The sequence below is a fragment of the Leeuwenhoekiella nanhaiensis genome, from assembly GCF_002744755.1.
Lineage (GTDB): Bacteria > Bacteroidota > Bacteroidia > Flavobacteriales > Flavobacteriaceae > Leeuwenhoekiella > Leeuwenhoekiella nanhaiensis.
The window spans coordinates 1-230,686 of sequence record NZ_KZ319290.1 but is presented as its reverse complement, the minus strand read 5'-3'; the positions used below and the strand labels follow the sequence as shown (position 1 = coordinate 230,686).

The 230,686-nt window shown below is 41.2% G+C and carries 208 protein-coding genes, 4 tRNA genes and 1 pseudogene (1 of these 213 cut by a window edge); 102 read left to right on the top strand and 111 right to left on the bottom strand.

The annotated features are described in order from the left end of the window. The 5 genes from CJ305_RS09875 to CJ305_RS09855 all read right to left on the bottom strand — a co-directional run. On the bottom strand, positions 1–354 hold the start of the coding sequence (locus CJ305_RS09875; protein WP_099646100.1) for a sugar kinase. It extends 660 nt beyond the left edge of the window; the window shows 354 of its 1,014 coding nt (coding positions 1–354); it begins with the start codon at positions 352–354; the stop codon falls past the left edge of the window. Beyond that, positions 354–1,781, bottom strand: coding sequence for a glucuronate isomerase (gene uxaC, locus CJ305_RS09870; RefSeq protein ID WP_099646099.1), 1,428 nt, complete (start codon positions 1,779–1,781; stop codon positions 354–356). The genes CJ305_RS09875 and uxaC overlap by 1 nt, the downstream gene beginning before the upstream one ends. A 20-nt stretch (positions 1,782–1,801) precedes the next feature. Beyond that, entirely contained in the window at positions 1,802–2,566 is a 765-nt protein-coding gene (locus CJ305_RS09865; protein ID WP_189319429.1) for an SDR family oxidoreductase, read from the bottom strand. Further along, positions 2,563–3,396, bottom strand: a complete 834-nt coding sequence (gene kduI, locus CJ305_RS09860) for a 5-dehydro-4-deoxy-D-glucuronate isomerase (protein WP_099646097.1) — start codon at positions 3,394–3,396, stop codon at positions 2,563–2,565. Before kduI ends, CJ305_RS09865 begins: the two co-directional genes overlap by 4 nt. Positions 3,397–3,561: 165 nt before the next feature. Further along, positions 3,562–4,569 (bottom strand): DUF4861 family protein, encoded by a 1,008-nt coding sequence (locus CJ305_RS09855; RefSeq protein WP_099646096.1) that lies wholly within the window; start codon positions 4,567–4,569, stop codon positions 3,562–3,564. Between the two features lie 375 nt (positions 4,570–4,944). On the opposite strand from CJ305_RS09855, the gene CJ305_RS09850 reads away from it, so the two are divergent. Genes CJ305_RS09850 through rhaM form a run of 9 tightly spaced genes read left to right on the top strand, consistent with a single transcriptional unit; the run spans position 4,945 to position 21,890 of the window. Continuing rightward, positions 4,945–7,182: a fasciclin domain-containing protein gene (locus tag CJ305_RS09850; RefSeq protein WP_099646095.1), complete on the top strand. Its 2,238-nt coding sequence runs from the start codon at positions 4,945–4,947 to the stop codon at positions 7,180–7,182. Between the two features lies 1 nt (position 7,183). Next, a complete protein-coding gene (locus CJ305_RS09845) occupies positions 7,184–10,468 on the top strand; it encodes a SusC/RagA family TonB-linked outer membrane protein (protein ID WP_099646094.1) in 3,285 nt (1,094 codons plus the stop codon). An 11-nt stretch (positions 10,469–10,479) separates the two neighbouring features. Continuing rightward, positions 10,480–11,973, top strand: coding sequence for a RagB/SusD family nutrient uptake outer membrane protein (locus CJ305_RS09840; RefSeq protein WP_099646258.1), 1,494 nt, complete (start codon positions 10,480–10,482; stop codon positions 11,971–11,973). Positions 11,974–11,982: 9 nt separating this feature from the next. Beyond that, positions 11,983–13,668, top strand: coding sequence for a fasciclin domain-containing protein (locus CJ305_RS09835; RefSeq protein WP_099646093.1), 1,686 nt, complete (start codon positions 11,983–11,985; stop codon positions 13,666–13,668). Positions 13,669–13,696: 28 nt separating this feature from the next. Next, positions 13,697–15,154, top strand: a complete 1,458-nt coding sequence (locus tag CJ305_RS09830; protein WP_189319422.1) for a fasciclin domain-containing protein — start codon at positions 13,697–13,699, stop codon at positions 15,152–15,154. Positions 15,155–15,174: 20 nt separating this feature from the next. Next, positions 15,175–18,360, top strand: coding sequence for a SusC/RagA family TonB-linked outer membrane protein (locus tag CJ305_RS09825; RefSeq protein WP_099646091.1), 3,186 nt, complete (start codon positions 15,175–15,177; stop codon positions 18,358–18,360). A gap of 28 nt (positions 18,361–18,388) precedes the next feature. Continuing rightward, positions 18,389–20,149, top strand: coding sequence for a RagB/SusD family nutrient uptake outer membrane protein (locus tag CJ305_RS09820; protein WP_099646257.1), 1,761 nt, complete (start codon positions 18,389–18,391; stop codon positions 20,147–20,149). A 37-nt stretch (positions 20,150–20,186) separates the two neighbouring features. Beyond that, positions 20,187–21,560 (top strand): sulfatase-like hydrolase/transferase, encoded by a 1,374-nt coding sequence (locus CJ305_RS09815; protein WP_099646090.1) that lies wholly within the window; start codon positions 20,187–20,189, stop codon positions 21,558–21,560. Between the two features lie 6 nt (positions 21,561–21,566). Then, a complete protein-coding gene (gene rhaM / locus CJ305_RS09810) occupies positions 21,567–21,890 on the top strand; it encodes an L-rhamnose mutarotase (RefSeq protein WP_099646089.1) in 324 nt (107 codons plus the stop codon). An 8-nt stretch (positions 21,891–21,898) separates the two neighbouring features. Here the strand turns inward: rhaM and CJ305_RS09805 are convergent, their stop codons facing one another. The 13 genes from CJ305_RS09805 to CJ305_RS09745 form a co-directional block, all read right to left on the bottom strand. After that, positions 21,899–22,426, bottom strand: a complete 528-nt coding sequence (locus CJ305_RS09805) for a hypothetical protein (protein WP_099646088.1) — start codon at positions 22,424–22,426, stop codon at positions 21,899–21,901. A 45-nt stretch (positions 22,427–22,471) separates the two neighbouring features. Then, positions 22,472–23,212 (bottom strand): hypothetical protein, encoded by a 741-nt coding sequence (locus tag CJ305_RS09800; protein WP_099646087.1) that lies wholly within the window; start codon positions 23,210–23,212, stop codon positions 22,472–22,474. 81 nt (positions 23,213–23,293) lie between these two features. Continuing rightward, a complete protein-coding gene (locus tag CJ305_RS09795; RefSeq protein ID WP_223248849.1) occupies positions 23,294–24,289 on the bottom strand; it encodes a DUF3078 domain-containing protein in 996 nt (331 codons plus the stop codon). 20 nt (positions 24,290–24,309) lie between these two features. After that, positions 24,310–25,488 (bottom strand): AIR synthase related protein, encoded by a 1,179-nt coding sequence (locus CJ305_RS09790; RefSeq protein WP_099646085.1) that lies wholly within the window; start codon positions 25,486–25,488, stop codon positions 24,310–24,312. Positions 25,489–25,669: 181 nt separating this feature from the next. Further along, complete coding sequence (locus CJ305_RS09785; protein WP_099646256.1) at positions 25,670–27,166, bottom strand: carboxypeptidase regulatory-like domain-containing protein; 1,497 nt, start codon at positions 27,164–27,166, stop codon at positions 25,670–25,672. A 5-nt stretch (positions 27,167–27,171) separates the two neighbouring features. Continuing rightward, on the bottom strand, positions 27,172–28,590 hold the full coding sequence (locus CJ305_RS09780) for a CsgG/HfaB family protein (protein ID WP_099646084.1): 1,419 nt from the start codon (positions 28,588–28,590) through the stop codon (positions 27,172–27,174). Between the two features lie 4 nt (positions 28,591–28,594). Further along, complete coding sequence (locus tag CJ305_RS09775; protein ID WP_099646083.1) at positions 28,595–29,005, bottom strand: curli production assembly/transport component CsgF; 411 nt, start codon at positions 29,003–29,005, stop codon at positions 28,595–28,597. Positions 29,006–29,009: 4 nt separating this feature from the next. Beyond that, on the bottom strand, positions 29,010–29,780 hold the full coding sequence (locus CJ305_RS09770) for a CsgE family curli-type amyloid fiber assembly protein (protein ID WP_099646082.1): 771 nt from the start codon (positions 29,778–29,780) through the stop codon (positions 29,010–29,012). 12 nt (positions 29,781–29,792) lie between these two features. Then, positions 29,793–30,278 (bottom strand): hypothetical protein, encoded by a 486-nt coding sequence (locus CJ305_RS09765; RefSeq protein WP_099646081.1) that lies wholly within the window; start codon positions 30,276–30,278, stop codon positions 29,793–29,795. Between the two features lie 208 nt (positions 30,279–30,486). After that, positions 30,487–31,473, bottom strand: a complete 987-nt coding sequence (locus CJ305_RS09760) for a hypothetical protein (RefSeq protein WP_099646080.1) — start codon at positions 31,471–31,473, stop codon at positions 30,487–30,489. 362 nt (positions 31,474–31,835) lie between these two features. Next, positions 31,836–32,858, bottom strand: a complete 1,023-nt coding sequence (locus CJ305_RS09755) for a hypothetical protein (protein WP_189319421.1) — start codon at positions 32,856–32,858, stop codon at positions 31,836–31,838. Between the two features lie 390 nt (positions 32,859–33,248). After that, positions 33,249–33,947, bottom strand: a complete 699-nt coding sequence (locus tag CJ305_RS09750; protein ID WP_189319420.1) for a hypothetical protein — start codon at positions 33,945–33,947, stop codon at positions 33,249–33,251. Positions 33,948–34,430: 483 nt separating this feature from the next. After that, positions 34,431–36,614 carry a glutamine synthetase III family protein gene (locus tag CJ305_RS09745; RefSeq protein ID WP_099646077.1) on the bottom strand — a complete coding sequence of 728 codons (2,184 nt, stop codon included), beginning with the start codon at positions 36,612–36,614 and terminating at the stop codon, positions 34,431–34,433. 199 nt (positions 36,615–36,813) lie between these two features. Between CJ305_RS09745 and CJ305_RS09740 the strand changes: the two genes are divergently transcribed. Next, positions 36,814–37,830 carry a glutamine synthetase beta-grasp domain-containing protein gene (locus CJ305_RS09740; protein WP_099646076.1) on the top strand — a complete coding sequence of 339 codons (1,017 nt, stop codon included), beginning with the start codon at positions 36,814–36,816 and terminating at the stop codon, positions 37,828–37,830. A 120-nt stretch (positions 37,831–37,950) separates the two neighbouring features. Here CJ305_RS09740 and CJ305_RS09735 read toward each other — a convergent pair whose 3' ends face one another. Together CJ305_RS09735 and folP are read right to left on the bottom strand one after the other, a co-directional pair. Next, positions 37,951–38,904 (bottom strand): calcium/sodium antiporter, encoded by a 954-nt coding sequence (locus CJ305_RS09735; protein WP_099646075.1) that lies wholly within the window; start codon positions 38,902–38,904, stop codon positions 37,951–37,953. Positions 38,905–38,973: 69 nt separating this feature from the next. After that, positions 38,974–39,825, bottom strand: a complete 852-nt coding sequence (gene folP, locus CJ305_RS09730; RefSeq protein WP_099646074.1) for a dihydropteroate synthase — start codon at positions 39,823–39,825, stop codon at positions 38,974–38,976. A 115-nt stretch (positions 39,826–39,940) separates the two neighbouring features. On the opposite strand from folP, the gene CJ305_RS09725 reads away from it, so the two are divergent. The 19 genes from CJ305_RS09725 to CJ305_RS09635 all read left to right on the top strand — a co-directional run bounded on the left by CJ305_RS09725 (position 39,941) and on the right by CJ305_RS09635 (position 59,673). Beyond that, complete coding sequence (locus CJ305_RS09725) at positions 39,941–40,489, top strand: DUF1599 domain-containing protein (protein ID WP_099646073.1); 549 nt, start codon at positions 39,941–39,943, stop codon at positions 40,487–40,489. 2 nt (positions 40,490–40,491) lie between these two features. Continuing rightward, positions 40,492–42,204, top strand: coding sequence for a BT_3928 family protein (locus tag CJ305_RS09720; protein WP_189319419.1), 1,713 nt, complete (start codon positions 40,492–40,494; stop codon positions 42,202–42,204). Next, the gene (locus tag CJ305_RS09715) at positions 42,201–43,277 is read left to right on the top strand and encodes an ABC transporter permease (protein WP_099646071.1); all 1,077 of its coding nucleotides are present in this window, start codon (positions 42,201–42,203) and stop codon (positions 43,275–43,277) included. Before CJ305_RS09720 ends, CJ305_RS09715 begins: the two co-directional genes overlap by 4 nt. A 54-nt stretch (positions 43,278–43,331) precedes the next feature. Beyond that, positions 43,332–43,811, top strand: a complete 480-nt coding sequence (locus CJ305_RS09710; protein ID WP_099646255.1) for a TlpA family protein disulfide reductase — start codon at positions 43,332–43,334, stop codon at positions 43,809–43,811. Then, positions 43,811–44,560, top strand: coding sequence for a triose-phosphate isomerase (tpiA, locus tag CJ305_RS09705; RefSeq protein WP_099646070.1), 750 nt, complete (start codon positions 43,811–43,813; stop codon positions 44,558–44,560). The genes CJ305_RS09710 and tpiA overlap by 1 nt, the downstream gene beginning before the upstream one ends. A 3-nt stretch (positions 44,561–44,563) precedes the next feature. Further along, a complete protein-coding gene (gene prmA / locus CJ305_RS09700) occupies positions 44,564–45,400 on the top strand; it encodes a 50S ribosomal protein L11 methyltransferase (RefSeq protein WP_099646069.1) in 837 nt (278 codons plus the stop codon). 26 nt (positions 45,401–45,426) lie between these two features. Beyond that, complete coding sequence (locus tag CJ305_RS09695; protein WP_099646068.1) at positions 45,427–45,702, top strand: ATP-dependent Clp protease adaptor ClpS; 276 nt, start codon at positions 45,427–45,429, stop codon at positions 45,700–45,702. A 178-nt stretch (positions 45,703–45,880) separates the two neighbouring features. After that, the gene (locus tag CJ305_RS09690) at positions 45,881–46,750 is read left to right on the top strand and encodes a M57 family metalloprotease (protein ID WP_099646067.1); all 870 of its coding nucleotides are present in this window, start codon (positions 45,881–45,883) and stop codon (positions 46,748–46,750) included. A 139-nt stretch (positions 46,751–46,889) separates the two neighbouring features. Then, positions 46,890–46,963, top strand: a tRNA-Arg gene (locus CJ305_RS09685). Between the two features lie 76 nt (positions 46,964–47,039). Beyond that, a complete protein-coding gene (locus tag CJ305_RS09680; RefSeq protein WP_143469371.1) occupies positions 47,040–47,285 on the top strand; it encodes a helix-turn-helix domain-containing protein in 246 nt (81 codons plus the stop codon). 412 nt (positions 47,286–47,697) lie between these two features. Beyond that, positions 47,698–48,111, top strand: a complete 414-nt coding sequence (locus CJ305_RS09675) for a hypothetical protein (protein ID WP_099646065.1) — start codon at positions 47,698–47,700, stop codon at positions 48,109–48,111. Between the two features lie 138 nt (positions 48,112–48,249). Further along, the gene (locus tag CJ305_RS09670; protein ID WP_143469370.1) at positions 48,250–48,804 is read left to right on the top strand and encodes a hypothetical protein; all 555 of its coding nucleotides are present in this window, start codon (positions 48,250–48,252) and stop codon (positions 48,802–48,804) included. Positions 48,805–49,092: 288 nt separating this feature from the next. Continuing rightward, positions 49,093–49,707: an RNA polymerase sigma-70 factor gene (locus CJ305_RS09665; protein WP_099646063.1), complete on the top strand. Its 615-nt coding sequence runs from the start codon at positions 49,093–49,095 to the stop codon at positions 49,705–49,707. A 70-nt stretch (positions 49,708–49,777) separates the two neighbouring features. Next, on the top strand, positions 49,778–50,887 hold the full coding sequence (locus CJ305_RS09660; RefSeq protein ID WP_099646062.1) for a FecR family protein: 1,110 nt from the start codon (positions 49,778–49,780) through the stop codon (positions 50,885–50,887). A 3-nt stretch (positions 50,888–50,890) separates the two neighbouring features. Beyond that, positions 50,891–54,244 (top strand): SusC/RagA family TonB-linked outer membrane protein, encoded by a 3,354-nt coding sequence (locus CJ305_RS09655; RefSeq protein WP_099646061.1) that lies wholly within the window; start codon positions 50,891–50,893, stop codon positions 54,242–54,244. Between the two features lie 10 nt (positions 54,245–54,254). Continuing rightward, complete coding sequence (locus tag CJ305_RS09650; protein ID WP_099646060.1) at positions 54,255–55,715, top strand: RagB/SusD family nutrient uptake outer membrane protein; 1,461 nt, start codon at positions 54,255–54,257, stop codon at positions 55,713–55,715. Then, entirely contained in the window at positions 55,702–57,168 is a 1,467-nt protein-coding gene (locus tag CJ305_RS09645; RefSeq protein ID WP_099646059.1) for a hypothetical protein, read from the top strand. Before CJ305_RS09650 ends, CJ305_RS09645 begins: the two co-directional genes overlap by 14 nt. Beyond that, the gene (locus CJ305_RS09640; protein ID WP_099646058.1) at positions 57,169–58,320 is read left to right on the top strand and encodes a cytochrome-c peroxidase; all 1,152 of its coding nucleotides are present in this window, start codon (positions 57,169–57,171) and stop codon (positions 58,318–58,320) included. A gap of 198 nt (positions 58,321–58,518) precedes the next feature. After that, a complete protein-coding gene (locus CJ305_RS09635) occupies positions 58,519–59,673 on the top strand; it encodes a porin (RefSeq protein ID WP_099646057.1) in 1,155 nt (384 codons plus the stop codon). 109 nt (positions 59,674–59,782) lie between these two features. Here CJ305_RS09635 and CJ305_RS09630 read toward each other — a convergent pair whose 3' ends face one another. Then, positions 59,783–61,429 (bottom strand): RagB/SusD family nutrient uptake outer membrane protein, encoded by a 1,647-nt coding sequence (locus tag CJ305_RS09630; protein WP_099646056.1) that lies wholly within the window; start codon positions 61,427–61,429, stop codon positions 59,783–59,785. A gap of 10 nt (positions 61,430–61,439) precedes the next feature. Beyond that, positions 61,440–64,409 (bottom strand): SusC/RagA family TonB-linked outer membrane protein, encoded by a 2,970-nt coding sequence (locus CJ305_RS09625; protein WP_189319418.1) that lies wholly within the window; start codon positions 64,407–64,409, stop codon positions 61,440–61,442. 268 nt (positions 64,410–64,677) lie between these two features. Between CJ305_RS09625 and CJ305_RS09620 the strand changes: the two genes are divergently transcribed. Next, entirely contained in the window at positions 64,678–67,098 is a 2,421-nt protein-coding gene (locus CJ305_RS09620; protein WP_099646054.1) for a glycoside hydrolase family 2 TIM barrel-domain containing protein, read from the top strand. Here the strand turns inward: CJ305_RS09620 and CJ305_RS09615 are convergent. Then, on the bottom strand, positions 67,093–69,006 hold the full coding sequence (locus tag CJ305_RS09615) for a tetratricopeptide repeat-containing sensor histidine kinase (RefSeq protein WP_099646053.1): 1,914 nt from the start codon (positions 69,004–69,006) through the stop codon (positions 67,093–67,095). The two genes, CJ305_RS09620 and CJ305_RS09615, sit on opposite strands and share 6 nt — an antisense overlap. Positions 69,007–69,127: 121 nt before the next feature. Here CJ305_RS09615 and CJ305_RS09610 point away from each other — a divergent pair, with 121 nt between their 5' ends. Beyond that, positions 69,128–69,592, top strand: a complete 465-nt coding sequence (locus CJ305_RS09610) for a Na(+)-translocating NADH-quinone reductase subunit F (protein ID WP_099646052.1) — start codon at positions 69,128–69,130, stop codon at positions 69,590–69,592. A 207-nt stretch (positions 69,593–69,799) separates the two neighbouring features. Here the strand turns inward: CJ305_RS09610 and CJ305_RS09605 are convergent, their stop codons facing one another. Further along, positions 69,800–70,192, bottom strand: coding sequence for a DUF423 domain-containing protein (locus CJ305_RS09605; protein WP_099646051.1), 393 nt, complete (start codon positions 70,190–70,192; stop codon positions 69,800–69,802). Positions 70,193–70,281: 89 nt separating this feature from the next. On the opposite strand from CJ305_RS09605, the gene CJ305_RS09600 reads away from it, so the two are divergent. After that, positions 70,282–70,794, top strand: coding sequence for an adenine phosphoribosyltransferase (locus CJ305_RS09600; RefSeq protein ID WP_099646050.1), 513 nt, complete (start codon positions 70,282–70,284; stop codon positions 70,792–70,794). Here CJ305_RS09600 and CJ305_RS09595 read toward each other — a convergent pair. The 3 genes from CJ305_RS09595 to CJ305_RS09585 all read right to left on the bottom strand — a co-directional run bounded on the left by CJ305_RS09595 (position 70,791) and on the right by CJ305_RS09585 (position 73,708). Next, positions 70,791–70,943: an SsrA-binding protein gene (locus CJ305_RS09595; protein ID WP_099646049.1), complete on the bottom strand. Its 153-nt coding sequence runs from the start codon at positions 70,941–70,943 to the stop codon at positions 70,791–70,793. The genes CJ305_RS09600 and CJ305_RS09595 overlap by 4 nt on opposite strands. A gap of 496 nt (positions 70,944–71,439) precedes the next feature. Continuing rightward, positions 71,440–73,347: a M56 family metallopeptidase gene (locus CJ305_RS09590; protein WP_099646048.1), complete on the bottom strand. Its 1,908-nt coding sequence runs from the start codon at positions 73,345–73,347 to the stop codon at positions 71,440–71,442. Position 73,348: 1 nt separating this feature from the next. Next, positions 73,349–73,708 (bottom strand): BlaI/MecI/CopY family transcriptional regulator, encoded by a 360-nt coding sequence (locus CJ305_RS09585; RefSeq protein WP_099646047.1) that lies wholly within the window; start codon positions 73,706–73,708, stop codon positions 73,349–73,351. Between the two features lie 264 nt (positions 73,709–73,972). Here CJ305_RS09585 and cdaA point away from each other — a divergent pair, with 264 nt between their 5' ends. Beyond that, complete coding sequence (gene cdaA, locus CJ305_RS09580) at positions 73,973–74,755, top strand: diadenylate cyclase CdaA (protein WP_099646046.1); 783 nt, start codon at positions 73,973–73,975, stop codon at positions 74,753–74,755. Positions 74,756–74,768: 13 nt separating this feature from the next. On the opposite strand, the gene CJ305_RS09575 is transcribed toward cdaA, so the two are convergent. Then, positions 74,769–76,538, bottom strand: a complete 1,770-nt coding sequence (locus CJ305_RS09575; protein ID WP_099646045.1) for an ABC transporter ATP-binding protein — start codon at positions 76,536–76,538, stop codon at positions 74,769–74,771. Further along, positions 76,528–77,319 carry a tRNA pseudouridine(38-40) synthase TruA gene (truA, locus tag CJ305_RS09570; protein ID WP_223248848.1) on the bottom strand — a complete coding sequence of 264 codons (792 nt, stop codon included), beginning with the start codon at positions 77,317–77,319 and terminating at the stop codon, positions 76,528–76,530. The genes CJ305_RS09575 and truA overlap by 11 nt, the downstream gene beginning before the upstream one ends. Positions 77,320–77,364: 45 nt before the next feature. Here truA and CJ305_RS09565 point away from each other — a divergent pair, with 45 nt between their 5' ends. After that, a complete protein-coding gene (locus CJ305_RS09565) occupies positions 77,365–77,859 on the top strand; it encodes a metallophosphoesterase family protein (protein WP_099646044.1) in 495 nt (164 codons plus the stop codon). A 123-nt stretch (positions 77,860–77,982) separates the two neighbouring features. Here CJ305_RS09565 and CJ305_RS09560 read toward each other — a convergent pair whose 3' ends face one another. After that, a complete protein-coding gene (locus CJ305_RS09560) occupies positions 77,983–78,393 on the bottom strand; it encodes a DUF4293 domain-containing protein (RefSeq protein WP_099646043.1) in 411 nt (136 codons plus the stop codon). Between the two features lie 206 nt (positions 78,394–78,599). On the opposite strand from CJ305_RS09560, the gene rho reads away from it, so the two are divergent. Next, a complete protein-coding gene (gene rho, locus CJ305_RS09555) occupies positions 78,600–80,393 on the top strand; it encodes a transcription termination factor Rho (protein ID WP_099646042.1) in 1,794 nt (597 codons plus the stop codon). Positions 80,394–80,548: 155 nt separating this feature from the next. On the opposite strand, the gene rpsT is transcribed toward rho, so the two are convergent. The 4 genes from rpsT to proS form a co-directional block, all read right to left on the bottom strand. After that, complete coding sequence (gene rpsT, locus CJ305_RS09550) at positions 80,549–80,797, bottom strand: 30S ribosomal protein S20 (protein ID WP_099646041.1); 249 nt, start codon at positions 80,795–80,797, stop codon at positions 80,549–80,551. A 22-nt stretch (positions 80,798–80,819) separates the two neighbouring features. Next, a tRNA-Glu gene (locus CJ305_RS09545) sits at positions 80,820–80,891 on the bottom strand. Between the two features lie 44 nt (positions 80,892–80,935). Next, positions 80,936–81,007, bottom strand: a tRNA-Glu gene (locus CJ305_RS09540). Between the two features lie 76 nt (positions 81,008–81,083). Beyond that, positions 81,084–82,556, bottom strand: coding sequence for a proline--tRNA ligase (gene proS / locus CJ305_RS09535; protein WP_099646040.1), 1,473 nt, complete (start codon positions 82,554–82,556; stop codon positions 81,084–81,086). Between the two features lie 132 nt (positions 82,557–82,688). Here proS and CJ305_RS09530 point away from each other — a divergent pair, with 132 nt between their 5' ends. The 8 genes from CJ305_RS09530 (at position 82,689) to CJ305_RS09495 (ending at position 90,571) form a co-directional block, all read left to right on the top strand. Continuing rightward, the gene (locus CJ305_RS09530) at positions 82,689–83,915 is read left to right on the top strand and encodes a hypothetical protein (RefSeq protein ID WP_099646039.1); all 1,227 of its coding nucleotides are present in this window, start codon (positions 82,689–82,691) and stop codon (positions 83,913–83,915) included. A gap of 22 nt (positions 83,916–83,937) precedes the next feature. After that, entirely contained in the window at positions 83,938–85,434 is a 1,497-nt protein-coding gene (locus tag CJ305_RS09525; RefSeq protein ID WP_099646038.1) for an OmpP1/FadL family transporter, read from the top strand. 163 nt (positions 85,435–85,597) lie between these two features. Further along, complete coding sequence (folE, locus tag CJ305_RS09520) at positions 85,598–86,278, top strand: GTP cyclohydrolase I FolE (protein ID WP_099646037.1); 681 nt, start codon at positions 85,598–85,600, stop codon at positions 86,276–86,278. Positions 86,279–86,318: 40 nt separating this feature from the next. Continuing rightward, complete coding sequence (gene cysS, locus CJ305_RS09515; RefSeq protein WP_099646036.1) at positions 86,319–87,809, top strand: cysteine--tRNA ligase; 1,491 nt, start codon at positions 86,319–86,321, stop codon at positions 87,807–87,809. 12 nt (positions 87,810–87,821) lie between these two features. Further along, a complete protein-coding gene (yidD, locus tag CJ305_RS09510; RefSeq protein ID WP_099646035.1) occupies positions 87,822–88,067 on the top strand; it encodes a membrane protein insertion efficiency factor YidD in 246 nt (81 codons plus the stop codon). Between the two features lie 117 nt (positions 88,068–88,184). Next, on the top strand, positions 88,185–89,129 hold the full coding sequence (lgt, locus tag CJ305_RS09505; RefSeq protein ID WP_099646034.1) for a prolipoprotein diacylglyceryl transferase: 945 nt from the start codon (positions 88,185–88,187) through the stop codon (positions 89,127–89,129). A gap of 4 nt (positions 89,130–89,133) precedes the next feature. Then, positions 89,134–89,613, top strand: a complete 480-nt coding sequence (locus CJ305_RS09500; RefSeq protein ID WP_099646033.1) for a DUF192 domain-containing protein — start codon at positions 89,134–89,136, stop codon at positions 89,611–89,613. A 40-nt stretch (positions 89,614–89,653) separates the two neighbouring features. Beyond that, on the top strand, positions 89,654–90,571 hold the full coding sequence (locus CJ305_RS09495; RefSeq protein ID WP_099646032.1) for a glutaminase: 918 nt from the start codon (positions 89,654–89,656) through the stop codon (positions 90,569–90,571). A 77-nt stretch (positions 90,572–90,648) separates the two neighbouring features. Here CJ305_RS09495 and secDF read toward each other — a convergent pair whose 3' ends face one another. Then, positions 90,649–93,663 (bottom strand): protein translocase subunit SecDF, encoded by a 3,015-nt coding sequence (gene secDF / locus CJ305_RS09490; protein ID WP_099646031.1) that lies wholly within the window; start codon positions 93,661–93,663, stop codon positions 90,649–90,651. Between the two features lie 539 nt (positions 93,664–94,202). Here secDF and CJ305_RS09485 point away from each other — a divergent pair. Then, positions 94,203–96,758, top strand: coding sequence for an adenosylcobalamin-dependent ribonucleoside-diphosphate reductase (locus tag CJ305_RS09485; RefSeq protein ID WP_099646030.1), 2,556 nt, complete (start codon positions 94,203–94,205; stop codon positions 96,756–96,758). Positions 96,759–96,835: 77 nt separating this feature from the next. Here the strand turns inward: CJ305_RS09485 and mdh are convergent, their stop codons facing one another. The 4 genes from mdh to asnB all read right to left on the bottom strand — a co-directional run bounded on the left by mdh (position 96,836) and on the right by asnB (position 103,084). Next, complete coding sequence (gene mdh, locus CJ305_RS09480) at positions 96,836–97,762, bottom strand: malate dehydrogenase (RefSeq protein ID WP_099646029.1); 927 nt, start codon at positions 97,760–97,762, stop codon at positions 96,836–96,838. A gap of 230 nt (positions 97,763–97,992) precedes the next feature. Next, positions 97,993–98,994, bottom strand: a complete 1,002-nt coding sequence (locus CJ305_RS09475) for a DUF6588 family protein (RefSeq protein WP_099646028.1) — start codon at positions 98,992–98,994, stop codon at positions 97,993–97,995. Between the two features lie 147 nt (positions 98,995–99,141). Beyond that, positions 99,142–101,082: a DNA topoisomerase (ATP-hydrolyzing) subunit B gene (gyrB, locus tag CJ305_RS09470; RefSeq protein WP_099646027.1), complete on the bottom strand. Its 1,941-nt coding sequence runs from the start codon at positions 101,080–101,082 to the stop codon at positions 99,142–99,144. Positions 101,083–101,398: 316 nt separating this feature from the next. Further along, a complete protein-coding gene (gene asnB, locus CJ305_RS09465) occupies positions 101,399–103,084 on the bottom strand; it encodes an asparagine synthase B (protein ID WP_099646026.1) in 1,686 nt (561 codons plus the stop codon). Positions 103,085–103,330: 246 nt separating this feature from the next. On the opposite strand from asnB, the gene CJ305_RS09460 reads away from it, so the two are divergent. Continuing rightward, the gene (locus CJ305_RS09460) at positions 103,331–103,870 is read left to right on the top strand and encodes a DUF2911 domain-containing protein (protein ID WP_099646025.1); all 540 of its coding nucleotides are present in this window, start codon (positions 103,331–103,333) and stop codon (positions 103,868–103,870) included. A gap of 92 nt (positions 103,871–103,962) precedes the next feature. On the opposite strand, the gene CJ305_RS09455 is transcribed toward CJ305_RS09460, so the two are convergent. Then, positions 103,963–104,595: a 7-carboxy-7-deazaguanine synthase QueE gene (locus CJ305_RS09455; RefSeq protein ID WP_099646024.1), complete on the bottom strand. Its 633-nt coding sequence runs from the start codon at positions 104,593–104,595 to the stop codon at positions 103,963–103,965. A 154-nt stretch (positions 104,596–104,749) separates the two neighbouring features. Between CJ305_RS09455 and CJ305_RS09450 the strand changes: the two genes are divergently transcribed. The 11 genes from CJ305_RS09450 to ppgK all read left to right on the top strand — a co-directional run bounded on the left by CJ305_RS09450 (position 104,750) and on the right by ppgK (position 112,457). Next, the gene (locus CJ305_RS09450; RefSeq protein ID WP_099646023.1) at positions 104,750–106,273 is read left to right on the top strand and encodes a helicase HerA-like domain-containing protein; all 1,524 of its coding nucleotides are present in this window, start codon (positions 104,750–104,752) and stop codon (positions 106,271–106,273) included. Positions 106,274–106,389: 116 nt separating this feature from the next. Further along, positions 106,390–106,935, top strand: a complete 546-nt coding sequence (locus CJ305_RS09445; protein WP_099646022.1) for a hypothetical protein — start codon at positions 106,390–106,392, stop codon at positions 106,933–106,935. 26 nt (positions 106,936–106,961) lie between these two features. Beyond that, the gene (locus tag CJ305_RS09440; protein ID WP_099646021.1) at positions 106,962–107,327 is read left to right on the top strand and encodes a cupin domain-containing protein; all 366 of its coding nucleotides are present in this window, start codon (positions 106,962–106,964) and stop codon (positions 107,325–107,327) included. A gap of 138 nt (positions 107,328–107,465) precedes the next feature. Beyond that, the gene (locus CJ305_RS09435; protein WP_099646020.1) at positions 107,466–107,669 is read left to right on the top strand and encodes a hypothetical protein; all 204 of its coding nucleotides are present in this window, start codon (positions 107,466–107,468) and stop codon (positions 107,667–107,669) included. Positions 107,670–107,717: 48 nt separating this feature from the next. Beyond that, positions 107,718–108,557 carry an alpha/beta hydrolase gene (locus CJ305_RS09430; protein WP_099646019.1) on the top strand — a complete coding sequence of 280 codons (840 nt, stop codon included), beginning with the start codon at positions 107,718–107,720 and terminating at the stop codon, positions 108,555–108,557. A 10-nt stretch (positions 108,558–108,567) separates the two neighbouring features. Continuing rightward, complete coding sequence (gene rluF / locus CJ305_RS09425; RefSeq protein WP_099646018.1) at positions 108,568–109,368, top strand: 23S rRNA pseudouridine(2604) synthase RluF; 801 nt, start codon at positions 108,568–108,570, stop codon at positions 109,366–109,368. A 93-nt stretch (positions 109,369–109,461) separates the two neighbouring features. Next, positions 109,462–109,707: a DUF7218 family protein gene (locus tag CJ305_RS09420; RefSeq protein ID WP_099646017.1), complete on the top strand. Its 246-nt coding sequence runs from the start codon at positions 109,462–109,464 to the stop codon at positions 109,705–109,707. Positions 109,708–109,726: 19 nt separating this feature from the next. After that, complete coding sequence (locus CJ305_RS09415) at positions 109,727–110,146, top strand: VOC family protein (RefSeq protein ID WP_099646016.1); 420 nt, start codon at positions 109,727–109,729, stop codon at positions 110,144–110,146. Next, on the top strand, positions 110,143–111,204 hold the full coding sequence (locus CJ305_RS09410) for an AI-2E family transporter (RefSeq protein ID WP_099646015.1): 1,062 nt from the start codon (positions 110,143–110,145) through the stop codon (positions 111,202–111,204). The genes CJ305_RS09415 and CJ305_RS09410 overlap by 4 nt, the downstream gene beginning before the upstream one ends. After that, entirely contained in the window at positions 111,179–111,655 is a 477-nt protein-coding gene (locus CJ305_RS09405; protein WP_099646014.1) for a thiol-disulfide oxidoreductase DCC family protein, read from the top strand. The genes CJ305_RS09410 and CJ305_RS09405 overlap by 26 nt, the downstream gene beginning before the upstream one ends. Positions 111,656–111,713: 58 nt before the next feature. Continuing rightward, the gene (gene ppgK / locus CJ305_RS09400) at positions 111,714–112,457 is read left to right on the top strand and encodes a polyphosphate--glucose phosphotransferase (RefSeq protein WP_099646013.1); all 744 of its coding nucleotides are present in this window, start codon (positions 111,714–111,716) and stop codon (positions 112,455–112,457) included. Positions 112,458–112,511: 54 nt separating this feature from the next. On the opposite strand, the gene CJ305_RS09395 is transcribed toward ppgK, so the two are convergent. From CJ305_RS09395 to CJ305_RS09380, 4 genes are all read right to left on the bottom strand, one after another. Beyond that, on the bottom strand, positions 112,512–113,393 hold the full coding sequence (locus CJ305_RS09395; protein WP_099646012.1) for a bifunctional 5,10-methylenetetrahydrofolate dehydrogenase/5,10-methenyltetrahydrofolate cyclohydrolase: 882 nt from the start codon (positions 113,391–113,393) through the stop codon (positions 112,512–112,514). 34 nt (positions 113,394–113,427) lie between these two features. After that, on the bottom strand, positions 113,428–113,793 hold the full coding sequence (locus CJ305_RS09390) for a four helix bundle protein (RefSeq protein ID WP_099646011.1): 366 nt from the start codon (positions 113,791–113,793) through the stop codon (positions 113,428–113,430). Positions 113,794–113,844: 51 nt separating this feature from the next. Beyond that, a complete protein-coding gene (ffh, locus tag CJ305_RS09385) occupies positions 113,845–115,173 on the bottom strand; it encodes a signal recognition particle protein (RefSeq protein ID WP_099646010.1) in 1,329 nt (442 codons plus the stop codon). A 138-nt stretch (positions 115,174–115,311) separates the two neighbouring features. After that, the gene (locus tag CJ305_RS09380) at positions 115,312–116,178 is read right to left on the bottom strand and encodes a Brp/Blh family beta-carotene 15,15'-dioxygenase (protein WP_099646009.1); all 867 of its coding nucleotides are present in this window, start codon (positions 116,176–116,178) and stop codon (positions 115,312–115,314) included. A gap of 109 nt (positions 116,179–116,287) precedes the next feature. Between CJ305_RS09380 and CJ305_RS09375 the strand changes: the two genes are divergently transcribed. Beyond that, positions 116,288–117,028, top strand: a complete 741-nt coding sequence (locus tag CJ305_RS09375) for a bacteriorhodopsin-like (RefSeq protein WP_099646008.1) — start codon at positions 116,288–116,290, stop codon at positions 117,026–117,028. Positions 117,029–117,170: 142 nt separating this feature from the next. Here CJ305_RS09375 and CJ305_RS09370 read toward each other — a convergent pair whose 3' ends face one another. Then, positions 117,171–118,223, bottom strand: coding sequence for a hypothetical protein (locus tag CJ305_RS09370; RefSeq protein WP_099646007.1), 1,053 nt, complete (start codon positions 118,221–118,223; stop codon positions 117,171–117,173). A gap of 133 nt (positions 118,224–118,356) precedes the next feature. Between CJ305_RS09370 and CJ305_RS09365 the strand changes: the two genes are divergently transcribed. The 3 genes from CJ305_RS09365 (at position 118,357) to CJ305_RS09355 (ending at position 122,375) form a co-directional block, all read left to right on the top strand. Beyond that, positions 118,357–118,881 carry an RNA polymerase sigma factor gene (locus CJ305_RS09365; protein ID WP_394340048.1) on the top strand — a complete coding sequence of 175 codons (525 nt, stop codon included), beginning with the start codon at positions 118,357–118,359 and terminating at the stop codon, positions 118,879–118,881. Positions 118,882–118,942: 61 nt separating this feature from the next. After that, a complete protein-coding gene (locus CJ305_RS09360; protein WP_099646005.1) occupies positions 118,943–119,860 on the top strand; it encodes a FecR family protein in 918 nt (305 codons plus the stop codon). After that, positions 119,850–122,375 carry a TonB-dependent receptor gene (locus CJ305_RS09355; RefSeq protein ID WP_099646004.1) on the top strand — a complete coding sequence of 842 codons (2,526 nt, stop codon included), beginning with the start codon at positions 119,850–119,852 and terminating at the stop codon, positions 122,373–122,375. The genes CJ305_RS09360 and CJ305_RS09355 overlap by 11 nt, the downstream gene beginning before the upstream one ends. Here CJ305_RS09355 and argS read toward each other — a convergent pair whose 3' ends face one another. Next, complete coding sequence (gene argS / locus CJ305_RS09350; protein ID WP_099646003.1) at positions 122,376–124,151, bottom strand: arginine--tRNA ligase; 1,776 nt, start codon at positions 124,149–124,151, stop codon at positions 122,376–122,378. Positions 124,152–124,313: 162 nt separating this feature from the next. Here argS and CJ305_RS09345 point away from each other — a divergent pair, with 162 nt between their 5' ends. Continuing rightward, the gene (locus tag CJ305_RS09345; protein WP_099646253.1) at positions 124,314–124,745 is read left to right on the top strand and encodes a hypothetical protein; all 432 of its coding nucleotides are present in this window, start codon (positions 124,314–124,316) and stop codon (positions 124,743–124,745) included. Here CJ305_RS09345 and CJ305_RS09340 read toward each other — a convergent pair whose 3' ends face one another. Next, a complete protein-coding gene (locus CJ305_RS09340; protein ID WP_223248847.1) occupies positions 124,746–124,949 on the bottom strand; it encodes a hypothetical protein in 204 nt (67 codons plus the stop codon). A gap of 96 nt (positions 124,950–125,045) precedes the next feature. On the opposite strand from CJ305_RS09340, the gene CJ305_RS09335 reads away from it, so the two are divergent. After that, the gene (locus CJ305_RS09335; RefSeq protein ID WP_099646002.1) at positions 125,046–126,482 is read left to right on the top strand and encodes an SDR family oxidoreductase; all 1,437 of its coding nucleotides are present in this window, start codon (positions 125,046–125,048) and stop codon (positions 126,480–126,482) included. 12 nt (positions 126,483–126,494) lie between these two features. Continuing rightward, positions 126,495–128,003 carry a BCCT family transporter gene (locus tag CJ305_RS09330; RefSeq protein WP_223248846.1) on the top strand — a complete coding sequence of 503 codons (1,509 nt, stop codon included), beginning with the start codon at positions 126,495–126,497 and terminating at the stop codon, positions 128,001–128,003. Here the strand turns inward: CJ305_RS09330 and ctlX are convergent. From ctlX to rpsL, 37 genes are all read right to left on the bottom strand, one after another. Further along, complete coding sequence (gene ctlX, locus CJ305_RS09325; RefSeq protein ID WP_099646001.1) at positions 128,000–128,932, bottom strand: citrulline utilization hydrolase CtlX; 933 nt, start codon at positions 128,930–128,932, stop codon at positions 128,000–128,002. The two genes, CJ305_RS09330 and ctlX, sit on opposite strands and share 4 nt — an antisense overlap. A 24-nt stretch (positions 128,933–128,956) precedes the next feature. Further along, positions 128,957–129,871 (bottom strand): dimethylarginine dimethylaminohydrolase family protein, encoded by a 915-nt coding sequence (locus tag CJ305_RS09320; protein WP_099646000.1) that lies wholly within the window; start codon positions 129,869–129,871, stop codon positions 128,957–128,959. Between the two features lie 90 nt (positions 129,872–129,961). Further along, positions 129,962–131,248 (bottom strand): citrate synthase, encoded by a 1,287-nt coding sequence (locus tag CJ305_RS09315; protein ID WP_099645999.1) that lies wholly within the window; start codon positions 131,246–131,248, stop codon positions 129,962–129,964. A gap of 564 nt (positions 131,249–131,812) precedes the next feature. Then, positions 131,813–133,102, bottom strand: coding sequence for a phosphopyruvate hydratase (gene eno, locus CJ305_RS09310; protein WP_099645998.1), 1,290 nt, complete (start codon positions 133,100–133,102; stop codon positions 131,813–131,815). A gap of 210 nt (positions 133,103–133,312) precedes the next feature. Next, entirely contained in the window at positions 133,313–134,425 is a 1,113-nt protein-coding gene (gene carA / locus CJ305_RS09305) for a glutamine-hydrolyzing carbamoyl-phosphate synthase small subunit (RefSeq protein ID WP_099645997.1), read from the bottom strand. A gap of 105 nt (positions 134,426–134,530) precedes the next feature. Beyond that, complete coding sequence (gene rplQ, locus CJ305_RS09300) at positions 134,531–135,022, bottom strand: 50S ribosomal protein L17 (RefSeq protein WP_099645996.1); 492 nt, start codon at positions 135,020–135,022, stop codon at positions 134,531–134,533. 64 nt (positions 135,023–135,086) lie between these two features. Beyond that, positions 135,087–136,079, bottom strand: coding sequence for a DNA-directed RNA polymerase subunit alpha (locus tag CJ305_RS09295; RefSeq protein WP_099645995.1), 993 nt, complete (start codon positions 136,077–136,079; stop codon positions 135,087–135,089). A 26-nt stretch (positions 136,080–136,105) separates the two neighbouring features. Then, entirely contained in the window at positions 136,106–136,711 is a 606-nt protein-coding gene (gene rpsD / locus CJ305_RS09290) for a 30S ribosomal protein S4 (protein WP_099645994.1), read from the bottom strand. Between the two features lie 85 nt (positions 136,712–136,796). Further along, on the bottom strand, positions 136,797–137,219 hold the full coding sequence (gene rpsK, locus CJ305_RS09285) for a 30S ribosomal protein S11 (RefSeq protein WP_099645993.1): 423 nt from the start codon (positions 137,217–137,219) through the stop codon (positions 136,797–136,799). Positions 137,220–137,228: 9 nt separating this feature from the next. Then, entirely contained in the window at positions 137,229–137,603 is a 375-nt protein-coding gene (rpsM, locus tag CJ305_RS09280) for a 30S ribosomal protein S13 (RefSeq protein ID WP_099645992.1), read from the bottom strand. Positions 137,604–137,608: 5 nt separating this feature from the next. Further along, positions 137,609–137,725 (bottom strand): type B 50S ribosomal protein L36, encoded by a 117-nt coding sequence (gene ykgO, locus CJ305_RS09275; RefSeq protein ID WP_009779203.1) that lies wholly within the window; start codon positions 137,723–137,725, stop codon positions 137,609–137,611. 4 nt (positions 137,726–137,729) lie between these two features. Beyond that, positions 137,730–137,945 carry a translation initiation factor IF-1 gene (gene infA, locus CJ305_RS09270; RefSeq protein WP_028376332.1) on the bottom strand — a complete coding sequence of 72 codons (216 nt, stop codon included), beginning with the start codon at positions 137,943–137,945 and terminating at the stop codon, positions 137,730–137,732. After that, positions 137,945–139,282: a preprotein translocase subunit SecY gene (gene secY, locus CJ305_RS09265; RefSeq protein WP_099645991.1), complete on the bottom strand. Its 1,338-nt coding sequence runs from the start codon at positions 139,280–139,282 to the stop codon at positions 137,945–137,947. The genes infA and secY overlap by 1 nt, the downstream gene beginning before the upstream one ends. A 10-nt stretch (positions 139,283–139,292) precedes the next feature. Then, the gene (gene rplO / locus CJ305_RS09260; RefSeq protein WP_099645990.1) at positions 139,293–139,745 is read right to left on the bottom strand and encodes a 50S ribosomal protein L15; all 453 of its coding nucleotides are present in this window, start codon (positions 139,743–139,745) and stop codon (positions 139,293–139,295) included. 11 nt (positions 139,746–139,756) lie between these two features. Next, complete coding sequence (gene rpmD / locus CJ305_RS09255; protein WP_099645989.1) at positions 139,757–139,936, bottom strand: 50S ribosomal protein L30; 180 nt, start codon at positions 139,934–139,936, stop codon at positions 139,757–139,759. Positions 139,937–139,946: 10 nt separating this feature from the next. After that, the gene (rpsE, locus tag CJ305_RS09250; RefSeq protein WP_099645988.1) at positions 139,947–140,471 is read right to left on the bottom strand and encodes a 30S ribosomal protein S5; all 525 of its coding nucleotides are present in this window, start codon (positions 140,469–140,471) and stop codon (positions 139,947–139,949) included. A 6-nt stretch (positions 140,472–140,477) separates the two neighbouring features. After that, positions 140,478–140,831, bottom strand: coding sequence for a 50S ribosomal protein L18 (rplR, locus tag CJ305_RS09245; RefSeq protein WP_099645987.1), 354 nt, complete (start codon positions 140,829–140,831; stop codon positions 140,478–140,480). 11 nt (positions 140,832–140,842) lie between these two features. Continuing rightward, positions 140,843–141,385 (bottom strand): 50S ribosomal protein L6, encoded by a 543-nt coding sequence (gene rplF, locus CJ305_RS09240; RefSeq protein ID WP_099645986.1) that lies wholly within the window; start codon positions 141,383–141,385, stop codon positions 140,843–140,845. Between the two features lie 20 nt (positions 141,386–141,405). Beyond that, positions 141,406–141,804 carry a 30S ribosomal protein S8 gene (gene rpsH, locus CJ305_RS09235; RefSeq protein ID WP_099645985.1) on the bottom strand — a complete coding sequence of 133 codons (399 nt, stop codon included), beginning with the start codon at positions 141,802–141,804 and terminating at the stop codon, positions 141,406–141,408. 72 nt (positions 141,805–141,876) lie between these two features. Continuing rightward, positions 141,877–142,146: a 30S ribosomal protein S14 gene (gene rpsN, locus CJ305_RS09230; RefSeq protein WP_099645984.1), complete on the bottom strand. Its 270-nt coding sequence runs from the start codon at positions 142,144–142,146 to the stop codon at positions 141,877–141,879. 3 nt (positions 142,147–142,149) lie between these two features. Further along, on the bottom strand, positions 142,150–142,701 hold the full coding sequence (gene rplE, locus CJ305_RS09225) for a 50S ribosomal protein L5 (protein ID WP_099645983.1): 552 nt from the start codon (positions 142,699–142,701) through the stop codon (positions 142,150–142,152). Between the two features lie 2 nt (positions 142,702–142,703). Continuing rightward, positions 142,704–143,015, bottom strand: a complete 312-nt coding sequence (gene rplX / locus CJ305_RS09220) for a 50S ribosomal protein L24 (RefSeq protein WP_099645982.1) — start codon at positions 143,013–143,015, stop codon at positions 142,704–142,706. An 11-nt stretch (positions 143,016–143,026) separates the two neighbouring features. Then, on the bottom strand, positions 143,027–143,395 hold the full coding sequence (gene rplN / locus CJ305_RS09215) for a 50S ribosomal protein L14 (RefSeq protein ID WP_028376343.1): 369 nt from the start codon (positions 143,393–143,395) through the stop codon (positions 143,027–143,029). Between the two features lie 2 nt (positions 143,396–143,397). After that, positions 143,398–143,655, bottom strand: coding sequence for a 30S ribosomal protein S17 (gene rpsQ / locus CJ305_RS09210; RefSeq protein WP_099646250.1), 258 nt, complete (start codon positions 143,653–143,655; stop codon positions 143,398–143,400). Positions 143,656–143,666: 11 nt separating this feature from the next. Then, positions 143,667–143,858: a 50S ribosomal protein L29 gene (gene rpmC, locus CJ305_RS09205; RefSeq protein WP_028376345.1), complete on the bottom strand. Its 192-nt coding sequence runs from the start codon at positions 143,856–143,858 to the stop codon at positions 143,667–143,669. A gap of 11 nt (positions 143,859–143,869) precedes the next feature. Continuing rightward, positions 143,870–144,292: a 50S ribosomal protein L16 gene (gene rplP / locus CJ305_RS09200; protein WP_099645981.1), complete on the bottom strand. Its 423-nt coding sequence runs from the start codon at positions 144,290–144,292 to the stop codon at positions 143,870–143,872. Between the two features lie 19 nt (positions 144,293–144,311). Then, positions 144,312–145,031, bottom strand: coding sequence for a 30S ribosomal protein S3 (gene rpsC / locus CJ305_RS09195; RefSeq protein ID WP_099645980.1), 720 nt, complete (start codon positions 145,029–145,031; stop codon positions 144,312–144,314). A 3-nt stretch (positions 145,032–145,034) separates the two neighbouring features. Continuing rightward, the gene (gene rplV / locus CJ305_RS09190; RefSeq protein ID WP_099645979.1) at positions 145,035–145,445 is read right to left on the bottom strand and encodes a 50S ribosomal protein L22; all 411 of its coding nucleotides are present in this window, start codon (positions 145,443–145,445) and stop codon (positions 145,035–145,037) included. Between the two features lie 8 nt (positions 145,446–145,453). Further along, a complete protein-coding gene (rpsS, locus tag CJ305_RS09185; RefSeq protein ID WP_099645978.1) occupies positions 145,454–145,732 on the bottom strand; it encodes a 30S ribosomal protein S19 in 279 nt (92 codons plus the stop codon). 6 nt (positions 145,733–145,738) lie between these two features. After that, positions 145,739–146,563: a 50S ribosomal protein L2 gene (rplB, locus tag CJ305_RS09180; protein ID WP_099645977.1), complete on the bottom strand. Its 825-nt coding sequence runs from the start codon at positions 146,561–146,563 to the stop codon at positions 145,739–145,741. 9 nt (positions 146,564–146,572) lie between these two features. After that, positions 146,573–146,863 carry a 50S ribosomal protein L23 gene (rplW, locus tag CJ305_RS09175; protein ID WP_099645976.1) on the bottom strand — a complete coding sequence of 97 codons (291 nt, stop codon included), beginning with the start codon at positions 146,861–146,863 and terminating at the stop codon, positions 146,573–146,575. A gap of 4 nt (positions 146,864–146,867) precedes the next feature. After that, entirely contained in the window at positions 146,868–147,497 is a 630-nt protein-coding gene (gene rplD, locus CJ305_RS09170) for a 50S ribosomal protein L4 (protein WP_099645975.1), read from the bottom strand. After that, the gene (gene rplC, locus CJ305_RS09165) at positions 147,497–148,108 is read right to left on the bottom strand and encodes a 50S ribosomal protein L3 (RefSeq protein WP_099645974.1); all 612 of its coding nucleotides are present in this window, start codon (positions 148,106–148,108) and stop codon (positions 147,497–147,499) included. The genes rplD and rplC overlap by 1 nt, the downstream gene beginning before the upstream one ends. A 226-nt stretch (positions 148,109–148,334) precedes the next feature. After that, entirely contained in the window at positions 148,335–148,640 is a 306-nt protein-coding gene (rpsJ, locus tag CJ305_RS09160) for a 30S ribosomal protein S10 (RefSeq protein ID WP_009779180.1), read from the bottom strand. Positions 148,641–148,651: 11 nt separating this feature from the next. After that, positions 148,652–150,784, bottom strand: a complete 2,133-nt coding sequence (gene fusA / locus CJ305_RS09155) for an elongation factor G (protein WP_099645973.1) — start codon at positions 150,782–150,784, stop codon at positions 148,652–148,654. Between the two features lie 6 nt (positions 150,785–150,790). Next, positions 150,791–151,267, bottom strand: a complete 477-nt coding sequence (rpsG, locus tag CJ305_RS09150; protein ID WP_099645972.1) for a 30S ribosomal protein S7 — start codon at positions 151,265–151,267, stop codon at positions 150,791–150,793. A gap of 76 nt (positions 151,268–151,343) precedes the next feature. Further along, positions 151,344–151,718 carry a 30S ribosomal protein S12 gene (gene rpsL / locus CJ305_RS09145; RefSeq protein WP_099645971.1) on the bottom strand — a complete coding sequence of 125 codons (375 nt, stop codon included), beginning with the start codon at positions 151,716–151,718 and terminating at the stop codon, positions 151,344–151,346. A gap of 146 nt (positions 151,719–151,864) precedes the next feature. Here rpsL and CJ305_RS09140 point away from each other — a divergent pair, with 146 nt between their 5' ends. The 9 genes from CJ305_RS09140 (at position 151,865) to rlmB (ending at position 170,203) form a co-directional block, all read left to right on the top strand. Continuing rightward, positions 151,865–153,580 (top strand): POTRA domain-containing protein, encoded by a 1,716-nt coding sequence (locus CJ305_RS09140; protein ID WP_143469368.1) that lies wholly within the window; start codon positions 151,865–151,867, stop codon positions 153,578–153,580. Positions 153,581–153,711: 131 nt separating this feature from the next. After that, a complete protein-coding gene (locus CJ305_RS09135; RefSeq protein ID WP_099645969.1) occupies positions 153,712–156,930 on the top strand; it encodes a SusC/RagA family TonB-linked outer membrane protein in 3,219 nt (1,072 codons plus the stop codon). 32 nt (positions 156,931–156,962) lie between these two features. Further along, a complete protein-coding gene (locus tag CJ305_RS09130; RefSeq protein WP_099645968.1) occupies positions 156,963–158,648 on the top strand; it encodes a SusD/RagB family nutrient-binding outer membrane lipoprotein in 1,686 nt (561 codons plus the stop codon). A 14-nt stretch (positions 158,649–158,662) separates the two neighbouring features. Further along, complete coding sequence (locus CJ305_RS09125; RefSeq protein WP_099645967.1) at positions 158,663–159,586, top strand: hypothetical protein; 924 nt, start codon at positions 158,663–158,665, stop codon at positions 159,584–159,586. Positions 159,587–159,677: 91 nt separating this feature from the next. Then, positions 159,678–163,016, top strand: coding sequence for a VCBS repeat-containing protein (locus CJ305_RS09120; protein ID WP_099645966.1), 3,339 nt, complete (start codon positions 159,678–159,680; stop codon positions 163,014–163,016). A 55-nt stretch (positions 163,017–163,071) separates the two neighbouring features. Next, entirely contained in the window at positions 163,072–163,818 is a 747-nt protein-coding gene (locus CJ305_RS09115; protein ID WP_143469367.1) for a hypothetical protein, read from the top strand. 755 nt (positions 163,819–164,573) lie between these two features. Further along, entirely contained in the window at positions 164,574–167,777 is a 3,204-nt protein-coding gene (locus CJ305_RS09110) for a SusC/RagA family TonB-linked outer membrane protein (RefSeq protein ID WP_099645964.1), read from the top strand. Between the two features lie 6 nt (positions 167,778–167,783). Next, complete coding sequence (locus CJ305_RS09105; RefSeq protein WP_099645963.1) at positions 167,784–169,379, top strand: SusD/RagB family nutrient-binding outer membrane lipoprotein; 1,596 nt, start codon at positions 167,784–167,786, stop codon at positions 169,377–169,379. A gap of 89 nt (positions 169,380–169,468) precedes the next feature. Next, positions 169,469–170,203, top strand: coding sequence for a 23S rRNA (guanosine(2251)-2'-O)-methyltransferase RlmB (gene rlmB, locus CJ305_RS09100; protein WP_099645962.1), 735 nt, complete (start codon positions 169,469–169,471; stop codon positions 170,201–170,203). On the opposite strand, the gene CJ305_RS09095 is transcribed toward rlmB, so the two are convergent. Continuing rightward, on the bottom strand, positions 170,200–170,913 hold the full coding sequence (locus CJ305_RS09095; RefSeq protein ID WP_099645961.1) for a rhomboid family intramembrane serine protease: 714 nt from the start codon (positions 170,911–170,913) through the stop codon (positions 170,200–170,202). The two genes, rlmB and CJ305_RS09095, sit on opposite strands and share 4 nt — an antisense overlap. 156 nt (positions 170,914–171,069) lie before the next feature. Here CJ305_RS09095 and CJ305_RS09090 point away from each other — a divergent pair, with 156 nt between their 5' ends. Continuing rightward, complete coding sequence (locus tag CJ305_RS09090; RefSeq protein WP_099645960.1) at positions 171,070–172,347, top strand: replication-associated recombination protein A; 1,278 nt, start codon at positions 171,070–171,072, stop codon at positions 172,345–172,347. 86 nt (positions 172,348–172,433) lie between these two features. On the opposite strand, the gene CJ305_RS09085 is transcribed toward CJ305_RS09090, so the two are convergent. The 4 genes from CJ305_RS09085 to radC all read right to left on the bottom strand — a co-directional run bounded on the left by CJ305_RS09085 (position 172,434) and on the right by radC (position 176,194). Beyond that, positions 172,434–173,312, bottom strand: coding sequence for a hypothetical protein (locus tag CJ305_RS09085; RefSeq protein ID WP_099645959.1), 879 nt, complete (start codon positions 173,310–173,312; stop codon positions 172,434–172,436). Positions 173,313–173,454: 142 nt separating this feature from the next. Further along, positions 173,455–174,147 carry a YjjG family noncanonical pyrimidine nucleotidase gene (locus CJ305_RS09080; protein ID WP_099645958.1) on the bottom strand — a complete coding sequence of 231 codons (693 nt, stop codon included), beginning with the start codon at positions 174,145–174,147 and terminating at the stop codon, positions 173,455–173,457. Further along, positions 174,140–175,444 carry a polysaccharide deacetylase family protein gene (locus CJ305_RS09075; protein ID WP_099645957.1) on the bottom strand — a complete coding sequence of 435 codons (1,305 nt, stop codon included), beginning with the start codon at positions 175,442–175,444 and terminating at the stop codon, positions 174,140–174,142. The genes CJ305_RS09080 and CJ305_RS09075 overlap by 8 nt, the downstream gene beginning before the upstream one ends. A gap of 51 nt (positions 175,445–175,495) precedes the next feature. Continuing rightward, positions 175,496–176,194 carry a RadC family protein gene (radC, locus tag CJ305_RS09070; protein WP_099645956.1) on the bottom strand — a complete coding sequence of 233 codons (699 nt, stop codon included), beginning with the start codon at positions 176,192–176,194 and terminating at the stop codon, positions 175,496–175,498. Between the two features lie 106 nt (positions 176,195–176,300). Here radC and CJ305_RS09065 point away from each other — a divergent pair, with 106 nt between their 5' ends. After that, complete coding sequence (locus tag CJ305_RS09065; protein WP_099645955.1) at positions 176,301–176,744, top strand: DUF1569 domain-containing protein; 444 nt, start codon at positions 176,301–176,303, stop codon at positions 176,742–176,744. Positions 176,745–176,746: 2 nt separating this feature from the next. Here the strand turns inward: CJ305_RS09065 and CJ305_RS09060 are convergent, their stop codons facing one another. From CJ305_RS09060 to CJ305_RS09035, 6 genes are all read right to left on the bottom strand, one after another. Continuing rightward, the gene (locus CJ305_RS09060; RefSeq protein WP_099645954.1) at positions 176,747–178,099 is read right to left on the bottom strand and encodes a UDP-N-acetylmuramate--L-alanine ligase; all 1,353 of its coding nucleotides are present in this window, start codon (positions 178,097–178,099) and stop codon (positions 176,747–176,749) included. 166 nt (positions 178,100–178,265) lie between these two features. Next, the gene (locus CJ305_RS09055) at positions 178,266–179,219 is read right to left on the bottom strand and encodes a tetratricopeptide repeat protein (protein ID WP_099645953.1); all 954 of its coding nucleotides are present in this window, start codon (positions 179,217–179,219) and stop codon (positions 178,266–178,268) included. Positions 179,220–179,297: 78 nt separating this feature from the next. Further along, a complete protein-coding gene (locus CJ305_RS09050) occupies positions 179,298–179,822 on the bottom strand; it encodes a DUF4136 domain-containing protein (protein ID WP_099645952.1) in 525 nt (174 codons plus the stop codon). A 68-nt stretch (positions 179,823–179,890) separates the two neighbouring features. After that, positions 179,891–180,904 (bottom strand): GTPase ObgE, encoded by a 1,014-nt coding sequence (gene obgE / locus CJ305_RS09045; RefSeq protein WP_099645951.1) that lies wholly within the window; start codon positions 180,902–180,904, stop codon positions 179,891–179,893. A 29-nt stretch (positions 180,905–180,933) separates the two neighbouring features. After that, on the bottom strand, positions 180,934–181,326 hold the full coding sequence (locus tag CJ305_RS09040) for a four helix bundle protein (RefSeq protein ID WP_099645950.1): 393 nt from the start codon (positions 181,324–181,326) through the stop codon (positions 180,934–180,936). An 86-nt stretch (positions 181,327–181,412) separates the two neighbouring features. After that, complete coding sequence (locus tag CJ305_RS09035) at positions 181,413–182,519, bottom strand: adenylate kinase (protein ID WP_099645949.1); 1,107 nt, start codon at positions 182,517–182,519, stop codon at positions 181,413–181,415. Between the two features lie 191 nt (positions 182,520–182,710). On the opposite strand from CJ305_RS09035, the gene CJ305_RS09030 reads away from it, so the two are divergent. From CJ305_RS09030 to CJ305_RS09015, 4 genes are all read left to right on the top strand, one after another. After that, positions 182,711–183,868, top strand: a complete 1,158-nt coding sequence (locus CJ305_RS09030; protein WP_099645948.1) for a 5-(carboxyamino)imidazole ribonucleotide synthase — start codon at positions 182,711–182,713, stop codon at positions 183,866–183,868. A 5-nt stretch (positions 183,869–183,873) separates the two neighbouring features. Next, positions 183,874–184,353, top strand: a complete 480-nt coding sequence (gene purE, locus CJ305_RS09025) for a 5-(carboxyamino)imidazole ribonucleotide mutase (RefSeq protein WP_099645947.1) — start codon at positions 183,874–183,876, stop codon at positions 184,351–184,353. 217 nt (positions 184,354–184,570) lie between these two features. Next, positions 184,571–186,601, top strand: coding sequence for a M3 family metallopeptidase (locus tag CJ305_RS09020; RefSeq protein WP_099645946.1), 2,031 nt, complete (start codon positions 184,571–184,573; stop codon positions 186,599–186,601). Between the two features lie 40 nt (positions 186,602–186,641). Beyond that, positions 186,642–187,160: a hypothetical protein gene (locus CJ305_RS09015; protein ID WP_099645945.1), complete on the top strand. Its 519-nt coding sequence runs from the start codon at positions 186,642–186,644 to the stop codon at positions 187,158–187,160. A gap of 35 nt (positions 187,161–187,195) precedes the next feature. Here CJ305_RS09015 and CJ305_RS09010 read toward each other — a convergent pair whose 3' ends face one another. After that, entirely contained in the window at positions 187,196–188,422 is a 1,227-nt protein-coding gene (locus CJ305_RS09010; protein ID WP_099645944.1) for a glycosyltransferase family 4 protein, read from the bottom strand. Positions 188,423–188,502: 80 nt separating this feature from the next. Here CJ305_RS09010 and CJ305_RS09005 point away from each other — a divergent pair, with 80 nt between their 5' ends. The 4 genes from CJ305_RS09005 to CJ305_RS08990 are packed head-to-tail and all read left to right on the top strand — an operon-like array spanning position 188,503 to position 190,213. Beyond that, positions 188,503–189,006 carry a GbsR/MarR family transcriptional regulator gene (locus CJ305_RS09005; protein ID WP_099645943.1) on the top strand — a complete coding sequence of 168 codons (504 nt, stop codon included), beginning with the start codon at positions 188,503–188,505 and terminating at the stop codon, positions 189,004–189,006. 57 nt (positions 189,007–189,063) lie between these two features. Further along, positions 189,064–189,405, top strand: coding sequence for a hypothetical protein (locus tag CJ305_RS09000; RefSeq protein ID WP_099645942.1), 342 nt, complete (start codon positions 189,064–189,066; stop codon positions 189,403–189,405). Positions 189,406–189,416: 11 nt separating this feature from the next. Then, the gene (locus CJ305_RS08995) at positions 189,417–189,800 is read left to right on the top strand and encodes a hypothetical protein (RefSeq protein ID WP_099645941.1); all 384 of its coding nucleotides are present in this window, start codon (positions 189,417–189,419) and stop codon (positions 189,798–189,800) included. 17 nt (positions 189,801–189,817) lie between these two features. After that, positions 189,818–190,213, top strand: coding sequence for a hypothetical protein (locus tag CJ305_RS08990; RefSeq protein ID WP_099645940.1), 396 nt, complete (start codon positions 189,818–189,820; stop codon positions 190,211–190,213). Positions 190,214–190,261: 48 nt separating this feature from the next. On the opposite strand, the gene gcvP is transcribed toward CJ305_RS08990, so the two are convergent. After that, on the bottom strand, positions 190,262–193,105 hold the full coding sequence (gene gcvP, locus CJ305_RS08985) for an aminomethyl-transferring glycine dehydrogenase (RefSeq protein ID WP_099645939.1): 2,844 nt from the start codon (positions 193,103–193,105) through the stop codon (positions 190,262–190,264). Between the two features lie 121 nt (positions 193,106–193,226). On the opposite strand from gcvP, the gene CJ305_RS08980 reads away from it, so the two are divergent. Further along, the gene (locus CJ305_RS08980; RefSeq protein ID WP_099645938.1) at positions 193,227–194,051 is read left to right on the top strand and encodes a UbiA prenyltransferase family protein; all 825 of its coding nucleotides are present in this window, start codon (positions 193,227–193,229) and stop codon (positions 194,049–194,051) included. On the opposite strand, the gene CJ305_RS08975 is transcribed toward CJ305_RS08980, so the two are convergent. After that, positions 194,016–194,270: a hypothetical protein gene (locus CJ305_RS08975; protein ID WP_099645937.1), complete on the bottom strand. Its 255-nt coding sequence runs from the start codon at positions 194,268–194,270 to the stop codon at positions 194,016–194,018. The two genes, CJ305_RS08980 and CJ305_RS08975, sit on opposite strands and share 36 nt — an antisense overlap. Positions 194,271–194,273: 3 nt before the next feature. Beyond that, on the bottom strand, positions 194,274–194,825 hold the full coding sequence (locus CJ305_RS08970) for a sigma-70 family RNA polymerase sigma factor (protein ID WP_099645936.1): 552 nt from the start codon (positions 194,823–194,825) through the stop codon (positions 194,274–194,276). A gap of 153 nt (positions 194,826–194,978) precedes the next feature. Between CJ305_RS08970 and CJ305_RS08965 the strand changes: the two genes are divergently transcribed. Together CJ305_RS08965 and CJ305_RS08960 are read left to right on the top strand one after the other, a co-directional pair. Continuing rightward, positions 194,979–195,500, top strand: a complete 522-nt coding sequence (locus CJ305_RS08965; protein ID WP_099645935.1) for a methyltransferase domain-containing protein — start codon at positions 194,979–194,981, stop codon at positions 195,498–195,500. Continuing rightward, positions 195,497–196,345: a glycosyltransferase family 2 protein gene (locus CJ305_RS08960; RefSeq protein ID WP_099645934.1), complete on the top strand. Its 849-nt coding sequence runs from the start codon at positions 195,497–195,499 to the stop codon at positions 196,343–196,345. Before CJ305_RS08965 ends, CJ305_RS08960 begins: the two co-directional genes overlap by 4 nt. Here CJ305_RS08960 and pafA read toward each other — a convergent pair. After that, a complete protein-coding gene (gene pafA / locus CJ305_RS08955; protein WP_099645933.1) occupies positions 196,337–197,977 on the bottom strand; it encodes an alkaline phosphatase PafA in 1,641 nt (546 codons plus the stop codon). The two genes, CJ305_RS08960 and pafA, sit on opposite strands and share 9 nt — an antisense overlap. A 112-nt stretch (positions 197,978–198,089) precedes the next feature. Between pafA and CJ305_RS08950 the strand changes: the two genes are divergently transcribed. Continuing rightward, complete coding sequence (locus CJ305_RS08950) at positions 198,090–198,827, top strand: MlaE family ABC transporter permease (protein WP_099645932.1); 738 nt, start codon at positions 198,090–198,092, stop codon at positions 198,825–198,827. Further along, positions 198,827–199,597, top strand: a complete 771-nt coding sequence (locus tag CJ305_RS08945) for an ABC transporter ATP-binding protein (protein WP_099645931.1) — start codon at positions 198,827–198,829, stop codon at positions 199,595–199,597. The genes CJ305_RS08950 and CJ305_RS08945 overlap by 1 nt, the downstream gene beginning before the upstream one ends. Here CJ305_RS08945 and CJ305_RS08940 read toward each other — a convergent pair. The 10 genes from CJ305_RS08940 to porU form a co-directional block, all read right to left on the bottom strand. Beyond that, positions 199,591–201,036, bottom strand: coding sequence for a DUF389 domain-containing protein (locus CJ305_RS08940; protein ID WP_099645930.1), 1,446 nt, complete (start codon positions 201,034–201,036; stop codon positions 199,591–199,593). The genes CJ305_RS08945 and CJ305_RS08940 overlap by 7 nt on opposite strands. A gap of 8 nt (positions 201,037–201,044) precedes the next feature. Continuing rightward, on the bottom strand, positions 201,045–202,139 hold the full coding sequence (locus tag CJ305_RS08935) for a mannose-1-phosphate guanylyltransferase (protein ID WP_223248845.1): 1,095 nt from the start codon (positions 202,137–202,139) through the stop codon (positions 201,045–201,047). Between the two features lie 4 nt (positions 202,140–202,143). Then, positions 202,144–202,740: a SprT-like domain-containing protein gene (locus CJ305_RS08930; RefSeq protein WP_099645929.1), complete on the bottom strand. Its 597-nt coding sequence runs from the start codon at positions 202,738–202,740 to the stop codon at positions 202,144–202,146. Further along, the gene (locus tag CJ305_RS08925) at positions 202,740–203,423 is read right to left on the bottom strand and encodes an SDR family NAD(P)-dependent oxidoreductase (protein WP_099645928.1); all 684 of its coding nucleotides are present in this window, start codon (positions 203,421–203,423) and stop codon (positions 202,740–202,742) included. Before CJ305_RS08925 ends, CJ305_RS08930 begins: the two co-directional genes overlap by 1 nt. Then, positions 203,416–204,474, bottom strand: coding sequence for a M28 family metallopeptidase (locus tag CJ305_RS08920; RefSeq protein ID WP_099645927.1), 1,059 nt, complete (start codon positions 204,472–204,474; stop codon positions 203,416–203,418). The genes CJ305_RS08925 and CJ305_RS08920 overlap by 8 nt, the downstream gene beginning before the upstream one ends. 66 nt (positions 204,475–204,540) lie before the next feature. Beyond that, positions 204,541–206,235, bottom strand: coding sequence for a pyruvate dehydrogenase complex dihydrolipoamide acetyltransferase (locus CJ305_RS08915; protein WP_099645926.1), 1,695 nt, complete (start codon positions 206,233–206,235; stop codon positions 204,541–204,543). 3 nt (positions 206,236–206,238) lie between these two features. Beyond that, positions 206,239–207,240 carry a pyruvate dehydrogenase (acetyl-transferring) E1 component subunit alpha gene (gene pdhA / locus CJ305_RS08910; protein WP_099645925.1) on the bottom strand — a complete coding sequence of 334 codons (1,002 nt, stop codon included), beginning with the start codon at positions 207,238–207,240 and terminating at the stop codon, positions 206,239–206,241. Positions 207,241–207,401: 161 nt separating this feature from the next. Next, positions 207,402–207,887: a cytidine deaminase gene (locus CJ305_RS08905; RefSeq protein ID WP_189319417.1), complete on the bottom strand. Its 486-nt coding sequence runs from the start codon at positions 207,885–207,887 to the stop codon at positions 207,402–207,404. 3 nt (positions 207,888–207,890) lie between these two features. Further along, positions 207,891–209,063, bottom strand: coding sequence for a type IX secretion system outer membrane channel protein PorV (gene porV, locus CJ305_RS08900; RefSeq protein WP_099645924.1), 1,173 nt, complete (start codon positions 209,061–209,063; stop codon positions 207,891–207,893). 38 nt (positions 209,064–209,101) lie between these two features. Beyond that, positions 209,102–212,956: a type IX secretion system sortase PorU gene (gene porU / locus CJ305_RS08895; RefSeq protein ID WP_223248844.1), complete on the bottom strand. Its 3,855-nt coding sequence runs from the start codon at positions 212,954–212,956 to the stop codon at positions 209,102–209,104. Between the two features lie 202 nt (positions 212,957–213,158). Between porU and gldJ the strand changes: the two genes are divergently transcribed. After that, positions 213,159–214,853 carry a gliding motility lipoprotein GldJ gene (gldJ, locus tag CJ305_RS08890; RefSeq protein ID WP_099645922.1) on the top strand — a complete coding sequence of 565 codons (1,695 nt, stop codon included), beginning with the start codon at positions 213,159–213,161 and terminating at the stop codon, positions 214,851–214,853. Between the two features lie 66 nt (positions 214,854–214,919). Next, positions 214,920–216,212 carry a UDP-N-acetylmuramoyl-tripeptide--D-alanyl-D-alanine ligase gene (locus CJ305_RS08885; RefSeq protein ID WP_099645921.1) on the top strand — a complete coding sequence of 431 codons (1,293 nt, stop codon included), beginning with the start codon at positions 214,920–214,922 and terminating at the stop codon, positions 216,210–216,212. Positions 216,213–216,439: 227 nt separating this feature from the next. Here the strand turns inward: CJ305_RS08885 and CJ305_RS08880 are convergent. Beyond that, positions 216,440–216,517: transfer RNA gene (locus CJ305_RS08880), tRNA-Val, on the bottom strand. 149 nt (positions 216,518–216,666) lie between these two features. On the opposite strand from CJ305_RS08880, the gene CJ305_RS08875 reads away from it, so the two are divergent. From CJ305_RS08875 to CJ305_RS08820, 13 genes and pseudogenes are all read left to right on the top strand, one after another. Then, positions 216,667–217,602: a sugar phosphate isomerase/epimerase family protein gene (locus CJ305_RS08875; protein ID WP_099645920.1), complete on the top strand. Its 936-nt coding sequence runs from the start codon at positions 216,667–216,669 to the stop codon at positions 217,600–217,602. 56 nt (positions 217,603–217,658) lie between these two features. After that, positions 217,659–218,441 carry an Fpg/Nei family DNA glycosylase gene (locus CJ305_RS08870; protein WP_099645919.1) on the top strand — a complete coding sequence of 261 codons (783 nt, stop codon included), beginning with the start codon at positions 217,659–217,661 and terminating at the stop codon, positions 218,439–218,441. Between the two features lie 388 nt (positions 218,442–218,829). Continuing rightward, a complete protein-coding gene (locus CJ305_RS08865) occupies positions 218,830–220,035 on the top strand; it encodes a site-specific integrase (protein WP_099645918.1) in 1,206 nt (401 codons plus the stop codon). Positions 220,036–220,127: 92 nt separating this feature from the next. Continuing rightward, positions 220,128–220,682 (top strand): hypothetical protein, encoded by a 555-nt coding sequence (locus CJ305_RS19620; RefSeq protein WP_223248843.1) that lies wholly within the window; start codon positions 220,128–220,130, stop codon positions 220,680–220,682. Positions 220,683–220,718: 36 nt separating this feature from the next. Then, a complete protein-coding gene (locus CJ305_RS19615; RefSeq protein WP_223248842.1) occupies positions 220,719–221,033 on the top strand; it encodes a hypothetical protein in 315 nt (104 codons plus the stop codon). A 3-nt stretch (positions 221,034–221,036) separates the two neighbouring features. Beyond that, positions 221,037–221,813: a hypothetical protein gene (locus CJ305_RS08855; RefSeq protein WP_099645917.1), complete on the top strand. Its 777-nt coding sequence runs from the start codon at positions 221,037–221,039 to the stop codon at positions 221,811–221,813. Between the two features lie 134 nt (positions 221,814–221,947). Beyond that, the gene (locus tag CJ305_RS08850; RefSeq protein WP_223248841.1) at positions 221,948–222,520 is read left to right on the top strand and encodes a hypothetical protein; all 573 of its coding nucleotides are present in this window, start codon (positions 221,948–221,950) and stop codon (positions 222,518–222,520) included. 67 nt (positions 222,521–222,587) lie between these two features. After that, positions 222,588–223,823, top strand: coding sequence for an SEC-C metal-binding domain-containing protein (locus CJ305_RS08845; protein WP_099645915.1), 1,236 nt, complete (start codon positions 222,588–222,590; stop codon positions 223,821–223,823). Between the two features lie 10 nt (positions 223,824–223,833). Further along, positions 223,834–224,196, top strand: coding sequence for a DUF6660 family protein (locus CJ305_RS08840; protein WP_223248840.1), 363 nt, complete (start codon positions 223,834–223,836; stop codon positions 224,194–224,196). Positions 224,197–224,320: 124 nt separating this feature from the next. Continuing rightward, positions 224,321–228,664, top strand: a complete 4,344-nt coding sequence (locus tag CJ305_RS08835) for a CusA/CzcA family heavy metal efflux RND transporter (protein ID WP_099645914.1) — start codon at positions 224,321–224,323, stop codon at positions 228,662–228,664. Then, on the top strand, positions 228,664–229,863 hold the full coding sequence (locus CJ305_RS08830; protein WP_099645913.1) for an efflux RND transporter periplasmic adaptor subunit: 1,200 nt from the start codon (positions 228,664–228,666) through the stop codon (positions 229,861–229,863). Before CJ305_RS08835 ends, CJ305_RS08830 begins: the two co-directional genes overlap by 1 nt. 4 nt (positions 229,864–229,867) lie before the next feature. Beyond that, complete coding sequence (locus CJ305_RS08825; RefSeq protein ID WP_099645912.1) at positions 229,868–230,503, top strand: cation diffusion facilitator family transporter; 636 nt, start codon at positions 229,868–229,870, stop codon at positions 230,501–230,503. Continuing rightward, positions 230,503–230,686, top strand: a pseudogene (locus tag CJ305_RS08820) (transcriptional repressor); the annotation flags it as partial. The gene CJ305_RS08825 and the pseudogene CJ305_RS08820, both read left to right, overlap by 1 nt.

Sequence of the window (230,686 nt, the reverse complement as noted above, 5' to 3'; positions counted from 1 at the left end):
CTGAATATTTGCAAATGAACCGTGAAGGCGGTTGTAAGCGATCTGGCTGCTGCGCATCGCAGAACCCACTTCTAAAACATACTGCCCAATGGGATGATTTACTTTTTGTACCGAAGAAACATCAAGCCCGTACTGCCGCATACTCGCCAGAGCGGCCTCGCCTACCAGGTCATTAGATACCGCGGTTATGTGCTTTACCGGTTCACCCAGATAAGCGAGTGAAGCCCCTACATTCATTTCCGTTCCCCCAAAGAAAAAGTCGAGGGATTTGGCCTGCATCAGTTTACGGTTTTCGGCGGGCGAAAGGCGTAGCAGGACTTCACCAAAGGTGATTATTTTTTTTTGCTCACTCATTAAAAATCGAAATAGGCTTTGGCATTATTGTAACTGATGTCGGCAATGACTTTACCCACAAGATCCATATCCTGTGGCAGCTCGCCGGAAGCCATCTCGCGACCAAATAAATTGCACAATACTCTTCTAAAATACTCATGACGGGGGAATGAAAGAAAGCTTCGGCTGTCTGTCAACATCCCTACAAAACAACTTACAAGTCCCATATTGGAAAGGGCATTTAGTTGCTTTTCCATACCGTCCTTCTGGTCTAAAAACCACCAGCCGGAACCCCATTGCACTTTACCTTTGATGCTTCCGTCATTAAAATTACCAATCATCGTGGCAAACACCTCATTATCTGCGGGATTGAGGTTGTAGAGTATGGTTTTGGTGAGTTTATTGGTACTATCCAGACGATTTAAAAAAGCAGATAAAGCTTCCGCCTGAGGATAATCGCCGATAGAATCCCAACCGGTATCGGGACCTAATTGCGCCAGCATACGTTTATTGTTGTTTCGCAAAGCTCCTAAATGAAACTGCTGTACCCAGCCTTTCTCGTGGTAGCTTTCGCCCAGAAACACCAAAATTGCAGTTTTAAACTGCTCTGCTTCCAGATGGGAAAGCGCTGCGCCATCGCGACGCTTCGCGAAAATTTGACACACTTCCTTATCGGTTGCAGGAGCCCAGGAGAGATTACTCAAACCGTGATCACACAATCGGCATCCGTTTTTATGAAAGAAATCTATGCGCTGCTGCAAAGCTTCTTTTAAGCTCTCATAATCTGTAATTGCCACACCTGATACTTCGGCCAGCTGATCAAGATAGTCGTTGTAATTTTCGGCATCTATGAGGATGGCTTTATCCGGGCGAAACGCAGTGCTCATGGTAAGTCCAGCCTTTGAACCGTCGTATGCCCGGTGATGATCAAGCGGGTCTAGCGGATCTTCGGTAGTGCAAACGGCTTCAACATCCATCTGTTTAAGGAGACCGCGACATGAGTTTTCGGGCAACTGCAACTGACGATTGATCTCTTTGTAGATTTCAGGTCCAGATTGCTCGTTTAGCAATTCGTCTACATCAAAATAGCGCTTGAGTTCGAGGTGCGTCCAATGAAACAATGGATTGCGTAACGTAAACGGAACAGTCTTAGCCCAGGCTAAAAACTTCTCCTCGTCAGAGGCTTCCCCGGTGATGTATGCCTCGTCAATACCCAGGGCACGCATCGCACGCCATTTGTAATGATCACCGTATAACCACACCTGTGAAATGGTCTCAAACTGCCGGTCTGCTACAATTTCTACAGGCGGCAGGTGGTTATGATAGTCTATAATAGGTTGTGGCGCTGCGTAGTTGAAGTACAACTCTTCGGCAAAGCGATTTTGTAAAAGGAACTCTTTAGTAATAAAACTACTGCCTACCTTTTTGATATTTTCTTCTGTTAGCATACGTATTTTTCGATTGGTTCTTATCTGCCCATCCAGCCGCCATCTACAGTCATAACGGTACCGGTCATGTAATTGCTTGCGGGCGAGGCTAAAAATACCACAGGACCTTTAAAATCTTCCGGCTCACCCCATCTGCCTGCCGGAATACGGCCCAGAATAGACGAACTGCGCTCAGGGTCATCACGTAAGGCTTCGGTGTTGTCTGTAGCAATATAACCCGGCGCGATAGCATTAACCTGCACACCTTTACCGGCCCACTCGTTGGAAAGCGCCATGGTTAACTGCCCAATGGCACCTTTAGAAGCTGCGTAGCCGGGAACGGTGATTCCGCCCTGAAAGGTAAGCAATGATGCCGTAAATATGATTTTACCGCTGCCTCTTTTTATCATTTCTTTACCCAACTCCCTGCTGAGGATAAACTGAGCATTCTGATTGACTTCGATCACTTTATCCCAATATGCGTCACTGTGTTCTGCGGCGGGCGCTCTTAAAATCGTACCGGCATTGTTGACCAGAATATCTATGGTTGGATTCTCTGCTTTAACCTTCTCAATAAATTTGTAAAGGGCTTTACGGTCTGAAAAATCACATTGATAGGCACTGAATTTCTTTCCTGTTGCTGTAACTGCTTTTTCGATATCTGAGCCCGAGATTTCCAAGGAGGCCGAAACCCCGATGATATCTGCTCCCGCTTCGGCGAGTGCTTCGGCCATAGCGAAACCTATACCGCGTTTACAGCCGGTTACCAATGCTGTTTTACCCTCTAAACTGAATAAACTCATTATTTTAAATCTTCAGGTGAGACGCCGTCCATATCGCCATAATCCATGTTTTCGCCTGCCATACCCCATATAAAGGTATAGTTTGAAGTCCCGGCACCGGAGTGTATAGACCATTCGGGCGAAATAACCGCCTGATGATTTTTCATAAAAATATGTCGGGTTTCATCGGGCTGACCCATAAAATGACTGATGGTCTGGCCTTCTTCCAGATCGAAATAGAAATAGACTTCCATTCTGCGGGTATGGGTATGTGCCGGCATGGTGTTCCAGACATTGCCTTCTACTAATTCGGTCATTCCCATTTGCAACTGGCAGGTATCAACCACGCTGTTGACTAAAAGTTTATTGATCACCCGCTTATTAGAAAACTTCGTATCGCCTAACTCTACGATTTCAGCCTCTTTCTTAGTAATTTTTTTAGTAGGATACGCGTGGTGCGCAGGAGCCGAATTGATATAGAAATAAGGCTGCTCAGCGGTGGCTTCAAAAATCACTTCCTTCACGCCCTTACCTACGTAGAGCGCTTCCTTATTGCCTAATTCGTAGACTTCGCCGTCAACGGTGATTTTTCCTTTTCCACCTACATTGATGACCCCAAGTTCTCTACGATCCAGAAAATGTTCCGCTTTAAGGTCATCTATTGGTTCAAGTTTTAAAGCTTTGCTTACCGGAAATGCACCTCCCGCAATATAGCGATCGTACATAGTATAGGTAAGGTTGATTTCATCTTTTACAAAAATGGAAGGGATCAAGAAATGCTCCCGAAGCTCCTGAGTGGTGTAGCGTTTTACATCTTCCGGATGGTGTGCATATCTAAATTCTGATTTGGTCATAGTTATCTGTTTTCAGTTTTAAAAAGAATATTCAACTCTTAAAGTTACAAATTCAATTTTAACTGTATTAATTACATTTTTAATTCGAATTCCTTACGGAGTTTCGGTTTTAAGCCAGAATTGCATTTCATTAAATGAAAATTACTCTGTGCCTTCTGAAGAGTCTTAATCTTCAAGATTCCCTTGAGCGTCCAGTTTAGCCAACTTATCGGTAAGGTCTTTTACGAAAGCATCCTGAGTTTTAATGCCATTCTGCTCCTGCTCCCAGGCACTTAAGATGTAGTATGTCTGTGTTTCGGTAGAAGGGTTAAAAACTACCAAATGATCGTGTGGACCCTCGGTAGTGGCAGCCTGAGCGGTTTTATAAAAAATCGCCATCCCGAGTTGGTCATTTTCACCGGCAAGGGTTTGCGTACCGTAGGTTGCTATGTAGGCCCAGTCTCCGCTTTCGCTGGTAGCCTGCATTAATGGAATATCTTCAAACTTAACAATGCCGGTGGCAAGACCCTCAAATTCAACACCGGGAGTAAGCTCAGCCTTTAAGAAACGGTCTTCCGGAAAAATACTGATGGTTGATTTTAGATCGGTAATCACATCCCCGGTTTTCCAGCCTTTATAATCAATAGTTACACTTGATTTGGAATCTGAATTATCCACTTTTACAAGTGTTTTTTCGACCTCATCAAAATGCGCGATGGTATCTGCCGTAAACCTGCCGTAGCCACCAATACCCATTGATTTTCCGGCTTTTAAAATATCCTGACCCCAGGGTGCATTGTTATGGTAGGAGTCAAAACCATCCTGCCCCACGTAGGGTAAAACTAGTGTATCTACTTTTTTCCCGAAAATGTCAATCGCGTTTCTCCAGTCTAAATACAAGCGATAAGCGATTTGTTTGTTTTCCCAACCCGGGCCTTCGTAGCGAATAAACCAGGAATGATCTGTGTGTTCTTTAGGAAGGTCAAGTTCATCCACATTTACAAATTTACCGCCCTGATATTCTCGGGATTCAGAACTCCAGTTTCCTCCCTCTTTTATTGAAATTTCGGCGTAGGTAGCAGGAATTTTCTTTACCTCTTGCGCCGGTTCGTCCTGAGTGGTTTTGTTCTCCTGATTTTTGCACATGGTAAACATTGCAAGAATGCAGGCCGAAAGAAAAAGCTTTGATTTCATAGATCTGTATTGGTAGGTTGAATAAAATCGATACGGTTTAGAGATTTCGGGAATCAAACCCCGATCTAAAACTCTTGTAAAGAAACAAAAATGTAATCGATTGCACAAATAGGTAATCAGATAAGTTTTTCTCCATCCTCAGCAAGTGAGTGCAATTTTCATTTTGAAGTGTCTGAATATAAGGTCTCGTGATAACTCTTTGATATTAAATCGTGAAACACCACTGCTATGAATTTCAGCAATACTTACTGAAAGCAGGTTAGAGCAGGACACTTAACTTTAGTTTAACATCTAAATTTGATTTCGAAAATGCTTAATAGATGTTTGCACTACATCGAAATAGTATGCACTCTTTAAATTTTAAGTTGAAAATTTATGAACCAAACTTTACTCAAAAAGTCTCTTCTCTTGCTTTTTACTGCAATCGTTTTCGCAGCTTGTAGCAGAAGCGAAGTCGATGAATATTACGAGCGGCCGGCTGATCTGGAACCTCCTATTTATCAAACTCTGGAAGCTCAGGGTAATTTCACCACCCTGACCGCTTTAATTGAGAAAGCCGGATATAAGGATATACTGGGAAAAGCTGGTTATTGGACCATGTTAGCACCCAATGATGCTGCGTTTAATTCCTTTTTTCAGGAGCAGGGTATTTCAAATGTATCTATGGTAGACTCGGTTATGGCAGCAAAAATTGTACGGTATGCCTTAATATATAATGCCTTTCGTACCGAGCGCCTTTCTGATTATCAATCTCGCCTGGGCTGGGAAGAAGATAATGCCTTTAGACGTCGTACGGCTTATTATGATGGCTTTGTGAAGAAAATAGTCAATGGCAACGAAATCGTTGTCGTCGGTTCAAACCGTAATACAAATCTTAGTGGTGAGTCTTATATCCCCGGGGACAACAACAATAAATACATAACCTACTTTGTAGAAGAATTTATGAATGCCGCAGGTCTGGGTGCCTCAGATTATAATTATTTCTATCCTAATGAAAACTATACAGGCTTTAATGTATTAGGTGCCGAAGCTTTAGAAACAGATATTGTTGCTGAAAACGGTATCATACACGAGGTTGACAAAGTTTCTCTTCCACTCATAAACCTTGATCAAAAACTTGAATCCAGCAGTGATTATTCTCTTTTTAGAAGTTTTCTGGAGAATAATCTGGTTCAATATGTGTTTGATCAGGATGCCACTACAACCTATCAAAATTTCACCCGTCAAAGTGATCAGGTCTACGTAAAAGTATACGACCCTGCGCTTTCTTTTTCCCCAAATAATGAAAATTATATCAAAGAAGAAGATAACGATGGCCAGGCTGATGCGTATACTATGTTTGTACCTGAAAATGCCGTATTGCAGCAATTTGTTGATGAGGTGTTACTTAAAAACTACGCTTCACTACAACAGCTTCCCAAATACGTTTATGAAGATTTCATCAATGCCCATATGGTTCAAAATGCCGTATGGCCTACACAGGTAGCAAGCTACAATAATGAGCTTGGTGAGGATATACGTATAGACCTGAACACCGAAGTACGTGAGGCCGAAGTTTTAAGTAACGGTTTTTTCTACGGAACGAATGTGGTACAGGAATCCAATCTGTTTTTTAGTGTTTATACCTCAGCTTATCTGGATCCTGAGTTCACATTGGCAACCCGCCTTTATAACGACGGATCTGGACTTCGTGAAATCATCAGCAACCTCAATGGTCGATACACCTTGTTTTTACCTTCTGATGAAGTGTTAGCCGATTTAGGTTTTGGTTATGACATCCCCACTTCTTCCTACACCTACACTGATCCTGCCACCGGAAATGTCTTGCCGGCAAATATCGCAAGATCCAGACTTTTACGGGTGCTTTACAATGGTGTTGTACCTACTCCGGATGATGAACTGAATGATCTTTCAGGCTCGGGAATCATACGATCAGGTGATTTTGATCTTCCCGGAGAATACATCAAATGGGAAAACGGACAGGTGTTTGCTGCCGGTAATGAAGTCTCCGGTCAACGGGTAACTATTATAGGAAGCGAAGACCAGCGTAATGGCCGCACCTATTATATAGATCACATCCTGGAATTTAGCGAAGAAAATCAGGGGCGCGACTTACAGCGTCTGGCCGAAGAACCGGGCTCTGAATTTGCAAACTTTTACAATTATCTCAACAATTCAATAATCTACGATCGCAATTCGGGGGCTATAGATGGTGTTGAGTTAGGTACCTCTTACACCTTTGTCATTCCAAATAATGCAGCTATAGAACAAGCTGTGAGGGATGGCAGATTACCCGGAGATCCGGCTACTGGCGTACCCAACTTTAACCCCGGTCCACAAGGCCAAAAAGACATCGTTGCAGATTTTTTACGCTATCACATCCTTGCGACCCGTACGGCATCAGACGACGGTTTAATTAATGGTCTTACTGAAACCCTGCTGCGTGATAGTCTGGGCGAAAAGACTTACGTGGATGTGAGTAGTGCTCCGGGAGACCTTTTCTTTACAGACGCTGCAGACCGCATAGCAACTTATATCCCTGGTCAAAGCAACAATCTGGCTGACCGAAGCTTAATTCACCTTGTTGACAACTATCTATTATACACAGAATAAGATGAAGCAAAAAACTACCCATATTCTTTATTGTTTCTTATTGACCGTCTTACTTGCCGGAAACTTTGGGCTCTGGGCTCAGGGATCTGATCAGGTTGTACGGGGAACCATTACAGACTCCAGTAACGGGCAGCCAATTCCTGGTGCAACCATCGCAGAGCAGGATGCTGAAAACCGAACAGTCAATGGGGTTATCGCAGATTTTGATGGAAACTTCGCCATTCGTATACGAAACTCAAACAATAAACTGGTAATCTCTACTTTAGGATATACCTCTCAGACCATACCCCTAACCGGAAAATCTACTTATAATGTGAGTTTGACGCCATCAGTTGATGAACTTGATGCTGTTATGATTTCTGTAGAAAAACAGGTAGAAAGCGGTTTATTAAATATTGCAGAGCGCAATCAAACCACCAGTAATGTCACCGTAAAGGCTAGCGAGGTTGAAAACACCCAGGCTGCCTCTATAGACGAGGCCATTCAGGGTAGGGTTCCCGGTGTAGACATTGTTGCTAACTCCGGTGATCCGGGTGCCGGAATGCAAATACGTATACGGGGTACTTCCTCAATATCCGGCTCTTCAGATCCGCTTATCGTGGTTGATGGAATGCCTTATGAAACCTCAATTCCTCAGGATTTCAATTTTGGTACTGCGGACCAGCAAGGCTACGCCGCTTTGTTAAACATTGCACCTTCAGATATTGAAAGCATCACCATTTTAAAAGACGCGGCTGCAACCGCTATGTGGGGATCACGTGCATCAGGTGGTGTTCTGGTTATAAATACCAAACGGGGTGCGGTAGGTAAACCTAAAATAGGCTACAACTTTACCGGAACCTACATGGAACTTCCTAACACGATACCTATGCTTAGCGGAGATCAATACTCCCAATTAATCCCGGAAGCCTTTATGAATCGCAACGGGGTACCTCTAAATACACTAACCGTAAAAGAATTTCAGTACGATCCTCAGGAAGTCTATTGGTTTAAAAATTACGGAAACAATACAGATTGGGTTGAGGCGATATCTCAAACAGGCTTAACCGGCGAACACGTGCTTTCCTTACAGGGAGGTGGTGAGAAAGCCCGCTATTATACTTCGGTAGGGTATTACGACTCAAAAGGGGTTACTAAAGGAACCGGTTTTCAACGTATAAACGGAAGACTCAACCTGGATTATATTGTTTCAGACCGCATTCGGTTTAGAACCGATATCGCATACACCCATACCAGTACAGAGCGCAATTATGTAAATACTTTTGGCACATCAGATCGGGACAGACTTAGAAGTATTGCCTATACCAAAATGCCAAATATGAGTATTTATGAATACGACGATGTGGGAGATCTTACGCCTAACTACTTCTCACCTGCAATAAACATTCAGGGTGCATACCCTAACACCTATAACCCGGTAGCGCTGGCCGAATATACCAGCAATACGCAGGTGGGTGATCGTATTGTGCCACACTTTAATCTTCAGGTCGATCTGGTTCCTAAACGTTTGGTTTCTACATTCGACATTCAGTTTGACTTTAATAATACCAAGGCCAATGCCTTCTTACCGCAAAATGCCACGGGACGCCCATTCACAGAAACTGTGGTAAACCAGGCTTCAGATGCTGATGTTGATATTGCCAGTATCACTTCAAAAACAAACCTGATCTACACACCTGATCTGGGTGATAATCAAAGTCTACAGGCCTTAATGAGTTTACAAACTAACGATTTCAGGTATGAATCGCATCAGGCTTTAACCGCTAACACGGCTTCATCCTTACTTACTGATCCCTCGGTTCCCTCGAGAACTCAAAATTCTGACTTAAGACTATACACTAACAACAGTCAGGCACGTAGTGTTGCAGGCCTGATTAGTGCGCAGTACAGTCTGCTTGACCGGTATATTGTTAATGTAGGGTTACGCGGGGATGGAAATTCAAAATTTAGTGCAGACAACCGCTACTCCCTATTCCCCTCTGTATCTACAAGATGGAGAGTTTCGGGTGAGTCTTTTATGAATGATTTTGATTTTATTGATGATTTGAGTTTGAGAGCCAGTTACGGACAGTCTGGTGGAACTCCAAGATATGACTATCGCTTTTTCAATATATATGGAAACTTTGATGCCGAATACTTAGGCCTTAACGGGGTTTATCCTCAAAATATTCAACTCGATAATTTACGCTCAGAAACCTTAACCGGTAAAAACGTTGGTCTAAATCTGCAATTATTTAATAAAAAATTACAGCTTGATGTAGACGTATATCAAAACCGAACCACCAATCTTCTTTTTGAAAACCTGGCGATTTCTTCGGTTTCCGGTTATGGAAGTCTATCTGATCAAAACGTAGGTACTATTGATAACCAGGGTTGGGAAATAGGTTTATACACCACACCCATCAAAACAGACAAATGGAAAGTTGATTTCAACTTCAATATTTCACGTAACCAGAACATTATTCGTGAGATTTCAGAATTTTTCCCCAGTGAGCAGGGTAATATAGACCGTAACGGAGAGTACAAAAGATTTCTCCAAATCGACAATCCTTTTGGTTCTTTTTACGGATACCGCTTTAAAGGCGTTTATGCCGATCTTGACGCTACCCGTGCACGTGATGCTGAAGGCAATGTGATTGTAGGACCTAATGGCCAGGAAGTCTTTATGCGCTTTAATTATCCTGCAATAGATTATACGTTTCAGCCCGGGGACGCCATTTACGAGGACATTAATAAGGATGGAAATATAGACAGCCGGGATATAGTTTATCTGGGTAACAGCAACCCTAAATTTATTGGAGGCTTTGGACCAACTGTTACTTTAAACAATCAATTTAAATTCCTTCTTTTCTTTACCTACCGTCTTAATTATGACATCATCAACGGGACCGATATGGTAACGACCAATCTTTATGGATACGACAATCAAAGCACAGCGGTACTGTCGAGATGGCGCAACCCCGGTGACCAGACTAACATACCCAGAGCTGTTTTTCAGGGAGGTTATAACTGGCTTGGCTCTGACCGCTATGTGGAAGATGCTTCTTTCTTAAGACTACGCTCGGCTACCTTCAGCTATAGTTTTGGTAAAAACTTCCTGAAGAAAATGAAAATGGATGACCTGCGCATCTTTGTTACCGGAGACAATCTGCTAACTTTTACAAATTATCGCGGGCAGGATCCTGAAGTCAGTATGCGTGGTGGCGATCCCTTTGGTATCGCGATAGACTATTCCCGCACTCCCCCTACCCGAAGATTTACATTAGGAATTCAAACCCGATTTTAATCATGCTCGTTATGAACAAAAGAATTATATATCCATTAGTATTCATCCTCACGCTGATTGTACAATCCTGTGACAATTATTTGGATTTAAAGCCTGAAGATGGTACCGTACGCGAGGAATTTTGGCAAACTAAAGAAGATGTACAGGCTGCAGTAATTGGGGTTTACTCATCACTTCTCAATAATCCGCCCTCAGAGCGTGGGCTTACTCTGGCCGAGCACCTGTTTATGTATGGTGAACTGCGCGGCGGGATGGTTAGTCCCGGTCCGTTTGCACAGGATGATCAACGCGATGTATTGACAACAAATATTCTGCCTTCTAACAGTATTGCAAACTGGTCTGTTTTCTACCGCATCATCAACTATTGCAATACGGTAATTGATCTGGCTCCGGATGTTTTAGAAATTGACCCAACCTTTACTGAAACGCAATTGAATAGTTACCTGTCTGAAGTGCTGGCGATACGTGCCTATCTTTATTTTACGCTGGCCCGTACCTTTAAAGACGTGCCATTGAAACTGGAAGCAACACTTTCTGACAAACAAAATTTTCAAATTCCTGCATCTTCTCAGGAAGAAATTTTTGCTCAGGTAATTGAAGATCTACAAAGAGCAGAGCGTCTGGGCGTTGAAGAATATGCTACCATGCCTGAGAATAAAGGCCGAATCACAAAAGCCGCAATACAGGCAATGCAAACCGACGTGTATTTATGGACTGAAAATTACAATGAAGCCCTTACCGCTGCTAACAAAGTCATCAATTCGGGTAAATTTGATTTGGTAAGCAGCAGAACACAGTGGTTTAATACCGTTTATGCAGAAGGAAACTCTTCAGAAAGCATTTTTGAATTTCAATACACCCCTCAAAACCTAAATCCGTTTTATTCCATATTTCTTCAAAGACCCCAGTATCTCGCGGCTCCCACTGTTTTGGAGCAGGTTTTTGGTGTGGATTTTGACGATCCTGAGAACAAAGACATTCGTGGGGAACGCGCATCCCTGGTTCCCGGAACTAATGAAATCTACAAATTCACCGGTTTGAATAGAGATGTTCGTAAAAACCTTCAGGAATCAGATACACACTGGTTTGTCTATCGCTATGCTGATGTTTTATTAATGAAGGCCGAAGCACTTAACGAATTAAACCGGGGTGCTGAAGCTCTTGAAATTGTAAGCGAAATTCGGGAAGCACGGGAAGCTATTCAGCAAACAGAAGAGCAACTAGGACCCGAAAATAAAAGCGGCATCAGACTTTACATTCTTGCTGAGCGTGCAAGGGAACTCGCCTTTGAAGGTAAGCGCTGGTTTGACGTTTTACGTAATGCCCGAAAGGAAAACTATGCGAATATTGACATCCTGATAGGTATTGCTTTACGCAGTGCACCGGCCAATCAACAGCAAATCATTACAGCAAAACTGCAAGATCCTAACAGTCATTATTTACCCATAAGTGAAAACGAACTCATCACCAATAAGGCTTTGGTGCAAAACCCATTTTACAAATAGACTATAGCTATGAAAAAATTACTAAACATTCCAATTTTGATGAGGCTCATTCTGATTGTAGCAGTAGCCGGCCTGGTCTATAACTGTACTGACGAAAAGTATAAGGAGTCTACAGATGAAACCTTGAACATAACTGAATTTCTTAGGGCTAATGATGAATATTCTGATTTTCTGGAGATTCTAAGAATTACCGGTTACGATTCATTTATGAACACGTACGGTACCTATACCCTGTTTCTACCCAACAACGAAGCGGTAGCCGCATATATGTCAGATATGGGCGTAAGCAGTTTGTCTGAAATTCCTTTAGAAGATTTACAGGAACTCGCCAAGCTTCACATTCTTGAACAGGTTGTAAACACCACAAGTTTTACTGATGGGAAAATCGCAACTCCCAGTTTACAGGGTCAGTTTTTAATCACCGGAGCTGCCAATGCAAACGGTGCTTCAAATATTACTGTGAACAAGGAAGCACGCATTATAGCATCAAATATTGAGGTAGGCAATGGTCTCATTCACGTGCTTGATAAAGTGCTGCGTGTAGCAAACCTTACCCTGGCCGAAACCCTCGAAGCAGACCCGTCTCTTTCCCTGTTTACAGAAGCTGCTAAAGCTACCGGGTGGTTTGAAAAACTAGATCAACCGGTAACTTATAACACAGACAGCATCCCGAGCTATCTTACAGTTTTGGCTCAAACAAATGAAGTATTTGCAGAAGCCGGTTTAGACAATTTAGATGATCTAAAAACACGCTACAGTCATCTCAATGATCCTGGTAATCCCGCAGACAGTCTCAACCTGTTTGTCGCCTATCGCATTTTACCGGGACTTAATTATATGGCTGATCTGGCGGTAACACCTGCCGTAACAACAAGAGCTCCGCTAGAGGTCATTACTGTAAAGCTCGCCGTTGACACTTTATTACTAAATGAGGAAACTTTTAATGGCGTTTTAGAAAAAGGGGTAGTTATCAATAGACCGCAAAGCGACATAACAGCATCCAATGGAGTATTGCATCTCGTTGATGAAAACTTTTTCATCAAGAAGAGGTTACCGGCACCAGTTTATTTTGATGTGGCAGACCAGCCAGAATTCAGACAGCTTAGCTCAGTCTTCAGAGTACCTGGAAACAGTGTGAGTCTTAAAAAAGAAGAGCTAAGTCTTGTTGACTGGCCAGATAATCAATCCTTAACATACGTAGCTGCTGCTATAGGCGATGGAGCTTTTCTCGATCAGGCATGGCATGGGGATGTCATAGATATGCTGCGATTTAGAAATGGGTTTTTAGACCCGATCACTTTTGACACTCCCGTAATTATCAAGGGGCAGTACAAGGTATGGGTATCCTATCGTTCTAATGGGCGGTCATCTGCTGCCACAGAAGTACGCTTTGATGGCGTGGCGCTACCCAGACTCATCAACTTTAGAGAAGGTGGTAATACCGATCTGCCCGAGCGGGTACTGGAGTCTCAGGGATACAAGCGTCATATAGAACCCTATACAAACCGTTTTAACTGCCGTCTGGTAGGCATTGTAAATGTAGAAACCACGGGCAGACACAAAATTACACTTGAAGCTATTCAGGATAGTAGCAACGGTAACACCTGGATTGATGTAATTGAATTCAGACCTATAGATATGGATCAGCTCTATCCCAAATTTGAAGCTGGAGGTGATGGCCTTATTTACGAATAAAAATCTGTTAAACATTAATCCCACTAGGATGATATCAATAAAATTGAATAAACACTATCTCGGTCTTGGTTTGCTGCTATTAGGCCTGGTTTCCTGTTCTGAACCCTGGGAAGATCACGCCGGAGTGAATGATAGTAATCTTACCTTAAATTTAAATGAGGCCATTTCCCAAAATTCACAAACCTCAGAATTTGGAAAGTTACTTGCAGAAACCGGCTATGATAGAATACTGGCGGCTTCAAAAACCTATACCGTATTTGCCCCAACTAATGAGGCACTCGCGGCGGTAGACGCCCCAGCCCTAAGTTCTGCACAGGCTAAAAAATTATTCGTTGCCAATCACGTTGCACTTACCGCATTTACATCGGTATCTCAACAGGACACAGTATCTATTGAAATGTATTCTAATAAATACCTGCAATTTATAGATGGCAACCGCATTGCCGATGCGCAGGTTGTTGATGCAGACAATTATACTTCAAATGGTTTATACCATATCATTGATAAAGGCCTCGCTCCGCGCAGAAACATTTGGGAATTTATCAAAGACCAGGCAGCAACGAATGATATGAGTGCTTACTTGATGGAGCTTAACGCGTTCAATCTATACCCCAGAGATTCAGTTGCAAAAGCTAATGCCATGCCCGGGATGCAGGCAGATTCGCTTAGCAATTCGTATTTCACCAATGTCTACAACCTCAACAATGAAAAAAACAAATACACCTTTTTTCTGTTAGATAATGAAAGTTTCACAGAGGAAACCGATAGACTAAAACCCTATATGAACAGGGTGAGTGAAGATTCAACTACTATTTACACAAATTATTTTACCACTCGTGATCTGGCTTTTCATAAAGCGATTGCACGTGAAAACCTCCCGGATACTCTGGTTTCTAAATTTGGTGTAAAGGTTCCACTCACAGAAGCTACAATAGCTGAAGAAATTCAATTGAGCAATGGAGTGGTTTATGTGATGAGTAAACTTGAGGTTCCCTTAGAAACCAGGTTGCTTACCACCACTATACAGGGCGAAAATCCATTTGGCTTTAGCCAGTCTGACAAGCGCGCCAATACATTTTACAGAGAAAAAGCAGATCCGCAAGGCGATGTATTTTTTGACATTATGGTTCAAAATCATCGGGTTCCGCGATTTACAATTTACTACAACGCAAGTAACCTTTATACGACAACGTACCAGGTTTATTGGAGGGCTATCAATGATATTCAATCCAATACCTTTCAGCAGCGGGTGAGTTTTGGAGGGTTTATTTCGCCAACAGACGGCTCTTTACAACAGCCTTTTGCGGAGTTGCCGTATACCAATGTAGAGCCTAATACCTATGAAGAGGTGTATATTGGCGAGTTTACTTTAGACCAAAAAGGAAGAGACGCCTTACTGGTTTCATTGCAGGCCGCCAATTCTGCTACAGATGGAGTTAATACCCTGACTCTTGATTATCTAAAACTAGTTCCTGTAATTAAATAAAGTCTTTTAAACCAATAGTTATGCTCAAAAAATTACAACTAACCTGTTTTCTTAGCCTGCTTTTTTGCGTTGCATTGCATGGAGGGTTTTACGCTCAGGAAACTGTTGACTCAACTGCCGTTCAGAACAAGGAAGGCATAGAGGTGAAAGGCTATATTAAAGATGCAACTACCGGTAAAGGTATAAGCGGAATAAATCTAACCATTGAAAACTTCTCTGCAGCTATAAGTAACGAAGATGGAAGCTTTAATATTAAAGTTCCTAATTCAAACACATTGCTTAGCATAAGCGGTCAGGATTATCAGAGCAAGGTCGTTCCGGTAACTGCCGAAAATTCACAACTGGAAATACTGCTTTTTGAAGCACACTACTCCCAGTTCTATGAGCTGGCACGATTACCTTCGGGCGAGAAGTTGCAGTATTCCAATACTAAAGCTGCCAGCGTAGTTGACTTTGAAGATACACAATGGAGCAACCCCATCAATGAGTCAGTAGGAGACTTTCTACAGGGAAAGGTTTCCGGCTTAAACAGTGTGAGAAAATCTGGTGTGCCCGGTAGTGGAGCCTATTTAAATCTTAGAGGTTTCAATTCGCTTTACGCTACAAACAAACCCCTTCTTGTTGTAGACGGCATGATTTACGACGATGAAGATTACGGTTCCGGTATCTTACAATACAACTCTTCCTCACCATTAGCAATGCTTGAAGTAAAGGATATTGAGGATGTTACCGTACTCAAAGACGGTTCTTCACTTTATGGAACCAAAGGAGCTAACGGAGTTATCATCATTACCACTACGAGACCCGATGAGCTAACTACAAAAATTGATTTTACAATGTACGGGGGGATGAATCAGCAACCCGAGCAGTTACCGCTTTTAAGAGCAGGACAGTATCGCACCTACTTAACCCAACTTGTAGCATCACGTGGCGACAGTCAGGCTCAAATTGCAGCTCAACCCTGGGTATCTGATAATCGTGCCAGTGGCGAGTATTTTACGTACAATAACAATACAAACTGGCAGGATCAGGTTTTTAGAACCACTTCTAACCAAAACTACTACCTGAGAATAAAGGGAGGAGATGATATAGCGAAATACGGTTTATCTGTAGGATACCTTAACAACGAAGGGGTAACTTCTTACTCCAGCTTAGAGCGGTACAGTACCCGTCTTAATGCATCCCTGAGGTTAACCGAAAAACTATTTGTTGATGCCAATCTTTCTTTCATTCACAATACCGAAAATCAAAGAGATCAGGGATTGGCCTATAAAACAAGTCCGTTTTATTTAGCCCTTACCAAATCGCCATTTTTAGCTGTTAATGCCGTTGACGCAGTGGGAGATGTTTCGCCAAATCTCGCAGACGTTGATATTTTTGGAGTTAGCAATCCGGTTGCTTTAATCGAAAATGGTATTGGCGTAAACAAGAATTACCGCTTTTTTGGAAATTTACACTTTAAGTATGTTTTCAACCCCAACTTTAGCCTCAACAGCATTCTTGGACTTACCCTGAACAAAGAGCGTGAGACCTTCTTTGTTCCTGATTTTGGCGTTGCTGATATTGTATTGCCTACCGCAATAGGCAATAACCGTAGCGGTAGCGAAGTACAACGTCTTTATTCGATTTATACAGACACCTGGTTGAGCTACAGCAAGCAATTGAGTAATAAAAACTTTTTTGATTTTCGCCTGGGCTTCCGCAGCCAAAGCAATGATTCGGAAAGTGATTTAGGACTGGGATACAACTCAGCGACAGATGACTTTACCAGCGTAGGTTCAGGAAGCAATTTACTGCGCTTTGTAGGAGGTTCTCTTGGAGAATGGAAATGGATCAATGCCTATTTAAACGCTGATTACAATTATCTCAACAAGTATTTTTTAACGCTCAACGCTGCTGTAGATGGATCTAGCCGTTTTGGCGACAGCATACAGCAAGGCGGTTTTGGCTTAGGTGATTCATACTATGCTGCTTTAGGATCAGTATCTGGTGCCTGGCTTGTTTCCTCAGAAGACTTTCTGAAGAATTCTGAAACGATTAATTTACTAAAACTGCGTGCAAGCTACGGTGTAAGCGGTAATGATGATGTAGGCAACTATACCGCGCAGCAACTTTATGTATCTCAAAACCTATTAGGTGTTCAGGGTCTTGTGCGCGATAACATTGGTAACCCTGAATTGAAATGGGAGACCGTATCAAAACTCAATCTGGGTGTAGACCTTTCGCTCTTCAGAGATCGGCTGAATGCTTCGTTTGATGTGTATCAAAATAAGACGGAAGATATGATCACCTATGAGTCTATCACAACAACTACCGGGTTTGACTACATTGTAACTAACAGTGGCTCTATGAAAACTCAGGGTTATGACCTCAGCTTAAACGGCAGACTCTTAAAAACATCTGATTTTGGTTTAGATGTTGGCTTAAATCTGTCCCGTTATGTAAATGAGGTTACCAGTTTACCCGGCGAACCCATTATTACCGAATTTGGCGGAGCTACCTATATTACACACGAAGGTCAGGATGCTAATTTATTTTATGGGTACAAGACAAATGGAGTATACGCAACCACTGCTGAAGCAAACGCCGAAGGTTTAAGCAGACCTCTTGGAAATGGCAATCTATTACCCTTCGCAGGTGGAGATATTCGCTTTGAGGATCTAAATGGTGACAAAATTATTGACGATCAGGACCGAACCGTAATAGGCAATCCCAACCCCGATTTAACCGGAAGCTTTAATGCCAAACTGAATTATAAAAGGCTTAGTCTCTCTGCCCTGTTCTACTTCTCTGTTGGTAATGATTTGTATAACGGAGTTAGGTACAATCTGGAGAAAATGAGTGGTTATGAAAATCAAAGCGTTGCCGTATTAAACCGATGGGTTGCAGAAGGGCAAAAAACCAGCATACCTCGTGCCACCTGGGGAGATCCGCTAGGCAATGCCTCGTTTTCAGACCGATGGATCGAAGACGGTTCCTATCTGAGACTCAAAACCTTAATGCTGTCTTATGACATTCCTACCCAGTTGCAGTACATCAAAGCTGTACAGGTTTATGCCACAGCAAATAACCTCTTGACTTTTACAAATTATTTAGGCTACGACCCCGAGTTTAGTGCAACCTCCTCCATTTTTGGTCAGGGAGCAGATCTGGGGCTGATGCCTCAATTTACCACAATGCAGCTGGGCTTACGTCTGGGACTGTAATCTATTTAAATCATCTAGTGCTATGCCTATGAAAACTTTCATACTTACTAATAAAAAGAAATTTATACTTGCAGGACTTGCCATTGCTTTGAGTGTTAGCTCCTGTCAGGAATACTTAGATGTAGAACCGCAAGATAAACTGAACTCAGATCAGGTTTACCGGGACGTTTTTGATGCAGACGCTGCCATTATTGGCACCTACGGGAAATTCATGCAACTAGCCGAAAAATATGTTTTGCTAAACGAGCTACGTGCAGATTTAATGGCTACTACTCGTAATTCTGATCCCGAAATGATTGCCCTCTCTGAACATGCTGTGACAGCAGACAACCGTTATGCAAATCCTAAAGATTTTTATGAGGTTATTCAGAATTGTAACGACAATCTGAAAAATTTCGATATTATGCTGGCAGAGAAAAAGTTTACCCAAACTGAATACAATCAGCGCTACTCAGATATAGGTGCTTTGCGTACCTGGGTGTATCTTCAATTGGGTATTCACTACGGTTCAGTCCCTTACATTACAGAACCCATAGAAAATCTGGATGATGTGCGCGATACTGCACTATATCCCCGTATTCCTTTTGAAGAATTGATTGATGAGCTTGTCGCATTTACAGAAGGTTTTAGTTACACCAGTCCCTATTCTACAGATAGTTCACTAGTCATTAATGTTGACGGCTACAATACTGCAAAGTTTTTTATAAATAAAGAATGTCTTCTTGGAGATTTGCATTTATGGGACAACAATTACACTCAGGCAGCCATTCATTATAAGAACGTGATGGAAACCGGAACGATGAGTGGCAATGATTCTGAGCGGTTTGACACCTATCGGGTAAAATTTGCAGAAGTAGCGACAAATAATGACCTCGCTGTGGGTTACCTGCGTTTCAGGGAACAGGATAGATTAGCCCTGATAGACAACAATTCACAAGGTTGGCGCTCTATGTTTGCCCGTGACCGCGATGTATTATGGAATACGGAATGGATCTGGTCGTTGCCTTTTGACAGCAATTTTGCCCCAAAAAATCCATTTATCAATTTATTTTCAAATCAGGGCGGGGACTACCTGGTCAAACCTTCTCAACGCGCCATTGATTTGTGGGAAGATCAAACCCAGCGTAATGGGTTTCCCTATGATGCACGTGGAAAACGCTTCAGTTATAACGTGATAGGCGGAGATGAGGTAATAATGAAATACCTCTATAAATTTTTAGATCCCGTAACGCAAACGCCTATAGATCTGTTTCAAACAGATGGAGAATGGTTTTTATACAGAGCAGCAAAATTACACCTGCGCTATGCCGAAGCAGCAAACCGGGACAATCAAAGCCGTATTGCTGATGCTCTTTTAAACTTTGGTATTCAGAGCGAATATACCGTTCCCGGGGTGACAGACAAGACAGATATTGAGCAAACCTTTGAGCCATTTCCCTACAATTTTGATGCGCGTGCCGGTGACTTCCCCAGATTCAGGGCAGACTGGCATCGTAACGGCGGGATACGTGGCAGGGCCTATGTGGAACGAGCAGAAGTTGTAGGTGACAGCGTCATCTCTATAGAAAATAACCTCATCGAAGAAGCTGCCTTAGAGCTTGCTTACGAAGGAAACCGATGGGGCGATTTAGTACGCATCGCGTTGAGAAGAAATGATCCCTCATTTCTTGCAGATCGCATCTATGAGAAATTAAATGCCGAAGGAAACGCTCAGGCGGGTTCTGTACGTACTAAACTCATGGTACGCGAGAACTGGTATTTACCTTTTGTTTGGAATGAAGAGGAATAGATTTTTTGTGCCAAGAATTCTATTTGATATCAAGATAATGCTAAGGTTAACAGCCTTAGCATTATTGTTTGGCTTAACCACTTCTTGCAAAAAATCAAACGAAAAAGATGCAGAAGCGACCCCTCTCACAGAAAAGCCAAACTTTTTAATCATCATTGCCGATGATGCAGGCTGGAATGATTTTAGCTTTCACGGTTCAGAAATAGAAACACCCACTTTAGACAGTCTGGCTCAAAATGGTCTCATCCTTGAGCGCTTCTATACCTACCCCACCTGTTCCCCTGCACGCGCGAGCTTCCTTACGGGAAAACCAGCAAGCCGAATGGGCATTGTTGCACCTATTAGCGACAAGAGTGAACTCAAACTACCCGATAACATTACAACGCTTCCGCAAGCCTTAAAGAAGCTGAATTATCAAACCGCTTTAATAGGAAAATGGCATTTAGGTTTAAAACCTGAAAATGGACCTAAGGCATACGGCTTCGACTATTCGTATGGGTTCTTGCATGGCCAGCTAGATCAGTATGATCATACCTATAAGAATGGGGACAGCACCTGGCACAAAAATGGTCAGTTCATAAATGAAAAAGGCCACGTCACCGTTTTACTTACACAGGCGGCTGTAAATTACATCAATCAGCAGGAAGAAAACTCAGATCCTTTTTACCTGCAACTGGCTTACAGCGCACCTCACATTCCCTTACAAGAGCCAGAGTTATGGCTTAAACGGTATGACACTATAAAAAATGCCTCGCGTAAGGCATATGCCGCAGCAATGTCTCATATGGACTCAGGTATCCATAAAATTCTTCAAAAACTAAAAGAGAAAAATCTGACCAAAAATACGGTTGTCCTCTTTTTTAGCGATAATGGGGCTCAGGAGGAGTGGATACCCACAACACAATATTCAGGTAAATTTGAGCCCAATTACTCCCTGGGAAGTAATAAACCACTTAGGGAGTTTAAAACCACAAATTATGAGGGCGCAATACGGGTCCCCGCCTTCATTTCCTGGCCTAAACAAATAAAAAGAGGCGTTACAAGTAATGTTACTACAGTTACAGACTGGATGCCAACGTTTCTCCATTGGGCTAATGCTGAAAAAATTCCTCCTTCAGTTGAGGGAGAAAATATTAGCTATTTACTTAATGCCAATAAAATTAACCGGGCTGATCCGGTTTACATACGAGGGCATATACAGGAATCTGTAATGGTATACCCGTATAAGTTAATACGAAGCAGACACAGAAATTCAAAGCCCGAATATGAGTTATATGAAATTGAAAATGACCCAGGCGAATCAACTAATCTTTCAAATCAAAAAAAGAAAATACTTCAGGACCTTCTACACATACTGGAACTGGAGTTTGTGAAAGACTCGCCGATAATCAATAAAGAATTACCTAATTAAATTTTAATGATCACACATTGCTTTACCATGCAACTCAAACCGGGCTTTGAAGATGAGTATAAACGTCGACACGATAACATTTGGCCTGAACTGCAAGACCTACTCTCCGAGTCGGGCATTGAGGAATACTACATTCACTTAGATGAAAAAACGGGAATTTTATTCGCCTTTCAAAAACTAAAAGCAAATCATACCACCTCTGAATTACCTCAGGATCCTATCGTAAAAAAGTGGTGGTCCTATATGGCGGATATCATGAAAACAAACCCTGATAATTCTCCGGTTGAAATAGGACTTAAAGAAGTATTCCGGCTTAAGCCTTCTTCCTGAAAAAATGGTTATTTGCTTTTACCCTCGCCTTTGAAGTTTTGCGAGCTGTTTTTAAAGAGTACGTTAAACGTGGTTAAACTCCCGTAAATACGGGTGATGTATTGCTGCAGATCTATTTTCTCCTGATCGTCAAGATTAGAACTGCTATTTATTTTTTGCTCCATTACCCGGATGCGATCCCGTACCATAACTATTTTGTGGAAAAACGTGTCAATAGGAATTTCCTTTGGGGCAAGACTAGAATCTGCCGGACTTAAAATAAGCGTACCGCCCTTATATTTATCAGCAATAGGTACAATTTCAGATATGTCAGAATACTGCTTGAGCATCTCACGAAGGGTACGTTCTACCTCATAAAAACTGATGGTGTCAACCTCGTCTTCCACGGCTTCTATAACTTCAAAATCCTCATTCAAATCTAAAGTCTCGAGACCGCTGTCAATAAAAGTTACCCAATAGTGTTTTGAAGTGACGTTTGTGACAACTCCACTACCGTATTCTTCATGCTTAATGCGTGAACCTATACCCAATAACATATTCCTAATTTTGATTAATTGATAACTGAATTTACAGATTCAAAATTAAAGTTTCTTATCAATCATTTCATACTGATAATATTCTTCTTTCACACTTTCAAAATTGAGTCCGTATTGCACCAATAAGCCTGTTGCAATAATAAAGAAAAAGCGATCAAAGAAATAAAACATATCAAATTCAAAATAATAGGCAAACAAAGCGGCGATGTCTGAGAAAATAAATCCGAATGCGAAAAATGTGTATAAAAGCGACCTGTTGCTGTTGTATTTGTTATTATATAAGATAGCCTGAACTCCTAAAATCATCATAGAAGCCCCGTAAACGTAAAAGAGTACCGGTTCTAGACTATCGTGAAAGGTATAGGTGACCATTTGCATATTCATTATAATATACAATGTGTAGGTATTTAAGGCTACCAAAAGACCGGTCACAAAAACAACTCCTGGTTTAAATTTAAGTTTGGAAAATTTTGGCAGTCGCTCTAAAACGATGGTGAGATAACAGAGTGTTCCAAAAATAAGATAAAGCTTATAACCCCAGGCCTGCTCATAGAATTGAAAGAAAATATCTCTTATAAATAAAAGCCCCAATGCAGAAACCGTCCAAACATTTACTATTCTATTTACTAAACCATAGTATATCCCAAACACGAAAATGCTCATCAGTCTGGTGAGACGGCTGGTTTCTAAATCAAATAAACCAATAACCCCAATGTTAAATATTAAAACTAGGGCTAGAATGATGAAGAAAGTAGTCCGGGACCTGGAGTCATTTTCTGAAAACATTTAACGTTACAAGTATTAGGGGTTTATACAACTATAATATACGTAAAAGGTTTACATATGGTTTTCAAAAAACTAAAAAAATTAAAAATCAACAATAACCCCTATTCCCAGTTGTTGTTTCCACTGTATGCGCGCACCCATAACCATTTCCTCTCCGTCAACATTGGTTTCGGTGATCTTAATATCATTATCGTAGCGTAAATGGGACCCCAGTTTAGCCAGAACAAAACTATTTACCTTGAAATTGAAATTAAGTTCCCAATCTACATCAATGTTTCCAAAACTGTTTAGGTAATCCGTATACAGATTTATAGAATTCGTGAAATTAATATTCTCCATCAATCGCGCTTTCCAAATACTTTGCAGCAAAATACCTAATTCGCTGTTGAAATTCTCACCCTCTTTGATGATGTTACCATCGGCGTCACGCACAGCAGGTTCTACGCCAAATGAACCAGTATTAGCCAGCGTTTGGTCTAAAACGATTGTGGACTTATAGGTAAGTGGAGAAGCATAAACCGAAAGGTTATCTATACGCTTACCGTACTCGCTTCCTACTCCCAAAAACACATAACCGGGAGCCATGAATTGAGATATTGGAGTTTTATTATCGGGATACTTATAGCCGTTTGTAAATTGAGAAGCAAATCTAAATTTTGCTGAATAATACCAATTAGAAATGGTATCGCGACGGTATCCAAAGTCTGAAGTTACCTCAAGCTGATCATCGGTTTTTCTGATCTCCCTGCCTTCCTGACTATTTATCCCATAACGACCTAAAAATTTATTCCGCCATTTTGTTTGATCATCGGTGTAATTGCGTTCCAGTTTTACTTCCGCGAGGCCCGAAAAAGAATTGGTACCACCCGAATTCCAATTAACAAATGCAACTTCACTCAAATCAACACCTGCCTGATTTTTGGTAACCCAATTAGTTTCCTCTTTTTTATTAAAACGTTCATTAAGTGCTTTAACCGTGCTTTTCTTTATAGGTAATGGAAAGGCTACGTGTTGGGCAAATATTCCGCCAGACAAAAGCGATAAACAAAGAACTAAACAAAAAGATAACTGTTTCAAAATAGGCGCATTATAAGATTCTAATAGGTAAACGTTCCAAAAGTGCTTTTAATTGTTAGCTGTTTTCTATCGGATGCTTCTACCCTTCCAACAATCTGGGCGGGAATATTAAAAGACTCAGAGATTTTGATAATTTGATCTGCAATTTTGGGGTTTACGTAAAGTTCCATTCGATGCCCCATATTAAACACCTGATACATCTCGCGCCATTCTGTATTACTTTCTTCCTGAATGAGTTTAAAAAGCGGTGGCAGCTCAAACATATTATCCTTTACGATATGTAAGTTGTCTATGAAATGAAGAATTTTTGTTTGTGCACCTCCACTACAGTGAATCATTCCATGTAACAGACTACGGTCAACTTCCTGAAGAATTTTCTTAATCACCGGGGCATAGGTACGTGTAGGTGACAAGACCAGCTTACCGGCGTCGATGGGGCTATTTTCAACTTCATCCGTTAGCTTTTTTGATCCGCTGTAGACCAGTTCTTCAGGTAGAGAGGCATCAAAACTTTCCGGATATTTTTCGGCTAAATATTTATTAAAAACATCGTGACGTGCCGAAGTTAAGCCGTTGCTGCCCATACCTCCATTGTATTCGCTTTCATAGCTTGCCTGCCCGTAGCTTGCAAGCCCTACAATCACATCGCCCTCTTTAATTCTTGAATTATCAACGACATCAGCTCTTTTCATTCGGGCTGTTACGGTAGAATCTACAATTATAGTGCGGACCAGATCCCCCACATCAGCGGTTTCACCACCAGTGCTTTTGATGGTTACTCCATGTTTCGCCAGGTCTGCTATGAGCTCTTCGGTACCGTTGATTATTGCTGAAATGACTTCGCCCGTAATGAGATTTTTATTTCTACCTATAGTTGAGGAAAGTAAGATATTATCTGTGGCTCCCACGCAAAGCAGATCATCCACATTCATGATAAGCGCATCCTGAGCAATTCCTTTCCAAACCGAAAGATCACCGGTTTCCTGCCAATACATATAGGCGAGTGAAGATTTAGTACCGGCGCCGTCTGCGTGCATCACGAGACAGTGCTCATCACTACCTGTCAGATAATCTGGGACTATTTTACAAAAGGCTTTAGGGAACAATCCCTTGTCTACATTTTTTATGGCTTTATGAACTTCTTCTTTACCTGCAGATACCCCGCGCTGGGCATAACGTTTTGAAATCTCTTCACTCATTCTTTGTGGCTATTTGGCAAAAGTAAGAAGTAAACTACCTCGGGGCAAGCCTTCAGGGAAATGGTTAGAAACTAAATTTCAAATTCACAACAAACCACTGGAAATTTCACCCTACAGCGGCGCCAATAAAAAAAACGCCCTGAAATTTCAGGACGTTTTTAAAATGTATTTAAAAAGGTTATCACTCCCAATCTGGCATAAATGCGTTTGTAAAAAGTAATTGAACCGGATTTGTACTGGAGGAGGCAAACTCAACTTTAAAAACCTCGGGGACTGCCCCTGTGTTATTAGAAACTCTTGTAAATATTACAGCTCCTTCAGTAGGCGAAAAACTAGGATCAAGATCATTCTTACCCGATGGTGTATTTTCAATTATCTGATTAGTTACTTGCGTATTAATATCATAAATGAACAAACGGCTTCTAAAAATCCTGTAGCTATCATTTTCAGAGCCTGAAATATCTCTTGAGAAGATTACCCTGTTAGCATTGGCGTCAATATCGAGTCCTCCAGCAGCGCCGGGCTCGTTTTCAAGAATGACATCAACCACGCTTTGTGAACTGAGACTAACCGTAAAAATACGGGCATTGTAACCTTGATTATTATTGGTCTTTATAACAATTAGGTTATCGTCAAAATCGGCTGCTGCTACTTCGCTTATAAAAGAACCATCATCTGTTTTATAAATTAGGGTTCTTCCCGAACCATCAAAGTTTATACTGTATAATTTATCAAAATGAGGATAATAAATTTTGCTCCCATTTTGTGCCCAGGTAAAATCAAGATCACTTATTCTAAAACCATTAACAGGCACATCCTGAGTCAGCTGTTTTTGCTCTGAACCATCAAGATTCATAGTAAAGAGATGCGTATTACCCCCTACTGTTCTTAAAAAGGCAATCTTACCAACTTCGGCATTCTTCCGGGGTCTAAAACTATTTTGATCAAAATCAGTTAAAGCTACCTGTTCAGAACCATCCTCACTGGAAGAGAAAATAACAGCATTTGAATTTATTATTCTTGCGAAATGATAATCTTTGGCACTATAACCCTCAGTTGAAAATTGAGCAGTCTCGCTTCGAACAGGTTCATTAATTTCATCAGAAACTATAATTTGCCAAACATAAGATGTTCCTCTATCTAAATCTGAAACCGTATATGTAGTGTCTGTCAAATTCTCAAAGCGTTCAATCGAGTTTTGACTTATATTACGTAATTCTAAAACATAACTTAGGTTGTCTTCGTCGTTTGCTCCAGAAGTCCAAAGAAATGTCACTTCACTTGCCAATTCTTCACTAGTATCTGCGGGACTTACTAGCTCAGGAGCCAGTGGCGCTTCATTATTGACGGTGCTAACTTCAAGCTCAAAAACAATGTTGTTTACCCTGCCCTCTTCGACCTGAGATGCTTCAAATGCTGTCACATAACCATCTAATTCTGCCTGAACGGAATATTGACCGGCTTCAACGTCAGTTATAGTGAAATTACCATCGGCATCTGTAAAAACTGTATTAGAAACCGGGTTTGAGCTGATTTTCACATTTTCGAGAGGTAAATTTTCTCCTTCGGTAACCACCTTACCTGTAATAGTACCTGTACCAAACTCACCAATTGGATCTTCAGTACAGGAAATCGCCAGAAGCAATACGAAACAGTGTACTATATATTTAATTTTCATCCCCATTAATTTTCTAAAGGTTTATCTGTGCTTTTTGATTTTGAACTGAAACTAAAGTGGTATTGCAGACCTAAACCAAAATTGTAATAGAAGTCTGTGTACTTCCCACTCTCTATCCCATCCAATTTATCTGAAAATGGAATATTGTGTTCAGCCCACAAGCGCATACTGAACTTTTTACTTAGGTAATAATTTACTCCAACTCCATACTGTACTTTACCCTCAGCATTAGAAGTATCAACACTTGAAGATTCATCACTTGCCAATTGTGCCATCAGGCCTCCCCCGGCATATACAAAGGGAGCAAGCTTGTCGTTCTTCAACAGGTTAAATTCCAAATTCAAATCAAGGTGCCCAAAGGTTTCATCATACGCTGTTCCTCCTTTTAAATTGAAAACCCCGGCTTTTAAACCTACCGACATAAAATCTGTCAACGAGGTATTATATCCCAGTCGTATTAGAGGTGTAAGTTCGCCATTGCCATAATCTCCCTTATAAAGAGCACCCCCTAAATCTAGTGTAAATGAATTTTTAAGATTCTGATCAAAGTACTCACGTTCATAAAGACGGGTAGATTCTTCTAGTTTCTTCTCCTCCAGATATTTCTCTACCAGTTTATCATTAAGTTCATTACCTGATTTAGTAGACCATAGCCTGTCCTGTATCCCTTCAACAATGAGTGCGTGGACTGCTTTCTCTATTGCCTCTTTCATCGCCAATTGAACAGGCTCGTTTTTTGTATAGCCTGTTTCTACTTCTAATAATCGTTGGAAGTTTACATACCTAAATAAACTTGCATCAATAGCCTGCGAAAGAATTGTTTTGGATATATATACTGTTTTAAGAACTTTTCCACTTGAAGTAGATACCGCTCTCAAATAAACGGTGATTCTATCCTGCCTGTATTGAGTTGAACCGCCAACACCAAAATATCTGGCTCCCAGGCCTCCGGTTATAATATTTGAATCGTAACTTATAATTCCACCCTCTAAAAGCACCCCGGCATATAGTAAGGGCGGAAGGTTTGGCTCATTAGGATTGCTATTTTTTCGATATTCATCACGTGTAGATCTGATGATATTGCGCTCATTTAAAAGATTCCCCAAATTTTCGCGCTCTATGGGCGTAAACCATTTAGAATCCTCTAAAGCTTTTATAAGCATGGTTGTAGCTCCTTGCGATACGGCCGTGCTAAATGTACTCCCGTTTTCAACATTCTTATACTGACCGGTTTGATCTTTAAAATTGTAGACTCCCGCAACTATTGGTTCCGCAGGCTCAGGAAACTCAACAAGTTTTGCACTATAGCCTGATGTTTCACCTATACGCGCATCTTGATTCATTATAGGCTGATTAAAATAAGCTCCGCAGGAAGCAAACAAAAAGCCACACGCAATGTGTGTAACGACTCTTTTTAAATTCATCACATTATTGATTTGGTACAATGATTTGGGTCTGCTCCCCAGTATTGGTGTCTAAAATGTTTATGACTAATCCTTCCTGAGACTCGTAGACCTCGAGAGCTAAGGAACCAAAATTATAGGTACCTGCTTCTAGCCCTTCTCCTATTTGAGAAGCAAATAAACCACGGGAAATCTGACTTAAAAGTTGCCTATTAAGATTACTTGCAAATTGTTCAAGTTCAGATTGCCTACCAAAGCGGTCATTATCATCCCTGGGATCTGTAAATGAATTTTGGGCGTTTGCAGAGCTCAATAACCACTGATAATTAAAAGTCTCACCACCAAAATTGGGATTCTTTGGCTGGTAAGTAAGTTGTTGCCCGTAACTTAAAGCTCCGACAAATAGACAAATTGCGAAAAGTAATAATTGCTTCATAATATTAATAACGTTGTACTGTATTCTGGTTTTTGTCGTTAAATTCAAGTTGTCGCATAACCTGCATAATGGCATATTGCGACATTTGCTTTAAGTATTCTGAAGCAGGTCTTATAAAGAATTCAAAAACCCTTTTCTCTGCTACGTATACTTCTATTTTTGTGTTACGCCCTAAAGCCAAGACCTCTTTGATGGTGACAATATCTTCACCATTTATATTTTTTGAAAGATAGTTTGAATAAAACTCTTTGTAAAAGTCACTTCCTGGTTTTGTTTTGGTATCCTCAACAACAATACCTCTTAAAACAAGACCGTCCTCCTTTGATTTAGCAACATCCAGATCAGAATTGGGCTTAATTACAGTAACTGACGTGTCGTCTTCAGCAAGCACCCCATTTTTAATCACTTTACGATCTTTTCCGACAAGGTTACCATCTGTATCATATACCAGAAAAAGTACAATCACATTCAAATTATCATTAGCTTGAATAGATTCAGATAATACTTCTAATCGCTCATTAGGATTGAGCACGATGCGACCTTCGGTTTCCTCCTTTTGAAGCTCATTATCTCCGCTTTGCGGATAAATAATTGAGAATTTGTATTGTATGCTAGTATTGATTGGGGTTTTATTTGATATTAATCCTTTAAAAACAAGCATTTGATTTTCTTCAGCTAGATCAATTTCACCCGAAACCTCTTTATTGTAAAATTGCCCTTTGACAACGCCTGTGGCGAGAAGAATGAGAAGAAATATTAGCTGCCTAAAGCTCATTATAAAAAATAATTAGTTGAAATTTCGAACTATTAAGCTTTGACCATCTCCTGTCATAGTAATTTTCATAGTCTCTGAAATTGAGTTCTCCCCAAAGACATTGATATCCTGATTATTACCATTTTGAATAAATGAGCTATTTACAATTGTGTTGTTAAAAAAATTGTATTTGGTAAACGTGTTTTGATCGCCATTTTGAGTTACAGAAACATTAATTCTATCCGCGTTATCAACCATTCGAATAACATTATTTGAACCATTCTGGTTCAATGCTAATTCAATGTCTGTAGAATTTGCTGATGTCTCTATTATATTGTCTGTTCCCACCTGAAGAATAAAAATGCTGGAGTTTTCAGTTTGTTTTACAGGCAGTTGCAACTGTTTTATCGAGGTATTATTGAGCTGATAAATAACGGCCTCTTCCAGTTCTTGTCCAAAACCAAAAAAAGACATCATAAAAATCGATATCGCAACTATACTTTTGAAACCTTCTTTCATAACTGCTTGTTTTTAGTTAGAAAATAAAACGTACACCCTTCAAGATATTGATTTTTTTTGCAAAAAATTTAATTTGTCAAGATAAAAATCAACAATGCAATAAAATGGTATTACTAAATTCTCTTATTCATTAAAATTTAAAGCAGCATGAATTTCGACTGACTAAACAAGCGATCATCCATACTGCCTTAAAATTTAATGGCTTTAATTAGTTTGACTGAGTAACACTTGAAGTATTACCATTACCTATTTGGGTAACTGTACTTATGTGACTTGCCCCACTCTGCATAACTGAACTCATATTACCATCACCTGTTTGTGTCACTATACTTCTGTGAAAGTCTCCTACTTGCTGCGTAAATGACGTGTTTCCGTTTCCGGTTTGCAGCTCAGTAGCTGTATTGTAAGCTCCTTCCTGTACGATTTCAGCAGTATTGTCGTCTCCTACTTGAGTTTGAGAGGCATCATTATACCCACCAAAAAATGCAAGATTCTGGCTTGCAGAAGCTTCATTACCATTTCCTTGCTGATTCTGATAAATCTCATTCATATCTTCTTCCATAGCAGCAAAAGCAGTGTTGTCATTACCTGTTTGCTCTTGTAAAGAAATACCTCCTCTAGATGTATATATAGAACCAGAAACTGCACCTTGTTCGGTAGTAGCTTCATTACCATCACCTTCCTGAATAATATTAGCCAGGTTATCTGTACCAAACTGACCAATATCAGCATAATTACCGTCACCTGTTTGTCTGATAAATCCATCATTATCATCGCCTAATTGATAAAGTTCGGCCTCATTGTCATCTCCAATGATATTAACCCCATCTCCTGGTAAAAAGCTATCTCCCTGATTATTGCGATCACCTATCTGTTCAACAGAAACAGCGTTTCTATCTCCAGACACATCAACTAAAATGTTGTTTTGTGATCCTTCTTGAATGACATCAGACGTATTATCAGTACTGCTGTTACCTGCAATTTCCACTACAGAATTGTTACTTACACCATCCTGATCAAGAGTGGTAGTGTTAGTATCCCCAAAAATACGGGTTACTGACCTGTTGGTCATTCCGGCCTGATCTACAGTACTAGAATTGCCAGAACCATTTTGTGAAACAACGTTTTCGTTGCTTTGAGCAAAGGCCAAAGAGCCAAGCATAAGCGCACTAGCGCATAAAATAACTTTTTTCATAATTGAAAAGTTTAATTAATAATATATAGAATGGTTAATAAATTGTAATCTGAAATATCTGGAACTGGCATCTACAGATATTTATTTAAGGGGAGAAACTATCAGGAAGCATTGTTTAAAGGGGAACTTCCTAACAGAATAAAAATAGGACAAAACTTATAAGCCTCTGCTTTTTGGATACCTTATTCGTTTAAATACAAATATCTTCGAAATAAGTCTACAAAACGTCCACAAACTATTTAAGGGAATATCTCTAAGGCCTAAAAATTTTGAGGTGAGATAAACTTATTCAGACCTAAAAATTTAAAAACAAAAAGGCTTACGAGAATGTCTCGTAAGCCTTCATCAGTTTTATTAAAGAATTAGTTTGTTTGAGTAACTGTTGCTGAATTCATATCTCCGGTTTGAGTAATAGTGCTCATCTGCATATTTCCTGACTGAAATACATCTGTCATATTACCGTCACCCAATTGATTAATAGTACTGATTGAACCGTAACTTCTAACATTCATCGGGCTTTGATTTCCTTGGGCTACTGTATTCATATTACCGTCACCGGTGCTCACAATAGTTGACTCATTATCACTACCAAACTGATCTACACTTGAATTGTTAGAGTTTCCTGTTTGATCAACATCAGAAGTATTCATCGCTCCTCCAAATTGTCTAACATCTGCACGGTTTGCATCTCCAACCTGAGTTATGAAGCTTTCATTAAGATCGCTAAGTTGTCTAGTTCTTGCGCGGTTATCATCACCTTCTTGATCTGTTATAGCAAGGTTGTAATCACCTCTTTGTATCATAGTAGAGGTATTATCAGATCCTAATTGGTCAGCATCTGCCATATTGTTATTGGCACCACTTGCTAAAGAACTGGTTTGATCAATTGTAGAAGAGTTTCCAAAACCATTTTGAGATGTATTTGCCACGTTATCATCACCAATTGTGGTTACTGTAGAAACATTAGAACCGGCACCTCTTTGAGCAGTTCTGGCATCGTTACCATCTCCGGTTTGGTAAATGTAAGACTCATTGTCATTGGAAAATGTAACTGTAGATCTGGCATTATTATCATTTCCATCCTGATCAATAATACTCGTATTACGACTACCTATTTGTTTTACATAGGCGTCATTCTCATTTCCAACGGAGGTGGTAGTAATGATGTTGTCTTCCCCGTCTTGAGATCTCGCAAACGAGTAATTGTTATTGCCTGTTTGAACAATTGTCGCTTCGTTGCGCTTAATCTTAAATGGTTGAGACCCGTCGTGCTCTACAATAGACTCATTGCTCATGCCCGTTTGGGTTACAGTAGCAACGTTAGAAGTTCCGTTTTGTAAAACATCGCTGTCATTACTTTGTGCAAATGCTACTGCTCCAAACATAAGAGCACCAGCACATAAAATAACTTTCTTCATAATAGAAAAATTTAATTAATAATATATAGAATGGTTAATAAATACTTATTTAAATATCCGAAATATTGAAATAAAACAGATGTTTGCTTAAGAGGAGAGAAAACTGTTTAAAAAAACTCGGACTACATAAAATTAAGGATAAATAGCTATGGCCAAGCCATCTTAAAGCTCTTATTCGTTGAAATTCAAATATTTTCGACCAGCTAAATTCTATTCTAAAGTTATAAACTCAAAATCTTTATTGGTAAGAATAAATTACTCGTTTACGGCTTTTAGAATAAAGAAAAGGCGAAATACTATCGCAAAAAAGCCGTCTAAATATTAGACGGCTTTTGTACTCTTCAACTCCATTAAAGATTAGTTGCTTTGAGTTACTGTTGAGGTGTTAAAGCTTCCCATTTGGGTAACAGTACTTATATGACCTGAACCAGATTGCATAACAGTGCTCGTATTGTTATTACCAGATTGCATAACAGTGCTCCAATGATCCATACCGTTCTGCATAACAGTTGAAGTATTTGCTGTGCCATTTTGTGTTGACATAGACGTATTCATACTTCCCATTTGATCAACATCTGCCACGTTAGCCGCTCCATCCTGATAAATTTCCGAAGCATTATTTGCTCCACTCTGGTTGGTATCACCTACGTTACCTGTTCCAATTTGCATTATTGTGGCATCATTTTCTGACCCCCACTGATAATTGAGAGCAAAGTTACCATCACCATCCTGATCGATATCAGACATGTTAAAATTGCCAGCTCCCTGAGTCACTGTAGCTCTATTGCCGTTACCCTGGGTGTCAATGTCGCTTTCGTTATCACTACTTAATTGCGTAACAAAAGCACGGTTGTCATTACCTAATTGTGTGGTAGTAGCAAGATTTCTGTTTCGTCTTTGTCGAATTGTGGAATTGTTGTTAACTCCGGTTTGTTCTACAACTGCATCATTATCTACAGCTCCGGGAGAAACACTACCAGACTGATCTACGTTAGATTTGTTAATAGAACCTACTTGAGTCACCATAGCATCATTACCGTTCCCGGCTTGATTCACTATACTCTCATTAGATTGCGCAAATGTTATTGCACCAATAAATAGCGCCGCAGCGCTTAAAATAACTTTTTTCATAATAGAAAAGTTTTAAAATTAATAATATATAGAATGGTTAATAAATACAATTTTTAAGACCTCGTGAATAAACAAAGTTGGAGAACGTCTATTATCAAAGTCAACTAGGGGAAGTTGGGTTGCGGAGAAACTCATTTCGTGAACAATTTTTTCTTTCAACGCTGTACGAATGTATGAAAAACTATTGCACATTTTTTCATTGAAAACTAAGTTTTCGATGAAACCCACTGGCAACGAAAACGTTATAATAACCAAATTACCGTCACTACTGGCCTTAAAAGACAATTAGGAAAAACACCCTTTCTTGAACCAAACGTATTCTTGTAAGAATAAAGCTACGTGATTTGTAGGTGTTAAAGGTAACTGTTAAGTTTTTTCATCAACTTAAAGTTAACATCTCAGCCTTGCTTAATGTAGATTCAGAAGCTCTCTATTTTTGGTAAGTGGCCATAATTTATCTTCCACAAGTAGTTCTAATTTGTCAGAAGCATAACGAATTTGATCAAAAAAGGGCAGCACGTTTTTAGTGTAAGAGACCGCGCGTTTGGCAACTTCTTCCTGATTAGCCACTTTTCGGGCTTCAATCATTTCAAAAGTCAGAGTATTTATAGTTTTGATATATTCTGAGATCTTTTCTATGAGAACGAGTTGCTCCTGACCTAGCTTTTTGTGATCGGCCCCAAAAATCTCTTTTAGCCCTTTTACATTTTTAATAAGTAAGTTTTGATAGCGTATCGCTGTGGGAATGATGTGATTCTGAGCGATGTTTCCCAGCACCCTGCTTTCAATTTGTATACGCTTTACATATTCTTCCAGCTCAATTTCGTAGCGAGCTTTTAACTCGATCTCATTCATGACACCGGTTTCTTCAAAGAGTTTGATTACCGGCCTGGTGATCTGTATGTTTAGCGCTTCAGGAGTGGTTTTATTGTTACTCAGTTTTCGCTTTTTAGCTTCAGCTTCCCAACTAGCGCTGTAGCCATCCCCTTCAAAACGTATCCTTTTCGAAGCTTTTATGTATTCCCGCAACACATTGAAAATGGCATCATCCTTTTTCATGTTTTTGGAATCAATAAGCGCGTCAACCTCATTCTTAAAGTCTGATAGCTGTCTTGCAACTATGGTGTTTAAAACGACCATAGGTCGCGAGCAATTGGTTGTTGAACCCACTGCCCTGAACTCAAATTTATTTCCTGTAAACGCGAATGGAGAGGTACGGTTGCGGTCTGTATTATCCAATAAAATCTCAGGAATTTTACCCACTACGTTCAGCTTAAGGTCGGTTTTTTCCTGAGGTGAAAGCTTCCCGTCAGTTACCTTTTCAAGTTCGTCCAAAACTTTAGTAAGCTGTTTTCCTATAAAAACTGACATTATTGCCGGCGGAGCCTCACTAGACCCCAGACGATGATCATTAGCTGCTGAAGCTACTGAGGCCCGTAATAATTCTTCATTATCCTGAACCGCTTTAATGGTATTTATAAAGAAGGTTAGAAACTGCAGGTTTTTTGTGGGTGTGGTTCCCGGGCTTAACAAGTTGATTCCGTTATCAGTCATCAACGACCAGTTGTTATGCTTTCCGCTTCCGTTGACTCCCGCAAAAGGTTTTTCATGAAATAGCACTTTAAGATGATGCCGCTCTGCGATACGATCCATCAAATCCATAATTAAGGAGTTGTGATCTACCGCAAGGTTGGCTTCCTCAAAAACAGGAGCCAACTCAAACTGATTTGGCGCCACCTCATTATGCCGCGTCTTAACGGGAATACCTAATAACATACATTGCTGCTCCAGATCTTTCATAAAATTAAGAGCGCGAGTGGGAATGGAGCCAAAATAATGATCATCCAATTGCTGACCTTTTGCCGGAGCATGACCCAACATGGCGCGACCGGTTTGCATAATATCCGGTCTTGACGCCGCTAAAGCCGCATCAATTAGAAAATACTCCTGCTCCCAGCCCAATGTCGCCGTTACCTTATTTACACTTTTATTGAAATATTGCGCAACGGCAGTAGCCGAACTGTCAATAGCGCCCAGCGCCCGCAGCAAAGGTGTTTTATTATCTAGAGCCTCGCCGGTATACGAAACGAACACCGTAGGAATGCATAATGTAGTATCTAAAATAAATGCCGGGGAAGAGGGATCCCAGGCAGTGTAACCCCGTGCTTCAAAAGTATTTCGAATCCCCCCGTGTGGGAAGGAAGAGGCATCAGGCTCCTGCTGAACCAGTTGAGCCCCGTCAAATTTTTCCATCGCATTACCGTCCAGATCAGTTTCAAAAAACGCATCGTGCTTTTCTGCAGTTGCGCCGGTAAGCGGTTGGAACCAGTGGGTATAATGGGTTGCCCCATGTTCCAGAGCCCATTGCTTCATGCCCGCCGCGATGCTATCAGCCATCGCGCGTTCTATTTTTGACCCCGTATTAATCGCATCTTCTACCGCTCTAAAAGCTTCAGCAGACAGCACTTGTCGCATCGCTTTTTTTCCGAAAACGTTATTGCCAAAAAGAGCAGATCTGTGCTGATTTTCAGCTATTTGTATTGGTTTTCGACTATAACTTTCCTTTAAAGCAAAAAAACGCAGGGTGTTCATAATGGGCTTATTTTTATGAAATACTAAATTCAACCCTGCAAAAATATATGATTTCGCAATATACCCCCAAATTTTAAGGGGGTTATTAAATTTTTTCCGTTAATAAGATGGCCCCACCCCCCTTTTGAAAAATACCAGATATTAAAGAAATGTTATATTTGCATTCGTTTAATTCAAAAAATTTAAAAACCAATTTATTATGGGCAAATCAAAATTAGAGTATATCTGGCTTGACGGCTATACGCCAACAGCCAACTTAAGAAGTAAAACCAAGATCGAGGAAGACTTCAGCGGGAAGCTGGAAGACTGCTCTACCTGGTCATTTGACGGTTCTTCTACCCAGCAGGCTGAAGGTGGTTCTTCAGATTGCTTACTTAAGCCCGTTGCTATATATCCAGATCCTGCTCGTAGAGATGGGTATTTGGTAATGTGTGAAGTTCTTAACGCTGACGGAACTCCTCACCCGTCTAATGCTCGCGCACAGATTGATGATGAAGATGATGATTTCTGGTTCGGTTTTGAGCAGGAATATTTCATTATGGACAAAGCTACCCAATTACCACTTGGTTTCCCTGTAGGTGGATATCCAGGACCTCAAGGTATGTACTATTGCTCTGTAGGTGGAAAAAATACACACGGAAGACAATTTGTTGAAGAGCACGCAGATCTTTGTATTGATGCCGGTCTTAACTTTGAAGGTATCAACCAGGAAGTTGCAAGCGGACAGTGGGAATTCCAATTGTTTGCTAAAGGAGCTAAGAAAGCCGGTGATGAAATCTGGGTTGCTCGCTATCTGTTACAACGTCTTACTGAAGATTACGGATGGTATATTGAGTATCACCCAAAACCAATCAAAGGAGACTGGAACGGTTCTGGTATGCACGCCAACTTCTCAAATACTACCTTAAGAACTGCAGGCTCTAAAGATGTATACGAAACGATTTGTGAGGCTTTCCGTCCGGTAACCAAAGAACACATCGAAGTTTATGGTGAGTTTAACGATCAGCGTCTGACCGGTAAGCACGAGACTGCATCTATTCACGATTTCTCTTACGGAATTTCAGACCGTGGTGCTTCAATTCGTATCCCGATCATCACTGTTGAGAAAGGATGGAAAGGATGGTTAGAAGATCGTCGTCCTGCTTCAAACGCTGACCCATACAAAGTAGCAGGTCGTATCGTTAAGACCGTAAAAAATGCAGAGAAAAAAATCTAAGGATTTTTTAGACTGATACAATTAAAGCCCGCAACTTGCGGGCTTTTTTATTTGTGACTGTACCAAAAGAAAATTCAGTTTTTTAAGTAAGCTAACAGACCTCTAAGTAAAGATCACCTCTTAGCTAAACGCCAAACCTATAAAAACACAATAAGCAGCAAAAAGAATAAAACCCTTCCAGCGGTTGAGCTCCATTTTTAAAGGCAAATAACCTAACGGAAGCAAAACGATTGCAAAGCCTAAAAGCCAAAACATATTGGTATCGAGAATACGCTCATCTACTACCTGAATAGGCGTAATAAGCGCGGTAAGTCCTAAAACTGAAGCGATATTAAAAATATTTGAACCTATAAGATTACCCAGAGATATAGCCTTTTCCTTCTTAAGCGCAGCTATCAAGGAAGCTGCTAGTTCAGGAACACTGGTTCCTATAGCAATTACGGTCACCGAAATCGCATAATCACTTACCCCAAGAGAAGTGGCCAGATCAGTCGCCCCCAGAACCAGCCATTCAGACCCAAAATACAGAGCTGTCGCTCCTATCAATAACCAAACGACAATTTTAAAATAGGAGGTTTTAGACAAACCCGCATCAAGCTCATCATTCTGACCTTCTTCGGTGGGGCGTGCAAGTTTTGCTCTACGAATCAATACTATTAGATATATAACCAGGGAAACAACCAAAATAAAGCCTTCGAGCTTAGATAAGACTCCGTCATTAATTAAAGCCAGATAAAGTCCTAAAGAAAACAGGACCATCACGGGCCAGTTAAATCGAAAAAAATCAGAATCAATTCCCAGGGTTGAAATGATGGCTGTTAACCCCAAAACCAGGGCTATGTTTGCAATATTACTCCCTATTACGTTGCCCAAAGCTATATCTGGCAGTCCCTCCAGGGCAGCCTGCAGGCTTACTAACAATTCAGGAGCTGAAGTCGCAAAAGAAACCACGGTAAGACCTATTACCATTTTAGAAAGATTCAGTTTAAACGATAATCCTACAGAAGACCGCACTAAAAATTCTCCTCCCACAACCAACAAGGTCAAACCAATTAATATGTAAAAAACACTCATTTAAAAGTCAATTAGGGTGATTTGCCACAACCTTTACTGATTTGGCGTGCGCGAAGATACTAACTGCGTTTAGATTGCAGCCGCTCCCTTTTCGCTTTGCGAAAGTGCCTGCAGTAATCTTACCGCTTCAACAGCAGGTTTTACATCGTGAACCCGGAGAATAGAAGCGCCTTTTTGAAGCGCAATCGTATTTAAGACAGTGGTTCCATTTAATGCTTCAGCAGCCGAAACATCTAGTGTTTTGTAAATCATCGATTTGCGCGACACGCCAATCAAGACCGGTACGTCAAGCATCTGCAACTGTTCAGCCTTATTCAAAAGTTCAAAATTGTGTGCTGTAGTTTTTGCAAAGCCAAAACCGGGATCTACAATCAGGTCATTGATACCCAACGCACGTGCCGCAGCAATCCGTTCGCTCAAATAGTAAATCACTTCTTTGAGCAGGTCATCATATTGCGCCAGATTTTTCATCGTCTGCGGAGTGCCTTTCATATGCATCATTATATAGGGAACCTGAAGTGCCGCAATGGTGGTAAGCATATTTTCGTCAAGATGTCCTGCTGAAATATCGTTGACTAGTGCCGCTCCTGCCTGCACGGCCTCTTTTGCCACTTCACTGCGAAAAGTATCTACAGAAATCAAAAGATTGGGGAAATTCTTTATTAAAACCTCAACAACCGGAAGCAATCGTGAAAGCTCTTCATCTACCGAAATATGATCTGCTCCGGGCCGCGAACTGTAGGCCCCAACATCAATAAAATCGGCACCTTTAGCCAGCATTTTCTCCGTCTGAGCTAACACAGCATCCGTATGTGTAAACCGACTGCCTTCATAAAAGGAATCGGGCGTCAGGTTGAGAATTCCCATAACCCGGGGCGTAGATAAGTCAATTAAATTTCCTTTGCAGTTAATGCTTGCCATATAATGCCTTTCGGTTTTTACAGATTGCGTATTTTTAGGCGAAATTTACAGAAATTCGTCCAGCCTGACTGTAAAATCGGGCTTTAAGAGCGAAAAGAGCAGCAACAACCCATTCATGAAGCAGACTTCAGCACAATACGACGCAGTGATTACCACCTGCCGCGATTTGTTTTCCAAAAAAATGAGCGACTACGGCAGTGCCTGGCGTATTTTGAGATTACCCTCTTTAACCGATCAGATTTTTATAAAAGCACAACGCATACGCGGGCTACAGGAAAATGCGGTTCACAAGATTGATGAGGACGAAAGCGCTGAGTTTATAGGTATCATCAATTACTCGGTAATGGCGCTTATTCAGCTGGAAAAAGGCGTGGTAGAACAACCCGATCTCAATCTGGAGGAAGCTTTAGAAGCTTATGACCGGCACGTAAAGATCACCAAAGAACTGATGCTCAATAAAAATCACGACTACGGCGAGGCCTGGCGTGATATGCGCATCAGCTCCCTTACCGACTTAATTTTGCAAAAACTGCTGCGCGTAAAACAGATTGAAAACAACAAAGGCAAAACGCTGGTTTCTGAAGGTATTGACGCCAATTATCAGGATATGATTAATTATGCGGTGTTTGCCTTAATTCATATTGAAGAATCTAAAACGGAATAAATTTGAAAGCATTAATAGGTTTTATTCGTGTATTTGTAGGTATCCTGTTTATCATTTCGGGTTTTATAAAACTTAACGACCCGGTTGGTTTCTCCTTTAAACTGCAGGAATATTTTGGGCCCGATGTACTCAATCTTGAATTTTTGAGTCCGTTTGCCCTGGGCCTTGCGATCATTCTGGTAATTGTAGAACTGGTGCTCGGGGTTGCACTCATCATTGGGTATTACAAAAGACTCACGTTATGGCTCCTCTTGTTGATGATTCTCTTTTTCACCTTCCTCACCTTCTACTCGGCCTATTTCAATAAGGTGACCGATTGTGGTTGCTTTGGAGATGCCCTACCACTTACGCCCTGGCAATCCTTTACCAAAGATGTGATCCTGCTTATTTTGATTGTCTTTCTGTTTATCAACATCAAATATATTCAGCCGTTTTTTACCAATTTCGGCCGGTCTATCATCATATTCGCAACTTTTATTGCGTGCCTGAGTTTTGGATATTACGTGTTAATGCATCTTCCGCTTATTGATTTCAGGGCTTATAAAGTAGGCACCAACATCGCCGAAGGAATGGAAATCCCTGATGGCGCTCCTGTTGATGTTTTTGATTACAACTGGAAGTTCAAGGTAAATGGTGAAGAAAAAGTGTTCACCACTCAGGGTGACTACCCCACTGTGGAAGGTGAATTCATCGGTGTTGATACCGAATTGGTGACCAAAGGTTACGTACCCCCGGTACACGATTTCACCATTGAAAAAGACGGCGAGGATTATGCGGAAGAGTTTTTAAACACGCCTAACCTCATCGTTATCGTTGCTTATGACCTGAGCAAAACCGAATGGAACGGCTGGCCTGCTGTTAAATCGCTTACCAATGATGCTATACGGAGAGGTTATCAGGTTATTGGCCTTACAGCTTCGGGCGTTGATGATGTGAATTCGTTAAAGCTTAAGCAGGAAATCAATTTTGACTTCTATTTTACCGATGCCACGACCTTAAAAACCATTGTGCGCAGTAATCCCGGTATTTTAAAACTGAATAACGGAACCATCATTCAGAAAAAACACTGGAATGACGCCGAAGAAATTGAGCTCGAAAAATTACCTACTGCAAAACTCGATCTGGATTTCAACCTTAAATTTCAACTGGATAGTATAACCCGGCTTGATAACCTGTACAGACCACTTATTCAGGAAAGCGATCCCGCAAAACGCAAAGCCCTCGCCGATGAATTAGGCATCCCCGAAGAAGATTACACCGGTGATCTCTGGAAGAAGCAACGCATGCTAGACACTACAAATCTTCAACGGATAAAAAGACTTATTGAACGCTACGGTTACCCCGGTAAATCACTGGTGGGAGAGCCCACCAATCTGGTAGCCCTTGAGGTCATTGCACACAATCCGGGTGAGGTTGAAGAATATTTGGATGTTCTTAAAAAAGCCGCTGAAAAGGGCGAAATCCCAATGACACAGGTTGCCATACTTGAAGACAAACATCTGATGATGCAGGATAAGGAACAGATTTATGGTACCCAGGCTCAGATTACTGCCGAAAACGGTTTTTTTATCTGGCCGGTTACAAATCCCGAAACTTTAAATGAGCGTCGTAAAGCTGCCGGTTTCAAGCGCACCATTGAAGAATATGTAGCCGATCTTATGGGTAAGGATGCGCAATTTAAAGCTCTTAAACTCTCTGAAATCAAAAGACTCTGATCGCTTACATTTTAAATAAACTCTTTTATGCCCTGCTCACCCTTTTTGGGGTCGTGACGGTGGTATTCCTGCTATTTACCGTTTTACCGGGAGACCCGGCGCGTATGATGCTTGATCAGAATGAAGACCCCGAGCAGTTGGCGATTATCAAACACAAATACGGATTTGACAAGCCTGTTTTCACGCAATACGCCTATTACCTGAATGACCTTTCGCCCCTATCGCTTCACAAAACCGAAGGGAAAAATTACACCAGCTTAGCTTCAGGCAAATACCGGTACGCGCGACTTTTTGACATAGGCAGCTATAGCCTGGTTCTGAAAAAACCCTATCTGAGGGAATCTTTTCAAAAAACCGGTAAAACGGTTGCCGAAGTAATCGGCGAAACGCTCCCCAACACCATTGTGCTCGCCGTAAGCGCTATTAGCCTGGCGATGCTTTTAGGAATTTTTCTCGGGGTAGTTTCGGCTAATGCCCGGGATACCTGGCTTGATAAAGCAATACAGGTCGTGAGTACCTTAGGTATGAGTGTACCCAGCTTTTTTAGCGCCATTCTGTTTGCCTGGTTTTTTGGGTATGTATTGCACAACTACACACAGCTTAACATGACCGGCAGCCTGTATGCGATGGATGATTTTGGCGAAGCCATAACCATTCAATGGAAAAACATCATTCTACCTGCAATTGTGCTCGGAATACGGCCACTGGCTGTGGTCATTCAGCTGATGCGTAATTCCATTCTCGAAGTATATAACCAGGAATACATACGTACCGCTCAGGCAAAAGGCCTTAACAAAACGCAAATCGTGTGGAGACACGCGCTTAAAAACGCGCTCAATCCGGTAATCACTGCAGTCTCAGGCTGGTTTGCTTCGATGCTCGCGGGGGCTGTTTTCGTAGAATATATATTTGGGTGGAATGGCCTGGGAAAAGAAATCGTAGACGCCCTAAATACCCTTGATTTACCCATCATTATGGGTTCGGTCTTAATAATTGCCACGATGTTCATTTTGATCAATATACTTGTGGATATTATTTACGGTGTTTTGGACCCCAAAGTACGCATTAGATAAGCAGATAGTTGTATAATCAATTTGATGTCGTTATTTTTAGCGATTATCTTGTTTATGAAGAAAATAACCCTATTATTTTGCCTTTTCAGTACTTCTGTAATCTTTTCGCAGCAGACTCATTTCAATAAGGAAGCGCTTCAGGATAAACTTGTTAACCTGGATGGAACCTCCATCACTTTTGCCGAAGTTTTAAAAAATCACGCAAACAAGCCCGTCTTGCTAGATATTTGGGCTTCCTGGTGCAAAGACTGTATTGCAGGTTTTCCCGATCTTAAAAATTTGCAGAAAAAGCACAAGGATGTAGACTACGTTTTTTTGTCGCTGGATAAAGATCTCGACCGCTGGAAAGCAGGTATCAAAAAGTACGACTTAAAAGGAGATCATTACTATATTTCTTCGGGCTGGAAAGGTCCACTTTGCAGCAGCATAGATCTTGACTGGATTCCACGCTATATTTTAATTAATGCCGATGGAAGCATTCAGGTGTATAAAGCAATAACCACATCAGATAATCAACTAAAAAACAACTTATAATGAGAAAACATATCGTTGCCGGAAACTGGAAAATGAATACCGATCTTGCCGAAACGCAGGAATTGATTGACGGCTTAAAGAAAATAAACAAGACATCTGACGCAGAGGTAATTATCGCCCCTCCTTTTACCAACCTATATACTGCCTTTGAAAGTCTGAAAGACACCGATATTGAGGTAGCAGCGCAAAATATGCATCAGTCCTCTTCCGGAGCATTTACCGGCGAGATCAGCGCTTCTATGCTGAAAGGAGTGGGTATTAAAACCGTAATTCTGGGACATAGCGAGCGTCGTGCTTATTTTGGCGAAAAAGAAGATTTACTGGCCGAAAAGGTAAATGCAGCTCTTGAAAATTCAATGAAAGTGATTTACTGCTTTGGTGAAGAACTTAAAGACCGAAACTTTGGCGAACACTTTGAAGTGGTCAACAAGCAAATCAGTCAGGCATTATTTCACCTGGACGCAGACGCGTGGAAGCATATCGTATTAGCCTACGAACCGGTTTGGGCCATTGGTACTGGCGAAACTGCAAGCCCCGATCAGGCTCAGGAAATGCACGCGTTTATCAGAAAAACCATCGCTGAAGAATATTCTAAAGAACTGGCAGACAGCATTACGATTCTATACGGAGGAAGCGTTAAACCTAACAATGCCGAAGAAATATTTTCAAAGCCTGATGTTGATGGCGGTCTGATTGGCGGGGCTTCTTTAAAAGCCGAAGATTTTATGGCGATTGTAAACGCCTTTTAATTTATGGCAGAATCTTATACCGAATACCATTTTAAAATTGAACCCGTAAATCCGGGAGCCGAAATTCTAATTGCGCAATTAGCAGATCTTGATTTTGAAAGCTTTGATGAGACCGAAGATGGTGTAAAAGCCTATATACAGTCGGCATTAGATCACGACCACATCCTCGAGTCTGTTTCAATTCTTCAAAACCCCGAATTTGAAAGCAGTTATGCCGTTAGTCTAATCGAACCGGTAAACTGGAACGAAGAATGGGAAAAAAACTTTGAACCCATTGAGGTTGATGGTCTGTGCAGTGTACGCGCTCCCTTTCATCCGAAACCCGATACGGAGTTTGATATTGTCATTGAGCCAAAAATGTCTTTTGGGACCGGACATCACGAGACCACGCATTTGATGATTAAGCATTTGCTGAAGCTTGACGTGCAAGGTTTAAAAACATTAGATATGGGTTGTGGCACGGGCATCCTGGCCATTCTCGCCGCTCAAAAAGGAGCAAGCCCGATTGACGCCATAGATATCGATCCCTGGTGTTATGAAAACACAGTAGAAAACGCAGAGCGCAACGAAGTTAGTCACATTAAGACGTATGAAGGCGATGTGGCGCTCTTAGAAGGCAAACACTACGATCTGATTATTGCAAACATCAATCGCAATATCCTGATTGCCGATATTCCCGCTTATGCAAAATGCCTCAATCACGATGGAATTTTACTGCTAAGTGGCTTCTATACTCAGGATATTCCGGCAATTACCGAGGTTTGTAATCAACACGGACTAAATTTTATCATGAATTTTGAAAAAAATAATTGGGTAGCTTGTAAATTTGTAAAAAACTGATACTGATGCATTCACGATTTTTCAATATGAGCACGAAGGAGAAAATTCAGGAAGAGTTAGACGTACTTGTGGCTGAAGACCGCAACAACGAGATTGTAGTTTATAATGATGATGTAAACACCTTTGATCACGTTATCGAAACCCTGATTCAGGTTTGCGATCATACGCCTATACAGGCAGAGCAATGTTCCTTGATTGTACATTACAAAGGAAAGTGCACCGTCAAAACCGGAAGCTATGAGGATTTAGTACCACGCTGTTCTGCACTATTAGATGCAGGATTAAGTGCCGAAATTATCTAAAAAACTTAAAATACTGATTATGAGGGCTCTAGTTTTTAGAGCCTTTTTTTATTGCTTTTTTTCAATTTTTTCAACACATTCAGTTCGTTAAAAAGTAATTATTTAACGTTAATTAACACCTACAACGTTTTCGTTATTTACTAATTTAGCTTCATCACTAATCATTAATTATTATTTTATGTTATCAAACACTATTAAAAAGTTCTCGCTTCTTGCGTTGGCCGGCACTCTGGCAGTGGTTTCCTGTTCTAAAGAAGAAGAAGATCTGATGAAGTCTGAAACCATTGAAGAGACCGCTAACCTTCAGGTTTCACAAGAAATTTTAAAGCAGGTTGAATCTTTAGGCATGAACACCGGTTACGTGAAATGGGATACCTTTCACTTTCCCGACGGAACTTCTGAACCCAGACTTTATCTGGAAGAAGATGTTGTGATCACTCCAGACCAATTAAACGCTCTGGTAGCTTTAAACACTCAGGAAAAAGGAGACAAAACCAGCAAGCAGTATCGCACTTCAGCTTTGGTAAGTCAGGGACGCACCATTTCTATTATTGGATATACAGGTGGTAGTCAGGCATTGACTTCCAGAGAACGAACTGCTTTACAGTGGGCAGTAGACAATTACAACCGCCTAAGCGGGGTTTCGATAAGCTTTAACCTCACTTTTGGTACCGATTATCAAAATAAGGATATGGTTGTTTACAACAACACGGTTAACAATCCTTCAGGTGCAGGTGGTAGTGCCGGTTTCCCCAGTAATGGATTTCCGTATAAATTTGTACAGATTTATGGTTTATCAAATTATGACACCAATGTTATTGAACACGTAATAACCCACGAGATTGGGCACTCGGTTGGTTTTAGACATACCGACTGGTTTAGCAGACAAAGCTGTGGTCAAAATGTAAATGAAGGCGGAGATGTAAATTACATCCCGGGAACACCAAGTGGTTTTGACCCTACTTCTGTTATGCTTGCCTGCTTCGGTTCTGACGAAGATGGAGAGTTTAACGCGAACGATATCACTGCGTTACGCAACATGTATTAAAAAACCTATTGGGTTTACAAAAAGGTCATTTAGCAGTAAATGACCTTTTTTTATTTAGAAGCTTGTAGTTCTTAAAAAAAGACCTATATTTGCACCCGCAAAAACAGATAAGTTCCAGTTCTGTTTAAGTAATTTTAAAGGCCTCGTGGCGCAACTGAATAGCGCATCTGATTACGGCTCAGAAGGTTCCAGGTTTGAATCCTGGCGAGGTCACAAGAATTCAATAAAACCCCGCAAACAGCGGGGTTTTTTAGTTTATAACTCTTCCTTATTCTGATTGAACGGGGTTGTGGAGCTAAGAAATAAAGTTCCAAATGCGGAATACAGCAAAAAACAGGTCTCACAACAAGGGTTGGCAGCTAACACTATTGGGCTAACAAAGCAATTAGTTTGCTCAATAGAACGAGGAGATGCCAATCCTACTTTAGAAAAGCTCGTTTTACTTACCAAAGCATTAAGTCAAAATAAGATAGCTATGTTGGGAATAGAAATCGATATGGACAAGTTTATCAAAGAGATGAATTCTAGTTCTTGAAATTATCCTTTGGACTGATTACCCTAAATCGGTACTTTTTTCCAGAGCATAGCGTTAAAAGTTAAGAAAACCTTAATTTTCCACTTTTCAAAAGCCGTTTTCATACACTCTTCATACTCTATCCTAGGCTTTGAGTAGGCTTTGCCTGGGGGATGCCCTGCCTGAGGCTTGGTTTTAGGATCTTTTTGCTCTAGAACTAAGTTCTTAATCCGGCTAGAGCTATACCTTGGGGTTTCTTAACCCTGGAAGGGCTGTACCCATTCAAAGGAATACGGGATTCTGTAAAGTACTTTTAAAACGATTAGCTATTTTTATAAACACAACTTTAAAGTGTTGATATCCCGTAAATTTTAAGGGGATATGTATGTATTTAGTTTTGATATAATTAGTTGTGGTGCATTTAAAAAAACGAATGAGCAAGTTAAAATGTAATTGCGGACATATAATTGTTGACCAGACAGACAACCTTGAATACAAAGGACACATTCTACCCGACATCCACGTTGACGATGTTTCCGAGAATTTAACAAATAACATTGACTCACTAATTGATGCAATTAAAAGCGGAAAAAGACTTGAATGGATAAAAGACCATTTTGACGTTCCTCCTTATCCGACTGACATAAAAGACTCTTCAATGATTCACGACTTGCTAAACATAGTGAATACAACTCAAGACATTTTTGAATGTGAAAAATGCGGACGACTTGCAATTCAAGTTGGACAAACAAATCAATTCGAATTTTATAAGCCTGAATCTGACAACGCAAGAGGAATATTGAAAGGAAAGAAAAATAAAAAAAAGACACCACAACACAGCATATAGCTTATGGCGTGTGAATGGCAACCAGCTAGGTTTTCGCTCCGAAGCCAGCTTTTGTTTCGGTTGAACAGGAAAGCTCTTTGAAACCGGCACAAGCCATAGTCAAAGCCGTTGGGCTGCATTTATTGCATAAAAGTAAAAATGGATAAAATAAATATTGAAAAATCAATCAAATCCAATCGATTGATCTACTGTAGTACATTTTCAAAAATAATTGAAATGATTTTTATGATTGCCCTTTTTGGAATTCTAATCTATACGCTTACGTTAGATTCATTTTTAAAAGCTGAAATGAATTATATAGAGACATTAATTATATCAGCTATTGTTATTCTTGCTATTGCCTTATTAAATTATGGGTATATAAAAAATGATGAATTCCATCGTGAAAAGGATATTTTAAACAACGAAAATAAATTAATTATTGAGAAATATTTAGTGCAACTCACCGAACAACGAGAATGGAGTTTTATAAAGAACTCCGAACAATTAAAAGTTATGACTATTCCAATGTGGCAAATTCAAATTGGAAATTACAGCAAGTTATATATGATATACGACAATGACGACTTACTTTTAAACTTCTCAAGCTATGCCTTATTCGGACTCAAATTTCCTGTTAATTACTTTTGTAATAGAAAAATAGAACAGAAAATTATTCAGAAAATAAAAACGAAAATAAAAAACGCACCTTAACACCAACTATAGTTCATTGCGGCGGTTATCCTCACAGTTTATTTCGGTGTACGTTTCCCTTTTTTAAGGACACCTTAAAATTCGACAACTGCTTATTATTTAGTTTAGGTTTGATAAAGAATTTAAATTTTTCATCAAACCTGGGCATATATTCTTTAGGGAAGCCTACCATACAGACTTCTCTAATCTTTTGATTCTAAATATTTCCGATCTTTAAATTGTATTTCTATCGATATTATTCATTTTCATTCTAAATAAGCCTTACCTTAGCAGTCTAGTTAGTTAATAATGTCATCCCCTACTCCAGATCACATAGCTGATTCTTTGCTCTTTATTCAGTTTAAGAAAGGGAGTGAAAAAGCCTTTACACATTATTTCAATACGTATTTCAGAGCAATTACCGGTTTTTGTGAGCAATTTATTCCCGATACCGAAACCGCACGTGGCATAGCTCAGGAGGCTTTTGTAAATCTGTGGCTCAACCGAAAGAAAATTGAAAAACCCGGTGGTATTCCCTCATTTCTTTACACCTCAGCACGCTCCAAGTGTCTTAACGAATTAAAACACCTCAAGGTCGTGCGCAGGTATGAGAACGAAACTTTGGCGCAAAAAGAACGTTCCATTAACCTGGAAGTCTTGCAAGCATTAGAAAATGACAGCCTAAGTTTTCAGGAGCTTGATCAGACAATTAATCGATTTATTGAAGAGTTACCCGAACAGACGCGGCAAATCTTTAAAATGAAACGTTTTGAGCATAAAAAAAATTCTGAAATAGCAGCGGAACTGAATATTTCAGTAAAAACTGTAGAAGCCCATATGACAAAGGCCCTGAGCTTTCTTAGGGAAGGGTTGTCAGAGTACTTTCCGGCGGTGATTGTGGGTCTTATTTCACACCTTTCTTAAAAAAATCCCAATTTAACATAGGGTTTGCTGTTTTTGAGTTGTACGTATATAAAAGCACCTCATTAAAGCAATGAATTCAAACATTCTATATAAATATTTCAATCAACAAGCATCTGAAGAAGAGATCGCTTTGGTTTTTGAATGGATCGAAGAAAACCCTGAGCATAAACGTAAGTTTATTAGGCTTAAAGCTGCCTACGCAATGGCGACATCGGCTGAAATTGACCAGATAGAACTCGATCGTAGAAGATCTGAAATCAAACTTCCTAAAAAGTCATTTAAACCCTGGCGCTATGCTGCAATTGTGATTTTAATGATTGCTGCCGGAACATTTTGGTACCATTCTGACAGAAACGAGGAGATTATACAGCAACCTCTTGTCTTAGAGATTCATGAGTCTCAGGAAAGCATCAGAATCGAGGAACTATCCCTAATTAAATCAAAAGAAGGTACTCCCCTGGCTCAATTTTCAGAAAATCAGCTTACGTATTTAGCGCAATCCGCATCTAGCCCCATTACGAAGCAGCTCCTTAAAGTTCCCTACGGAAAAACACTTAAAGTAAAATTACCCGATCAAACTGAGGTTACGCTAAACGCCGGGAGCACGCTTGAATTTCCCAGCAGATTTGAAGGCAAGACACGAGAGGTAAAACTTACCGGAGAAGCATTTTTTGATGTGTACAAAAATAAAATGCAGCCCTTTGTGGTAAGGTCTCAAAATCTACACGTTGAAGTTTTAGGTACGCGTTTTAATATTCAGGCCTATCCTGAAGATGAATCCATAAAAACTACGCTTGAAGAGGGAAGCGTAAAGCTCTTTACGACGGAAGCCCCGGATGAGCACATGTTACTGAGTCCGGGAGAACTGGCGACCTACAGCCGTAAACTTCAGAATCTGACCAAAGAACAGGCTCATATTGCTCAACAGACAGCCTGGGTACGCGGCGAAATGTTGCTAGACAACACTCCATTTTCTGTTATTCTCAAAAAACTGGAACGTCACTTCAATGTAAAAGCTACCAACCACTATGCTCAACTAGAAAAAGAATCCTTCAGCGGAATCGTAAAACTTGATTTAGGAATCGAAGAAATACTTCAGGTCCTTCAACTTGATACCGCTTTTGAATACAAACTTTCCAATAAGCATTTAATTCTGTCACAACCGAAAACTAATCCCTAGCCTATGTTTCAATCTTTATATTTATTAAAACTTCGCCCGGTATTTTTAGCCTTGCTTTTTCTTGGTTTAGTGCTGACTCCCAAAAAAACTTTCGCTCAGCAGGGCGAGATACAGCTCAATCTGAATAAACCAACTCTTGCAAATTTTATAAAGGCTATTGAATCGCAAACCACTTACCGTTTTGTTTATAATGCCGGTAAGATAGATAGCAATCGGGTTATTGACCAAAGTGTCAATGCCACTAACCTACGCGATGCACTAGCTATCGTTTCGGCTAAACTCCCCTACAGTTTTACTGTAAAAGCAGATCAAATTATCATTTTGGCTCCCGGTGATCAAACGGGCAGTCAGCAGAAAACACGTCGTATTCAGGGCAAGGTCTTAGATCCCTCAGGTCTGGGCCTTCCCGGGGCAACGCTGACTATCAAAAACACCAAACAAGGTGTCATGACAGACGCTGACGGTAATTTTTCCTACATCCTTTCAACTGCAGATATACCAAACACCCAACTGGAGGTAAAATTTCTGGGGATGGAAACCCAAACCATTACCGTGGGTAATCAAAGCGTTTTCAACATACAGATGCAGGAAGCCCAAAACGAACTCGATCAGGTAATCATCACTTCTTCATACGGTACTAAAAAGCTGAAAGAGGAAGTTGTAGGGAGTATCGTAACCATTACCGATAAAGAAATCCCAACGCAACAAGCCAGTGAGAGTGTTGACAAAATGCTGGAAGGCCAGCTTGCCGGGGTTTTGGTTGAAAACACAACCGGTATCGGAGGACCCGTATCTATAAACATTCGAGGTCAGGGCAGTCTTTCGCCACTAAATAATGCTTTATTGGGCACCTCAACCCAGCCATTAATCATTATTGATGGGGTTATTATGAACGAGCAAACTGCTATTGACAATAACTTTTTTGATGGAGGCAACTTTTCAGAAACACTAAATAACCCTTTAGGTCAAATTTCACCTGATGATATTGAGAGCATCAATGTCTTAAAAGATGCTGCAGCAGTGGGGGTTTATGGCGCTGATGGTGCAAACGGTGTTATACTTATTACTACCAAAAAAGGCCGGAAAGGTGCAATGCAATACAGCTTCTCATCGCAACTGGGTATTTCCGAAGCTATAAACCAAATTAAATACCTCAGCGGAAGCCAGTATACACAGCTCCGCAATGAATTTCTAAGAAATACTACCGGGGCTACTGTGCCCCAAAACGGGATCAATACCAATTGGTTTGAGCTCCTCAATCAAACAGGAGTTTATAATAAATACAATTTTAGTGCTTCAGGAGCTACTCAAAAACTAAACTACAGAGCCAGTGTGACCTATCTGGATATTGATGAGCCGCAGGTAGGAAATGGTGCAAAACAGGTGAATTCAAACATTAATTTGGGTTACAGAGGCGAAAAACTAAACCTTTCCCTGAGCCTGTCTCCCAGTTATATTCAGAACAAGCAGCCCAATATTTATTACAACTATGCCTTTGCCCCTAATCTTAACCCCTATAATGAAGATGGAAGTTTCGCTTTTTTAGGATTGAACGGGACACCCAATCCCCTAGCCGCAGCCTCACAAAACCGAAACGTAAGTGATACCTATGGAGTTTTGGGAAGTTTCAATGTAGAATATCAACTACTCCCCGAACTGAAACTTTCCTCGCTCTTTGGCGTGGACTACAAAGACAAAAAACAGGATCGCTACTTTTCTGCAGCAAACGAAAGTGGTCAGACTAACGGTACTTTTGAGTTAGACGGGATGCAGTATCCCAGATGGGGACGCAGATTGATCAATAAGCGAAACTCTACCCGTTGGAACTGGCAAACTCAAGGCTTTTTTGAAAAGCGTTTGGGCCTACATAGTGTTGATCTTCTTGCAGGTGTTGAGTTAGCTGAAGAACGAACTGATCTGAACTATGCCAGCGGGATAGGATTCGTAAATCCTGAGATACTAAATCCGGTGAATGCAGCTTTGCAGGATGATGATCCTGAAACGCAGGAAAACGACCGATTTGATAATCAAACCTACGTTTTTGACATCAATAACAACTCCCGCGTTTCAGTCTACTCCCAGTTTAATTACAACTATGCCGGTAAGTATTTCTTATTGGTCAACTTTAGAAGGGATGAGAGTTCGGTCTTTGGCTCAGACAGTAATGTCGCCTATAATGGTGGGGCCGGTGTAAGCTGGATTCTTTCTAAAGAAAATTTCCTGAGCGATGCAGACTGGTTAGATTTATTAAAGCTAAAAGCCAGTTACGGAACAACCGGAAACTCTAGAATTGGTTCGTACAGCGCGTTAGGATTATACTCTCGTGAAATTAATGGTGGGTATAATGGTCAAAATGAAGCTTTCCCAAGCGATGCACCAAACCCCAACCTGAGCTGGGAAAAGAACAACAAATTCAATTTTGGTATTGATTTAAATGTGTTTAGAAAATTACAGCTGTCTGTAGAATATTACTATGATGATCTAAAAGACCTCATTACCTCACGTGATATTCCTACAGAAAATGGATTTGGATCCCTTCAACTCAACGCTGCCGAGATGTACAACAAAGGTTTTGAAGTCAGCGCTACAATGAACTGGGTTGATACCGATGCTTTCAAATGGCGAACCTCGTTTAATCTGGCTACCCTTCAAAACAAAGTGACCAGTCTGGTAGGTCTGGGTAGCGACTACTCAACGGCTGCTAATGCCTTAGCTCAAAAAGTGGGCTATAGCACCTCAGCAATCTGGGGAATCAATTGGGTGGGTATTGACCCTGCTACCGGCCGTGATCTGGTGAGCAAAGACGGACAAATTTATGATGTGTTTACCTATCGCCAGTTATTTAATGAAGATGCCTGGGAAGTTATTGGCAACAATCAGCCCGATGTTTACGGTGGATTTAGTAATACATTTGATTTTGGCTTTGGCCTTAGTTTAAGCGTACGTGGCTCGTATCAGGCAGGCGGCGAAGAATTGGTAGATTACCAGTTAATTTCCCAGTATAATTTTATAAACACAAGAAATCTTTCGGCTAATGCTTTTGACTATTGGCGCGGGCCCGGTGATACCAATGCCCTTACGCCGGTAGTATCAAACTCAAACCCAATTGCGGCAAATATGTCTCGCTTTTTATACGATGCAACCTTTATAAAAATCAACAACATTAATTTAAGCTACAGCGTACCTGTTTCAGGTCTTAATGTACCCCTTGATGAACTGAGCCTTTTTGTAGATGCCTCGAATGTTGCCTATTGGTACCGTGATAATCCACCTGCGGGACGTAATGGGATACGCGAATTCAAATTTGTATACCCTCAGGCACGTACCCTCTCACTAGGTTTAAGAACCCGATTCTAAAAAGACAATTATGAAAACTATACATACTAAAGTAACCCTGATCCTTAGTTGCCTCTTGATATGGAGCTGCAGTGATTTTTTGGATCAGGAACCCGGCTCTCAAATTTCAATAAACGAACAACTTTCAACCCGCGATGGCATGCTCGAAGCAGTTTCGGGAATTTACAGCAATCTTGAAGCTGTTCTTAGATTTGAAAATTATACCGTTTATGGAGACCTTCAGGGAGGAAATCTTAAGTTTTCTCCAGTGCCTTCCGGAAATAATAAAGGACAAACGATTATTCCTAGCACCATTGAAAATGTTTATAACTTCAATGATTTAGCTTTAGCAAGTAATTTAGATTCCTTTTACGACAACACCTACCGCATAATCAATGCGGTTAATTTACTGTTGGAAAACCTGGATACCCCTGCAGATCTTTCGGCCTCAGATCGTGATGAGATTGAAGCTCAAATGCTTGCCATTCGTGCATTTTCACACTTTATACTGACTCAGGTTTATGCCCAAAACCAAGTACTAGGGCAGGAAAATACTCTAGGAATCGTGTATAAAACTCGAAGCCTTCAGGAGGACCTGGAGTTTTTACCTCGCTTGAGTCTTGATGAGACCTATACCAATATCATCGCAGATTATAATGCATCCCTGGAACTTTTTACCGGTAATCAATTGCTCGAAGGTCCCGCATTCAGCTATTTTGACCGTAACAGTACCAAAGCGCTATTATCACGGGTTTATCTGGCTAACCAAAACTGGCAACAAGCCCTAACAGAAGCACAGGGCGTCATTGAATCGTCTGGAATCGTTTTAACACCACAGGAAAATTATATCGAATCCTGGGAAGAACCTCTCGCTCCTATTTCTGAAACCCTACTCGAGCTTTCACTTCCCCGCGATGCAGATGGTGATCTTGGAAATTCCATCGCTCAAACCTGGGGGTATACTTCAGCAACCTCATACGGAGAATTTGTAGCTTCAGAAGATTTAATCGACCTCTATGAAGAGGAGGATTTACGCGGGCAACTCTTTGTAGAAGTTCAACTCGCTGTTCTGGAAAATGATCAATTGGTCAATAAGCCCTTTTATTTTACTTCAAAATTTCAGGGGCAACCAGGCACTCCGGTCATTCGGCTTAGCGAGTTGTATCTTATTGCTGCTGAAGCAGCGTTTAAGCTGAATCAAATTCCTCTTGCACTTGAGTACCTAAATAGCATACGGCAACGTGCCGGTCTTAATGCGCTTACAGAAACTGAAAATCTGGATGACCAGATTTTCCTGGAGCGTCGTCGCGAACTGGCCTTTGAACGTCATTTATTCTTTGAAAGCAAACGCACAGGAAGAGGCATTGTGCGCAACGACGGCTGCCTGGCTACAACATGCACGTTAGACTACCCCTCTAATTTCTTTGTATTGCCCATCCCCCAAAATAACTTAAACCTTAACGAAAATCTTATTCAAAATGAAGGCTATTAATTATCTCTATTTTACATTGTTGTGCTTTTCGTTATCCTGCACTAACGATGACGTGAGTAATCAGGAACCCAAAGAGTTTACCCCCTTTTTAAGGTTTAATTTTTTAGTGAATTCCAATAACGAGCCGCTGGTCTATCCTCAGGTAGTTGCAAACCGTCTACCACTTTCAACTTACGATAACACCAGCCTTAAAACCTTAAAAATACCGGTAGCCCTGAGTTCTCAAAATTATGCAGAGACCGTAAGCGCTCAATATAGTTTGCAAACCGGCTTAGCACAAACCGCTTATACTGTAACCCCTGAGCGTTTGACCTTTACCGCCTCCCAGCCCACAGACACCATATACCTCAGCTTTAATGAGCGCTGGGGAAGTCAGAAAAGTCTGGTTTTTGAGCTAACCGAGGTTTCAGACCCCGCAATTCAGCTAGGCAATTTAAATGATGCGTATCCTAACAAACGTCTTGAGATTAAATTGGGAGAAGTCACTACCACTTATCGTTTAAACACAAGCCGAATTGACTTAACCGGTCAGCTTGGCGAGGAGGTAACATTTAGAGTAGAATTTCCTTCAGGATTTATCGCTTCCGAGATTGACGACGACAGTCTATTCAGTTTTCTGGATGGTTTCGATTATACTTTAGAGCGCTCAGAAATTGCTATTGACTTTATAGAATATACCGTAACCCTAAATGAATCACTTGCTAATGATGATGTCAAATTTCAGTCTATTGTCTCCTTAGCAGCTCTGGAAAATTATCAATTATCGGGTAACAGTAACCTACTCCTGATTAAGCCCATCAAAGCTGAGCGGGATTTGACTACTAACCCAGCTTCAAACTTTTACGATACCAGCAATCCGTTTTACCTGGCCAGAGGTGAAAACTGGATTGATCACGATAATGACGGGGAATGCACCTGGAGATCATGGACAGCCTTTGCGGTGCCCGTAATTGTTGATGCAACAAATCCTAATGCTATTTTGGGAAGTGACAACGGAACACCAGACCCGGCTGATGATATTTACTATGATGCCTATAAAATAGGATTTGTATCTCCATTAGACGGAAGAACTACAAACCCATTCAATTTTGCACGCTGGTTTGACAATGAGGCTACTAATGCCGATGTGTCTCCCGGCCTAAATATTGAGGCTGCTATTGAGTTCTTCCCCGAGGATGGGACAAGTACTACTCAGGGGACCGTGGCGGTCATCCCTCAGTTTTTAGCCATTTCCAGCCGTGATGAAAAACTCTATGAGTTTGCCATCTCAGGAAGCGGTACGTACAGACAGGTAACTGATGATTTATGGGAAATCAAGCTCGAACTCCGCGTTAAAAATGACGAATTGTACGGCGGCACGGTCACTTCAGAATACTTTATCTACAGCGACCGCGGTTATGAAGATCCTGCAGATTTACCCGGCAACTCCTGTGTTAACGAAAAAACCCTTTAAATGATTTCAACTCTTTCGAAAATTCTCATTGCCAGCCTTGCCATTTTAAGCCTCTCATGCAAACACCACAGTGAAACTCAGGAATATCAATCACTGGCAGAACTGCGCAAACTTTATGCCTCTGGCGATCCTACAATCTGGCCAAACCCCAATCTGGATAGCAGTGTGGTTGAGGGCTTCGAGGACATAGGCCATTTGCCGGATGTGCAACACCCCGTGACCAATCCCTATTCTAAAGAAAAGGCTGATCTGGGCAAAAAACTATTCTTTGACCCACGATTATCCTTAAGTGGACAGATCGCCTGTGCTTCCTGCCACAATCCTGAGCTTGCGTGGACAGACAACATCACGCGTTCTTTTGGTCACGATCGTCAGAATGGAAAACGCAACGCTATGACCATTATGAATGCAGCTTTTGCTCACGAACTTTTTTGGGATGGAAGGGCTAAAAGTCTGGAAGATCAGGCGCGTTTTCCCATCGCAGACCAGGTGGAGATGAATGAAAAACTGAATATTGCCGTAGATAAAATAGATGCGGTTGAAGGTTACAAACCGCTTTTTGAGAATGCTTTTGGAACTACTGAAGTTTCACTGGAACGCATACAAAAGGCCATTGCGACTTTTGAACGCACCGTTATAAGCCATACCAGTAAGTTTGATCGGTTTATAGACAACAGACCCGATTTATTTACAGATCAGGAAGTGCTGGGCCTCCATCTCTTTAGAACTAAGGCACGCTGCATCAATTGCCATAACACCGGTTATTTTAGTGATAACCAGTACCATAATGATGGTCAGGTACTATTCGGTACTAAAGATGAAGATTTTGGAAGGTTTATCGTAACCGGCGATACCGCAGACATCGGGAAGTTTAGAACCCCAACCTTACGTGAAGTAGCACGCACGGGACCCTGGATGCACCATGGCCACTTCCCTTCCCTGCGCGATGTCGTAGAATTTTACAATTTGGGGAATCCGCAGGTTGTTCAGAAAAAATATCGCGGAACCCCAAGGGACTCCTTAATCCCTAAGGTTTCGCCAATCCTGCAAAAACTAAACCTGAGTCGGGAAGAAATGGACGCGCTTGAAGCTTTTATGCGAACGCTTTCTTCCGGAGATACCCGAATGCGGGCGCCTGAGTTGCCTAAGTAAAGCGAATTAAAAATCCCGGGATGTGTACCTCCCGGGATTTTTAATTAGTTCCCATTTGGTCTTTCCTTAAACAGAAACAGGCATCTTAACCTCCCTCAAAACAAGGTTCAAATTATTTTAGTAACTTCAAAAAGCATTAAATCTTTGGTCATTCCAACTTAATGGTCTGCTTTAGATTTCAACTCTCAAACAGTTACTATGATCAGACCCTATCTCCATATTGTCTTCATATTGTTTGCCCTTTATGGTTTTGCACAGGAAGACGGCAGTCCCGATGAACCTATTTTCCCTATCGAAAAGGCCGGCCTCCTTAAAAACATCAACATTACTTTTGATATGCGTATGGATTTTCAGGCGTATACCTTTAGGGGTGGAGATAATTATTACAACGGCTTACAGTTTGAAAACGGCTTTACCGCGCTGGGAATTTCAGCAAAAATCAATGAAAAGCTCAATTTCCGGTTTCGGAACCGTTTTAACAAAGACGCCGATGTACAGAGCCTCGACCGCCTGGGGAGTAATATTGAACTGGCTTATATTGACCTGGAATTAAGCAAGAAACTGGATTTGTATGCCGGTAAAATGACTGCTTTTTACGGGGGTTATGAGTATGAATTTATCGCTCGCGATATTCTGGAATACAATGATATTTACGGTAATGCCCTCGCTTTTGTAACCGGCGCAGGAATAACCTGGCAGGCATTTGAAAATCATAAATTCGGGATGCAGGTATTAAATTCCCGTACCGCATTATACGAAGATCTCTATGGCGATATAGTCGCAGAAAACATTCAGGAACCCGACTGGCCGGTGACCTTTGTAGCAAACTGGCGCGGAAGTTTTTTTGATGGAAAACTGGAAACTATATACAGTTTTAGTAATTCAACCGAGGTTAAAGACCGGGGAACGACCTTTTTTACTCTGGGCAACAAATACCAGAATAAAAACCTGACTCTGATGTATGATTTCCATTACAGCTACGAGCAAATTGACACCAAGGGTATCGTGACCAGCACGCTCAATGATGGTAGCATTGCAGAGAATGTAACCTACATCGAAAACTGGTTACGGGCAGAATACAAATTCAGTCCAAAATTTCAAGGTTTACTCACCTTAATGACCAGCAGCGCGTATGACAACGCTAAAGCGGGCAATGATTTTATTAGAACCAGCTACGGTATAATCCCAACCGTTTATTACATTCCGTTTAAAGACCTCAACGTCAAATTTTATTTCGCTTACATCGGCAGGTATTACGACTATTCAGATTATGCCATTGATGTATTGGGTGCTTCAAGCTATAACAAAAATGAAGTCAGGCTGGGCTTTATTGCTCCGCTGTTATTGTTGTAGATTTTTTGTACTTTATAAATCTTAAGATCTTAACCAAAACTGGCATAAAACAAAAAAGTCCCGAGAAGCAATGTCTCTCGGAACTTTTATTCTTAAATACCGGTGTTTATTACCAACCTAGTATTTGCTTTGCAGCAGGATTTTTATCTATCTCATTTTGCGGAATGGGTAATACATATAATTTATAAGGAAAACTTCTCGTCTCAAAAGGCTCCTTGATGTAAGTATAGTCATCTCCTTCTTTAATAATAGTCATACGCATTAACGGCCCGTTGAGCAAGTCTTCAGCTATTCTCCAACGTCTTATATCGAAAAAGCGGTGTTCCTCAAAAGCCAGTTCTATTCTGCGCTCATTCCTTATACGTTCACGCATTTCGGTCTGTGACAAACCGGTTTTTAAGTCTGGCATTCCTGCTCTATTCCTTATTTGGTTAATAGCATCGTAAACACTTTGATCAGGCCCGGTGGCTTCATTTTGTGCTTCGGCATAATTCAGCAATACTTCCGCATAGCGGATAAAAATCCAATCCTGATCACTTGATTGAGAGTAAATAACTAAATCCTCATTATGAAATTTTCGCAGGAAATAGCCCGTAGTCATAAATGCACTGGATTGTCCTTCAAGACCTCCTTCGTATAACTGTATTTCACGCCCTCTAAATTGAGCACCATCGTGAACCACAGTCGCTTCAAATCTGGGATCCAGATTCTCAAAAGGATTTTGTGGATCGTATAAATCAGACGATTCCTGAGGCTCGCCGTCGATCATATCATAAGAACCAACAAAATTTTGAGTCGGCAAATTACCTCCCCATCCACCATCACTGCTACCACGGAACGTATTCGGTGTATTGTAAACATCCCAGCCTGCACCCTGCGTACCTCCGGCATTTGTTTGATGATGTTTATCAGGGTATTGAAACTTCTTTGCAAAAATGATTTCTGAATTATTTTTTTCCAGAAATATTTGCTTGTAATCTGAATACAAGCTGTACTCAGTTCCCATAACTGCTTCCGCAGCGTCAGCAGCAGCCTGCCATCTTTCAGCATATAGTAGAACCCTACTTTTGAGCGCATTTGCTGCTCCTATTGTTGCTCGCCCTGCTACTGTTTCAGATTTTGAAGGTAAGTACGTCAAGGCAGCATCAAGATCAGCAATAATGAAGTCCACAACCTCATCATAGGTTGATCTTGGGATTTCTAAATTATCTTCCAGGGTGAGACTACGATCAATTAGCGGCACTCCGGTAGGCTCATTGCCGTCTTCATTAAAACCGTAAAGTCGCAATAGTTCGTGATAAATAAAAGCTCTTAAAAAATGAGATTCCCCTTTTAAGCGGTCTCTCAGCTCTTCATTACCAAGTCTATCCAGGTTTTCAAGAGCTGCATTGGCCTTACGTACGAGACGATAATAATCTCCCCAGGTCGTCCCCCAAGGAACATTACTAGGCAAGAAATCGCCTGACTGTAATTGATTTGAATGCGTCCACTGCATACTTACATCTCCATCGTCTGTTGTACCATCAAGCAGATAGAGTCCTTTTGCCCATCCGCCATAGTTACGGTCAAAACCAGAGGGCATACTTCCATATATCCCGTTAACAAACTGTATGGCTCCCTGTTCATCTGTCCATACGATTTCTTCAGTTAATGAATCTTTAGGAACCTGATCAAGCAGGTCTTCGTTGCAACTGGAGAAAACACCCAGAACTGCCAGAATACCTATCTTAACAATATTTACTTTATACTTTTTCATTACTTTAATTTTAGAAATTCATATTTAATCCCACATTCCAAATGCGTAATTGTGGATATCCCCAACCTCGTCCATTATCATTTTCAGGATCGTAATCTTCAATCTTGGTCCAGGTCGCTACGTTATTTGCATTTACATAGATACGCATCCCACGAATGAAACTATTCTCGCTACTAACAGGTAAATTATAACCAATTTCAATGTTTTTTAATCTGATGTACGATGCATCTCTCAACCAAAAAGAGGAACCTCTGTGATTATTAGTCGCATCTATGAGCACTCTTGGCTCACTGGCATCTGTATTATCAGGTGTCCATCGGTCTAAGTTCTTTTCATAAGCATTACCGGTACCCAAAAAGAATGGCCAAGCTGCTTCGCCACTGTAATATTGTCTTACTCTCGCAGCACCTTGAAATAAGAAAGAGAAATCAAAGTCTTTATATTCAATACCTCCGCGAATACCATAGATAATCTCTGGGGTATTAGAGGGGCCAATGGCAACACGGTCATTATCATCAATTAAGCCATCACCATTTACATCGGCATATCGAATATCACCTGGTGCAGTATCCCCAAAATGAGTAGGAGCATTATCTATTTCTTCCTGAGATTGGAAAAGTCCTAAAGCACGTAAACCAAATTGCGTTCCCAGTGGTAAACCCGTGCGTCTAATGTTTGGATTCTCTGTTTCCGGTTCATCAATAAAAATCACTTTATTTCGCGCAAAGGTTAGATTACCATTAAGCGAATAGCTCAAATCATCAGATAGAAAATTACGATGCCCTAATTCAAGTTCAAAACCTCTATTATTAATCTCAACGAGATTTTCAATAGGAAGATTAACACCTAATAAATCAGGAACAGTCAGATTACGATATCCTAAAATATCACTTCGCTGATCAAAGAAATAATCAACATTTACAGTAAGTGCACCATCCCACAAGATAGAATTAACACCTACGTTTAATTTTTTAACCGTTTCCCAAGTTACATCGGGATTAGCCAAATTACCTTCAAATATGGCAGGCTGCACATCTCCATTACCAAAAACTGCATTTCCATTTACATTATAGGATTGCAAATAAAGAAAGCGCTGATTATCTATTCTATCATTACCTAGCACACCATAAGAGGCTCTCAACTTTAAGAACTCAATAGTTTCTGAATTCTCCAGAAAAGCTTCTTTACTCAACACGTAAGCTGCAGATGCCGATGGGAAAAAGCCCCATCGTTTACCTGGAGCAAATTGCTCTGAAGCATCAGCTCTAAAACTTCCTTCGAGGATATATTTGTCCTTATACGTCCAGTTAATCCTTCCTACCAGACCTCTACGGCCGCTGCTTCCTGAGTAACCACTATTATTACGATTTGCAGTACCTCCGAAATCGATTTCATCAATTGCCAATGTATAACCATCTCTGAAAGCGCTTAAGAATCTCCATTTTTCCTGAGTTTGCGTATAAAGAGCTAAAGCTGAAATATCACTATCTCCAAATGAACGTTCATAATTGATATGAGCTTGTAAGGTTAATGATTGAAAATCGTTATTGCTTTGATAGAGCGAAGAAGGTGCATCCGCTCCACTTACACTCTCATCAAAACCACCATTACCGTCTTGAGTGTAAAATGGGATTTTAATGTAAGACCAATTTTTTACGTCAGTTAGGGTTTTATCATACGCAGCAATTCCTCGTACTGTTAAACCCTCGACAGGAAGCTTTTGCTCCAGTTCAATTCTTCCTTTAAAAGCCTGAATTCCTTCTTTACGGTATCCGTTTTCAGGAAGCGTAAGGTAGGCAGGCCCGTTAGAGTATCCTCCATTAGACCATTTAATGGGCTGCATATCTGGACGGGTTGAAGTAAGCCATCTAAAAACTTCGGGGCTTCCTATTGATGTGATTTTTTCATCACGACCTGAAACATCAAAAGATAGACGTGTCGTATTTGTTACATCTGCATCAATATTTGATCGAAAATTATATCGTTTGAAATTGTCATTAGGAACAATCCCATCCTGATCTAAAACGCCAAAAGAAGTCGCATACTGAATTTTTTCAGATCCACCGTTTGCCGAAATATTATAAGTCTGAATTAAAGCGGTTTTATTAAGTACTGAAAACCAATTCGTGTTTGGGTAATTGTCAGGATCACTACCGTTTCTAAATAGCTCCAACTCTTGCTCAGTATAAAGAGGTTCATCACCTTGATTGGTTAGTGCTTCATTATATAAGCTACCATATTCATAAGCACTTAAGAACTTAGGGTCACGTGTACGCTCCTGAACACCAAGAGTTGTGGTTAGGTTAATTTGCATTACTCCTTTTTTACCACGCTTAGTTGTAATCAAAATAACACCGTTACCACCCCGTACACCAAATACCGCAGCACTGGCTGCATCTTTTAAAACTGTAAATGATTCAATTTCATTAGCGTTAAGTTGTGAAAAATCTCGAGCGGTACGCACAATACCATCTATTACATAAATTGGCGATGCATCTCCGGTAGTACCTATACCCCTTATAAAAATTTGAGACCCATCGCGACCGGGCTCACCAGATCGTTGGGTAGCAATTATACCAGAAGTTTGCCCAACTAAGGCATTACTTAGGTTTGCAGTAGGGTTTTGTTCAAGTTGTTCTGATTTAATTTCAGAAACTGCCCCAGGTAAAGTATTACGTTGCTGTTTACCGTAACCCACTACAACCACTTCATCAAGTTTAGCGGTATCTTCCTGCAGACTAATATCAATTTGACTTTCACTACCTACTGTAATTTCTGTGGGTTTGAAGCCTACATAACTGAAAACAAGTATATCTCCGCTATCAGCTTCAATGGTATAATTACCATCAAAATCTGTTACTGCACCTACAGATTTTCCCTTTACTGTTACGTTCACACCTGGAATAGGCATCCCGTTTTCAGAAGTAACAACACCCTGCACTTCCTTTTTTGTCTGTCCATAACTTACAATTTGGACCATTAGTAAGAATAGCAGAGTACGAAATGTGGCTGCTCTGCTCCAATTAAAGTTGTTGTTTAACATAGTTGATTGTTTAATAAGTGTATTTTTCACATTAAAAATACTATAAATTTTCTTAAAAAAAAGGGACAAAACCGCAATTACTTCAATTCACTTATAGTTATTTTGACTATTTGATAAGATGTCAATTATGTCTGACAATAGTATTTATGCGGGTTTTCGTATCAACATAACACGATCTAACTTTGTAATTCTATTTCTTAAAAACATGAAAAATATTTTCGTTTTACTTTTATCATTTACATCAGTCATCTGTGCTGCCCAATCCCGTTCTGTAATCGAATTAGAAAAAGGATGGAAATTTCATAAAGGCGATGCAGCGACTGCTGAAGCAATAGGTTTTGACGATTCGGGCTGGCAGACGGTAACTGTGCCTCACGACTGGGCTATTTACGGACCTTTTGATAAGGAAATAGACAAACAAACCGTTGCCATTACTCAAAACGGCGAGAAAATACCAACAGAAAAAACAGGTCGCACCGGCGCCCTTCCTTTTACCGGGACCGGCTGGTATCGTAATACCTTTGATATTAAAGATTTCGCAGCAGACAAAAAGGCTATTCTCCTTTTTGAAGGGGCGATGAGCGAACCGCAGGTCTACCTCAACGGAGCGAAAATTGGCGAGTGGGCTTATGGATATGCCTATTTCTATTTTGACATCAGTGATAAACTTCTTGAGGGTCAAAATACCCTTGCCGTTCAACTTTCTAATGAAGAATTTTCGTCACGCTGGTATCCCGGGGCAGGCCTATACAGACCGGTTAGCATTGTCATTAAAAATGCCGAAAGCATTGACCAATGGGGAACTACAATAACCACTCCGGTGGCAACAGCAGAAGTCGCACAGGTTACTATAAAAACAAAATTTACGGGCGAGAATCTTCGGTTGATGACGACTCTTTATGATGCTGAAGGAAATAAAATCGCTCAAAATGCAACCACACAATCTATCCTGAATCAATTTGAGCAGCATATAAAAGTTGAAAAACCTCATTTGTGGAGTCCTGAAAATCCCTACCTCTATACAGCCGTTTCCAGACTGTACGCCGGTGATGAACTTAAAGATGAAGTCACCACCACCTTTGGTATTCGGTCGATACATTATTCCGCAGAAAATGGCTTTCAGCTTAATGGTAAAACCCGCAAATTCAAGGGCGTCTGCCTGCATCACGATTTGGGGCCTATTGGAACTGCGGTTAACAAAGCTGCGCTGCGCAGGCAGATGCAGATTTTAAAAGATTTGGGCTGTGATGCCATTCGCAGCGCGCACAATATGCCCTCTTTTGAGCAACTGGAGTTAGCCGATGAGATGGGTTTTATGTTTTTGGCGGAAAGTTTTGACGAGTGGAAGAAACCAAAAGTCGAAAATGGCTACAACCGCTTTTTTGATGACTATGCCAAACGCGATGTCGAAAATTTAGTCCGCGCTACGCGAAACCATCCCGCAATCGTGATGTGGAGTGCGGGCAATGAAGTTCCTGACCAGTACGGAAGCGCAGGTGTAAAAAGAGCGAGATGGCTTCAGGAATTGTTTCATAAAGAAGACCCCACCCGTCCCGTAACCGTAGGAATGGATCAGGTTAAAGCGACGATGGAATCTGGTTTTGGAGCTATTCTCGACGTTCCCGGACTCAATTACCGCGTGCATCTATACGAAGAGGCCTATGAGAAATTTCCTCAGGGGTTTATTCTGGGTTCTGAAACCGCCTCGACGGTTAGTTCGCGTGGCATTTATAAGTTTCCGGTTGTAAAGGCGAGTATGAAAGAATATCCCGATTTTCAAAGTTCTTCTTACGATCTGGAATATTGCAGCTGGTCAAATTTACCCGAAGACGATTTCATTCTGCAGGACGATAAACCCTGGGTGATTGGTGAGTTTGTATGGACGGGTTTTGATTATCTGGGCGAGCCTACGCCTTACGATACCAGCTGGCCGTCACGCAGCAGCTATTTTGGGATGGTAGACCTTGCAGGCATACCCAAAGATCGGTATTATTTGTACCGAAGCCGTTGGAATACGCAGGATGAAACGCTGCATATACTGCCTCATTGGAACTGGGAAGGTCGGGAAGGCCAAAAGACTCCGGTTTTTGCTTATACCAGTTACGATCGTGCCGAATTATTTGTCAATGGAAAAAGCCAGGGAATTCAAATCAAAAACGATTCTACTCCACAAACACGGTATCGCCTGATGTGGAATGACGTAATCTATGAACCCGGAACTTTAAAAGTGGTAGCTTTAGACGAAAACAACAAGCCTGTTGCTGAGGAAGAAGTTAAAACCGCAGGGAAACCCCATGCCTTAAAGCTGGAAGCAGATCGTACCAATCTTAAAGCAGATGGTAAAGATCTTGCGTTTGTCACGGTATCGGTAGTGGATAAAAACGGCATCCCCTGCCCTACCGCGACAAATCAACTCAATTTTAATGTAACCGGTGCCGGAAGCTTTCGTGCTGCCTGTAATGGTGATGCAACTTCGCTGGAGTTATTTCATAAACCCACAATGCAATTGTTTAGCGGAAAGTTGGTCGTATTGGTTCAGTCTTCCGAAAAACAAGGTACTATCAAATTACAGGTAAGTGGCAGGGGATTAAAAGCAGAATCCATTAAACTGAACACCTCTCTATAAATCTGTATCAGCCGGCACTGTTTTGAAGGAAACAAAAAAGGTAGAACCTTTTCCGGGCGTACTTTGAATATCAAACGTAGCCTCATTGAGTTCGAGAAATTGTTTAACTACCATTAAACCGAGACCGGTTCCGGTTTCTAACGCGGTGCCCACTTTTGACAGGATTTGTTCCTGATTCGATTTAATTTCCTGCAGTTTTTCGGCATTCATCCCGGTGCCTTCATCAATAATCTTTAGCGTTAACTCATCAGCCTGCTGCTCGTAATCCAATTCTATTTTTTTGCCTTCTGCAGTAAACTTTAAAGCATTTGAAATCAAATTATGAAGAATGACCGAAAGGTGCCCGGCATCTACTAAAATACGTGGAAGTCCCTCTGGTTTATGATGCTTGAGCTTAATATCCTTAAAGGCCGCCCCGGCCTCATACGTTGATAAAATGGCTGAAACCGTTTCGACCAAGTCTATTGCTGATCGGTTTACAAGCACCCCGTCAAGCTGGGAATGTGACCACTGTAATAAGTTATCAATCATCACTAAAGTGGCATCGGTCTGCTTTTTAAGATCCCCTGTGAGCTTCGTAAATTCTTCAGGACCTATCAAATCTGCCTCGGCTAATACTAATGTCTGCTGAATGGAACTTATGGGGGAACGTAAATCGTGAGAGATTATCGTAAAGAGTTTGTTTTTGTGCTCATCAAGCGTTGAAAGCGCATCATTACGCTTTACTAGCGTTGCCTGGTTAGCCTCAATTACCCGATTCTTTTGACGTAATTCTTCGGCAAACCGGCCTTTCTGTTTGTAGTTTTTCCAGGTTAAAAATAGAATTAGCACCAGTAACAACGCAAAAACACCCAGGGCAATGATTTGGATCCTTTTTGATTGTAATTCTGTTTCCTTAAGCTCCATATCAGCAGTAAGCCGCTGATTTTCGAGCTCTTTTTCTTCGAGATGCATCACATTGACCTGCTGGGTAGTTTTGATGTCATAAAGTGAATCCCGGTAACGCTGATTTTCCCTTAAAGATTCATAGGCTTTTTGAGATTCTCCTCGTGCCTCATAAACCGATGCTAAAATGGCCGAATTACGCTCCAGGTCCCAGATAGATTGTGATCCTCTGGCATAATCCATCGCCTGTAAAGCATTGGTCTCTGCCAGCCTGAGATTACCTTTCGCAAGATAAGCCTGAGCCAACCCGGCGTAAGCATAAGACTTTTCCCAGGCATTAGCCTCTTTAGTATCGGCATCGTTTAAAACCGCCAGGTGATGTTGTATTGCAGTATCAAACTCATTCATTTGATAGGCAATCTCACCTGATTTATTATGGTAATGGTGTAAAATGCTGGTTAGTTCATAGCGCTCAGCAAATTTTCGGGCTTCTTCTAAAACCCGTGTTGCTTCTGCAAATTCCTTTTGCTCAATATAGGATATGGATAAATTGATATAAGCCGAAGCCTTTTTTTCTTCGACCTGATGCTGCTCGTAAATTTTCAACACCTGATTAAAAATAGAGATCGCTTCCTTATGCCGATCTAAAGCCTGTATAACCAGACCGTTTCCCATGAGCGATTTTCCTTCACCGGCAAAATCTTCCTGCTCTCTAAAAAGATTACGAGCCTCCACAAAATGAGTGAGCGACTCGTCATACATTCCTTTTACATAATAAATCCAGCCTGCGGTGTACAATACTTCGGCAGTAAGTAGCGGTATCTTATGTTCTTTTGTATAGAGGTATGCCTCTGTAAGGGTAGTTATCGCATCATCAAAATTACTGTAGGCGAGTTCCTGAGCTCTAAATAATTCAGCTTTGATGTATTCTTCTTCACTGCTTTGCTGAGCGACCAGCTCGCAGACTTCGGGAGAGAGACTTAAAAAACCAATTACCAGTATAATGAAAAGGTTCTTAAACATGGAAACTCGTTTGCTGTGTAATGACCTAGTAAAGAAAATGAAAAAATGCTTAATTAAAAGATTAAAGGCCAACAAATAACACTTAGTAGAGATTTTGTAACTTTAGAAAAAGAAAAATGCGATGAGAAATTCAAGATTTGAGAATGCCATTCAAAAACTCTACCGGGCATTCCACAACAATACGTTAGATCCCGAATGCTGCAAATCCTGCGCGGTGGGAAATATTCTCGATAATACAGACAGCTGGAAACATCTTACCGAAGGTCACGGTTCGTTGAGACTAAGCTATGTTGGCCAGGTAAATGAGGCATTCAACAAACGTTTTCAGGGCTATTCTCCAAACGAATTATTAAAAATAGAAGCCGCCTTTTTAAGGGGTTGTGGTTTCCAATTACCCCTTAAGCGCAATTCCTTCAGACCTCAAGACCGTAAGTCTAAAGATATACTCTTTGAGGGTTTATGTGAGGCAGTAACTGTTCTGTGCAAACTGGATCGTATTCCGAATGTAATGGACTATCAGGATCTTCTGAAAAGCGAAAATGCTCCCGGCAAAACTCTAAAAAAGGTAGCCGTATTTGGAATTTAAAAATGGGAACTGCCAATAAATGTTAAATTTACTTTTTTTGGGTAAAATTTTGTCACATCACCAATTTCAGGTCGTCTTTTAAGTAATTAGATTGACTACGAAATTTGAGTTTATTTATTTGGATTAGCCGCCTTTAATAACATAGAATTTTTAGCGTTAATTATACATAAGTGCGAAAGCTTCAGATTTATCTGGAGCTTTCTTTTTTTAGAATACAAAATCCTTAATAAAGAGGTATATCAGACCAGCCCAACCGCCGGCCAGAAGCAGGCCTCCAAGAGGTGTCACAGGCCCCAGCCATTTCCACTTCTTTCCTGCTGCACCGGTAAGGCATAAGCCATAAATTGAAAACGAAAACAGCAAAGTTCCCAGAATAAAAAACGAAATAACAACAGTTTCCAAGGTGGTGTTAAAACTCAGGTTAAAGCTAAGCATCAGTAAAAGAAGTGCGTGATACATTTGATATTTGACTCCGGTTTCAAAGCTCGAAAGCTGTTCGGCTGTAAAACGCTTTTTTAAAGCGTGAGCGCCAAAGGCTCCCAGAACAATGGCCAAAAAACCATAAAGCGCTCCAAAAAACTGACTCATTAAAATTTCCATGGGGTATTGATTACGATTTGTAGCTTTAAAGATATATTTTGCGAATTAGTTTACACACATCCCGACCCTCTAAAATCAAAACCAAAACTATGGATCTTAAAAATTACATCTCAGACGTACCCGACTTTCCAAAAGAAGGAATCATTTTTAAAGATATCAGTCCCTTATTGGCGAGTCCGGAAGCGACCGGTCACGCATTAGAGCTCCTGTCGAAAGGTTTGCACGATATAAAAGCAACAAAAGTAGTAGGTATTGAAAGTCGTGGATTCTTGTTTGGCACCTTACTGGCTCAGCAGTTGGGTCTGGGGTTTGTCCCTGTACGAAAACCCGGAAAACTACCCGGTAACGTACTGCGTGAAAGCTATGCTCTGGAATACGGAACTGATCATATTGAAATTCAGGCTGATCGTATTAAGCAGGGCGAACTGGTGATTGTACACGATGATATTTTGGCAACAGGTGGAACCGCCTCGGCGGCATGCAGACTTATAGAACGCTGCGGTGGGAAAGTTGTGCAATGTAACTTTCTTATGGAACTTGGTTTCCTAAACGGAAGGGAAAAACTCAAAAACTACGCCCTGCACAGTTTAATGCATATTTAGTCTAAAGCATTTTTTGTCACCCATAACTTATACCCGAATAGGGCTAGCTGTAGTTTGTTGGCTTTAGCCAGGTCAACATCTTTTTTCGTAAGGCTGGGGAGTACTTTTTTATTCAGCCTGGCAAGCGTTTTAAAAAACTTCTTTTTCATAATTGGATTTCCGGTTTTGAGTGCGTGAGCATCTCAAATTTAAGCTTTTAACATCGTTCTGCGCGCGCTTACAGAAGGTGTTATGACTATTTTAGGATTATCCGAAAATGGTTTCAATAATTGTTAAAATAAGTGTGACCATGATTGTGATTTTTGATTGATTGATTTCTATTTGACCACAAATACGGAAGTAAAAATCAGTCCCACAAGCAATTGCACAACTATTGATAAAACTGAATGCAGTATTGTAAGTAAAAAAATGACTACACCTGAAAATTGAAATGCCTTATACTTCAGTTACATAACATTCGTCAATCTAAAATCCATTTTAAATTAGCATATGTAACTCTTGAAGGGCTGTTTTGAAAGCTTTTTAAAATCTCAAGGGGAAATTTGATCTGTTTTTTTTGTGTAAAAAGGTGTTTTCATCATTTTAGCGAATAAAAAGTCCGCTACAAATGATTTTGCAGCGGATTTTTACACACCTGAAAAAAGTTTAGTTTTTCTTCGATTTTGTAGTAATCAATATCACGCCATTTTTACCTTTTTCTTTATAAAGCGCAGTTGCTGAAGCATCCTTTAACACTGAAAGAGATTCGATGTCTTCGGGATCAATCATTTTAAGTTCTTCATGACTAATCTCTTTGCCATCTTTTATAAAAAGAGGTTGTTCATCAGAGTTTTCTCCGGTACCATATGTACGAATACTGAACCCGTCTTTTGGGGCGCCATATAATAGTATCTCTTTTGGCCTTAAATTAGAACTATCTGGTGTTTTAAAACGGCTGTTATGAGTTGCCGAACCAGACCTTCCATAGCCCATTACTTTTAACTCTTCCATTTCTGCACGTTTAGCCTCCATTTCCTGTTCCCGTAGTTCACGTCGTGCTTCAAGCTCCGCTTTCCGTAATTCCATTTCAGCTTCGATCTCAGCTTTACGCAATTCAACTTCTGCTTCCATTTCCGCTTTGCGCATTTCCAATTCTTCCCGTCTTTCGGCTACTCTGGCTTTAGTCTCAGCTACACGGGCCTCTGTTCGTTCCTTAAATGCCTCGTATTCCGCTTCAGTCATCGACTGAGCCTGAACCATTGAGTTTCTACCGCTAACCACGCCAAACGTACCATCCTCACTTCGGTAGATTACAATATCATTGAGAGGCGTACTCCCTGAATAGGAAGAGCTCGATTGATTACCGGAAGATTTATCCTTCAGACTGATTTTGATCCCAACCAATTGACTGGCATCATTATAATCCAGTTTTGAAAACGAAAGGATCACCTGATAATCTGATTCCAATTCTTTAGCCAGAGCATCCAGATCACTTTTAGTAAACGTATTGGTGATAACACGCTTAAATGAAGTCTGCACAGTACCGGCTTGCAGATGGGTAGCTCGGGTTTGCTTATCGTCATTAGAAGACTGCGTAGTAGCTTTCAGATTCTCATCAGTGGCTTCAGATTCTTTTTCAACTGTTGAAGCCTTAACCGCTACTTCCACTTCGGGCTGTTCTCCTAAACCTGAAGTATTCGATTCAACATAACGCACCTCCTCTTTAAAATTAAAACCCCAGATAAATACGGCGAGAACCGGTAGCACGACCGCCATCTTTAGTTGATTGGTTTTGCTTGATGATTGCTTGTTTAACATAACTATTCGTTTTTTGATGAATGATTGATAAAAGGAATTCGTCAGGGCAGGTACCTTACCGGGTACGGCAACTTTAACCAGTGCCAATTGATAATTTCTACGACTGTTTAGCTTTCCGGCTGTGGTGGCATCTGCCAGATATTCCAGGTTTTGTATTACAGCACTCCTGTAAAACCACGCCAGCGGATTAAACCAGTTGATAATAAGCATCAGTTGCATAAAAAGTGTATCGAGGCTGTGGTATTGGCGCGCGTGAGTTTGCTCGTGCTCCAGGATCATTTCAAAATCCTGAGCTGTGTACTGATGTTGGTCAACCACGATATATTTAAAAAAAGAAAAAGGCGCTTCAAGACCATCAGCCTGAATGACGCGGAATCCATCCTGAACCGTATAATTTTGACTTCTGAAAAAACGCAACAGCCCAAACAGTTTCCTTAAGAAAAGAAAGGTCATCACTACAACTCCCAAAAAATAAAGGCTTAATGCTACTTCCCAAATTCCAAACTCAAATGAATTTTGAGGTATTTCAGCCACGGCAACCTCAGCTTCGGTTATGGGAAAATCAAAGACCGGCAATTCCCGGTAAACAGTGCGGGTAAATTTCATTAAAGGTAACATGAAGCTTATCAGAATTCCACCTATTAGAAACTTGCGATTGGTATCAAAAAAGGTTTCATTCTTTAACAGAGCCAAATAAATGAGATAAAACAGACTCAATACGGCGGTACTTTTTAGTATGTAAATGAGAAAATCCATATTACTCCTTTTTCTCAATTAACTCTAAAATCTCCCGCAACTCATCGGCCGTGATTTTTTCCTCCTGCGCAAAAAACGAAACCATATTTTTATACGAACTGTCAAAAAACCGGCGCGTTGCTTCATTCCAGAATTTCTTTCCGTACGATTCACGGCTTACCAGAGGGTAGTATTGATGGGTTTTCCCGAAGGCCTTGTGCCCTACATACCCCTTTTCTTCCAGGTTACGCACAATGGTAGACACGGTATTGTAGTGCAGGTTTTCATCCTGCAGTTCAGCCTGCACTTCTTTTACAAAAGCCTTTTCAAGCCTCCATAAAACGTGCATAATTTCTTCTTCTTTATTGGTCAGTTTTTCCATAGGGATATAAAGTTTTAGGGCGTTCGGGCGGGCTTGCGGCAGTCGCGATTTGCTTCCATCTGGTATGGCAGCAAATGCGCTCCAACAATGCCTTAATCCCTAACGCAATACAAACATAAAACGAAAATTATAGTTAAACAACTATTTTTATAGTTTTTCTATTGATTCCTGTTTTACTCAGAAGTATTTTGTAATATTTAAAAAGCTTTACAATAGAAGTCAACCGTATTATTTGCCCTATTTTTACAAAAAACCACTGCATCTTTGGACATTCTTGAAAATTTTAGAATACTCGATTTAGTCGATATTTTATTAGTGGCCACACTACTCTACTACCTCTACAAGTTGGTTAAAGGTACCGTTGCCATCAATATTTTTCTGGGAATCTGCATCATCTGGGTAATCTGGAAGATCACACAATTGCTTCAGATGGAAATGCTGAGCACCATTCTGGGCCAATTTATAGGTGCCGGGATGTTTGCACTAATTGTGGTATTTCAGCAGGAGATTCGCAAGTTTTTGCTGATGATTGGTTCTACAAACATCGGTCGCAAATCAGGTTTTCTCAAGCACATTAAATTTCTTCAGGACGAGGATCAGGACAACTCCCTCACCAAAGTAGAAGAAATCGTTGATGCCTGCGAAAAGATGGGGAAAGATAAAACCGGTGCACTTATTGTCATTCAACGCACTACCAATCTTGATTTTGTAAAGCAAACCGGAGACGAGATGAACCTGGAGGTCAACCGCCCCATACTCGAAAGTATTTTCTTTAAAAATTCGACCCTGCACGATGGCGCCGCGATTATTGAAGACAACAAAATAGTAGCCACCAGAGCCATTCTTCCGGTTTCAAATGAACGTAACATTCCCTTGCGTTTTGGGCTTCGGCACAGAGCCGCTGTGGGTATTACCGAAAAAACGGATGCTGTCGCCCTTGTGGTTAGTGAAGAAACCGGCAACATCAGCTATCTGAAAGACGGCGAATTTGTATTGTTTAAAAATACCACCGAACTGGTAGACATTATACGTAAAGATTTATCCTAAAATCGGGCCTGGGTTAAACAGACTCCGAATTTGCAGCAAACTGTACTTCGTATAGCTTTCGGTAGTAACCATCTTCTTTTTCGAGAAGGCTTTTATGATTGCCCATTTCAACAATCTGACCCTTTTCCATCACGATGATTTTATCAGCCTTTTTGATGGTGGCTAAACGATGCGCAATCACTATTGATGTACGACCTTTAGTAATCTTATTGATGGCTTTCTGTATAAGCTGCTCTGAATTGGAATCTACAGAAGAGGTAGCTTCATCCAAAACCAAAATACTGGGGTTGCTTACATAGGCTCTTAAAAATGCAATAAGCTGGCGCTGCCCGCTGCTTAGCATAGCTCCGCGCTCTTTTACATTGTAGTGATAACCTTCAGGCAGGCTCGATATAAATTTATCAACGCCAATAGCCTTTGCCGCGTTTACCACATCTTCTTCCGATATATCGGGATTATTAAGCGTGATGTTATTCAAAATGGAATCTGCGAAGAGGAATACATCCTGCAAAACCACGGCTATTTCTGAACGTAATGAAGCGATTTTCACATCTTGAATATCTGTACCGTCAATTAAGATATGACCGCTGTCTATTTCATAAAAACGACTCAAAAGGTTTATAATCGTCGATTTTCCGGCTCCCGTAGATCCCACAATAGCCACCGTCTGCCCAGCTGCAACTTCCAGATTAATTCCGCGTAAAACCTCTTCGCCCTCTAAGTAACTGAAACGCACATCCTGAAAACTGATGTCCCCTTTAATTTGATCTAGTTCGCGGGTTCCCTCGTCTTTAATACGCGCATCGGTATCCAGAATTCCGAAAACACGATTGGCAGCTACCATTCCCATTTGCAGGGTGTTGAATTTATCTGCGATTTGGCGCAAAGGAGTAAATAACATTTGCGAAAACTGAATAAAAGCGGTTACTAGACCTATGGTTATCACATCGTTTTCAACAGCACGCAACCCGCCATACCATACCAGCAAACCTATTGTGATTGAAGTAACCATTTCGGCAATGGGAAAGAAAATGGAGTTGTACCACACGGTTTTGTTCCAGGCCCGCATGTGCTTCTGGTTAATCTCATTAAACTTTTCCCGTTCTATGCGCTCTCTTGAAAAGATCTGAACGATTTTCATCCCGGTAACACGCTCCTGAACAAAAGAATTGAGATTAGCTACCTGCGTACGCACTTCTTCAAAAGCTACTTTCATCTTACGCTGAAAAACCCGGGTGGCATAAAGTATAAAAGGCAAAATCACAAATACAATAAGCGACAGTTGCCAGCTTTTATAAAGCATAACTCCTGCGATCACCAGCATTTTAAGAAGATCGCTTATGATCATAAAAAGCCCCTGACTAAAAATACTGGAGATGGTTTCAATATCATTTACAGCCCGTGTAACCAGTCGGCCCACAGCAGATTTATCGTAATACTGCTTTTTAAAATAAATCATATGATTAAAAAGCTTGGTACGTATATCAAGAACAACTTGCTGTCCCAGCCAGTTTGCAAAGTAAATGAAGAGTAGCTGAAAAATAGATTCTCCCAAAAGCACTAACAGACTCAAGCCTATATAATAGAGCAGGGTATCCATATTTTTAGGCTGCATCCCAAGGTCCATCGCATACTCGATGTAAATGGGACGTAAAACCGCAAAAACAGAAATTAATACTGCCGAAAGCCCAACAAAATACATTCGCCCTTTATAAGGACGCGTGTAACTCAATAGCTTTTTAAATAAGCCAAAATCAAAAGCATTGCCTTTACTATCTGCCATACGGGATAAAGATTTCTTCGGGGTAACGCACTGCGGTGAGGTATAAACCGTGAGCGGGAGCAGATGCACCGGCCTCTGATCGCTCTCCACTGGCTATAATTTCTTTTAAATCGTTTATGCTCGTTTTTTGAAGCCCTACATCGAGCAGGGTTCCTACTACGGCACGCACCATATTGCGTAAAAATCGGTCTGCAGTAACCCTAAAAACCAATCGGTCTTCTTCGTGACTCCAGAACGCTTCCCTAATGTCGCAAAGATAAGTTTTCACATCTGTATTTGACCGGCTGAAACATTTAAAATCCTGCCTGCCCAAAAGCAGTTTTGCAGCTTCATTCATCAATTCCACCTGAACTTCCGCTTCAAAGAAATAGGATTGATTTACCAAAAATGGATTTTTCTTTTGATGAATAAAATACGCATAACTGCGCTCAGTAGCATCGAAGCGGGCGTGAGCTTCTGCAGTAACCGCAATTATTTGATTAACAGCGATAGCCTGAGGCAAAAACCGGTTTAATCTAAAAGCAAGTTGGCCGAGGTCTTCCGGGTTATACTTCTTTTCAAAATCAACATGTGCAAAAAGCTGAGTGGCATGTACTCCCGCATCAGTCCTACCGGCACCGGTAACCGCGATATCAGTTCTAAGCAGCGTACTTAAGGCTTTTTCAAGCTCTTCCTGTACGGTTAGGCCATTAGGCTGACGTTGCCAGCCGTGATATAAGGTTCCTTCGTAAGCTATGTCAATAAAATACCGCACGTTATGAATTTGTGATTGCTGCGGCAAAGATACATCTTTGCACAAGCTCAGCTAAGCCTATTAAAACCTGTCATGAAAAAGATTTTACTCTTAAGCGATACCCACAGTTATATAGATGACCGTATTTTGGCATACGCCGAAAAAGCTGATGAAATTTGGCATGCAGGCGATATAGGTGATTTGCAAGTTACGGATGCTTTGAAAGCACTAAAACCCCTGAGAGCCGTATTTGGAAATATTGACGATCACGAGATCAGAAAAGAATTTCCTTTAAACAATCGCTTTATATGTGAGGGTGTAGATGTGCTCATCACGCATATAGGCGGCTACCCCGGAAGGTATTCACCGGCGATACGCAGTACACTTTACGCTAAGCCTCCCAAACTTTTTATCTGCGGCCATTCTCACATTTTAAAAGTAATGCCCGATCGTAAACTCGATTTGCTGCATATGAATCCCGGGGCTGTAGGCAAACACGGTTTTCATAAAGTACGTACTATGCTCAGATTTACAGTAGATCAGGGTAAAATTGATAATCTGGAAGTTATAGAAATGAAGCGGGATTAGCCCCTATTTCTGATAAACGGAAGCTTTACTTCAAAAAAAACATTCAGGAAATGTCACGAAACGAAAAACCCTGCAAGTTGGCATACTTGCAGGGCTTCGCACTAATTAACTAAGATAGTAGGTCTATCGCAACCGGTCAACAGATTTTACAAGATCCTCATCCCGCTTGATTGCTTTGTTTGCCAAAGCGATAAAAACGATAGAAATGATGGGGATTAGCATCCCAATACCTTTCTCCGGGGCCGCCGCCCCTCCAGATAAGATTTGCGACTGGTAAACCAATACACCTAGTAAAATAAAGTTTAATATGATGTTCAGTCTGCCTAATACAAACTGAAGTTTTCTGTTTTTAAATAAAAAAATAGTTACAAATGACAGTAATGCACTTGCCAAAAATAAGGCCAGCACTTCCAACCGTTCAACGGCATAAACCGGCTCACCATCAACTGTACTATACACCGGAATCAAAAATATAAGCCCCGCAGAAACTGCTGCTGCGAGAATTAAATAAATGCTTTGTATACGCTGTATCATTCCGGACTGTCCATTAAGGCTGACAAAAATAAAAACTTCTGACAGACTAGACCCAAATAAATAAAAAATATTGTTGTATTATTGCAGTACATTGTGTAACCGACTCTGGGTGGGTTACTTACTTGCCAAAAAATTTATCAGATCTTCTCTCAAATTTTTTGTTCGCATTCAAACCAATTCAATACAGAAATTCATACGTATACTTCATGTTTAATATTTCAGAATTAAAAGCTAAAAAGCTACCTGAACTTCAGGAAATTGCAAAAGGTCTTGAGATTCCTAAATTCAGGACTCTTAAAAAACTTGATCTTGTATATAAAATCCTTGACCAGCAAGCCGCAGACCCTAAAGCTGTGGCCGAGGTAATTGAAGATAAAGGTTCAGATTCTTCCAAATCAAACTCAAAACCTTCAGGCAAAAGCCAAAACGACAATTCCAAAAAGAATGCAGGTAATTCTAAAAACAAACCTGCTCCGTCAAAAAGTTCAGCTGAAAAACAAGATGCGCCAAATCAACCGAAAAGCGCAGATTCTTCAAACGATAATCAAAAACGCAAGCCCCGATCCAACAAACAGGATCAGGACAATTCGAAGCAAGACAATTCCAATAAAAAGGATTCAAACGCTTCTAAAGGAAGACCTCGCAAGGACTCTAATTCAAATTCAGGAAATTCAAATCCCAAGAATTCTAAAGACTCGAATTCAAACAACAACCGGAACAACAATAACAGGAATTCAAACTCTGGTAACACTAACAACAACCAGAATTCCAACAACAATAATAGCAGCAACAATAATAACAGCAATAACAATTCTAACAACAATAATCAGCGCGACAACGGGAATAAAGACACCCGCAACCGCTACCGCGAGCCTGATTATGAGTTCGACGGACTTATAGAAAGTGAAGGTGTGCTTGACATTATGCAGGATGGCTACGGTTTCCTGCGTTCTTCAGACTACAACTACCTTTCTTCTCCAGATGATATCTATGTATCTCAATCGCAGATACGTCTGTTCGGTCTTAAAACCGGAGATACTGTTTTAGGCGTGATAAGACCTCCTAAAGAGGGAGAAAAATATTTCCCTTTAATTAAGGTTTCAAAAATAAATGGTCTTGACCCCAGCGTAGTTCGCGACCGGGTTTCTTTTGAACACCTGACTCCTCTTTTCCCTAAAGAAAAGTTTAATATCGCCGAACGTCAAAGCACCATATCAACCCGTATTATGGATCTTTTTGCTCCTATAGGTAAAGGTCAGCGTGGTATGATTGTATCACAGCCTAAGACCGGTAAAACCATGTTGCTTAAAGATGTGGCCAACGCTATAGCAGCAAATCATCCTGAGGTGTATCAAATGATACTTTTAATTGATGAGCGCCCAGAAGAGGTAACTGATATGCAGCGCAACGTAAAAGGTGAAGTTGTCGCTTCAACTTTTGACAAAGAAGCTCACGAGCACGTACGCGTAGCTAATATTGTACTTGAAAAAGCAAAGAGACTGGTTGAGTGTGGTCACGATGTAGTTATTCTTTTAGACTCAATTACACGTCTGGCCCGTGCCTATAATACGGTACAACCTGCTTCCGGTAAGATATTAAGTGGTGGTGTTGATGCAAACGCATTACATAAACCTAAACGTTTCTTTGGTGCTGCGCGAAATATAGAAAATGGAGGTTCACTCTCTATCATTGCAACTGCACTTACCGAAACCGGATCTAAAATGGACGAGGTGATCTTTGAAGAATTTAAAGGAACCGGTAATATGGAACTGCAGCTGGATCGTAAGATCGCAAACCGAAGAATTTTCCCTGCCATTGACCTCACCTCTTCAAGTACGCGTCGCGATGATTTATTGCTTAGCGAAAACGCCATTCAGCGTATGTGGGTAATGCGTAAATACCTTGCAGATATGAATCCCATTGAAGCCATGGAATTCATTAGTGACCGCATCAAACAAACCAAAAACAACGAAGAGTTTTTAATCTCTATGAACGGTTAAAACTCATTTACGTTATACTGAAAAAGCGATATCTATTTTGATATCGCTTTTTTTTATTGGGTAAAATTAAAAGACCAGAAACTGTCAGTAAGAACATAACAAAAAAACTCCCACGCGATTCGCGTGGGAGTTTTTAATGTTTTAAACAGTATAACTTAAAGCGCGTTAACGTGTTTAGCTAGCTGAGATTTTAAATTAGCCGCTTTGTTATCGTGGATGATATTGTTCTTAGCTAATTTATCGATCATAGAAACCACAGAAGGAAACATAGTCTCTGCTTCTTTCTTATCAGCCTCACGTAATTTTTTCATTGCATTACGTGTAGTTCTGCTTTGGTAACGGTTTCTAAGACGCTTTGTCTCGCTGTTTCTAATTCTTTTTAAAGATGACTTGTGATTTGCCATTATCTTGCTCTGTTTTAAATTGTAGCCCGTAGGGGAATCGAACCCCTCTTACCAGGATGAAAACCTGGCGTCCTAGCCGATAGACGAACGGGCCATTATGTTCTTAACAATACACTTAAGGTGCGTATTAAACCTTTGTAGTCCGTAGGGGAATCGAACCCCTGTTACCAGGATGAAAACCTGGCGTCCTAACCCCTAGACGAACGGACCTGACTTTGTTTCAATTGCGGATGCAAAAATACACATATTTTAATAAGCCACAATAGTAAAACAAACTTTTTTTAAATTAATATGCTTTTGCAAATAAAACCCGTATTTTAGCAGGCTCACCACTATAAACACAGGTCCCCGCTTCTTCTTTTACATTCAATGGAATACATCGAATTGTAGCTTTGGTTTCATTCTTTATTTTCTCTTCGGTCTCTGCAGTACCGTCCCAAAAAGCACTTACAAAACCGGTCTTATTTTCTAATATATCTTTAAACTCATCATAGGTTTCTACTTCGGTAATGTGAGAATCTCTAAACTTCAGAGCTTTGTTATAAAGCGCTGATTGCATTTCCACAAGCAATGACTGAACGCGATCTACAATTTCATCTTTAGAAACCGTCTCCTTAGACATGGTATCGCGCCTGGCAAGCTCAACGGTACGCTTTTCAAGATCACGTGGACCTATTGCTATACGAAGTGGAACACCTTTAAGTTCATACTCATTAAATTTCCAGCCCGGCTTGTGCGTATCGCGATCGTCATATTTTACCGAAACACCTAACAACTGAAGTTCGCGCTGCAATTCTTTAGCTACCTGCGAGATGGCATCAAGCTGCTCTTCGCCTCTATAAATAGGAACGATTACAACCTGAATTGGCGCAAGCTTAGGAGGCAGCACCAAACCGTTATCATCGCTATGCGTCATCACCAAAGCTCCCATCAATCGGGTTGAGACACCCCAACTGGTAGCCCAAACGTGCTCCTGAGTTCCTTCTTTAGAAGCAAATTTCACATCAAAAGCTTTCGCAAAATTCTGCCCCAAAAAGTGCGAAGTCCCCGCCTGAAGCGCTTTTCCATCCTGCATCAAAGCTTCAATACAATAGGTTTCAAGCGCACCGGCAAAACGCTCACTTTCGGTCTTGGTTCCTTTGATTACCGGCAAAGCCATAAAACGCTCCACAAAATCAGCATACACACGCATCATCAATTCAGCTTCTTCAACAGCTTCTTCTTTAGTGGCGTGAGCGGTATGCCCTTCCTGCCATAAAAATTCAGCAGTGCGTAAAAACAAACGCGTACGCATTTCCCAGCGTACTACGTTAGCCCATTGGTTTATTTTTATTGGGAGATCCCGGTAAGACTGAATCCATTTTCTATACGTATCCCAAATAATCGTTTCTGATGTTGGTCGCACAATCAGCTCTTCTTCAAGTTTTGCTTCCGGATCAACAATTATTCCACCGTCCTCATCATTCTTGAGTCGATAATGGGTGACTACCGCACACTCTTTAGCAAAACCATCAACGTGACTGGCCTCCTTACTAAAATAGGATTTGGGAATGAATAATGGAAAATAAGCATTCTCGTGCCCTGTCGCTTTAAACATTCGGTCTAATTCTGCCTGCATTTTTTCCCAAATCGCAAACCCGTAAGGTTTGATGACCATGCAGCCACGCACACCGCTGTTTTCAGCCAAATCTGCCTTGACAACCAACTCATTGTACCATTTCGAATAATCTTCTGCCCTTGAGGTTAAATTCTTTCCCATATATAGTAATTTGGCACAACTCTTGTGCTAGATAAAATAGTTTTTCTGGAATTGTGACATCTTTGTTAAATGCACAAAATTGACGGCAAAACTAACTAAATTTACATTGTACAACAATAAATAACGGATGATATGCGAGGCTTGAACATTACACAAACTGGAATTTTTAAAATTGCTTTAGGCATTTTAGCCTCGGCAAGCTTACTATCTTGCGGTACTTCACAATATCCTATGAGCGACGGGATTTACGGTTCTTCGTCAAATACAGATTACAGCAGAGTGACCCAGGAAGACGTGACTACTAACGCAAATGGAAGTCGCTATGCTGACTATTTTAATCAAGGTGCCGCAGAAATTGATAATGCTCAGGAAGAAGGCGCCATCTTTACCGATATTGATTCCTATTCTTCAACAGGCGACTACACCGAAGAGGACTTACTTTTAGAAAATGATTTAGGTTATAATGCCCAACCCGGTTGGGGAGATACTTATGACAATGTTGTTGTGAATGTTTACAACCGTCCTTTCTGGGGTGCCGGTTGGGGCGCGTGGGGCGGTCCATTTTACGGTAACGCCGGCTGGGCCTGGGGAGGCTTTAACAACTGGGGTTGGGGATGGAATTCTCCATATTACGGTTGGGGCTGGGGCGGTCCTTTCTATGGAAACATTGGCTGGGGTTATGCATATGGCGGCTGGGGTAATCCCTATTGGGGTGGTTTTAATCGCTGGGGCAACCCGTATTGGGGCTATGGTTTCAATACCTTTTACGGCTACCCTTACCGCAACAACTGGTATAACAGCCGTTATAACTTCAATAGAGTAGCCTATTCCAATTCACGCCGCGGCGGAAGATATGACCTGGGAAGAACTGCAGACTCAAGATCATCCTATTCGAGAAACAGTAGAAGCACCTATTCTTCAAACTCTCGTAATTCGCGTAGATCTTCTGAAGTTAATTATGCACGTACGAGTCGCACCTATAGTCGTAATGGCGTAGGCGTCGACCCAACATCACGATCTCGAAGTGCCTCCGGCAATACCTCAAACTCTAGAGTTTCACGGTCAAACACTTCAAACAATAGATCAATTTACAGTAGTTCGGCACGACGTAGCAGCAATACTATAAGTAGAAGTTCAGGAAGTTCAAACTCTGTAAACAGAAGTTCTTTCACAAGATCGAGCACTTATGGCAGCAGAAGCAGCAGCCCAACTCGCAGCAGCACCATGTCTAGAAGCTCATCATCATCACGTAGCGCAGCGCCATCAAGATCCAGTTCATCTGCAGGAAGAAGTAGTTCATCTGGCGGTGGCAGAAGTAGCTCATCATCAGGAGGTCGCAGAGGTGGCGGTCGCGGATAATTAACACATTAGCATTTAAAGCATGAAAAAAGTTCTCATAATTTTTATGATAGGTATGGCTATGTCGCAACTCAACGCACAAACCATATCAGACGCAGTACAGTTTAGTACCGAAAATATCACGGGTACAGCACGGTATCGTGCTGTAGGAGGAGCATTCGGCGCTCTGGGTGGCGATCTCTCAGCACTAAATAACAACCCGGCAGGCTCAGCTGTTTTCAGTCAGAGTTTTGTGTCACTGAGCTTATCGTCAGATGGTTACGACAATCAGACGCATTATGGTGATGGAATAACCACAAACTCCAATAGCGATCTGGACTTTAACCAATTAGGGGCAGTATTTGTGTCAAACGGCGCAGGAAACGTACGAAAGTTTAGCTTCGGTTTTAATTATGACCGCTACAATGATTTTGACAATCAATTTATCGCTTCCGGCATAAGCAACAATTCTATAAGTGATTATTTTCTTGGCTATGCTCAGGGAACACCACTTGAACTATTAGAACTTCAGGATGGTGAAACCCTAGATGAATTATATCAGTTTTTGGGCGAAAATGAATCTTTTGGCGCCCAGCAGGCCTTTTTAGGCTATCAGGGATACCTTATTGATCCTGAATCATCTGATTTAAATAACACATCGTACACCAATGCCCAAAATGGGAATGCCTTTGATCAGGAATATCAGTATACAAGCTTTGGCAACAACAGTAAATTTGCTTTTAATGCCGCTGCACAATTAGGGGAGAATTTTTACTTAGGAGCAAATCTTAATATCCATGCTTTTAATCTAACACGAAATACCTTGCTCTTTGAGGACAACAATCAGGGAGCAAACGCCGTAAATAGCCTCGAATTTGAAAACCAATACAGATCTATAGGTTCTGGTATATCCGCGCAGGTAGGGGCAATTTACAAAGCTTCACAAAGTCTACGCCTGGGCCTATCTCTGGATAGCCCTACGTACTATACGATTAGTGAGGAGACCGAACAATACCTTCGAACTTCCGGTGAAAATGGTGAGGTTGTTATAAATCCAAACGTTATTAATATTTATCAGGATTATGAGTTTCAAACTCCCGCTAAAGCTACAGGAAGCATTGCTTACGTTTTTGGCGCAGGAGGCTTTTTAAGCTTCGATTACTCCTATCAGGATTACAGCACCATAAAATTTAGACCCGAATCTGATGTATTTTTCAATCAATTAAATGCTGACATCAGTAGCAGTCTTAAAAGTGTTTCAACCTACAGACTGGGAGGTGAATTTTTAGCCGGAAACTGGAGTTTCAGAGGAGGTTACCGCTATCAGGAAAGTCCATATGTTAACGAATCTACTCTGGGAGATTTAACCGGTTATGCTGTAGGTCTCGGTTACACTATAGGTAATGCGCGTATAGATGTAGCTTACGATTGGGCAAAACAAGAGCAAAACCCAGCTTTATATGATGGAGCATTTACCAATACCGCCTTTATTGACCACATAAACACCAGTCTGGTAGCTACTTTATCATTTAAACTTTAGTCTCCTTATATCAAAACAGCTAAAAGCCTTAATACGAATCTGTATTAAGGCTTTTTTAATACTTCATTTATTAAATGTCCCCTGGGCTTACCGGCTTTTAAATTGTTAATTATATTATCTTTGCAAGCCCTTAGCGCCACCAGCGACTAAATGCTCTATGAATATGAAAATTGACAACGAAGAATTGAACACACTTGACGAACTAGGTGATAATCACCACAGCACTTCTGCTCAGACTCCATTGCGCGAAGACGCTTTTAAGCTCACTGACGCTGAGAAGATTGAGTTGATTCGGGAAGATGTGAATCACATAATGCAAACTTTAGGCCTTGATCTTACTGACGACAGCCTTAAAGGAACCCCCAACCGGGTTGCAAAAATGTTTGTAAATGAAATCTTTGGCGGCCTTAGTCCGGCCCGAAAGCCAAAGGCTTCTACCTTCAAAAACAACTATAAATACGGCGAGATGCTCGTAGAAAAAAACATTACAGTTTATTCTACCTGCGAACACCACCTGCTTCCTATTGTAGGCCGCGCACACGTAGCGTACATTTCTAACGGAACTGTTGTAGGTCTTTCAAAAATGAACCGCATAGTAGATTATTATGCTAAGCGCCCGCAAGTTCAGGAGCGACTTACCATGCAAATCGTGCAGGAATTGCAGGAGGCTTTAGGCACCGAAGATGTAGCCTGCGTTATCGACGCAAAACACCTGTGTGTGAATAGTCGCGGTATTCGTGATATCGAAAGCAGCACGGTAACGAGCGAGTTTGGCGGTAAATTTAAAGAGGAAGCGGTAAGACGTGAATTTTTAGATTACATCAAGCTCGACACCCCATTCTAAACTTCAATTTTACAGCAAGACTGTATTTTAAACCACAGCTATGACGGCTCTGTACCAAAAACAAAACATCTCTTTATACAATTCCCTAAGCGGAAAGAAAGAAACCTTTCAACCTTTACTGGAAGGAAATGTAGGGATGTACGTTTGCGGTCCTACAGTCTACAGTAATGTTCATTTGGGTAACGTACGCACCTTTATGTCGTTTGACATGATCTTCAGATACCTGAAGCATTTGGGTTACAAAGTACGTTATGTACGCAACATCACCGATGCCGGACACCTTACTGACGATGCTGATGAAGGTGAAGATAAAATTGCCAAGAAGGCCCGCCTCGAGCAAATTGAACCGATGGAAGTCGTGCAGCAATACACCATTGACTTTCATAATATATTACAGAAATTCAATTGCCTGCCTCCCAGCATAGAACCCACAGCAACCGGTCACATCATTGAGCAGATTGAAATCATAAAAGAAATTCTTGACAACGGCTATGCCTACATAGAGAATGGCTCCGTGTATTTTGACGTTATTAAGTTCAACGAAACACACGAGTACGGTAAGCTGAGTGGCCGTCAGCTGGAAGATATGATCGCAAACACCCGTGAGCTTACTGCGCAAAGCGAAAAGAAAAACGCTCAGGATTTTGCTTTATGGAAAAAAGCCGAACCACAACACATTATGCGCTGGCCTTCTCCCTGGGGAGATGGTTTCCCGGGCTGGCATTTGGAGTGTACTGCGATGAGCACCAAATACCTGGGTGAACAATTTGACATTCACGGCGGCGGAATGGACTTAAAATTTCCACATCACGAGTGCGAGATTGCACAGTCTGAAGCGTCAAATGGCAAAAATCCCGTAAACTACTGGCTACATGCTAATATGCTTACGCTCAATGGGAAAAAGATGTCAAAGAGTGATGGAAACAATATTTTTCCAGCTCAGATTTTTACAGGAGACAGTCCGTTTTTAACCAAAGGATTTTCACCTGCTGTAGCCCGGTTTTTTGTGATGCAGGCACACTATCGCAGTGTATTAGACTTCAGCAACGAGGCCCTTCTTGCCAGCGAAAAAGGTTTTAACCGCCTGATGGAAGCTGTCGGACTTTTAGACTCGTTAAAAGCATCTGCGAGCACCAGCATTGATATTGCCGGATGGAAACAAGCGTGCTACGATGCCATGAATGACGATTTTAACTCCCCCATTCTCATCGCGCAACTTTTTGAGGCTGTTAAATTTATTCATCATATTAAAGACGGTAGCGCAAAGATTTCTGAAACCGATCTTGAAGACTTTAAACAAAGTGTTCGCGCTTTTGTTTTTGACATCCTGGGTCTTGAAGATGTTACTGCAGCGGCAGAAGCCAATACCGATAAGCTCAACGGTGCTTTAGAACTGCTTATACAGTTACGTAAAGAAGCCCGTGCCAATAAAGATTTTGCCACCAGCGACCAGATACGCGATGAATTGCAGAAGCTCGGTATTCAGCTTAAAGATGGCAGAGAAGGCACAACGTTCACCATATCGGGATAAGAATTATACAACGTGAAAAAGTTTGCGCAATCCCTTTTAATAGTTCCCATAAGACTGTATCAGCGATTGCTCTCACCCCTGCTGCCACCGTCTTGCAGATATACACCCACATGCTCCCACTATAGTGTTGAGGCGATTCAGAAACACGGCCCTATTAAAGGCTTCTGGCTTGCAGCAAAACGTATCGCCAGTTGTAATCCCTGGGGAGGTTCTGGCTACGACCCCGTGCCACCGGTAAGCCCAAAACAAAAAACCTAAAACCAGCACTGATCTCACCTACCGTTACCCCCCCTTTGGCGGCGTCAATAAAAACCTAAAATTAATCCTAGAAGCCTTTCGGCTTTGCTATATTTACAGCCCTAATACAGATTAAATATGCTTCCTTTAAAAATGACCTGGAATCCTTCAACCGGCTTAGACCTTGGTTTTTTTACAATTCACTATTACAGCTTAATGTTTGTCATCGCCTTTTCTTTGGGATGGTACATTATGAAAAACGTGTACAAAAAGGAAAGCGTAGAAGAAGAAAAATTGGATCCGCTATTTATTTATTCTGTACTCGCCATTCTCATTGGCGCTCGTCTGGGCCACGTGTTTTTCTATCAAACCGAACTACTCTGGGAAGACCCGCTTTCAGTCTTCCTTCCTTTTAGATTTGTACCGGAAATTGAATACACCGGTTTTCAGGGGCTTGCAAGTCACGGGGCTGCAATAGGTATGATTATCGCCATGTACCTGTACAATAAAAAAGTGTTGAAGAAAAGTGTACTCTGGCTTTTAGACCGGGTTATTCTTCCGGTTTCCCTGGGTGCGATTTTTGTGCGTATCGGTAACTTTTTCAACTCAGAAATGGTTGGCAAGGTCACAGATTCGGACATCGGGATTAAGTTTGTTCAGGATCAATACAACAAATATGAAGTACAGCGATTAACAGGTATTCCTAATGAACAAAAGGCCTATCAGGCGCTTACCGATGACCCTCAATTTGCAAATCTGATCGCTGAAATCCCCTACCGCTACCCCGGTCAGTTAATGGAAGCTACAGGCTATGTTTTTGTGTTCCTGATCCTGATGTTTGTCTATTGGAAAACCGGCCTGCGTAAAAAAGAAGGTTTTTTATTCGGGCTCTTCCTTATTCTGCTTTGGAGTGTACGCTTTGTAGTCGAGTTCTTTAAACGCGCACAGGTAGAAGGTAGAGAAGACTGGATTTTTGGATTCAATACCGGGCAGATTCTTAGTATTCCCTTTATTTTGGTTGGAATCTTTTTCGTCGCCAGAGCACTAAACCAAAAGAAACAACCTGAGTATCCCAATTCTTAAAATTATGCGCTACCTGCTCTTAAGCTTGCTGCTCTTTTTCGCCCTTAGCTGTAAAGAGAAAACAAACTCAAATACCGAAAGTCTTAAACAGGAGAAAATCACGTTTACTCCTGAGGGAAGTCTGGAGATTTTCAAGAAAGATAGTAGTGTTGTTTCGTTAAGCATAGAACTTGCAGAGACCGCTTACGAGATCGAAACCGGCCTGATGTACCGGGAGTCGATGGAGCCCAATCAGGGTATGCTTTTCATTTTTGAAGACGAAAGGCCTCATAATTTCTATATGAAAAACACCTACATTCCGCTTGACCTGTTTTTCATTACTAAAGATCAAAAGATCGCTACCATTATCAAAAATGCCAAACCGCTTGACGAAAGCAGCCTGCCTTCAGAAGTACCTGTTCAATACGTATTAGAAGTCAATGCGGGTGCTGCTGCCCAATGGAATATTCAGGAAGGCGATTCCATTAGCTGGAAACGCGACTAAATAATCGACTTAGCTTGTGAAAACCTAGTATCTTTAAGGAATGAATTACCAGCAAATACTAGAAGAAATTACCGCAGAAACTTCAGCCTTAAAAAACACAGGAAAAGTTGCTACCTATATTCCGGAATTGGGAAAAGTTGATCCCGGAAAATTTGGAATTTACCTGCAATGCACAGACGGGAAATCGTATGCTACCGGCGACTCGCACGAGCGCTTTTCGATTCAGAGTATTTCTAAAGTACTCAGCCTTGCGTTGGTTCTCAAACTAAAAGGAAACAGCATTTGGAACCGTATTGGTGTTGAACCCTCAGGAGATCCCTTTAATTCGCTGGTACAGCTTGAGTATGAAAAAGGCATTCCGCGCAACCCCTTTATCAACGCGGGCGCGTTGGTAGTTGCAGATATACTGCTTACCGAACTCAAGAATCCCAAAGAAGACTTCTTGCAATTTGTGCGCGACGTAGCCGGTGATCAAAGCATCAATTACGATGAAAAAGTTGCAGCTTCCGAAATGCAACACAAAGACCGAAACGCTTCGCTCACCCATTTGATGAAAGATTTTGGCAACATCAACCATGAGGTAGATGCTGTACTTGATTTTTACTTCCACCAATGCTCCATTGTGATGAGCTGTAAGCAGCTTGCAAAGGCCTTTACCATATTTCTGAATTACGGCAAATACGATCTGAGCAAAGAAGCTGCAGTTCTTAACCCAATGCTTGCCAAACGCATCAACGCTTTGATGATTACCTGCGGTTTTTACGACGAATCAGGCGAGTTTGCATTCAGCATAGGCTTACCCGGAAAAAGTGGCGTAGGCGGCGGTATAGTGGCGGTACACCCCAGACATTACAGCGTCGCCGTGTGGAGCCCACCCCTTAACAGCAAAGGGAATTCGGAGCGCGGTATGAGAGCTTTAGAATTGCTTACTACTAAAACTGAGCAATCTGTTTTTTAAAACCGTTCATTTTAAAATAAAAGAAACCCGATAGCTTTCACTATCGGGTTTCTTTTTATCTGACAAAGTCGGAAAGCTTAAGCTACCGGCTCCTCTTCTTTTTGTTTTTCGGGCTTAAGAGCCTTCTTTTGAATCGTATCAAACATTACCGGCGTTGCGATAAAGATCGAAGAATAGGTACCTACAACCACACCTACAATCAATGCAAACATAAAGCCCATAATACTTGCTCCACCAAAGATGAAGATGGCAAGCAATACGATTAAGGTGGTCATCGAGGTATTTAAGGTACGGCTAATGGTACTGTTAATCGCCTGATTGATAATCACACCCATTTTACGCGACTCTCCATATTCTTTCATAAACTCACGAATACGGTCAAACACAACCACGGTATCGTTAAGCGAGTAACCAATTACGGTAAGAATCGCCGCGATGAATGACTGGTCAATTTCCATATTAAATGGCATAAACTTATACGTCAAAGAGAAAATACCCAATACAATAAGTACATCGTGGAAAACAGCCGCAACTGCACCCAATGAGAATTGCCATCTTCTAAAGCGTAAAAGAATATACAGGAATACCACTACAAGTGATCCTAAAACTGCCCAGAATGAATCTCTCTTGATATCATCTGCAATAGTAGGGCCAACCTTGTTATACTCTAGCAGACCAATTTTCGCTTCACTTGAACCACCTTTAACAAACTGCTCAAAAGTAAGATCCGCAGGCAAATACGATTTTAAAGCAGTATATAATTTCTGCTGAATATCGTCATCTACTTCAGATGCCTCTTCATCAATACGATACTTAGTTGTAATCTTAAGCTGGTTAGCCTCGCCGTATGTTTTAGCCTGAGCACTCTCCAGTTCTGCAATCAGATTCTGCTCAACCTCTGTAGCATTTACGGGTTGCTCAAAACGCACGGTGTAGTTACGACCTCCCACGAAGTCAACACCCTGATCAAGACTGTTAGTGAACAATGAAATAATACTAACAACAATCAAAGCACCACTTATGAGGTATGCAATCTTACGCTTGGCAAGAAAGTCCTTGTTGAAATTTGCAAACAGATTACGTGTTGCTGCGGTACAAAATTCTAGAGATTTTCCGTTTTTACCGTAACCATCAATAAACAGACGGGTAACGAAAATTGCAGTAAATAACGAAGTACCAATACCTATCATTAAGGTTGTAGCGAAACCTTGAATAGGTCCTGTACCAAATAAGAACAGGATTAAAGCCGTAAGGAAGGTTGTGATGTTTGCATCAAGAATGGATGACAACGCATTATTGAAACCATCTTTGATCGCATCTTTCTGAGACTTGCCCTTGGCCAATTCTTCTTTAATACGCTCAAAGATCAGTACGTTAGCATCTACAGACATACCAATGGTCAAAACGATACCCGCAATACCAGGCAGCGTTAACACAGCACCAAGACCTGCAAGAATACCAAAGATGAACAAAATGTTTACTGCAAGGGCAACGTCTGCAAACGCACCGGCTTTACCGTAGTAGAATATCATCCATACCAAGACCAAAAGCAAAGCGATCACAAACGAAATCAAACCGCTGTTAATAGCCTCCTGTCCTAAAGAAGGACCCACTACATCGTAAGATATAATTTTTGCAGAAGCAGGAAGTTTACCCGCTTTCAATACGTTAGCAAGATCCTGAGCTTCGGTTACCGTAAAGCTTCCTGAAATCTCAGTACCTCCATTTTTAATTTCCTGTTTAGCAGTAGCTGCAGAATACACCGTTCCGTCAAGAACAATAGCGATAGCGCTACCATCAGCTGCAACTTCACCGGTTAGTTTTGCCCACTGGCTGGGGCCCTGTCCTTCAAAATCAATTCCTACAGATGGTAGTCCCATTTGCGTGTATTGCTGACGTGAGTCCTGAACTACATCACCATCCATTGCAGGGTTACCGGCACGATCAGATTGTAATGCATAAAGCGCTACAACATCACTATCCTCTTCTGCAGTTCCCCAGCGGAATTTAGCATAACGCAGGTTTTGTGGTCTTGCACGTACCACTTCAGGTTTTGACAGATAGCTGTTAATGGTAGCCGTATCTTTTGTTTGCGCATAACCTATTACAGGTGCCTGACCGTATTGCTGAATAGCCGGGTTAAAGCTGAAACGCTCAAACAGTGGATTATTTTGAGCCGCTGGGCTTATAGAATCTTCTTCGCTGGCAAGTAATTCTTCAATAGAATCGTCAGTAGTTTCGGTAGAATCCTGAACTTCAGCAACTTCTTCCTCTTCTTCTGCCGGAGCTACAAGATCTTTAAGAATGCTGTTTACTTCTATAAGGTAAGGTGCTGCCTCAGCTGCAAAAACGGTTTTATAAAACTCTAACTGAGCAGTACTCTCTAACTGAAAACGTACACGCTCAATGTCTGTTGCACCAGGAAGCTCAATAAGAATACGCGATTGATTATCTAAACGCTGAATATTAGGCTGAGTTACCCCAAACTTATCGATACGGTTACGCAATACTTCGAAAGCTGATTTAATCGACTCTTCAACTTCACGACGAATTACAGGTTTAATTTCATCATTAGTCATGTTGAAGTTTACCTTTTCGCCCAAAGTAGTATTGGCAAAGATATCTGGAGATGCTAATTTATTGTCACCAGGAATTGCCTCAAAAGCATCAAAGAAATTATCTAGAAATGAATTCTGACTGTCTTTTTGTGCTTCAGCTGCCTGATCTAATGCCTGGTTGAATGCGGGATCAGTTGAGTTATTGCTCAAACCTCTTAGGATGTCTGCAACAGAAATCTCTAAAATCGCGTTCATACCCCCTTTAAGATCCAGACCTTTATTAAGCTCTTTCTCTTTGGCATCGTTATAGGTGATACCTAAAGCGATAGGCTCATTACCTACAGAATCCAGATATTGACGAGCCACTTCTCCCCTAACATCTACATAATCCGCTACTGTGGTAGGCACCTGTTGCTCTGCATATGCAGCCGCCTTATCCTCAGCCTGGTTGGTAAAATACGTGAACGAAAGTTGGTACAAACTCACCAACCCAAATAAAATCGCAAATACTCTAATGAGTCCTTTATTTTGCATTACTTATACTATTTATTAATTCTTCCCGAAGGTTTTTCGGGCGATTTTGTAAAACGTGCAAATATAGGGTTTCAAGGCAGAAATGCCAATAAATATCTTTTTGATTTCTTTAACCTTTTAATAAATTGATTTACAGTTATTTAAACACAAATCGAACTTAAAAATACTTCTACCTCAATCAGCTTATCCCACTCTCAAACTCAAAAAAGCAGTACACAACTATTCTGAAAATTGATGTAAAAAGACACGCCCTTAGGAGTCATTTCTCATTGCTGAATACTATTGCAACTAAAGCACCTCACAAGCCTAACTTAAATCTGGATTGCTGATTTTCAGCAGTTAAAACTCAGCAACACTAAGCGATTAAAAAATGTATTTTTTTGTCAACTTTTCGGTGTTGATAAATTTTCAAATCAATGATAATAAGTTATTTACATTTATTTTTTGATAACTTTTAAAATACACCCGCTTTTATACCTTCTGAAATTATGTACCTTCACCGTTGAAAATCTGAGCAATTAAATTCTAAAATCTTACCTATGCCTACACAAACCAAAGCACCCGCTTCTAAAACGTTTACGCAGGATGAGGCTTTTAAAGCTTCTCTTGACTATTTTAAAGGTGATGATCTTGCCGCACGTGTTTGGGTCAATAAATATGCCCTTAAAGATTCTGACGGAAATCTTTACGAAAAAACACCAGACGATATGCATCGTCGTATCGCTGCAGAAATCGCACGTATTGAGTCTCGCTATCCCAACCCTATGAGCGAGCAGGAAGTTTTTGACCTGATCAAAGACTTTAAATACATCGTCCCACAGGGAAGTCCAATGGCCGGAATAGGCAATCCGTATCAGGTAGGTTCGCTTTCCAATTGTTTTGTGATTGGCAACAGTGGTGAGTCTGACTCCTACGGAGGGATTATGAAAATTGATCAGGAACAGGTACAATTGATGAAGCGTCGCGGCGGTGTAGGTCACGACCTTTCTCACATCAGACCAAAAGGTTCAGCCGTAAAAAATTCGGCACTTACCTCAACCGGTCTCGTGCCTTTTATGGAGCGCTATTCAAACAGCACCCGCGAAGTGGCTCAGGACGGTCGTAGAGGCGCCCTGATGCTTTCGGTTTCTATTAACCACCCCGATGCTGAAGATTTTATAGACGCCAAGATGGAACAGGGTAAAGTGACCGGCGCAAACGTTTCGGTACGTATTGATGATGGCTTTATGCGGGCTGTCCGCGACAAGAAAAACTATACTCAGAAGTACCCTATTTTCAGCCCAAACCCGGTTAACCAAAAAGAGATTGAAGCCGAAAAACTTTGGAAAAAAATTGTTCACAACGCTTGGAAATCTGCAGAACCCGGAATCTTATTCTGGGATACCATTGCCCGGGAGTCTGTACCCGATTGTTATGCCGATCTGGGTTATAAAACGGTTTCCACAAATCCGTGTGGCGAGATTCCGCTATGTCCTTATGATTCGTGCCGTTTGCTCGCGATTAACCTGTTTTCGTATGTCGAAAATCCGTTTACCGATAAGGCGACTTTCAACTTTGATTTATTTAAAAAACACATCGCACGTGCTCAGCGCATCATGGATGACATTATTGACTTGGAACTTGAAAAAGTAGATGCTATTTTAGCTAAAATTGATGCCGACCCCGAAAGTGAAGAAGTAAAACAGGTAGAGCGCAATCTTTGGTTAAATATCAAGAAAAAGGCTGAAGAAGGAAGACGTACCGGTATTGGTATCACTGCCGAAGGAGATATGCTGGCTGCATTGGGAGTCAAATACGGAAGCGAAAAAGGCATTGATTTTTCAGTAGAAATTCACAAAACCATTGCCATTGAAGCTTACCGTGCTTCGGTTTACGCAGCCAAAGAACGTGGTGCTTTCCCGATCTTCGACTCGGAACGCGAAAAAGACAATCCGTTCATACAACGTCTTAAAAAAGCTGATGAAAAATTATACTACGATATGCTCGAGTATGGCCGTCGTAACATCGCCCTGTTAACTATTGCTCCAACAGGCACAACCAGCTTGATGACTCAGACCACTTCAGGTATCGAACCCGTATTTTTACCGGTGTACAAGCGTCGTCGCAAGGTAAATCCGAATGACAAGGAAGCCCGCGTTGATTTTGTAGACGAAGTAGGCGACAGCTGGGAAGAGTATGTGGTTTTTCACCACCGTTTTAAAGAATGGATGCAGGCTAATGGTATCGCAACTGACAAAAATTACAGTCAGGAAGAATTGAATGCTATCGTAGCCAAATCGCCTTACTTTGAAGCCACTTCAAACGACGTGGACTGGCTCAACAAAGTCCGCATGCAGGGAGCGGTACAAAAATGGGTAGATCACAGCATCAGTGTTACCATTAACCTTCCTAATGATGTGGATGAAGAGCTGGTAGGCAAATTGTATCTGGAAGCCTGGGAGGCCGGCTGTAAGGGTGTTACAGTCTACCGTGATGGTTCTCGCTCCGGAGTTCTTATTTCTAATGACGAAAAGAAAGAGGAAGAAGAAAGCGATACGCTAACGCCATTCCCTACGAAAAGACCACAGGTGCTGGAAGCTGACATCGTTCGTTTTCAAAATAACAAAGAGAAATGGATTGCCTTCATTGGCTTGATTGGTGGAAAGCCTTATGAGATTTTTACAGGAATCGCCGACGATGAAGACGGAATCTTAATTCCGCGTTGGGTTGAAGGGGGGCTCATTATCAAAAACCGAAACGAGGACGGAAGCTCGCGCTACGATTTCCAGTACAAAAACAAGAGAGGTTATAAAACCACTATTGAAGGGCTCTCCCATAAATTTGACCCGGAATACTGGAACTACGCCAAGCTCATTTCAACCACACTTCGTTATGGAATGCCTATCGAAAAAGCCGTTGAACTGACCAATAGTTTGCAGCTTGACAGCGCTTCTATCAACACCTGGAAAAATGGTGTAGCGCGTGCCCTAAAACGCTATGTAGCAGATGGCACCGAAGCCCGCAAGCAAAAATGTGACAATTGCAATTCCTCGCAATTAATCTATCAGGAAGGTTGTCTTACCTGTAAAGATTGCGGTTCCTCAAAATGTGGTTAATCGCAAATCGCACGTGTATAAGAACAAAAGAGCCGCTCGATGAGCGGCTCTTTTTATTTTAAGCGAGAAGAAATCAATTACAACTCAAGCAAGCCGTTAGTTTTACGTACGGCATCAGCACTCTCCTTAAGTTTTGCTTTTTCAGCATCTGTTAGATCAACAGGTACGATACGCTCAATACCATCTTTACCTAAAATTACCGGTACACCTATACAGATATCATCAAGATCATATTCCCCTTCCAGCAAAGCTGAACATGGAAACATTTTCTTTTGGTCACAAGCAATCGCCTGTACCAAACCTGATACCGCAGCTCCGGGAGCATACCAGGCCGAAGTTCCAAGCAATTTGGTAAGAGTCGCCCCACCTACTTTAGTATCTTCCATAACCTGCTCTAAGCGGTCTTCAGCAAGAAAAGCAGATGCAGGTACGCTGTTACGGGTTGCTAAACGCGTAAGTGGAATCATACCAGTGTCGCTATGACCACCTATTACCATTCCATCAACGTCAGAAATAGGGCATTCTAAAGCCTCAGCCAGACGGTATTTAAAACGGGCACTATCAAGAGCACCACCCATTCCTATGATTTTGTTTTTTGGTAAGCCTGTGGTTTTATGTACCAGATAGGTCATAGTATCCATTGGGTTACTCACCACAATGATTGTTACATCAGGAGAATGTTTGATCAGGTTCCCCGCAACATCTTTTACGATTCCGGCATTGATACCTATCAACTCTTCTCTGGTCATACCCGGCTTACGCGGAATACCACTTGTAATCACCGCGATGTCGCTACCTGCAGTTTTTGAATAATCGCCGGTAGTCCCAGTGATTCGGGTATCAAAACCGTTTAATGAAGCGGTTTGCATAAGGTCCATTGCTTTTCCTTCTGCAAATCCTTCTTTAATATCAACTAAAACAACATCTGAAGCAAAATTTTTCATTGCGATATATTCGGCACAACTTGCACCTACTGCTCCTGCTCCTACTACGGTAACTTTCATGGGTATGTATTTTTTAAATTAATTAGTATATGAAACACAATACCTTATGCGGTATCGTTTGCGGACGCAAAAATACGACTTCGTTTAGTCTTTACAGACTATCAACGCTTAAAATTGACTTATTTTTAAGGTGTTCATTTGGCAGTCAGGCAATTGAAAATGCCTAAACAAAAAAAGCTGCTTAAAGACAAAACAGTCTCAAGCAGCTTTCCTTTTTTTAAAAACTTATGCTATCTGAAACTAAATGCGATCCCGGCTGTTACATTACTGTATTCCTGCACGGTGTAATCTGCAAAAATTTTGAAGAATGCCAGATTTAAACGAGCTCCCAATGAAGCACGCACGCTTGAAGGATTATAAGACAATGCAATGGGATCAACCACTTCTCCGGGCTGACCGTTATCGTATTCAAACTCATACGTCCCTAGCACATTAATCTCAGATTTACCTCCTGTATATCCCAAACCACCGTAAACCGTGACAAATGGAAAATCAAGAGAGGCAACACCCTGTACGGTATAGGAGTTCAGTTTGAACTCTGCAGCCTGATTGCTTCCTTCTAAATCAGAATTTGCCTGAATGTCGTAGTCCACATTCATATTAGTAAAAGCTCCTAAAACAGAAATATTTAAAGGCAATTTGTCTAAAGGGCCAAAGTATTGCATAATGTCATGTTTAAAACCGGCTCCAAAAAGCTTCCCTTTCACATCGTCACTACCCACTTCGGGCACAAAACGCACCATCAGGTCAGTACCTTTAAAAACACCCAGGCTCGCCTGAATTGCAGGTGCAGGCACAGCATTAAGCGGCAAGTCATCTTTTACCCCTTCAGGCATAGTAAAACGCACAACATCACCATCCTGTGTAGTTACAGTAAGATCTGCTGGAGTAATATTACCAGCTACTGTTGGCGTTTGATTAGAACTTGCTACCACAGTATTTTCAAATTCAAGATCTGAAAATGAAAACATCTCTTTTTCAGAAGGAACAATTGCTCCGTTAAAGCCAATGGTGATATCAAAACCCCATTGTTTGTGGGTTTTTGCGGTATGATACCAGCCGCCGGACATACTATAGACCAGACCCTCCATCGCCGGAGCAATGTAAGCGCCCATAAGTGTGTTAGCATCTGCTGTTCCGGCTTTTACAATAGCTTCAAAGCCATCATCTTCCTGTGCGAAAAGGCCCGTTGAGCCTAAAGCCAATAATCCAAATAGTAGTGTTTTTTTCATTCTTTGATTGATTTGGTTACGTGAAAAAATGGGTTAACAACTTAATATCCCCGCTCAAAAATAACAAAACCACTTAAAGACCAAAGTCCAAAAAAACAAAAAAGCCCGACTTTTTCAAAACGGGCTTTCCAAATTATTTAAAAGATGTTAGACATCAATATTCGCATAAATCGCGTTTTTTTCAATAAATTCGCGACGTGGTGGTACTTCATCTCCCATCAACATCGAGAATATACGATCGGCTTCCGTACCGTTATCTATAGTCACCTGACGTAGGGTTCTAAACTCCGGGTTCATCGTGGTATCCCACAATTGCTCGGCGTTCATTTCCCCAAGACCCTTATAACGTTGTACTGAGGCACTACCCCCCATCTCTTCGTTATACTGATCACGTTCTTTATTACTCCACGCGTAACGCATCTTTTTACCTTTTTTGAGTAAGTAGAGCGGCGGAGTGGCGATATACACGTGACCTCCCTCAACGAGTTCGCGCATGTAGCGGAAGAAGAACGTCAAAATTAAGGTCGCAATGTGACTACCATCAACGTCGGCATCACACATAATCACGATTTTATGGTAACGCAGTTTTGAAAGGTTAAGCTCTTTACTGTCTTCTTCGGTGCCAATGGTTACACCCAAAGCGGTAAAAATGTTTTTAATCTCCTCGTTTTCAAAAACCTTATGCTGCATCGCTTTCTCCACGTTCAGAATTTTTCCGCGAAGCGGAAGAATCGCCTGAAAGTTACGATCGCGACCCATTTTTGCAGTACCACCCGCAGAGTCACCCTCTACCAGGAATACCTCGCAAGCGTTTGGATCAGTCTCAGAACAGTCTGCCAATTTCCCGGGCAAACCACCTATACTCATTACCGTCTTACGCTGCACCATCTCGCGCGCTTTCTTAGCGGCGTGACGTGCCTGAGCGGCAAGAATTACTTTTTGTACAATGGTCTTAGCATCATCCGGATGTTCTTCCAGATAAATCTCAAGCATTTCAGAAACAGCCTGCGATACTGCAGATGTTACCTCACGGTTACCCAATTTGGTTTTGGTCTGTCCCTCAAACTGAGGCTCAGCTACCTTTACCGAGATAATCGCAGTAAGACCTTCTCTAAAGTCATCACCGGCAATTTCAAACTTCAGCTTATCAAGCATTCCCGAAGCGTCGGCATATTTCTTCAATGAAGTGGTCAAACCTCTTCTAAAACCGGCAAGGTGCGTTCCTCCTTCATGGGTATTGATGTTGTTTACATACGAGTGCAGGTTTTCCGCATAACTGTCGTTGTAAATCATCGCCACCTCAACAGGAATGTCGTTTTTCTCACCTTCCATAGAAATAACGTGACCTATAATTGGCTGACGGTTACCATCCAGGAAGCGAACAAATTCCTTCAAGCCCTCTTCAGAATGAAAAGTCTCTGAAACAAACTCACCTTTGTCATCTTTATGACGCTTATCGACAAGAGTTATGGTAATTCCCTTATTCAAATAAGCTAATTCACGCATGCGGCTTGCAAGCGTATCGTAGTTAAATTCTGTAGTTTGCTGAAAAATGGTAGGATCTGGCAGGAAAGTTACTGCGGTACCGCGATCTGTAGTATCGCCAATAGCCTTAACGGGATACATCGCCTTACCTTTCTCATATTCCTGTTCCCAGATTTTTCCGTCGCGGTATACCGTTGCTTTAAGGTGATCTGACAGTGCGTTAACACAACTCACACCTACCCCGTGTAAACCACCGGAAACTTTATAGGAATCTTTATCAAATTTACCCCCGGCACCGATTTTGGTCATTACCACCTGAAGTGCTGAAACTCCTTCTTTCTTGTGTAAATCTACCGGAATACCCCGGCCATTATCTTTAACCGAGATTGAATTATTTTCGTTTATAATCACGTCGATGGCGTCACAGTGACCGGCCATCGCTTCATCTATAGAGTTGTCAACAACTTCATAAACCAGGTGATGCAAACCACGTACACCTACATCTCCTATATACATTGATGGTCGCATGCGTACATGCTCCATTCCTTCCAGCGCCTGAATACTATCTGCAGAATACTGCTTCTTATTGGCTTCTTCGCTCATATATTTTTATTAGGTTAAATTGTTCTGTTTTTTCTTAAAGCGGAAACATATTGCCTTAATTCTAAAAAGTGCATAAAACCACGGTAAATAACGCCGTAGCGCCGTGTTTTTTGATAGCAAACAAATATAAAAAAAGGCTTCCCCATAACAGAGCAAAACCCAAGCCAAAAGCCTTTAAGTTATCAACAAATTGTGAAAAAAGAGGGCTCAAAATCCGGTATTATCAATATCCCGAAAATTTCAGTTCTAAAAACAAAAAAAGCGCTTCCGGCTAAATGGAAGCGCTTTTAAATTGGCCAATTTTTTATGAAATCAGTTAGGCCAACTCTTTTTTCTTTCCGTAGGCATCTGTGTGCACGTTTGCAACTGCACGACCAGACGGATCGTTCATATTTTTGAACGCCTCATCCCACTCCAGTGCAATCTTGGTACTACAGGCTACTGAAGCCTCCTGAGGCACACTCCAGGCCGCTGCATCGCTTGGGAAGTGCTCTGCAAAAATGCTTCGGTAATAATATTCTTCCTTGTTTGTAGGCGTTTGTATTGGGAACTTGTATTTCGCGTTAGCCAGCTGCTCATCGCTTATTTTTTCGTTCACCATTTCTTTCAACGTATCAATCCAGCTGTAGCCTACGCCATCAGAAAATTGTTCTTTCTGTCTCCAGGCTACACTTTCGGGAAGATTGGATTCAAAAGCTTTACGCAACACCCATTTTTCCATGCGCTCCCCGTTAATCATTTTATCCTGCGGGTTGATGCTCATCGCCACATCCATAAATTCTTTATCCAGGAATGGCACTCGACCTTCAATTCCCCAGGCTGCAAGTGACTTGTTTGCACGTAAGCAATCGTACATATGCAGTTTGCTTAATTTGCGCACGGTTTCTTCGTGAAACTCCTGAGCGTTTGGAGCCTTGTGGAAATAAAGATATCCTCCAAAAACCTCATCGGCACCTTCACCACTCAAAACCATTTTTACTCCCATAGACTTGATCACACGGGCCATAAGATACATTGGGGTCGAAGCACGAATGGTAGTAATATCGTAAGTCTCCAGGTTATAAATCACATCGCGAATGGCATCAAGACCTTCCTGAATCGTAAACTTAATCTCGTGGTGCACGGTACCGATATGATCTGCAACTTTTTGAGCTGCAGCAAGATCTGGAGAACCTTCAAGACCTACAGAAAACGAGTGCAGGCGTGGCCACCAGGCAGCATCCTGATCGTCACTTTCTATACGCTTGTCAGCATATTTTTTAGCTACCGCAGAAGTAATTGATGAATCTAAACCTCCTGAGAGCAATACTCCGTAAGGCACATCAGACATCAACTGGCGGTGAACTGCTGCCTCCAAAGCTTCTTTCAGCTTTTGAATATTGGTTTCGTTTTCTTTTACAGCTTCATACTCCATCCAGTCGCGCTTGTACCATTGTTTCAATTCACCATCGCTGCTGTGCAGGTAATGACCGGGAGGAAATAATTGAATTTTTGTACAGGTGCCTTCTAATGCTTTCAATTCTGAAGCCACGTAGAAGGTTCCGTTTTCATCCCAACCCATATAAAGCGGAATAATACCCATATGGTCACGAGCTACAAAATATTCGTCTTTTGCTGCGTCGTATAATGAAAATGCAAAGATTCCATTCAACTTATCTAAAAAGGCAGGACCTTCTTCCTGATATAAAGCTAAAATCACTTCACAATCAGACTGCGTCTGAAAATCGTAATTCCCTTTTAATTGCTTGCGCAACTCTTTATGGTTGTAAATCTCACCGTTAGCGGCAAGGATTAATTTTCCGTCAGGGCTTAAAAGCGGTTGTTTTCCTGAAGCCGGATCAACAATAGATAAACGCTCGTGAGCTAAAATCGCCTTGTCGTCGCTATACACTCCATTCCAGTCCGGACCACGATGACGTATTTTTTTTGACATTTCTAAAAGCTGCGGTCTTAATACTTCGGCAGGCTGTTTCAATTCATAGGCACATACGATCCCACACATAATTGTAATTGTTTTAATTTGATGGTTCAAAGATGGTATTTACATATTAACTCACAAACAAAAAATGCAATTATGATTACAAATAAAAACTTTTAGATTCTTATTTACTTCAATTTGAAAGCTAACTCATTCTTTAATCAGTTTTTAAATTACAAATGCGATTTTAAGATGCTGTTAACTAAAGAAAAGTCACTCCACATTGTACTTTTGCACAAAACTTGATATCCACTTCATAAACAAAACATAATGAACAATTTAGTAAAGACTTTAGTGATCGCTTTTCTACTGGCAGGTGTAAACGTAGAAGCTCAAAAATTTAGTGAACCCGATAAAAGTCCGTTAGACATCGCAATGTACCGAGGTCAGGACAAAGCGCCCCGAGTACGCGTGATTTACAGCCGCCCTCAAAAGAAAGGACGTGAGATTTTTGGAAAACTCGAAAAATACGGGGAAGTATGGCGTACCGGTGCTAACGAATCTACCGAAATCAAATTCTATAAAGATATGATGGTAGGTGATAAATTGGTTCCTGCAGGTACTTATACTCTTTTCACGATTCCGGGTCAAAAAGAATGGACAGTCATTTTAAACAAAGATTTAGACACCTGGGGTGCTTACGGTTATAAGAAAGAGCGTGACCTTGCACGTTTTACAACACCGGCTCGTAAAACCGCGGCGCCCATTGAGTCATTCTCCATCTCTTTCCAACCTACAGAATCCGGCTCTGATATGTTTTTAGGCTGGGACGAAACCTACATCCAGGTTCCTATCGAGGAAGTTGAATAACAGGTGCTTAAAAAGACTTTAAGTTATACAAGAAAGCCCCTTCCAAAAGAAGGGGCTTTTCTATGCTTTACACGTTCAGTTTTTAAACTGAACTAGGGAATATTGAGGTATTTGTGCGTTTGCAAACTTATTTTCCATTGCGGATTTGCCATCACATAGTCAACAATCAGCGGCGTCATTTTTTCGCGCACGCTCCATTCCGGCTGTAGATACAATTCGCAAGCTTCATTAACCTTAGCCGCGTGTTCTTCCGCAAAAGCAAAGTCAGACTTGTTATAGATGATTACTTTCAGTTCGTTTGCCTCTTTATAGATACGGGGTTTTGGCAACATCCGTTTTTTGGGCGAAAGACAAATCCAATCCCAGTTTCCGGTGAGTTCGTAAGCTCCTGAAGTTTCAATATGCACTTGCATTCCTTCGGCCTTAAGTAAACCTGTAAGGTGCTCCATATCCCACATTAAAGGCTCACCCCCGGTAACCACAATCGTTTTGCTGTATTTTTTGGCATTAGCCACTATCGCAGCAGCTTCGGTAGGCGGGTGTATGGCCGCGTCCCAGCTTTCTTTCACGTCACACCAATGACAGCCCACATCACAACCACCCACACGTATAAAATAGGCGGCGGTACCGGTATGATGACCTTCGCCTTGAATGGTATAAAACTCCTCCATTAATGGGAGTAATTCTCCCAATTCTACTCTGCTTGCTATTGCCTCTTTTGTCATAAGGCGCAAAGATACACTGCCAGAAATCCTTGCCCAAGTGAAGTGTATTTTATTTGATTAAAATGGCCGCCCCATTGCCCGGTGGCAATAGGTAATTTTAGCGGACCGCTTGTAATATCAATCTTATCCTTATTTTTAAACCAAAATCTAAGCGATGGATCAAACGGAAGCTTTTAAAGAACACATCATTGCAGGCAATACCTTTAAGGGAGAGTCAATTGCTGTAGGTGCTGCCATGCTTAACGGGCAGACCATTACCGGCGCACACGTCAAAATTCCCTTAAAAACCATGAATCGCCATGGTTTAATCGCAGGAGCTACCGGTACCGGAAAAACAAAAACCCTTCAGGTACTGGCCGAAAACCTTTCAGAAAAAGGAGTACCCGTACTGCTGATGGATATGAAAGGGGACTTAAGCGGAATCGCCAAAGCAAGCCCCGGACATCCAAAAATTGACGAGCGGCACGAGAAAATAGGCCTTCCGTTTGAAGCCAAAGATTTTCCCGTAGAGCTTTTGACCCTTTCAGAACAAAATGGGGTGCGACTTCGGGCAACGGTGAGTGAATTTGGCCCCGTGTTATTTTCGCGTATTCTGGATGCTTCAGATGCTCAAGCCGGTATTATTGCCATCCTTTTTAAATATTGCGACGACAAGAGTTTGCCACTTTTGGACCTTAATGATTTTAAAAAGGTGTTGCAATATGCAACCGATGAAGGCAGCGAGGAGATTCAGGAATTGTACGGGCGTATTTCAACCTCTTCGGCGGGTTCTATTCTGCGAAAAATTGTTCAGCTTGAACAACAGGGCGCCGATATCTTTTTTGGTGAAAAGTCTTTTGAAGTAAATGACCTTATGCGTCTGGACGAAAACGGAAGAGGAAAGATCAACATCATTCGGCTTACCGATATTCAGGATCGCCCGAAGCTGTTTTCGACTTTTATGCTGAGTTTACTGGCTGAAATTTACAGTACGTTCCCGGAGCAGGGAGACAGCGATCAGCCCGAACTGGTCATCTTTATTGATGAAGCACACCTCATATTTCAGGAAGCTTCTAAAGCTTTGCACAATCAAATTGAAAGCATTGTAAAACTCATCCGCTCTAAAGGGGTTGGTTTGTATTTTGTAACTCAAAATCCTACCGATGTTCCTGACGGTGTGTTAAGTCAGTTAGGCTTAAAGATTCAGCACGCCCTTCGCGCTTTTACCGCAAAAGACCGAAAAGCAATTATGCTCACCGCCGAAAACTACCCTATTTCTGAATATTACGACACCACCGAAGTGCTCACTTCTCTGGGAACCGGAGAAGCTCTGGTTTCTGCACTTGATGAAAAAGGACGCCCCACACCGCTTGCGGCTACTATGATGCGCGCACCTATGTCGCGAATGGATATTCTAAGTCAGTCTGAAATTGAACAAATCAACAGAAAGTCGGCTTTAATACCGAAATACAACGACAATATCGATCGTGAGAGCGCATATGAAATCCTTAATGCCAAGATAAAAAAGGCGGAAACGGAGGAGGCTAAAGAAAAAGCTAAAGAAGAGCGTGCAACAGTTAAGCGCAGCAGCAGTCGTTCTAGTAGCAATACAACTGAAAAAGCTATTATAAAAGTACTCACCAGTGCCACTGTCATACGGGGGGTTCTGGGGATTTTAAACAAAATGATTAAAAAATAAACTACCTTGGGCGACACCCTTAAAGTAGTCGTAAGAACTAAATTTTTAAATTCGAGGCAGACCTCAGGCTTTAGTATTCCTGAGCATTGCCCATCAAACACCCTATTCACCATTATATGAAAAAAATACTTTTAGCCGGTCTTTTTGCCGGTATGCTGGTAACCTCTTGTTCAAAAGAAAATCCGTTTCAGGTAACACCCACACAGGTGGGGCCACTTACTAAAGAAACTCCTGTAAGCGATCTGAAAACTGTTTTCGCAAATGACAGCGTGGTAGATCAAAACAGCGGACTCAGCGAAGAATTGAACATCAATGCCATTGAAGTATATGAGAAAGGCGGAAAGCAGCTTTTAAGCCTGATGCCGATAAAAGAAGGAGAACCAAAGACCATTAGAACCGTACAAATCTTTGACCCCCGATATACCACTGAAGCCGGGATTAACCTCAACTCTACTTTTAAAGACCTCACAGATGCTTACGAAATTTCGCGTATCGAAACGCTCATAAGCAGTGTGGTGGTTTTTGTTGACGACATCAATGCGTATTTTACGATTGATCGCAAAGAGCTTCAGGGCGAGCTTCGCTTTGATATGGAAGCCAAAGTGACCGAAGCAGAGATCCCTGACGCCGCGAAAATCAAATACTTTATGATAGGCTGGTAATTATTCAGTTTAAAAAAATCAAAGCAGTGAGTTCCTATTTCATTCAAAAAAAACCTTTTGTCGTACCTACCGATGACGGAAAATACATCGGTGAACATTTTGGCAAAGCCAGCACCGGTCAGAGTGACCTGAGCATTGCCCATATGGTTGCCCCGCCGCATTGGAGTGAACCTTTTCAAACTCCTGAGTTTGACGAGTACACGTTTATTATTAGCGGGCAAAAGCAGTTTGACATTAATGGCGAGCAACTCACGTTAAAAGCAGGCGAATCTATTCAGATCAAGGCAGGGACGCGGGTGCGTTACAGCAATCCTTTTGATGCGCCGTGCACCTATATCTCCGTGTGTAAATCTGCTTTTGACTTTGAAAAAGTTAATCGCGAGGCAGAGTGATAATTGGCAACAACCCTAATTCTCTAAAATGCAGTAATTTATAAATATGTATTAATTCTTGCTTAAAGGCTCGTTAATCTATATTAAGCAGTCGCTGCATTCCTGTACATTAGCTCCATAACCAATATTTTAAAAATTATGATCAAGATATTAGCAATCATCATGGTAGTAGGTGGAGCAATTGCATTAGTAGCCGGAGTAATGGGTATTTTTGGAAGTTTAAGCACGGGATTAAGTCCCTGGGCTCTGGCTATTTTGGGTGGTATATTTTTCCTTTCGGGGATATCGCTTCTCAAATACCGAAAAGATACTGATGTAATTGAATCTGAAAGCAAGAAGTAACAGCCTGCTAAATCGTATATTTGCCCTCCCAATCAGGAGGGCTTTTTTATGCAAAAACTTTTCAAAAAACTCGTAGTAGGATCTTTAGGATTTTATATAAATACGCTGGCTTACTTAAGTCCGCGAGCTTCAGCCAGAAAAGCCTTTCGCGTTTTTAGCAAACCCCGCCAGGGAAAGATAGGACCGCATCATCAGGATTTTTTAGACTCTAATCTGGAGCCCAAACTGGAAATTGAAAGGCTCTCCATTCAACCCTACAGGTGGAAAGGAACCGGCAAAACCATTGTATTGGTACACGGCTGGGAAAGTCATTCGCACCGCTGGAAGGAAATGATTCTCAGACTCCAAAAAGAAAACTACAACATCATAGCTTTTGACGCACCTGCTCACGGGTATAGTGATGGTAAATATTTGTATGTTCCCATCTACAGTAAGGTTCTTGATCAGGTTATTGAGATCTATCAACCGGCATTCCTGATAGGACATTCTATGGGTGGTATGACCGTTTTGTATAATCAGGCGCAAGATTCAGCACTGCAAATGGAGAAACTGGTTATCTTAGGCGCTCCTGATAAACTGGAAAGCCTGGTTGATCAATACCGGACTATTTTAGGTCTTAATCAGAAAGCCATTGATGCTCTGGAAGCGTTTTTCAAAAGACGCTTCAATTTTAAAACTAAAGACTTTTCTTCTTCCGCATTCGCGAAAAAAATACAGACTCCTACCCTGCTCATTCACGACAAGGAAGATACCATAACGCCTGCTTCAGGCTCCCGGACGATTCATAAAGCACTGAAAAATTCAGAATATATAGAAACCGAAGGACTCAATCATAGCCTGTACGACAAGGAGGTCAATGAGAAAATAATACAGTTCCTTTCGAAATAAACCAATACCTATGGCCGGCGAAACACCTACCCGAATTAACAAATACCTCAGCGAACTCGGATTCTGCTCGCGCAGGGAAGCCGATAAGCTTATAGATGCCGGTCGTATTACCATAAATGGCGCTGTACCCGAAATGGGCACAAAAGTTACGACAGCAGACGAGATTCGCGTAGACGGCAAACTGGTGGTGCAGGAGAAAGACAAACCGGTTTACCTTGTTTTCAACAAACCGGTAGGGATTGTGTGCACCACAGACACACGGGTTGAAAAAGACAACATCATTGATTTTATCAATTATCCCACGCGTATCTTTCCCGTTGGTCGTCTTGACAAAGCCAGTGAAGGGCTTATCTTTTTAACCAATGACGGCGATATCGTCAATAAAATTCTGCGTGCCCGTAATAATCACGATAAGGAATATATTGTGGAAGTTGACAAACCGGTCACGGCATCATTTGTAAAGCGTATGTCTGATGGTTTACCCATACTCGATACCATCACCCGAAAATGCGAGGTAGAGCAACTGGGGAAAAACCGGTTTAAGATTGTCCTGACTCAGGGACTTAACCGTCAGATACGCCGTATGTGCGAGTATCTAGGCTACGAGGTAACCCGCCTTAAACGCGTGCGTATAATGAATATTCATCTGGATGTTGCAGTGGGCAAATATCGACACTTCACCCCTGCCGAACTCAGAGAGCTCAATACGCTTCTGGAAGGCAGTTCTAAAACCTACAATGACCAACCAGCTGAAGCTACCGCCCGCAAAGGATTTACTCCTTCCGGACCGAGAAGACGCCGAAAAGAGTAGTGATTTACTTCAGTTTATAAACCTGTGTTAATCATACCCTGCAACTCGTAAATTCCCAGTATTTTTAAAGAAACCACTTTAGAATTATTTAGTATGGCAGATGACAGACCTTCCGTTAAAAATGAGGACCAGTATGAAGCGCTAAGAGAACAAGGTTACAGCAAAGAAAAGTCCGCACGCATTGCCAATACCCCTAATGCGGGTAAAAAAGGAGGCAAAGCCAAAGATTATGAGGACCGAACCAAAGAAGAACTCTACAAACAAGCTCAGGAAGTTGGCATTGAAGGCCGCTCAAAGATGAGCAAAAGCGAGCTTATCAAAGCCCTGCGCAATAACTAAACAACCAAAAAACTAACCAATGCCCGCACCATTTCACCTGGCTATTCCTGTTGATGATGTACAGAAAGCCCGAATTTTTTACAGGGACACCCTTGAACTAACCGAAGGTCGCAGCAGCGATCACTGGGTTGATTTTGATTTCTTTGGTCACCAGCTGGTGATTCATTACAAACCCAAAAGTGCTCAGGATGACGTACATCACAATTCGGTTGACGGCAAGGAAGTCCCCATTCCACACTTTGGGGTAGTGCTTCCCTGGGATGATTTTCATCAGTTTGCAGAAAAGCTGAAGCAAAAAAATATTGAGTTTGTGATCGAACCTTACATCAGGTTTGAAGGTTTACCCGGAGAACAGGCTACCTTGTTCTTTTATGATCCCTGCGGAAACGCTTTGGAGTTTAAGAGCTTTAAAGACATCTCTCAACTTTTCGCCAAATGAACAGACTCAAACCCGAACTGGTAAGGCAACTCTTTTTAATACTGCTCATCTTATTTCTTTCGGTATTAATTATTGAAGAAATGACCCCGTATTTATCGGGAGTTTTGGGAGCCATTACCTTGTATGTTCTTTTAACGAATAGCGTAGAACGACTTATAAAAAGAGGCTGGAAAGCGGGCTATGCCGCAGGTCTGGCGATGCTGGGCTCGTTTGTGGTGATTTTAGTACCTATTGGTCTGACCGTAATGATGCTGACCAATAAAATTGGTAAAGCGGTAAACAATTCTGAGCGGGTCATTGAGGTTATAAAAGATCAAATAGGGGTCTGGGAGGCAGATCTTGGCTTCAAAGTGAGTGAATCTATCGACACCAATTCCATAACAAGCTGGGTATCCACCAACTTACAAAATCTGGCAGGAGGTACCTTTAATGTATTTATCGCGGTAGGAATCATGTATTTCATTCTCTACTACATGCTGGTCAATCGCGAAAAACTACACGACTATCTTTACGCGTTTATTCCGCTTGGTAAAGACAATATAAAACGTATAGGCGAAGAAAGCCGGGCCATGGTAAAAAGTAATGCGTTGGGCATTCCGCTTGTAGCGTTAGCTCAGGGAATTGTGGCGCTGATAGGCTTTTTTATATTCGGTGTACCTGATCCCTTTTTCTGGTTTGTCATCACAGCAATAGGAAGCATGATTCCTTTTGTAGGCACCTTGCTAGGGATAGCTCCGGTCGTAATACTTATGATAGCCAGTGGCAATAACCTTCAGGCTCTTGGAATTGGGATCTATGGCCTGGTCGTTGTGGGCTCAACAGACAATCTGATACGCCTGTATGTTTTAGAGCGACTGGCCAATGTACACCCTCTGGTAACACTTATAGGTGTAATCGTTGGGGTACCGCTTTTTGGATTTATCGGACTAATCTTTGGACCCTTACTCATTAGCCTGTTTTTGCTGATTGTGAAAATTTACAAACAGGAATACGGCGATCCCGATACCTTACTCGAAAAACATCAGGAAGAACATGTTTCAGAAGATACCACAGACTGAATTTCCTCCAAAAGATAAACCGGTACTTATCTGGGACGGTAAGTGCGAGTTCTGTAAGTATTGGGTAACCCGTTGGCAAAACATGACGGGAGATTCCATCGAATACCGAAGCTTTCAGCAGGCTGCAGCAGATTTTCCTGATATTCCTTTAAAAGAATTTAAAAAAGCAAGCCGCCTTATTGAAACGGACGGTTCTGTTTATGCCGGTCCTGACTCGGCTTACCGCAGCTATGATTATTCGTCTAAGAAGTATCCCTACCATCGCTGGTACACCCAAAATGCAACATTTAGAAAGCTTAGTGATCACGGTTACAATTATATCGCGAAAAACAGGCCTTTGATGTTTAAGCTGACTAAAATACTTTTCGGCAGTAACCCTTTGCGGTTTAAGCCGTATTGGCTCATTTATATTCTGGCCCTTTTTGCCGTCTTTTTTATGGTTTTTCTATAAATTGCTTATTCATTTTAACTCATGCTGAAAATTTCAGCCTAAAATTTAATAGATCTTTATGGCAATACTGGGCGTTGATGTAGGAGGTTCAGGCATCAAAGGGGTACCTGTAAATTTAACGAAAGAAGAATATCTGGGAGAGCGTTTCAGACTTGACACGCCCGTTCCCCGTGAACCCAAAGCGATGGTCGAGACTATTGCACAAGTGGTAAAACACTGGGACTGGAAAGGTCCCGTTGGTGTGGGCTTCCCCACCGTTATCCACAGGGGAAAGGCATTAGAACACGGAAATCTCGACAAATCCTGGCTAGGTGTTCAGGTTGATGATATGATTTCGCAACGCATAGGCCTCCCGGTAAATGTTATGAACGATGCAGATGCTGCAGGTCTCGCTGAAATGGAATTTGGCGTGGGTAAAGGCGTAAAAGGTCTTGTTGTTGTGGTGACTATTGGAACCGGTATTGGCAGTGGCGTCTTTTTTAATGGCGAACTCATCCCAAATTTTGAACTCGGTCAAATGCGCTATAAAAAGAAAACTTCAATTGAGGAATATGCCTCAAGACGTGTGCGTCTGGACAATGATATGAGTTTTAAAAAATGGGGTAAACGCTTCAATAAATTCATTCAAATGCTAAGCACCATCTCACAGCCCGAATTGATTATCATAGGCGGGGGAGCCAGTAAAAATCTTGATGAATATATCAAATACCTTAAAACCGATATCCCCATTATGGCTGCACATACACGCAATCACGCGGGTATCATAGGCGCTGCGCTAGGAGCACGGCATCTTTTGAAATAATAACACTAAAAAAGAGGCTTAAAAGCCTCTTTTTTAATTCAAGTAATTTTCCGCTTAGTTTTTATTGTGACGTGCTCGCGCCAGTAGGGTGTTCTTCAACAGCATTGCGATCGTCATTGGTCCTACTCCACCGGGTACCGGCGTAATAAAATCTGCTTTTTTGCTTACTGCATCATAATCTACGTCACCTGTAATGCGGTAACCGCGTTCTTTAGTCGTATCGGGCACGCGGGTAATCCCCACATCAATAATGGTGACATTATCTTTAACCATATCAGCCTTTAAAAATTCGGGCACCCCTAATGCCGTGATGATGATATCGGCTTGTTTGGTAAGCTCTTCCAGATTTTTGGTGCGGCTGTGCGCCAGGGTTACGGTGCTGTTTCCGGGGTTTCCTTTTTGAGACATTAAAATACTCATAGGTCGACCAACGATATGGCTGCGACCAATAACCACGGTGTGTTTACCTTCGGTAGGAACTTCATAGCGTTTAAGCAATTCCATAATACCAAAAGGAGTTGCAGGAATAAAAACCGGCATATCCTGAGCCATCTTACCAAAGTTTGTAGGGTGAAAACCGTCTACATCCTTATCAGCGTCAACAGCAAGTAGCACTTTTTGCTCATCAATATGTTTCGGTAACGGAAGCTGAACGATATATCCATCAATTTCAGGATCTGCATTAAGCTTTTTGATCTGATCAAGCAATTCTTCTTCAGTAGTTTCTTCCGGAAGACGGATAAGGGTAGATTCAAAACCAATACGCTCGCAGGCTTTCACCTTACTGCCCACGTAGGTTAAACTAGCTCCATCATTCCCTACCAAAACAGCTGCGAGGTGCGGAACCTTTTCGCCCCGCTCTTTCATTGCTTTTACTTCTTCAGCAATCTCATTTTTAATATCGTTGCTGGTTTTCTTTCCGTCTAGTATTGTCATTTTTAATTCAGTTGGCAGTATCAGTTGGCAGTTTTCAGTTACAGCCAAACTTTCCTGGATTATTAATCATATAGTTTATGAGCTTCCCTATTTCCTTACTCTTCTCAAGTTTAGAATTATAATATTCTTCAGATATGTATTCGCAAGCAAAAGCAAAGCGTAACCAAGTCTGAGTTTCACCGTTTTCTGCATCACAATCAGTCAATTTGCTTATAAAATGTCTTTCGTACTTCCGCTTTCTGTAGGCTTCAGACATATTTGCACACACCGACCTGGAGCATCTTCTAATTTGATCAGTTAAAGAATAGCATTCCTCTTTTGGAAAAGATTTAGAAACCTCAAAAATTTCCATCGCCAGATCAAAAGCTTTTTGATAAGCAATTAAATCTTCAACACCCATAATCAAAAAATTAATTCCTGCTTACTGAAACTGCAAACTATAAACTCTAAACTATCTCATATTGTTCATCATCTGCATCATCTTGGCGCCACCACCGCCTTGCATCATTTTCATCATTTTGCTCATTTGATTGAATTGTTTGAGCAACTGATTTACTTCCTGAACCGATGTACCGCTACCTTTACTGATGCGCTTTTTACGGCTGCTGTTGATGATAGACGGTTGGGTACGCTCATCTGGCGTCATACTGTGAATGATGGCTTCAATACCTTTAAAGGCGTCGTCATCAATATCAAGACCTTTAAGCGCCTTACCGGCACCGGGAATCATCCCGATCAGGTCTTTCATATTACCCATCTTTTTGATCTGCTGTATTTGCTTAAGGAAATCATCAAAACCAAATTGATTCTTGGCGATTTTCTTCTGCAGCTTTCGGGCTTCTTCTTCATCAAACTGCTCCTGAGCACGCTCTACAAGAGATACAACATCTCCCATGCCAAGAATACGGTCTGCCATACGGGAAGGATAGAACACATCAATGGCTTCCATCTTTTCACCGGTACCGATGAATTTGATAGGCTTATCAACTACTGTTTTAATAGAAAGAGCGGCACCACCACGAGTATCACCATCTAATTTGGTAAGAATTACCCCGTCAAAATTTAGAACGTCATTAAACGCTTTTGCAGTATTTACAGCATCCTGACCCGTCATAGAATCTACAACAAACAGGGTTTCCTGTGGGCGAATAGCCTGATGAATTGCTGCGATCTCGTTCATCATCACCTGGTCTACTGCAAGACGACCCGCGGTATCAATAATCACCACATTAAAGCCATTGGCTTTGGCGTGAGCAATCGCAGCCTCCGAAATCTTAACCGGATCTTTTTCTTCTTTATTGGAAAAAACCTCAACACCTATCTGGTCTCCCACTACATGAAGCTGATCTATCGCCGCAGGACGATATACATCACAGGCAACCAAAAGTGGCTTTTTAGTTTTTTTGTTTTTTAAGTAATTGGCCAGTTTACCGGAAAAGGTAGTTTTACCACTACCCTGCAAACCAGACATCAGGATTACCGAAGGATTACCCGAAAGATTGATGCCTTCTGCATCGCCACCCATCAGTTCGGTTAGCTCATCCTTGACGAGTTTGGTCATTAACTGACCCGGCTTCAAAGCCGTAAGTACATCCTGACCCAGCGCTTTTTCTTTTACCGTACTGGTAAAATCTTTTGCAATTTTATAGTTAACATCAGCATCTACAAGGGCGCGACGTATTTCTTTAAGGGTTTCGGCAACATTGACTTCTGTAATCTGACCGTGCCCTTTAAGCACGTGCATCGCCTTATCTAACTTATCACTTAAATTATCAAACATAGCTTGTATTCTAAATATGCTCTTGACCTGCAAGAGTTTTGGTGTTGAACTTTAAAAACACAGCTGCTGGCAACCGTGCGGCTTTCCACTTTGTGGAAGGGCTGCAAATTTAATGATTTTAGGTCTGAGTTTAAAGATTTACTCCCGTTCAATTTGCTCAATTACAAAAACGTGGGGAAAGGTAATTGCCGCCAGAAATGAAAATAAAACCGGAAGAAAAAGTGAATCATCACTTCCTATTATATAGTAAATCGCCAAAAGCCCCAAAAGAGCGCTAAACCAGTAAACCAGCGAATTTGTAAGGTACTTGAATAATGATTCTTTAGAAATATCCCCGTATAGGAACTTGATTTGATCGTTTAAAGAAGGTAAGCTGTGCCAAATTGTAAAGTAGAGTGCAAAACCTAAAATTAAGGGAGCAATGCTAAAAATGAGGCCAAAGACCAGAAGGTAAAAAGCTTCGAGAATAAAATTACAGGTGAATTTTTTATGACCAAAAGCACTTAAAATTAAGAGAACACCCAAATTAATGATCAGAAACGGAGCAAAAAAGGCGTGCTTGAGCCGAAATCCGCATAAATCATCGACAACCTCAATAACCTCAGGCTGATTGAAATAGAAGAGTAAAGCAAATATAGAAAGACCATAGATTGTGGTGTAGCCAATAAAGAACTTGGAATGCTTATGTACTTTATCAGACCAGTGCTGTTCTCCAAAATGATAGGCACTTATACCTACAAAGAGCACCAGAGTAACTAGGGGTATCAGGTAAAAACAAATAGCCCCCAAGAGAACAACTGCTATGTACAGTAAAAGATACTGCTGTTTGTTCATCTTGAGGCCAAAACTTTCCTTCAAATTGAGAAGGAGTTTGATGTCATTAGACCCGTGCAAAATACCAATAGTCAAGATCAAAATAATGGCTAACACATTTTCTCCGGAAGCCGAAAGAAACGAGGTAAGCCATAAGGCAAAAAAGGTCAAAACTATCATTATTGCTTTCATCCCGTGAAATTCTTATTAAATACTCAAAATAAAGGTTTAAGTTTTGTTAAATGCGTATTTAGTTTGTTTAACTATTTTTAAATTTAGTTAAACAAAAAAATATTTTGCTATGAAAACATTTACTTTGGCTCTCGCCGAAATTTCAAAAATGGCGGCAGACGACTACGTCGGCTTTACATTTTTCGTAGGGAGCATGGCTATGATGGCCGCGTCAGCTTTTTTCTTTTTATCAATGAACGACTTCGACCGTAAGTGGAAGACGTCTATTTTGGTTTCTGGTCTTATTACTTTTATTGCCGCAGTGCATTATTTCTACATGCGCGGCTACTGGGAAAGCTTTGGGGAGTCCCCAACATTTTTCCGTTATGTAGATTGGGTTCTGACTGTACCATTGATGTGCGTTGAATTTTTCCTCATTCTTAGAGCTGCCGGAGCAAAACGTTCACTGATGTGGCGTTTGATTATTCTTTCTGTAATTATGCTGGTAACTGGTTATTTGGGAGAAGCTGTATTTCGTGATCAGGCCTGGTTATGGGGCTTAATTTCAGGTATCGCATACTTCATCATCGTATACGACATCTGGCTTGGTAAGGCTAAACAACTCGCTACCAGTGCCGGTGGAAATGTATTAAAAGCACATAAAACTTTATGCTGGTTTGTACTGGTAGGATGGGCAATTTATCCGTTAGGATATATGGCAGGAACTCCGGGCTGGTATGACGGGCTTTTTGACGGCCTGAGTATGGATGTTATCTACAACATAGGTGATGCCATCAATAAAATTGGTTTTGGTCTTGTTGTTTATAATTTGGCCGTAAGCTCTTCAGGTAGTAAAAAAGCTGCTGCATAAAACTTTTTTAATTAGCGTTAAATGAGAAATGGTTTCCTTATCGGGAAACCATTTTTTTTACTTCTACTTCATCCATTTTGCACCAATCTCAATAAGAAAACCCCGCTAATCACGGGGTTTCAGTATAAGTACAACCTGGTATCTACGATTTTAAAAGTGTCAGTTTTAAAGCGGCATTTGTTGTGCTTTGTAACTCGATTCGGGTTGCAGTTTGAGATACGACTTCATAAGTACCCTCAAGTACGCTAAAAATAGTACTGCCTTCAAATTCGATCTCCACAAAGACTTCGGTCTCCGATTCAAAATCATACTCGCCTTCTACATCCTGAATAATTCCGGTAGCTGCATTTCTCACAATGATCTCCCCGTCATTGGCAAACTCAAAAGTATAATCTGCCAAAAAAGCCATCGTACTTAAAGTAGACTCAATTCTAAAGTTTACATCAGCCATTATATCTTCAAGTTCATCTTCCAGATCATCGGCACGATCCTCAGCCTCATCACGCGCATCATCTTCGGCCTCACAGCTTTCTAATTCCTGAGCAAGTTGTGCATCAGAAGTAATGGTTATAGTACCTGAACTTGCTGACGTAGCCGTAATAGGATAATCTATACTAAAGAACTGATTGTCCTCAAGGTCGTCAATAAAGTTGTACATCTCACGCTTTCCGGTAATTACCACGCTTCCGGTTTGCTGTGCACTGGCGTCAAAAGTGAGTAAAGTAACCGGATAGTCAATATCTAAACATTTAATGATGTCATCACGTGAATCATCAGCATCTTCGCACGCATCTTTTAATGCTTCAAACTCATCTTCATTATTAATAGTTACTACCGTGTAGTTGCTCAATTGCATTTGGATGGGGAACTTGAATTCCACAAAATCATCATCTCCTTTAATGCTTCCAAAAATCTCCACTACGATTGAAAGCATAGCTTCATTGGTAAACGTATATTCCTGACCATTAATTTCTGCTACTACGGGGTAGACGACAGACGCGCAACTTATTCCGTCTAAAATATCGTCATCAGAACCGTCTGAAGCCGAACTGCGCACCAACAAGTCTGCTGTTTTGCTGCTAGCACTGTTTGTGCTTTCGCCCTCATTGATTAGTTCACTTTCTTCAGTCTGGCAGGAAGTAAATGTAAAAGCTGCCAAAACAGCTATGCTCAAAATTGATTTTAGTTTTTTCATTTTATTAAATTTAAAATTACGATTCGGTTTTAATTCGTTTTCGTGAATAAGACAACCCAACGTAATTTTACCCTACCCTAAATAAGCAGAAATTTTATTTTTAACTAAATTTAACAATACCAAACCCCTGCAAATTCCCTTGAAAAACAGCGACTCAGAAAATTTATGTAAGGAGCCAACTTACAAAGCTTTTTACACCTCCTATGTACAGGGCGCTAAAAACTTTGCCCTTTATAAGTGTGGAGATGAGGCACAGGCGCTTGATCTCACGCAGGAGGCTTTCGTAAAAATATGGCAAAATTGTGCAGATATTAATTTAAGCAAAGCGAAAACCTACCTGTTTACCACCATAAACAACCTTTTCCTAAATGCGGTGAAGCATCAAAAAGTGATGCTCAATTACGAAAAAAATAACACTAAGGAAAACCGGTCTTTTCAGGATCCCGAATATATTTTAGAAGAAAAGGAATTTAAAGCCAAATTAAGCGATGCCATTGCTAATTTAACCGAAGCTCAACGCGAAGTTTTTTTAATGAACCGTATAGACGGTAAGAAATACCGCGAGATTGCCGAAACTCTAGACCTCTCTGTCAAAGCCGTAGAAAAGCGTATGAGCCAGGCTTTGGCAAGCCTTCGTGAACAAATTCCAAATATTTAACAAATTAAGGGTAGGGTAAAACGGTATTTAGTTGTCTTACAGATGCCCACAAGCAAGAATAATGAAAAACGAAAAGCTCATATTAAAATGGTTAAACGGTGACTTAACGCCCGAAGAGCTGGAAGCATTCAAGAAAACCGAAGATTACAAGGCTTATGCTAAAATTGCCGACTTTTCAAAGGAGCTCAAATCCGAACTTCTGGATACCGAGCAAAGCTATCAGGATCTTGAGAAGCGTCTGCAATCGGTGAAAAAAGAGCCTAAAGTAATCAAACCGAACTTTGGCTGGGTGCGCTATGCCGCTGCAGCAGTGGTGGCCGTGCTAATCTCTACCTGGTTCTTTTTGGGCTCTGACGGAATTGACACGAAAACCGGCTTTGGCGAGATTGCTCAAACCCAACTGCCCGATGACTCTGAAGTCATTCTAAACGCAGGCAGTTCCTTAACTATAAACGAAAAAAACTGGGACACCGGAAACCGAAAAGTCAACCTGAATGGCGAAGCTTTTTTTAAGGTCACCAAAGGAAAAAAATTCACCGTTCACACCTCAGCGGGTGATGTGCAGGTTTTGGGGACGCAATTCAATGTAAAAGAGCGCGATTCGTACTTTGAAGTACATTGTTATGAAGGAAGGGTTAGCGTTACCCGGGCGACAGACAGCCTTATTTTAGAACCGGGAGAACGCTATCGTTTTTTAAATGGTACAGGTGAAAAAATCACGGGTCTTACTGATGCCAAACCGGCCTGGTTAGACAAGGAAAGCCTTTTTGATGCTGTACCGCTTGAGCTGGTTTTTGAAGAAATGCAACGCCAATTTGATATTGAAATCGAAGCTTCTGCGGTAGACACCAGGCAACTGTATTCAGGAGGCTTTAGCAATACTGACCTGCAACTGGCGCTTCAATCGGTTTGCATCCCGCTCAACCTCAGCTACGAGATTAAAGATGCTGTGGTAAAAATTTCGCCCGATGCTCCTTAAAATCTACATCACTGCGATCGTACTTTTCGGTTTTCTGAGTCTGAAAGCTCAGGAACAAACAGCAGTCATTCCATTTCTAAATACACTGGAATCGCAGTTTGACGTAAAATTTGCTTACAAAACAGAAGATCTGGAGCACCTGAAAATACGATCTGCTACTTTTGAAAACCTGACACTTGCTTTAGAGTATATACAGGAGAAAAGTCCGCTTGAGGTTGAAAAACTAAGTGATCGCTATATTGCACTTAAGCTAAAAACCAGCACGCTAAGCTACTGCGCTATCCTGAAAGATGCTACAAACTTTTCGGTTTTAGCCGGGGCTGAAATACGCGTAACAGGCACCAATCAAGGTGGTATTTCAGGCTCTGAGGGCCAATTTCAACTTCGTGATATAGCTCCAAGTGCAGAGCTTGAAATCAGCTACTTGGGCTATGAACGCTTAATTGTAGAAGCCGCTGATTTGATTTCGCAGGGCGGAAACTGTAAAGAACTCTATCTCAAACTGCAGGATTTTGAGCTTCCTGAAATTGTAGTTTCCCGTTTTTTGACCCGTGGTTTGCAAAAAAGCGTAGACGACCAGTTTATTATAAACAGTGAGCAGTTTGGCATACTTCCGGGGCTGGTAGATCCTGATATTTTACAAACCATTCAGGTGCTTCCGGGAGTGGAAAGTATTGACGAAAGCATCAACAACATCAATGTACGTGGTGGTACTCAGGACGAAAACCTGATGCTGTGGGATGATATCGTAATGTATCATTCCGGTCATTTTTTTGGACTTATCTCGGCTTATAATCCCAATCTCACCAAAAAAGTTTCGGTGATAAAAAACGGAACCCCTTCTGAATACGGCGGCGGAGTGAGCAGCACCATACGCATGAATACCGAAAATGAGATCGGCACCAAAATAAGCGGCGGTGTAGGTCTTAACGGACTAAGTGCAGACGCTTTCATACAAATCCCCTTAGGTAAAGCCGTTGCCCTGCAACTTTCCGGCAGACATTCTATTGCAGACCAACTGCAAACGCCCACCTATCAGGCGTATTTTAAACGCAGTTTTCAGGATTCGGAGATTGAAGACGAAAACAACACCTCCTTAGAGGATGGTGCCCAATCTGATTTTAAATTCTACGACTATACCGCAAAACTTTTGGTAGACTTAAATGAAAATCACAAAGCCCGCGTTAGTTTTATACAAATCAGCAACGAACTTTTTTACGCAGAACAGAATGCAGCGACAGCAAATGTTACCAAAACCAGCAATCTCGATCAGCAAAATATCGCCATAGGCGGAAACTTAAGCTCAACCTGGTCTGCAAACTATTCCACGTTTGTAAATGCCTATTTGACCAAATACAATATTGATTCCCGCGAATTTTTTACCGAATCGGAGCAGGAATTACTGCAGGAAAATGAAGTGCTAGAAACCGGGATTAAACTGAAAGGTATTCAGCAGATTGGTAAAAATCTGGAATGGCTGCATGGCTACCAATTTACCGAAACCGGCATTCGCAACGGTACTCGTGTGAGTAATCCGTTATTTTCCCAACGCCAAAAAGATGTGGTACGCAGTCACAGCGCCTTTACAGATCTAACCTTTCAATCCTCAAAAACTTTTTTAAGAGCGGGCCTGAGAGCTTCGTATTTTGAAAAGTTTGAAAAACTGAGACTCGAGCCCCGGCTTAACGCCAGGCAAAAACTGGGAGCCCATGTTGCCCTCAAGGCTCAGGGCGAGTTTAAATACCAGACCGCAACTCAAATAATTGATTTTGAAGAAGATTTTCTGGGCGTTGAAAACCGTAGATGGATTTTGGCTAACGACAACGACATTCCGCTAATACGCAGCAAGCAATTTTCGGGTGGCATGGAATTTAAAAAGAATGGCTGGTTGCTTGATCTAAGTGCTTTTTACAAAAATGTGGATGGTATAACGGCCTCCAACCAGGGTTTTCAGAATCAGTTTCAGTTTATAAAAACCTCAGGCTCCTATGAAGTTAAAGGACTTGAATTCATTTTGAATAAAACCGAAAAAAAGTACAGCGTTTACCTCACCTATACCTTTTCAACCAATGATTATCAGTTCGAAAGTCTAATTCCCGATAAATTCCCAAATAATACCGATTTGAGACACTCTCTCAATTTAGCCGGCAACTATTCGATCTTAAAGAACCTGGATATCGCGCTGGGCACCACCTACCATACCGGCAGGCCTTACACGGTTCCTATTTCGGGTGTAGAAACGATCTCTTCGGGTAACGGGCGTATTGTAAACTACGCCTCGCCCAATGCTGAAAATCTGGATGATTTTTTACGTGTAGATGCCTCTGTAAATTACAGTTTTGAGGCCGGGCCCATTCAGGGTAAAGTTACCCTGGGTGCTTTAAACGTACTCAATGCCGAAAATCCTATCCAGCAATACTACATCGTAAATCCGGAAGATACTACGAGAGCGCTCGCCATTCGGAACAATTCGCTGGGTTTTACGCCAAATGCTTCGCTGCGAATCAATTTCTAATTACATCCGCTCGGGCACATCAATCCCTAGTAAACCAAAAGCAGATTCAATGACCTCTGCTACTTTTTTTGACAAGGCTACGCGGAAACTTTTCTCTGCATCGGTATCTGCTCCCAAAATGGAAATCTGCTGGTAGAATGAATTAAATTCCTTCACCAGATCGTAGGTATAGTTGGCAATCAGCGCCGGACTGTGGTTTTCTGCTGCAAGCTGAACCGTTTCCGGGTACAGGGCAATTTGCTTGATGAGTTCTTTTTCTTTGGGTTGAAGATTTTCATAACGAAGCGTCACCGGCACTTTGAGTTCTTCGGCCTTTCTCAAGATAGACTGAATACGAGCGTAGGTATATTGAATGAAAGGCCCTGTATTTCCCTGAAAATCTACAGACTCTTCGGGATTAAATAGAATGCGCTTTTTAGGATCTACTTTTAAGATGTAATATTTCAACGCCCCCAGACCGATGGTTTTGTAGAGCTCCTGCTTTTCTGCATTGCTGTAGCCGTCAAGTTTACCTAATTCTTCAGCGATTTTTCCGGCGGTTTCTGCCATTTCTGAAACCAGATCATCGGCATCAACCACGGTACCTTCGCGGCTTTTCATTTTTCCGCTAGGTAAATCTACCATCCCATAACTTAGATGATACAGATTTTCGGCCCAGTCATATCCCAGTTTTTTCAGTATTAAAAAAAGTACTTTAAAATGATAATCCTGCTCATTCCCCACGGTATAAATCATTCCGCCTACATCAGGATGATCTTTTACCCGCTGAATGGCGGTACCAATATCCTGAGTCATATACACGGCAGTACCGTCACTGCGTAAGACCAGCTTTTCATCCAGACCATCTTCGGTTAGATCACACCAAACCGAACCGTCTTCCTTTTTATAAAACACGCCTTTTTTAAGGCCTTCTTCAATATTGTCTTTCCCTAATAAGTAAGTATTGCTTTCGTAGTAATAGCTGTCAAAATCAACACCCAGGTTTTTATAGGTTTCTTCAAAACCTGCATATACCCAGCCGTTCATTTTTTCCCAGAGGGCGACCACTTCAGCATCGCCTGCCTCCCATTTGCGGAGCATATCCTGAGCTTCAAGAATGAGTGGTGCTTCTTTTTCGGCTTCCTCTTTGGTTTTACCCTGAGCAACTAAATAGGATTGCTCCTCTTTATAGGCTTTATCAAACTTCACGTAGTAATTACCCACAAGCTTATCGCCCTTAAGTCCGGTTGACTCCGGCGTCTCGCCATCACCAAATTTCTGCCAGGCCAGCATACTTTTGCAAATATGAATACCCCGGTCGTTGATGATTTGGGTTTTGTAAACTTTTTTACCGGAAGCCTTTAATATTTCGGCAACCGAATAGCCCAATAAGTTGTTCCTAATATGGCCCAGGTGCAGGGGTTTATTGGTATTAGGCGAAGAGTACTCGACCATCACGGCTTTACCTTCCGGTGCTTTGTGACCAAAGTTTTTATCAGGACGAATACTTTCGAAAAAATCCAGATAATAGGCATCTGCAACCACCAGATTTAGAAAGCCTTTAACCACATTGAAATCAGAAATTTCGGCAAGATGTTCTTTTACATAAGCCCCTATTTGCTCTCCAATTACCGCAGGATTACCTTTGGCCACCCGCAAAATGGGAAACACCACCACGGTAAGATCGCCTTCAAAATCCTTACGGGTAGGCTGAATTTCAACGGTTTCCAATTCGGCTTTAAAGAGATGCTGTACCGCGTCTTTAACGGCTTGAGTAAGCTTTTCTGATAAATTCATGAGTCGTATTTCTGAAGCCGCAAAGATACGTAAACTAGCTTGGGAGAAGACCTCAAGCTTAAAAATTGATACACATTTAGAAATTTAGCCCCCTATTCCTAAATTCTAGTGATCGTTTCAATCTTTATGTTTGTCTGCGATGCCGTATCTTTAAAAGAAAAAATGCTTTTAAACGTTTCGTATAACAATCCCGAAGTCAAGCGAAAAATAACTGAGGCCGTGGGACCGCCATTTACCTTACGCGAACGCATCAAAATGCGCGGCATCGGCTCTTCTAAACTATTTATCACCACCACCAGTATTGAGATTCACAACTTACTGGTTCTGGACAGTTATGTGAATACCTGCAATATCGAGATGCGACCCAATGGAATCATCGTGGGCTTCCGTTCTTTGCTGGAGTCGTTTGCGCTGATTATACCCTATTACAAACTCAATCTATACAAGGGCAAGGCAGAAGAATACAGCATTTACAAGGACCAGTATTTTATAAAAATACGGGCGAAAGCAAAAGACAAAGCCACGCATAATTTTATGAAGAAGATTCTTGATTACAAGGCTGCGCATTTGCCTCTGGGGCCGGAAGATTTGTAGTTACTTCCTCTTCAGGAAACTGACAACCAGAGCAAGCACCCCGAGGCCTATTAACACAAGTGACTCTGTAGTAAGACCTTCTTTAGCTGATACCTCAAGAGGACCAAAATCTACCACCTGTTGAGGAACAAAAGCCTGATAAAGACCCAGAGCGATCAAAACAAGACCTACCACCACTGTAATTGTACGCATGGTTGAATTCATAAGGATTAGGTTTAAAATTGTCATAAGATACTACTTTGAGCGGTTTTCATCTCTAAAAAAGCCTGTTTAAATGTGTATCTTTATTAAAAAGCCACTATGAAAATACTGCTTACCGGAGCTAACGGCTATATCGGGATGCGCCTGCTACCACTCCTTCTTGAAGCGGGGCACGAGATTGTTTGTGCGGTTCGTGATAAAAACCGCCTGTCTGTAAATGCAAAAACCCGCGAACAAATTGAGATTGTGGAGATCGATTTTTTAGACGACCCGCAACCGGATAAACTTCCGAAAGATTTAGATGCGGCCTATTACCTCATACATTCTATGACCTCTTCTACTTCTGATTTTGATGAGAAAGAGGAACGTTCTGCACGTAATTTCAATACCTATCTTGAAGCGACAGATTGCAAACAGGTAGTGTACTTAAGCGGAATTGTCAATGAAGAAAACCTAAGTAAACACCTGCAGTCCCGCAAGCGCGTGGAAGATGTACTCTATCAGGGAAATTTTAATCTGACCGTTTTGCGGGCAGCGATTATTGTAGGCTCGGGCAGTTCATCTTTTGAGATTATACGGGACTTGTGCGAAAAACTACCTATAATGATCACGCCCAAATGGGTGAAGACCCGCTGCCAGCCCATCGCCATACGCAATGTCCTGCAGTACCTCACCGGTGTGCTGGGTAACGAAAAATGCTACAACGAGTCGTTTGACATTGGTGGTCCAGATATCCTGTCTTATAAACAAATGATGTTGCTTTACGCACGGGTGCGAAAACTTTCCCTTACCATTATTGACGTGCCGGTTATGAGCCCCAAGATTTCTTCCTACTGGCTGTACTTTGTAACCTCAACCAGTTACAAACTCGCGCTCAATTTAGTAGACAGTATGCGGGTTGAAGTGATATCTAAAGATACCCGTCTTCAGGAGTTGCTCAAAATCAAACCCATCAATTATGTTGATGCGATTAAGTTAGCTTTTGAAAAAATAGAACAAAATCAGGTGGTCTCCAGCTGGAAAGATTCTATGGTCAGCGGGCGTTTTAGAAAAGACCTCAGCCATTATGTGAAGGTACCCGAATTTGGTTGTTTAAAAGACCGGCAAAGCATCAAGCTTGAAAATCCGGAGCAGGCGTTGGAGAACATCTGGTCTATAGGCGGAAACCGCGGCTGGTATTATGCTGATTTCCTTTGGAAAATACGCGGCTTTATAGACAAAATCGCGGGTGGTGTGGGTTTAAGACGCGGGCGCACACACAGCAACGAGATTTACGAAGGCGACTCACTGGACTTCTGGAGAGTTTTATTGGCCGATAAAGAGGAGCGCCGTTTGTTGCTTTTTGCTGAAATGCGCGTACCCGGTGAGGCCTGGCTTGATTGGGAAATTGATGAAGACAATGTGCTGCACCAAACCGCTACATTCAGACCGAAAGGTTTATGGGGAAGGCTCTACTGGTTTAGTATGCTACCCTTTCACTATTTTATTTTTAGCGGCATGATTCGCAATATTGCGAATTATCAACCGAAAACCTAAATCAACCCGTTTGTGAATTTTCTGCGCAGTCATATTTCTCTTCTCATTGCGACATTGACCTTGGCAGTCGTATGTGTGTTTTTTTACTCCTATACTGAAGCCAGTTACATGTTTATCGAAGCGCTCTCTTTATCTGTACGTCACTATTTTGGCACCTTCTATTTGGCTTTGGGTTTAGCCTGTGTCCTGATTTTGATAGCTGTTGCGATATCCCCGTGGGGAAACCACAAATTAGGCAGACCTGAAGAAAAACCCAGGTTTTCAAATGGCGCCTGGATCGCAATGCTATACAGCGCAGGTATGGGTGCCGGAATTCTACTACGCGCAGTACAGGAACCTGTTTTTATGCAGCAAAACCCACCCCTACAAAATGGCGCAGATCCTAAAACACTCGCACTGGAATTTACTTTTTATCAGTGGGGCTTTACAGCCTGGGCGTTTTATGCCATTTTTGCCCTGGCCATTGGCACGGTCGTTTTTAAGTTAAAGCGACCGGTACTCATAAGCAGTACGGTTTTCGATATATCGAAATCAAGCAAATTTTATAAATCTATAGGAGCCGCTTCGCTAGATCAGCTCACTATAATCACTACGGTTTTTGGCCTGGTTGCAGCGGTAGGATTGGGAGCAAGTCAAATAAAAGGCGGTATTGATTATCTTACAGATAGCCTACTAAGTGCAAACTATATTATTGCCCTGGTTGTGCTTATTGGCGCGCTTGCGCTTCTTTCTGCCTGGAGCGGGATTGAAAAAGGAATCAAACGCCTTTCAACGCTGAACATTTACGTCACACTTGCGCTTCTAACCTTTGTCTTTTTACAGAGCGATATGCTCGCAACCTTAAAGCAACTGAGCTTAGCATCCTATCATTACCTCATCGATTTTATTCCCATGAGTCTTGCGATTGGGAACTACGACCCCGGCACAGCCTTTCTAACAGATTGGACCTATTACTATTGGGCATTCTGGGTCGCCTGGGCGCCATTCACCGGTATTTTCATCGCACGTATTTCAAGAGGAAGAACCCTACGAAAAATCATCATTGGCACTTTGCTAATTCCATCTCTGGGCACGTTTTTTTGGTTCAGCGTTTTTGGCACTTCTGCATTTGAAATCATCGAAAACTGGGGAAACTACCAGGGAGAATTTGACAATGTATTCAGTTCGCTTTTTATTTTCCTGGCGGAATATCCCCTGCAAGGCCTTACGAGTATTGTTGTGATTATTTTACTCATCAGCTTTTTGGTGACTTCATTAGACTCTGCCATTTATGTTTTAAGCAGTTTTACTTCTACTACTGAAGAAGAGCCTTCAAAAAAACACCGCATCATCTGGAGCATCATTTTAACTACCAGTGCCTGCGGACTCGTATTGCTTGGAGCGTCCAGACCGGAAAGCGATGTTCTTGTCGCAGCCCAAAAACTGCTCATCATCACCTCCCTTCCCTTAAGCCTTTTTATTGTCATTATGGGCTACAAATGGCTGGTAAACCTTAAAAACTGGAACAAGAACACCCATTAGGCTTTTGGCAGAAATACTTCGGCCATCATACAGCGAGCGCTTCCGCCACCACAGGTTTCGATGGTATGTAAATCACTGCTTAAAATTTGGCAATACTTAGTAATCTGTGCGGTTTGCTGTGTATTGAGTGCGTTATGTGCACTAGCACTCATAATCAGAAACTTTTCGCCCTGATTATTTCTAACCTGCAGCATATTCCCGGCAAACTGATGCATCTGCTCTTCTGAAATAGCGATGATCTCTTTTCCTGATTTTTTAAGCTGATCAATCACTAATTTGCGCTCTTTCTTATCGTCAATCGTATCCAGACAAATCACGCAAAATTCTTCGGCCACGCACATCATCACATTGGTGTGGTATATAGGTAGACGTTTGCCTTCAACTGTTTGATAAGCATTGAAAACCACCGGAAAATATTCAAAATCTTCACAGAATTCGATGAAGAGCTCTTCGTCAGCACGTGCCGAAAGAGCGCAATAGGCAAGCTCATTTTGGCGGTCAAGCACGATACTTCCTGTGCCCTCCAGAAAAATACCTTCTTCCTCAGCTTCCGTATAATCTACCACGCTCTTAATCTTAAAGCCTGATTCTTCCAGTAGCTCAAAAAATTCCTCACGTCGTTCTTTTCTACGGTTTTCGGCATACATCGGGTAAATGGCCACATTACCATTCTCGTGCGTGCTCACCCAATTATTGGGGAAAATAGAGTCTGGCGTATCGAGTTCTTTCTGATCCTGTAAAACCAAAACTTCAATGCCGTGATTTCTTAGTTTTAAGACAAAAGCATCAAATTCCTGCTGCGCCTGAGCATTGATTTCCTCATTATTTATCGCAAGTTTTTCCTGAAAATAATTGTTCACCGCAGTTTGCTCATTCATACGGAATGCGGCAGGGCGCACCATCAATAGGGTATTTGTAATCTGTTTCATTAGGGGTTTTTAGTATTTCTAATTTTATTCGCGTACAAGCGGAAGCGTGCTGCATCGCAAGAGGCCTTCCTGCTTGGAGATTTCAGCATAAGGCACTTCTTCTACGGTAATGCCTTTAGAACGAAGCCACTCATTAAGACGGGTGAAATTGCGTTCGGAAATAACAACATCAGGAGCGATGGAAAAAATGTTTGAATTCATATTAAACATTTCTTCAGCTGTTATTTCAAAAACATGTTCAGTTCCAAAATGATCAACCAGCCACTGATATTCCTCTTCAACAAGAAATCCATTTTTATGAATGATCGCATATTTATCGCCTACAGGCTGAAAACAGCAATCTAAATGCAGAGCATTTTCATAAGCATTGGTATTTGATTTTCGCAGGTTAAAAGAAACCACTTTTTTGTTCGGAAATGCCTTTTGTAGGTATTCAACCGCTTTCATATTAGTACGGGCGATAATGTAATCCGGATAATCTTTACCGCGATACGTTCCCACAAAAATATAATCGCCGTGAGGCATAACATCACCACCTTCAATATGTGCTTCCTCAGGAAACCTGATGATTTTCTCAGGATCAATCTGGCTTAACACGTGCTGAATAGCGTCAAGTTCCTGCTCCCGATCAGGTAAGATATTTGCTTTAATAAAGACGTTATCAATCACAAACCCAATATCCCGTGCAAAAATCTGATTGTAATTTTCAATGATTTTTGGGCGAAAAACCTGAACTCCGTATTTATTAAACACAGCTTCAACGGCTTCGATTTCGCGTACCATATCTTCCTCTTTGGGATAGGTTTTTTGCTTGATATGAAGCATAGACTTGGGATCGTAAGCTTCATCCAAAGCAGGCACACCGCCATTGCTTCGGGCGGTGCCAAGCAAAACCGATCGCAGTCGGGAAGTTTCGTCGTTTACATTCAGTTTTATCATGGCTTAAAAAATTGGCGTAAATATAAAAACATAAACGGGTTTCTGACCTGAAATCAAAAACCCGCTTCCTGTTATCTTTGAGTTAGCGATCTATCGCTCTTCCATCGGTTTAAAAGATCGAAGCGTTTCACCTATATAAACCTGTCGCGGACGACCAATAGGCTCTTTACGCAAACGCATCTCGCGCCACTGGGCAATCCATCCTGGTACGCGACCCATCGCAAACATTACGGTAAACATTTCTACAGGTATTCCTAAAGCTCTGTAAATAATTCCCGAATAGAAATCTACGTTTGGATACAGCTTGCGTTTTACGAAGTAGTCGTCTTCTAAAGCCTCCTTTTCAAGTCCCTTAGCAATATCAAGAACTTCATCTTCTACACCCAGTTGATTTAATACGTCATCTGCGGCTTTCTTGATAATCTTTGCACGCGGGTCAAAGTTCTTGTATACGCGGTGACCAAAGCCCATCAAACGGAATGGATCTTCCTTGTCTTTTGCTTTAGCCATATATTTTTTAGTATCACCACCATCTGCTTTAATACCTTCAAGCATTTCGATAACAGCCTGGTTTGCACCACCGTGAAGTGGGCCCCACAACGCAGAAATACCTGCAGATATGGAAGCAAATAAACCAGCGTGAGAAGAACCTACAATACGCACAGTGGACGTAGAGCAGTTTTGCTCGTGATCAGCGTGAAGGATCAATAATTTATCTAAAGCTTCAATAATGACGGGATCAAGCTTATACTCACTGTTAGGCTTAGAGAACATCATTTTATGCAGGTTCTCTACGTAGCTTAAGCTGTCATCACCATAGTCAAGTGGCTTGCTCATTTTAGTGCGCATCGTCCAGGCTACTAAAACCGGGAATTTACCTAAAAGCTTCACTATGGCATTATACATATCTTCTTCAGAATCTACATTTACAGCATCCGGATTAAATGCAGTAAGCGCAGATGTTAACGAGGCCAACACGCCCATAGGGTGTGCTGATTTAGGAAAACCATTAAGGATTTTCTTAATATCCTCATCAACGTGATTTTCTTCTTTTATGTCTTTGTGAAATTTTTCTAACTGATCACGTGTAGGTAATTCGCCAAAAATCAAGAGGTAGGTTACCTCCAGGAACGAGGCTTTTTCCGCAAGTTCTTCAATAGCATAACCGCGGTATCTTAGAATACCTTCTTCTCCATTTAGGAATGTAATTGCGCTTTCACAACTACCGGTATTTTTAAAACCAGGATCAAGTGTAGTATAACCACCAGTAACTCCTCTAAGACTAGCTATATCGATTGCAAGCTCTTTTTCAGAACCTTCAACGATTGGAAATTCATAGGATTTGTCTCCTATAATAAGTTTAGCATTATCTGCCATTATCTAATATATTTTTAGCTGATTATCAAAAAATTCAAGAGTCGCTAAAGTACGAAAATAGCGGCGATTATTAAAGTTTAAAGCCTTGCCACAAGGTTAAAAAATATTTAAATCAGGCCTAATACTGTGGATTTAGGAAGTATTGTTTTAAAATTCGATCAAAATGAAACTATCACACCTAAAAATTTAGGACATAAAAAAAGGGGCAACGCTGCAAAGCATCGTTAAACCCCTCACCCAACTTCAAAATTTAGATTCCGTGTTTGGATAAAAAAGAGCGATACTTACTTCAGTTTTCAGAACCGCTCTTTCACCCAACTTCAAAATTTTCAGATCTGTTTACAGATACTGTTGGGTTAAAGAATCTAAAATGAATTATCTTTTGAGATGTACGAATGTACTCTTTTTCTTTTTAATAAAATACTTCACATCGTAAAAAATATACACTTAATCGTTTAAATATGAACTAAAGAATTTTTTACAAGAATAAACCGAGCTTATGACTTTTATTTAAATGGAAACTTAAAAGGCAAAAAAAACACCCCGATTGGGGTGTTTTACGAGTTACTTTACTTTAAAAGCCTTTTCCTTAGGAAAGTAGGCTACGGAACCGAGTTCTTCTTCAATGCGCAGCAGCTGATTGTATTTTGCCATACGATCACTTCGCGAAGCCGAACCGGTTTTAATCTGACCGGTATTAAGCGCTACCGCAAGGTCAGCAATGGTGTTGTCTTCGGTTTCACCTGAGCGGTGAGACATCACTGAAGTATACCCCGCATTATGGGCCATATTTACCGCTGCAATAGTTTCGGTAAGTGTACCTATCTGATTTACTTTGATAAGGATAGAGTTTGCAATTCCATTCTCGATACCTCTTGAAAGACGCTCCACATTGGTTACAAATAAATCATCACCTACTAACTGTACTTTATCGCCAATTTTTTCGGTTAAAGACTTCCATCCTTCCCAGTCGTTTTCGTCCATACCATCTTCGATAGAAATAATAGGATATTTAGAAGCCAATTCAGCAAGGTATTCAGCCTGCTCTTCACTGGTACGTACAACACCCTTATCGCCTTCAAATTTGGTATAGTCGTATTTTCCGTCTACGTAGAACTCAGCCGAAGCACAGTCTAAAGCGATCATTACTTCTTCTCCAAATCTATAACCTGCATTTTCAACAGCCTTTTGAATACTCTCAATAGCATCCTCAGTACCTTCTAGTGTTGGAGCAAAACCTCCTTCATCACCTACAGCAGTACTCAAACCGCGATCGTGTAATACTTTTTTAAGGTTGTGGAAAATCTCCGTACCCATTTGCATCGCGTGGGTGAAGTTTTTAGCCTTTACCGGCATAACCATGAATTCCTGAAATGCGATAGGCGCATCACTGTGCGATCCTCCGTTTATAATGTTCATCATAGGAACCGGAAGCGTGTTTGCACTAACACCACCTACGTAGCGATACAATGGCATATTTAATTCATTTGCTGCGGCTTTAGCAACTGCAAGAGAAACGCCTAAAATGGCGTTTGCCCCTAATTTTGATTTATTGGGTGTTCCATCTAGCTCAATCATAGTCTGATCGATTAGATTCTGTTCAAAAACAGATACACCAAGAAGCTCCTGAGCGATAACAGCATTTACATTATCTACAGCCTTAAGAACTCCTTTTCCCATATAATCTTTACCACCGTCACGCAACTCTACCGCTTCGTGCTCACCGGTTGAAGCTCCTGAAGGAACAGCTGCTCTGCCCAAAACACCATTTTCGGTTACTACATCTACTTCTACTGTGGGATTACCTCGGGAATCAAGGATTTGACGTGCATGGATATTGATTATAATACTCATTTTCTAATAAAATTGATAGGTTAATTAAGTATGCGCAATATACGCAATACTGCACTATTTAACAGATATAGCAGCTCCTAAAACGGTCTTTTAATAATTATTTAAAACACGCGCACCTTTAACCTGTTTGAGCAGAAGAAGTGCAATAAAGCTCGTATTCCGGAAGATATTCATCAAAAAAAAGCCCCGATAAAACGGGGCTTTGTAGACTTATACTGTTTGCTTTGACATACGCTCGATAAATTCATCAAAGAGGTAGGTCGCGTCATTAGGACCGGGACCTGCTTCCGGGTGATATTGTACCGAAAAACAGTTTTTATTCTTCATACGCAAACCCATCACCGTATTATCATTGAGGTGTTTATGGGTTACCTCAATATCAGGATTGTTTGCAGCTTCATCGTAGTTTACTGAAAAACCGTGGTTCTGTGAAGTTATCTCGCCTCGTCCGGTTTGATTATTCAAAACAGGATGGTTGATTCCTCTGTGACCGTGATGCATTTTAAACGTACTGATACCGTTTGCCAGGGCAATGATCTGATGCCCCAGGCAAATACCAAACAGCGGATAATCTGCGTCTATAATTTGTTTTGCAGTCTTAATTACTTCTTTAAGCGGCTCAGGATCTCCTGGGCCATTAGACAGGAAGAAACCATCAGGCTCAAAAGATTTCATTTCTTCAAAAGAAGCATCATATGGGAACACTTTGATATACATATCTCGCTTGGCCATATTACGCAGGATGTTTTTCTTTATCCCCAAATCAATTGCAGCCACTTTGTATTTAGCATTTTCATCACCAAAAAAGTAAGGCTCTTTTGTTGAAACCTTTGAAGCCAGCTCAAGACCATTCATATCAGGAACCTCTGCCAGTTGCTTCTTAAGACCTTCAATATTATCAACATCTGAAGAGATTACCGCATTCATAGCCCCATTATCACGTATATACGCTACAAGGGCACGGGTATCAACATCTGAAATAACGAAGAGGTTGTTTTTATCTAAAAAAGAAAGCAAAGATTCATCAACCTGTTTTCTGGAGTAATTGTAGCTGAAATTACGGCAAATAAGTCCGGCTATTTTTACGGTATCAGATTCGGTCTCCTCGTTGTTACCGCCATAATTACCAATATGCGCGTTTGTGGTAACCATTAACTGACCATAGTAAGAAGGGTCTGTAAAAATTTCCTGATAACCGGTCATCCCGGTGTTAAAACATACCTCTCCAAAGGCCGTACCCTCTTTATTGGCAACAGACTTTCCATAAAAAATGGTTCCGTCCGCTAAAAGAATTAAGGCTTTTCTGTTTGTCTGGTACTTCATCTCGTGTTCCTGTAAAGTGTTAGATTTTTTTCAAAAATAATTATAAAAAAAAGGATAAACCGAAACGGCTTATCCTTTTTACTTTATGCAATGCTAAAGATTTTCTTATTCTTCCTCATCAGAAGCTTTTTTCTCTTGAACCGGCGCATCTTCTTTCTTAGGAGCCGCAGCTGCCGCAGAAGTCTTTTTACCTGCTCTACGAGTAGATTTCTTTTTAGTCTTACCAGAGTTGTATAACTCGTTATAATCAACTAATTCAATCATCGCCATATCTGCGTTATCCCCAAGACGATTACCCAACTTAATGATACGGGTATATCCTCCCGGACGATCACCAACTTTTACAGCAACATCTCTAAAAAGCTCGGCAACCGCATCCTTTTGACGCAATTTGCTCATTACGATACGACGATTGTGCGTAGTATCTTCTTTAGATTTTGTTACTAAAGGCTCTACAAACTGCTTAAGCGCTTTAGCTTTTGCTACAGTAGTGTTAATACGTTTGTGCTCTATAAGTGAGCAAGCCATATTAGCAAGCATTGATTTTCTGTGCGCAGTTTTACGCCCTAGATGATTGATTTTTTTTCCGTGTCTCATGACATTTTAAATTTAAGCCACCATCTTGCTCAACCCTTTTTGAGGAGCAAAATATGGAGCATTACTAGTCTTTATCTAATTTATATTTTGAAAGATCCATACCGAAGTTAAGACCTTTCACGTTTACAAGCTCTTCAAGCTCTGTAAGTGATTTTTTACCGAAGTTTCTGAATTTCATCAAGTCATTCTTGTTGTAAGAAACAAGATCTCCAAGAGTTTCAACTTCAGCAGCTTTTAAACAGTTAAGTGCACGCACTGAAAGATCCATATCAACCAATTTGGTCTTAAGAAGCTGTCTCATGTGAAGCGATTCTTCATCATAAGTTTCAGTTTGAGCAATCTCATCTGCCTCAAGAGTGATGCGCTCGTCAGAGAACAACATAAAGTGGTGGATAAGTGTTTTTGCTGCTTCAGTCAATGCATCCTTAGGATGAATAGAACCATCTGTAATGATTTCAAAAACAAGTTTCTCGTAGTCAGTCTTCTGCTCTACACGATAGTTTTCTATGCTATACTTCACATTTTTTATGGGAGTATAAATAGAGTCAGTAAAGATGGTACCCACCGGAGCATTTTGCTTTTTGTTTTCTTCTGCAGGAACATAACCACGGCCTTTTTCAACAGTGATCTCCATGTTAATGCTAACGTTCTTCTCCATATTGGCGATAACCAAATCAGGATTAAGAATTTGGAAACCGGAGATAAACTTTTGGAAGTCACCGGCTGTTAATTGTTCCTTATCTGAAACAGAAATGGTAACGGTCTCATTGTCGATCTCATCGATCTGTCTTTTAAAACGTACCTGCTTCAGGTTAAGAATGATTTCTGTAAAATCTTCTACAACTCCTGCAATAGTTGAAAACTCATGATCTACACCTTCAACACGTACCGAGGTGATTGCAAAACCTTCTAATGAAGATAGCAATACTCTTCGAAGCGCGTTACCAACAGTCAAACCATATCCTGGCTCTAAGGGTCTGAATTCAAACTTACCCTCAAAGTCGGTAGAGTCGATCATTATGACCTTATCAGGCTTTTGGAAATTTAGTAATGCCATATTCTGTTTTCTAAGAGTTGATATTATTATTTAGAGTACAATTCAACGATGAACTGCTCGTTGATGTTTTCAGGAATCTGAATACGCTCAGGAACTGAAACGAATGTACCTTCTTTTTTATCGTTGTTCCAAGATATCCACTCGTAAACGTGGCTTGCGTTAGAAAGTGAATCTTGGATAGCTGTCAAGGATTTTGACTTTTCACGTACCGCAACAACATCTCCTGCTTTGATTTGGTAAGATGGTATGTTTACCAACTCTCCATTAACAGTAATATGTCTGTGCGATACTAATTGACGTGCAGATCTTCTAGAAGGAGCGATTCCCATTCTGAAAACTACATTGTCAAGACGTGATTCGCAAAGCTGAAGTAAAACAACCCCGGTAATTCCGGTAGCGCGGGTAGCCTTTTCAAACATATTACGGAATTGATTCTCTAAAATTCCGTAAGTATATTTTGCTTTTTGCTTCTCTTGAAGCTGTATTGCATATTCAGACTTCTTACCGCGACGTCTGTTGTTTCCGTGTTGACCTGGAGGATAATTTCTTTTTTCAAAAGATTTATCATCTCCAAAAATCGCCTCACCAAATTTACGTGCGATTTTAGTCTTAGGACCGGTATATCTTGCCATTGTATAGTGTATTAGTTAGGGTGATTAAGGAATTAAGGTCTAGTCCTTCGCAAAATCAGTACTCCCCGATTGATATAAAAATTAATTAAACTCTTCTTCGTTTAGGTGGACGACATCCGTTGTGTGGTAGTGGAGTCACATCAATGATCTCAGTTACTTCGATACCGCTGTTGTGGATAGAGCGAATTGCAGATTCACGACCATTACCTGGTCCTTTCACATACACTTTCACTTTACGCAAACCAGCTTCGTGAGCAACTTTACTTGCATCCTCTGCAGCTAACTGAGCAGCATAAGGAGTATTTTTCTTAGATCCTCTAAAGCCCATTTTGCCGGCTGAAGACCAAGAGATCACATCACCTTTCTTATTAGTCAAAGAAATCAAAATGTTGTTGAATGATGCTGAAACGTGAGCTTCACCTACAGATTCAATAACAACTTTACGCTTTTTTGTGCTTTTTGCAGCTTTCGCGTTTTTTCCTCCGCCTTTAGTGTTTTGCTTTGCCATTCTTACTTATTATTTAGTTGCTTTCTTCTTGTTAGCAACCGTTTTACGCTTACCTTTTCGGGTTCTAGAGTTGTTCTTGGTACGTTGACCGCGAAGTGGCAAACCAGAACGGTGTCTGATACCACGGTAGCAACCAATGTCCATAAGACGCTTGATACTCATAGAAACCTCACTTCTAAGTTCTCCTTCGATCTTGTAGGCACCTACAGCGTCACGAATACGACCAATTTGATCATCGTCCCATTCCGTAACTTTCAGGTTCTCATCAACACCAGCTTCAGCTAATATTTTCTGAGCTCTACTTTTTCCGATTCCAAAGATGTACGTCAAAGCGATTACACCTCGTTTTTGTTTTGGGATATCTACCCCTGCAATTCTAGCCATAATCCTTAACCTTGTCTTTGTTTGAACTTAGGGTTCTTTTTGTTAATAACGTATAATCTTCCTTTGCGACGTACAATCTTGCAGTCTGCGCTTCTTTTCTTTACTGATGCTCTTACTTTCATCTTACTAGTATCTATAAGTTATACGAGCCTTAGATAAATCGTATGGGCTCATTTCAAGTTTTACTTTGTCTCCCGGTAATAATTTGATGTAATGCATACGCATTTTCCCCGAGATGTGTGCGGTCACGATATGACCATTTTCTAGCTCAACGCGAAACATTGCGTTAGACAATGCTTCAATGATTGAACCGTCTTGTTCTATTGCTTGTTGTTTTGCCATTATGCTACTGCTTTTCTGTTCTTACCTGTTTTCATCAATCCGTCATAATGTCTATTCAACAAGTATGAATTTACCTGCTGCATAGTATCAATCGAAACCCCTACAAGGATAAGTAACGAAGTACCACCGTAAAACAACGCCCAACCTTGCTGCATACCCAGTACACTTACTGCTACTGCAGGGAACACTGCAATTAAAGCAAGGAAAATAGATCCCGGAAGGGTTATCTGAGACATAATTCGATCTAAATATTCAGCAGTCTCAGAACCCGGTCTGATGCCAGCGATAAAACCACCGCTGCGTTTCAAATCATCTGCCATTTTATTAGTAGGCACTGTAATTGCCGTGTAAAAATAGGTGAAGATGATAATCAGTAAACCAAATACCAGATTGTACCAAAAACCAAATATGTTTGTGAATTCACCGGCGATTGTCTGAGCAGTATCAGAATCAGAAAGTCCAATAACCGCGCCAGGAATAAACATAATCGCCTGAGCAAAAATGATAGGCATTACACCTGATGCATTTAGCTTTAAGGGAATATACTGTCTGCTTCCAAAAACATTACGCTCATAACTACCGCTGGCAGTTCTTCTTGCATATTGAACCGGAATCTGTCGTACAGCCATTACGAGTAATACCGACAGCAGAATTATCACAAACCAAATTACAAGTTCAATCAAGATCATGATCAAACCACCGTTAGATTCAGTCACACGTGACACCCACTCCTGAAGGAATGACTGTGGTAAACGTGCGATGATACCCACCATAATAAGAAGTGAAATACCATTTCCAATACCCTTATCAGTAATCTTCTCTCCCAACCACATTGCAAAAATACATCCGGTTGTAAGGATAATTACCGAGGAGATGATGAACATCACCTGACTTTGCATTACAAAAGCTTCAGGAGGGAGAATACTAAATAAGTTTGTGATATACCCGGGTCCCTGAATTAAAGTAATTGCGATGGTTAACCATCTGGTGATCTGATTTATTTTGCGACGCCCGCTTTCCCCTTCTTTCTGTAGTTTCTGCAAATACGGTACCGCAATACCCATAAGTTGCACTACGATCGAAGCAGAAATGTACGGCATGATACCTAATGCAAAAACGGAAGCATTAGAAAATGCCCCACCTGTAAATGCATTAAGCAACCCAAGCAAACCACCATCTGTCTGAGCAGAAAGGTTGGCCAGCTGAGAAGCGTCAATACCCGGAAGCACGATCTGAGCCCCAAAACGGTATACTAATAGCAACCCAAGGGTAAGAAGAATGCGATTCTTCAACTCTTCAATCTTCCAGATATTTTTAATCGTTTCTATAGCCTTCATGCTGCGTGTGTTATAAAGTTACTGCTTCTCCGCCTGCTGCTTCAATAGCTTTTTGTGCCGAGGCTGTAAATTTATGAGCACTAACTTTTAGTTTAGCTTTTAGCTCACCACGACCTAAAATCTTAACTAAATCATTTTTACCCGCTAGTCTGTTTTCTACTAAAACATCAAGAGTTACTTCATCTTTAATTCTTCCAGCATCAACATACTCCTGTAAAGTATCAAGGTTCACCCCGGTGTACTCCTTACGGTTAATATTGTTAAAACCGAATTTAGGAACACGTCTTTGAAGTGGCATTTGCCCACCTTCAAAACCTACTTTTTTAGAATATCCTGATCGTGACTTCGCACCTTTGTGCCCACGGCCAGCGGTTCCACCATTTCCTGTGGCTTCACCACGACCTCGCCTGCTGTCGTTCTTTTTTACCGAGCCTGCTGCCGGTTTTAGATTGTTTAAACCCATTTTATAACTGTTTAAGCTTCCTCTACAGAAACTAGATGACTTACTTTGTTGATCATACCAAGGATGTTTGGAGTATTCTCATGCTCCACAACCTGGCCCATTTTTTTAAGACCCAAGGCCTCAAGTGTTCTCTTCTGGTTCTGAGTGCGGTTGATAGCACTTCTTACCTTAGTTACTTTAATCTTTGCCATTGTCTTACAATTATCCTTTAAAAACTTTATCTAAAGAAATTCCTCTTTGCTTAGCTACAGTTTCTGCACTTCTCATTTGTAAAAGGGCATCAAAGGTAGCTTTTACCACGTTATGTGGGTTAGAAGATCCCTGATTTTTTGATAATACGTCGTGAATCCCTACAGATTCAAGTACTGAACGTATTGCACCACCGGCGATAACCCCTGTACCAGGAGCTGCTGGCATTAACAATACGCGTGCTCCGCCGTATTTTCCTTTTTGTTCGTGTGGGATTGTGCTTTTGTTAAGTGGAATACGCACAAGGTTTTTCTTTGCGTCTTCAACAGCTTTAGCAATCGCACTGGCAACATCTTTAGACTTACCAAGACCCTGACCTACAACACCGTGCTCATCACCTACAACAACAATAGCAGAAAAACCAAAAGCTCTACCACCTTTCGTTACTTTGGTCACACGTTGCACACCAACTAAACGATCTTTAAGATCTAGTCCGCTTGGTTTTACTAACTCTACGTTTTTATATTTTTGATACATAACTTCTTAGAATTTTAATCCGCCTTCTCGGGCTCCTTCTGCTAATTGTTTTACTCTACCGTGGTATAAATACCCACCTCTGTCAAATGCTACTGCTTCGATACCAGCCTCTTTTGCTTTTTCGGCAATTGCTTTACCTACTTCTTTAGCAACCTCTGCCTTGTTTCCGTTAGCTTTAAAGCCTTTGTCTCTTGAAGACGCAGCGCTTAAAGTTTTTCCGGTAGTATCGTCAATGATCTGTGCGTATATTTCTTTATTACTTCTATATACAGAAAGTCTCGGACGCTCTGCAGTACCGGTAAGTGACTTACGGATTCTGCGACGTATTTTATTTCTTCTTGTGTATTTTGAAAATGCCATAACGCTATATATTATGCAGATTTACCTGCTTTTCTTCTGATTTGTTCTCCTACAAACTTGATACCTTTACCTTTATATGGCTCTGGCTTACGGAAGCTTCTGATTTTAGCTGCAACCTGTCCTACTAACTGCTTGTCATAAGAAGTAAGTTTTACAACAGGGTTCTTACCTTTTTCAGTAACAGTCTCAACGGTTACCTCTGGTGCAACTTCTAAGATGATGTTGTGCGAGAAACCTAATGCAAGGTCTAATTTCTGACCCTGGTTGCTGGCTCTATAACCTACACCAACTAACTCGAGAGATTTGGTGTATCCATTAGAAACACCTTCAATCATATTAGCGATAAGGGCACGGTATAAACCATGCTTTGCTTTATCTTCTTTCTTATCAGAAGAGCGCTCTAAAGTAATGACACCTTCTTCAACTTTAATATCGATGTTAGAATACTCTTGCTTAAGCTCTCCTAACTTCCCTTTTACCGTAATCATATTATCAGCTACATCTACAGTAACTCCAGACGGTATAGTAATTGGGTTTTTTCCTATTCTTGACATTGCTCTGTTTTTTTAACTGATTAATATACGTAGCAAAGTACTTCCCCTCCTACATTCTCTTGTTGAGCCTGCTTTCCGGTCATTACACCTTTAGAAGTAGAAACAATTGAAATTCCTAAACCATTAAGAATACGAGGCACATCTTTAGAAGATGCATATTTACGTAAACCAGGCTTACTGATTCTTTGAATATCTTTTATGACAGACTCTTTAGTCTCTTTGTCATACTTAAGAGCTATTTTGATAGTTCCCTGAGCGGTCTTATCCTCAAATTTGTAGCTCAAAATGTAACCTTGATCAAACAAGATCTTGGTAATCTCTTTCTTAAGGTTTGAAGCAGGAATTTCCACAACTCTGTGGTTTGCTGCTGCTGCGTTTCTAATCCTAGTTAGAAAATCTGCAATAGTATCTGTATACATTTATATTAAATTGCGGTTTTGGTTTTCACCTGCACTTGATGCAAATGAACCTGAAACCAGTTTATCCTTAGTTTACCAGCTTGCCTTTTTAACACCTGGTATAAGACCTTGATTGGCCATTTCGCGAAACATTACACGAGAGATTCCAAAAGTTCTCATATATCCTTTAGGACGACCAGTCAACTTGCAACGGTTGTGCTGACGTACAGGAGATGAGTTCTTAGGCAACTTTTGCAATGCTTCATAATCACCAGCCTCTTTTAAGGCTTTTCTTTTTTCAGCATATTTGGCTGCCATTCTCTCACGCTTTCTTTCGCGTGCTTTCATTGATTCTTTTGCCATAATTTACTTCTTTTTAAAGGGTAGCCCCAATTGAGTTAATAATGCTTTTGCTTCCTTATCGGTTTCAGCAGAAGTTTCAAAGGTAATATTCATACCCTCAATCTTACGCACTTTGTCGATATCAATCTCAGGGAAAATAATTTGCTCAGTAACACCTAAGCTATAGTTTCCACGACCGTCAAAACCGGTAGCATTGATTCCGTTAAAGTCACGTACACGTGGCAATGCAGAAGTGATCAAACGATCTAAAAATTCATACATACGCTCTCCACGTAAAGTAACTTTAGCCCCGATAGGCATGCCTTTTCTCAATTTAAAAGCTGCAACGTCTTTCTTAGAAACAGTCGCAACCGCACGCTGACCGGCAATTGTAGTAAGTTCTTCAACCGAATAGTCGATCAATTTCTTATCTGCAACCGCAGCACCTACGCCTCTTGAGATTACAATTTTCTTCAATTTAGGAACCTGCATAATATTTGCATACCCAAATTCTTCCTTAAGAGCCGCAATTACGCGCTCTTTATATTCTGTCTTAAGTCTTGAAGTGTAAGCCATAACTAAATTACTTCATTTGATTTTTTAGAATAGCGTACTTTTTTGTCACCTTCCATACGGTAACCTACACGGGTAGCGTCACCATTACCGTCTACTAAAGACAGGTTTGAAATGTGCAAAGCAGCTTCTTTCTTAGCAATACCACCCTGAGGATTAGATGCACTAGGCTTCTCATGTTTAGAAACCAAGTTTACACCCTCAACGATTGCTTTGTTTTTATCTTTAATAACGCGCTGCACTTTACCTTCCTGACCTTTATGATCTCCGGCAGTAACACGAACGGTATCTCCAACTTTTATTTTAAGCTTTGTCATCTTAATTCGTATTAAAGCACCTCTGGCGCTAATGATACAATCTTCATGAATTGCTTATCACGAAGTTCTCTCGCAACAGGACCGAACACACGAGTACCGCGCATTTCTCCCTGAGCATTTAGCAACACACAAGCGTTGTCATCAAAACGGATATAAGATCCGTCAGGACGACGTACTTCTTTGCGTGTACGCACTACAACTGCTGTAGAAACGGCACCTTTCTTAACCTGGCCGTTAGGTGTTGCATCTTTAACAGAAACAACAATCTTATCACCTACAGAAGCATATCTTCTTTTGGTACCACCTAACACACGGATAGTCAAAACTTCTTTTGCACCGGTGTTGTCAGCTACTCTTAATCTTGATTCTTGTTGTAACATAATTACTTAGCTCTTTCAATGATTTCTACAAGTCTCCAACTCTTTGATTTACTTAAAGGACGTGTTTCCATAATCCTTACAGTATCTCCGATATTGCAGTCATTTTGCTCGTCGTGTGCTACGTATTTTTTCGTTTTCAAAACGAATTTACCATACATAGGGTGCTTTACCTTTTTAACTTCAGAAACCACGATTGACTTCTGCATTTTATTACTGGTAACTACACCTATACGTTCTTTTCTTAAATTTCTTTTTTCCATCTTAAGCAGCATTATTGTAATTCGCGTTTTGTAAGTTCGGTAGCTATACGGGCTACAGATCTTCTCAGACCTCTAAGCTGAATGGGATTTTCCAAAGGAGAAATAGCGTGTGCCATTTTCAAATCGGTATAAGCTCTTTTTGCTTTTACCAGCTCCTCCTGTAATTCTGCTACAGATAGTTCTTTTACTTCTGATTGTTTCATTTTTCTAGAATTTAGTCAGCTTGATAATCCCGAGCGATTACATATTTTGTTCTTACAGGAAGTTTTTGTGCAGCAAGTCTTAATGCTTCACGAGCCACTGGCTCAGATACTCCCCCTATCTCAAAAAGCATTCTGCCGGGTTTAACGACAGCTGCCCAATACTCAACAGCACCTTTACCTTTACCCATACGTACCTCAAGAGGCTTCTTAGTAATAGGTTTATCAGGGAAAATACGTATCCATAAAGAACCTTCACGTTTCATATAACGTGTAGCCGCGATACGCGCTGCTTCTATTTGTCTTGACGTAAGAAAATTAGAATCTAATGATTTAATCCCAAAAGTACCATTTGAAAGTTGATGCCCTCTTCCGGCATTACCTTTCATGCGGCCCTTCTGTTGCTTACGGAATTTTGTCTTTTTAGGCTGTAACATCTTGTTTTACTTTAAAAAATTACTTTCTGCGGCGTGCTTTAGGTGCTCCTGATGCACGACCAGCCTTTCCTCCTTGCTTCTTAGCAAGACCTACTAAAGGAGATAATTCTCTCTTTCCGTAAACCTCACCTTTCATGATCCATACTTTGATACCCAATCTACCATAAGTAGTGTGAGCTTCAACCAAAGCATAATCAATATCAGCTCTGAATGTTGATAAAGGAATACGACCTTCTTTGTAAGATTCCTGACGAGCCATCTCTGCCCCGTTCAAACGACCTGAAATCTGAACCTTAATACCCTCAGCGTTCATGCGCATTGCAGCCGCAATAGCCATTTTAGTTGCACGACGGTAAGAGATACGGCTTTCGATCTGGCGGGCTATAGAGGATGCCACCAAGAAAGCATCAAGTTCCGGACGTTTGATCTCAAAAATATTGATCTGAACTTCCTTATTAGTAATTTGTTTAAGTTCTTCTTTTAACTTGTCTACCTCTTGACCTCCTTTACCAATAATGATACCTGGACGAGCCGTAGTGATAGTAACGGTTACAAGCTTAAGCGTACGCTCAATAATTACTCTAGACACACTAGCTTTTGATAAACGAGCGTGAATGTACTTTCTAATCTTATCGTCTTCGGCAAGCTTATCACCGTAGTCGTTACCACCATACCAGTTAGACTCCCATCCTCTGATAATACCTAGGCGATTCCCGATTGGATTTGTCTTCTGTCCCATTTATTAATTGCTTTGTGTGTTATCTTTAGCACCAAGCACAACTGTAACGTGATTGCTGCGTTTTCTTATTCTGTGTGCGCGACCTTGTGGTGCAGGACGAAGTCGTTTTAACATACTTCCTCCATCAACACGGATCTCTTTAATAATCAAGTCTGCATCTTCAATATTTGCATCCTCGTTTTTCTCCTGCCAGTTTGAAATAGCAGAAAGAACTAATTTCTCAACACGACGAGATGCTTCCTTGTTACTAAACTTCAATATTTGAAGCGCTTTCTCTACTTGCTGACCACGTACTAAATCTGCAACTAAACGCATTTTACGTGGTGAAGTAGGGCAGTTGTTCAGTTTAGCAAAGGCTATATTACGTTTAGCCTCTTTTCTCTGCTCTGCTTTTTCCTTTTTACGAACTCCCATAGCTTCAATTATTTTTTACCTTTATTTTTTGACCCTGTGTGACCTCTAAAAGATCGCGTAGGTGAAAATTCTCCTAACTTATGACCTACCATGTTTTCTGTCACATAAACAGGAACAAACTGGCGACCATTGTGTACAGCTATTGTTTGACCAACAAAATCTGGAGTAATCATCGAGGCTCTTGACCAGGTTTTGATTACCGTTTTCTTGTTAGATTCAATATTAGCTGCAACTTTCTGCTCTAACTTATAGTGAACGTAAGGTCCTTTTTTTAATGAACGTGCCATATCTTATTATTTCTTTCTACGTTCTACAATATATTTATTACTCGCTTTTGTCTTCGTACGCGTTCTGTAACCTTTAGCAGGTATACCTTTTCTAGAACGTGGGTGACCTCCTGAAGCACGACCTTCACCACCACCCATTGGGTGATCGACTGGGTTCATTACTACTGGTCTTGTACGTGGACGGCGACCTAACCAACGTTTTCTACCTGCTTTACCAGATACAATAAGCTGGTGATCACTGTTAGAAACAGCACCTATGGTAGCCATACAATTTGCAAGAATCAAACGCGTCTCACCAGAAGGCAACTTAACGGTTGCAAACTTACCATCACGAGCCATCAGCTGAGCAAAAGCACCAGCACTACGTGCCATAATAGCACCCTGACCCGGACGCAGTTCGATACAAGAAATGATAGTTCCCAAAGGAATATCAGAAAGCGGAAGTGCATTTCCTATTTCAGGAGCAGCTCCGGTTCCAGAAACAACGTTCTGATCAACCTGAAGACCGTTTGGAGCGATAATGTATCGCTTCTCACCATCCTGATAGTTCAACAAAGCAATAAAAGCAGTACGATTAGGATCATACTCAATAGAAGCTACAGTTGCAGGAACACCTTCCTTATTTCTTTTGAAATCAATAACGCGATAGCGCTTTTTATGACCACCACCTTTGTAGCGCATGGTCATTTTTCCTTGACTGTTTCTCCCTCCAGACTTTTTAATCGGAGCCAATAGGCTTTTTTCCGGCTTATCAGTAGTGATGGCGTCAAACCCATTTACTACTCTAAATCGCTGTCCTGGAGTGATTGGTTTTAATTTTCTTACTGACATTTTTTAGTCTTAAATGTTACTATAAAAATCAATCACATCACCTTCCGCCACCTGTACAATCGCCTTTTTATAGCCGCTTGTTTTACCAGTGATCATACCAGATTTTGTAAACTTGGTATTGCGATCTGGGCGAACGTTCATTGTTCTTACTTTAATTACCGAAACACCATAAGCCGCCTCTACAGCGTTTTTAATTTCGATCTTATTCGAACCGGGATTTACTTCAAATGTATAACGGCTGTGAAGCTCGCTATCAGTTGTAGCTTTTTCGGTAATCACGGGTTTTATTAAAATACTCATGTTGTTACTTACTTAAAGTTTGCTCAATTTCTTCTAGAGAACCTTCCAAAAACACTACATTATGAGCATTCATAATTTTGTAAGTGCTTAATTCTGAACTCGTTATGACCTCAGAGGTCTTTAAATTGCGTGACGACAAATATACATTATTATTTGAAGCTCCCAATACAAATAGAGACTTTTTATTTTCAAGCCCTAAACCAGCCAAAACATTGATGAATTCTTTGGTTTTTGGGGTATCAAAATTAAAGTCCTCAATAACCGTAATCGCGTTGTCTTTTGCTTTAAGTGTTAAAGCCGAACGACGAGCTAAACGCTTAAGTCCTTTATTTAATTTGAAGGAATAGTTGCGTGGTCTAGGACCAAACATTCTACCTCCACCTTTAAATACACCAGACTTAATGCTACCAGCTCTTGCGGTACCGGTACCTTTTTGTTTTTTGATCTTACGGGTACTACCTGCGATCTCTGCACGCTCTTTAGATTTGTGAGTACCTTGTCTTTTGTTAGCAAGGTGCTGCTTAACATCTAAATAAATAGCGTGATCGTTAGGCTCTATACCAAAAACAGCATCAGAAAGGTTTGCCTCTCTCCCTGTTTCTTTTCCTTTAATATCAACTACTGCTACTTTCATTACCTTTCAATAATTACATAAGAGTTTTTGTGACCAGGTACACAACCTTTAACCACAAGTAGGTTCTTTTCAGCAACTACTTTAAGAACTCTTAAATTTTGAACTTTTACTCGCTCATTACCCATTTGACCCGCCATACGCATTCCTTTGAATACTCGTGCAGGATACGAAGCAGCACCGATAGAACCGGGTGCTCTCAAACGGTTATGCTGACCGTGCGTTGATTGCCCAACACCACCAAAACCGTGGCGTTTTACAACCCCCTGAAAACCTTTACCTTTAGAGGTTCCCACAACGTCAACAAACTGACCTTCTTTAAAGACATCTACAGTTACTGCATCGCCTAATTTAAACTCTCCTTCAAAGTCCTGGAACTCGACAACTTTACGCTTTGCAACTGTACCTGCTTTCTTGGCGTGGCCTTGAGCAGCTTTATTTGCAGTCTTTGCGTCATCGAAACCTAACTGAAGGGCACTATACCCGTCAACCTCTTCGGTTCTGACTTGGGTAACAACGCAGGGACCTGCTTCGATAACGGTACACGGAATGTTTTTTCCGTTCTCATCAAAGATGCTGGTCATACCTACTTTTTTTCCAATTAACCCAGACATATTAATTATTATTGATTATTACTAATTTACTTTTTGTTGTTTGGCTCTCGCCGAAATAAAAACAGGGTCAAAATACGTTCGACCCTGAATGTATTTTTACCGTTTTTCCCTCGCCCGCAGCTCAGGACATGTAAATCCTGAACTTGTTTCAGGATCTTTCAATCTTTCCCAAAAGTGTTCTTAGCTACTCGTTGAGAGACTTCCGCCTACGCGGAAGTGAAAAGCCTTACACTTTAATCTCTACCTCGACACCACTTGGCAATTCAAGCTTCATCAACGCATCAATGGTTTTTGAAGATGAACTGTAGATATCAAGTAAGCGCTTGTAAGAGCTAAGCTCAAACTGCTCACGAGACTTCTTGTTTACGTGAGGAGAGCGCAATACTGTAAAGATTTTTTTGTGTGTAGGAAGTGGGATTGGCCCAGTTACTACAGCACCGGTACTTTTTACCGTTTTTACGATTTTCTCAGCAGACTTATCTACTAAGTTGTGATCGTAAGATTTAAGTTTTATTCTGATTTTCTGACTCATTTCTTAGTAAATTAAGCGTTAGCGGTTCCTTTTGCAGCTGCAATAACATCCTGCGATACGTTAGAAGGCGTTTCTGCATAGTGAGCAAACTCCATTGTAGAAGTTGCACGACCAGAAGAAAGCGTACGTAGCGTAGTCACATAACCGAACATTTCAGAAAGAGGCACTAAAGCTTTAACCACTTTTGCACCAGCACGGTCACCCATGCTGCTCATCTGACCACGACGACGGTTAAGGTCACCTACGATATCACCCATATTTTCTTCAGGAGTAATTACTTCAACCTTCATAATAGGCTCCATAACTACAGCACCGGCAGCTTTAGCAGCAGCTTTAAAACCAAGCTTAGCCGCAAGCTCAAAAGACAATGCATCAGAATCCACAGGGTGGAACGAACCATCCTTAAGCGTTACTTTCATAGCATCTACTTCAAAACCAGCCAAAGGACCATTCTTCATAGCAGCCTTAAACCCTTTCTCTACAGATGGAATATATTCCTTAGGAACGTTACCCCCTTTTACTTCGTTCACGAATTCAAGACCTACTTTTCCTTCTTCAGCAGGCGCAAGTGTAAATACGATGTCTGCGAATTTACCACGACCACCTGATTGTTTCTTATAAACCTCACGGTGATCAGCAGTTTTAGTAATCGCTTCTTTGTACTCAACCTGAGGTTGACCCTGGTTAACCTCTACCTTAAACTCACGCTTAAGACGGTCAACAATAATATCTAAGTGAAGCTCACCCATACCAGAGATGATAGTCTGACCTGAAGCCTCATCAGTACGAACCTGGAAGGTTGGATCTTCTTCAGCAAGTTTTGCTAAAGCCATACCCAATTTATCCACGTCAGCCTTAGTTTTAGGCTCAACCGCAATACCAATTACCGGATCTGGGAATTCCATACTTTCAAGCACGATAGGGTGCTTCTCATCGGTAAGCGTATCACCAGTCTTAATATCTTTAAAACCAACAGCAGCACCTATATCTCCAGCCTCGATATAATCAATTGCATTTTGCTTATTAGCATGCATTTGATAAATACGAGAAATACGCTCTTTATTACCTGAACGGTTGTTCAGCACGTAAGAACCTGCATCAAGACGACCTGAATAGGTACGGAAGAATGCCAAACGACCCACGAAAGGATCTGTAGCAATCTTAAATGCTAATGCCGCAAAAGGAGCAGTTACATCAGGCTTACGAATTTCTTCTTTTTCAGTATCTGGGTTGATACCTTTGATACCTTCCTTATCTACAGGAGAAGGCAAGTAACGACATACAGCATCTAGTAAGAACTGCACACCTTTATTTTTAAAGGCGGAACCACAAATCATTGGGATAATGGACATATCCATTACCGCAGCACGAAGTGCAGCGTGCACCTCATCTTCAGTAATAGAATCTTCATCCTCCATATATTTTTCAAGTAGATTCTCATCGTAAGCTGCAACCTCTTCGATTAGCAAACCACGATATTTCTTAACTTCAGCTTTTAGTTCTTCAGGGATATCAACAACATCAAAGGTAGCCCCTTGCGTTTCATCATGCCAAACAACAGCACGATTCTTAACCAGGTCAATAATTCCTCTAAAGTCTGCTTCATCTCCAATAGGCAAAACGATAGGCACTGCATTAGAACCTAGCATCTCTTTAACCTGCTTACAAACCTCAAGGAAATTAGATCCCTGACGGTCCATTTTATTTACAAAGCCCATACGAGGGACTTTGTAGTTATCAGCAAGTCTCCAGTTAGTTTCAGATTGTGGCTCAACACCATCAACCGCACTAAATAAGAATACCAAACCATCAAGAACACGTAAAGAACGGTTTACCTCTACGGTAAAGTCAACGTGTCCCGGAGTGTCAATAATGTTGAAGTTATAATCTTTTGTTTCAGGCAAAGGCTGAGCATTCTCCATTGGGAACTTCCATGTACAAGTAGTAGCCGCTGAAGTAATTGTAATACCACGCTCCTGCTCTTGCTCCATCCAGTCCATTGTAGCCGCACCATCGTGCACCTCACCAATTTTATGGCTCACACCTGTATAATAAAGTATACGCTCTGTTGTCGTGGTTTTACCCGCGTCAATGTGAGCCGCAATACCTATATTTCTTGTAAATTTTAAATCTCTTTGTGCCATTTTTTTTTAGAATCTAAAGTGAGAGAATGCTTTATTAGCTTCCGCCATCTTATGAGTATCTGTACGCTTCTTAACAGCTGCACCTTCTTCTTTTGCAGCAGCTAACACTTCAGCTGCAAGTTTAGAAGCCATTGATTTCTCGTTGCGTTTACGCGCATAGCTAATCAACCACTTCATCGCAGTAGAAATCTTGCGATCTGGTCTGATTTGCATAGGGATTTGAAAAGTCGCACCACCTACTCTACGGCTACGCACCTCCACGTGCGGCATAACATTAGAAAGGGCGTCTTTCCAAACTTCAAGAGCTGTTTTCTCGTCGTTGTTTTTCTTTTCCTCTACGATATCCATTGCATCGTAGAAAATTTTAAAGGCTACCGATTTTTTACCATCCCACATCATCATGTTTACAAAACGTGTAACCAGCTGATCATTAAAACGTGGATCTGGCAAAAGTGGTCTTTTTTTGGCCTGTCTTTTTCTCATTTCTGTGTTTGTTAAATGTTAATCGTTAATCGTTATTCGTCAAAAGTGTTACCTTAAGCGGTTAACAGTTAACAGTTTACTTTTTAGGGCGTTTTGCACCATATTTAGAACGACGCTGTAGTCTTCCCTGAACACCTGCGGTATCCAAAGCTCCACGTACAATGTGATATCTAACACCTGGCAAATCTTTTACCCTTCCGCCTCTTACCAATACTATCGAGTGCTCTTGTAGATTGTGACCTTCACCACCGATGTATGCGTTCACCTCTTTACCGTTAGTCAATCTAACACGGGCAACTTTACGCATAGCCGAGTTAGGTTTCTTAGGTGTAGTGGTGTACACACGGGTACAAACCCCGCGGCGTTGTGGGCACGAATCTAAAGCAGCCGATTTACTCTTCTTGGTCATCTTGGCTCTTCCTTTTCGTACTAATTGTGAAATTGTTGGCATAATTTCTTTTACCTAAATTATAGTTATTCTAATAGCCCCTTTTCTAAGGGCTTGCAAAGGTATAAAATAAATCGAGTAAATCAAGCTATAAATCATTAATTTTCAAAGGTATTTTACCATCTTGCTTTTTAAGATTGTTAAACACTTTGAAAAAAAATCCGTATTCCGCCATTACAATGACGCATAGAGCTCTAGCTATCTTCTTGGTAATTTTTGTTTCCATACAGGGAATTGGCTCAGCTCAACGTTTGAGACTTGAAGTAGAAACCAACAATCAGCCAGATGACAGTATTGCTGAAATCTACCTTCCGCAAAGAGAATATAAAAGTCGGCAAGACATCAAAAACGCACTCGATAAGTTCAGGGAGCTTCTCTACCAGGCAGGATACCTTCAGTCCACCATCCAAAATACTACTCAAATTGATTCCATCTATAAGGTCAAATTCTTCAGCGGAAAAAGAGTTAAACTACTTAAACTGAAACACAATACTCAACACATCCCGGAGTATGCTAAAGTCCTAAAACTTAATTCAGACTCTACATATATATATATAAGACCTGAAGAACTTCAATATACACTTGAAGCGTTCGTCAACATCGACTTAAGAAAGGGAAGACCTTTCTCAAGCTACGCTCTTAAACACATCAATTTATTTCAAGACACAGCTTTCGCTGAATTAACCGTAAGTAATAACCAAACTCAAAAACTGAACACAATCGTTATAAAAGGATACGAGAAGTTTCCTAAAAGTTTTTTAAAACATTTTGCAAAGCTCAGAACAAATACACTTTATAGCGAAGAAAAAGTAACACAAAGCACAACTTATCTAAATGAGCTGAACTTTATTAAACAAATAAAACAGCCGGACATTCTTTTTAAGAATGACTCAACAACGCTCTACCTCTATCTGGAAAAAGAGGGCTCAAATCAATTTGAAGGTTTTTTGGGTTTTGCCAATAAAGAAAACACAAATGGCCTGCGTATTAATGGCTACCTGAACCTAAAACTAAACAATACTTTAAATTACGGAGAGGAATTACAAATTCAGTTTAGAGGAAATGGGGATGACCAGCAGCAACTAGACGCATCTTTACGGATGCCCTACATTTTCAAATCCCCATTAAGCATAACGCCAAGCTTAAAGTTATTCAGACAGGATAGCAGCTTCTCAAACAGCCAAACGCAACTTAAAATTGATTACACCTGGTCACCAAAATTCCTGGTAAACACCCAACTGGGACAGCTCAAATCAAACCGCCTTGAAGCCGGACCATTAGCTCCTATTGAAAATTTCACAAAAACCATTCTTTCTACAGGTTTTGAATTAACAGGCGACAACTCCACTAAAGCACCCTTTGAATACAACTACCTAAGCTTTGACGGCGGGTACGCCATACGCAAAATCGGAACTCAAGCTACCTCACAGCAACAGTTCCTGTTAAACAGCGAATCATCTTACACTTTTGATCTCAACACAAAGCATAAATTCTACCTAAAGAATACGACCTCCTATATAAGTCCAAAAAGACTACTTGAAAATGAATTGCACCGGTTTGGGGGTATGCAGACTATTAGAGGCTACAAAGAGAACAACTTCTACGCTTCCTTTTTCTCCACCTTACAAACAGAATATCGCTTTAAGCCCCAAAACAACATTATAATTAATTCAGTTCTAGACGCTGCGTATTACGAAAACTCAATTTCTCAGCAATCTGAATTATTTTTTGGAGTTGGTCTGGGCGGCAGCATTCTTACTCAGGCAGGATGGTTACGCATTAATATCGCTGCGCCTGTAAGTCAAAATAATAGCTTTGAGACATCCAACACTGTTCTGCATATCAGCCTCTTAAATAATTTTTAATAAATGTAAAAAACACACCTTTATTAACATAGACAATGAAAATTAATTAGCTTTTAACTTAATTTAACTTTTTTTTGATGTTTTGTAAAAATATTGCAACTTAGCCCTGGCTAATTCAAATAATTCAAAACATGAAAAAACGTTTACAGGGATTACTAGTACTATTTGCAGTATTAGTTGTGCAGATATCATTTGCACAAACAAAAACAATTACCGGTACTGTCGTTGACAATGATGGTGTACCCCTTCCCGGGGTAAATATTGTTGTTCAAGGCACCAGTACGGGTACTCAAACTGATTTTGATGGTAAGTATACCATTCAAGCAGATCCAGGCGCTATACTTTCATTCACTTATGTTGGGTTTGCTCCGCAAAGTGTCAAAGTAGGAGCAGAAGAAACTATCAACATCACAATGCTACAAGGTGAATCACTTGAAGAGGTAGTCGTAACCGCTCAAGGTATTCGCCGCGAGAAGAAGGCCTTAGGTTATTCGGTATCTTCAGTAGGATCAGACCAATTAGAACAACGATCTGAAGGAGATGTCGCCCGCGTACTATCTGGTAAAGCATCAGGTGTAACCATAACAGCCGCCGGTGGTATGTCTGGGTCTGGTACGAATGTGGTTATTCGTGGATTGAGCTCATTTAGCGGGAGCAATCAAGCGCTTTTCGTAGTAGATGGTATTCCATTTGCAAGTGACACTAATGCGTCTGGCGACTTTATTTCAGGTAACACTGGTTCTTCTCGATTCTTAGATTTGGATCCTAATAACATCGCCAATGTGGAGGTCCTTAAAGGTCTGGCTGCAGCAACGTTGTACGGAACACAAGGTAAGAATGGGGTTATCCTCATTACAACCAAAGCTGGAGCAGCAAAAGCAGGTAAGAAAAAAACAGAAATTACGGTGTCACAAACTTATAACACCCTAGAACTTGCTTCTTTACCTGATTATCAGAATGAATATGGTAATGGCTTTGACCAGTCTTTCGGTTGGTTCTTCAGTAACTGGGGGCCTAGTTTTAGAGAAGGAGGCGTATCTGGTTGGGGTAATCAACCAGCTATTGACGAAAACGCAACACTTGAACACCCTTATTCAACAACAGCTGTGGCTGCTACAAGGGCTGCATTTCCCGAATTACAAGGAGCACGCTACGACTGGAAACCTTACAATTCTGTTGAAGAATTCTTCAGTCCGGGTTATTCCAGTAATACTTCCGTAAACATCAATGGAGCTTCTGCTGATGGAAAATCCTCTTTCAATGCTAATTTAGGGTATTTAGATGAGGAAAGTTTTGTTCCTGGCAACTCGCTGACCCGTACCAATTTTTCCGTTGGTGGACGATCACAGCTTTCTAACAAGTTCACAGTTTCAGGAACTATGAATTATTCAAGGACCGACTACAGCACTCCTCCTGTAGCAGCGAGCCGAGGTAATGGTACACTGGGTCTTTCTCTTTTTGCCAATGTGTTCTTTACACCGAGAAGTGTTGATTTAATGGGGCTACCCTTTCAAAACCCTATAGACGGCTCAAGTGTGTATTATCGAAACGGGAACGACATCATAAATCCGCGATGGATAGGTGCCAACATAAAAAACACACAGCTAACTAATCGCGTATTCTGGAACGCATCTGTGAGTTATGAAATCAACGACAATCTTGACCTTACGTATAGAGGTGGAGCAGATTTTTATAATGAGCGAAATGTTCAATACTCTAATAAAGGAGGTGTAGAGTTTACCGGAGCCATCTTTGGTTATTTAAACACCTACGATAACAATAACATTATTTGGGATCATTATGCTGCTCTTAATGGGGCATATGATCTTTCTGATAAATTAGGAATGACCTTTAACGTGGGTGCTACTACCAGATCTACAACATTTGATCAACAAGGAGTTGCAAGTACAGGTCAAATTGTATTTAATGTTCAAAGGCATTTTAATTACGCAAATCAAACACCGATACAGTTTACTGAAAAGCGAAACATCGTAGGTGTTCTAGGTCAAGCTACTTTTGATTATGACAATTTCCTATTCTTAACAGCCTCTACCCGAACAGACTGGGTTTCTAACCTCACGACAGAGAATAATAGCCAGTCCTATCCTAGTGTTAGTGCATCCTTTTTACCCACATCTGCATTTCCATCGCTAAAATCTGATGCATTAAATTACTTGAAACTAAGAGTCGGACTTGGGCAATCTGCAACGTTCCCTACAGGATATCCAACTGTTGGTATTGTTGAGCAAAACACTCAGGTATATGGAGATGGCGGTGGAATAACCACAAACCAAATTGCCGGCTTCCGCGCAAACCCTGATCTAAAACCAGAACTCCTTTCAGAATATGAGGTAGGTTTTGAATCACGTCTTTTGGATAACCGTGTATCTTTCGACTTTACTTATTTTGACCGAGTAACCAAGAATCTTATTGTAAGAGAGCCCTTATCACCTTCTACAGGTTTTACCTTCACACAAAGTAATGTTGGTGAAATCCAAGGTGACGGTATTGAGATTGATGCTTCTATAGACTGGATTAGAAGCGCTGATCCAACTGGCTTCAACTGGAAAACTCAGGTAAACTTTTCAACATACAACCCAGTTGTAACTGAACAAGAACAGGACGCTATTATCTATGCAGGAAGTACTCAATTATTCATAGGGGGTAATGCAGCTATTAAAGGGCAACCGCTTGGAGCAATTGTAGGTACAGCAATTGACCGCGATGAGAATGGTAATTTCCTCATTAATTCTGCAGGTAATTACGTTATTTCAGAACAAGATAATGATGGCAACATACCGGTAATTGGGGATCCAAACCCGGACTACACGATGAACCTGATTAATACACTATCCTATAAAAACTTTAACTTAGGTTTCCAGTTTAGTCATATAAAAGGAGGTGATATTATGTCAAGCACGATAGGTGTGTTACTAGGTAGAGGTTTGATTACAGAGACTCTTAACAGAGAGAACACTTATATTTTACCAGGGGTAAGTCAAAGTACTGGCGAGCCTAATAATGTTCAAATCAATAACTCTACGTATTATTTCAACAATTTACTTTTTGGCCCTGCAGAGCTCAAAGTATATGATGCCTCTGTATTAAGATTGCAAGAACTATCTTTTGGTTATACATTCCCAAGCAAGTTTTTGGATAAAACTCCGTTTGGTGCGCTTTCAATTACTGCACAAGGATTTAATCTGTGGTATGACGCATATAATACTCCGAAGGGTGCAAACTTTGATCCTAACGTACAGGGTGCTGGTATTGGTAACAGTCAAGGTTTTGACTTTATTAACGGCCCCAGCGCAAGAAGATATGGTTTGAGTATTAAAGCCAGTTTCTAAAAAACGCACACTAATTATATAGTATATATATTATGAAAAAAAGATTTAAATATATTTTAATTGTTCTGGTAACGGCAGGGTTTATAAGCTCTTGTGAGCAAACAGACCTCGATTTGCGTGTTAGCCCGAACGATTTAGCAGCGGATCAAGCTGATCCAAACCTTGTTCTCAATGCGATTCAACTGGCCTATGCCTCAAACATGTATGCCATTGGCGACTTAGGTTCTGAGTTGACTCGAATTGATTATATGTTCGGAAGAGATTATTTCAATAACTATCCCGGTAACACATTTAGCGCTATTTGGGCACGCACCTATAGTAGTGGCACTAACATTCCAGGACGTGGAGTTGCTGTTGGAATCTTTTCCAATGTTGCCGCTTTAGAAGATATTGATGCAAATTCAGACATTGACTATTCGTTTCACGTAGGTGTAGGAAAAACTTTAAAAGCTCACATGCTAATGCTTTTGGTTGATTACCTCGGAAAAACAGCATTATCTGAAGCCGGAAATGCCGCTGAATTTCCAGCACCGAATCTTGATGAAGGGGAAGCGGTATATCAAGCTGCATTATCATTACTAGATGATGCTGAAGCACTTTTTACAGATAGCGCAGGACCTCAGGGTGCATCAGACCTTTTTTACGACGGAGATCTTGACAAATGGCAAAAGCTCGTGAACACCATTCGCTTGAAAGCTTATGTTACTACTGGAGATGTAGCCTCTTTTAACACAATTGTAAACTCTGGTGACTACATTTCAAGCAATGAAGACGACTTCCAATTTACTTATGGCTCAAGTGAATTGCAGCCGGATACCAGACATCCTGATTACGCCAGCGATTACACCCCTTCAGGGGCTAACATCTATCAGTCCAATTGGCTTATGGAAACCATGTTAGATAATAATGATCCTCGTATTAGATATTATTTTTACCGTCAGGTAGATGAAACTCCAGGTGCTGACGCAGACCCAAATGAGGAAACCCTAGCTTGTTCTCTTGTGACTCCGCCCCAGCATTATGTAGACGGAAATTACACTTATTGTAGTGTTGGCATGGGTTACTGGGGACGTTCTCATGGGAATGACGAAGGAACTCCTCCTGATAACTTTTTAAGAACGGCTGTAGGCGTTTACCCTGCAGCAGGCCGCTTTGATGATAACAGTTTTGACGTTGTTGGCCTTGGTTTAGGAGGCGGAGGTGCAGGAATTGAACCTATAATACTTAGTGCCTACGTAGATTTTTGGAGAGCAGAAATCGCTGCTATGCAAAATCAACCCGCAGCAAATGTTGCAGCTCTGATTCGCTCAGGTCTTGAAAAGCATATAGATAAAGTCATGTCGTTTGGTTCATTAGATCCTGGTGCTGATCTAAATTCATTTGCCCCAACTTCCAGTGAGGTTGATGACTATTTACAAGGCATTGAAGATAGCTATGTAGCAGGCACATCAGAAGAGCAAATGAATATTTTAGGAGAGCAATATTTCATAACACAGTACGGTAGCGGTACTGAGGCCTACAATTTTTACAGAAGAACAGGCTACCCCACTACAGTTCTCCCAAGCTGGGAACCAGATCCGGGCGCATTTCCAAGATCTTTTCTATACCCGCAAAATGAGGTTATCACAAACCCTAATTTAGATCAAAAGCAAACATTAACCGAGCAGGTTTTCTGGGATACCAACCCTCCTAGCCCTACCTTTCCAGTTGCTAACTAAAAACAGAAGTACTTATGAAAAAATTCAATAAATATTTAATTATTCTTTTGTCACTCTTGGGCATCGGCATACTTTCATGCGAAGATGGAGATAATGTGATCGATCAGGTAGTGGCAGACACCACCAGAGGCGCTGTTTTGAGAACAATAGACATTCTTGAAAACGAAGTACTGTTTAGCACCGGTTCGAGCTCGATTACAGGAGGTGGCTTCGCAGTTATTATTGAAGAGCAGGATCTTGAGGATGGAGCTCTTCTATCGGAAGTAGAAGTGTACTTAGGATTCCGGGACAATACCGTAGATCCGGGTGCACAAGATTTTGACATAGCAGATAATGTGCTTTATGAGACCATCCCTGCTTCCGCATTTACCGAAGGTGAGTTTGGCTTACCTCGTTATGAATTTGCTGCTACTGCCAATGAAATTCAAACGGCCTTAGGACTTAGCGGAAGTCAAATCTTTGGCGGGGATCAGTTTTTAATACGCTTTGAAGTGGTATTGACCGACGGCAGACGTTTTTCGTTTAAAGATAACTCAGGTACGCTAACCGGGTCATTCTTTTCGTCTCCATTTCTGTATACTGCAAATATCGTTTGTTCACCGTCTACCCCAACAGCAGGAACGTGGACTTTTACGACCACCGATTCTTATGGCGATGGCTGGAATGGCGGTAGTCTTTCCGTAGTTCTAGATGGAGGTACTGCAATAGAAATTACAAATACCGATCCCGGAGGACCCTATCCAACTGAAGTGACTCAAGTCTATACGCTTGAAGTGCCCACAGGAACTTCTACCATATCTATCCAGTACAATCCTGGAGACTTTGACGAAGAGGTTACTTTTACAGTTGTTTCTGCCAATGGAAACACAGTGATTGATGCAGGACCAAATCCCGCAACAGGTGTTGAATTGCTAGATTATTGCCCAGATAATCTTTAAAAAAAGCTTGTTAAAAATAACGGCTCATCAAACTATTTTGTTGAGCCGTTTTTTTTTCTCTATCAATTGATGAAATCATTTTAATTTCCCTATGAAAAAAAATGTCTACGTTCTCAGTATGATTCTAGCTCTCCTGCTATTATGTTGTAAAGATCAAACCCCTCAGAAAACAAAATCGAAAGAGCCCCTACAGTCAAGCACATTTAAAGTTTTTGAAAAAGTAAGCCCAAAACAAAGTAAGATTTTCTTTTCAAATAAAATTGAACCCAATTTAAATAGTCTAAACAACTTATTTGATTTTGACTATTTCTACAATGGTGCAGGTGTAGGCCTGGCAGACCTGAACAATGACAATCAATTAGATATTTTTTTCTGTGGAAATCAGGCAGAAAACAAACTCTATTTAAACAAAGGCGATTTAGTATTTGAGGATGTCTCTGAATCAGCCGGTATTAATATTGGGAAAAATTGGTCTAACGGTGTAACTTTTGTAGACATAAATCAAGACGATTTATTAGATATTTATGTAAGTCAAGGCGGACCCAATCAGCGCTATAACCGAAAAAATCTACTCTATGTAAATCAGGGTAATGGTAAGTTTGAAGAGCAAGCAGAGTCTTATGGTCTTGCAGACATGGGCATAAGTACCCAATCAGTATTTTTTGATTACGATAAGGATGGAGACTTGGATTGTTTTGTTATGAACGAGGCTGAGCTTTATGGCCTGGGGCCTGTTGCCCTACTTAAAGAAAGTCAAAAAAATGACGAGTCTAAATACTTCAACAGCTCTCATTTGTATGAAAATAAGAATGGAAAATATGTTGATGTAACTGAAAAGGCTGGTTTACTTCAACCCTTATTTGGGTTAGGTCTTTGCGTAAGTGATATCAACAACGATGGCTGGATGGATATTTATGTTGCCAGTGACTACTATATACCCGATGCACTATACATAAACACAAAGAACGGTGGTTTTACCAATGCTATCAAGCAATTTACCAATCAGACATCCTATTACGGCATGGGTGTAGATATCGCCGACACTAATAATGACACCCTTCAAGACATTTTTGTTTTAGACATGGCCTCAAGCGACCACATTAGATCTAAAACGCTAATGGCTTCAATGAACACATCACAATTTGATTATTTGGTCAATGAAGCAGGATTTCAGCATCAATACATGTTCAATTCCTTACAACTCAACAGAGGTTTCTCCAAATTTGATAACGTTGCACATCTTACACATACAGCAAATACAGACTGGAGTTGGTCGGTACTCATGATGGATTTTGATATGGATGGAGATAAAGACATTCATATAACAAATGGGTATAGACAATATGCCTTAGATAACGACCTTCAGAACAAAGTGGTTGAGGCCAAAATAAAGTTTAGAGGGCAGGTTCCACTTGAAGTAAAACAAGACCTATATAACTCCATGCCTTCTGAAAAGTTGCAAAACATTCTTTATGAAAATAAGGGATTATTAGACTTTGAGGAAAATGCTTTAAGCTGGGGTTTGGATGACTATACCTTTAGTAATGGTGCTGCAGCGGGAGATCTTGACAATGATGGAGATTTAGACCTAGTAGTTAACAACATAGACGATACCGCTCTGATCTATCAAAACAAAACTCGCGAATCACAGGACAGACATTTTTTAAAAATCAAGGCCGTAGCTGGTGCTAATTCTGAATCGTTTCCAAAGATCACCCTTCATTACTCAGGTAAAACACAGTTTGATGAGAGTAAAAGAGTGCGTGGCTATATGTCGGCTCAGGAAAATATTTCCTATTTCGGATTAGGGAAACATCAAATTATAGACACCATAAATATTCTTTGGCCCAGTGGTAAATCTCAAAGAATATTAAATACTCCCGTAGATACATTATTGGTTATCAATGAAGAAAATGCAATACTTCGCCCCTCTCACCAAACAACTCCAACCCTTTTTGAAAGGCAAGAACTGGTGTCATTAGGATTAGATTTTGCTCATAAGGAAAATGACTATGATGATTTTATAAAAGAAATACTTTTACCCTATAAACAATCTACTCCGGGACCATTCATCACTTTAGGCGACATCAACAATGATGGTTTAGAGGATATTTTTATAGGAGGAGCGAGTGGACAAGCAGGTGGTATTTTTGTTCAAAGTGATACAGGCTTTAAACAGATGAGCGTTCCAGCCTTAATTGAAGATAAAGGTTTTGAAGATATGGAAGCCTTGTTTTTTGACTATAATAATGATTCGTATATGGATCTTTATATTGTAAGCGGAGGTAATGAATTTGACCAGGATGCTGCCTATACAGACAGGCTTTACATAAATCAAAAAGGTCAATCCTTCAAGCGGGCAAAGGATATCATCACAGGCGAAGCTGCAAATGGTAGAGCAGTGGCCAAAATCGATTTTGATAAAGATGGGGATGACGATTTAATTATTGGAAATCGCATTATACCCCAAAATTACCCTGTACCTATGGCTTCACAAATTCTAGAAAATGATAATGGAGTATTTAAAAATGTTACAGAAAAAGTAGCACCAGATCTGAGCGAGTTTGGGATGGTCAATGATATTTTTGTAACCGACTACAATTCAGATGGGGAGCCTGATTTTATCGTGGTGGGCGAATGGACTGATATTGGCTTTTTCAAAAATAACAACGGAAAATTTGAAAAAACCTCACCAATAATAAACAACCCAACCAATAAGGGATGGTGGTTTTCCATTACGCAAACAGATATCAATGGAGATGACAAACCAGACTACGTCATTGGTAACGTAGGTGAAAACATAAAATTCTCTGCTAGTCCAGAAAAGCCTTTTAAAATTTATACGGACGATTTTGACAATAATGGAGTACCAGATATTGTTTTGAGCAAAAAGTACAAGGGAACATATGTACCTGTAAGAGGCAGGGAATGTAGCTCTCAGCAAATGCCATTTATAAAGGAGAAATTTCCAACCTACTCGTCTTTTGCTCACGCATCTTTAAAAGATGTGTATGGCGATAAACTTGAAAAATCATATGTCTCTGAGGCAACAGAATTTAATTCTGTCATTTTAATCAACCAGGGAGAATCCAAATTCAAAAAACAAGCTCTTCCTAAAGAAGCCCAAATATCACCTATTTTGAGCGGAGTATCTTATGACATAAATGGGGATGGCTTCGAAGACCTTATACTAGCAGGAAACTTGTATGAAACAGAGGTCGAAACTCCACGCTTAGATAGTTTTTGTGCAACGGTATTAATCTCCGACAGGGATCAAAATTACACTCCATTGCAGCCCTATAAGACAGGGCTTTATATGAATGGCAATGTAAAAAACATCCAACATATGAAGTTTCAGGATAAAGACTTATTACTATACAGCCGCAATAATTCAAAATTAGGCGGATTTTTTCTATCAGATCAAGAATAACAAAAAACCAAAAAAGTTTTCAATTAAAAATCGTAAGTTTAATAAAATGAAAATTATGAAAAAATTCATCTACTTAAGCCTTATATCCTTAATTACTAGCGGGTTGTACGCGCAATATGCGGGGCAACCTAATGTCACCAATTCGTATGCAAATGGGAATGTCCAAGCGCTGGTTAATCAAGCTAGTGGTGGTATTAAAGGTCAAAATGAACGACTTGCGGAGATGACCGGTATTGATGAATTTTCTGGTTCTCCGTACGCAACTAATGAATTTAAACCTACCGCTATTTATTACGAAGCAGAAAAAGTAGGTGAGGTATATTATCGCTACAATGCACACAATGAGGAAATAGAAATTAAGCAAACCCTTCTGCCAGAAGAGGAATTTTCGGCACTCAGCAAAGACAAGTCTGTTTATATCATTGCCGACACCTATAAATTGAGTTTTAAAACCTTTACAGACAAGAGTAATAATACTCTCAATGGCTATTTATATACGCTGCTTGAAGGCGAAAAATACGATCTCTTCAAAAGAATTAATGTGAAGTTCACTCCGGGACAAAAAGCTGAAAATACATTTGTAAAGGCCAAACCTAATAGATTTTCCCAATTTACAGAGTATTATATTCAAGAAAAGGGTGTGAATCGAATTGATGAAATCCCCCTTAGAAATAAAAAGTTCACACGTATGTTAAGTAAGAAGGATAGAGAGAAAGTCGATACCTATTTAAAAAATCAGGATTTGAATATTAAAAATGAAGAAGATCTAATTCAAGCTATCGAAATGCTCAATAACCAGTAGTTAAACCTATGCGTACCTAGAAAATTAATCTCCTACGTTAATCATCAATTAATTGTTCAATAATTATTATAAACAATAGAAGTAAAAAAATTTGTCATAAAGCCTAAACCACCCAAAATGGGTGGTTTTTTATTTCTGTACATAGAAGACAGGGACTCCAGACTAAACCAAAGCAATCAGCTCTGGTACGGAAACTACTACGATTCTAAGAAATTTAAGCCACCAACCACTTATTGATAATTTAATAGACAGAAATATAATACTACGGCTTAAAACCTAGTACAAACAGTTAATCGAATTCAGGCAAGCAAAAAGTCCTCACTTGCATTATTATTTAATAGGTAAATGGCAAAAATTTAAAATGCGTTAATCTTAAAACTAGCAGATGAAATATCCAAAGAAGTTTGTGCAAAAACTATAAATAGATTCCTAACGAGAAACTTAAAAATTGAAATAAGTTAAACCTATTAAGATTTCAGTCTCGTTAGACTACATATATCTAAATTTTCCGACAAAAATTATGTGAAAAAAACATCTTCTACGCTGACAATCAGTAATTACTGAGCTATTCAAAAAAAATTAAAAATCCTACAAAAATTATATTAATTTCGGGTTTAATGTTAAATAAAACATAGTAAAATTAACATTTTGCTGATTTTATTTCAATAACTAATCAAAACTTTATCATAATAAAATTGGTGTTTTATTATAATTTATACAAATTCGCAACTGGCAAATTCAAATAAATAACAAACATGAAAACTAAATTTAGTGGATTGCTGACGCTCTTATTGGCGTTGGTCGTGCAAATTTCATTTGCACAAACAAAAACAGTTACCGGAACTGTTACTGACGGGAGTGGTGTTCCACTACCCGGTGTTAACATTTTGGTACAAAACAGTACTACTGGAACGCAAACAGACTTTGACGGGAACTACAGCATTGAGGTTGCTACAGGTGAAACACTTGTATTTTCCTATGTAGGTTTCCAAGAAGAACAACGTGTTGTTGGCGCCTCCAGCACAATCAATGTTTCTTTACAAGCTGGTGAAGCTTTGGAAGAAGTGGTTGTTACCGCTTTAGGTATCTCAAGAGAGAAAAAATCTCTGGGTTACGCTACACAGGAAGTAAGCAGTGAAGAATTAACAGAAACACGTAACACAAACGCACTTAATGCCCTATCAGGTAAAGTTGCCGGTGTGCAAATTTCAAACGCTACAGGTAACCTTGGGGGATCTTCACGTATTGTAATTCGTGGTATTGGTTCTATTACTCAGGAAAACAGACCTCTTATTGTAGTTGATGGTATTCCTTTAGACAATAGTAATTACAACTCATCAACTACCCAAGCCGGTGGTGGTGGTCGTGATTTTGGTGATACCGGTTTTGACATTAACCCGGATGACATAGCCAGTATGAACGTGCTTAAAGGTGGTGCCGCAGCAGCACTTTATGGTTCACGAGCATCCAATGGTGTTATTCAAATCACAACCAAATCTGGAAAAAAAGGAAAAGGTGAGGTAGTTGTAAACTCAGGCATCACCTTTGAAGAAGTTAATATTCTACCTAAAGTTCAAAAGCTCTATGGTGGTGGTGGTGGTAACTTTACCATTGGTGATCAGGGTGGTTTTAACCAGGCTACCATAAATGGAACTACTTTTGATGTAGTTGATTTCGCCACTGATGAATCATGGGGGCCGCGTTATGAAGGACAACAAGTATTGCATTGGGATGCATTTGACCCTGAATTTGAAGATGACTATCTTCAAACACGACCCTGGTTGTATCCTGAAAATGACGGGAGTACCTTATTTCAAACCGGATATTCTTACAACAATGGTGTAGCATTTTCACAAGGTGGTGAGGATAGCAATATGCGTATGTCAATAAACAACACGCAAACTGAAGGTATTTTACCAAATACCAAACTGAACAAGACGTCGGTTAATTTTAATGGATCAACAAAAATTGGAGACAAATTAAAAGTAGATGCCTCTGTAAATTTCACCGTAACAGATGGTTTCAACAGACCGGCAGTGGGTTATACAGGAGAAAGTGTTATCCTGCAATTGTATCAATTTGGTCAAACCTCTTTAGACTACAACCGTCTTCAGGCTTTCCAAACACCTGACGGACGTCAAAGAACCTGGAACCGTATTTCAGCTACAAACCCACTTCCTAGATATACCGATAACCCATACTGGGTACTCAACAAGAATACAGCGGAAGATAAAAGAACACGTTGGTACGGTACTGTAGGTGCTACTTATAATTTCACTGATGAGTTATATGCTGTTGCTAAAGTTTACGGTGACACGTATGACTTCAGAGTTAATCAAAGAACTGCAGTTGGATCTCAGGCTCTACCGGGTTATTCTGAGTCTGATCGTGATTTCCAAGAAATTAACTACGAAACACGTGTACATTTTGATAAAAATGTGTTTGACAATAAACTTAGCATAAACGCATTTGTGGGTGGAAACAGACGGGTCAATGAATTTCACGCTCTTGCATCATCAACAAATGGTGGCCTCGTTGTTCCTAATTTTTATAATCTGAGTAATTCGGCTGAAAATCCAAGTGTTTCCGAAACAGATACACAAAGACAAATCAACAGTTTATTTGGTTCTGTATCTTTAGGCTATGACAATTTTGCTTACTTAACCGTAACAGGTCGTAACGACTGGTCTTCTACGCTGCCAGCAGATAATAACTCGTATTTCTATCCATCATTCAGTGGTAGTTTTATCGCTTCTCAATTTATTAATGCTGACTGGCTATCTTTCCTAAAGCTAAGAGCTGGTTATGCTGAGGTTGGTAGTGATACAGACCCTTACCAATTACGAAATGTATTTATAGGTGATGATCCATTTCTTGGGAGCGTTCCTTTCTCTTTGAATAACAGTAACAAAAATTCAGAATTGAGACCAGAAGATAAGCGCACTTATGAATTTGGTGTAGAAGCATCTTTCTTCAACAGACGCTTAGGTTTTGACATTACCTATTACAATGAATTAACCAAAGATTTGATCACTCCGGTACAGGTAGATCCTTCAACAGGTTTTACCTCAACTGTTCTTAATGCAGGTGAATTAGAAAATAAGGGTATTGAACTTCTTGTTAATGCTACACCGCTTATGACAGATGACTTTAGCTGGGATGTGACCTTTAACTTTGCTAAAAACGAAAACACCTTGTTGAGTCTTGCGGCTGGTCTGGAAACTTTGCAGATTGCACGATTCCCATTTAATGGTGTTTCTCTAAATGCAGTTGTTGGTGAGCGTTATGGTCAGATTAGAGGTACTAACTTTGTTTATGACGATCAGGGCAATAAAGTTGTAAATGATAACGGTAGCTATGCAGAAACACAGGATGTTCAGAACTTAGGTTCCATTCTACCGGACTATAATTTAGGTATTCGTAACAGCTTTACCTATAAAGGAATCAGCTTAGGTTTCTTAATTGACCACCAAAAAGGAGGGAAATTCCGTTCGCTTACAAATATCTGGGGTAACTACTCTGGTATCTTAGAGCAAACTGCTGCTAACAATATCCGGGAAGAAGGTTTAATCCTTCCGGGAGTTACAGGTGATGTTACTTATAATGACGATGGTTCTTACACTGTAACTAACACTGCAGAAAATACCCAAGTAATCTCTGCGCAGCAATTTGGTACCGATTATTTCTTCGGAAATGACAACCAAAACGTTTTTGACGCTACGTATTGGAAACTTAGGGAGGTAACTCTAGGCTACAGCTTACCTAAAAAATGGTTAGGTAATGCTCTAAGCGATGTGCGTGTTACTGCATTTGGTAGAAACCTTCTTGTTTGGGGATTAGACAATGCAAACTTCGATCCTGAAGTTGCAACTTCCGGTAGTGGAAATATCCAGGGTTCTGAAGGTGGTTCTTTACCATCTACCCGCTCATATGGACTGAATGTTCAATTAAAATTCTAAAAGAAAATGAAAAATAAATTTATAATCTTATTGATGCTCCTTGTCTCTGCAGGATTTAGTTCTTGTGATGAGGGTCTTGAAGACGTGAACACCAATCCGAATGATCCGGAGGTTGTTCCTACTGGAAATATTTTTGCCTCAGCAACAAAAAGCTTTACCGATTTTAGTCGTGATGCTTTTAATGCCGGGCGATTAACTCAGGCCTGGGTACAGTACTGGGGACAGACTGCTTATGCAGATGAAGATCGTTACCTATACCGTGAAACGACTGCAGAAAGTATATATCAAAACACCTATTTAGCAGCATCTGATCTTAAAGCAATTATTGATTTCAACACCAATGAAGCTACACGTGATGACGCGGCTGCTTCGGGTAACAATGATAATCAGGTTGCCGCTTCAAGAATTATGCTTTCGTATATGTTTTACGAACTAACCAATTTCTTTGGGGATGTTCCTTATTATTCTTACGGATCAGACGATCCTGATTTCCAAGCTTTGGCTGTAGATCAATCTTTTGCACCTGCATTTGCCCCGCAAGAGAAAATTTATGCCGATATTCTAAAAGAGTTAAGAGAATCTTCAAACATGATCAACACCAGTGCTCCAGTATTTACCAGTGGTGATAACATTTTTGATGGAGATCCTGTTAAATGGAAAAAGTTTGCTAATTCTCTTATCCTAAGAGTTGCAAACAACCTTAGAGAAGTTGACCCTTCTACTGCTAACAGTGCAATAACAGCAGCTGTGCAGGCTGGTGTAATGACTTCTAACGAGGACAGCGCGATACAGAAATATGGCACAACAAATATTAATGCATCTCCTTACTGGATTGCCTTTGAAGTAGATGGCCGTACCGATTTTGCCGTAACCGCTCCATTTATTGATCTTTTAAAAGGAGAATCAGGAAATTTTGATCTTGACCCAAGACTTTTTGAAATGGCGGCTCCAATTTCTGCTACTATTGAAGAAGTGAAAGAGAGTTCTTATGAACCAAGTCAGGATCCTGATGACTATGTAGGTGCACCATATGCTTTTAGAAATATGAACAACCTGCCTTTTGATTCCTACTCATTTATGAGTGGTAAAATACTTAAACCAGACTATGGCGAAGTATTGATGGAATATGCAGAAGTTGAGTTTATTCTTTCAGAGCAGAATGGCTTTGATCAGGAAAACTACGAGGATGGTGTACGTGCATCTATGGAAAGATGGGGAGTTGCAGCTGCTGACATTGACGCCTATGTTGCTACTCTTCCTGCTGCAAATGAAGAAAATGTATTGACTCAAAAATACATAGCTCTTTATATGCAACCTCATACCGCCTATGCTGAATACCGTAGAACCGGCTTCCCTAACACCTTATTATTACCAGGTGATATGGTAACGCTTCCACAAAATCAAATTGAAGCTCAGGCCCCTGCAAACCGAATTGAGTCTTATACATTTGTTTCTGGTGTAAACGGTGTTACTGACTTACCATTCCGTTTGAGATATCCACAGATTTTACAGACGCTGAACAGAGAAAATCGCTCAGCTGCTGCTGCAGATCTAGATAATGGTGATACCATTTTAAGCAAATTATTCTGGGACGTTAACTAATCTCAGGTTTAAAATAGCCTACTAAAACCACCCCTAACCGGGTGGTTTTTTTATTTCTACATCCACCAAAACAACACTACCTTTGCCCTATGTCAAAAACAACTCACATATACGGCACACGTGCCATTATAGAAGCCATTAACGCAGGTAAGGAAATTGGTAAGATTTATTTACAAAAAGGCCTCAGCAATCCGCTTTCTAAAGAGTTAGAAACACTAATTCGTAATCACGGTATTTCGGTTTCTTATGTACCACAGGAGAAACTTTATAAACTATCTGATCAAAATCATCAGGGAGCCATTGCTACCATCTCCCCCATTCAGTTTGCAGACTTTGAAGCAACAGCAGAAGCTGTTTTAGCAAACGACAAACCTGCCCTGTTTTTATTACTTGACCAACTCACAGACGTACGTAATTTTGGCGCGATCATACGTACCGCAGTTTGCACCGGAGTAGATGCGATCATCGTACCCAAATCAGGAGGTGCTCCCGTCACAGATGATACGGTAAAAACTTCTGCCGGAGCCATATTCAACATTCCAATTTGCAAGGTTGATCATATAAAAGATGCCTTATTCTATCTTCAGGGTTCGGGTGTACAGGTGGTAGCAGCTACCGAAAAAACCGAAAACTCCATTTATGATTTGGATTATACTAAGCCTACGGCTTTAGTAATGGGAAGTGAAGGAAAAGGAGTTACGCTCGGCGTTTTAAAACTGGTTGATCACAAAGCAAAATTACCCATGGCCGGAACAATAAGCTCGCTCAATGTATCGGTTGCCTGTGGTGCCTTTTTATATGAAATCGTAAGGCAGCGCAGTTAATTTGGGCTTTGAGTATCGTCCTCATCTTCTTCAGGAGGTGGTGGATCTATAAAATTTCCATCCGCATCAAATTGACGCAGAAAAGGATCTTCTTCAGTATTGTAATCCTGATCTTCCCAGGCGTACTTAGTGGGTTTTGGGATTTTTGATCGAATGACAAAAGCCAGAATAGTTCCGGTTATAAAACCGCTCAAATGGCCTTCCCAACTCATTCCTTCCTGCAAGGGTAAAGTCCCCCAAATGAGACTTCCGTAGAGAAAAACCACAATTAATGAAAAAGCCGTAAGCCTAAAGTTCTTTGACCAAATTCCTTTAAAAAAAAGAAACGAAGCAAGACCATAAATCACACCGCTCGCACCTATGTGATATGCTTCCCGACCAATAAGCCAGGTCCCCACTCCCGCTCCCAGAACAATTATACCCAGAACCTTCCAGGCTACTCCCCTGTAGAAATAAAACAATCCACCGGTTAGAACAACTGCAGGTATGGTATTATGCCACAAATGACTTAAAGTGGAATGGATAAAGGGGGAAAAAATAATCCCTCTCAAACCTTTGGGACTTCGGGGCAAAACTCCAAAGGGAGTGAAATTATAGCCAAACCGAAGTTCAAACCAAAAAACCAGCCAGATCAATAAAGCAAAAGCAAGAGGTACCCACACCACTTCGGGCGTAAATACCAGCGTATTTTTAGATGCTTTTTGATTCATGCTACTTGCTTTAAGGCTAAAGTTAGCCATTGAAAATCTGTGCTCCCCCAATTCATTTTCTTGATCAGCTCTTCACAGGTTTAGCAATTCTTCAGCCAAAATCATAAAGTAAGCAATACTGTCAGTTTATATCCCCTATTTGAATAATTTTGAATTATGAATGCACCACTCGCAGAACGCTTACGCCCAAAGAATTTAGACGATTACCTCAGCCAAGAACATTTGGTAGGGGATAAAGGCTCGCTCACTTCTTCCATAAAGTCAGGGATCATCCCGTCACTCATTCTTTGGGGCCCTCCCGGTGTGGGAAAGACCACCCTCGCCTCTATCATTGCCGAAGAATCTAAACGCCCCTTTTACACCTTAAGTGCTATTAATAGCGGAGTGAAAGATGTACGTGAAGTGATTGAAAAGGCCAAGCAAGCCGGCGGACTGTTTACACAAAAGAACCCTATTCTTTTTATTGATGAAATTCACCGATTTAGTAAATCCCAACAAGATTCATTATTAGCTGCCGTTGAAAAAGGCTGGGTGACTTTAATTGGTGCCACAACCGAAAATCCTTCTTTTGAAGTGATCCCTGCATTGCTGTCCCGTTGTCAGGTTTATGTACTTAACCCTTTTTCGGCAGATGACCTGCGCGCGCTCTTAAAACGCGCAATGACTCAGGATGCGGTATTAGCAAAGAAAAACATAAAGCTTAAGGAGACCGAAGCCCTACTGCGTATAAGCGGGGGTGACGCCCGCAAGTTGCTCAACATTTTTGAGCTTTTGGTCACCACCGAATCTTCAGAAGAAGTAGTTATCACTAATGAAATGGTGCAGCAGAAAGTGCAGCAGAATACGGTGATGTACGATAAAACCGGGGAGCAGCATTACGATATCATTTCAGCCTTTATAAAATCCATCCGCGGAAGCGACCCAAATGCTGCTGTTTACTATTTGGCCCGAATGATTGAAGGCGGGGAAGATCTTAAATTTATTGCTCGCCGACTCATTATTTTGGCTTCAGAAGATATTGGCAACGCCAACCCTACAGCCCTGGTGATTGCAACCAACTCCTTTACCGCTGTGAACACGATTGGCTACCCCGAGGCTCGTATTATTTTAAGTCAGTGCGTGACCTATCTCGCAACTTCCCCTAAAAGTAATGCCTCTTATATGGCTATCAACAAGGCTCAGCAATTGGTCAAACAAACCGGTGATCTCCCGGTACCTTTAGCGCTACGTAATGCCCCTACAAAACTGATGAAAGAACTGGGTTATGGCGAGGAGTATAAATATTCGCACGATGGAGCCGGGAATTTTATAGCGCAGGAATTTTTACCAAAAGACATCAGCAATCATAAATTATACGATCCCGGTGATAATGCCCGGGAAGAAGGAATACGCAAGTTTCTAAAAAACCGTTGGGGAAGTAAATACGATTATTAGCGATTGCTTTTCCGGATAATAGAAAAACAAGACCCCACATTCAATACTGAACTGTGGGGTCTTAAATTCTAAAAATTTATTTTCCGTTATCGGGTAAATACCATTTTAACAAGCCCGGAAACACCCTTAATTTCACGTTCAACGGTAAACTCACTTCCGTTATAATATCCAATACCGGTAAACTCTGAAGTGCTAACGAGATACGAACCATTTGAAGTTTTAGTGGCAGTTCCTATCTTGGTTTCTCCTTCATAAACATCAAAACCGTTACTTACGGGTTTTAAACTGTAACTGCCATCCTCGCTTACCAGATTGCTTACAACATCCTTCTCAATAAGGGCCTCATTTTCATCAGGCTTTTGCTTCGGGGTATTTTGCTCAACCACTTCCAATACCTCTTTAACTTCGGTATTCCCGTTTTTTGGCACAGCCGAGACTTTAACCGTTTTGGTTTCTACTTTTTGCGGCATTGTTTTACGGGCCTCAGGAATGAGGGTTTCAGTTTCCTCTGTCACTTCAGCACTTTCCACGATCTCATCAGAATAGGTATAACCCAACTCTTCTAAACCTTCAAAAGCTCTCCTGAAAGCCTCCTGATGTCCTGCCTTAAATTCCTTGATTTTACTTTTACCTTCGGGAAGCTCAAATATTTCCTGTCCCTTGCAATTGACCAAAATGATATTCGCTTTGGTACTCAAAAAACCGCTCACATCTGCCCGTGCATACAAGGTATTACATCCCGATGCATTTAAATCTGCAGGCAATTCTTCATTCTCTAGGTAGGCATCAAATCCCCACTTAATAAACAAAAACCGGGTTAATGCATTGAGGTCATATTGACCGGCCTCATCCTGAAAATCAAATTTTTGAGGCACTACGATGTATTTATAGTCTTTAAGATCCTGAGCCTGAAGACCGGCAACACCTATTAAAGCAATTATTGCAATACTTAGTATTTTTTTCATCTATTTAAATTTTGTTATTAGGCTATAATCTTAGTTTTGATTAGAGCACTGGTATTCATTGGTAAATGCCCGGTAAGGGCGTTCTTTGCCACTCTTTTAAATTCGTTTCAGAAGATAAAAAACAAAATGTACATTTTACATTTTATAAATATATTTTAACAGCATCTATTCGGTCTATGACGCGTTCCCCGCTATTTAATTTTTCATTGTGATAATTAAAAAATATGGTTTGCATACCTATATTTTGAGCCCCTAAAATATCAGCCTCGTAGGTATCGCCAACCATAACGCTTTCTTCTACACGAGCATCAGCCACTTTAAGGGCGTGCATAAAAATTTTTGGATCGGGCTTTTTCACTCCCACGGCCTCACTGCTCGTCACGGTTTTAAAATACCGGTCTATTTTAGAATTCTTCAGTTTCAAATGCTGAACTTCTTCAAAGCCGTTGGTGATAATATGCAAATCGTAACGAGCTTCCAGCTCTTCAAGCAACTCTAGCGTTCCGTCAAAAAGATGGTTGTGTCTGGGCAAAAAATCAATATAATCCACAGACAGTCTATTGATTAAAAAATCGTCAATCTGAATACTCAGAGCATCAAAACTCTTTTTCAGCCTGCCATACCGCAACTGCTCTTTCGTCACCCGAGCCTCTCTGTAATATTTCCAGTATTCAAAATTGATGGGTTTATAAACTTCCAAAAATTGAGAAACCGGTAAATCAATGCGGTTCTTCTCAAATATCGCCTGAAACGCCAGTTCAGAATTTCGATCAAAATCCCACAACGTGTGATCCAGATCAAAAAAGACGTGTTTTATTCCTTCTAGTTTATGCATTGACCAGTTCTCTAAAAAATTGTTTCCATTGCCCCTGATCCTGTCCTTTTCCGGTTACTGACTTGTTACTAAAGCTAAACACAAAGGTCCCATTCACCTGCTCTACCTCTCTTTTTATACCGAAAAACACATCAAGCCGCTCGTTTAGTTCCTTTGCATCAAGTTTCTGAGCTTCAAAAGCGTCAGGCTGAGAACAAATAGGATGAAGTTTTAAGGGTGTTATGCTCTCATAATCCAGATCGTAAAAGAAAAAGGGAGTACACGTACCAGCCCTAAAACCCATAACATTGGGATAGCCCATTGAGTAATCATTTTTCGCTTCAAGCTGAATCATCTCCCTGTATTGCACCGGCAGACTTCCCATATTACTCGAACAACGCGCAGCATTCAGGGGTTTATTGATAATGCTTTCCAAACGCTTTTTTTCGATCTTCATTTGCTTTTTTGACTCCAAGGCTTCCTTTGAAAACAGCAAACCGATCTCACTGTAGTCTCCCACCATTTTTATGAGTTCACGAAAACTGCGCTTGTTGAAGCGAATGTTTTTGGTATAGGTCGAATAGTCTCCAAGCTGAAAGAAAAACAGGAACTTAAATCGGGCATTTTTTTGAACGTTGATAAGCCAGCTAAATGTATCGTACGGGTCTTTACGCAGATGTAAGCTCACTTTAAACCGAAGCCAAACCCGCTGAAAACGAAGCCTGAAAATATCGCTAAAGAAGCCACTTACCCAACGCATGATTCCCATACTATTAATCTCGTAGGCCTGCTCCACATCTACGAGCGCCTGAAATGAAAATTTACGTTCCGGAAAATTATAATTGGGATAGTGTTCTTTAAGAGCTTCTTTAAAATAGCTCGCCCAGATATCTACCACCGGTTGGTTTAAAAAATCCTGCTGATACCCTAAACTTTCAGTAGCCGGAAAACGCCCCATCTCATCCTTAACGTGGGGAAGAAATTCTTCATACCGACTTAAAAGAATAAAAGAAGCCGCAAAAATATCAAAGGGAAGCACACTCTTGGGGCCGGTTACAAAGAAACATTTGGTGTCCCGCCAGGGCTGTACCTTGATTTCCATATCGGTAATGCCCTGCTCGAATAAAACTTCCTGACTTTTAATGAAAAGCTCCTTACCCAATGGCTTATTGGTATACGAAAGTTTAAGACTATCGTGCACAATAAACTCATCAACGGCACTGGTAAATTTTACAGGTATACCCAAAATATAGGTACAGATATGCTTAAACGTGTAGCGTAATCTGGGTGTAATCTTATGGGTATAAACTAGGAGCATCTATAAATTCTTAATGGCAAGTTCTGCATTTTTCTATTAAGGGCGAAAGAATTACAGCAAACCTTCATCTGCAAAGCTAAAGTAGGCTTTTTCAGTAATGATTAAATGATCGAGAACTTTAATATCAAGGGCGGAAGCAGCGATTTTAAGTTTTGAAGTGATGTCCTTGTCCGCCTGACTGGGTTTGAGGGTTCCACTGGGGTGATTGTGTGCCAAAATGATGGATACCGCGCCGGTCTCAAGCGCTTTTTTCAAAACCAGTCGCACATCAACCAGCGTACCAGTCATTCCACCTTTACTGAGTTGATGCTTGTTTAAAATGACATTGGAATTATTTAGGTATAATATCCAGAACTCTTCGTGTCCCAGTTCTCCTAAAATAGGTCTAAGCACTTCATAAACCGTATGGCTTCCGGTGATTTTTGAAGGTTCTTCAGCTCCTGCGGCTCTTCTTCGGCGACCCAATTCCATCGCCGCCGCGATAGTAACCGCCTTAGCCTCGCCTACTCCTTTAAACTCCATCAATTGAGCGATGCTAAGCTTTCCCAGTTTATTAAGATCGTGGTCGGCTGCTGCCAAAATGCGTTGACTCAAACTTACTGCTGTTTCATTGCGGCTTCCGGAGCCTATCAATATCGCTATAAGCTCTGCATCGGTAAGTACATCTTTACCTTTTTGTAATAATTTTTCACGCGGACGGTCATCAAGAGACCAGTTTTTAATTGTAAAATTTGATTTAGCCTCGCTCATACCACAACGCCCTAAAAGTTATAAACTGGATCGTTTCCGCTTTGCGGAATAACTTAGCTAAATTTAATTCATGTAACTTTAGTTCAATGATTTAAAACCGAATTTTATGCAATCGCTATTTGATCAAAAGGCCTATAACGAAATTCAGCAACGCGTTGCTGATCTCAAACAGGAAACCACACCGTTGTGGGGCAAAATGAATGCGGGACAAATGCTGAAACATTGCCAGAGACCTCTGGAAATAGCTGTCTACGATAAAGATTTTGGGTTAAAATCGAATTTTCTTATCCGAGCATTCTTCAAAAAAAGTATGTATAATGACCGCCCCTTTATGAAGAATATGCCAACTCCGAAGGCCTTTAAAATTACTGAAACCGTAGATTTCAAACACGAACGCGACAATCTGCTCAAACTGATTGATGCATTTTATAATTTACGCGACAAAGAAGATTGGGTACCACATCCCGTTTTTGGCAAATTAACAACGGAACAATGGGGTAAAATGCAGTACAAACACCTTAATCACCACCTCAACCAATTCAAGGTTTAGTTTTAAAGCATATTTTGAACCTCATCAAAATTGAGTCCGCCGTAGTTACCGCTACTCATTAAGAGCAGTACGCTATTATCAAATTTTTGACTTTCTAAATAGCTTTTAAAAGCCTCGGCATTTGTATAAATGATCAAATCATCCCGCTCAAAAGCTTCGGCAATTTGCTCCTTACTAATCGCTTCAAGTTTTTTGATGGCCACTGCATCAGGCGAAAAGAAAACCACCGCTTCATCGGCAGCGTCCAGGGCACCTTTATAGCCTTTTATAAATTCGGCATTGAGACTGCTGTAGGTATGTAGTTCTAAACAGGCAACGAGTTTACGCCCAGGAAACTGATTTTTAACGGCTTCAGTTGTTGCTTTTACCTTTGAAGGTGAATGGGCAAAGTCTTTAAAGGCAATATTGGTAGCGGTTTCTCCTATTTTCTCAAGCCGCTTTGCCGCACCCTTAAAACTTGCGATGGCTTCGTAAAAATCATCTTCATCTACACCCATATGCTGGCATATCCATTTGGCACCTGCCAGATTACTTAGGTTGTGTTTCCCAAAGACTGAAATAGGCATAGATCCTTCAGGAGTTTCCAAAAGCGTTTCCCCATTTTCAATGGAATATTCGGGAGTGGTATACGCGTGCTTGCGTGTAGGGGCAGTAGCTGCTTCTGCAATTCGTTTTACCTCAGCATCTTCTTCATTATAGACTAAAATGCCACCGTGGGTAATGCTGTCTGCAAAAATGGAGAACTGCTCCACGTATTTTTCGTAGGTAGGAAACACATTCACGTGATCCCAGGCGATCCCACTTATCAACGCGATATTGGGTTGATAGAGGTGAAATTTTGGTCTGCGGTCTATGGGCGATGACAGGTATTCATCTCCTTCCAGCAAAATAAAATCATTCTCCTGGGTAAGGTGAACCATCGTTTTAAAACCGGGCAATTGTGCACCTACCATAAAATCAACCTCGCGATCATGATACTGCAACACGTGCAAAATCATAGAAGTGATGGTGGTTTTACCATGTGAACCTCCAATGACCACGCGGGTCTTTTCTTTAGACTGCTCGTATAAAAACTCGGGATAGCTGTAAATTTTCAGGCCGAGTTCCTGAGCTTTAAGCAACTCGGGATTATCGGGTTTAGCGTGCATTCCTAAAATAACGGCATCCAGATTCTCATCCAGTTTTTCAGGAAACCAGCCCAATTCTTCAGGCAATAAGCCAAACTCATCTAACCGGGAACGTGAAGGTTCAAAAATAGCATCATCGCTACCGCTGATTTGATATCCTTTATGATGAAGAGCCAGAGCTAAGTTGTGCATGGCACTACCGCCAATCGCTATAAAATGTACGCGCATTCTTTGAAGAATTTCCAAATGATTAAGTGTAGCGCAAGTTACTAAAAGCGACTCCTAACTAAAACCGAAGAACAGAAATAATTGAGAGTATAATCTCTAGTTTAAACAAGGATCTAATCCTGTTGAAAGCTTAGCATACGCATGGTGAAAAAGCAACAAAATCTTTCTACATTGCGTCTATGCGCTCCTTTTCTTCCAAAGCCTGATCAAAGTCTGGCAAATCTGCCAGTGACAAATTGATGTGGTAATTAGCACTGCTTTTGTTACCCAAATTGCGGTAAATCTGCGCTATGCGGAAATGCGCCCAACTAACAGGGACGCCATCTTTGATAGAATGATTGGCGATATATTGTTTAAGACTGGCCAGCCCCAACTCGGGCTTGATGTTGAATTCGGCACAAATCTTACCAATCTGATAATTGGTTTGATTGCGGTTATGGATTTTAAAGCTTTTTTGAGCTGCACTTAGCGCTTTTCCGGGAGCATTGTCTTTCTCATAGAGATCGATTAGCTTCTGGTATGTGGTAGGAGAACCGCCCACCTCGATGGCTTTGAGGTATAATTTTTCGGCCGCTTTCATATCATTCTGCTTTTCGGCGACGTAGCCTCGAGAAAGATAACCGTCTACGGGAGAAATTTTTTGCAATTCCATCGCATAACTTTCCGCTTTGCTGAAGCTTCCTCCTAAAATCCCGGGAAGCTGAATGTACAATTCTACCAGCGCCCAGCGGGTTTCAATGTGCTTCGGGTCTAGTTCTGCAGCTTTCGTAAAATGATCCTTGATATCGTCAATATAGGTCAGCGCCCTGATTTTGCTGATGTTAAGCGCCTTCATACCGAGCGCTCCGCCGTATTTAAAATGGTAGTTAGCACTGTTCGGTTTTTCTTCAACTAAAGGCTCGTAATAACCTAAAGCTTCATCCCATTTTTTTTGATGCGCAGCAATATCCCCCAGATACTCACGGGTAGCTGCGTGAGCGGGATTGGTCTTTAAATAGGATTCAAAAAAAGGTTTGGATTTAGTATACTGCCCGTTCTCAAAATACTTTAAAGCTTTATAAAAATCTGAGGTTTGGGCAAATGCCGAAAAGCTTAGAAGGAAAAAGAGTATAAACCGCATAATTGATTGTTTGAGCCAAAACTAAACAAAAAACAGACCAGAAATTTTAAGCAGGTTGGTTATTTAAAAAATCCTTCCTTAATCGCGTTGCGGCGGAAAACCTTCAAATACCTTCTGAGCCAGTTTGGTATAGTAGCTCACCCGGTCCTGCGGATTGGTATTTAGCGCGATATTGCTGTCGCTTACTGCCTGCCACACCAACATATCGCGGGCTGCTTCTACGAGATCAAAAGTAATCGTCTGATGCTCTTTAGATCCGCCCAGCGGAATTCCGGCGCCTACGCTGACTCCGGTGCCATAAGTACCCCCACCAACGCCAATACCTACAGAATTTTGAGGTTCTTCCCGGTATTGTGAAGCGATGATGTTGATCAGCAAATCAGGCTTTTCGACCTTTTGAAAGCCCTTTTGCTGCATAATTACATCAACGGCATCCATAAGCCGGTTTAAATCAAGCTGACTTAAACCCGACTGCATATCGGGCATGTAATTATAGGTTTTATAGGTATTGAAATTAACTTCTTCATCGTAGTCGTAGTCCACGCGTGTGCTTCCGCAGGATATCAAACTAAGCACGACCAGCAGAATAAAAAAATGCTTCATAATATCTTTTCTTTTAAAAGTAGACATTATGAAGCATCTCTTAAGTCAATAAAATCCTAAATCTAAGACTACTCACTAACTGCCGGGCGATTGAGCATCGCCCACAAACGATCTTTCAATTCGGTAAGACCTTGCTGGGCCACCGAAGAGATAAATAAATATTCTACCGGAAGACTTTTATCCAGTTCTTTTTTTAGTTCGGCTTTTAATTCAGCATCAAGCATATCGCATTTGGTTATGGCGATAAGCCGGTCTTTATCCAGCAACTCGGGATTGTACTTCTCCAGCTCGTGAAGCAAAATACGGTACTGCTCAGCAACATCAGGCGCATCTGCCGGAATCATAAACAGCAAAGTCGAGTTGCGTTCTATATGTCTTAAAAAGCGGTAACCCAGGCCCTTTCCTTCTGCGGCTCCCTCAATGATTCCGGGGATGTCTGCAATGACAAAAGTTTGAAAGTCGCGGTACTGCACAATACCCAGATTAGGCTTAAGCGTGGTAAATTCGTAATTGGCAATTTTCGGCTTTGCCGCAGTAATAACGGAGAGCAAGGTTGATTTCCCGGCATTGGGAAAACCTACCAGGCCTACATCGGCCAATACTTTTAATTCAAGGGTGATATCTACCTCAACGCCATCCATACCGGGCTGCGCGTAGCGCGGAGTTTGATTGGTTGCGGTTTTAAAATGGTTGTTTCCAAGTCCGCCCATTCCGCCCTGAGCTACAATAAACTCCTGGCCTTCTTCGGTGATTTCCTTTAGAACTTCCTGAGTTTCGGTATCGCGAATAACCGTTCCCAGCGGCACCTCAATGATTACATCTTCGCCATCTGCCCCGGTACTGGTTTGTTTACCGCCATTCTCACCGTGACCGGCTCTAATGTGGCGCTTAAACTTCAAATGGAGCAAGGTCCACAAATTGGGATTTGCTGTGATGATAATATGACCGCCACGTCCACCGTCACCGCCGTCCGGACCTCCTTTGGCCACATATTTTTCGCGGCGCAGGTGCGCAGAGCCTGCTCCTCCTTTACCGGAAGAAACGTGCATTTTTACATAATCAACAAAATTACCTTCAGTCATATTAAAATTTACTGTTTTCGGTTTTGGGTTTACTGTTTAAACTTTACCCCTTTATAATCTGTTCTACTTAAATAACTGATAAATGATCCAAGTTTGGCACTTATAACATCACAGCTTTCTGCTAATTCTTTGTAATCAGTTTCCTGAATTAAACCCTTATCGTAAGATAGGTGTAGTTGAGATTTCAATTCTGAACAGGAACCTTTCGCAAAACCCAAAAAATTACGGAATTCTAAATTTCCTGATCTTCCGAAGCCTTCTGCTATATTATCCATTACAGAGCCTGAACTACGATCCATTTGATTAAAAAGTGAATACCTTTTCCCGAGACCTGTGGTGAGAAATAAGTTTTCGAGCTTTTGACAAAGCTTTCTTGCTAATTGCCAAACCTCTAAATCTTCAAACCTTTCAATCGTCGCCATAGGTAAAAATAAGTTTCTTATCTAGACATTACCTCTTTTAACTCAGAGACAAACAGTAAACGGCAAACGGCAAACTTTAAACCAATTTACAATCCATCTATGACTGCACTCAGTCTTTCCGTGATCTCGTCAATGGCACCTACGCCATCAACGCCGTAGTACTTATCCTGCTTTTGGTAATAATTCTTGAGAATTGCGGTCTCATCATAATACACTTTGATGCGGTTGCGAATTACAGTTTCATCAGCATCATCCTTTCGCCCACTGGTCTTACCGCGTTCTAATAAGCGCTTTACCAAAATTTCATCATCAACCTCCAGAGCGATCATCGCCGATACCGCCGTGCCCTTTTTCTCAAGTAGCGTGTCCAAAGCATCGGCCTGAGCGGTCGTTCTGGGAAAACCATCAAATATGAATCCGTTTGCATCAGGCGTTTTATCAACCTCAGCGCTTAACATATCTATCGTCACACTGTCGGGAACAAGCTGCCCCTTGTCAATATAGGACTTGGCCAGTGTGCCTAATTCAGTCGCATTTTTAATGTTATAGCGAAACACATCACCGGTAGAGATGTGTTCCAGATTGTATTTTTCCTTTAAAAAAGAGGCTTGTGTTCCTTTTCCCGCTCCGGGAGGGCCAAACAATACCAGATTTGTCATTTTGGTGGTTTTAAGTTTATAAATCGCGTTGAGGTTACGCCCCAAACCGTTATAATCAAGGCCGTAGCCTACAATAAAATCATTGGGAATCTCAAGCCCCACGTAATGTATTTTATATTCTTTGGTATACGAACCCGGTTTAAAAAACAGGCTGGCAATGCGAAATTTACCCACACCCCCACTTACCAGCATATCGGTGATTTTCTCAAGAGTATTCCCGCTATCCACAATATCTTCAACTACAATCACGTCTCGATCTTCCAGATCAACATCAAGCGGAATGTGCGTAATAACCTCTCCGGTGCTGGCGGTACCATCGTATGAACTCAGTTTTAGGAATTCAATCTCACAATCGCCTTCAAAACGGCTCAGCAATTCGGTTGCAAATTTATACGCCCCATTAAGCACCACAATAAACAAAGGTTCTTTACCTGCAAAATCGGCATTGATTTGCTTTGCAACGCTGTCAATTGCCTGTTCTAATTTTTGCTGAGAAATGTATTCTTCAAAACTGAGACCGCGTAAGTGTATCATGGGTTCTGACCGTGTTTGAGCTAAGCCGCAAAGATACATATTACAGGTGAATATACCGGTGCCCGTATTTGTTTAGAAATCGGGTATCTTTCTGTGTTTTTAAGAAAGTATTTAACCCGCTCCTTAGCCATTCTCTGGCTAAAAAGTTACTTTTGTAACCTTAAATTTTCAGCCTTTAACATACGTATTTCATGACTTCCTATTTTTCTTCAGATTTTAAACTCGCCGTGGTAGGCGGTGGTCAACTGGGCAAAATGCTGCTTTATGAAACCCGTAAATTTGATATTCAGACCCGTGTTTTGGATCCAAGTCCGGAAGCTCCCGCACGATTAGCCGCAAACTATTTTGAACAAGGTGACCTTATGGATTTTGATACCGTTTATAACTTCGGGAAAGAAGCCGATGTGATCACTTTTGAGATCGAAGCCGTAAATGTAGAGGCTTTGGAGCGTTTGCAGGCGGAAGGAAAAAGCGTCTATCCCGCTCCCGAAACCCTTCGGAAAATTCAAAACAAAGGCGATCAAAAAGATTTTTATACCGAAAAAAACATACCTACCGCACTTTATACCCGTTTTGAAAAACTGGAAGACTTAAAACTTTCATTAACTGCAAATCAAATCAGTTTTCCATTTGTGTGGAAGAGTACCACTGGAGGTTACGACGGAAAAGGCGTGCAGGTTGTGCGTAAGCAGCAGGATCTTGATAAACTTGCAGATGTTCCTTGCATTGCCGAAGCGATGATTCCGTTTAAAAATGAATTGGCAGTTATTGTGGTGCGTAATCCAAAAGGCGAGGTAAAAACCTATCCCGTTGTGGAAATGGAATTTCATCCGGAAGCTAACCAGGTAGAATATGTGATTTGTCCGGCTCGCATTGATGAAGCTGTGGCCAAAAAAGCGCGTGAGGTCGCCACCAAAGTCTCCGAAGCTTTTATGCACGTAGGATTACTGGCTGTGGAGCTTTTTCAGACCGAAGACGACGAAATTCTCGTTAACGAGGTCGCGCCACGCCCGCACAATAGCGGTCATTACAGCATAGAGGGCAGTTATACCAATCAATTTGAGCAGCATCTCCGTGCGGTTTTAAATCTGCCTCTTGGCGAAACCGCCAGTAAAACAGGTACTGTAATGGTCAACCTCGTTGGCGAGGAAGGTTATCAGGGTGATGTGTATTATGAAAAAATTCAGGATATTTTAGCACTTGAAGGGGTTACTCCACACATTTACGGGAAACGGGAAACTCGCCCTTTTCGGAAGATGGGACACGTGACCATAGCCAACAGCGATCTGAGTAAAGCCCGGGCTATCGCCGAAAAGGTAAAACAAACAATACGCGTAATTACAAAATAAACAGCATGGTAGGAATTATAATGGGAAGCACCAGCGATATGCCGGTGATGCAAAGTGCAATAGACGTATTAAAGCAATTGGGTATTGAGACCGAAGTAGATATCGTGTCTGCCCATCGCACGCCAGACAAGCTTTTTGACTACGGAAAAAACGCCCACGAGCGCGGTATTCAGGTCATCATTGCAGGTGCAGGTGGCGCGGCTCACTTACCCGGAATGATCGCCTCGCTGTCTCCCCTTCCGGTAATTGGTGTTCCTGTAAAATCCCGAAATTCAATTGATGGCTGGGATTCGGTGCTTTCAATTCTGCAAATGCCCGGGGGAGTGCCGGTTGCTACCGTTGCGCTTGATGGGGCTCAAAACGCCGGGATTCTTGCAGCACAGATTTTAGGCGCTTCAGATAAAGCGGTACGCGATCGCATTTTGGCATTTAAAGAAGGGCTAAAAGAAAAGGTGATCGCCGGAGCGGCATCCCTTAAAAAATAAAAAGAGCCGCGTAAAACACGGCTCTTAATAGACTGTCTGGGTGAAATTATATGTATTTATTAACCATTCTAAATATTATTAATCAAACCTTCTACAACAGATCTATGCTAATATTTTTGTTAGGCAATACAAAGTTAAAGTAAAATTTTGGTTGTATTCGTTAAAACAATCATATTTCTAGCTTAAATACATATTATTCACAAACACGACTGAAAAATTGAAAAATTCAGAAAATATACTACTCAAAGATTTTAATCTCGTACCATTTGGCTCATTTTCAGATGCTGACTATAAAGAGGCGATTTTAGACGGCATTGATAAAGCCCGAAAAGAAATCGATGAAATCACTCAAAATACCGAATCACCAACTTTTGAAAATACTATCGCTGCCCTAGACTTTGCCGGTCTGCATTTAGACCGTGTGACCAGCGCTTTTTTTAACATCAACAGTGCCGAGACTAATGAGACGATTCAAAACATTGCTCAGGAGGTTTCACCGCTTTTATCTGAATTCTCAAACGACATCACCCTCAACGAAGCCTTATTTAAACGGGTAAAAACCGTTTATGATTCGCGCGAAACTTTAGACCTCAACCGCGAACAACAGGTGCTTTTAGAGAAAAAATACAAAGGCTTTGCCCGTAATGGGGCCAATTTACCCGAAGAGAAAAAAGCACGCTTACGCGAAATAGATACCCAGCTCTCAAAGCTTGCACTCACTTTTGGTGAAAATATCCTTGCGGAAACCAACAAGTTTGAACTGCATATTACTGACGAAAAAGACCTTGCTGGTTTACCGGAAAGCACCATAGAATCTGCAACACAAACCGCTGAAGAAAAAGGAAAGGAAGGCTGGATTTTCACCCTTGAATATCCCAGCTACATTCCGTTTATGAAGTATGCTGAAAATCGCGAACTGCGCAAGCAGATGGCTATTGCCTTTGGAGCTAAAGGTTTTCACGGCGATAAGCTTGACAATCAGGAAAACGTACTCAAAATCGTAAACCTGCGTCACGAACGCGCTAATCTGCTAGGCTATAAAACGCACGCGCATTTTGTTTTGGAAGAGCGTATGGCCAAAAGCCCTGAAAACGTAAACCGCTTTCTGGAAGATTTACTTGAAAAGGCAAAACCGGCCGCCGAACTTGAGTTTAAACAACTGGAGCATTTTGCCAAAGAACGCGACGGCATTGAGCAGTTGGAGAAGTGGGACAGCGCATTCTATTCTGAAAAGCTGAAGCAACAACTTTTTGAACTGGATGACGAACTCCTGAAACCCTATTTTAAACTCGAAAACGTAATTGACGGCGTCTTTACTGTTGCCAAAAAACTTTATGGTTTGCGTTTTGTAGAGGTTTTTGACGTACCCAAATACCATAAAGATGTCAAGACGTATCAGGTTTTTGATGAGATGGACAATTTTATGGCAATTTTCTATGCGGACTTCCACCCACGACCCGGGAAACGAGGTGGTGCCTGGATGACCCAGTACAAAGGTCAGTTTAAGAAAGACGGCCAAAATGAGCGCCCTCACGTTTCTAACGTGTGTAACTTCACCAAGCCAACGCCTTCAAAACCTTCATTGCTTACCTTTAATGAGGTCACTACCTTGTTTCACGAGTTTGGTCACGGTTTACACGGAATGCTCGCCAATACCACCTACCCCAGTTTATCAGGACCATCGGTGTTTTGGGATTTCGTAGAATTGCCCAGTCAGATTTTAGAAAACTGGTGCTATGAGCCGGAAGCTCTGGAGCTCTTTGCTAAACACTACGAGACCGGTGAGACCATCCCGATGGTGCTCATCGATAAAATTAAGAAAGCTGCCAACTTTCAGGAAGGGATTCAAACCCTGCGTCAATTGAGTTTTGGTATTTTAGATATGTCCTGGCACGGAGCAGACCCCAGCGGTATTACCGATGTAAAAGCCCACGAACTTGCTGCCTTTGAAAACACCAAACTTTATCCTGATGTAGCCGATAACTGTATGAGCGTCTCCTTCTCCCATATTTTTCAGGGTGGATATTCGAGCGGATACTACTCCTACAAATGGGCCGAAGTGCTGGATGCAGATGCTTTTGCCTACTTTAAGGAAAATGGTATTTTTAACGGAGAGGTTGCTCGTAAATTCAGGGATCATATTTTGTCGCAAGGCGGAACTGAAGATCCGATGGTGTTGTATAAGCGCTTCCGCGGAAAAGAACCGAATCCCGAGGCTTTGTTGAAAAGAGCAGGGCTTGTTAAATAGAATAGCCACGGGTGACTTTATCGGTTATAAATTTTGAAAAATGAGATTTGTATTCCTAAGCCTACTGTTTGTTATTTTGAATTCGTGTCAAAATGATAGTATCCGTGGAAACTGGGGAAAATGCAATCCCGATGGTGGCTATTGGAACTATACATTGACCGATAGCATTTTAGTACTTGCTGTGAAAAAACCGAATCCCTTCATTGAAATCTGCAATGTCACGTACATCGATGAAGGGATTATAATTTCTGATGCTAAGCAAACAGAAATAAAGCTAATGACCAATCCCGATACGTTAAAAATCCTTTTCATTTCTTCAGACTCCTTAAGGCTTCAAAGCACGCAAACCGGAGACCAATTTGAATTGTCTAAAGCCGATTTCAGGCTTGATCCCATTGATTTCAACAACTATAAATCCTGGAAAAAGGAATCTCTGGCAAAGTTTGATGAGTATGCAGCACGGGTTAATTGTGCTGAACTAGAAGAAGACATACGTTCGCTTAATTTGGATGAATTTAAAGAAGAGGAAATAAAGATATATGTTCGCGATAATCACTAATTAAAGTAAGCTCGAAACCTTTAACTTTTTACTTCTTACCTATTTTTCAACTCAATCCACTTACTCATAAACTTGGAGGCGTGGAGCGATTGATGCCAAAGAACAGCTCCGGTAAAATTATGAAGGCGGTGATCAGCTAGATTTTCTTTGAGGCGGTTGAGCCTTTCGGCGAAAACAGGCTGCCAGAAATCGGCTTGAAAACGGGTGTTGATGATTTTGACTCCCTTAGTTTGAGCTTCCTGCCAGCTTTCTGGATTAGTGTATAAGTCTACCGCAGCTTTGGCAAAAGCTTCAGGCGTATCGTTAATACTTCCGTTAAACGCGAGATTGCCGTGCATACCTTCGCCGCCTACGCTTGTAGTCACTGCCGGAGTACCGCATTGCATCGCATCAAGCAATTTTCCTTTTAATCCTGCGCCGGTAAGCAAAGGTGCCAGTAAAACACGTGCATCTTCAATCACTTCGTGAGCACTTTCGGCTCTGCCCAATACATAAAAATGCTCTTTAAGATTATGCAGTTGGGTATGCTTTTCTGCCGGATACGAACCGTACACCCGCATTTCGGCTTCCGGGAGTTGCTTGCGGATTAATGGCCAGATTTCAGTCTTGAGATAGCGCACCGAAAGCCAGTTGGGCTCGTGCCGAAAATTCCCGATGGTGACAAAGTGCTTTCGGTCTTTAAAGGATTTCCAATTCCGGATCTCATCGTCCTGAATCGCCTCAACCATAAACGGAAGATAGAGCAACTGACCTGCAGGCACCCTAAAAAAATCCTGAAGCAATTGCATCTCAAATTCTGAAATAACCAACGTGAGATCACAACGGTAGATGCTTGCTATTTCGCGTTTGGCGAAGTCATTATGCAAATACGCTTCTGAAAAAGCTTTCCCGTCTTTTAGAGCCGCCTCACGCCCTTTCCGCAGACCGTGCAGATCAATGGTTTCTAAAATACGTAAAGCCTGCGGACATTGCTCCTGAACGCGCCAGCCGTATTGTTCTTCAATCACAAACTTGTCAAACAAAACCAGATCGGGATTGAGTTCTTTTAGATAATCATCAAAAGAGGCATCGTTAAGTTTGATCTCTTTTGTGGAAACATTTTGGCTTTCCAGATTTTCAGAAAGTGGGGTTTTGCCCGCTGCACAGGCAAAATGCACCTCATAACCCGCAACTTGCAGGCCTTTTAGCAAGTGTAAAATACGCGCTCCCGCAGCAGATGATACGGGTTCAGGCCACACGTTACCCAGGATTAATGCTTTCATAAAACAAATATAGTTTTCTTCTGATTAAAAAAACTTTCACATATTATTGAAACTTTAAAATAGTTTACTATATTTGAACTATGGAATTTAAAGAAGCAAAAGAACAATTTCTGCAAACCTGGGGAGCCTTGGGCTCGCAATGGGGTATCAATAAGACGATGGCGCAAATTCACGCCTTGCTTATGATTTCACCAGACTCCCTTTCGATGGAAGAAATTATGGAAGAGCTTCAGATTTCCCGAGGTAATGCCAGTATGAACCTACGCGGACTCATAGATTGGGGTATTGTTTACAAGGAGTACAAACCCGGAGAACGCCGTGAATATTTCAAAGCGGATCAGGATGTGGACTCGCTGGCTCGAAAAATTGCGATTGAGCGCAGTAAGCGCGAGATTCAGCCTACACTGCGCGTTCTGGAAGATGTGCGCAACTTTGATGAAAACGACAGTAGTGAAGCTCAAAAATTCAAGCAGAAAACACAGGAGCTATACGATTTTGTAAGCAGAGCCGATACTATGCTCGAAAAAATTACCAATCAAAAGGAAAACTGGGTAACCAAAACAATCATGAAATTAATGACCTAATATTTTTTACTAATTAATTTCAATATTTTCTGAAAGTTTAAAAGTTTAAGTATTATCATGAACATCATTACCTATATACTATACGTTCTTTTAACCTCGACTGTAATCATTTGGGTAGGTAAAACCTGTTATTCTAAAGGAGAAGTATTTATTCTTAAGGCACTGAATGATCCCTCTCTAACAGCACGGGTAAATCGCTCGTTACTTATAGGTTATTATCTGGTCAATCTTGGATATGTTTTGGTATCTATCCAAACCTGGCCGAGTCTAAATTCTATAGAAGAAATAATCCTTGAATTGAGTCAAAGAACGGGACTTTTAATACTCCTGTTGGGAGGTTTACATTATTTCAACATCTACTTCATAACCGTGCATCTCAAAAAAAATTCTAATCCTTAATACTTTAAACTATGGAAACTTCAAAAATCCTTATCGGCTACTTCATTTATTTACCCATAACTATTTTGTTAACCCTTTATGTATCCCGAATACTTTTTAAAAACGGCAAACTCTTTATGATAGACATTTTTAAGGGCAAAGAAGAAATCGCTTTGGCTACCAATCAATTATTTAAAGTAGGTTTTTATTTGCTCAACATCGGCTTTGCATTAATGATTATGGAAATCCACTCGTACGGGTTTAACGACACCTATCAAAATCTGGTTGAAATACTAAGCTCTAAAATTGGCGGTTTTACAATCTATCTGGGGATTATGCTCTTTTTCAACCTGTTTTTGTTTTTCCGTGGAAGAAAGAAATCAAGACAAACTATGACAAAACAAGTCACTGTCTAGACTTATAATCTCAAGACATGGAAATACACATCCAAATAATAGGTTCGATTTTAATCTTACTAGCCCTGGTTCACATTATATTCCCGAAATACTTCAACTGGAAGCTTGAATTGATAAACCTGAGTTTGATCAATCGTCAAATGATGACTACTCATACCTTCTTTATTGCATTAACCGTATTTCTGATGGGCTTGCTGTGTATCAGTCAAAGTCATTCTCTAACCAGCACCGATTTAGGAAAAACAATCTGCCTGGGATTAGGTATATTCTGGCTGGTACGCTTGTTTTTTCAGCTCTTTATATATTCTGCCAAGCTATGGAAAGGGAAGACTTTTGAAACAATCATACACATTTTCTTTACACTGTTTTGGACCTATATGAGTGTAGTTTTTATGTCTGTTTATTACGCATAAAAAACCCCGCTATTTGCGGGGTTTTTATTTTAACCGACCGTTTCGGTCTTACATATACTCCTCAATTGGAGCGCAAGTACAAATCAGGTTACGATCGCCAAAGGCATCATCTACGCGACGCACGCTTGGCCAGAACTTATTGTCTGCTACATACTCCAGCGGATACGCTGCCTGCTCGCGGGTATAGGGTAAATCCCAGGTATCTGCGGTAAGCATGCTCAGGGTATGCGGAGCATTTTTCAAAACATTATTTGGTTCGTCTGCAGAAGCTGCGTCAATTTCCTTACGGATGTTGATCATCGCATCGCAAAAACGATCCAGTTCTGCTTTACTTTCACTTTCGGTAGGCTCAATCATCATAGTTCCGGCAACCGGGAATGAAACGGTTGGCGCGTGGAAACCGTAATCGATCAAACGCTTCGCGATGTCTACAACTTCAATTCCGTTTTCTTTAAAAGGTCGGCAATCAATGATCATCTCGTGTGCAGCACGTCCCATCTCTCCCGAATACAGCACTTCAAACTTTCCTTTTAAACGCTCTTTGATGTAATTGGCATTTAAAATAGCGGCTTCAGTAGATTCTTTAAGACCGGTTGCACCTAACATTTTGATATAGGCATAGCTGATCAAACAAACCAGTGAAGAACCCCATGGTGCGGCGGAAATAGCTGTAATCGCTTCTGCTCCTCCGGTTTTGATTACCGGGTTTCCGGGTAGAAAAGGCACCAACTGCTCAGCCACACAAATAGGACCAACACCAGGGCCACCACCTCCGTGAGGGATCGCAAAGGTCTTGTGCAAATTGAGGTGACATACATCTGCCCCAATTTTTCCGGGATTGGTTAATCCCACCTGTGCATTCATATTGGCACCGTCCATATATACCTGACCACCGTGCTCGTGAATGATTCCGGTGATTTCCTGAATAGCGCTTTCATACACTCCGTGAGTAGAAGGGTAAGTCACCATCAGCGCAGCCAGATTGTCTTTATACTGCTCGGCTTTTTCGCGTAAATCATCTACATCTATGTTTCCAGCATCGGTGGCTTTAGTTACCACGACCTGCATTCCAGCCATTACTGCACTCGCAGGGTTAGTTCCGTGAGCTGATGAGGGTATTAAACAAATATTACGATGGGCTTCTCCGCGGCTTTCGTGATAGGCTCTAATTACCATTAAACCGGCATACTCACCCTGAGCACCTGAGTTTGGCTGCAAACTGGTCGCGGCAAAACCGGTAATTTCGGTAAGTTGCTCTTCAAGCTTTTTCAAAACGTATTGATAGCCTTCAGCCTGATTTACCGGTACAAATGGATGTATGCCCCCCCAACGCGCATCACTAAGCGGAAGCATTTCAGCAGCTGCATTCAGTTTCATCGTACACGACCCTAGAGAAATCATACTGTGATTTAAAGAAAGATCTTTGCGCTCCAGCTTTTTGATGTAACGCATCAGCTCGGTTTCTGAGTGATAGCTGTTAAACACCTCATTCGTCATAAACTCGCTCTCGCGTTGTAATAAATCAGGAACTGCGTTAAGTTCCTTTAAAGCTTCAAGATGTGTGAATTCTTTCCCTAAAGCTTCAGCAAAAACCGAAATGATTTTATTGAGATCAGCAAGACTGGTAGCCTCGTTTACCGCAATAGAAACCGTATCCTCATCCGGATAGTAGAAATTAATTTCGTTAGCCTCAGCATAGGTACGTACGGTTTTGGCATCTGCCTTAACCCGAATGGTATCAAAATACCCGCTGTTCAACTGGTACAAGCCCAAGTTTTCTAAAGCATCGGTAAGGGTTGCCGCGGTACGGTGAATTTTGGTCGCGATATACTGCAAACCTTTTGGCCCGTGATACACTCCGTACATTCCTGCCATAACGGCCAGAAGCACCTGGGCGGTACAAATGTTTGAAGTAGCCTTATCGCGCTTAATGTGTTGCTCACGGGTTTGTAGCGCCATACGCAGGGCGCGGTCGCCGTTCATGTCTTTACTCACCCCAATGATACGCCCGGGAATGTTACGCTTGTATTCTTCGCGTGTGGCAAAATAAGCCGCGTGCGGACCACCATATCCCAGCGGAATACCAAAACGTTGGGTGGTACCTACCACAACGTCTGCTCCCAGTTTGCCGGGAGCTTCAAGTAATACAAGACTCATCAAATCTGCGGCAACAGCAACTTTAATATCCAGATCGTGTGCTTTTTTGATAAAGCCGGTGTAATCGTGAATCTCTCCGGTCGCTGATGGATACTGAATTAAAGCGCCAAAAAACTCATCGCTAAAATCAAACTCCTGGGCTCGACCTACCACGAGCTCTACCCCTACCGGAATCGCACGGGTTTGTAATACTGAAAGGGTCTGGGGGAAAATATCTTTATCTACAAAAAATTTGGAGGTTCTGTTTTTCTTTTGATCGCGGGTACGAACACCGGCAAGCAAGGTCATCGCTTCGGCGGCTGCAGTAGCTTCATCAAGAAGTGAGGCATTGGCGAGTTCCATCCCGGTAAGATCAGCGACCATAGTCTGAAAATTGAGCAAGGCTTCCAGACGTCCCTGAGCAATCTCAGCCTGATACGGAGTATAAGCCGTGTACCAGCCCGGATTTTCCAAAATATTACGCTGAATAACCGCAGGAGTCTTTGACTCGTGATACCCCAGACCTATATAGGTTTTAAACAATTTGTTTTTGTTTGCAAGGGCGTTGATATGCGTGGCATATTCATATTCGCTCAATGCAGGTTCCAGATTGAGGGGCTTCTGAAGCTTGATACCATCAGGCAGGGTTTCGTAGATTAACTGATCAATACTAGCTGCACCAATTGCTTCAAGCATTTGCTCCTTTTCCTCTGGTCGTGGCCCTATATGCCGCAAAGCAAAAACATCTGTTCTCATATACAATTTTGTATTTTTTTAATGCCGCAAAATTACAATATCACAACCGATTATTTGAATATGCAGATATTAGTTTTTAACCACTACAATCAGTTATCAACACATGCTTTAACTTTAGCCCGTGAAGCACCTTAAAGCTCTTTTTGATTTCTACATCAACAGCAGTTTGCACGTCTCTCTCGCCGTGCTTGCTCTGGTATGGGTTACCGAAATTCAACTGGCATTAAACCCGCAACCCCTGCTCTACGGGTTTGTGTTTTTCGGGAGTATTACCGGCTATAACTTTGTGAAGTACGCGGCACTGGCCGGTTTACACCACAGGCATCTGACTCAAAGCCTGAAAAGCATACAGACGTTTTCATTGCTTTGCTTTCTGGCGTTTTGCTATTTTGCCTTTCAGTTTGATTGGGTTTTCTGGTTGTATTGCATTCCGCTGGGAATATTGACGCTTCTATATGCTATCCCGTTTTTGCCTCACAAAAAGAATTTACGCCGAATACCTACCTTAAAAGTTTTCATTATAGCGGCGGTTTGGGCAGGAGTAACGGTTTATCTTCCCGCGATTGGCGCAGATCGTTTAGACTTTTCGGTCTCGATCCTATTCCTGCAGCGCGTATTGTTGGTTTTGGCACTAATGATACCTTTTGAGATTCGGGATCTTACCTATGATGCTTTAGCGCTGAATACCCTACCTCAGGTTTTAGGCATAAAAAAAACCAAACTTCTGGGTTTGGCCTTGCTAATAGGTTTTGTGGCTTTGGAATTTACAATTCCGGGAAACCGAACCGGATACATCGTAATCACCTGTATTTTGGGACTTATTACCGCTTTTTCAATTCTAAAAGCTACAACACATCAGTCTAGCTATTACGCATCTTTTTTCGTTGAGGGAATCCCTGTTTTATGGTGGTTAATGTTGCTCGCCTTTTGCCAGCTCACGCTCTAATTCTTCACGGATACGCTTTTTACATTCCTCAGGCATTTGCTTGCACTTGGGATCTTTCATCAGCCTGGTGAGTTTTGCATTGCGCTCCGAATAATCTGCACAGTGTTTACAAACCAAATTGTGAAAGCGCACTTTCAACTTATCAAAAAAGGAGGCATCATCATACTGCCCTTTATCACAAAGGTGCCCGGCTTTTTTACAATCTACAAATAGTTTCATCGTTTATAACCAGTTTTCTTCTAAGCAACTTGCCAGTGCTGTACGGGCTCGGTGAATTATTACCCACAGATTAGACGGCGTGATATTAAATTCTTTACAAATAGTTTCGGTATCCTGACCTTCAATGGTCTTTTTCTTGAAAATCGCGGCCTGCTTTTCCGGCAATTTATCGATACACGCATAAATCGCCACGCCTAGCTCGGTATTTTCCAAATCATCTTCAGCAGTACGATCAAAGGGATCTGCTACGCGCTCCTCAAGCCAGTCACCTCCCTCTTCATCATCGTTATAGTTGACCCGAACCTCTGCCTTTCCTTTTTTAGAATTGATTTTGCGGTAGTAATCTATAATTTTTCGCTTTAAGATCGAAATCAGCCACGTGCGTTCACTGGCCTCCCCCTTAAAGTTCTTCATCGACTTCAAGCCGGCAAGGAAGGTTTCTGAAATGATATCTTCAGCCACCTCCTTATCGTTTACCTTCACAATCGTGTAATTGTACAGGTAATCTGAATATTTATCCACCCATTTTGAGGGATCGAGTTGGTGGTCTGCCATATTAGAATTATAGATCGTGCTGTCGCGACGCAAATTTAAACAAATAAGATCGAGTTAAACCCTTTGAGCCGTATTTTCAAAAACCAAAAATAAAGCCTTGCCATTGCAACACAACTCTTACTTTTGCGATTACAAATTTGCAACCTGCTTCTAGTGTACGAAAAAACCTTTCCCAATAAACGTTTTGCCATCACGGCAGCCTTTTTGAAAGAAGTGCTCCCGCCCGGCAGCAGCATTCTGGATCTCGGAGTTGAAAATCCGTTTTCTGAGATCATGAAAAAAGAGGGCTATCAGGTAACCAACACGAGCGGTGAAGATTTAGACCTCGATACGAGTGCGGTACAAAACACCGATGCAGATGCGGTTACCGCTTTTGAAATTTTTGAACATTTACTCGCACCTTTTAATGTACTGAAGGATATTAAAGCCGATAAACTCGTGGCCAGCATTCCACTTAAACTGTGGTTTGCTCCTGCCTATCGTAGCAAAACCGACAAATGGGACCGGCACTATCACGAGTTTGAAGACTGGCAGTTTGACTGGCTTTTAGAAAAGTCGGGCTGGGAGATCAAAAAACGCAAACAGTTTACGCATCCTGTAAAAAAACTGGGGTTGCGACCGCTTTTGCGCCTGTTTACACCGCGCTATTATTTAATTTACGCAGAGCGGAAATGAGAATGGCTGTAATCATACCGGCGTATAACGAGGCCGATTTAATCGCAAAAACGCTCGACTCGCTTTTGGCTCAAAGTTATAAGGCCGAAAACATCATCGTAGTTGATGACGGAAGCACTGACGAGACTCCAAAAATCATCGCTTCCTATTCTGAAAAGCATCCCGAAATACAATTGGTTGAAAAAAAATCGGAAGCAGCCCACCTACCCGGAAGCAAAGTTGTGCAGGCTTTTAACTACGGCCTGAAGCATTTGAAAACCGATTATGACCTGCTGTGCAAGTTTGACGCAGATTTGATTTTTCCTGATAATTATCTAAAAACCGTAAAGCAGGCATTTGAACAAAACCCAAAGCTCGGGATGTACGGCGGTTTTTGTTACGTAGAGCGCAACGGCAGCTGGGAACTCGAAAATCTCACCAATAAAGACCATATACGCGGTGCCCTTAAATGCTATCGCAAAGCCTGCTTTGAAGCCATTGGCGGACTCAAAACCGCGATGGGATGGGATACGCTAGACGAACTTTTGGCACAATACCACGGCTGGGAAGTGGCTACCAATACTGATTTGCAGGTAAAGCATCTGAAACCAACCGGGCATACCTATTCGGCTAAAGCCAAATACAAACAAGGCGAGGCCTTTTACGGAATGCGCTATGGTTTTATACTTACCGGGATCGCTTCGGCAAAACTGGCGATGCGTAAAAAGAGCCTCAGGCTCTTTAAAAATTATCTAAGTGGTTACTTGAGAGCCAAACAAAAACACCTTCCCTTTTTGGTCACAAAAGAAGAAGGTGCGTTTATACGTAAACTCCGCTGGAAAAAGATCCGGGAGAAATTATTCTAAAACCTCAGCGATTACTTTGCCGGTGGTTCCATTAGGGAATTCAATACCTAAAAGTACGGCTATCGTAGGCGCTATATCCGGAATTTCGGTGAGCTCGTAGGTTTTTCCTTTTTTAATTCCGGCTCCGTAAAACAAGAGCGGCGCATGCGTATCATAAGAAAAAGCCGAGCCGTGCGTAGACCCGGTACGTGAATAACTGATTACCCCGGGATCAAGCACCAGAAATACATCTCCGCTACGCTTTTGGTTAAAACCTTTCTGAATCAAAGCTGCAACGCCGCTGGTGTAATTGGCCTGATTGAGTTCGGCGCGGGTGTAAACCTTATCCATAAGATCGTATTGCAGGGCAAAATGCGCGATTTTTTGCTGAAGCTCTTCGGCATTGATTTCTGCCGCGGCAAGATTTTCATAATTGAAAAATACCTGATAATTTGAAATATCTTCAATCAAGCCTTCTTCTCCAAATTCAGAAACAACAAACTCATTTAGTGCAGTTTCAAAAGCCCGGTTATCAAAATAGCCTGAAGGGATTTTATTAGCACTCAAATACGCCGGAACATTGACCGCCCCATGGTCTGCGGTTAAGAAAACGGTATAATTGCCTTTACCAACTTTTTCATCTAAAGCATCAAGCAAACGCTCCAGGTCCAGATCGAGGCGCACGTACATATCTTCAACTTCCTTTGAATTGACTCCAAAATTGTGACCTACATAATCGGTCGCGCTGTAACTCACCGCCAGAAAATCGGTATCGGCATCCTGACCTAAGCCCTCTGCATCAAGAGCCTCAAGCGCAAAATCGGTAGTCAGATTGTTTCCATAAGGGGTTGATTTTAAAAGCGAATAGCCTCCGTTCTGTTCAGCTAATTCCGCAAGATCGTACGGAAAAACAGCCTCTTCCTTACCTCTGAACCCACCTTCATACGTATTGAGGTCGTCCCCGCTTTCGATATAAGTTTCAATAGGTTTGAGGGTATTCCATTCTTTCAGGTAACTTTTCGCTTTCGCGGAAGCGTTAAAATCCTGCACCCATTTTGGTAATTCGTTCATATAAAAAGTACTGGTAATCCACTTGCCTTCGTCTCCGCCTTCAAACCAGTAGGCCGCGTTGGCCGTATGACCCGCAGGAAGGATTGCTCCCCGGTCTTTTAATGAGATACCGATGGTTTTACCACGCATTTGGGTATGTAAGCGGTTTTGGTCTGTAACCGTAGTCGTGAGCATGCGATGCGGGGACATCTGCCCTGCAGGGCCGTCAATCCCAACCGAAGCTACCGCAGTATCTCCCGCGCAATAGACCTGCTGCTTTTCAAATTTGTTGTACCAGTTGTTTGAAATGATACCGTGATTGGCCGGTGTAGTCCCCGTATAAATAGAAGCGTGACCCGGACCGGTGTAGGTGGGCACGTAATTAAAATGATTGTTGCGGCACTCAAAACCGTCTGACATCAGGCGTTTAAAACCCCTGTCACCAAATTGTGCTTCAAAACGGGTGAGGTAGTCAAATCGCATTTGATCAACGACAATCCCCACCACTAATTTGGGCTTCTGAGAGGTAGTCTGCGCGTTACCGGGCTGAAACCCCAGCGCAGCAAGACCAATAAGAAACATTTTAATGTTTTTAAATTTCATAATCTGCAGTTTTACCCTGCAAAACTAAGGCTTTAGACCAATAATAAGATTAAGTTAATCTTAAATAGCCTTCCCGTCTATTTTTGCTATTTTTAAACCTGAAAAATACACTATGGGATACCTGAAAGAGATCGGTGCTTATTTTATGATGATTAAGGGTGTTTTTATAAAACCTACCAAAACATCTGTACTTAGAAATCTTATTTTAAAAGAAATTGACGACCTGATCATCGGTTCGTTAGGTATTGTTTGTTTTATTTCGTTTTTCGTGGGTGGTGTGGTTGCGATTCAAACTGCACTGAATATGGACAACCCCATTCTCCCTAAATCCCTCATCGGTTTTGCTTCAAGACAATCTATCATTCTTGAGTTTGCGCCTACCTTTATTTCGATCATTATGGCCGGAAAGGTGGGATCGTTTATCACTTCGAGCATAGGCACAATGCGGGTTACCGAACAGATAGATGCGCTCGAGGTAATGGGAATCAACTCGCTAAACTATCTGGTTTTCCCAAAAATCGTTGCGATGCTGTTCTATCCTTTTGTAATCGCCATTGCGATGTTCCTGGGTATTTTAGGAGGTTATGCTGCGGCTGTTTTTGGTGGTTTTGCCACGGGAGATCAATTTATACAGGGGCTTCAGGAAGATTTTGTGCCGTTTCAACTGGTTTACGCCTTTATAAAGACCTTTATTTTTGCCTTATTATTGGCGACCATTCCTTCCTATTTTGGATATTATATGAAAGGCGGAGCTTTAGAAGTGGGTAAAGCCAGTACCACCTCATTTGTGTGGACGAGTGTGTTTATCATTCTCTCAAATTATTTAGTCACCCAATTACTTTTAAGCTAATGATTGAAGTTAAAGAATTAAAGAAAGGATTTGGTGGTGATGAACTCGTTTTAAAAGGGATTTCGACCAAATTTGAGAAAGGTAAAACCAATTTGATCATTGGCCAGTCGGGCTCTGGTAAAACTGTGTTTTTAAAATGCCTGCTCGGGCTTTTCAGACCTACCGAAGGAAAAATCGTGTACGACGGTGAGGCCTATTCTGAACTGTCTTCAGAAAAGCAACGTACCCTACGTGAGCAGATGGGAATGGTTTTTCAAGGAAGTGCGCTTTTTGACTCGATGACCGTTGAAGAAAATATCATGTTTCCGCTTAAAATGTTTACCAAACAGCGTAAAGCCGAACGTCGCGAGCGCGCTAACGAGGTAATCAAGCGCGTAAACCTCATCAATGCAAACAATAAATTACCTTCTGAAATTTCGGGAGGTATGCAAAAACGGGTGGCCATTGCTCGGGCTATTGTAAATAACCCGAAGTATTTGTTTTGTGATGAACCCAACTCGGGTCTTGACCCGCGTACGGCAACCCTAATTGATAATCTGGTGCAGGAAATCACACACGAATATGACATTACCACAATTATCAACACCCACGATATGAACTCGGTAATGGAAATTGGCGAAAAAATTGTCTTCCTTCAAAAAGGACGATTAGCCTGGGAAGGTTCTAAAGAAACGATTTTCAGAACCGACAATGAGGATGTGACCAACTTCGTGTATTCTTCAGACCTTTTCAAAAAAGTACGGGAAGCGGTTATTAAAGAACATCAATAACGGGCTATTGCCAGAGTATCCAACTGGTATTTTAGCTTTAACCAGGTTTTGAGTTTTTGTTCTTCCTTGCGCTTCTGAGCCTCAGACAGCGATGGCTTCCAAGCGATCATAAACGTTGGGATTGTATCGGCTTTTTCAAAATTGGTGTTGATCGTATTTGAAAAACCAAAACGCTCAATATCCTCATAATTTACGTGGACTTCTTCACTAAGACTCTGAAAAGGTAAAGCAGCCGACTTAAGTCGGTTTAATTCATTTTCCAAAAGCAAAATCTGCTGATTCTTATCTGCGATGGCTTGCTGATTGTTAGCATACAAATCTTCGAGAATTCCGGTTTTAACCTGATTGCTTAATTGTTCTGCCATGGCTGTGCTCTGGTCAGCTCCCTGATTGATACGCAATTCGGCAATCGCAAGCTTCGGATTTGAAGCAAATTCTTCTTTCCATTTGGCAATGGTATTTTTAGGAACCAGATTCCCAATAAGAAACAATTCTACTTTCTTATCCTTATAGTCAATATTTGGGCTAAGAATCGAAGTTCCGTCGTGCTTAACTGTTTCCTCTACAAAATTGGTTGCCTCATTTTTAAATACCTGCTCTTTATACAGGTTGTAAAACAGAAACATACTGGGAACCATAACCACAATCCCAATTGCTGAAGCCATCTGACTGATAAAACGCCGCCTTCTGGAATTGGCGTATTTCACCATTGGGAAACCCAGTAATTTAGAAACCACAAAGGTTGAAAGCGCTATAAAAACCGCATTGATAGAGAATAAATACAAAGCTCCGGTTGCGTAGGCTCCATTACCTATCGCCAGACCATAGCCAACGGTACACAGAGGCGGCATCAAAGCCGTAGCGATAGCAACGCCAAAGATCACACTGGCAATCGTACCTTTTTTAGTCTTCGCTACAATAAGTGCCAAACCACCGAAAATAGCTACCAAAACATCCAAAATAGTAGGATAGGTCCTTCCTAAAAGCTCTGAATTGTCTGCTTTCAGCGGAATCAGTAAAAAGTAAATAAACGCAGTAAGTACACTCAGGGAGACCATAACGGCCAGGTTGATCATAGAACGCCGAAGCATTTCGACATCATTAATCGCAAGCGAAAGACCTGCACCTACAATAGGCCCCATAAGAGGCGAGATTAACATCGCACCGATGATCACCGCCGTACTACCTACATTGAGACCAATACTGGCCACAAAAATCGCAAAAATGAGAATCCAGGCATTATGCCCTTTAAACGAGATGTCCTTTTTAACCGCTTCAATAGTAGAATCGCGGTCGGTATCGTGACGTATGTCTAAAAGCTCAGATAAAAACACGCGTGTATTTTGCCAAAGACTTTTAGCATCGCGCTTTACAGCTTCGTTAGAAACCTTTTCAGAACCTGTTGAATTTAAATTATCCCGTTTTGATTGATCTTCCATGAATTGATTTAAACTAAATCTTCCCCGAATTGTTCAGCCACCGCAGCACGCATCAGTTTTACATCCTGCTCTTTGGATTTCGGCATAATCACTAAAACATCCTTGCTGTCCACGATAATATAATCTTCAAGACCTTCAACGACCACTACCTTTCCTTTATCAGAACGAATCAGGTTACCGCGTACATCCTTTTTAATGCAACGGGCATTGACCACTACATTTTCAGCCTCATCTTTTTCCAGATTGTCGTAAAGTGCACCCCAGGCTCCCAAATCGCTCCAATCAAAAGTTGCCGGGATCACTCCCACATTTTTACTCTTTTCCAGAATACCGTAGTCGATACTTATGTTTTCGGCTTTGGCATAATTCTCTGCGATAAAAGCTGCTTCAGCATCCGTATTTAAAGCGTCATAACCCGAGTTAAAAAGCGCATACATCTCAGGCAGGTATTTTTCAAAAGCTTCAATAATAGCTTTTGCACTCCAAATAAAAATTCCGGCATTCCACGAGTAATTACCTTCAGCTAAAAATTGCTTAGCCGTCTCATAGTCTGGCTTTTCTTTAAAAGCTTTAACCTGCTTTACTGCAGAATCACCGGCAGTATATTGAATATAACCGTATCCTGTATGAGGAAAAGTAGGTTCAATTCCTAAAGTAACTAATAGTTTTTCTTCAGAAGTATCCTGCTCGCAAGCTTTAAATCCTGTCTCTAAATTATTGAGAAATGATTTTTCATCTTCTATCCAGTGATCACTTGGAGCAACAATCATCACTGCATCGGGATTGTTTTTGTAAATCTTCAGCGCGGCCAAAAGAATACAGGGTGCGGTGTTGCGCATTGCCGGCTCCAAAACAATATTTTGATCCTTCACCTTGGGTAATTGTTCATTGACCAGGGCTTTGTATTTTTCATTGGTAAGTACCAAAACATTATCAGCAGGTACGGTCTGTGACAACCTCCCAAACGTACGCTCAATGAGGGTTTCCCCGGCGCCCAGAATGTCGTGAAATTGCTTTGGATAGCTGGCTTTACTCAAAGGCCAAAAACGGGAACCAACTCCCCCGGCCATAATAATTGCGTAATAATTGTCGTTTTTAGTCATGTGCTTATTTTAAAAGTTCAACCTCAGCATTAGGCTGAAACAGGTAAATTTTTCCGGTTTCGGTTTCTTTACACTCGTAGCGTTTTACAACCCTATTCCCTTTTTGAAAAACCTTACCATTGTAAAGTTTAAAAAGGCTTCCAACCGGCAGCTCAAATATATAGCTTTTATCACTAGGCGGGTCGAATTGTTTAAGTGCCAAAGACAAACGAGCATCTGTATCGCTACTTGCTTTTGGGTTTTTAAAGTGGTTTGCGATAAGTGGCAAAAGCTGCTTCGGAAAGATCTCCGGCCGTATAAACGGAAGCATCAGTTTCTGAAAACTGTATTTCCACTCGCTACCGTGTGGCTTGATGCGACTGCCAAATTTCTTAAAAGCCACCAGATGGGCAATCTCGTGAATGAGTGTAATGAGAAACCGATATTTATTAAGATTGGCGTTTACGGTAATCTGATGCCCACCACCCGGCATTTTGCGATAATCGCCATGACGGGTTACCCGCTCATTTACTATTTTGAGGTGCACCCCAAAGCTTTTGATCAGTTCAAAAACCGGATCAACCGCCTGCTCAGGTATATATCGCGTCAAAATTGTTTTCATCAGGGTGTAGAAGCAGAAACCTGTAAAACCTTACCGTTATAGAATTTATGTGCTGTTAGTGCAAAATTTGCAATATATGTTGCCATTTCATCGGGTTGAAGAGGCGCCTGATACCCCGGAAATGCCTCTTCAAGCATTTCGGTTTGAACCGCACCAAGTGCCAGTACGTTAAAAGCGATACCCTGCTCCTTATATTCTTCGGCCAGTAATTCGCTGAGGGTAATTACCGCCCCTTTACTGGAACTATATGCAGCCAGCCCCGGAAACTTAGCACTCCCCTGAACGCCACCCATACTGCTTATGGTAACCACGTGCGAACCGGCATTCATAAAAGGCAATACCGCCTGTGTCAATTGAGCCACGCCAAAAACATTCACTTCGTATACCTTTTGGAAATCAGCTGTGCTGAGCTCTTCAAAGGGTTTGTTTACCAAAGCACCTGCATTGTGAATGAGCACATCTACATTCTGCCATTCCGTTTTCACCCAATCCTGAACCTTTTTCAAATCGGTCTGAGAAGCAATATCAAACGAAAAAGCAGTCACCTGGTCTAAATCAAGTTCAATACAGGGTTTTTCATTTCGCGAAAGCGCTAAAACCTGATGCCCCTGCTCTGCCAGTTGCTTTACCAGCTCAAGACCAATGCCCCGGCTGGTTCCTGTAACTATAATACGTTTACTCATTCCAGATGATTTCCTGACTTGGAGTCGTTAAAATTCCCTCAAGACCGGGAATAAGTTGATTAGCTACATTAGCCATATGCTCATAATCCATCAAAGAAGCTTCATCCCCTACTTTATGATAATGATCAAAATTGGTAAAGTCAAAAGTCGATACTGTCTGAGCAGGAATTTTAAATACCTGATAAAATGCATAATTATCGCTGCGCTTAAACAGGTTATATTGTTTTGCCTGTGGTAAGAAACCTAAGACTTTTGCTCCCGCATACGCATTGAATTGCTGAGCCAGATTGCTGTTTTCATATCCCGTTAGGTACAGCGTATAATCTTTATCAGACATAGGCAAACCCACCATCTCAATATTAAACATCACATAAGGAGTGATTGAAGTACTTTTTAAACGATCGGCAAGATGCGCTGACCCCAGTAAGCCCATTTCTTCCGCAGAAAAAAGTGCAAATAAAATACTGCGTTTGTTTGTTTTCGCCTTTGCGAAATAACGCGCTAAAGCCATTACGGTAGCCGTACCTGAAGCATTATCATTAGCTCCATTAGCTATAACATCACCGTTTTCAGCCTGAGCCGTACCAATGTGATCGTAGTGTGCTCCAATAATTACATACTCCTTTTTGAGTTCAGGGTCTGTACCTTCTAAAACACCAACCACATTGTAGCCTGATTTTCCTTTGGCATCAAATTTATCACGGTAGGAAGTGAAATACGGCTGCAGCCCGGCATCCTGAAAGGCTTTTATGATGTAGGTGGCGGCCTCCTCAATTTCCGGAGTTCCGGTTTCACGACCTTTTAAAGCATCTGAAGCTAAAAACCCCACATCTTTTTGAAGCGCTTCAGGCGAAACGTATTGCTTAAAATCTTTTGCCTTTGGTAATTTCTCAGTCGGCTTAAACAGAACTTCTTCAGTCCCGTTGTTAGCAGGTACGGTATAGCCATTTGAAGCATTCTGGGCTGCGCCCTCTTCCACCGGCTTTACCGGACTTGTACTTCCGCAGGCGATCAAAAGAGCGCTGCAGGCAGTTAAAACTAATTTTCTCATAGTTTTCAATATAAAAAATCCCGCCAAAATAGACGGGATTTGTATAGTATAAAAATTACATCGTGATTAAGCCAGCATCAATACCGGATTCTCGATGTAGGTTTTCAACGTTTGTAAAAACTGTGCTCCGGTCGCACCATCAATAGTACGGTGGTCACACGCCATTGACAAGGTCATCGTATTACCAACCACAATCTGACCGTTTTTAACCACAGGCTTTTCAATAATCGCACCTACAGACAGAATAGCTGAGTTAGGCTGGTTGATAATTGAAGTAAAGTTTGTGATTCCAAACATTCCCAGGTTAGAAATGGTAAAGGTACTACCCTGCATTTCTTCGGGCTTAAGTTTCTTGTTACGGGCTTTACCGGCAAGTTCTTTAACCTCAGCGTTGATTTGCTGTAAGGACTTCTCATTTGCAAATTCAACCACAGGCACAACTAGTCCGTCTGGCACAGCAACAGCCACCCCGATGTGTACGTGGTGATTGAGACGCATCTTGTCGTCAAACCACTGTGAATTCACCTGTGGATGTTGTTTCAAAGCAATTGCAACTGCTTTGATGATCATATCGTTAAATGAAACTTTAGTATCGGGAAGTTGATTAAACTGACTGCGGAAAGCTATCATATTCTCCATATCAAACTCCACGTTCAGATAGTAATGCGGGGCCGTAAATTTAGATTTACCTAAAGACTTGGCAATCGCTTTACGCATTTGAGAGTTGTTTACATCCTCATAGCTTTCTTCACCGGTAGCAACAAATTGCTGTACACCACCACCTGAAGCTGCAGGAGTATAATTCTCAATATCTTTGCGCACCACGCGGCCGTTCTCACCACTACCTGAAACTTTGCCCAGGTCAATACCTTTTTCTTCTGCTAATTTTTTAGCCAAAGGCGAAGCAAAAATACGCCCGTCACTTGAAGAAGTATTTGCAGGTTTACTTTCCTGCTTTTTAGGCTCTTCTTTTTTCTTGGGCTCTTCCTTTTTAGGTTCGGCTTTAGCCGATTTTTCTTCTTTCTTAGGAGCTTCTTCTTTTTTAGCAGCCTGTTTTTTAGAACCGCCAGATTTCGCACCATCAATCACTCCGGAAACATCTGTTCCCTCCGGGCCAATAATAGCCAAAAGTGAATCTACTTTTGCAGTCTCGCCTTCCTGAATACCAATATGAAGTAGGGTTCCCTTATAGAATGACTCAAACTCCATCGTAGCCTTATCAGTCTCGATCTCAGCAAGGATATCTCCTTCTTCTACTTGATCTCCTTCCTTTTTCAACCAGGAAGCCACAGTACCTTCTTCCATGGTGTCGCTTAAGCGCGGCATGGTAACCACCTCAACACCTTCCGGCACTTCTGAGCTACTACCAGAGTCCTCTGCAGCATCGTCATCTGAATCTTCGGAAGAGTCATCTGAATCCTCTTCATTCTCGTCAGCGTCAGCATCATCGTCAGAATCTTCTGATTTTTCATCATCAGAACCCGAGTCTGAACTTCCGTCAAGAAGACCCGAAATATCTTCGCCTTCGTCACCAATAATGGCAAGCAAGGCATCAACCTTTGCGGTTTCTCCTTCCTGTATTCCTATATGTAACAGTGTTCCCTCATAGAACGATTCAAACTCCATCGTGGCTTTGTCTGTCTCAATCTCTGCAAGGATATCACCTTCTTCTACTTTATCTCCTTTTTTCTTTAGCCAGGATGCAACGGTTCCTTCTTCCATTGTATCGCTAAGGCGGGGCATCTTAATTACTTCTGCCATGATTTATTCAGGTTTATGTGCTAAAAATGGATAGTCTTCCTGCTCGTAAACTACATCATACATAATGTTAGTTTCGGGGAATTCGCTCTCATCAGCAAATTTTTCGCACTCGGCAACACGTTTTTTAACGCGCTTGTCAATTGCTTTTAATTCTTCTTCGGTAGCATATTTTTTCTCTAACAAAATATCCTTAACCTGAGTGATCGGGTCAATTTTCTGATACTCTGCCACCTCATCTTTTGTTCGGTATTTTTGAGCATCACTCATCGAGTGACCTCTGTATCGGTAGGTCTTCAATTCTAAGAACGTAGGACCGTCTCCTCTGCGCGCACGGGCAATAGCTTCATCAAAAGCTTCAGCCACCGCAACCGGATTCATCGCATCAACAGGACCGCAAGGCATCTCATAACCTAAGCCCAGTTTCCAGATATCCTCGTGGTTTGCAGTACGTTTTACCGAAGTTCCCATCGCATAACCGTTGTTTTCAACACAGAAAACCACAGGCAATTTCCAGTTCATCGCCATGTTAAAGGTCTCGTGAAGTGAACCCTGACGCGCAGCACCATCACCAAAAAAGGTAAGGGTTACCGCATCTCTCTTGAAATACTTATCTCCAAAAGCAAGACCGGCTCCTAGTGGAATCTGCCCACCTACGATACCGTGACCTCCATAAAAGCGGTGCTCTTTTGAGAAAATATGCATAGAACCACCCAATCCCATTGAAGTTCCGGTTTTTTTACCATAAAGCTCAGCCATTACACGTTTGGGATCTTCTCCCATACCTATAGGCTGCACGTGGTTACGGTAAGCCGTGATCATCTTATCTTTGGTAAGGTCCATCGCGTGCAGTGCTCCTGCCAATATTGCTTCCTGACCGTTATACAGGTGCAGGAATCCGCGAACTTTCTGCTGAATATAAACTTGTGCTAACTTATCTTCAAACTTGCGCCAGAAGGACATCTCCTCATACCAGTTCAGGTATACTTCTTTTGTGATTTCTTTCATTAATAATGGGTTTATCTATACCTCTGCTGTTTAAAACAACGAACCACAAAAATAGTATTTTCAAAAGGAAGTGAGAAAGGCTTTGGGCGAAAAAATAACCTAAACTAATGCCCGGCAGGACATTGAAACAAATCAAGCGAAAGCAGGATTTTATTGTGAAATTAGAGGAATTTCTGCGTAAATAATAAAGGAAGTAAATTTTCTACGGAAGAACTCTTTAAAATAGGTCCGCTACCACCCCTAAAATAGACAGCAATAGGTCTGGCTTGTTTCACTTCATACTCGGCAAGCGCCTGTCTGCAAGCCCCGCAAGGCGGAATAGGCACCGCTGTTTCTTTCGCTTTGGCTTTCGCAGAAATAGCCATCATCACAATCTCCTCATTGGGATAGTTTGCACCGGCGTAATAAACTGCGGTGCGCTCTGCACATAAGCCTGAAGGATAGGCTGCGTTTTCCTGATTATTCCCTTTGATGATTTTACCATTGGCAAGCAAAAGTGCCGCACCCACGTGAAAATTGGAATAAGGTGCATAGGCAGCTTCGCGGGCTTCAACGGCAGCTAACAATAAATCCTGAGCATCCTGAGGAAGTTCTTCAGGATTCTCAAAACGCTCTAGGTTTAGCTCGATTTTTAGTGATTTACTCAAATTCTAATATTCAGAATATTCTTCTCCAAAAGAGAATGTTAGTCCCACACGCAAGGTGTTTTCTAAGGGATTTCGCACCTGTGAGGTCGAAAAAAGATAAGACACATCAACATCAATAGAGGTGTATTTAAAACCAAGACCCAGAGTTGCAAACTTACGCGCTCCTTTTAAATCGCTTTCATTAAAATACCCCATTCTAAAGGCAAAGACATCATCATATTTGTACTCTGCCCCTAAAGACCAGGTAACTTCTTTTAATTCTTCACTGAATCCATTGGGTGCATCGCCAAAAGACTGAAACATACCTTCCAGAAACCCGATGCGCTGGTATTCTTCAGCATCAGTACCATCAATAACCCCGTCATTATTAAAATCCTGCGGAGAAGGCACCAATAACTTGTTAAACTCAAGCCCAACCCCAATCACGTTGTAGGGATCGAGGATAAAGTCAAAACCACCGCCAAGTCTCAGGTTTGTAGGCAAAAAGTTTTCCTGACCGGCCTCGTCGTATTTTATTTTCGGACCAATGTTTGAAATATTGAAACCACCACGCCAGCGCCCGTCAAAGTCGTTGTAGGTGATTTGTTCAGACTGATAAAACCCTGCGATATCTACACCTATAGAACCCGCAGCACTCGCATCTTCATCACTCACCTGAAGTTTTAAATCACTGCGCAGATAGCGCCCGGTAACAGACATCGCAAAACGATCCCCTAAGCGTAAAGCATACGATACATCTAAAGTGAATTCGTTAGGACTCGCAACAAGAGCATTCTCCAGCTCCCCCTGACTTGGGTTGGGATTGGTTATGATATCTATATCTCCCAGACTAAAGTAACGCAGGCTTCCCGCAAATGCGCTACGATCATTAATGCGATTATAATAGGTCACCTGACCTAAAAAAATGTCATCTACGATTTGACTCAAATACGGAGTATAACTAAATCCCACCCCCTGCTGCCGCTCTATAAAAGCGAACTTAGCAGGATTCCACTGTTGGGAATACGCATCAGGCCGGGTCGCAACCCCCTGATCTCCCAAACCGGCTGCTCTGGGATCAGCAGCAATAGCCAAAAAAGGAACCCCCGTAGTGATGGGTCTACCTTCTACTTCCTGAGCAAATACCGATACCTGTAACGTGGAAAAAAAACCTAGCGCGAGTAAAAATTTATTCATTGAATAAGGCGTATGTTGACAAATATATATTTTAAAGCTTACAGAACAACTAACTTCTCAAACTTTTCAACTTTCTTATTCGTTAACGTAGATTTAACGGTTATCTTATATACATAGACCCCTTTTCCTATTTTTTGTCCAAAATCATCTAATCCGTCCCAGGTTATGTCCCGCGATAAAAAGCCCGTGGTCGTAACCAGCTGATTGATGGTTTTAACCACCTTGCCGGTCACCGTAAAGATTTGAACCTGCACTTCAAGCGGCTCAAAAGGGCGGTTGTGATTAAACCAAAACTCGGTATAATTGACAAAAGGATTGGGATAATTTAATACGTTTTCAAGTTTGAGCTCCTGATCACCGGCAACCACAAACTGCAAGTCTGCGGTTGACGAATTATTATAAGTATCCCAGGCGATTACCGTCACCGTGTGCAAACCCGGCTCCAGATCACGCAGTGTTCGCAAAGCCTTACCAATATTGAAATTATCGGTGTCGCTTTCGTAGAAATCGTTTAGAATGATCGGGTTTTCCTCATCACCATCGAGTATCGCAATCAGATCGTGACCTATACCTCCGGCCGTATTTATTCCGTTTTCGTCTTCTAGCTTTACCAAAAGCGTAGGCGACGAATTGGTAATCCCACCATTAACGAAACTCTCGTCGTTCATATAGAGCTCAATTAAGGGCCCCTGATTGTCTTCGGGAGCATTTTCATTCAATCCCCCCACCAGAATACGCTGATCTGCACCCGCCTGATCTTCAAAAAACCCATCCCGACGGCTGTAAAAATTCACCCTTCCATTACCTAATGGAATGGCAGCATCTTTGGGCACCACAAATTCCAGATCAAAATTTCCATCTGTAACTTTTGCCTGCCCGCGATACAACATTGGACCCAACTCTTTAAAGTCGAGAATCAGCAATTCCCCGTTCGCACCTCTTGTACCATCATTTCCCAGAGTCTGACGGTCAACGTACTTATCATAAACCGTAGCAGAAAGATCCCCTTCATAACCTGTAATACGCTGCCCCGAAAGATCTACTACTTCCCCGCTCAGCTTGATTCGGCTAAGCGCTTTCAGCGTATCTACCGGCTGATTTAGCGGCACATCATTGATCGCGGTAAGTCTTACGCTGGGCTTGGCGAAGCCCAATTTCATCGCCGGGTCCCCTATAAAGAAAATTACGCGGCGGTTGTCGTCATTGATTTGGTTTTTAGTCTCCCGCAGATTTTCGGCCACACTTTTAATTGTGTTTGTGCCAAAAGAAAACAGATTTGACGCCAGTTTTTCATTGAAGGTAACTCCAAGGCGTACCGAAATTTCACGGGTTGTAGCCACCAGACCTACTGCGCCACCGTTGGCATTCCAAAACAGAGACTCGCCCGCTGCTTCCCTATTTGGATTATCAAAACGCGTAAACTCACAGGTTACGGTCACAATCAACGGCAAGCGCTCGCTATTGTTGAGATTTTCGGCGTTCTGTCTTGTGAAAATAAATTCGGAAGCCAGGGTGTTTTCGCCACCGTGCCCCAAATAGGTCATCACTAAAGCCCCTACCTCAAGCGCATCGGCTATGGCTTTATTCACTTCGGGATAGCGGTCACCTCCGGCTGAAGCCTCCTGACGGAAACTATCGCTGTGTATTTTTTTGACGTTTATAAAAGGTTTTTCCTGCTGAATCTGGTCACCCAGGGCATCAATCGTCGACTCGAGCTCCCTAAATTCCCAGGCTACATCAACGTCATCTGAGATGAGCACAAAATTATTACGCCAGCGACCCAAAGAAGAAGGCTGATCGTAGCTGATTATTTTGCTCACAACCTGGTCTGCAAGCTGCGGACTGTCTGCCAGAATACGCCCTACAGCCAAATCTAGCCTATCAAAACCCCCATTACCGGCAGGGCTGTTATCTTCAATAATTCCTTCATCCGGATCTAAAGACCCGTAAAAATCGTCGCTCATATAAGATTGTGCCGGCGAAAAACTCTGATAGGTATTGAATGTTGGGACGATGTTGTTGTTATTAGCAATTCGGTCTTTGTAGTCAAATGAGGTGTCGCCAAATAAACACAGGTATTGCAATCTACTCTCACCCTGTCCGGTGTTTTCATAAACATAACGCGCCAGATTACGTATCGCACCAACATCCTGTTTGCCCGAACTGAACTCGTTATAGATTTCATCAAGAGTCACGACAGCGACATTCAAACCTCTGAAGTTTCGGTTATGCGCTGCGAGTCTTTCTGCCTGAGGTCGCAAGGTTTCAGAGGTTATCATCAAATAATCTACTCCGCCATTCGCCAGAATAGTTCCTTTTAGATTTTGATTAGCAATCAGTGCATTCTTGTTTTCGCGAAGCGGAATGAAAAAATCATCATCACGAACGGCCAGATAGGTGCGCAAACTGCCCATTTGCGCTTTAAAAGAAAGTTGATTGGCGTTTTCAATATTTGAAACCGAAGCAATTGCACCGCGATTTGTAACATCCCAAATCTCCGTATATCCCGATGCATTGCTCAACGTATATTGACCTACACCCGTTGTATTTTGCGAAATGCTGTTGCTGAATTTAAACTGCCCACCGGTACCTTCAAGACGGCGGGTTGCCTCGATCGCCACAAAATCAAGGTAGCCCTCGCTCGACGGATTGCCATTGTTGGAATAACTCAATTGCACCCTAAGTTCATCACCCGTAACCGTCAAAGCAGGATCTGAGGTGTTCAAAAAACTGTCATAGTCAGCCCCGCGAGCCAACTGAGACTCGTTAATGGGTAAAAGATTTAGGGTTCGCACCGGGTTACCGTTCAGGTTGACTGCAAAAGAAGTTTGCGATTCAGATATTGCAGCTACATAAACCCGAAGTTCTACAGGCTCAGTCACTACCCTGTTGGGAAACGAAAATGAAAAAGATTGCTCGGCCTCAATATCAAAACGCTCCCCAAACCAGCGCCGGCCCAGATTCAGAAGGTTTTCACGGTCGCGCTCGTGAAATTGATAATCCTGAAAGGTCGTGATTGTTACATTGGGAGTGGCTTCCGGCTGCTGCATACCATTAATGCGCGTTCCGGGGCCACCGTTTGCGGTAATAAAATAATAGGATTTATCGTCATATAAGTTGATGTGCGTTAAACTTTCAGCATTGAACTGCCGCGTGCTTTCGCCATAAAACAACACGTAATCATCATTATCAAAGCTTCCATCTTCTTCGCCTACAACCTTAATGGCATTTTCTACCGGGTCAAAAATCGTATTATCGCGATTGCGAAGTGGCAGCATTGCCCCGCCGTTACCATAAATTTTAAGGTTTCGGGGATCAATACGGCTTACATCCATACCCAAATCCCTAAGAAAATCCCGGGTAATTTTAAAGACTCCGGTAGTATCTACATAAAACTTATAAAAACTCCCGGAAGCTAAGATAGAATTCTCAATGCGAGAAGTTTTGGTTGGGCTACGATTGACGTTTGCTTCAGAAAAATCGAGTTCAAAAGAACGGATTCGCTTCAAAACCCCATTTTGATTTACAATAGGCGAAAGACTGAATTCTAAAGCATTCACTCCCCGTGTGACCGAGTTTTGATAATAAAAATCGGGTTCAGATTTTAATGCACGCGCATCCAAATCGAACAATTGGCCGCGGCTAATCACCTCGTACTCCACATTTTTTAACTGAACTCGAGTTGCCGCAGTACGGGTATTTAACCTGTGCTTATAATGCAATCCCAAAACATGATGATAGCTAAAATAATCTGCTTCAAAACCCGGAACACGCACCGACCTGGCGGTAGTACCTACCTGTACAGGTTCACCCCAGTTGATGGTATAGCGGTTTTGCTGAGCCGGAAGCCACTGACAGAGTACTAAAAGAAAAAGCGAAATCTTTATTTTCAAATTCTCAAAGGATTTGTGGATTGCAAAGCTAATACAACCTAAATGAACGCCTTTTATACTAAACCGTATTAAACTGCGTTTTAGTATCCTAACTAAAAGTAACATATCATCTTGTTATGCGTTGCATAAGTGATTATTTTATTGCAATTTGGGCCCTTTAATAGTATATTGCAGTCCCAAATTTTCTTAAAGGTTTTAGAATATGAACAAAAATCTTGTGTTTAGAACGATAGTTTTAAGCTTTTCAACCCTACTTCTGATTGGCTGTAGCAACAACGGCAGGAACTATAAGAATAGTTCGCGTGCCACCGGCTGGAGCATCAATGACAAAAACGGTGGCTTTCAGGCCAATACCGATTACAAAGAACAAGAGGCTGCTCCCGGTTTGATTTTTATCGAAGGGGGTACATTTACTATGGGACGCGTACAAGACGATGTGATGCATGATTGGAATAATACTCCAACTCAGCAACACGTTCAGTCGTTTTATATGGATGAAACTGAGGTAACCAATCTGATGTATTTGGAATACCTTGACTACCTTAAAAAGGTTTTCCCTCCTGAACAAGCCAATTACCGAAACATCTATTACGGCGCTTTACCAGACACTCTGGTTTGGAGAAACAGACTTGGTTTTAATGAAACCATGACCGAAAACTACCTGCGCCACCCTGCCTATGCGTATTACCCTGTTGTCGGGGTAAGCTGGATTCAGGCTGTTGAATTTGGAAACTGGAGAACAAACCGCTATAACGAGCACGTTCTTGAACAAGAGGGCTACACCCAAAAAGGAGCAAAATATAACGTAGACGCTGAGTCTACTTTTGATACCTACACCTATTTACAGGCGCCAAGTCTAACTTACGGAGGCCAGGATGACGTGATTCGCGGTGGAAAGGCTTCTGAGCGTCGCGAAAAAGCCAATACACCAAAAGCTTCTACGGATAATCCTGGAGGTGGTGAAGCAAAGGATATTTATGTTCAAATGAAAGATGGTATCATTTCAACTACCAAATACCGTCTTCCTACCGAAGCCGAATGGGAATATGCTGCTTTAGGTCTTGTAGGTCTTAGAGAATATAATGTTTACCGGGGTAGAAAGAAATATCCGTGGGATGGTGCATATACCCGCTCTGGGGATCGTAAAACCCGTGGGGATCAATTAGCAAACTTCAAGCAGGGTGATGGTGATTATGGTGGTATCGCAGGCTGGTCTGACGACAATGCTGATATTACAGCAGAGATTAAATCCTATGCACCTAATGATTTTGGTCTTTATGATATGGCAGGGAACGTTTCTGAGTGGGTTGCTGATGTTTACAGACCTATTGTAGATGATGAGTTTAACGACTTTAACTACTATAGGGGTAACGTCTACACCAAAAATGCAATCAACGACGACGGTACAGTAAAAGTACTTACCACCGAAGATATCGTTTATGACACGCTTGAAAACGGGAAAATCGTAGCGCGCAACCTTCCGGGAGAAATTCTTCAGGTTCCTGTTGACGACAACGAAACCTATTTGAGAACACAATTCTCTGAAAGCGACAACCGGAACTTTAGAGATGGGGACAAGCAATCTACCCGTTACTATCAGAGTTTTTCAGACACAGACAATCCTAATGATCGTATGTATGATTCTCCAATCAACAAGATCTCTGCCGGTGAAGATGGCTTGACCAAAGAATACGATAAGGCAAATGACCGTACTACCCTTATCGATGACGAGGTACGTGTTTACAAAGGAGGATCCTGGAGAGATCGTGAATACTGGCTAGATCCTGCACAACGCAGATATTTACCACAAACGATGGCTACAGATGATATTGGGTTTAGAAATGCGATGTCACGTGTAGGTTCAAAATCTACCAAAAACAAAACTCCACGTAACTAAAATTTATCAAGTAATTAATTCAACGCCCTCTGCCTGCAAAGCATAGGGCGTTTTTTATGCACAGCTATGAACATTCAGGAAATTCATAAACAGTTTTTAGAAAGCAGCGGCGTAAGCACAGATACCCGCAAAATCAAAAAAGACTCTTTGTTTTTTGCGCTTAAGGGCGAAAACTTTAACGGCAACAGCTTTGCTCAGGAAGCCTTGAATAAAGGCGCTAAACTAGCCGTTGTAGACGAAAGTGAATATGCTACAACAGACCGAATCATTCTGGTAAAAGACGTCTTGAAAACGCTTCAGGAACTGGCTTACACACACAGAAAATATTTGAACATACCCATTGTAGCCCTAACCGGTAGCAATGGCAAAACCACCACCAAAGAACTGATTAACGCCGTACTTTCTAAAAAGTTTAAAACAGTTGCCACACAAGGCAACCTCAACAACCATATAGGCGTACCACTTACCCTTTTGTCCATGTCTTCAGATACCGAACTTGGAATTGTTGAGATGGGCGCTAATCATCAGGGCGAAATACAAAGTCTGTGTGAAATTGCCACTCCTGATTATGGATACATCACTAATTTTGGTAAGGCGCATCTGGAAGGCTTTGGGGGTGTTGAGGGAGTAATCAAGGGAAAAAGCGAATTGTACCTGCATCTTATAGGTCACAAAGGTTCACTTATTTTAAACCTTGACGATCCCATTCAGCATAAACGAGTAGGCAGTACGCACACCTATACGTTTGGCAAAATCCCCGAAGCGGATCTGGCAATAACCTACGCGCTGGCAGAACCTTTCGCCCATATCAAATTTGGAGATACAATTGTTGAAAGCAATCTGATAGGTCAGTATAACGAGGTTAATCTTGCGGCTGCGGCAGCCTTTGGCAGTTTATTTAAAATCGAGTCTTCCGCCATTAAAGAAGCGCTTGAAAGTTACATTCCTTCAAACAACCGCTCACAACTTATTAAGAATAAGAATCAGACGATTATTCTTGATGCGTATAATGCCAACCCCAGTAGTATGGAAGCGGCCCTGCGCAATCTTGCCACCACACATTCCAGCTATAGACTGGCTATTCTGGGCGATATGTTTGAATTGGGGGAAGCAGCTGCGGCAGAGCATCAGTTTATCGCAAACCTTGCGGAACAATTCAATATTGATCAAATAATTCTGGTTGGCGCTAATTTTAGCAAGACCCAAAATGAAGCATTATGCTTTAAGTCTACGGAAGAATTACTGGAAAAAGGCCTGCCCGAAGCCGTACAGTCTAAGCTAAGTGACGCTACGACTTTAGTAAAAGGTTCTCGCGGAATGGCTCTTGAACGAATCCTGAATCTACTGGAAATAAAATGAGCCTATAAGGCCCCTATTCCTTATAGACTCATTGTAAACGGTCAAATAATTAAATTTAACCCCTTTAGTCATTATTTCACCCATGACTTTGTTCACATTGTAAATGTACAAGCAATTACCTCTGATGTAAATACCCGATGTCGGGTATATTTGATGCAAAATGCGTTAATTCCTTGTTAATGCACTTAAAATCAAAAAGCGGTACTGAAATTCAGTACCGCTTTTTTTGGTGGGACATACTGGATTCGAACCAGTGACTTCCACGTTGTCGACGTGACACTCTGAACCAACTGAGTTAATGTCCCAAGGTGGGCAAAGCTAATCAAGTCTGACATTATTCTCAAACTTTTTAAAGCAGAAAAATCTGAAATATTCACTTCACTAAATTCAGATTCTTTCAAAGTGGCTTTGATGAAATTGACTATTTTTAAGGTCTTACTAAAATTTATCTGATATGAACAACCCTATAAGTTTACACGCCCGCCACTTTGTTCTGGCGTTTCTTTTAACCTCAATTGCGCTTGTCTCTTGCGGAGAAAAGAAAAAAGACCAGCAGACAGACGGTACTGTTGCTGCTGACACCCTTGAAACACCAACTGCTCAGTTTGGCGGACTCGCCCTGTACACCGTGCGTGACGCGATGGGTGAAGATGCCAAAACCACACTCAAAACTGTTGCCGAAGATGGATACCTAAACATTGAAGCTGCTGGTTACAACGAAGGCATGTTTTATGGAATGAGTCCGGCTGATTTTGCAGCCTATCTCGAGGAGGTCAATTTAAAACCTATTAGCACCCATCAGGGAAGTGTTACGCTTGATAATGCAGACCAAATGATCGCTGATGTAAAAGCCGCAGGCTTTACCTATTTTGTGGTCCCGGTACCTCCAATGGGGATGTTTACCTACGATGCCGAAACCCAAACAATGGGAATGACCGGTACTGTTGAAGAATTGACTTCAATCCTGAATACACTTGGTGAAAAATGCAAGGCAGCCGGTTTACAGTTGCTTTATCACAATCACGACTTTGAATACAAGCCCAATGCTGATGGGGTTACACCTATTGACTATATGCTTGAGAACACCAATCCTGAGCTGGTAAACTTTCAGATGGATTTGTTTTGGGTAACCAAAGCCGGCGCAGACCCCATCGCCTATTTTGAGAAATACCCCGGCAGATTCAAGCTTTGGCACGTAAAGGATATGGATGCAGAGGGACGCTTTGCCCCGGTTGGTGAAGGCAGTATTGATTTTGCCCGTATTCTGGCAGAAAAGGAGGCATCCGGAATGCAATACTATTTTGTAGAGCAGGATATGACCTTTAACCACACGCCGCTTGAAGCGATTAAAATAAGCCACAAAGCGCTCGAAGAAATCGGATTCAAATAATAAAACTACCCCCGTACTAAGCTTACGGGGGTTTTTAGTTAAACCCTTTTTTGATTATGCCTGAATTACCCGAAGTACACGGTTACAAAGTCTACATAGACAGTACCAGTCTGCACAAAAAAATCACTGCTCTAGATTGCCGCGATAAACGCCTGTTGAAAAAACCTTTAGTAGATTTTGAAAACGCGCTTTTGGGCGAAAGCTTAACCGAAACCGTACGTATAGGCAAGTATTTATTTCTAAAAACCACCGGACCAAAAATTCTGATCATGCACTTTGGCATGACCGGAAGACCTAATTATTATAAAGATCCGGACGACCGACCCCGATTTGGGCATATTGTTCTCACCTTTGAAAACGGCTTTCATTTAGCCTTTGAAAACAAACGGAAATTTGGTTGGTGGGAACTTGTCGACGACATTGAAGACTATCGCAAAGAAACAAATTTGAGTAAAGACGCCCGAGAATTGAGTCTTGAGGAATTTAAAGAGGCTCTTGCTACCCGAAAAACCGATATAAAGAAGGTACTTCTTGATCAAAGTGTGAGCGCAGGGGTAGGCAATTGGATGGCTGATGAAATCCTGTATCAGGCGCAAATGCATCCCAAACACAAAGTTAAGGATCTAACAGAAGCTCAAATCAAAAGCATCTACGATGCGATGAAGCACATCATCGAGACGGCTATAGAACACGATGCCCACTACGCAGACTTTCCGGAAGACTTTTTAATTCACAACCGAAAAGAAGGCGCGACCTGCTACCACACCGGTGTAGAAATCGAAAAAATAAAAGTGGGAGGCCGTTCGACCTACTTTTCGCCCAAATGGCAAAAGCTTTAAAAAAAGAAGCAATCCGGTATTCTGAAAGCTTGTAAAAAAGTCTATAAAAAAAAGGGCTTCACATAATTGTGAAGCCTTTTTGCTAGTAGCGGGAACTGCCCCGAAGTCTCGGGGAATCAGAGACCACACTCAAAACTCTATAAAATAAAAAAACCTTCAGCGATAACTGAAGGTTTTTTTGTAGTAGCGGGAACTGGACTCGAACCAGTGACCTTCGGGTTATGAGTTTTTGATACTATAATATCAATTTAACTTAAAAACACTATAAATCAATGTTTTATATATGATTTAATATATTTTGACAGCAAATAACATCAAACAAAACTAACAAATGTTGTACCTATGTTGTACCTAAAATGATTATCTTTATAATCCAAAAGTAATTATTATGGCAACAGTAAGAGTGGTTTTAAGAAAAAAGAAAAATAAAGCCGGAAGGTTTCCTATTGCTATTCGCATAACTAAAGACCGTAAAAGTTCTTACCTAAATACAGGTCAATATATAGATGAAAAATTTTGGGACGAGAAAAACCGCAATGTTAGGAAGTCGCACCCTAATTCAAAGATGCTGAATAATTTTATTTCAACCAAGGTTGCAGAAGCCAACGATAAGGTTTTAAAATCTGAAATGAATCCAGAGTATCAAACCGTATCGGATATAAAAACTAAAATTATTGCTACAAAGGGACTTGATTTTTTTGCAGTAGCAGAAATGCACCTTCAAAACTTAAAAAACAGAAATAAACATCACCAGTATGACACTGAACTTGGGCGAATAAAAAAGTTCAAGGAATTTCTTAATAAGGATATTCTTCCATTTAATAAACTTAATGCAACGGTTCTTAAAAAGTTTGAAACCTTTCTACTTCACAAGAAAAAACTTGCACCCAGAACTGTCGTGAATTATTTAATCCTTATCAGAACGATATTCAATCTTGCAATTTCTGAATCGATTGCAGACAGAGGACTATACCCATTTGGAAAAGGTAAAATGACAATCAGAATTCCAGATGCTCAAAAAATAGGATTTAGCGCTGATGAAATACAAAAGTTAGAGAATGCAGAGGGTTTAACTGAAGCCCAACAGAAAGCCGTTCACATATGGCTTGTCAGTTTTTACTTTGCTGGAATACGCGTTGGCGATGTTTTAAAATTAAAGTGGTCAGATTTTAATGATGGGCGCCTACTCTACCGAATGAACAAAAACAGTAAACTGGTTTCACTCAAAATTCCTGATAAAGCCATCGAGATTTTCAATCATTACAAGGAAAACTCAAATTATAATGGCCTCGTGTTTCCTCAACTGAAAGGTATAAATCTAAATAACACCGAGGAAGTATCAAAAAGAACCCAATCCATTACCCGCAATTTGAACAGACGATTAAAAATTGCAGCAAAAAGCCTCGGAATACAGAAAAATATAAGTATGCATATTGCTCGGCATAGCTTTGGAAATATTTCTGGTGACAAAATCCCAATCCAGATGTTGCAAAAATTATATCGCCACTCTTCTGTAACTACAACGATAAGATACCAAGCAAATTTTATCCACAAAGATGCCGATGATGCTTTGGACAGTGTAGTAAATTTTTAAGCAAAATGTTTGCCAGCTGTGAACATCTTCCATAATAATTTTAACATTTTAGGATTTCATTCCTCTACCTTTATAAGCTAAAATTTTTGCTTATGGTTTTAAAGGTCAAATGGATAGATTTCAAAAGTCGAATCGATAAATACATATCTGAGGGCGAAGTTTTGGTTGAAAAATATAAATCTTCAAGAACTGAAGAAGAATTTGCCGAGTTAAAAGCTTCAAAGCAGTCTTGGGAAAATAATGTGATAGAATTTGTTAAAAAATCCTTTGAACCAGAACACATTAATTTCGTTTATGAATTCAAAGCCCAGAGAGGCTATAATCTGGGAATGAAGTTAGGCATTGACCAAAAAATTAAAAATGTCATCCAAGCTCTAAAAGATGAAATCAATGGCCTCGAATATTACCTAAAAATACTCTTCATTTCTGATGCTATAATTCGTGCCGATGAAATTGATTTAGAAGAGCGAAAAACCCTTGATACGGAAGGCAAGCTCGACTTTATTCTTTCCAAACTTTACGACCTGTATGACGATAGAAAGTACCATTCCATTAAATGGATTCTTGAAGGCAATGGTATTGAACTGTGCGGCCATAGTGAAGATTGGGACTTTGGAAGAATGCTTGAAAACCGAAATCTAATATAATGTCTTAATGGTAAGGACGTCAATGCAAAACTCACATTGGAAGGAAAATATGCCATAGAGCAGGCAAGAAAAGCCCAAGTTACAGACTACTCAAAAATTAGTAGTTCTGACGAAGAGCTGAAAGCACTTATAGAAAGTGTTCTAAAAGAAGTCAAGAAATTGGGGATGGGTCAACAAATCATCTTTGATGAATTTGATGAGCTGAGGGATGATATTCCAAAGCTGAGTAAAAAATCTTTCGGTCAACTATTAAAATCCAAGTTGTACGATTTGGTAACTGCCAAAGCCTTAGATAAAGCATTAGCCAGCGAGATATTCAAAGAATTTACGAATCAGGTATTGCCATTTTAATCTATGAAGTTATTTGCAAGATTCAGGAACAAACTCAAAAAACTATTTCAGAAAAATAAACAACCTGAATATGAGGTAACGCAATTTATGTTTTCGGACAGACAGCGCATTGATGGTAAATCGACTATTTCCTTTTTCGTAAACAATCCTAAGCCAGATGTTAGTGTAACACGAACTTTTGAGAGCGAAGATGAGACCGTTAATTGGCTTATGGACAATAACGATTTTCGAAGAATGTTATTTAAAAACTTATTTCCCGCATCCAATTCTGTAAAATACCATTGCGGTATTAAAGAGCCCATCACAGTACCTAATAAAATGCCTGGCGATATTGATATTCTTCTTTTTGAAGATGGGAAACCAGAAAATACCATCGGTATAGAATGTAAAATTGTAAAGTCAGCATCTTTAGAAGACCAATCGCCTAAAATAAATAAGATAAATAGTGTTCAGAAAAAAGGAAGCAAACAGGCTAATGGATATGCTGAAATTGGATTTAGTCGGGTCTATCTTATGGTCATACTATTGGACGATGGGCGCCATTATAAAAACCCGAATGTAATGTTTAGAAGTACACCGACTGAATGGTTGGATGAACTTTATGGATTTGATTGGGACAGTCAGTTAGATAGTGATATAGGTATCATCTATACACACGTAAATCAATTTACTTCAAACCATATTAATCAGACCAAGGGCTTAGGACTGCGTGTTGAACGTGAAGCTGTAACTAAAGAACAAGACGAAGGTCTAACCGAAAAAATACAAAGCCTTACTTGACACGCGAAGGTACTTGCAGAATATGCGCCAAATTTGGCAAACTAACGTTCGAGCACGTTCCGCCTCAGAGTGCGTTCAACACTGACCCCGTATTTTTTCAGAAATCAGTACATCTTCACGATAAGAAAAGTCCCTTGTATGGAAAGCGCATTCGCAGTAATCAAGGTGCTGGCGGCTATTATCTTTGCAAATCCTGCAACAACTTAACGGGCAGTTACTACGGCGAAAGCTATAAGAAGTTTGCATATATGGGAATGATGGCCCTGACAAATCTAATTTGGGCATCAAAGGTTATAACTTTTGAATACGCCATTCAACCTCTCAACATACTAAAGCAAGTCTTGTCTATGTTTATGTCGATTGATACAAGTGACCAACTTCTAAATTTAGAAAGGCTATCAAAATTTCTATTGGATAAAGATTCCCAGGCACTTCCAGAAAATATAAGGGTTTTTGTATATCATACTGCTACAAAGCAAGTCAGAAATGGTTGGGGAATGGCAAGAACGGAAAAAGGGTTTCACACTCTTGGCGAGATTACCTATCCGCCATTTGGTTTGGTTTATGCTTTAGATTCTGAACCTACCCGTGATGATTTTTTTGAAATTACGGATTTTAAAAATTATGTTTTCAATCAAACTGTTCAGGCGAGATTGACCATACCTTTTTTGACGCCTAAAACATATATACCAGGTGTTTATATATAATTCTGTTCAAATTCATAATCGCAAAAATTGACTACTTTGTACGTGATTAAAACATAACCGATAATAGATGTCAATACCAATAGTACTCGATAAATCAACATTTCAAGGACTCAACTATGAAGATATAATTGAACTTCACAAATATTATATCGTGAATGTTACACCCTTGTTGGTTTCAGAGATTTTGGGCAATCTTGCGAAAGAGGAAGAAGATGATAGAAAACTACCTAAAGACCAAGTTACGGACTTAGCTAAAAAAATGTTTCCGTACAATGCTTATGTAAATATGAATTACAAAGTACTGGTCGAAAAATCTCTAACTGGCGAATTTACAACTGCTGATAACAGACCGTTTTTAGAAGCTAAAAAATCAATAAATACACCTACCAAAAAGGGGATGACTTTTGAGGAAACGGAAGAAGAACTTTCTATAAAACGATGGAAAAAAGGCGAGTTTGACACAATGGATGAAATCATAGCTGATGTATGGCGCACCGAATCCAAAGATGAAAGTGTAGTAAAAACATTCAAAACCAAATTCGACCATCTCAAAGACATTAAAATAAAAGGCCATAAAGCTTCTAATGAAGAAAAGTTTCTTAATCTGAAAGAACGACTGCGCGAACGCCTTTATGTTGAAATTGAACCAATAGACACATTAAACCTCGTAATGGATTATTTTGAGATAAATCCAGATTTGCGCACTACGATTGAATCAAGATGGAAAAATGAATCACATCCGGATTTAAAAAGTATGGCAGACTATGCAATGTATTGTTACGAAATAGTCTGCTTATATTTTATAGGAATCAATAATTCTTTGTTTGGTGAGCGATTGACAAATCTTTTGGATTTAGAATACTTGTTTTATGCACCGTTTGCGAGAGTATTTAGTACTCACGACAAATTTTTAAGAAGGTTGTTTTTTGCTGTTGAGCCAAAAGACACCTTTTTTATCACGTTACCAAATCTAAAAGAGGATTTCAAAAAGTTTAAAGCGTTGAATAAAGATGGTGAGGTATTTGATGAGCCACCCGTTAAAGACTCAGAAACGTATCGAATTTGGGATAGTGTATTTGATATGAGACTTACGCGAAGACTTAAACCTTCAGCCGCCGAACTAAAAAGAAAAGAAGCCGAGTTAGAAGAAATACTAAATATTGCCAAAACTGGTAAAGAAGGAAAATTTGAAGGGGAAGCAGATTTTGTGGTTAAAGAAATGTTTATGTCGCCAGATGACCCTTGCCCTTGTAAAAGTGGTAAAGCTTTCAAAGATTGCCACTTAGCTGAAACTAAAAAATAGGATGAAATAGTTGAGTATAATACTTTGCAACACAGTTGCAGCAAAATTCTGTTATCTTTGTATTGTGAAATTTTTAGCAATCATATTATCCTTTTACTTCTTGGCACTTAATGTTGTGCCTTGCAGCGACTCGGCGAATAACGAAATTGATTCCCAAGTTGTTACAGTAATCGATTTTGATGGCGAACACGACCAGGATTGCGAGTTATGCTCGCCTTTCTGCCAATGTCATTGCTGCCACGTTCACACCATAAATTTTGGGCTTGTTGCTTTTGAAACGCTACAGCCTGCAATTCCAAACGAATTTTTTGCCCATTTTGATAATCTTGGCAAAGATATTCCCCATTCCCTTTTACAGCCACCACAGGTATAATTCAGTTTTCATAGGATAGCTATATCCTGTTTTGACGTGTCTTTATTTTGGATATGTCAAAATAGTGCGTTGCATTTCTGTAATGCGCTCACAGAGACCTTAAACTGAATTAACACCCATATCTATGATTAATAAAATCATTGATTTTTCAATCAATAACAAATTTATTATTGGTCTGCTCACGCTTGCATTAATTGGTGCTGGCATTTACAGTATGACCGAAGTTCCTATTGATGCCGTGCCAGATATTACCAATAATCAGGTACAGGTCATTACACAATCGCCCAATCTGGGAACAGAAGATATCGAGCAATTTGTGACGTATCCCGTCGAGGTGGCTATGAGTAATTTGCCCAATGTCAAGGAAATCCGTTCGGTTTCCCGCTTTGGTCTTTCTGTTGTGACCATTGTATTCGACGATGATGTAGGAACATATTTACCCAGACAGCTTGTTGCAGAAAAACTGACAGAGGTACAGGAACAAATCCCTATGGGTTTTGGCGAACCGGCAATGGGACCCATTTCAACGGGACTGGGCGAAATCTACCAATATACCCTTGAAGTCGATGCTGAGCACCAGGGCGAATATTCTGCAACGGAACTGAGAACGATTCAGGACTGGATAGTCCGCAGACAAATGGCAATGGTTACTGGCGTTGTGGAAGTAAATGCTTTTGGTGGAAATAAAAAACAATACGAAGTAGCCGTTGACCCTGACGAGCTTCGTGCCATCGGAATTACAATATCTGAAGTGTTTTCGGCTTTGGAAAACAATAATCAGAATACGGGCGGTGCCTATATCGAGCGAAATCATCAAGCTAATTTCATCCGTGGCGAAGGACTTGCCAGAACTGTATCGGATATTGAAAATATGGTCGTCAAGACGGTGAATGGTATTCCTATCAAGATTAAAGATGTTGGTAAGGTGAGTATAGGAAGTGCCGTGCGTTACGGTGCGCTGACCAAAGATGGCAAAGGCGAAGCCGTAGGTGGAATGATTTTAATGCTCAAAGGTGCAAATTCAAACGAAGTCATCGAAAACGTAACCCAACGGATGGAACAGATTCAGCAATCCCTTCCGGAAGGTGTGAGTATTAAGCCTTTTCTCGACCGTAGCGAATTGATTGCGGAAACCACCGGAACGGTAACTGGAAACCTTTTGGAAGGTGGCCTTATCGTGATTTTTGTTCTAGTCTTGCTCTTAGGGAATTGGCGCGGTGGTCTAATAGTGGCATCCACCATTCCCCTATCGCTGTTGTTCGCATTTATACTGATGAACGTGTTCGACGTGTGGGCAAACCTGATGAGTTTAGGGGCGATTGATTTCGGTATTATCGTGGATGGTGCTGTCATCATTGTGGAAAGTACTGTTTTCCTAATGTATTCTTATGTTGTTAAAAAGAAGGCCGTGAGTTCTGAAACGAGGGACGAAATCGCTGCAAAGGCTTCTAAAAAGATGATGAATGCCGCTTTCTTTGGCCAGCTCATCATTCTAATTGTTTTCCTGCCAATTTTAGCTTTGGAAGGTGTTGAGGGTAAGATGTTTCAGCCTATGGCATTGACCTTCATCTTTGCTATGGTTGGCGCAATGTTGCTTTGCTTGACTTATGTTCCAATGATTTCGGCATTATTCCTTAGACCACCAAAATCAGAAAAAAAGTCTTACGGTGATAGGTTTGTCCATTGGATTGAAAGAAAATACCAACCGCTGTTGACCAAATCGCTCACTAAAGGGAAGATGGTTATAGGTATCGCCATTGCCCTTTTTGCAGTTGCCATTTTTGCCTTTACCAGAATGGGCGGCGAATTCATCCCACAGCTGGATGAAGGTGATATTGCGTTTCACGCCATCCTAAAACCCGGAAGTTCCCTTTCGGAAACCATAGAGACAACCACAAAAATAGAGCGAATAGTTAAAGCGGAATTTCCAGAAGTAGAAACTATCATCAGCCGAATCGGTGTGGCCGATGTGCCTACCGACCCTATGCCAATGGATATTGCTGATGTATTCGTCATCTTAAAACCAATTGATGAATGGACATCTGCCGAGAGCAAAGACGAATTGGTCGAAAAAATGAAGGAAGCCATAAGCATAGTTCCCGGTGTCAATTATGAATTTACCCAACCCATAGAAATGCGCTTTAATGAATTGCTTACAGGTGTACGTGAAGATGTTGCCATTAAACTTTTTGGGGAAGATTTGGACATTCTGGCAAGCAAGGCGGAAGAAATGGGTAAAATCATTGCGACCGTTCCGGGTGTAGCGGATATGAAAGTAGAGGCAACTGACGGATTACCTCAAATAACCATTGATTACAACCGCAATAAACTGGCACAATACGGTCTGGAAATCAACCAACTCAATAGTGTGGTGCAAGCGGCTTTCGCAGGTGGAAAGGCAGGTGTGATTTTTGAGGGCGAAAAACGGTTCGATTTGGTGGTACGGTTGCAAGAGGAAAATCGGCAGAGTATTGACGATATCCAAAACCTATTTATCAATTTACCCAATGGCTCACAAATACCGTTAAGGGAAATTGCGAATGTGAGCTACGAACCTGGTCCAATGCAAATAAGCAGGGACAATACGAACAGACGAACGTATGTAGGTATCAATATCCGTGACCGTGATGTTAAATCGGTAGTCGAAGAAATTCAGGATAAATTAGATGCTCAATTTGAATTACCACCTGGATATTACATTCGTTATGGTGGGGCTTTTGAAAACCTCGAACGTGCCAGCAATAGGTTACAGACTGTCGTACCCATAGCGTTATTGCTCATATTCATTCTGATTTACTTTGCCTTAAAATCGTTTCCGCAGACCTTAATGATATATCTGGCCATCCCAATGGCGACCATTGGCGGCGTATTCGCACTATGGCTCAGGGATATGCCCTTTAGCATTTCTGCAGGGGTAGGTTTTATTGTGCTTTTTGGGGTAGCTGTTTTGAACGGGTTGGTAATGATAAGCGGTCTGAATGAACTGAAGGAAGAAGGCGTAACAAACTTAAAAGACAGGATTGTGGAAGGCACAAAACGCAGGATACGCCCGATTATGCTTACTGCCTTTACCGATATTCTTGGTTTTTTGCCTATGGCCATTTCAGCATCCGCAGGGGCTGAAGTACAGCGACCATTAGCTACAGTTGTAATTGGTGGATTGCTAACTTCGACGCTCTTAACACTTTTTATCCTTCCTATTTTTTATCAGTGGGTCGAGAAACGTTCGGAACGTAAGATGAAATTCAATCCAAAATTCGTTACGGCAACTGCGGTAATCTGCTTGCTATTCTCATCCTCTTTTGTTGAGGCACAACAGGTGCAGCAGAATGATCCCCTGCCAGTAATATCATTGGAAAAAGCGGTAGCAATTTCTAAGGAAAACTATCCGCTCTTGAAAACGAAACAGTTGGAAATACAAAGGCAAACTGCTCTCAAAGGCACAGCTTACGATTTTGGAAACACTCAAGTGTTTACAGGTGGCGAGGAAATTTCGGATGGTCAGGGGATTTATACATTGGTTGGTTTAGGGCAACAGAATATCAACTTATTCGGCATAGGTGCGAAAAAGCGTCTGCAAAAGCAACGTATCGCTTTGGCCGAAACAGCTCTTGACCTTTCTGAACTTCAAGTAGAACAGGAAGTTAAAAAGGCGTGGTCGCAAGCTTATCAGCAACGGCAGAAATTTGAACTGTACAGAGAGCTGGATTCTATCTATTCACAATTTGAAAAAGCCATTGCGCTTAATTATGAGGTAGAAGCCATTTCAAGGTTGGAATATTCATCAGCGACCAATCAAGCCTTGCAAATCAGTAACAAATTGCAACAGGCTGAAAGCGATTATGCTATTGCCTTACAAAGACTCAACTTATGGCTGGTCTCGGACATTTTTTATACTGTTCCTAAATCGCTTGATGAAAGTGAAGTTGCCGTATTGGGCATACCCACCATAGTAGAAAATCATCCCGAACTTAAACTTTCGCAAAGGCAAATTGATGAAGCTGAGGCAAATTATGATGCAGCTCGTGCTGACTTGCTTCCTAAATTTAATCTTCAGGGCGGACTTCAAAGAGTAAACGGCAATAGTGGGTTTTACAGTTATCAAGCTGGTATTTCCATTCCCTTGTTTTCAGGTACAGAACGTAGTCAAGCGAAGGCCGCGAAAATCGATAGCGAAATCGCAAGGACTAATGCCGATTATACACAACGCCAATTGCAATCCGAATATCATCAGGCCGTACAGTCCTATCAAAAGTGGGAAACATCTTGGCAATTTTACAGGGATAAAGCCTTACCCCTTGCTGAAGAACAACGCAAGGGCGCACTACTTGCCTACAAGGAAGGTGCGGTAGACTATGCAGCATTCACGCAAATCATACGGGATGCCATAAATACAGAAATGGATGCGCTGGACGCGCTCGACAATTATCTAAAATCAGTTTTCGAACTACAATATTTCAAACAATAATGAAAAATCTATCTAAATATACAGTCATCGGTTTATTGGTTATGCTCTTAGGGTTAACCTCTTGTGGTGATTCTAAATCAGAGTCAGCTGAAAACAATGAGGGAAATTCTGTAACAGAAGAAGCCCAAACAGAAGGCGAAGCTGAAGAAGTGATGCTTACTGCCAAACAGTTTGATGCATTACAAATGGAAATCGACACCTTACAAATGCGAAATATGAGCGGGTATGTGGAAGCCAATGGTCAGTTGGAAGTTCCACCACAGAATGAAGCATCCATTACAACAGTGGTGGGTGCAAACGTAGTTTCCATAGAGGTTATCGAGGGTGATAAGGTCAATAAAGGGCAAACAGTCGCTTACCTCTCGCACCCCAATATCATTCAGAAACAAACCGATTACCTAAATGCATACAGTAACAGTCAATTTCTAAAGAAAGAATTTGAACGACAAAAAACCCTCTACGATGCAGGTGTAGGAAGTGGTGCCAATTTTCAAAAGGCAGAAGCCGAATACCAAGCATCCCGAAGTATGGCAAAAGGTCTTGAAGCCCAACTGCAACAGCTAAATGTTAGTGCATCGGGCGTAAGAAACGGAACGATTTACCAACGTGTGGCGCTCAGAAGTCCCATCGAAGGATTTGTACAAAAGGTAGAAGTCAAAACAGGGCAGTATGTAGAACCCCAGACCGACCTAATGGAAATCGTGGACACCCACCACGTTCACGCAGATTTGATGGTCTTTGAAAAAGATGTGTATAAGGTCAAGGAAGGCCAGAAAGTGACTTTCAATGTTCAATCTATTCCTGGGAAGGAACTGACCGCTGAAATCTATTCCGTAGGAAAAACTTTTGAGCAGAATCCCAAAGCAATACACGTTCACGCAGAAATTGAGAACAAGGAAGGTAACCTGATACCCGGAATGTATATCCAAGGGCGCATACAAACAGACAACAGCAAGACATTGGCGATACCCGAAAGCGCTATAGCCGCTGATGGTAACCGGTTTCTTGTGTTTTCGGTTGTAAAGGAAGGTGATGACTGGTCTTTTACACCTAATGAAGTAACAAAAGGGGCTCAAGATGGGGAATGGATTCCCATTGATTTTCTAACAGAACAAAAATCGAATGTCAAATATGCTTTGAATAATGCTTATTATTTAATGGCTGAAATGAAAAAGGGCGAAGCGGAACATAGTCACTAATCCTATGGAAACAAAAAGAAAACAAAATTTAAAAGAAGCACGTACACTTCAAATCTGGAATGTCATCTATGATGTTATAGAGGTAGTCGTATCGCTAATCGCAGGATTTACCGCAAACAGTTCGGCGTTGATAGGCTGGGGACTTGACAGTACCATCGAGGTGATAAGTGCCGGAACATTGGGCTGGCGATTGCACGGCGAAATTAAGGGCATCGATGAGAGGCGTGTAGAGAAAAGAAAAATGATAACGCTCTACGTCATTGCGATATCCTTTGCGCTCATCTGTGCTTTTATATCCTATGATTCCATATCAAAACTGATAAGTCAAGAAACGGCATCTTGGTCAACGGTGGGCATTGTGATACTGATGGTATCATTGGTTGTAAATCCCATTTTGATTTACTACAAACGGAACTATGGAAATAAACTGGATAGTCCCGCTCTGTTAGCGGATGCCAAGGACACTTTTATCTGCCTGTACCAAACCGTGGTAGTTCTATTGGGTCTGCTGCTCGTGAAATGGTTGGGCTGGTGGTGGGCAGACCCTGTCGCGGCATTGTTGATAGTTCCCTACGCGGCAAAAGAAGGCTGGGAAGCCTTTACCAAAGCAAAAAACATAAAAAAGAATCTCAATAAATAATGAAAGAAATAGAAAAAACATTGGAAAACAAAAGTGTGCGTCCTACGGCTATGCGCATTTTGATTTATAAGTATATGGCCGAGAAAGAAATTGCCGTTGCATTAACGGACATTGAGAACGCTTTCGCGAAAGCGGACAGAACTACACTTTACCGAACCTTAAAAACTTTTGAAGAAAAAGGAA

Coding starts and splice junctions, on each gene's coding strand:
- uxaC (WP_099646099.1), bottom strand. CDS start 1,781: ATGCTAACAGAAGAAAATATCAAAAAGGTAGGCAGTAGTTTTATTACT.
- kduI (WP_099646097.1), bottom strand. CDS start 3,396: ATGACCAAATCAGAATTTAGATATGCACACCATCCGGAAGATGTAAAA.
- CJ305_RS09855 (WP_099646096.1), bottom strand. CDS start 4,569: ATGAAATCAAAGCTTTTTCTTTCGGCCTGCATTCTTGCAATGTTTACC.
- CJ305_RS09850 (WP_099646095.1), top strand. CDS start 4,945: ATGAACCAAACTTTACTCAAAAAGTCTCTTCTCTTGCTTTTTACTGCA.
- CJ305_RS09845 (WP_099646094.1), top strand. CDS start 7,184: ATGAAGCAAAAAACTACCCATATTCTTTATTGTTTCTTATTGACCGTC.
- CJ305_RS09840 (WP_099646258.1), top strand. CDS start 10,480: ATGAACAAAAGAATTATATATCCATTAGTATTCATCCTCACGCTGATT.
- CJ305_RS09835 (WP_099646093.1), top strand. CDS start 11,983: ATGAAAAAATTACTAAACATTCCAATTTTGATGAGGCTCATTCTGATT.
- CJ305_RS09830 (WP_189319422.1), top strand. CDS start 13,697: ATGATATCAATAAAATTGAATAAACACTATCTCGGTCTTGGTTTGCTG.
- CJ305_RS09825 (WP_099646091.1), top strand. CDS start 15,175: ATGCTCAAAAAATTACAACTAACCTGTTTTCTTAGCCTGCTTTTTTGC.
- CJ305_RS09820 (WP_099646257.1), top strand. CDS start 18,389: ATGAAAACTTTCATACTTACTAATAAAAAGAAATTTATACTTGCAGGA.
- CJ305_RS09815 (WP_099646090.1), top strand. CDS start 20,187: ATGCTAAGGTTAACAGCCTTAGCATTATTGTTTGGCTTAACCACTTCT.
- rhaM (WP_099646089.1), top strand. CDS start 21,567: ATGATCACACATTGCTTTACCATGCAACTCAAACCGGGCTTTGAAGAT.
- CJ305_RS09805 (WP_099646088.1), bottom strand. CDS start 22,426: ATGTTATTGGGTATAGGTTCACGCATTAAGCATGAAGAATACGGTAGT.
- CJ305_RS09800 (WP_099646087.1), bottom strand. CDS start 23,212: ATGTTTTCAGAAAATGACTCCAGGTCCCGGACTACTTTCTTCATCATT.
- CJ305_RS09790 (WP_099646085.1), bottom strand. CDS start 25,488: ATGAGTGAAGAGATTTCAAAACGTTATGCCCAGCGCGGGGTATCTGCA.
- CJ305_RS09785 (WP_099646256.1), bottom strand. CDS start 27,166: ATGAAAATTAAATATATAGTACACTGTTTCGTATTGCTTCTGGCGATT.
- CJ305_RS09780 (WP_099646084.1), bottom strand. CDS start 28,590: ATGAATTTAAAAAGAGTCGTTACACACATTGCGTGTGGCTTTTTGTTT.
- CJ305_RS09775 (WP_099646083.1), bottom strand. CDS start 29,005: ATGAAGCAATTATTACTTTTCGCAATTTGTCTATTTGTCGGAGCTTTA.
- CJ305_RS09770 (WP_099646082.1), bottom strand. CDS start 29,780: ATGAGCTTTAGGCAGCTAATATTTCTTCTCATTCTTCTCGCCACAGGC.
- CJ305_RS09765 (WP_099646081.1), bottom strand. CDS start 30,278: ATGAAAGAAGGTTTCAAAAGTATAGTTGCGATATCGATTTTTATGATG.
- CJ305_RS09760 (WP_099646080.1), bottom strand. CDS start 31,473: ATGAAAAAAGTTATTTTATGCGCTAGTGCGCTTATGCTTGGCTCTTTG.
- CJ305_RS09755 (WP_189319421.1), bottom strand. CDS start 32,858: ATGTTTGGAGCAGTAGCATTTGCACAAAGTAATGACAGCGATGTTTTA.
- CJ305_RS09745 (WP_099646077.1), bottom strand. CDS start 36,614: ATGAACACCCTGCGTTTTTTTGCTTTAAAGGAAAGTTATAGTCGAAAA.
- CJ305_RS09740 (WP_099646076.1), top strand. CDS start 36,814: ATGGGCAAATCAAAATTAGAGTATATCTGGCTTGACGGCTATACGCCA.
- CJ305_RS09735 (WP_099646075.1), bottom strand. CDS start 38,904: ATGAGTGTTTTTTACATATTAATTGGTTTGACCTTGTTGGTTGTGGGA.
- folP (WP_099646074.1), bottom strand. CDS start 39,825: ATGGCAAGCATTAACTGCAAAGGAAATTTAATTGACTTATCTACGCCC.
- CJ305_RS09725 (WP_099646073.1), top strand. CDS start 39,941: ATGAAGCAGACTTCAGCACAATACGACGCAGTGATTACCACCTGCCGC.
- CJ305_RS09710 (WP_099646255.1), top strand. CDS start 43,332: ATGAAGAAAATAACCCTATTATTTTGCCTTTTCAGTACTTCTGTAATC.
- tpiA (WP_099646070.1), top strand. CDS start 43,811: ATGAGAAAACATATCGTTGCCGGAAACTGGAAAATGAATACCGATCTT.
- prmA (WP_099646069.1), top strand. CDS start 44,564: ATGGCAGAATCTTATACCGAATACCATTTTAAAATTGAACCCGTAAAT.
- CJ305_RS09695 (WP_099646068.1), top strand. CDS start 45,427: ATGAGCACGAAGGAGAAAATTCAGGAAGAGTTAGACGTACTTGTGGCT.
- CJ305_RS09690 (WP_099646067.1), top strand. CDS start 45,881: ATGTTATCAAACACTATTAAAAAGTTCTCGCTTCTTGCGTTGGCCGGC.
- CJ305_RS09675 (WP_099646065.1), top strand. CDS start 47,698: ATGAGCAAGTTAAAATGTAATTGCGGACATATAATTGTTGACCAGACA.
- CJ305_RS09670 (WP_143469370.1), top strand. CDS start 48,250: ATGGATAAAATAAATATTGAAAAATCAATCAAATCCAATCGATTGATC.
- CJ305_RS09665 (WP_099646063.1), top strand. CDS start 49,093: ATGTCATCCCCTACTCCAGATCACATAGCTGATTCTTTGCTCTTTATT.
- CJ305_RS09660 (WP_099646062.1), top strand. CDS start 49,778: ATGAATTCAAACATTCTATATAAATATTTCAATCAACAAGCATCTGAA.
- CJ305_RS09655 (WP_099646061.1), top strand. CDS start 50,891: ATGTTTCAATCTTTATATTTATTAAAACTTCGCCCGGTATTTTTAGCC.
- CJ305_RS09650 (WP_099646060.1), top strand. CDS start 54,255: ATGAAAACTATACATACTAAAGTAACCCTGATCCTTAGTTGCCTCTTG.
- CJ305_RS09645 (WP_099646059.1), top strand. CDS start 55,702: ATGAAGGCTATTAATTATCTCTATTTTACATTGTTGTGCTTTTCGTTA.
- CJ305_RS09640 (WP_099646058.1), top strand. CDS start 57,169: ATGATTTCAACTCTTTCGAAAATTCTCATTGCCAGCCTTGCCATTTTA.
- CJ305_RS09635 (WP_099646057.1), top strand. CDS start 58,519: ATGATCAGACCCTATCTCCATATTGTCTTCATATTGTTTGCCCTTTAT.
- CJ305_RS09630 (WP_099646056.1), bottom strand. CDS start 61,429: ATGAAAAAGTATAAAGTAAATATTGTTAAGATAGGTATTCTGGCAGTT.
- CJ305_RS09625 (WP_189319418.1), bottom strand. CDS start 64,409: ATGGTCCAAATTGTAAGTTATGGACAGACAAAAAAGGAAGTGCAGGGT.
- CJ305_RS09620 (WP_099646054.1), top strand. CDS start 64,678: ATGAAAAATATTTTCGTTTTACTTTTATCATTTACATCAGTCATCTGT.
- CJ305_RS09615 (WP_099646053.1), bottom strand. CDS start 69,006: ATGTTTAAGAACCTTTTCATTATACTGGTAATTGGTTTTTTAAGTCTC.
- CJ305_RS09610 (WP_099646052.1), top strand. CDS start 69,128: ATGAGAAATTCAAGATTTGAGAATGCCATTCAAAAACTCTACCGGGCA.
- CJ305_RS09605 (WP_099646051.1), bottom strand. CDS start 70,192: ATGGAAATTTTAATGAGTCAGTTTTTTGGAGCGCTTTATGGTTTTTTG.
- CJ305_RS09600 (WP_099646050.1), top strand. CDS start 70,282: ATGGATCTTAAAAATTACATCTCAGACGTACCCGACTTTCCAAAAGAA.
- CJ305_RS09595 (WP_099646049.1), bottom strand. CDS start 70,943: ATGAAAAAGAAGTTTTTTAAAACGCTTGCCAGGCTGAATAAAAAAGTA.
- CJ305_RS09590 (WP_099646048.1), bottom strand. CDS start 73,347: ATGGATTTTCTCATTTACATACTAAAAAGTACCGCCGTATTGAGTCTG.
- CJ305_RS09585 (WP_099646047.1), bottom strand. CDS start 73,708: ATGGAAAAACTGACCAATAAAGAAGAAGAAATTATGCACGTTTTATGG.
- CJ305_RS09575 (WP_099646045.1), bottom strand. CDS start 76,538: ATGGCAGATAGTAAAGGCAATGCTTTTGATTTTGGCTTATTTAAAAAG.
- CJ305_RS09565 (WP_099646044.1), top strand. CDS start 77,365: ATGAAAAAGATTTTACTCTTAAGCGATACCCACAGTTATATAGATGAC.
- CJ305_RS09560 (WP_099646043.1), bottom strand. CDS start 78,393: ATGATACAGCGTATACAAAGCATTTATTTAATTCTCGCAGCAGCAGTT.
- rho (WP_099646042.1), top strand. CDS start 78,600: ATGTTTAATATTTCAGAATTAAAAGCTAAAAAGCTACCTGAACTTCAG.
- rpsT (WP_099646041.1), bottom strand. CDS start 80,797: ATGGCAAATCACAAGTCATCTTTAAAAAGAATTAGAAACAGCGAGACA.
- proS (WP_099646040.1), bottom strand. CDS start 82,556: ATGGGAAAGAATTTAACCTCAAGGGCAGAAGATTATTCGAAATGGTAC.
- CJ305_RS09530 (WP_099646039.1), top strand. CDS start 82,689: ATGCGAGGCTTGAACATTACACAAACTGGAATTTTTAAAATTGCTTTA.
- CJ305_RS09525 (WP_099646038.1), top strand. CDS start 83,938: ATGAAAAAAGTTCTCATAATTTTTATGATAGGTATGGCTATGTCGCAA.
- folE (WP_099646037.1), top strand. CDS start 85,598: ATGAAAATTGACAACGAAGAATTGAACACACTTGACGAACTAGGTGAT.
- cysS (WP_099646036.1), top strand. CDS start 86,319: ATGACGGCTCTGTACCAAAAACAAAACATCTCTTTATACAATTCCCTA.
- lgt (WP_099646034.1), top strand. CDS start 88,185: ATGCTTCCTTTAAAAATGACCTGGAATCCTTCAACCGGCTTAGACCTT.
- CJ305_RS09500 (WP_099646033.1), top strand. CDS start 89,134: ATGCGCTACCTGCTCTTAAGCTTGCTGCTCTTTTTCGCCCTTAGCTGT.
- CJ305_RS09495 (WP_099646032.1), top strand. CDS start 89,654: ATGAATTACCAGCAAATACTAGAAGAAATTACCGCAGAAACTTCAGCC.
- secDF (WP_099646031.1), bottom strand. CDS start 93,663: ATGCAAAATAAAGGACTCATTAGAGTATTTGCGATTTTATTTGGGTTG.
- CJ305_RS09485 (WP_099646030.1), top strand. CDS start 94,203: ATGCCTACACAAACCAAAGCACCCGCTTCTAAAACGTTTACGCAGGAT.
- mdh (WP_099646029.1), bottom strand. CDS start 97,762: ATGAAAGTTACCGTAGTAGGAGCAGGAGCAGTAGGTGCAAGTTGTGCC.
- CJ305_RS09475 (WP_099646028.1), bottom strand. CDS start 98,994: ATGAAAAAAACACTACTATTTGGATTATTGGCTTTAGGCTCAACGGGC.
- gyrB (WP_099646027.1), bottom strand. CDS start 101,082: ATGAGCGAAGAAGCCAATAAGAAGCAGTATTCTGCAGATAGTATTCAG.
- asnB (WP_099646026.1), bottom strand. CDS start 103,084: ATGTGTGGGATCGTATGTGCCTATGAATTGAAACAGCCTGCCGAAGTA.
- CJ305_RS09460 (WP_099646025.1), top strand. CDS start 103,331: ATGAACAATTTAGTAAAGACTTTAGTGATCGCTTTTCTACTGGCAGGT.
- CJ305_RS09455 (WP_099646024.1), bottom strand. CDS start 104,595: ATGACAAAAGAGGCAATAGCAAGCAGAGTAGAATTGGGAGAATTACTC.
- CJ305_RS09450 (WP_099646023.1), top strand. CDS start 104,750: ATGGATCAAACGGAAGCTTTTAAAGAACACATCATTGCAGGCAATACC.
- CJ305_RS09445 (WP_099646022.1), top strand. CDS start 106,390: ATGAAAAAAATACTTTTAGCCGGTCTTTTTGCCGGTATGCTGGTAACC.
- CJ305_RS09435 (WP_099646020.1), top strand. CDS start 107,466: ATGATCAAGATATTAGCAATCATCATGGTAGTAGGTGGAGCAATTGCA.
- CJ305_RS09430 (WP_099646019.1), top strand. CDS start 107,718: ATGCAAAAACTTTTCAAAAAACTCGTAGTAGGATCTTTAGGATTTTAT.
- rluF (WP_099646018.1), top strand. CDS start 108,568: ATGGCCGGCGAAACACCTACCCGAATTAACAAATACCTCAGCGAACTC.
- CJ305_RS09420 (WP_099646017.1), top strand. CDS start 109,462: ATGGCAGATGACAGACCTTCCGTTAAAAATGAGGACCAGTATGAAGCG.
- CJ305_RS09415 (WP_099646016.1), top strand. CDS start 109,727: ATGCCCGCACCATTTCACCTGGCTATTCCTGTTGATGATGTACAGAAA.
- CJ305_RS09410 (WP_099646015.1), top strand. CDS start 110,143: ATGAACAGACTCAAACCCGAACTGGTAAGGCAACTCTTTTTAATACTG.
- CJ305_RS09405 (WP_099646014.1), top strand. CDS start 111,179: ATGTTTCAGAAGATACCACAGACTGAATTTCCTCCAAAAGATAAACCG.
- ppgK (WP_099646013.1), top strand. CDS start 111,714: ATGGCAATACTGGGCGTTGATGTAGGAGGTTCAGGCATCAAAGGGGTA.
- CJ305_RS09395 (WP_099646012.1), bottom strand. CDS start 113,393: ATGACAATACTAGACGGAAAGAAAACCAGCAACGATATTAAAAATGAG.
- CJ305_RS09390 (WP_099646011.1), bottom strand. CDS start 113,793: ATGGGTGTTGAAGATTTAATTGCTTATCAAAAAGCTTTTGATCTGGCG.
- ffh (WP_099646010.1), bottom strand. CDS start 115,173: ATGTTTGATAATTTAAGTGATAAGTTAGATAAGGCGATGCACGTGCTT.
- CJ305_RS09380 (WP_099646009.1), bottom strand. CDS start 116,178: ATGAAAGCAATAATGATAGTTTTGACCTTTTTTGCCTTATGGCTTACC.
- CJ305_RS09375 (WP_099646008.1), top strand. CDS start 116,288: ATGAAAACATTTACTTTGGCTCTCGCCGAAATTTCAAAAATGGCGGCA.
- CJ305_RS09370 (WP_099646007.1), bottom strand. CDS start 118,223: ATGAAAAAACTAAAATCAATTTTGAGCATAGCTGTTTTGGCAGCTTTT.
- CJ305_RS09360 (WP_099646005.1), top strand. CDS start 118,943: ATGAAAAACGAAAAGCTCATATTAAAATGGTTAAACGGTGACTTAACG.
- CJ305_RS09355 (WP_099646004.1), top strand. CDS start 119,850: ATGCTCCTTAAAATCTACATCACTGCGATCGTACTTTTCGGTTTTCTG.
- argS (WP_099646003.1), bottom strand. CDS start 124,151: ATGAATTTATCAGAAAAGCTTACTCAAGCCGTTAAAGACGCGGTACAG.
- CJ305_RS09345 (WP_099646253.1), top strand. CDS start 124,314: ATGCTTTTAAACGTTTCGTATAACAATCCCGAAGTCAAGCGAAAAATA.
- CJ305_RS09340 (WP_223248847.1), bottom strand. CDS start 124,949: ATGAATTCAACCATGCGTACAATTACAGTGGTGGTAGGTCTTGTTTTG.
- CJ305_RS09335 (WP_099646002.1), top strand. CDS start 125,046: ATGAAAATACTGCTTACCGGAGCTAACGGCTATATCGGGATGCGCCTG.
- ctlX (WP_099646001.1), bottom strand. CDS start 128,932: ATGAAACAGATTACAAATACCCTATTGATGGTGCGCCCTGCCGCATTC.
- CJ305_RS09320 (WP_099646000.1), bottom strand. CDS start 129,871: ATGATAAAACTGAATGTAAACGACGAAACTTCCCGACTGCGATCGGTT.
- CJ305_RS09315 (WP_099645999.1), bottom strand. CDS start 131,248: ATGGCAGATAATGCTAAACTTATTATAGGAGACAAATCCTATGAATTT.
- eno (WP_099645998.1), bottom strand. CDS start 133,102: ATGAGTATTATAATCAATATCCATGCACGTCAAATCCTTGATTCCCGA.
- carA (WP_099645997.1), bottom strand. CDS start 134,425: ATGAAGTACCAGACAAACAGAAAAGCCTTAATTCTTTTAGCGGACGGA.
- rplQ (WP_099645996.1), bottom strand. CDS start 135,022: ATGAGACACGGAAAAAAAATCAATCATCTAGGGCGTAAAACTGCGCAC.
- CJ305_RS09295 (WP_099645995.1), bottom strand. CDS start 136,079: ATGGCATTACTAAATTTCCAAAAGCCTGATAAGGTCATAATGATCGAC.
- rpsD (WP_099645994.1), bottom strand. CDS start 136,711: ATGGCAAGATATACCGGTCCTAAGACTAAAATCGCACGTAAATTTGGT.
- rpsK (WP_099645993.1), bottom strand. CDS start 137,219: ATGGCAAAGCAAAACACTAAAGGCGGAGGAAAAAACGCGAAAGCTGCA.
- rpsM (WP_099645992.1), bottom strand. CDS start 137,603: ATGGCTAGAATTGCAGGGGTAGATATCCCAAAACAAAAACGAGGTGTA.
- ykgO (WP_009779203.1), bottom strand. CDS start 137,725: ATGAAAGTAAGAGCATCAGTAAAGAAAAGAAGCGCAGACTGCAAGATT.
- infA (WP_028376332.1), bottom strand. CDS start 137,945: ATGGCAAAACAACAAGCAATAGAACAAGACGGTTCAATCATTGAAGCA.
- secY (WP_099645991.1), bottom strand. CDS start 139,282: ATGAAGGCTATAGAAACGATTAAAAATATCTGGAAGATTGAAGAGTTG.
- rplO (WP_099645990.1), bottom strand. CDS start 139,745: ATGGGTTTAAACAATCTAAAACCGGCAGCAGGCTCGGTAAAAAAGAAC.
- rpmD (WP_099645989.1), bottom strand. CDS start 139,936: ATGGCAAAGATTAAAGTAACTAAGGTAAGAAGTGCTATCAACCGCACT.
- rpsE (WP_099645988.1), bottom strand. CDS start 140,471: ATGTATCAAAAATATAAAAACGTAGAGTTAGTAAAACCAAGCGGACTA.
- rplR (WP_099645987.1), bottom strand. CDS start 140,831: ATGGCATTTTCAAAATACACAAGAAGAAATAAAATACGTCGCAGAATC.
- rplF (WP_099645986.1), bottom strand. CDS start 141,385: ATGTCAAGAATAGGAAAAAACCCAATTACTATACCGTCTGGAGTTACT.
- rpsH (WP_099645985.1), bottom strand. CDS start 141,804: ATGTATACAGATACTATTGCAGATTTTCTAACTAGGATTAGAAACGCA.
- rpsN (WP_099645984.1), bottom strand. CDS start 142,146: ATGGCAAAAGAATCAATGAAAGCACGCGAAAGAAAGCGTGAGAGAATG.
- rplE (WP_099645983.1), bottom strand. CDS start 142,701: ATGGCTTACACTTCAAGACTTAAGACAGAATATAAAGAGCGCGTAATT.
- rplX (WP_099645982.1), bottom strand. CDS start 143,015: ATGACAAAGCTTAAAATAAAAGTTGGAGATACCGTTCGTGTTACTGCC.
- rplN (WP_028376343.1), bottom strand. CDS start 143,395: ATGTTACAACAAGAATCAAGATTAAGAGTAGCTGACAACACCGGTGCA.
- rpsQ (WP_099646250.1), bottom strand. CDS start 143,655: ATGGAAAAAAGAAATTTAAGAAAAGAACGTATAGGTGTAGTTACCAGT.
- rpmC (WP_028376345.1), bottom strand. CDS start 143,858: ATGAAACAATCAGAAGTAAAAGAACTATCTGTAGCAGAATTACAGGAG.
- rplP (WP_099645981.1), bottom strand. CDS start 144,292: ATGTTACAGCCTAAAAAGACAAAATTCCGTAAGCAACAGAAGGGCCGC.
- rpsC (WP_099645980.1), bottom strand. CDS start 145,031: ATGGGACAGAAGACAAATCCAATCGGGAATCGCCTAGGTATTATCAGA.
- rplV (WP_099645979.1), bottom strand. CDS start 145,445: ATGGGAGTTCGTAAAAAGGAAAAAGCAGAGCAGAGAAAAGAGGCTAAA.
- rpsS (WP_099645978.1), bottom strand. CDS start 145,732: ATGGCACGTTCATTAAAAAAAGGACCTTACGTTCACTATAAGTTAGAG.
- rplB (WP_099645977.1), bottom strand. CDS start 146,563: ATGTCAGTAAGAAAATTAAAACCAATCACTCCAGGACAGCGATTTAGA.
- rplW (WP_099645976.1), bottom strand. CDS start 146,863: ATGAGTATTTTAATAAAACCCGTGATTACCGAAAAAGCTACAACTGAT.
- rplD (WP_099645975.1), bottom strand. CDS start 147,497: ATGAAAGTAGCAGTAGTTGATATTAAAGGAAAAGAAACAGGGAGAGAG.
- rplC (WP_099645974.1), bottom strand. CDS start 148,108: ATGTCTGGGTTAATTGGAAAAAAAGTAGGTATGACCAGCATCTTTGAT.
- rpsJ (WP_009779180.1), bottom strand. CDS start 148,640: ATGAGTCAGAAAATCAGAATAAAACTTAAATCTTACGATCACAACTTA.
- fusA (WP_099645973.1), bottom strand. CDS start 150,784: ATGGCACAAAGAGATTTAAAATTTACAAGAAATATAGGTATTGCGGCT.
- rpsG (WP_099645972.1), bottom strand. CDS start 151,267: ATGAGAAAAAGACAGGCCAAAAAAAGACCACTTTTGCCAGATCCACGT.
- rpsL (WP_099645971.1), bottom strand. CDS start 151,718: ATGCCAACAATTTCACAATTAGTACGAAAAGGAAGAGCCAAGATGACC.
- CJ305_RS09135 (WP_099645969.1), top strand. CDS start 153,712: ATGAAAAAACGTTTACAGGGATTACTAGTACTATTTGCAGTATTAGTT.
- CJ305_RS09130 (WP_099645968.1), top strand. CDS start 156,963: ATGAAAAAAAGATTTAAATATATTTTAATTGTTCTGGTAACGGCAGGG.
- CJ305_RS09125 (WP_099645967.1), top strand. CDS start 158,663: ATGAAAAAATTCAATAAATATTTAATTATTCTTTTGTCACTCTTGGGC.
- CJ305_RS09120 (WP_099645966.1), top strand. CDS start 159,678: ATGAAAAAAAATGTCTACGTTCTCAGTATGATTCTAGCTCTCCTGCTA.
- CJ305_RS09115 (WP_143469367.1), top strand. CDS start 163,072: ATGAAAAAATTCATCTACTTAAGCCTTATATCCTTAATTACTAGCGGG.
- CJ305_RS09110 (WP_099645964.1), top strand. CDS start 164,574: ATGAAAACTAAATTTAGTGGATTGCTGACGCTCTTATTGGCGTTGGTC.
- CJ305_RS09105 (WP_099645963.1), top strand. CDS start 167,784: ATGAAAAATAAATTTATAATCTTATTGATGCTCCTTGTCTCTGCAGGA.
- rlmB (WP_099645962.1), top strand. CDS start 169,469: ATGTCAAAAACAACTCACATATACGGCACACGTGCCATTATAGAAGCC.
- CJ305_RS09095 (WP_099645961.1), bottom strand. CDS start 170,913: ATGAATCAAAAAGCATCTAAAAATACGCTGGTATTTACGCCCGAAGTG.
- CJ305_RS09090 (WP_099645960.1), top strand. CDS start 171,070: ATGAATGCACCACTCGCAGAACGCTTACGCCCAAAGAATTTAGACGAT.
- CJ305_RS09085 (WP_099645959.1), bottom strand. CDS start 173,312: ATGAAAAAAATACTAAGTATTGCAATAATTGCTTTAATAGGTGTTGCC.
- CJ305_RS09080 (WP_099645958.1), bottom strand. CDS start 174,147: ATGCATAAACTAGAAGGAATAAAACACGTCTTTTTTGATCTGGATCAC.
- CJ305_RS09075 (WP_099645957.1), bottom strand. CDS start 175,444: ATGCTCCTAGTTTATACCCATAAGATTACACCCAGATTACGCTACACG.
- radC (WP_099645956.1), bottom strand. CDS start 176,194: ATGAGCGAGGCTAAATCAAATTTTACAATTAAAAACTGGTCTCTTGAT.
- CJ305_RS09065 (WP_099645955.1), top strand. CDS start 176,301: ATGCAATCGCTATTTGATCAAAAGGCCTATAACGAAATTCAGCAACGC.
- CJ305_RS09060 (WP_099645954.1), bottom strand. CDS start 178,099: ATGCGCGTACATTTTATAGCGATTGGCGGTAGTGCCATGCACAACTTA.
- CJ305_RS09055 (WP_099645953.1), bottom strand. CDS start 179,219: ATGCGGTTTATACTCTTTTTCCTTCTAAGCTTTTCGGCATTTGCCCAA.
- CJ305_RS09050 (WP_099645952.1), bottom strand. CDS start 179,822: ATGAAGCATTTTTTTATTCTGCTGGTCGTGCTTAGTTTGATATCCTGC.
- obgE (WP_099645951.1), bottom strand. CDS start 180,904: ATGACTGAAGGTAATTTTGTTGATTATGTAAAAATGCACGTTTCTTCC.
- CJ305_RS09040 (WP_099645950.1), bottom strand. CDS start 181,326: ATGGCGACGATTGAAAGGTTTGAAGATTTAGAGGTTTGGCAATTAGCA.
- CJ305_RS09035 (WP_099645949.1), bottom strand. CDS start 182,519: ATGATACACTTACGCGGTCTCAGTTTTGAAGAATACATTTCTCAGCAA.
- CJ305_RS09030 (WP_099645948.1), top strand. CDS start 182,711: ATGACTTCCTATTTTTCTTCAGATTTTAAACTCGCCGTGGTAGGCGGT.
- purE (WP_099645947.1), top strand. CDS start 183,874: ATGGTAGGAATTATAATGGGAAGCACCAGCGATATGCCGGTGATGCAA.
- CJ305_RS09015 (WP_099645945.1), top strand. CDS start 186,642: ATGAGATTTGTATTCCTAAGCCTACTGTTTGTTATTTTGAATTCGTGT.
- CJ305_RS09010 (WP_099645944.1), bottom strand. CDS start 188,422: ATGAAAGCATTAATCCTGGGTAACGTGTGGCCTGAACCCGTATCATCT.
- CJ305_RS09005 (WP_099645943.1), top strand. CDS start 188,503: ATGGAATTTAAAGAAGCAAAAGAACAATTTCTGCAAACCTGGGGAGCC.
- CJ305_RS09000 (WP_099645942.1), top strand. CDS start 189,064: ATGAACATCATTACCTATATACTATACGTTCTTTTAACCTCGACTGTA.
- CJ305_RS08995 (WP_099645941.1), top strand. CDS start 189,417: ATGGAAACTTCAAAAATCCTTATCGGCTACTTCATTTATTTACCCATA.
- CJ305_RS08990 (WP_099645940.1), top strand. CDS start 189,818: ATGGAAATACACATCCAAATAATAGGTTCGATTTTAATCTTACTAGCC.
- gcvP (WP_099645939.1), bottom strand. CDS start 193,105: ATGAGAACAGATGTTTTTGCTTTGCGGCATATAGGGCCACGACCAGAG.
- CJ305_RS08975 (WP_099645937.1), bottom strand. CDS start 194,270: ATGAAACTATTTGTAGATTGTAAAAAAGCCGGGCACCTTTGTGATAAA.
- CJ305_RS08970 (WP_099645936.1), bottom strand. CDS start 194,825: ATGGCAGACCACCAACTCGATCCCTCAAAATGGGTGGATAAATATTCA.
- CJ305_RS08960 (WP_099645934.1), top strand. CDS start 195,497: ATGAGAATGGCTGTAATCATACCGGCGTATAACGAGGCCGATTTAATC.
- pafA (WP_099645933.1), bottom strand. CDS start 197,977: ATGAAATTTAAAAACATTAAAATGTTTCTTATTGGTCTTGCTGCGCTG.
- CJ305_RS08950 (WP_099645932.1), top strand. CDS start 198,090: ATGGGATACCTGAAAGAGATCGGTGCTTATTTTATGATGATTAAGGGT.
- CJ305_RS08945 (WP_099645931.1), top strand. CDS start 198,827: ATGATTGAAGTTAAAGAATTAAAGAAAGGATTTGGTGGTGATGAACTC.
- CJ305_RS08940 (WP_099645930.1), bottom strand. CDS start 201,036: ATGGAAGATCAATCAAAACGGGATAATTTAAATTCAACAGGTTCTGAA.
- CJ305_RS08935 (WP_223248845.1), bottom strand. CDS start 202,139: ATGACTAAAAACGACAATTATTACGCAATTATTATGGCCGGGGGAGTT.
- CJ305_RS08930 (WP_099645929.1), bottom strand. CDS start 202,740: ATGAAAACAATTTTGACGCGATATATACCTGAGCAGGCGGTTGATCCG.
- CJ305_RS08925 (WP_099645928.1), bottom strand. CDS start 203,423: ATGAGTAAACGTATTATAGTTACAGGAACCAGCCGGGGCATTGGTCTT.
- CJ305_RS08920 (WP_099645927.1), bottom strand. CDS start 204,474: ATGAGAAAATTAGTTTTAACTGCCTGCAGCGCTCTTTTGATCGCCTGC.
- CJ305_RS08915 (WP_099645926.1), bottom strand. CDS start 206,235: ATGGCAGAAGTAATTAAGATGCCCCGCCTTAGCGATACAATGGAAGAA.
- pdhA (WP_099645925.1), bottom strand. CDS start 207,240: ATGAAAGAAATCACAAAAGAAGTATACCTGAACTGGTATGAGGAGATG.
- porV (WP_099645924.1), bottom strand. CDS start 209,063: ATGAATAAATTTTTACTCGCGCTAGGTTTTTTTTCCACGTTACAGGTA.
- gldJ (WP_099645922.1), top strand. CDS start 213,159: ATGAACAAAAATCTTGTGTTTAGAACGATAGTTTTAAGCTTTTCAACC.
- CJ305_RS08885 (WP_099645921.1), top strand. CDS start 214,920: ATGAACATTCAGGAAATTCATAAACAGTTTTTAGAAAGCAGCGGCGTA.
- CJ305_RS08875 (WP_099645920.1), top strand. CDS start 216,667: ATGAACAACCCTATAAGTTTACACGCCCGCCACTTTGTTCTGGCGTTT.
- CJ305_RS08870 (WP_099645919.1), top strand. CDS start 217,659: ATGCCTGAATTACCCGAAGTACACGGTTACAAAGTCTACATAGACAGT.
- CJ305_RS08865 (WP_099645918.1), top strand. CDS start 218,830: ATGGCAACAGTAAGAGTGGTTTTAAGAAAAAAGAAAAATAAAGCCGGA.
- CJ305_RS19620 (WP_223248843.1), top strand. CDS start 220,128: ATGGTTTTAAAGGTCAAATGGATAGATTTCAAAAGTCGAATCGATAAA.
- CJ305_RS08855 (WP_099645917.1), top strand. CDS start 221,037: ATGAAGTTATTTGCAAGATTCAGGAACAAACTCAAAAAACTATTTCAG.
- CJ305_RS08845 (WP_099645915.1), top strand. CDS start 222,588: ATGTCAATACCAATAGTACTCGATAAATCAACATTTCAAGGACTCAAC.
- CJ305_RS08835 (WP_099645914.1), top strand. CDS start 224,321: ATGATTAATAAAATCATTGATTTTTCAATCAATAACAAATTTATTATT.
- CJ305_RS08830 (WP_099645913.1), top strand. CDS start 228,664: ATGAAAAATCTATCTAAATATACAGTCATCGGTTTATTGGTTATGCTC.
- CJ305_RS08825 (WP_099645912.1), top strand. CDS start 229,868: ATGGAAACAAAAAGAAAACAAAATTTAAAAGAAGCACGTACACTTCAA.